Annotated in this window: 198 protein-coding genes, 2 tRNA genes and 1 pseudogene; 84 read left to right on the forward strand and 117 right to left on the reverse strand. The window is 64.2% G+C overall.

The window, feature by feature from the left end; genetic code table 11:
* Positions 1-397: 397 nt before the first annotated feature.
* The 3 genes from H1B27_RS05475 to H1B27_RS05485 all read right to left on the reverse strand — a co-directional run bounded on the left by H1B27_RS05475 (position 398) and on the right by H1B27_RS05485 (position 2,599).
* Complete coding sequence (locus H1B27_RS05475) at positions 398-739, reverse strand: DUF2958 domain-containing protein (protein WP_197965286.1); 342 nt, start codon at positions 737-739, stop codon at positions 398-400.
* On the reverse strand, positions 732-1,925 hold the full coding sequence (locus H1B27_RS05480; RefSeq protein ID WP_197965287.1) for a PGN_0703 family putative restriction endonuclease: 1,194 nt from the start codon (positions 1,923-1,925) through the stop codon (positions 732-734). Before H1B27_RS05480 ends, H1B27_RS05475 begins: the two co-directional genes overlap by 8 nt.
* 155 nt (positions 1,926-2,080) lie before the next feature.
* A complete protein-coding gene (locus tag H1B27_RS05485; RefSeq protein ID WP_197965288.1) occupies positions 2,081-2,599 on the reverse strand; it encodes a hypothetical protein in 519 nt (172 codons plus the stop codon).
* A 1,147-nt stretch (positions 2,600-3,746) separates the two neighbouring features.
* Between H1B27_RS05485 and H1B27_RS05490 the strand changes: the two genes are divergently transcribed.
* The 3 genes from H1B27_RS05490 to H1B27_RS05500 are packed head-to-tail and all read left to right on the forward strand — an operon-like array spanning position 3,747 to position 9,627.
* On the forward strand, positions 3,747-5,303 hold the full coding sequence (locus tag H1B27_RS05490; protein ID WP_197965289.1) for a primase-helicase family protein: 1,557 nt from the start codon (positions 3,747-3,749) through the stop codon (positions 5,301-5,303).
* On the forward strand, positions 5,303-7,297 hold the full coding sequence (locus H1B27_RS05495) for a DNA polymerase III delta subunit-related protein (protein WP_197965290.1): 1,995 nt from the start codon (positions 5,303-5,305) through the stop codon (positions 7,295-7,297). The genes H1B27_RS05490 and H1B27_RS05495 overlap by 1 nt, the downstream gene beginning before the upstream one ends.
* On the forward strand, positions 7,288-9,627 hold the full coding sequence (locus tag H1B27_RS05500; RefSeq protein WP_197965291.1) for a DNA polymerase III delta subunit-related protein: 2,340 nt from the start codon (positions 7,288-7,290) through the stop codon (positions 9,625-9,627). The genes H1B27_RS05495 and H1B27_RS05500 overlap by 10 nt, the downstream gene beginning before the upstream one ends.
* Here H1B27_RS05500 and H1B27_RS05505 read toward each other — a convergent pair.
* Positions 9,587-10,531: a hypothetical protein gene (locus H1B27_RS05505; protein ID WP_197965292.1), complete on the reverse strand. Its 945-nt coding sequence runs from the start codon at positions 10,529-10,531 to the stop codon at positions 9,587-9,589. The genes H1B27_RS05500 and H1B27_RS05505 overlap by 41 nt on opposite strands.
* 876 nt (positions 10,532-11,407) lie before the next feature.
* Between H1B27_RS05505 and H1B27_RS05510 the strand changes: the two genes are divergently transcribed.
* The 6 genes from H1B27_RS05510 to H1B27_RS05535 all read left to right on the forward strand — a co-directional run bounded on the left by H1B27_RS05510 (position 11,408) and on the right by H1B27_RS05535 (position 20,042).
* Positions 11,408-13,699, forward strand: a complete 2,292-nt coding sequence (locus H1B27_RS05510) for a helicase domain-containing protein (protein WP_197965293.1) — start codon at positions 11,408-11,410, stop codon at positions 13,697-13,699.
* 12 nt (positions 13,700-13,711) lie between these two features.
* Positions 13,712-14,599, forward strand: coding sequence for a hypothetical protein (locus H1B27_RS05515; RefSeq protein WP_197965294.1), 888 nt, complete (start codon positions 13,712-13,714; stop codon positions 14,597-14,599).
* A 13-nt stretch (positions 14,600-14,612) separates the two neighbouring features.
* Positions 14,613-15,905, forward strand: coding sequence for a BREX system ATP-binding domain-containing protein (locus H1B27_RS05520; protein WP_197965295.1), 1,293 nt, complete (start codon positions 14,613-14,615; stop codon positions 15,903-15,905).
* Positions 15,902-17,356 carry a BREX system ATP-binding domain-containing protein gene (locus H1B27_RS05525; protein ID WP_197965296.1) on the forward strand — a complete coding sequence of 485 codons (1,455 nt, stop codon included), beginning with the start codon at positions 15,902-15,904 and terminating at the stop codon, positions 17,354-17,356. The genes H1B27_RS05520 and H1B27_RS05525 overlap by 4 nt, the downstream gene beginning before the upstream one ends.
* The gene (locus H1B27_RS05530; RefSeq protein WP_197965297.1) at positions 17,347-19,353 is read left to right on the forward strand and encodes a DEAD/DEAH box helicase; all 2,007 of its coding nucleotides are present in this window, start codon (positions 17,347-17,349) and stop codon (positions 19,351-19,353) included. The genes H1B27_RS05525 and H1B27_RS05530 overlap by 10 nt, the downstream gene beginning before the upstream one ends.
* Positions 19,354-19,535: 182 nt before the next feature.
* Positions 19,536-20,042 (forward strand): hypothetical protein, encoded by a 507-nt coding sequence (locus H1B27_RS05535; RefSeq protein ID WP_197965298.1) that lies wholly within the window; start codon positions 19,536-19,538, stop codon positions 20,040-20,042.
* Positions 20,043-20,173: 131 nt separating this feature from the next.
* On the opposite strand, the gene H1B27_RS05540 is transcribed toward H1B27_RS05535, so the two are convergent.
* Both H1B27_RS05540 and H1B27_RS05545 read right to left on the reverse strand, forming a co-directional pair.
* Positions 20,174-20,962: a hypothetical protein gene (locus tag H1B27_RS05540; RefSeq protein WP_197965299.1), complete on the reverse strand. Its 789-nt coding sequence runs from the start codon at positions 20,960-20,962 to the stop codon at positions 20,174-20,176.
* A 296-nt stretch (positions 20,963-21,258) separates the two neighbouring features.
* Positions 21,259-22,230 (reverse strand): hypothetical protein, encoded by a 972-nt coding sequence (locus tag H1B27_RS05545; RefSeq protein ID WP_197965300.1) that lies wholly within the window; start codon positions 22,228-22,230, stop codon positions 21,259-21,261.
* 138 nt (positions 22,231-22,368) lie between these two features.
* Here H1B27_RS05545 and H1B27_RS05550 point away from each other — a divergent pair, with 138 nt between their 5' ends.
* The 3 genes from H1B27_RS05550 (at position 22,369) to H1B27_RS39970 (ending at position 24,280) form a co-directional block, all read left to right on the forward strand.
* Positions 22,369-22,638: a hypothetical protein gene (locus tag H1B27_RS05550; protein ID WP_197965301.1), complete on the forward strand. Its 270-nt coding sequence runs from the start codon at positions 22,369-22,371 to the stop codon at positions 22,636-22,638.
* A 200-nt stretch (positions 22,639-22,838) separates the two neighbouring features.
* A complete protein-coding gene (locus tag H1B27_RS05555) occupies positions 22,839-23,684 on the forward strand; it encodes an abortive infection family protein (RefSeq protein ID WP_197965302.1) in 846 nt (281 codons plus the stop codon).
* Positions 23,685-24,118: 434 nt separating this feature from the next.
* A complete protein-coding gene (locus tag H1B27_RS39970; protein WP_245312054.1) occupies positions 24,119-24,280 on the forward strand; it encodes a hypothetical protein in 162 nt (53 codons plus the stop codon).
* Positions 24,281-24,316: 36 nt separating this feature from the next.
* Here the strand turns inward: H1B27_RS39970 and H1B27_RS05565 are convergent, their stop codons facing one another.
* Positions 24,317-25,588 carry an MFS transporter gene (locus H1B27_RS05565; protein ID WP_197965303.1) on the reverse strand — a complete coding sequence of 424 codons (1,272 nt, stop codon included), beginning with the start codon at positions 25,586-25,588 and terminating at the stop codon, positions 24,317-24,319.
* A gap of 391 nt (positions 25,589-25,979) precedes the next feature.
* On the opposite strand from H1B27_RS05565, the gene H1B27_RS05570 reads away from it, so the two are divergent.
* From H1B27_RS05570 to H1B27_RS05610, 9 genes are all read left to right on the forward strand, one after another.
* Positions 25,980-26,594: a ribonuclease D gene (locus H1B27_RS05570; RefSeq protein WP_194390615.1), complete on the forward strand. Its 615-nt coding sequence runs from the start codon at positions 25,980-25,982 to the stop codon at positions 26,592-26,594.
* 162 nt (positions 26,595-26,756) lie between these two features.
* Complete coding sequence (lptC, locus tag H1B27_RS05575; RefSeq protein WP_061879977.1) at positions 26,757-27,491, forward strand: LPS export ABC transporter periplasmic protein LptC; 735 nt, start codon at positions 26,757-26,759, stop codon at positions 27,489-27,491.
* Positions 27,488-28,216: an LptA/OstA family protein gene (locus H1B27_RS05580; protein WP_197965304.1), complete on the forward strand. Its 729-nt coding sequence runs from the start codon at positions 27,488-27,490 to the stop codon at positions 28,214-28,216. Before lptC ends, H1B27_RS05580 begins: the two co-directional genes overlap by 4 nt.
* Positions 28,217-28,438: 222 nt before the next feature.
* Entirely contained in the window at positions 28,439-29,449 is a 1,011-nt protein-coding gene (lptB, locus tag H1B27_RS05585) for an LPS export ABC transporter ATP-binding protein (RefSeq protein ID WP_061879975.1), read from the forward strand.
* 90 nt (positions 29,450-29,539) lie between these two features.
* Positions 29,540-31,162, forward strand: a complete 1,623-nt coding sequence (gene rpoN / locus H1B27_RS05590) for an RNA polymerase factor sigma-54 (protein ID WP_197965305.1) — start codon at positions 29,540-29,542, stop codon at positions 31,160-31,162.
* Between the two features lie 198 nt (positions 31,163-31,360).
* A complete protein-coding gene (gene hpf, locus H1B27_RS05595; protein WP_061879973.1) occupies positions 31,361-31,966 on the forward strand; it encodes a ribosome hibernation-promoting factor, HPF/YfiA family in 606 nt (201 codons plus the stop codon).
* A gap of 218 nt (positions 31,967-32,184) precedes the next feature.
* Entirely contained in the window at positions 32,185-32,646 is a 462-nt protein-coding gene (ptsN, locus tag H1B27_RS05600; RefSeq protein ID WP_061879972.1) for a PTS IIA-like nitrogen regulatory protein PtsN, read from the forward strand.
* A 132-nt stretch (positions 32,647-32,778) separates the two neighbouring features.
* Positions 32,779-34,068 carry an O-antigen ligase family protein gene (locus H1B27_RS05605; RefSeq protein WP_197965306.1) on the forward strand — a complete coding sequence of 430 codons (1,290 nt, stop codon included), beginning with the start codon at positions 32,779-32,781 and terminating at the stop codon, positions 34,066-34,068.
* A gap of 14 nt (positions 34,069-34,082) precedes the next feature.
* On the forward strand, positions 34,083-35,105 hold the full coding sequence (locus tag H1B27_RS05610; protein ID WP_197965307.1) for a glycoside hydrolase family 5 protein: 1,023 nt from the start codon (positions 34,083-34,085) through the stop codon (positions 35,103-35,105).
* Positions 35,106-35,398: 293 nt separating this feature from the next.
* On the opposite strand, the gene H1B27_RS05615 is transcribed toward H1B27_RS05610, so the two are convergent.
* The 11 genes from H1B27_RS05615 to H1B27_RS05665 all read right to left on the reverse strand — a co-directional run bounded on the left by H1B27_RS05615 (position 35,399) and on the right by H1B27_RS05665 (position 47,572).
* Positions 35,399-36,319, reverse strand: coding sequence for an FAD binding domain-containing protein (locus tag H1B27_RS05615; protein WP_197965308.1), 921 nt, complete (start codon positions 36,317-36,319; stop codon positions 35,399-35,401).
* Positions 36,316-39,003 carry a molybdopterin-dependent oxidoreductase gene (locus H1B27_RS05620; protein ID WP_197965309.1) on the reverse strand — a complete coding sequence of 896 codons (2,688 nt, stop codon included), beginning with the start codon at positions 39,001-39,003 and terminating at the stop codon, positions 36,316-36,318. Before H1B27_RS05620 ends, H1B27_RS05615 begins: the two co-directional genes overlap by 4 nt.
* Positions 39,000-39,641, reverse strand: a complete 642-nt coding sequence (locus H1B27_RS05625; protein WP_197965310.1) for a TetR/AcrR family transcriptional regulator — start codon at positions 39,639-39,641, stop codon at positions 39,000-39,002. The genes H1B27_RS05620 and H1B27_RS05625 overlap by 4 nt, the downstream gene beginning before the upstream one ends.
* A 388-nt stretch (positions 39,642-40,029) precedes the next feature.
* Positions 40,030-40,302: a BQ00720 family protein gene (locus H1B27_RS05630; protein WP_018645064.1), complete on the reverse strand. Its 273-nt coding sequence runs from the start codon at positions 40,300-40,302 to the stop codon at positions 40,030-40,032.
* A gap of 50 nt (positions 40,303-40,352) precedes the next feature.
* Entirely contained in the window at positions 40,353-40,778 is a 426-nt protein-coding gene (locus tag H1B27_RS05635) for an Hsp20 family protein (RefSeq protein ID WP_035704151.1), read from the reverse strand.
* Positions 40,779-41,129: 351 nt separating this feature from the next.
* On the reverse strand, positions 41,130-42,218 hold the full coding sequence (locus H1B27_RS05640) for a sn-glycerol-3-phosphate import ATP-binding protein UgpC (protein ID WP_061879966.1): 1,089 nt from the start codon (positions 42,216-42,218) through the stop codon (positions 41,130-41,132).
* A 108-nt stretch (positions 42,219-42,326) separates the two neighbouring features.
* A complete protein-coding gene (gene ugpE / locus H1B27_RS05645) occupies positions 42,327-43,175 on the reverse strand; it encodes a sn-glycerol-3-phosphate ABC transporter permease UgpE (protein ID WP_061879965.1) in 849 nt (282 codons plus the stop codon).
* A gap of 1 nt (position 43,176) precedes the next feature.
* Positions 43,177-44,058 carry a sn-glycerol-3-phosphate ABC transporter permease UgpA gene (gene ugpA / locus H1B27_RS05650; RefSeq protein WP_061879964.1) on the reverse strand — a complete coding sequence of 294 codons (882 nt, stop codon included), beginning with the start codon at positions 44,056-44,058 and terminating at the stop codon, positions 43,177-43,179.
* Between the two features lie 50 nt (positions 44,059-44,108).
* Complete coding sequence (gene ugpB, locus H1B27_RS05655; protein ID WP_061879963.1) at positions 44,109-45,425, reverse strand: sn-glycerol-3-phosphate ABC transporter substrate-binding protein UgpB; 1,317 nt, start codon at positions 45,423-45,425, stop codon at positions 44,109-44,111.
* Between the two features lie 342 nt (positions 45,426-45,767).
* Positions 45,768-46,973 (reverse strand): CaiB/BaiF CoA transferase family protein, encoded by a 1,206-nt coding sequence (locus H1B27_RS05660; protein ID WP_246515205.1) that lies wholly within the window; start codon positions 46,971-46,973, stop codon positions 45,768-45,770.
* A gap of 173 nt (positions 46,974-47,146) precedes the next feature.
* Entirely contained in the window at positions 47,147-47,572 is a 426-nt protein-coding gene (locus tag H1B27_RS05665; protein WP_061023501.1) for an organic hydroperoxide resistance protein, read from the reverse strand.
* A 154-nt stretch (positions 47,573-47,726) separates the two neighbouring features.
* Between H1B27_RS05665 and H1B27_RS05670 the strand changes: the two genes are divergently transcribed.
* Positions 47,727-48,188 (forward strand): MarR family winged helix-turn-helix transcriptional regulator, encoded by a 462-nt coding sequence (locus H1B27_RS05670; protein WP_028180119.1) that lies wholly within the window; start codon positions 47,727-47,729, stop codon positions 48,186-48,188.
* A 4-nt stretch (positions 48,189-48,192) separates the two neighbouring features.
* Here the strand turns inward: H1B27_RS05670 and H1B27_RS05675 are convergent, their stop codons facing one another.
* The 3 genes from H1B27_RS05675 to H1B27_RS05685 form a co-directional block, all read right to left on the reverse strand.
* Positions 48,193-48,423, reverse strand: coding sequence for a GIY-YIG nuclease family protein (locus H1B27_RS05675; protein WP_197965311.1), 231 nt, complete (start codon positions 48,421-48,423; stop codon positions 48,193-48,195).
* Between the two features lie 150 nt (positions 48,424-48,573).
* Positions 48,574-48,649 (reverse strand) — tRNA-Ala (locus tag H1B27_RS05680).
* 95 nt (positions 48,650-48,744) lie between these two features.
* Positions 48,745-49,152 carry a TIGR02300 family protein gene (locus H1B27_RS05685; protein WP_061879959.1) on the reverse strand — a complete coding sequence of 136 codons (408 nt, stop codon included), beginning with the start codon at positions 49,150-49,152 and terminating at the stop codon, positions 48,745-48,747.
* A 160-nt stretch (positions 49,153-49,312) separates the two neighbouring features.
* Between H1B27_RS05685 and aroA the strand changes: the two genes are divergently transcribed.
* The 12 genes from aroA (at position 49,313) to H1B27_RS05745 (ending at position 61,612) form a co-directional block, all read left to right on the forward strand.
* A complete protein-coding gene (aroA, locus tag H1B27_RS05690; RefSeq protein ID WP_061880269.1) occupies positions 49,313-50,650 on the forward strand; it encodes a 3-phosphoshikimate 1-carboxyvinyltransferase in 1,338 nt (445 codons plus the stop codon).
* Complete coding sequence (cmk, locus tag H1B27_RS05695; protein ID WP_197965312.1) at positions 50,647-51,285, forward strand: (d)CMP kinase; 639 nt, start codon at positions 50,647-50,649, stop codon at positions 51,283-51,285. The genes aroA and cmk overlap by 4 nt, the downstream gene beginning before the upstream one ends.
* Positions 51,286-51,553: 268 nt before the next feature.
* Positions 51,554-53,260 (forward strand): 30S ribosomal protein S1, encoded by a 1,707-nt coding sequence (gene rpsA, locus H1B27_RS05700; protein WP_061879957.1) that lies wholly within the window; start codon positions 51,554-51,556, stop codon positions 53,258-53,260.
* 358 nt (positions 53,261-53,618) lie between these two features.
* Complete coding sequence (gene sppA, locus H1B27_RS05705) at positions 53,619-54,599, forward strand: signal peptide peptidase SppA (RefSeq protein WP_061879956.1); 981 nt, start codon at positions 53,619-53,621, stop codon at positions 54,597-54,599.
* Between the two features lie 171 nt (positions 54,600-54,770).
* Positions 54,771-55,076 carry an integration host factor subunit beta gene (locus H1B27_RS05710; protein ID WP_008539997.1) on the forward strand — a complete coding sequence of 102 codons (306 nt, stop codon included), beginning with the start codon at positions 54,771-54,773 and terminating at the stop codon, positions 55,074-55,076.
* 81 nt (positions 55,077-55,157) lie between these two features.
* The gene (locus H1B27_RS05715) at positions 55,158-55,550 is read left to right on the forward strand and encodes a lipopolysaccharide assembly protein LapA domain-containing protein (RefSeq protein ID WP_061879955.1); all 393 of its coding nucleotides are present in this window, start codon (positions 55,158-55,160) and stop codon (positions 55,548-55,550) included.
* 66 nt (positions 55,551-55,616) lie between these two features.
* Complete coding sequence (locus H1B27_RS05720; protein WP_197965313.1) at positions 55,617-56,288, forward strand: phosphoribosylanthranilate isomerase; 672 nt, start codon at positions 55,617-55,619, stop codon at positions 56,286-56,288.
* Entirely contained in the window at positions 56,285-57,502 is a 1,218-nt protein-coding gene (gene trpB, locus H1B27_RS05725; RefSeq protein ID WP_197965314.1) for a tryptophan synthase subunit beta, read from the forward strand. The genes H1B27_RS05720 and trpB overlap by 4 nt, the downstream gene beginning before the upstream one ends.
* On the forward strand, positions 57,499-58,335 hold the full coding sequence (gene trpA, locus H1B27_RS05730; RefSeq protein WP_197965315.1) for a tryptophan synthase subunit alpha: 837 nt from the start codon (positions 57,499-57,501) through the stop codon (positions 58,333-58,335). The genes trpB and trpA overlap by 4 nt, the downstream gene beginning before the upstream one ends.
* A gap of 109 nt (positions 58,336-58,444) precedes the next feature.
* The gene (gene accD / locus H1B27_RS05735; protein WP_061879951.1) at positions 58,445-59,386 is read left to right on the forward strand and encodes an acetyl-CoA carboxylase, carboxyltransferase subunit beta; all 942 of its coding nucleotides are present in this window, start codon (positions 58,445-58,447) and stop codon (positions 59,384-59,386) included.
* On the forward strand, positions 59,383-60,726 hold the full coding sequence (locus tag H1B27_RS05740; protein ID WP_197965316.1) for a bifunctional folylpolyglutamate synthase/dihydrofolate synthase: 1,344 nt from the start codon (positions 59,383-59,385) through the stop codon (positions 60,724-60,726). Before accD ends, H1B27_RS05740 begins: the two co-directional genes overlap by 4 nt.
* A 145-nt stretch (positions 60,727-60,871) precedes the next feature.
* Positions 60,872-61,612: a metallophosphoesterase family protein gene (locus tag H1B27_RS05745; RefSeq protein WP_061879949.1), complete on the forward strand. Its 741-nt coding sequence runs from the start codon at positions 60,872-60,874 to the stop codon at positions 61,610-61,612.
* A 16-nt stretch (positions 61,613-61,628) separates the two neighbouring features.
* Here H1B27_RS05745 and H1B27_RS05750 read toward each other — a convergent pair whose 3' ends face one another.
* From H1B27_RS05750 to ubiE, 12 genes are all read right to left on the reverse strand, one after another.
* Positions 61,629-62,636, reverse strand: coding sequence for an ATP-dependent DNA ligase (locus tag H1B27_RS05750; RefSeq protein WP_061879948.1), 1,008 nt, complete (start codon positions 62,634-62,636; stop codon positions 61,629-61,631).
* A gap of 140 nt (positions 62,637-62,776) precedes the next feature.
* Positions 62,777-63,097 carry a thioredoxin gene (trxA, locus tag H1B27_RS05755; protein ID WP_008540017.1) on the reverse strand — a complete coding sequence of 107 codons (321 nt, stop codon included), beginning with the start codon at positions 63,095-63,097 and terminating at the stop codon, positions 62,777-62,779.
* 70 nt (positions 63,098-63,167) lie between these two features.
* Positions 63,168-66,674, reverse strand: a complete 3,507-nt coding sequence (addA, locus tag H1B27_RS05760) for a double-strand break repair helicase AddA (protein WP_197965317.1) — start codon at positions 66,672-66,674, stop codon at positions 63,168-63,170.
* Entirely contained in the window at positions 66,668-69,814 is a 3,147-nt protein-coding gene (gene addB, locus H1B27_RS05765; RefSeq protein ID WP_197965318.1) for a double-strand break repair protein AddB, read from the reverse strand. The genes addA and addB overlap by 7 nt, the downstream gene beginning before the upstream one ends.
* Positions 69,815-70,027: 213 nt before the next feature.
* Complete coding sequence (locus H1B27_RS05770) at positions 70,028-70,750, reverse strand: nucleotidyltransferase family protein (protein ID WP_061879945.1); 723 nt, start codon at positions 70,748-70,750, stop codon at positions 70,028-70,030.
* A gap of 118 nt (positions 70,751-70,868) precedes the next feature.
* Positions 70,869-71,186 (reverse strand): PilZ domain-containing protein, encoded by a 318-nt coding sequence (locus H1B27_RS05775; protein ID WP_061879944.1) that lies wholly within the window; start codon positions 71,184-71,186, stop codon positions 70,869-70,871.
* Positions 71,117-72,622, reverse strand: coding sequence for a tRNA (adenosine(37)-N6)-threonylcarbamoyltransferase complex ATPase subunit type 1 TsaE (gene tsaE / locus H1B27_RS05780; protein WP_246515207.1), 1,506 nt, complete (start codon positions 72,620-72,622; stop codon positions 71,117-71,119). The genes H1B27_RS05775 and tsaE overlap by 70 nt, the downstream gene beginning before the upstream one ends.
* Positions 72,619-75,123: a sensor histidine kinase gene (locus H1B27_RS05785; RefSeq protein ID WP_197965319.1), complete on the reverse strand. Its 2,505-nt coding sequence runs from the start codon at positions 75,121-75,123 to the stop codon at positions 72,619-72,621. Before H1B27_RS05785 ends, tsaE begins: the two co-directional genes overlap by 4 nt.
* Before the next feature lie 239 nt (positions 75,124-75,362).
* Positions 75,363-75,821 carry a dUTP diphosphatase gene (gene dut / locus H1B27_RS05790; RefSeq protein WP_197965320.1) on the reverse strand — a complete coding sequence of 153 codons (459 nt, stop codon included), beginning with the start codon at positions 75,819-75,821 and terminating at the stop codon, positions 75,363-75,365.
* On the reverse strand, positions 75,818-77,269 hold the full coding sequence (gene coaBC / locus H1B27_RS05795; protein ID WP_197965321.1) for a bifunctional phosphopantothenoylcysteine decarboxylase/phosphopantothenate--cysteine ligase CoaBC: 1,452 nt from the start codon (positions 77,267-77,269) through the stop codon (positions 75,818-75,820). The genes dut and coaBC overlap by 4 nt, the downstream gene beginning before the upstream one ends.
* Positions 77,270-77,326: 57 nt before the next feature.
* Positions 77,327-78,901 carry a 2-polyprenylphenol 6-hydroxylase gene (ubiB, locus tag H1B27_RS05800; protein ID WP_197965322.1) on the reverse strand — a complete coding sequence of 525 codons (1,575 nt, stop codon included), beginning with the start codon at positions 78,899-78,901 and terminating at the stop codon, positions 77,327-77,329.
* On the reverse strand, positions 78,898-79,659 hold the full coding sequence (gene ubiE, locus H1B27_RS05805; RefSeq protein WP_131870472.1) for a bifunctional demethylmenaquinone methyltransferase/2-methoxy-6-polyprenyl-1,4-benzoquinol methylase UbiE: 762 nt from the start codon (positions 79,657-79,659) through the stop codon (positions 78,898-78,900). Before ubiE ends, ubiB begins: the two co-directional genes overlap by 4 nt.
* A gap of 81 nt (positions 79,660-79,740) precedes the next feature.
* Between ubiE and mutM the strand changes: the two genes are divergently transcribed.
* Positions 79,741-80,646: a bifunctional DNA-formamidopyrimidine glycosylase/DNA-(apurinic or apyrimidinic site) lyase gene (gene mutM, locus H1B27_RS05810; RefSeq protein WP_061879937.1), complete on the forward strand. Its 906-nt coding sequence runs from the start codon at positions 79,741-79,743 to the stop codon at positions 80,644-80,646.
* A gap of 172 nt (positions 80,647-80,818) precedes the next feature.
* Here mutM and H1B27_RS05815 read toward each other — a convergent pair whose 3' ends face one another.
* Together H1B27_RS05815 and H1B27_RS05820 are read right to left on the reverse strand one after the other, a co-directional pair.
* A complete protein-coding gene (locus H1B27_RS05815) occupies positions 80,819-81,562 on the reverse strand; it encodes a nucleotide-binding protein (RefSeq protein WP_061879936.1) in 744 nt (247 codons plus the stop codon).
* A gap of 377 nt (positions 81,563-81,939) precedes the next feature.
* The gene (locus tag H1B27_RS05820) at positions 81,940-83,298 is read right to left on the reverse strand and encodes a serine protease (protein WP_061880268.1); all 1,359 of its coding nucleotides are present in this window, start codon (positions 83,296-83,298) and stop codon (positions 81,940-81,942) included.
* Positions 83,299-83,529: 231 nt separating this feature from the next.
* Here H1B27_RS05820 and H1B27_RS05825 point away from each other — a divergent pair, with 231 nt between their 5' ends.
* Entirely contained in the window at positions 83,530-84,333 is an 804-nt protein-coding gene (locus tag H1B27_RS05825; protein WP_197965323.1) for a HesA/MoeB/ThiF family protein, read from the forward strand.
* 9 nt (positions 84,334-84,342) lie between these two features.
* On the opposite strand, the gene H1B27_RS05830 is transcribed toward H1B27_RS05825, so the two are convergent.
* Positions 84,343-85,350, reverse strand: a complete 1,008-nt coding sequence (locus H1B27_RS05830; protein WP_197965324.1) for an aldo/keto reductase — start codon at positions 85,348-85,350, stop codon at positions 84,343-84,345.
* 116 nt (positions 85,351-85,466) lie between these two features.
* Between H1B27_RS05830 and H1B27_RS05835 the strand changes: the two genes are divergently transcribed.
* Entirely contained in the window at positions 85,467-86,378 is a 912-nt protein-coding gene (locus H1B27_RS05835) for a LysR family transcriptional regulator (protein WP_197965325.1), read from the forward strand.
* 3 nt (positions 86,379-86,381) lie between these two features.
* Here H1B27_RS05835 and H1B27_RS05840 read toward each other — a convergent pair whose 3' ends face one another.
* A complete protein-coding gene (locus H1B27_RS05840) occupies positions 86,382-87,383 on the reverse strand; it encodes a 2-hydroxyacid dehydrogenase (protein ID WP_061879932.1) in 1,002 nt (333 codons plus the stop codon).
* Positions 87,384-87,705: 322 nt separating this feature from the next.
* On the opposite strand from H1B27_RS05840, the gene H1B27_RS05845 reads away from it, so the two are divergent.
* Entirely contained in the window at positions 87,706-88,236 is a 531-nt protein-coding gene (locus H1B27_RS05845; protein WP_061879931.1) for an SH3 domain-containing protein, read from the forward strand.
* Positions 88,237-88,376: 140 nt separating this feature from the next.
* On the opposite strand, the gene irrA is transcribed toward H1B27_RS05845, so the two are convergent.
* Positions 88,377-88,868: an iron response transcriptional regulator IrrA gene (irrA, locus tag H1B27_RS05850; protein ID WP_035674497.1), complete on the reverse strand. Its 492-nt coding sequence runs from the start codon at positions 88,866-88,868 to the stop codon at positions 88,377-88,379.
* A 351-nt stretch (positions 88,869-89,219) separates the two neighbouring features.
* On the opposite strand from irrA, the gene fabA reads away from it, so the two are divergent.
* The 3 genes from fabA (at position 89,220) to fabI (ending at position 91,943) form a co-directional block, all read left to right on the forward strand.
* Positions 89,220-89,741: a 3-hydroxyacyl-[acyl-carrier-protein] dehydratase FabA gene (gene fabA, locus H1B27_RS05855; RefSeq protein ID WP_061879930.1), complete on the forward strand. Its 522-nt coding sequence runs from the start codon at positions 89,220-89,222 to the stop codon at positions 89,739-89,741.
* Between the two features lie 39 nt (positions 89,742-89,780).
* Complete coding sequence (gene fabB, locus H1B27_RS05860; protein ID WP_197965326.1) at positions 89,781-91,004, forward strand: beta-ketoacyl-ACP synthase I; 1,224 nt, start codon at positions 89,781-89,783, stop codon at positions 91,002-91,004.
* A gap of 138 nt (positions 91,005-91,142) precedes the next feature.
* Positions 91,143-91,943, forward strand: coding sequence for an enoyl-ACP reductase FabI (fabI, locus tag H1B27_RS05865; protein ID WP_197965327.1), 801 nt, complete (start codon positions 91,143-91,145; stop codon positions 91,941-91,943).
* A gap of 108 nt (positions 91,944-92,051) precedes the next feature.
* On the opposite strand, the gene H1B27_RS05870 is transcribed toward fabI, so the two are convergent.
* The 5 genes from H1B27_RS05870 to H1B27_RS05890 all read right to left on the reverse strand — a co-directional run bounded on the left by H1B27_RS05870 (position 92,052) and on the right by H1B27_RS05890 (position 96,043).
* Positions 92,052-92,648 carry a glutathione S-transferase family protein gene (locus H1B27_RS05870; RefSeq protein WP_197965328.1) on the reverse strand — a complete coding sequence of 199 codons (597 nt, stop codon included), beginning with the start codon at positions 92,646-92,648 and terminating at the stop codon, positions 92,052-92,054.
* A 116-nt stretch (positions 92,649-92,764) separates the two neighbouring features.
* Positions 92,765-93,493, reverse strand: coding sequence for an uL18 family ribosomal protein (locus tag H1B27_RS05875; RefSeq protein ID WP_311976927.1), 729 nt, complete (start codon positions 93,491-93,493; stop codon positions 92,765-92,767).
* Positions 93,494-93,724: 231 nt separating this feature from the next.
* Positions 93,725-94,561 carry a hypothetical protein gene (locus H1B27_RS05880; RefSeq protein ID WP_197965329.1) on the reverse strand — a complete coding sequence of 279 codons (837 nt, stop codon included), beginning with the start codon at positions 94,559-94,561 and terminating at the stop codon, positions 93,725-93,727.
* 91 nt (positions 94,562-94,652) lie between these two features.
* Positions 94,653-95,111 carry a GNAT family N-acetyltransferase gene (locus H1B27_RS05885; RefSeq protein ID WP_197965330.1) on the reverse strand — a complete coding sequence of 153 codons (459 nt, stop codon included), beginning with the start codon at positions 95,109-95,111 and terminating at the stop codon, positions 94,653-94,655.
* 5 nt (positions 95,112-95,116) lie between these two features.
* The gene (locus H1B27_RS05890; RefSeq protein ID WP_061879924.1) at positions 95,117-96,043 is read right to left on the reverse strand and encodes a hydrogen peroxide-inducible genes activator; all 927 of its coding nucleotides are present in this window, start codon (positions 96,041-96,043) and stop codon (positions 95,117-95,119) included.
* A gap of 114 nt (positions 96,044-96,157) precedes the next feature.
* Between H1B27_RS05890 and katG the strand changes: the two genes are divergently transcribed.
* Complete coding sequence (katG, locus tag H1B27_RS05895; RefSeq protein ID WP_061879923.1) at positions 96,158-98,323, forward strand: catalase/peroxidase HPI; 2,166 nt, start codon at positions 96,158-96,160, stop codon at positions 98,321-98,323.
* Positions 98,324-98,460: 137 nt separating this feature from the next.
* On the opposite strand, the gene pnp is transcribed toward katG, so the two are convergent.
* The 8 genes from pnp to rimP form a co-directional block, all read right to left on the reverse strand.
* Positions 98,461-100,623: a polyribonucleotide nucleotidyltransferase gene (gene pnp, locus H1B27_RS05900; RefSeq protein ID WP_197965331.1), complete on the reverse strand. Its 2,163-nt coding sequence runs from the start codon at positions 100,621-100,623 to the stop codon at positions 98,461-98,463.
* Between the two features lie 378 nt (positions 100,624-101,001).
* A complete protein-coding gene (gene rpsO, locus H1B27_RS05905) occupies positions 101,002-101,271 on the reverse strand; it encodes a 30S ribosomal protein S15 (protein ID WP_008540131.1) in 270 nt (89 codons plus the stop codon).
* Positions 101,272-101,273: 2 nt separating this feature from the next.
* Complete coding sequence (gene truB, locus H1B27_RS05910; RefSeq protein ID WP_061879921.1) at positions 101,274-102,392, reverse strand: tRNA pseudouridine(55) synthase TruB; 1,119 nt, start codon at positions 102,390-102,392, stop codon at positions 101,274-101,276.
* Positions 102,389-102,835 carry a 30S ribosome-binding factor RbfA gene (gene rbfA / locus H1B27_RS05915; protein ID WP_061879920.1) on the reverse strand — a complete coding sequence of 149 codons (447 nt, stop codon included), beginning with the start codon at positions 102,833-102,835 and terminating at the stop codon, positions 102,389-102,391. The genes truB and rbfA overlap by 4 nt, the downstream gene beginning before the upstream one ends.
* Positions 102,836-102,989: 154 nt before the next feature.
* Positions 102,990-105,698, reverse strand: coding sequence for a translation initiation factor IF-2 (infB, locus tag H1B27_RS05920; RefSeq protein ID WP_061879919.1), 2,709 nt, complete (start codon positions 105,696-105,698; stop codon positions 102,990-102,992).
* 70 nt (positions 105,699-105,768) lie between these two features.
* Positions 105,769-106,452 carry an RNA-binding protein gene (locus H1B27_RS05925; RefSeq protein WP_197965332.1) on the reverse strand — a complete coding sequence of 228 codons (684 nt, stop codon included), beginning with the start codon at positions 106,450-106,452 and terminating at the stop codon, positions 105,769-105,771.
* Between the two features lie 23 nt (positions 106,453-106,475).
* Complete coding sequence (nusA, locus tag H1B27_RS05930) at positions 106,476-108,086, reverse strand: transcription termination factor NusA (protein ID WP_061879917.1); 1,611 nt, start codon at positions 108,084-108,086, stop codon at positions 106,476-106,478.
* A gap of 2 nt (positions 108,087-108,088) precedes the next feature.
* A complete protein-coding gene (gene rimP / locus H1B27_RS05935; RefSeq protein ID WP_197965333.1) occupies positions 108,089-108,844 on the reverse strand; it encodes a ribosome maturation factor RimP in 756 nt (251 codons plus the stop codon).
* 357 nt (positions 108,845-109,201) lie between these two features.
* On the opposite strand from rimP, the gene H1B27_RS05940 reads away from it, so the two are divergent.
* Complete coding sequence (locus tag H1B27_RS05940) at positions 109,202-110,284, forward strand: DUF2336 domain-containing protein (RefSeq protein ID WP_197965334.1); 1,083 nt, start codon at positions 109,202-109,204, stop codon at positions 110,282-110,284.
* Positions 110,285-110,411: 127 nt separating this feature from the next.
* Here H1B27_RS05940 and trmB read toward each other — a convergent pair whose 3' ends face one another.
* The 16 genes from trmB to murJ form a co-directional block, all read right to left on the reverse strand.
* A complete protein-coding gene (trmB, locus tag H1B27_RS05945) occupies positions 110,412-111,122 on the reverse strand; it encodes a tRNA (guanosine(46)-N7)-methyltransferase TrmB (RefSeq protein WP_197965335.1) in 711 nt (236 codons plus the stop codon).
* Positions 111,119-112,276 (reverse strand): M20 family metallopeptidase, encoded by a 1,158-nt coding sequence (locus H1B27_RS05950; protein WP_197965336.1) that lies wholly within the window; start codon positions 112,274-112,276, stop codon positions 111,119-111,121. The genes trmB and H1B27_RS05950 overlap by 4 nt, the downstream gene beginning before the upstream one ends.
* Before the next feature lie 86 nt (positions 112,277-112,362).
* Positions 112,363-112,776 carry a helix-turn-helix domain-containing protein gene (locus tag H1B27_RS05955; protein ID WP_007603895.1) on the reverse strand — a complete coding sequence of 138 codons (414 nt, stop codon included), beginning with the start codon at positions 112,774-112,776 and terminating at the stop codon, positions 112,363-112,365.
* Positions 112,777-112,994: 218 nt separating this feature from the next.
* On the reverse strand, positions 112,995-114,608 hold the full coding sequence (gene lnt, locus H1B27_RS05960) for an apolipoprotein N-acyltransferase (protein ID WP_197965337.1): 1,614 nt from the start codon (positions 114,606-114,608) through the stop codon (positions 112,995-112,997).
* Positions 114,605-115,723 (reverse strand): hemolysin family protein, encoded by a 1,119-nt coding sequence (locus H1B27_RS05965; RefSeq protein ID WP_061880266.1) that lies wholly within the window; start codon positions 115,721-115,723, stop codon positions 114,605-114,607. Before H1B27_RS05965 ends, lnt begins: the two co-directional genes overlap by 4 nt.
* A 1-nt stretch (position 115,724) precedes the next feature.
* On the reverse strand, positions 115,725-116,234 hold the full coding sequence (gene ybeY, locus H1B27_RS05970; protein WP_061879911.1) for an rRNA maturation RNase YbeY: 510 nt from the start codon (positions 116,232-116,234) through the stop codon (positions 115,725-115,727).
* A 58-nt stretch (positions 116,235-116,292) separates the two neighbouring features.
* Positions 116,293-117,288 (reverse strand): PhoH family protein, encoded by a 996-nt coding sequence (locus H1B27_RS05975; protein ID WP_197965338.1) that lies wholly within the window; start codon positions 117,286-117,288, stop codon positions 116,293-116,295.
* A gap of 64 nt (positions 117,289-117,352) precedes the next feature.
* The gene (gene miaB / locus H1B27_RS05980; protein ID WP_197965339.1) at positions 117,353-118,747 is read right to left on the reverse strand and encodes a tRNA (N6-isopentenyl adenosine(37)-C2)-methylthiotransferase MiaB; all 1,395 of its coding nucleotides are present in this window, start codon (positions 118,745-118,747) and stop codon (positions 117,353-117,355) included.
* A gap of 192 nt (positions 118,748-118,939) precedes the next feature.
* Positions 118,940-119,620 carry an HAD family hydrolase gene (locus H1B27_RS05985; RefSeq protein WP_197965340.1) on the reverse strand — a complete coding sequence of 227 codons (681 nt, stop codon included), beginning with the start codon at positions 119,618-119,620 and terminating at the stop codon, positions 118,940-118,942.
* Between the two features lie 98 nt (positions 119,621-119,718).
* Positions 119,719-120,174 (reverse strand): Fur family transcriptional regulator, encoded by a 456-nt coding sequence (locus H1B27_RS05990; protein ID WP_061879908.1) that lies wholly within the window; start codon positions 120,172-120,174, stop codon positions 119,719-119,721.
* Between the two features lie 38 nt (positions 120,175-120,212).
* Positions 120,213-120,698, reverse strand: coding sequence for a ribosomal protein S18-alanine N-acetyltransferase (rimI, locus tag H1B27_RS05995; protein ID WP_131870425.1), 486 nt, complete (start codon positions 120,696-120,698; stop codon positions 120,213-120,215).
* Entirely contained in the window at positions 120,695-121,390 is a 696-nt protein-coding gene (gene tsaB, locus H1B27_RS06000) for a tRNA (adenosine(37)-N6)-threonylcarbamoyltransferase complex dimerization subunit type 1 TsaB (protein ID WP_197965341.1), read from the reverse strand. Before tsaB ends, rimI begins: the two co-directional genes overlap by 4 nt.
* An 88-nt stretch (positions 121,391-121,478) precedes the next feature.
* The gene (locus tag H1B27_RS06005) at positions 121,479-122,048 is read right to left on the reverse strand and encodes a NifU family protein (RefSeq protein ID WP_194390548.1); all 570 of its coding nucleotides are present in this window, start codon (positions 122,046-122,048) and stop codon (positions 121,479-121,481) included.
* 194 nt (positions 122,049-122,242) lie between these two features.
* Positions 122,243-122,737: a universal stress protein gene (locus tag H1B27_RS06010; RefSeq protein ID WP_061879904.1), complete on the reverse strand. Its 495-nt coding sequence runs from the start codon at positions 122,735-122,737 to the stop codon at positions 122,243-122,245.
* A gap of 106 nt (positions 122,738-122,843) precedes the next feature.
* On the reverse strand, positions 122,844-123,896 hold the full coding sequence (trpS, locus tag H1B27_RS06015) for a tryptophan--tRNA ligase (protein WP_061880264.1): 1,053 nt from the start codon (positions 123,894-123,896) through the stop codon (positions 122,844-122,846).
* Positions 123,897-123,978: 82 nt separating this feature from the next.
* Positions 123,979-125,511, reverse strand: coding sequence for a murein biosynthesis integral membrane protein MurJ (gene murJ / locus H1B27_RS06020; RefSeq protein ID WP_197965342.1), 1,533 nt, complete (start codon positions 125,509-125,511; stop codon positions 123,979-123,981).
* Between the two features lie 126 nt (positions 125,512-125,637).
* Between murJ and H1B27_RS06025 the strand changes: the two genes are divergently transcribed.
* Positions 125,638-126,639 carry an adenosine kinase gene (locus H1B27_RS06025; protein ID WP_197965343.1) on the forward strand — a complete coding sequence of 334 codons (1,002 nt, stop codon included), beginning with the start codon at positions 125,638-125,640 and terminating at the stop codon, positions 126,637-126,639.
* A 155-nt stretch (positions 126,640-126,794) separates the two neighbouring features.
* Here the strand turns inward: H1B27_RS06025 and H1B27_RS06030 are convergent, their stop codons facing one another.
* Positions 126,795-128,489 carry an AMP-binding protein gene (locus H1B27_RS06030; RefSeq protein WP_197965344.1) on the reverse strand — a complete coding sequence of 565 codons (1,695 nt, stop codon included), beginning with the start codon at positions 128,487-128,489 and terminating at the stop codon, positions 126,795-126,797.
* A gap of 99 nt (positions 128,490-128,588) precedes the next feature.
* Positions 128,589-129,785 (reverse strand): serine hydrolase domain-containing protein, encoded by a 1,197-nt coding sequence (locus tag H1B27_RS06035; protein ID WP_197965345.1) that lies wholly within the window; start codon positions 129,783-129,785, stop codon positions 128,589-128,591.
* Positions 129,786-130,137: 352 nt separating this feature from the next.
* On the opposite strand from H1B27_RS06035, the gene H1B27_RS06040 reads away from it, so the two are divergent.
* Positions 130,138-130,458, forward strand: coding sequence for a hypothetical protein (locus H1B27_RS06040; protein ID WP_061879900.1), 321 nt, complete (start codon positions 130,138-130,140; stop codon positions 130,456-130,458).
* Between the two features lie 106 nt (positions 130,459-130,564).
* On the forward strand, positions 130,565-132,058 hold the full coding sequence (locus H1B27_RS06045; protein ID WP_197965346.1) for an NAD-dependent succinate-semialdehyde dehydrogenase: 1,494 nt from the start codon (positions 130,565-130,567) through the stop codon (positions 132,056-132,058).
* A 104-nt stretch (positions 132,059-132,162) separates the two neighbouring features.
* Here the strand turns inward: H1B27_RS06045 and H1B27_RS06050 are convergent, their stop codons facing one another.
* The 3 genes from H1B27_RS06050 to H1B27_RS06060 all read right to left on the reverse strand — a co-directional run bounded on the left by H1B27_RS06050 (position 132,163) and on the right by H1B27_RS06060 (position 135,918).
* The gene (locus tag H1B27_RS06050) at positions 132,163-133,545 is read right to left on the reverse strand and encodes a hypothetical protein (RefSeq protein WP_197965347.1); all 1,383 of its coding nucleotides are present in this window, start codon (positions 133,543-133,545) and stop codon (positions 132,163-132,165) included.
* Positions 133,546-134,008: 463 nt separating this feature from the next.
* Complete coding sequence (locus H1B27_RS06055) at positions 134,009-134,923, reverse strand: phosphoribosylaminoimidazolesuccinocarboxamide synthase (RefSeq protein WP_197965348.1); 915 nt, start codon at positions 134,921-134,923, stop codon at positions 134,009-134,011.
* A gap of 77 nt (positions 134,924-135,000) precedes the next feature.
* Positions 135,001-135,918, reverse strand: coding sequence for a pirin family protein (locus H1B27_RS06060; RefSeq protein WP_028178100.1), 918 nt, complete (start codon positions 135,916-135,918; stop codon positions 135,001-135,003).
* Positions 135,919-136,235: 317 nt separating this feature from the next.
* Here H1B27_RS06060 and H1B27_RS06065 point away from each other — a divergent pair, with 317 nt between their 5' ends.
* On the forward strand, positions 136,236-137,291 hold the full coding sequence (locus H1B27_RS06065; protein WP_197965349.1) for an AraC family transcriptional regulator: 1,056 nt from the start codon (positions 136,236-136,238) through the stop codon (positions 137,289-137,291).
* Between the two features lie 91 nt (positions 137,292-137,382).
* On the opposite strand, the gene H1B27_RS06070 is transcribed toward H1B27_RS06065, so the two are convergent.
* The gene (locus H1B27_RS06070) at positions 137,383-138,636 is read right to left on the reverse strand and encodes a hypothetical protein (RefSeq protein WP_197965350.1); all 1,254 of its coding nucleotides are present in this window, start codon (positions 138,634-138,636) and stop codon (positions 137,383-137,385) included.
* Between the two features lie 520 nt (positions 138,637-139,156).
* On the opposite strand from H1B27_RS06070, the gene H1B27_RS06075 reads away from it, so the two are divergent.
* Positions 139,157-140,626, forward strand: a complete 1,470-nt coding sequence (locus H1B27_RS06075; protein ID WP_197965351.1) for a serine hydrolase domain-containing protein — start codon at positions 139,157-139,159, stop codon at positions 140,624-140,626.
* A gap of 94 nt (positions 140,627-140,720) precedes the next feature.
* On the opposite strand, the gene H1B27_RS06080 is transcribed toward H1B27_RS06075, so the two are convergent.
* Positions 140,721-142,088 (reverse strand): MmgE/PrpD family protein, encoded by a 1,368-nt coding sequence (locus H1B27_RS06080; protein ID WP_197965352.1) that lies wholly within the window; start codon positions 142,086-142,088, stop codon positions 140,721-140,723.
* Positions 142,089-142,206: 118 nt separating this feature from the next.
* Here H1B27_RS06080 and H1B27_RS06085 point away from each other — a divergent pair, with 118 nt between their 5' ends.
* Positions 142,207-143,322 carry an FUSC family protein gene (locus H1B27_RS06085; protein ID WP_197965353.1) on the forward strand — a complete coding sequence of 372 codons (1,116 nt, stop codon included), beginning with the start codon at positions 142,207-142,209 and terminating at the stop codon, positions 143,320-143,322.
* Position 143,323: 1 nt separating this feature from the next.
* Here the strand turns inward: H1B27_RS06085 and H1B27_RS06090 are convergent, their stop codons facing one another.
* Genes H1B27_RS06090 through H1B27_RS06100 form a run of 3 tightly spaced genes read right to left on the reverse strand, consistent with a single transcriptional unit; the run spans position 143,324 to position 145,853 of the window.
* Positions 143,324-143,971 carry a 2-hydroxychromene-2-carboxylate isomerase gene (locus tag H1B27_RS06090; protein WP_197965354.1) on the reverse strand — a complete coding sequence of 216 codons (648 nt, stop codon included), beginning with the start codon at positions 143,969-143,971 and terminating at the stop codon, positions 143,324-143,326.
* A complete protein-coding gene (locus tag H1B27_RS06095) occupies positions 143,968-144,456 on the reverse strand; it encodes a DUF2867 domain-containing protein (protein ID WP_197965355.1) in 489 nt (162 codons plus the stop codon). Before H1B27_RS06095 ends, H1B27_RS06090 begins: the two co-directional genes overlap by 4 nt.
* Positions 144,453-145,853, reverse strand: coding sequence for an MATE family efflux transporter (locus H1B27_RS06100; protein WP_197965356.1), 1,401 nt, complete (start codon positions 145,851-145,853; stop codon positions 144,453-144,455). The genes H1B27_RS06095 and H1B27_RS06100 overlap by 4 nt, the downstream gene beginning before the upstream one ends.
* Before the next feature lie 162 nt (positions 145,854-146,015).
* Between H1B27_RS06100 and H1B27_RS06105 the strand changes: the two genes are divergently transcribed.
* The 5 genes from H1B27_RS06105 (at position 146,016) to H1B27_RS06125 (ending at position 148,692) form a co-directional block, all read left to right on the forward strand.
* Positions 146,016-146,747, forward strand: a complete 732-nt coding sequence (locus tag H1B27_RS06105; RefSeq protein WP_197965357.1) for an outer membrane protein — start codon at positions 146,016-146,018, stop codon at positions 146,745-146,747.
* 141 nt (positions 146,748-146,888) lie between these two features.
* On the forward strand, positions 146,889-147,446 hold the full coding sequence (locus H1B27_RS06110) for an RNA polymerase sigma factor (RefSeq protein WP_246515218.1): 558 nt from the start codon (positions 146,889-146,891) through the stop codon (positions 147,444-147,446).
* Positions 147,443-147,871 carry a hypothetical protein gene (locus H1B27_RS06115; protein ID WP_197965359.1) on the forward strand — a complete coding sequence of 143 codons (429 nt, stop codon included), beginning with the start codon at positions 147,443-147,445 and terminating at the stop codon, positions 147,869-147,871. Before H1B27_RS06110 ends, H1B27_RS06115 begins: the two co-directional genes overlap by 4 nt.
* Positions 147,868-148,311: a periplasmic heavy metal sensor gene (locus tag H1B27_RS06120; protein ID WP_061879888.1), complete on the forward strand. Its 444-nt coding sequence runs from the start codon at positions 147,868-147,870 to the stop codon at positions 148,309-148,311. Before H1B27_RS06115 ends, H1B27_RS06120 begins: the two co-directional genes overlap by 4 nt.
* Positions 148,312-148,389: 78 nt before the next feature.
* Positions 148,390-148,692, forward strand: a complete 303-nt coding sequence (locus H1B27_RS06125; protein ID WP_197965360.1) for a hypothetical protein — start codon at positions 148,390-148,392, stop codon at positions 148,690-148,692.
* Positions 148,693-148,801: 109 nt separating this feature from the next.
* Here the strand turns inward: H1B27_RS06125 and murA are convergent, their stop codons facing one another.
* From murA to rpsT, 9 genes are all read right to left on the reverse strand, one after another.
* Complete coding sequence (murA, locus tag H1B27_RS06130) at positions 148,802-150,094, reverse strand: UDP-N-acetylglucosamine 1-carboxyvinyltransferase (protein WP_061879886.1); 1,293 nt, start codon at positions 150,092-150,094, stop codon at positions 148,802-148,804.
* Between the two features lie 137 nt (positions 150,095-150,231).
* Entirely contained in the window at positions 150,232-150,699 is a 468-nt protein-coding gene (gene yidI / locus H1B27_RS06135) for an inner membrane protein YidI (protein WP_197965361.1), read from the reverse strand.
* Positions 150,700-150,895: 196 nt separating this feature from the next.
* A complete protein-coding gene (gene gyrB, locus H1B27_RS06140; protein WP_197965362.1) occupies positions 150,896-153,331 on the reverse strand; it encodes a DNA topoisomerase (ATP-hydrolyzing) subunit B in 2,436 nt (811 codons plus the stop codon).
* A 340-nt stretch (positions 153,332-153,671) separates the two neighbouring features.
* Complete coding sequence (locus H1B27_RS06145; protein ID WP_197965363.1) at positions 153,672-155,825, reverse strand: hypothetical protein; 2,154 nt, start codon at positions 155,823-155,825, stop codon at positions 153,672-153,674.
* A gap of 148 nt (positions 155,826-155,973) precedes the next feature.
* Entirely contained in the window at positions 155,974-156,717 is a 744-nt protein-coding gene (locus H1B27_RS06150) for a hypothetical protein (protein WP_197965364.1), read from the reverse strand.
* 121 nt (positions 156,718-156,838) lie between these two features.
* On the reverse strand, positions 156,839-157,975 hold the full coding sequence (gene recF, locus H1B27_RS06155) for a DNA replication/repair protein RecF (protein ID WP_197965365.1): 1,137 nt from the start codon (positions 157,973-157,975) through the stop codon (positions 156,839-156,841).
* A 127-nt stretch (positions 157,976-158,102) separates the two neighbouring features.
* Positions 158,103-159,221 carry a DNA polymerase III subunit beta gene (dnaN, locus tag H1B27_RS06160; RefSeq protein WP_131870366.1) on the reverse strand — a complete coding sequence of 373 codons (1,119 nt, stop codon included), beginning with the start codon at positions 159,219-159,221 and terminating at the stop codon, positions 158,103-158,105.
* 366 nt (positions 159,222-159,587) lie between these two features.
* A complete protein-coding gene (dnaA, locus tag H1B27_RS06165) occupies positions 159,588-160,997 on the reverse strand; it encodes a chromosomal replication initiator protein DnaA (RefSeq protein ID WP_061879881.1) in 1,410 nt (469 codons plus the stop codon).
* Positions 160,998-162,214: 1,217 nt separating this feature from the next.
* The gene (rpsT, locus tag H1B27_RS06170; RefSeq protein WP_028178125.1) at positions 162,215-162,481 is read right to left on the reverse strand and encodes a 30S ribosomal protein S20; all 267 of its coding nucleotides are present in this window, start codon (positions 162,479-162,481) and stop codon (positions 162,215-162,217) included.
* 422 nt (positions 162,482-162,903) lie between these two features.
* On the opposite strand from rpsT, the gene H1B27_RS06175 reads away from it, so the two are divergent.
* Together H1B27_RS06175 and H1B27_RS06180 are read left to right on the forward strand one after the other, a co-directional pair.
* Positions 162,904-163,221: a hypothetical protein gene (locus H1B27_RS06175; protein WP_028178126.1), complete on the forward strand. Its 318-nt coding sequence runs from the start codon at positions 162,904-162,906 to the stop codon at positions 163,219-163,221.
* Between the two features lie 295 nt (positions 163,222-163,516).
* Positions 163,517-164,257: a polysaccharide biosynthesis/export family protein gene (locus tag H1B27_RS06180; protein WP_197965366.1), complete on the forward strand. Its 741-nt coding sequence runs from the start codon at positions 163,517-163,519 to the stop codon at positions 164,255-164,257.
* Positions 164,258-164,407: 150 nt separating this feature from the next.
* On the opposite strand, the gene H1B27_RS06185 is transcribed toward H1B27_RS06180, so the two are convergent.
* The 3 genes from H1B27_RS06185 to H1B27_RS06195 form a co-directional block, all read right to left on the reverse strand.
* Positions 164,408-165,079 (reverse strand): dienelactone hydrolase family protein, encoded by a 672-nt coding sequence (locus H1B27_RS06185; protein ID WP_197965367.1) that lies wholly within the window; start codon positions 165,077-165,079, stop codon positions 164,408-164,410.
* Positions 165,080-165,251: 172 nt separating this feature from the next.
* A complete protein-coding gene (locus H1B27_RS06190; RefSeq protein WP_197965368.1) occupies positions 165,252-165,587 on the reverse strand; it encodes a hypothetical protein in 336 nt (111 codons plus the stop codon).
* A 3-nt stretch (positions 165,588-165,590) separates the two neighbouring features.
* A complete protein-coding gene (locus H1B27_RS06195) occupies positions 165,591-166,376 on the reverse strand; it encodes an alpha/beta fold hydrolase (protein ID WP_197965369.1) in 786 nt (261 codons plus the stop codon).
* A 329-nt stretch (positions 166,377-166,705) separates the two neighbouring features.
* Here H1B27_RS06195 and H1B27_RS06200 point away from each other — a divergent pair, with 329 nt between their 5' ends.
* Positions 166,706-167,800, forward strand: coding sequence for an HD domain-containing protein (locus H1B27_RS06200; protein WP_197965370.1), 1,095 nt, complete (start codon positions 166,706-166,708; stop codon positions 167,798-167,800).
* Positions 167,801-167,930: 130 nt separating this feature from the next.
* On the opposite strand, the gene H1B27_RS06205 is transcribed toward H1B27_RS06200, so the two are convergent.
* Together H1B27_RS06205 and H1B27_RS06210 are read right to left on the reverse strand one after the other, a co-directional pair.
* Positions 167,931-169,511 (reverse strand): AMP-binding protein, encoded by a 1,581-nt coding sequence (locus H1B27_RS06205; RefSeq protein WP_197965371.1) that lies wholly within the window; start codon positions 169,509-169,511, stop codon positions 167,931-167,933.
* 219 nt (positions 169,512-169,730) lie between these two features.
* Positions 169,731-170,141: a VOC family protein gene (locus H1B27_RS06210; RefSeq protein ID WP_197965372.1), complete on the reverse strand. Its 411-nt coding sequence runs from the start codon at positions 170,139-170,141 to the stop codon at positions 169,731-169,733.
* Between the two features lie 119 nt (positions 170,142-170,260).
* Here H1B27_RS06210 and H1B27_RS06215 point away from each other — a divergent pair, with 119 nt between their 5' ends.
* The 5 genes and pseudogenes from H1B27_RS06215 to H1B27_RS06235 all read left to right on the forward strand — a co-directional run bounded on the left by H1B27_RS06215 (position 170,261) and on the right by H1B27_RS06235 (position 173,306).
* Entirely contained in the window at positions 170,261-171,235 is a 975-nt protein-coding gene (locus tag H1B27_RS06215; protein ID WP_061879874.1) for a Bug family tripartite tricarboxylate transporter substrate binding protein, read from the forward strand.
* Positions 171,236-171,384: 149 nt separating this feature from the next.
* A complete protein-coding gene (locus H1B27_RS06220) occupies positions 171,385-171,663 on the forward strand; it encodes a DUF3551 domain-containing protein (RefSeq protein ID WP_197965373.1) in 279 nt (92 codons plus the stop codon).
* A gap of 92 nt (positions 171,664-171,755) precedes the next feature.
* Positions 171,756-172,208: an ArsR/SmtB family transcription factor gene (locus H1B27_RS06225; protein ID WP_197965374.1), complete on the forward strand. Its 453-nt coding sequence runs from the start codon at positions 171,756-171,758 to the stop codon at positions 172,206-172,208.
* Between the two features lie 8 nt (positions 172,209-172,216).
* Positions 172,217-172,552: pseudogene (locus H1B27_RS06230) on the forward strand (SRPBCC family protein); the annotation flags it as partial.
* 16 nt (positions 172,553-172,568) lie between these two features.
* Positions 172,569-173,306 carry a DUF899 domain-containing protein gene (locus tag H1B27_RS06235; RefSeq protein ID WP_197965375.1) on the forward strand — a complete coding sequence of 246 codons (738 nt, stop codon included), beginning with the start codon at positions 172,569-172,571 and terminating at the stop codon, positions 173,304-173,306.
* A gap of 202 nt (positions 173,307-173,508) precedes the next feature.
* Here H1B27_RS06235 and H1B27_RS06240 read toward each other — a convergent pair whose 3' ends face one another.
* Positions 173,509-174,756: a S1C family serine protease gene (locus H1B27_RS06240; RefSeq protein ID WP_197965376.1), complete on the reverse strand. Its 1,248-nt coding sequence runs from the start codon at positions 174,754-174,756 to the stop codon at positions 173,509-173,511.
* A 202-nt stretch (positions 174,757-174,958) separates the two neighbouring features.
* On the opposite strand from H1B27_RS06240, the gene H1B27_RS06245 reads away from it, so the two are divergent.
* The 4 genes from H1B27_RS06245 to H1B27_RS06260 all read left to right on the forward strand — a co-directional run bounded on the left by H1B27_RS06245 (position 174,959) and on the right by H1B27_RS06260 (position 177,450).
* Entirely contained in the window at positions 174,959-175,576 is a 618-nt protein-coding gene (locus H1B27_RS06245; RefSeq protein WP_061879869.1) for a hypothetical protein, read from the forward strand.
* Positions 175,563-175,937, forward strand: coding sequence for a transcriptional regulator (locus H1B27_RS06250; protein WP_061879868.1), 375 nt, complete (start codon positions 175,563-175,565; stop codon positions 175,935-175,937). Before H1B27_RS06245 ends, H1B27_RS06250 begins: the two co-directional genes overlap by 14 nt.
* Positions 175,938-175,969: 32 nt before the next feature.
* Positions 175,970-176,710: a di-trans,poly-cis-decaprenylcistransferase gene (locus H1B27_RS06255; RefSeq protein ID WP_061879867.1), complete on the forward strand. Its 741-nt coding sequence runs from the start codon at positions 175,970-175,972 to the stop codon at positions 176,708-176,710.
* A 254-nt stretch (positions 176,711-176,964) separates the two neighbouring features.
* Positions 176,965-177,450 carry a Crp/Fnr family transcriptional regulator gene (locus H1B27_RS06260; RefSeq protein WP_061879866.1) on the forward strand — a complete coding sequence of 162 codons (486 nt, stop codon included), beginning with the start codon at positions 176,965-176,967 and terminating at the stop codon, positions 177,448-177,450.
* On the opposite strand, the gene H1B27_RS06265 is transcribed toward H1B27_RS06260, so the two are convergent.
* Positions 177,389-178,216 carry a metallophosphoesterase family protein gene (locus H1B27_RS06265; protein WP_061879865.1) on the reverse strand — a complete coding sequence of 276 codons (828 nt, stop codon included), beginning with the start codon at positions 178,214-178,216 and terminating at the stop codon, positions 177,389-177,391. The two genes, H1B27_RS06260 and H1B27_RS06265, sit on opposite strands and share 62 nt — an antisense overlap.
* Positions 178,217-178,425: 209 nt before the next feature.
* Here H1B27_RS06265 and H1B27_RS06270 point away from each other — a divergent pair, with 209 nt between their 5' ends.
* From H1B27_RS06270 to H1B27_RS06280, 3 genes are all read left to right on the forward strand, one after another.
* Positions 178,426-179,112 (forward strand): DNA-3-methyladenine glycosylase I, encoded by a 687-nt coding sequence (locus tag H1B27_RS06270; protein ID WP_061879864.1) that lies wholly within the window; start codon positions 178,426-178,428, stop codon positions 179,110-179,112.
* Positions 179,113-179,140: 28 nt separating this feature from the next.
* The gene (locus tag H1B27_RS06275; protein WP_197965377.1) at positions 179,141-179,434 is read left to right on the forward strand and encodes a DUF1330 domain-containing protein; all 294 of its coding nucleotides are present in this window, start codon (positions 179,141-179,143) and stop codon (positions 179,432-179,434) included.
* A gap of 194 nt (positions 179,435-179,628) precedes the next feature.
* Complete coding sequence (locus tag H1B27_RS06280; RefSeq protein WP_061880256.1) at positions 179,629-179,928, forward strand: hypothetical protein; 300 nt, start codon at positions 179,629-179,631, stop codon at positions 179,926-179,928.
* Positions 179,929-180,045: 117 nt separating this feature from the next.
* On the opposite strand, the gene H1B27_RS06285 is transcribed toward H1B27_RS06280, so the two are convergent.
* Together H1B27_RS06285 and dinB are read right to left on the reverse strand one after the other, a co-directional pair.
* Positions 180,046-181,458 (reverse strand): sensor histidine kinase, encoded by a 1,413-nt coding sequence (locus H1B27_RS06285; RefSeq protein WP_061879862.1) that lies wholly within the window; start codon positions 181,456-181,458, stop codon positions 180,046-180,048.
* Positions 181,459-181,563: 105 nt separating this feature from the next.
* Positions 181,564-182,664 carry a DNA polymerase IV gene (gene dinB, locus H1B27_RS06290; RefSeq protein WP_197965378.1) on the reverse strand — a complete coding sequence of 367 codons (1,101 nt, stop codon included), beginning with the start codon at positions 182,662-182,664 and terminating at the stop codon, positions 181,564-181,566.
* Positions 182,665-182,877: 213 nt separating this feature from the next.
* Here dinB and H1B27_RS06295 point away from each other — a divergent pair, with 213 nt between their 5' ends.
* From H1B27_RS06295 to H1B27_RS06305, 3 genes are all read left to right on the forward strand, one after another.
* Positions 182,878-183,087, forward strand: a complete 210-nt coding sequence (locus H1B27_RS06295; protein ID WP_197965379.1) for a hypothetical protein — start codon at positions 182,878-182,880, stop codon at positions 183,085-183,087.
* A 351-nt stretch (positions 183,088-183,438) separates the two neighbouring features.
* A complete protein-coding gene (locus H1B27_RS06300) occupies positions 183,439-185,373 on the forward strand; it encodes a S8 family serine peptidase (protein ID WP_197965380.1) in 1,935 nt (644 codons plus the stop codon).
* 50 nt (positions 185,374-185,423) lie between these two features.
* The gene (locus tag H1B27_RS06305) at positions 185,424-185,648 is read left to right on the forward strand and encodes a hypothetical protein (RefSeq protein ID WP_197965381.1); all 225 of its coding nucleotides are present in this window, start codon (positions 185,424-185,426) and stop codon (positions 185,646-185,648) included.
* Positions 185,649-185,715: 67 nt separating this feature from the next.
* Here H1B27_RS06305 and H1B27_RS06310 read toward each other — a convergent pair.
* The 12 genes from H1B27_RS06310 to H1B27_RS06365 form a co-directional block, all read right to left on the reverse strand.
* Positions 185,716-185,792, reverse strand: a tRNA-Arg gene (locus tag H1B27_RS06310).
* A 59-nt stretch (positions 185,793-185,851) separates the two neighbouring features.
* The gene (locus H1B27_RS06315) at positions 185,852-186,907 is read right to left on the reverse strand and encodes a sensor domain-containing diguanylate cyclase (RefSeq protein ID WP_197965382.1); all 1,056 of its coding nucleotides are present in this window, start codon (positions 186,905-186,907) and stop codon (positions 185,852-185,854) included.
* The gene (locus H1B27_RS06320) at positions 186,907-190,017 is read right to left on the reverse strand and encodes a bifunctional diguanylate cyclase/phosphodiesterase (RefSeq protein WP_197965383.1); all 3,111 of its coding nucleotides are present in this window, start codon (positions 190,015-190,017) and stop codon (positions 186,907-186,909) included. Before H1B27_RS06320 ends, H1B27_RS06315 begins: the two co-directional genes overlap by 1 nt.
* A 174-nt stretch (positions 190,018-190,191) precedes the next feature.
* Complete coding sequence (locus tag H1B27_RS06325; RefSeq protein WP_197488719.1) at positions 190,192-191,277, reverse strand: branched-chain amino acid ABC transporter permease; 1,086 nt, start codon at positions 191,275-191,277, stop codon at positions 190,192-190,194.
* The gene (locus tag H1B27_RS06330) at positions 191,274-192,284 is read right to left on the reverse strand and encodes a branched-chain amino acid ABC transporter permease (protein ID WP_197965384.1); all 1,011 of its coding nucleotides are present in this window, start codon (positions 192,282-192,284) and stop codon (positions 191,274-191,276) included. The genes H1B27_RS06325 and H1B27_RS06330 overlap by 4 nt, the downstream gene beginning before the upstream one ends.
* On the reverse strand, positions 192,281-193,003 hold the full coding sequence (locus H1B27_RS06335; protein WP_197965385.1) for an ABC transporter ATP-binding protein: 723 nt from the start codon (positions 193,001-193,003) through the stop codon (positions 192,281-192,283). Before H1B27_RS06335 ends, H1B27_RS06330 begins: the two co-directional genes overlap by 4 nt.
* Complete coding sequence (locus H1B27_RS06340) at positions 193,000-193,788, reverse strand: ABC transporter ATP-binding protein (protein WP_197965386.1); 789 nt, start codon at positions 193,786-193,788, stop codon at positions 193,000-193,002. Before H1B27_RS06340 ends, H1B27_RS06335 begins: the two co-directional genes overlap by 4 nt.
* Positions 193,789-193,962: 174 nt before the next feature.
* Positions 193,963-195,147 carry a substrate-binding domain-containing protein gene (locus H1B27_RS06345; RefSeq protein ID WP_197965387.1) on the reverse strand — a complete coding sequence of 395 codons (1,185 nt, stop codon included), beginning with the start codon at positions 195,145-195,147 and terminating at the stop codon, positions 193,963-193,965.
* Between the two features lie 107 nt (positions 195,148-195,254).
* Complete coding sequence (locus H1B27_RS06350) at positions 195,255-197,279, reverse strand: acyl CoA:acetate/3-ketoacid CoA transferase (protein ID WP_197965388.1); 2,025 nt, start codon at positions 197,277-197,279, stop codon at positions 195,255-195,257.
* Positions 197,280-197,779: 500 nt separating this feature from the next.
* The gene (locus H1B27_RS06355; RefSeq protein WP_061879849.1) at positions 197,780-199,219 is read right to left on the reverse strand and encodes a sigma-54 interaction domain-containing protein; all 1,440 of its coding nucleotides are present in this window, start codon (positions 199,217-199,219) and stop codon (positions 197,780-197,782) included.
* A gap of 257 nt (positions 199,220-199,476) precedes the next feature.
* Entirely contained in the window at positions 199,477-201,213 is a 1,737-nt protein-coding gene (locus H1B27_RS06360; RefSeq protein WP_061879848.1) for a putative bifunctional diguanylate cyclase/phosphodiesterase, read from the reverse strand.
* A 435-nt stretch (positions 201,214-201,648) separates the two neighbouring features.
* Positions 201,649-202,614, reverse strand: coding sequence for a sensor histidine kinase (locus H1B27_RS06365; RefSeq protein WP_061879847.1), 966 nt, complete (start codon positions 202,612-202,614; stop codon positions 201,649-201,651).
* A gap of 179 nt (positions 202,615-202,793) precedes the next feature.
* On the opposite strand from H1B27_RS06365, the gene H1B27_RS06370 reads away from it, so the two are divergent.
* Positions 202,794-203,633 (forward strand): SDR family NAD(P)-dependent oxidoreductase, encoded by an 840-nt coding sequence (locus H1B27_RS06370; protein WP_061879846.1) that lies wholly within the window; start codon positions 202,794-202,796, stop codon positions 203,631-203,633.
* Positions 203,634-203,741: 108 nt separating this feature from the next.
* On the opposite strand, the gene H1B27_RS06375 is transcribed toward H1B27_RS06370, so the two are convergent.
* Positions 203,742-205,118 (reverse strand): cytochrome P450, encoded by a 1,377-nt coding sequence (locus H1B27_RS06375; protein WP_197965389.1) that lies wholly within the window; start codon positions 205,116-205,118, stop codon positions 203,742-203,744.
* A 268-nt stretch (positions 205,119-205,386) separates the two neighbouring features.
* A complete protein-coding gene (locus H1B27_RS06380) occupies positions 205,387-206,622 on the reverse strand; it encodes an LLM class flavin-dependent oxidoreductase (protein WP_197965390.1) in 1,236 nt (411 codons plus the stop codon).
* Between the two features lie 556 nt (positions 206,623-207,178).
* On the opposite strand from H1B27_RS06380, the gene H1B27_RS06385 reads away from it, so the two are divergent.
* The gene (locus H1B27_RS06385; RefSeq protein ID WP_197965391.1) at positions 207,179-208,366 is read left to right on the forward strand and encodes an extracellular catalytic domain type 1 short-chain-length polyhydroxyalkanoate depolymerase; all 1,188 of its coding nucleotides are present in this window, start codon (positions 207,179-207,181) and stop codon (positions 208,364-208,366) included.
* 213 nt (positions 208,367-208,579) lie between these two features.
* Here H1B27_RS06385 and H1B27_RS06390 read toward each other — a convergent pair whose 3' ends face one another.
* Complete coding sequence (locus H1B27_RS06390; protein WP_197965392.1) at positions 208,580-209,260, reverse strand: MBL fold metallo-hydrolase; 681 nt, start codon at positions 209,258-209,260, stop codon at positions 208,580-208,582.
* Positions 209,261-209,441: 181 nt separating this feature from the next.
* Between H1B27_RS06390 and H1B27_RS06395 the strand changes: the two genes are divergently transcribed.
* Both H1B27_RS06395 and H1B27_RS06400 read left to right on the forward strand, forming a co-directional pair.
* Positions 209,442-211,040 (forward strand): alpha-amylase family glycosyl hydrolase, encoded by a 1,599-nt coding sequence (locus H1B27_RS06395; RefSeq protein WP_197965393.1) that lies wholly within the window; start codon positions 209,442-209,444, stop codon positions 211,038-211,040.
* Positions 211,041-211,222: 182 nt separating this feature from the next.
* Positions 211,223-211,714 (forward strand): MmcB family DNA repair protein, encoded by a 492-nt coding sequence (locus H1B27_RS06400; RefSeq protein ID WP_197965394.1) that lies wholly within the window; start codon positions 211,223-211,225, stop codon positions 211,712-211,714.
* A gap of 105 nt (positions 211,715-211,819) precedes the next feature.
* Here the strand turns inward: H1B27_RS06400 and H1B27_RS06405 are convergent, their stop codons facing one another.
* Positions 211,820-212,374: an ActR/PrrA/RegA family redox response regulator transcription factor gene (locus tag H1B27_RS06405; RefSeq protein WP_028176842.1), complete on the reverse strand. Its 555-nt coding sequence runs from the start codon at positions 212,372-212,374 to the stop codon at positions 211,820-211,822.
* 102 nt (positions 212,375-212,476) lie between these two features.
* Positions 212,477-213,799, reverse strand: coding sequence for an ActS/PrrB/RegB family redox-sensitive histidine kinase (locus H1B27_RS06410; RefSeq protein WP_197965395.1), 1,323 nt, complete (start codon positions 213,797-213,799; stop codon positions 212,477-212,479).
* 108 nt (positions 213,800-213,907) lie between these two features.
* On the opposite strand from H1B27_RS06410, the gene H1B27_RS06415 reads away from it, so the two are divergent.
* The 4 genes from H1B27_RS06415 (at position 213,908) to H1B27_RS06430 (ending at position 218,330) form a co-directional block, all read left to right on the forward strand.
* Complete coding sequence (locus H1B27_RS06415) at positions 213,908-214,711, forward strand: ABC transporter ATP-binding protein (protein ID WP_197965396.1); 804 nt, start codon at positions 213,908-213,910, stop codon at positions 214,709-214,711.
* Positions 214,712-214,910: 199 nt separating this feature from the next.
* On the forward strand, positions 214,911-215,729 hold the full coding sequence (locus tag H1B27_RS06420) for an ABC transporter permease (RefSeq protein ID WP_197965397.1): 819 nt from the start codon (positions 214,911-214,913) through the stop codon (positions 215,727-215,729).
* A gap of 121 nt (positions 215,730-215,850) precedes the next feature.
* Complete coding sequence (locus H1B27_RS06425; RefSeq protein ID WP_197965398.1) at positions 215,851-217,179, forward strand: polyhydroxyalkanoate depolymerase; 1,329 nt, start codon at positions 215,851-215,853, stop codon at positions 217,177-217,179.
* A gap of 311 nt (positions 217,180-217,490) precedes the next feature.
* Complete coding sequence (locus H1B27_RS06430; RefSeq protein WP_061879835.1) at positions 217,491-218,330, forward strand: M48 family metallopeptidase; 840 nt, start codon at positions 217,491-217,493, stop codon at positions 218,328-218,330.
* 158 nt (positions 218,331-218,488) lie between these two features.
* Here the strand turns inward: H1B27_RS06430 and H1B27_RS06435 are convergent, their stop codons facing one another.
* On the reverse strand, positions 218,489-219,148 hold the full coding sequence (locus H1B27_RS06435; RefSeq protein WP_197965399.1) for a hypothetical protein: 660 nt from the start codon (positions 219,146-219,148) through the stop codon (positions 218,489-218,491).
* Between the two features lie 266 nt (positions 219,149-219,414).
* Complete coding sequence (locus H1B27_RS06440) at positions 219,415-221,631, reverse strand: transglycosylase domain-containing protein (protein WP_197965400.1); 2,217 nt, start codon at positions 221,629-221,631, stop codon at positions 219,415-219,417.
* Positions 221,632-221,798: 167 nt separating this feature from the next.
* Here H1B27_RS06440 and H1B27_RS06445 point away from each other — a divergent pair, with 167 nt between their 5' ends.
* Complete coding sequence (locus tag H1B27_RS06445; RefSeq protein WP_197965401.1) at positions 221,799-222,224, forward strand: DUF1330 domain-containing protein; 426 nt, start codon at positions 221,799-221,801, stop codon at positions 222,222-222,224.
* A gap of 133 nt (positions 222,225-222,357) precedes the next feature.
* Here H1B27_RS06445 and H1B27_RS06450 read toward each other — a convergent pair whose 3' ends face one another.
* Both H1B27_RS06450 and H1B27_RS06455 read right to left on the reverse strand, forming a co-directional pair.
* A complete protein-coding gene (locus H1B27_RS06450) occupies positions 222,358-223,584 on the reverse strand; it encodes an ABC transporter substrate-binding protein (RefSeq protein ID WP_197965402.1) in 1,227 nt (408 codons plus the stop codon).
* A 146-nt stretch (positions 223,585-223,730) separates the two neighbouring features.
* On the reverse strand, positions 223,731-224,147 hold the full coding sequence (locus H1B27_RS06455; protein ID WP_197965403.1) for a DUF1304 domain-containing protein: 417 nt from the start codon (positions 224,145-224,147) through the stop codon (positions 223,731-223,733).
* A 41-nt stretch (positions 224,148-224,188) separates the two neighbouring features.
* Between H1B27_RS06455 and H1B27_RS06460 the strand changes: the two genes are divergently transcribed.
* Positions 224,189-224,719, forward strand: a complete 531-nt coding sequence (locus H1B27_RS06460) for a methylated-DNA--[protein]-cysteine S-methyltransferase (protein ID WP_197965404.1) — start codon at positions 224,189-224,191, stop codon at positions 224,717-224,719.
* A gap of 135 nt (positions 224,720-224,854) precedes the next feature.
* Here the strand turns inward: H1B27_RS06460 and H1B27_RS06465 are convergent, their stop codons facing one another.
* Positions 224,855-227,644: a [protein-PII] uridylyltransferase gene (locus H1B27_RS06465; protein ID WP_197965405.1), complete on the reverse strand. Its 2,790-nt coding sequence runs from the start codon at positions 227,642-227,644 to the stop codon at positions 224,855-224,857.
* Between the two features lie 247 nt (positions 227,645-227,891).
* Here H1B27_RS06465 and H1B27_RS06470 point away from each other — a divergent pair, with 247 nt between their 5' ends.
* Positions 227,892-228,401 (forward strand): OsmC family protein, encoded by a 510-nt coding sequence (locus H1B27_RS06470; RefSeq protein WP_061880252.1) that lies wholly within the window; start codon positions 227,892-227,894, stop codon positions 228,399-228,401.
* 170 nt (positions 228,402-228,571) lie between these two features.
* A complete protein-coding gene (locus tag H1B27_RS06475; RefSeq protein WP_197965406.1) occupies positions 228,572-229,375 on the forward strand; it encodes a hypothetical protein in 804 nt (267 codons plus the stop codon).
* Positions 229,376-229,444: the final 69 nt, after the last annotated feature.

Here is a 229,444-nt window from a genome sequence, read left to right on the forward strand (position 1 = left end):
GCGGTGGAGTAGGTGGAGGTGAGTGGGTGGGGGCAAAAAAATATAGTCGCTTTGCACGCATCCGCGGCTTCATTTTTTCGTCCCATTGAGGGAGCGATTGATCAACACTCTTCGTTTTCGTTCACGAAAAGGGTTGGAATGCGACTGGCAAGTGAAGTAGGCATCTTGTCGGACGCGTGTTCGATCTCAGTGTCCGAGGTAATCACATGCGCAAGCTGCGACTTCCTGAGAGTCGACCGGTGACGTATCAGCGCGGCAGTTCGGACATTCGTCGTCGCAACTGCAGGACCACGTGTCTTCCCACACGGTCCCGCAGCTTGCGCACGCGTAACTATTGATAAAGGCGGGTTGGCAGCGGGGCTCGTGCTCCCATTGATGAGGGCATTGTTTCCTTTTACTAGGCAACGATGCGGCCTTTGACTCGGGCTTCAGCGGCGTATGCCGAAATCGGCTTGTCGGCGGTGAAATGAAGGTCCCGCTCCACGGGGAGACCGAGGCGACCTCTGATCGCCTTGATTTCCGATAGGTGGACATACCCGAGCTCGGGACAATTGAGACCAAGATCGCAGAGGCCAAACAAGCGATCCGGCTCGTCCGGGTCGCACTCGGTGAGTAACCAAGTCGCGCCCGCGTCAGGCGTGAACAGCTTGGCGACCGGAATATGATCTCGTTCGCCGGCCAAGGCGTTGACCAAGAGTCGAACCCGATCTTCGACGGTGAGCAGATCTATCTCAGCCATGAGAGGCCTCCGCACGGTCGGAGACACCGGCCTGGCCGTCCGGTAGAGCGCGTCTGGTGCGGGAGCCCGCTTTGCGAGGCCGCGTCTTGCTCTTGGCGTCGGCGGCGGGTGTAGCCGTCGAAGGATTCGGTGGCTCGCTGCACGGTGCTTTTGGAGCAATGACGGCGAGCGCGGCGTCATAGACGCGTTGGAAGTCGCAGTAGCGTTTCCAAAGCTGGTCCGCCGTTTCGCGGTCGCCCGCCACGTCAATGGCGTCGATCAACGTCTCCAGTGTGAAATGCTGGAAACGAACCCTTGTCGGATCGTTGTCGGCGACCGGGAGGAGCTCGTTGGCATATACGCGGAAGGCTGCATGTACGCGTCGGTTGAGCCGAGGCCCAATGCCGACGAACATTGCTCTGGGTGTAATTCCGTGGTCGACGGAGAGCTGAGCGAGTGAGTGCTCGCGCATCAGCTGCTCGATCGGCGGTGATCGGAGGATGGAACTGTCGGGATTTTTGAAGAGACGAACTTCTCGTAATGCCTGATCATAGCGTTCTCGCCAGCGGGCAACGGGCCCGGCCATATCTTCAGAGTACTTGACCTCGACGTAGACGATACCCGCTTCGCCTTCGGGCGTCGTGATGTGGACGGCGATGTCGAACGCGGAGCGGTCCGCCAGAAATCGGTCGTCTCGGCGCCCGGGGCTGTGCTCGAAGGCGATCCGTTCAACGGATTGGACGAATTCTGGCAGCAGTTGGCGGAAGACAGCCGTCGCCAGGTTCGTGTCCAGCGCCAGCGGCCCAAATGCGTTGAAGACGAGCGGCATGGAGCTCAACGCGTTGGTGATGAGGCGGTCTTCGTCGATCGCCGCGTCCTCTTCACGAAGCAGAAGTTCACGGAGCGCGAGCAGATGAACCTGCGGGGAGATGAAATTCCGCCCGGATTCAGCCGCGTCGGCTCGCAGGTAGGAGCCAAGGTGAGCGCCGCGCTCTTCCGCTGCGGCGTTCGGAATGCCTTGGTCGCGCATCCACAGAATTTGAAGCAGGCGCGCCGCCCGCCTGAAGCGCGAGTCGATCAAGCAGTGCGATTCGTAATGTTTGGCGACGGCGTCGTTGACGAACGGCGTCCGCGAGAGCTGCTTGAACGTCGGAGCCGGTGAAGAGGTGCGATCGGCGGGGGAAGAGGTGGTCGAAATGTTGTGCATCTGAATGTCCGCGTTGATGAAGCGCGGAAGATTCGATGAATGTTGGGAGGATATTGACGTAGAAAGACCTTCGGCGCATCGATGCGCCGATCACAGCAGCACGAAGGCGAGCGATTAAGAGCGGCTCGACTATTCTTATGGAACTCGGGTGGGCTTCATAGGGAAACCGAAGTCGATGAAGATCTTAGGCGCTGCCGCGCAATCCGCTCCCGGTGCTGCCTGAAATTTTCGTTTCTAGCGATAACCCGCCTGAGTATGGCGCCGACATCTGGTTCGCGAGGCGCTGTTGGTTCTGGAGCTTGCACGGGCGAGGACGGCGTCATGGGAACGATGTCATCGGGCTGTTTCGATGAATGTTGTGTTCGGGTTCTCGCATCAACAAGACACGACTCGTTTTGGATCGGCTCTGCTCGTTTGGGATTTAATTGAGCATTCGGCAGGCGAGGAGCAGGCGCTGGTCGTTGTGATGTTCGCGTCGGCTTCTTTTCACAGCGGATGAGGATGTCGGCGAGCCATTCGGCCTGGCGATCGGATAGTCGGGTGTTTTTTCCGTTATGAAGAATGCGCTCCGACATCTTTTGAAGAAAATAGGCTTCCCGAGGGTGCGGGATGCCGCTGAGCAGGGCGGCGGTAATGCGCTTTTCCAAAAGGTGATGATTGTGTCCCACGATCATTGGAGTTTTCCTGGCTGAACCTAACGGATATAGAGCGGTCGACGAAGGTGGCCGGAAGGTCTGTAAGCTCTCGGCAGAGCAAAGGCGCGGTCTGGCGGGCAGGTAGGGGGAGGGAGCGCGCGTCTCCGAAACCTGGTGGACGTCGGAGGGAGGTTTCTGTGCCCCCGGTGGGGCACAGCTTCGCCTGCGAGGGCGAAGCTGCTGTCGAGGGGACGTCCGAAACCCGGAGCCACGCCGTCGGTCAGTCTTCGGATAAGCGCACCCTGTTACGGGTAGGCCGGGGTCAGCCGGTCGGCCTTTACGCGCCGCTTCGTCTGGCGGGGCTATCGCGCAACACATCCGTCAATTGCGCGACTACTGTGGGTCGGGAGTCACCGGAGCCCACTCCTGCATTCAGCTTTTGAGCCGTCTGCTTGTGTCGATGCCTTTCGATCTTTTCACCGCTTGTCCCTCACAGCTTGGTTAGCCAGAAGAGCGGGGCCCATTGGGGGCTGCTATGCGCGCTGCAAGGTTCGCGGCGCTCGCTAAGGGAGGTTTAGAATCTGACGCTCAGTTGTCTTTGGCAGCCATAGGATTAAGCCTGCCTGTGAGAAGCGCCGGACGGCTGGCAGATTCTTCCTGGTAACGGCTCAATCAGCCGACCTGCCCTGGCCAAGGACGTGAGCGCCTCCATCCAACAAGCGCACGGCCAACAGCTCTTAGCGGGATGCTGTGGCCACAAAACAAATATGGCCTCGAGGCACCTAACCCACGGTTGTTGGCGCATGCGATTGGCCGTGCGGACGCCTATTTCCCATGGCGCTCTTTTGCCCATTGGGCAGAAGGACCCAGGTACTCGTTTTTCACAAAAAAACGGCTACCTCCCGTGAGCCGAAGGCGTCCTTAAGGCAAATAGTCGTCCATGAGTGACGACCGAAAATTAACCGTGGGCCGCCTTCCAGAGCAAATTGCGCTGATACGCGTCCTGCGCGCTAGCGAAGCCACCTCCGTAGTGGGCTTTCGTCTCGCATTTTCGACGTCTTCATCCCCGTGGCCGAGCTTTCGAAACCGATCCGGCTCGAAAGGCGCCGGATCGGGCCACATCCCGGGTGACTCATCGCTTGGCCACTCGCCGGGAAATCCCACCTGACCCACAAAGGATCTTACCATGACATCGAATGAAATAGCCGAGAATGCACACCATCCATTAGATCAGTCGCCCTCGGCACAAGTCCAGGCAGCCGCCCCGGAAGCCGTTTCCGGGACCGGAGCCGCCCCAAACGAAGGAAACGCCGAGAGTGAGGCTTTCGTCATTCTCGAATACGTGCGCAGTTACCTCGACAGGCGTGGCATTGAGGTCGCATTTGATGGGACTTTGTCGTTGGCAGGGGCGCCGCTGCGCTCGGATACGCCTGAGACGGCAGGTAACTATCTCGATGCCGAAGTTCTGATCGCATCAGACCTGGTCGATGATATCGTTCTCGCGCGCGATCGCGACGGTCTTAAGCCGCAGGTCGGGCTGGTTAAGGCCGCCGTTCGCAAAGAGCTTAGACGCAGACGTAAGAACCGTCGTAAAATCGTTCTCTTGCCTCTCCTGCGGAAAGTTAAAGATGAGAACACTGCGGACTCGGAATGGAGCCGTATGGGTCAACTGTTCGACATGCCGATCACGTTGGCGTGTGATTCTATCAGACACTTCATTTGGCAGGTTAAGTCGAAAAGCCTCGGTCGTCCCGTCGTGCATCATCTGATGCCGGTGATCTTCAGTCCAGAGCAGGGATCCGGAAAGACGACATTTGTTCGCTCCTTGCTTCGCCCATTGCGCGAACTTGCCAGTGCGGACGCGCTCATTTCGGACTTTGCCGACCACCGCAGCGGCGACATCTATGGCTTTCCTGTCGTCGTCGTGGATGACCTTGAGCAATTGTCTAAGGAAGGCGTACCGGTGCTGAAGAGCCTGATCACCTCTGAACGCATAACTCGCCGCCGGTTACATACATCGCAGTCCGTCAGCATGCGACAAAGAGCAACCCTGATCGGTACCGCGAACCGGCCTGTACACGAGCTGATCGATGATGATACCGGCCATCGCCGATTTGTCATGATGCCGTTCCGTAATGGCAACTTCGCCAAGGGTGGTGAACCGGGTATTTGGGAAATCGTTTCGTCTGTCGACTATGAGCTGTTGTGGCAATCCGTTGACGCCTATGCACCGAGTCCGATTCTCCGGTCCCTGACCGATTTGCACGAATACCAAAACCGCGATCGGCCAATGCCGAAATTGCTCGAATGGCTGTGCGAACTCGATCCTGAATCGGAAAAGGTCAAGCGTATCTCCGTCCAAGGCGGTACCCGTGCCGACAAACTACGAGACCTCTACATCATGGAAACTGGCGATGTTCTCTCGAAACAGAAGTTTTCGGATGCAATGCTCTTGCATATGCGGGACGGTCGCACCCCCTTTTTCGAGAAACACAAAAAGGAGATCGGTGCACTGTACCGAATTCGTCACCAACCTAAGGCTCGGCAGCTGGTTCGAGCTGAAGGCCATATTCTTGGAAGTCAGGATCGGCATTCCTCTGACTTCTCTCCCATGTCGAAATCGTTTGAGTCTTCAGAACAATCAGTTCCTTCAGGTTCATCAGCGCCCTCAGCCTCGTCAGGTTCGTCAGGTATCTTCAATTCACCCAAAGTGCCCTTGTCACCGGTTGATGGAGGTCTGTGATGAGGTGGGAACAGAAGTACAGACCAGAGCGCTTCGACCAGGTGCGCGGACAGGACCATGCAGTTCGGCTGTTGTCGGCTCTTTCCGTTCAGAGGACGCAGGGGCGCAACCTTCTGCTTCACGGTGCAGTTGGCTCGGGGAAGACCAGCCTTGCGAAGCTATTTTCCCGCGCACTCAATTGCATCGACATCGGACCGGATGGGTCACCCTGTGGACGCTGCGATAATTGCCTTGATCCTCGGCGTTATCATTTCGAGTACGATGTGCCAGGCCGGTCCGATGACAACGCCCTCGGTTGGGCAAAGGAGATCGTCCGATCACACAGTAAGAGCCGGGTTAGAGTCCTGTTTTTCGATGAAGCGCATGCCTTGTCGAAAACAACCCAGAACGGATTCTTGAAGCTCATCGAAGACGACCAATCTGGAACTTGTTTCTTCTTCGCCACAACCGAGGTCAGAAAGCTGCTTCCGGCGTTTGCCTCTCGATTGACGGAAATTAGGATTCACGCGCTAACGCCGGCCGTTGCGTACGAACTTCTGGAACATATAGCGAAGCAGGAAAACATTGCCTACGAGCCGGAAGCTCTCCATCTGCTTGTTGCCGCCAAGCCGCCGTTTGCGCGCGATCTCACCATCGCGCTACAGCGGCTCCACGACGATGGCGGTCGTATCGACGCCAATCTGGTCAAAAGCGTTTACGACCTCAGCGTCCGTGACCACCTTGGTGAGTATTGTATTGCACTCGCGAGGGGTGATCGACATGCTCAAGTCGCCTCGATGCGGCAGTGGCCAGCGCCCCTTGCAGAGAAGGTGAGGTGGATCAGGACTTTTCTGGCAACGGTCTATTATAATGAGGTCCTTGGGCAGCTCCTGCCTCTCGACCCACTTGTCCAAAGCATGGTTGCGGCACGACGGGAGTTCGTAGCACAGCTGTGCGCGCGCTTCGATCTCGCTAATTGTGCAGAGGCTGAACCGTTCTTGGAAGGAATGCTCGAGTTCTGGTCACAACCCGCGCCGCAAGATGACGAAACGGCCCTCCTCAAGCTGATGCTGTTCGAGGGATTGGTAAGTTCGGGCCTGCTGCGCCCGGGCAAAATGCACCGAGAGGAAGATCTGCCGGACATTGCTTCCAAAAGGCCTGATGCTACCGGAAGTGCGACTTCTTCGGAAAGCCCAGTTGTTGCGAGTTCCCTTTACATGCGGCGAGAAGAAATCCGTCAAATCATAAACAGGTCCAGCTTCTTCGTGCAGCACTACGGCGCGCTCCTGAACGTAGCGCTACTGATCCGCATTCGAAGCAGTGATGATCTGGAATGCGTCGCAGCTGAAGCGATTGGTGGCTTCTGCGATAAACTTGAGGCCTGGGCGGGTCTCGATTCTCGCAACTTCGCAAGCATTGCTGTTCTCGAGCGAGACGGGGGCGAGATCGTTGGCCGAATCGCCGCGCATCTCGATCAGAATCAGGTCTGTGAATTGGAGGCGTTCTGCGTGGACTGGTCAGAACGGTGCGGTCATCTCATTGAGATATCGAAAGGCGATGCCGACGAACAAACGTTCTTTCATTGGCGAAACGTGCAAGAACTCTGCGCTGGTTTCGTTCCCATAGACAACGATCAGCCGAGCGAAAAGGACTTGCGACAGCTATTGGGTGTGCCCCGAACGAAATGGAGGAGCCCCGGGCCATTCTCGTATCAGCGGGTCATTTTTTCAAAGCGCCTGAGCGACGGCTCGATTGCGCAGGCCAGCGAATTCGGAATGTCGCCGCTATCGACGTTTGATGCCGAGAAGTGGAATTGGATTTCCAAAGGGTGGGAATTGCGTGAATTTCCCGATCGTCAGGCCGAACGCCGTCAGCGTCAGCGTGAGATATCAGAAATTAAGAGCCGCTTTCGAAATGATCCCATTCAGCTGCAAGGGCATTTGTCGCAATGTATCGACGCGTGGAATGGTCTGACACCCGAGCGGCGGGTTCGACGATGGAGGGGATGGTGGTGATTCTAGATGTCGAGTGGTCGCTTTGCCCTATCCCATTCGAAGGGGTGATGGTCTACCGCTACCGAAGCGGAATCTTGCGACGGCGTTTGCGGCAACAGCTTCGTGAGCTTGCGCAGCGGTCCTCAGTAGAGATTACGCACTGCGATGCTGCGGAAGCCAAGGCGCGCTGGTCGGTACCAGGGCTGTTTGACGAGATGAGGATCTGCGACCTGAGCGGTCACGGAAATGACAAGGTGGTTCGAGGTCTCCTAGCATCGGCAATTGAAGCCCCGGCCGCGCCAACCGCGATCTTGATGCCGGCCTCGTTCGGCGGCTTTGATCTGCCTGCCGAGGTCCTTCACGTTGAAGAGGCTTATGTCACCAAATCGAATATAGGAAAGGTCGCGCAGTTTCTTTCAGAGACCTCGGATCTCATGTCGCCGGATCTCAAGCTTAGGCAAGGCGAACTGCACTTGCGTCTTCGCCGGTGGATCGAAGACCGTGGCAAGGCGTTACTGCCCGAAGCAATGCAGGTATTCGATTCTGCCATTCTGCGCCTTTCCTATCGTGGACGCTGCGAAGCCGCGACGCCCGCTGACCAAGGCTTCGAAGGAGCTACCCGGTCGCGTCTGGTAGCTTCGCTACGACGCTTCCTCGTCTCCGAAGAGGCCTTAGCGCTTTCGGATTTGCTTCAAGCGTTGGCCATTAAGCAAGAAAGAGGATGGAATACTTCCGATCTTGTTGTTGATCTCGTTGAAGCGTCGCTAAGAGTGGTCGAAACCAGCGGCTCGGTTTCGATTTCTCCAGACAGCAGGAGTCGAGAGCGACTATCCGGTTCGATCTTTGTGGCTGAGGAGGTGGCGCTGCTTTGGGGCGCGTTGCTTCTGACATGGTCGCGTTCATTTATGACCGACCAAGCCGACCAAGGTCCTGTAGAGATGCTTGTCGAGCTCGAGCATCTTTGCCGTGACTTCAGGAAACGGTTGGGTGATCTAGCAAGAGATCCATTGTCGGGATGTTGGACGCGCCTGCGCGATGTATTTCATGCAATATCCGACATAGACGAAAGCGAAACGGGCGATCAGGACCCTGGAAAGGAAATACTTCGCGTCATCTCACGTAAAAACCTGAACCATCGGGGTTACTCATGGTTGGGAAAGCTCCATCGGACGGCTGTTCGCGCGCTAAGCCTCCAAGGAGACACAGCATCGAACGCACTGGGAATCGAGCAGTCACTTGCGGACACTGATCTGGAGTCATTCGTGTCCGTCATGGGACAGAAGCACCTCGTCCAGGAATTGCGTGAGCGTTTTCAAAGCGGGCAGCACGACCGCCCTCTGCTGCTTGTGGGTCCAGAGGGAAGCGGGAAGAGGACGATTGCTCGCCTTTATGCCAAAGCTTTGCTCTGCGAGGCAGATCGTTCTGAAATGGAGCCATGCGGTTGTTGTCAATCATGCGCGGCATTCAAAGGAGGAGCTAATTTTGGGTACATAGAGCTTGATCTCGGCCATCCCGATGGATTGTCACATGTCCACGCGGTCATCGAAAAACTTCGCTATGTTCCATTCACCGATCGTCGCGTCGTTCTGATCTACAATGCCGACTGTTCCTCAGAGTCTATCAACGTTGTTCTTAAGACACTCGAAGCAGGGGCCGAGGCCACCAGCTTCATCTTATTGGCAGCAAAGGAATACCGAATAGATCCGGCAGCGCGATCCCGAAGCGCAGTATGTCATCTTCGCAGACTGTCGGAGTTGGATGCGTGGGCGTTATCCAGCCGTTGGCTTCCGTCGGACCAGCTCGAAAGTGGAGTTGTCGAACTCGCTGTGTTGAGCGGGCGCGGCCTTCCAGGAGGAATATTGCAGTCTTGCCGCATATTCGGGCAAGGTGCTGTGTCGACGCTCAACCAGGCAAAAGAGAGTCTCGGCGCTAGCTGGGGTGTGGAGATCTTGCGCTGCTGGCTCGCATTGGTAAGCGAGGAATGTCAGGTAAGCGCCGCGTTGAAGCCTCTTGCCAGTATGAAGCCGGAAGAGGCCATTTGTCGATTGCGAGCTGCCCTCTGCCAGCTTTCCGCGAACGCTGCGATGTCAGAGCCCGCTTTCGTTGGCCTGGGGACAGAAATCCGAGCCATCGAAGATGCTCTGGAAATGCATCCAGTCAAGCTCGGCACGACGCAGGCCGAGCTCTGGCAAGAACTGGCCGCGCATTGGGCCGACGACGGTCTCATCGATGAAGAAGATTTATCTGCCGTCAGCGTGACAACCCGCGATATCCTGAATGGTCGCATTCAAGTCGGGATTCGTAGCTCACTTACTCTGCAACCGTTTTCTCTTGTCGTCTCGAATCATTGATCCAAAGGTCGCCTATGCGATTGATGAGCCAGCTTTCTCGCACCGCTTCTCCGGCAAATGCCCGTTCTCTGCTCAGAGCCGAGATGTCTAGCTGAGATTTATCGAGATCCGGCTCGGTGGCGGAAAGGTATTTTTCCGTGAGAGGCACGATGATGCCGCCTATCTTGAGTACCTTAACCACGGCGCATGCGAATTTGACGGATGCGCCGGAATAATAACGCGGTTGATTCGATGAGTCGATTTCGGCATCGATGCGCTCGTAACTATCCCGCCGATTTGCAGAAAACGGGCTCTCAAACGCAAATTCATAGATTTCGGCGATATGCCGGACAGCTATCGTATCTGCACCAATGCCGCCACGTTTTCGAAAGTGTGGAGTGATCTCGTTGCGAACATAAACTTCTTTCTCGGTGCCGGCGCTTCCAATCCACTCAGCGTATTCTTCCGGACCAAGTTCATCGAATTGATCCATCATCGTGCGGAGATGATTCAGGAGCTTGGAAAAGTCATTGAGAGCGCTTTCTGTCCTTTGCAGGACATCGGGCGGCGGAATGTAAGCGCCTTTTTCGGACGACCTCTCCGATTTCGTCGACTGGAGGCGCAGATCGAGGGCAGCAATACTCAAAACCTTGTTCATCCATTGGATTTCATCGTCACCGATCCTCCGTTGGAGATCCAGAGATTGGCGTAACAGGGGTTTCAACGTCTTATCGAGCTTGGTGCGAGTATTCATCGGCGCCAGCCGATGTTCGGTGTGCACGGCCAAATATAGCTCGCGGAGGCGTTCAATAATTCCTTGATGCTTACTGGGAGCGATCGGGAGCGGATCTCCCATAGTGGCAAGGATCTCATCCAGCGTATTCTCGGTGATGTACAATTCTAAGATTTCGTTTGTTTCGGTCATCTCGCCAAAATTCCTGAACGACACTTGAACTTCATTGCGGACGCGGCTCGCCACGGCTGATCACTGGGCGGCTCGAAAAGACACTTACAGCTGCGCAACGGATAGCCGTTGGCCTTATTCTGCACAACCGCAGTGTAAATCCCATCGGCGTCGTCGGGAGCCCTTCAGGCCCTTGATTTCACTGAATTCAGATGATGGGACCGCTCACGCGGATCATGATTGAGACCCACGCCGAAACACAGAGATTGCTCGTCGTGTCAGCAAGTTTGATGATCGTCCCGGTCGTGCTCTTTTCGGACGGCTCGATTTGGGGGCGCTTGTGTTCGGCCCTTCGGCATGCCTGATGCGAGAGCAGCAGCCCCGGCCCCGAACTCACGAGCGATCAGTTTGGAAGGCACCCCTGATCCAGGACCGTATCATGCAGTGGAGCCAACTGGGGATCTTGGCCGCCGGGAGCTGCACCCTTTCGTGCTGATGAATGTACCAGCGCGCCGCCGCGTCGGCCGCTCTTACTAGCGCGATCCATTGCGCATGCGGATTCCTCAAACTCGATCGCGAAGGGGTCAAACTAAGTCGCGGAGCCGGGCAGGTAAATGCGGTGCCCTTGAGGACGACCCCGCCACTTCAGCGCACGCTGTTCGAGATCCGCGAGTGAACAGCGTGAGCAGCTGCCGGCCTGCTCTTCTGCTCGGATCAAACGGAGTGTGTTTCTGCAGCGACCTGCTGCATCTGCATGAAGATGGATCGATATTGAGAGGCTCTCATTTTGGCATGATTTATGCTACGCGCGCGAGGAGATGAAAATTACTTACCAGGTTCGCTTGCAACGTAATTTGAAACAATGGTAGGCTCGCCAATGTAACCTTGGGGGGTAACATGGCTTCGCCTAAACCGGTCGATAGTGGGCTGAACGAGCGGGTGGCGCGCGATCAACGCAACGCGCAGCTGGCGGCCCAGCTTGCGAAAGAAGAGCTTGCGAAGTTTCGCGGCCCGATCCGGTCCGGCAGCGGCTTACATGGTGCTAGCAGCCACGAGGAAGCCCGCTTCGAATATGCCAACAAGCGGCTTGCTGCGCTCAGGGCCATTTCCGCCAACCCCTTCCAGGTCATGGTCGAAGTCTACACCGAAGTGGTCGGCGAAAATGGGCGGCTGCAGGAAAAGGAGCAACTCTGGTACGCGAATGAGGCCTCTTCTTCGAATGAGGTGTTCAATGGAGGGGGTGGAAGCGTCAACGTCCTGGCGTGGACGCATCCGGGTGTTCAGCTCGCGCTGGTGACCGATCTTGGCGATTGCCGCGATGTGAAGACAAGTGGTCTCCGGCTTCGAAGCGTGGAGACGCTTGCCAAGGCGCGGTTCGACGAAACAATGCCAGCTGTGTCCGCAGTATATCAGCCTGGTGGTGCCGTGCGGCCCCGGAAGGCGGAGCCCCGAAAGACGGGACTGAAGGCGGTCAAGCTCGATATGACGCGAGATCAGGTCCAGGCCTTCATCTCTCGCATGTCCGGCATGATGATCGTCACAGGGGCGCCCGGTTCGGGCAAGACCACGGTCGCCTTTCAGCGCATCCGCTTCCTGTTCGACCAGCAGGGTGAGCGCGAGGCCGGCGATCGGCTTGTTGCCTACACACCAGAGCTGACGCGTGTGTTTCTGGCAAACGAGAATCTTGCGGACCAGGCGAAGAGCCTGCTGATGACGCAGCTAGACATTCCTGCATTCGTCGTCGATGCCGTCGGGCAATTCACTGACCGCTACCTTGAGCAGGTCTGGCTCTACAAGCACGGTGCAAGGCCGCGTCAGCGGAAGCTGCCAGCACTGCAGATCGCAGCTCGCACGGCCGTGCTCGGTCTTTCCGACCACCATGATCTTGGTCGCCTTTGGGAAGTGTATGAGAAGCAGGTTGTTGACCGTCTCGGCGATGCAAAAAGCGCCGATTGGCTGTCTATTGGCGCGACTGACAAGCGGATGAAGACGCTTGCATCGGCCCTGACGCGCGCAGCTGATGCTTCCCACATAGTGCGTGATCCCCTCAAATCCTCGATAACCATGGGCGCCGTTTATCAGCAAGTCTCTCGCGCGTATGAAGCTGTTCGTGACGCTCTTTCATCGTCCCCCAGAACGCGCTTTGATGAGCTTTTTCAGCAATGGCTTTACTGGGTATACGACCCGGTGCCGGCGCTTGCGACGTATTTCGGATCGCGAGAATCAGAAGGGGCGCACCGGATACGCCGCGGAACCGGAGCCCGTGTCAACGAAGCAGAAATCTTGGAGCAGGCCAGGTCGGAATGGAACGACCGTGTTTACGGCCCGGAGGACCGGCCATGGCTAGCTTGGTTGCTTCGCTTTGCACTGCCCGAAGCCGCCGATCCGCGCGAGCGTTTCCGGGAAATGCCGTCTTCGATCGCGCCCGCCGTCAACTCGGGCAAGCGCTGGACCCACGTCGCGATCGACGAGGCTCAGGATCTGTGCGTTGCAGAGGCCTCGCTGCTGGGATCTCTGGTGGACCCGGATGGGGCCCTGACGGTTTCGGCGGATTTCAGGCAGATCGTGAGCCCCGTCCACGGGATGCAATCGCCTGATGCTTTCAAGATTGGAAGATCCCTTCGTGGGAAAAAGACAGAGCAGATCTACCCCTTTGCGAGAAACATGCGTCAAAGCAGGCAGATCGGTCGATTTCTGCAGGGTTTCTACGAGGTCGCTTTCAAGGAGCGACCGACGTTCGACGTCAATGTGCCACTCGAAGACAAGAAGCCGCAGTTGATCATTGCGCCGCCGCAGGATCATGCACTTCGGGTCAAGCAGATTGCATCCGTCCTCGGCCGTTCTGAGGTTGTGAGGAGCATTGCCCTCCTGCAGATCAATGAGGATGAGCAGGCGCTGGTCAAGCTCCGAACCGATCTGGAGAAGGCGAGCGTCGGCCTTGCCAATATTTGGGCAGCAACGGGATCGGGTCTGCTCACGACCTCTGTCGAGCGGATCAAGGGGCTCGAATTCGACGCCTGTATCGTTCTAGGTCTTGAAGATGTGGAAACTGCGTCGCTGAACTTCACGCTAAACCGGGCCTACGTCGCTCTTTCCCGCCCCGCGCGCAGACTGGTGCTCATCTGTAGCGAATACCCTGCCATTCTCCGCAAGGTCGACAAGTCGCTGTTCGACGTCATCCAGTCCTGAATGTCTTCGCCCATGTCTGATTCCTCTTCACAATTGTTTCCCGAACTCAAGGATTTCGTCGAGCGGTCTGGGATGCTCGCTAATGCCAAGGGCATGACGGCCGCGCGTTTGCCGCGAATCCTCGGGCAGGGGCAAACACGGGCGTCCGGATTAGAAATGCCCCCTGCAACTATCGAGCGCCAACAGGAATTGCTGTCGCTAGCCCTTCCCGACGAGGCCGCACACATTCCCGGTGTGCAGAAGGAGATTGCCGAAGCGCGTCGTGCTGTCGAAGCACACAAGGACTATATGCGCCATCCAGATAACCGGCGGCGCTTTGCGATGGAAGTGCTGCATCGACTGGAAGGAGTTAGCACCGGCAACAAGGACAACCAGTTCTTTGCAGGTCGGCTTATCCTGGTCCCGGACAAAGCAGGTCAGGACTGGGCGTGGTCGATGACGCCCCACTATCCAGTAATTTCAAAGATACCGGCGGATGTCGACTATCTCGTGAGTGCTTACAGGGCCTCCGAAACCATTGTCGACAGATGGACATTGCCAGTCGACCGATTTCTCGATCGGCTTTCTCTCGCCTGGACGATGGCGCGTCACTTCAGCGAAGGCGAGAATGTGCTCATCGCTGATGTCGCACGGTTGTTTAAGATTGCCGCCCAGGATGAGCGGTTCTGGAGCAGCCCCGCGCGGCGTAACTTCGAGGATGTTCCGGAAGCCGTATTCATCGTCAATTTAATCAACTGGCGCCGCAATCGCGACACTCCAGGTGATCGCGACAGCTTCGAGTTAGTTCCGGCAACTCTGAATCAGGCGCACGGCACCAAGTCGCGCGCTTTCTATGTCCCCAGCAACGCGGAAGGGACTGTCGTCCGGCCGATGATTTACATCCGGCGGCGGCAGGCCTGAATGGAGATTTATCTTGGACGAGAACATCGCGATTTCCGCTACTGATGCCCGACGGCTGGTAAGCAAGCTTCTCAACGCGCCGATCGCGCCGGGAAACTACTCCCATTTCATCAATGTCGGAACGGACCACATCCTGGACGCGCTCGATCAGAACTATTTTAGGGGCGAGTTGGCCGACGGTCTGGGGTGTTTCAAGTATCTGGAAGGGGATTACGGAAGCGGAAAAACACAGTTCATCAATAGCCTTGCCCGGCGCGCGAGTGAGCAGAGCATCGTTACCGCACTCGTGACTGTCGGAGCCGACTGCCCCTTCAACTCGCCGGCAGCAATTTTCACTGCAATCATGGAGTCGTTTCAACCGCCGGTCGATGAGGAGAATGCGGAGGAAAAGGGTATCGAGGTCCTCATTGACCGCTGGATCGTGCGCAGGATCCGTCAACTCGGTGCCGAACCCGGCGATGATGTGCCGGAGCTTGTCCAGCGGCAAATCGAGCAGCAGATTGGCGGCCTCTGGAAAGGCGCGCCGGATCCGCAGATGGCTGCAGGGCTCACGGTTCTAACGCAGCGTTTGCTGAAACTTCGTTGCGGTGCAAAGGAGGCTGTGTCGGATACCGAGTTGGTGGCATGGGTCCGTGGGTCAAATATCCGCTCGAATGGGCTGAAGAATCTGGGGCTTTTCGAACCCGTCAGGGATGACAATGCATTTCGACGTCTGAAAACCGCAATCGCATTCCTTCGCACGCGAATTGGATATCGCGGCTTTATGATTGCGTTCGATGAAGGAACACGAACCTCCTCATTCAGAAGAGGATCGGTCAAGCAGAAGCAGGCCATCGAGAATCTGCTTACGATGATCAATCAGAACGCGGAGGGGGAGTTTGGCGGCGTGATGTTTGTCTATGCCGCCACGCCCGACTTTCGGTCCGATGTGATCAGCACTTATCGTGCCCTGCAGGACCGCATCGGGACCAAGGCGTTTTCGCGGGGAAGTCCGCAGGTTCCCCTGATCAATATTGAGGACGCCAATTCCGAGGAGGTCATCCATAGCATCGGAAGGCGTTTGCTGGCGGTTTTTAGCAAGGCATACGGCGTCACGTGGGAAAATCAGGTTCAACTCGACAACATGAGCGAACTCCTTTCCGCTCAGCGAGCCGTCCTGTTCGAGACGCCAAAGCCGCGGTACTTCGTCTACCAGTTCTGTCGCTTTCTCAACCAACAGCGTGAGAAGCAGCACAGGATTACACCGCAATATGCGCGGGATTTTGTGAGTAATAACGAACCACCACTCGAGAGCGATAATCCATGATCATGCGAGGGGCGCAGGTCGAACATGGAGAGTTCGGCATCGGAAACGTTCTCTCCGTATTGGGTAATGTTGCCACCGTCGAATTTTTCGGGGAAACCTTCGACGTCGACATCGGTGAGTTGCTTGTCCGTGATAGCCAAAAGCCTGCGGGCTTGCCGGCATCCAGCCAGGCTACGAGCGACTTTAGTTTTCGCCAGTCGTTCGAAGCAGTGAATCTTGGGGTCGTACCGACCAATCCTGATCAGTTGGTCGCGCTGACTATCGGCGGAAAAGACATCTCAAGCGAGATCCGCGCAATTCTGAAGGATGCTCCGACTCAGGGCGCCTGTCGCATCTATATGGGATATTACGGATCCGGGAAATCCCATCACCTGAGGCTTGTAAAAGCCATAGCCCTTCGGGAGGGGTGGGTTACGGCATCTCTTGAACTCGATCCGAAGGCGGCTGACCCTGCAAAGCCCTCGACCGTATACAGGGAGTTGATGGCCGGGCTCGAGTTCCCGATGCGTGCCGATGGGACGCGCTGTGGCGACTTCTTCGACCTGGTCAAAGAGGTGAGAGACAATTGGTCCAAGATTAAGAGCCTCAAGTACTTCAGCCGTTCGCCCTGGTTCAGTCTTGCGATGGAGGCACTCCAGTATCTTACACACCGTCGCGACGACCCGGAGTACGTATCGGCCGTCAGCTGGCTCGCGGGGCAGGTGAAGCAGATCAGTGCAATTCGATCGATCGGCTGGCGCGCTGGGCGAAAATCAATTCCATCGATGCCACAGACAAAAGATACCGGCGTGGTGTATTCGTATCACCTGGTGGTCCTCAATGAGGTCCTGAAGGCTCTGGGTTATCAGGGGCTTGCGCTGATCATCGACGAGGCCGAGCATGTGCGCACATATTCGGCGAGCAGGTACATCCGCGCGAACAACTTCTTCGATGTTCTGGCCCGCTGTGCGCACAAGCCCCGGCCGCATTTTCGTGACCCTCTATGCGACTATGATGTGTCGGGACTTCCGGCATTCTGGAGAGAGGGGCCTCATTTTGCGCTGTTCGTCGGCCTGACCGAAGGTGAAGACACACAGGACCTGAAGCGCAAGGCTGGTGAAATGAGCGTTCTCATCCACGATCCTCGCGAGGTCGTTCGCCTGCGACCGCCAAGCCCCGCCGACTACGAAAACTGGGTCTCGACCTTTCTCGCCGAGTCTGCTGGTAGGCTCGGTCCCAAAATGAACGTGCTGGCGGATGGGCAACTGCGCGCTCGGATCGCCAAGTTGCTTCGGGACAGTTTCGAGCAATTGCCGGATACCGAGAAGCTGCTTCGCAACTGGACCAAAATGGCAGGCTTTCCTGCTGCCGTTCTGATGAGCTACCCCTCGTGTGTCGAACCGGACGAACTGGTTGCGATTGTGGAAGAGGCGGCCCAGCAGATCGCTGGAGACATCCTTCCGTGGGAATAGCCAACCGCGCCGAACTGGCTAGGATGATGCCGGATGCTTTCCCCATCTTCTTTTCGGGGCGCCAGCCCTATGCCGCGCAGGCACTGGTCATGCCCGAGATCGTGAAAGGAAAGAACGTCCTGTTCGCGGCGCCGACCGCATCAGGCAAGACAGAGGCCGCGGTTGCACCACTCTTTCAACGGCACCTTTCCTTCCGGCGCCGTAGGCTATCGACGGTCTACGTGGCACCCACCAAGGCGCTGGTCAACGATCTTTATGAACGCCTGGTTCACTATCTCAGCCGAGATCCTGGTTCAATCGCCCGCTACACGGGCGACAGACACGAGTTGAGGTCGGCTGAAGGCGCGTTTTGTGTGCTTGCCACTCCCGAAGCGCTCGATTCGCTTCAGCTTCGGAGTCCTGACATGCTCGACGGGGTCCGGTCGGTGATTGTCGACGAGATTCACCTCCTGCACGGCGAACCGCGAGGGCAGCAACTACGGCATGTGATTTCCCGGATTCACCGCGCCGCCAAGCCGGCCATGTCGGATCGAGATACGTTCCAGGTGGTGGGAATGACCGCCACACTGGATGACATGAATGGCGTAGCCCAAAGCTGGCTTGGCGAACAGGCGATAGTGCTTTCACATGGTTCGCCACGCGAAATCGATCTCGTGCTCATTGGACCACATAGGACGGACGGAGATCCGAACCGAGCCCGCGCGCGCTCGCTTGCGGAGTGGCTCAACAGATCCGGTGCAGAGAAGGTCTTGGTGTTCGCGAATTCCAGGAACGGCGCTCACGTGATGGCCGCTCATCTTCATCGCGAACTGTCCGGCAGTCGTTGGCCGGTTCATTTGCATTTCGGTGCGCTGGCAGCGGTCGAACGTGAGCGAGTCGAGGAGGAGATGCGCCGAAAGCGCTACGGTGTATGCGTAGCGACGGCCACCCTTGAGATCGGGATCGACATTGGCGACATCGACGCTGTCGTGCTCGCCGATTGTCCTCCAACCGTCAATGCATTCTTGCAGCGCATCGGACGTGGCAACAGAAGGAGCGGCACATGCCGCGTTGTCGCCTTCCGATCGAGGGAGCAGGACGAGCATCTGCTCCGCGCCGTTCTTGACTGTGCCAGACGTGGCGAACTCGACGATGTTCACGACTTCGATCGTCATTCGGTCCGGTTCCAGCAGGTGCTCAGCCTGTGCTGGAGGGCGACTCGTCAGGATCGTCCGCTTTCCATGGCTGAACTCGCCGCGGAAGCCGGCACCGAAGATCATGCACCGGTCGTGCAGGACATGTTGTCGACGGGCTGCTTGGTCGATGTCAGAGGGGCTCTCATTCCATGCGACCGCCTCATGGATGAGGCCGATATGGGTCGAATCCATATTGTGATCGCTGGCCGATCCGCCAGTCCAGTGCTGGATCTTCGAACCGGTAAGACCGCCTTGCACGATGCCGACCAGACGATCGCGGGTGGGGCTGTTTTTCACACGGGCACGCTCCGGCGCCTCATGACTGGCTCCGATGGCGGAGCCTATCTTGGGGGCCCTGCGGATCAGTCAGAGTCGCTCGCCCGTATTAGGGGGACAGGGCCCGCCCGCCCGATGAGTCGCCGGATCCTGTGGAGCCTCGCGAGGCAGAGAGGCCTTGATCCTTCGCGCTGGAGGTTGGGTCGCAACCAGCTTTTGACCTGGGGCGGCGAGACACTCAACACTCTGCTGGCCGCTCTTTTGCGGCGTTCCGTTCCTCGCGGTCGCTTCACTGCGTCCCTTGAGATCATATCTGGCGATTTCAATGCGATCGAACTGTCCATCGATTCAATTCGGGACATTGCATATCGTGCGGAGAATGCGGCCGACCTGCCACTTGAAGTCACAAAGAAGTTTGGTGGGAGCAGCCAGTTCTTCTCCGAACTGTCACCTGTGCTGTCCGCCGAAGAGAGGCGGCGCTCGGTACCTTGGCGATCATTCTACGAGTGGCTTGGCTGTGTTACGGGAATCGAAATCGCGGGTTGAAACTCTGGCTTTCTGATGCGGCTGAGAGAAAACGGTCCAAAGCGGAATCAGCTTTCCTCGATTGTGACGTGCAATGTGCAATCCCCCGTTTCCTAGTGGATTATCGCGTAGTGCGCACTTCGGTTGGCATGTGCTGCGCTCAAGACCAATAATATCTACGGATGCACTTCAGGGAGGGCTCTATGGCGAAAACACTGCAATTCCCCGATCTCGTCTGGAAAGAACGAACTGCCGCGTATGGAGTAGAGGTGGGAATCGACCTTCTTCCTCCTAAATTTGACGGAAAGTGGCGCAGAAATGTCGAGCGCTCTCTCGACAAATGGGTTCGATCTAAAAAATTCACGAAGTCGGCGACTCTTTGGATGTGGGGAACGATGAGCTCCAACTTCCTGCATGAGAACAATGGACCTTGCTGGTCGGAATTCCTAGTGGCAGTCGGCTTGCCAGAGGCATTCCTGACCGATCTGCAAGACGATCTCTTGAGGTCATTTCACAAAGGCGTCCGAGCATCCGAGGCTATCGAACTGTTCCGGGACGACGGCTGGGCTGCAATCTGCCATGTCCAGGATGGCACGGTCTGGATCCAAGAGGATGTCGACTTATGGGTGCCCTACATCGACAAGGCCGGCCGAAAGCGCGAAGGTATACTGAAAGATCGACCAACAAATCCAAACTTGCGCAGGGCGTGATGGCGGTACGTCACGCCCCAGCCTACATTCCCCAGTCTGCCCGGCGTTTGCCCAGCGCGTTGGCTCGGTAAAAAGCAATGCGAGCTCAAAGAAAAGGGGCGGAAGTCGCCTCCCTTGTTCTCGGACGAACGTCACGCTGAGAGAGCATCCACCTGAAAGCGAAGCTTCTCGAGGGCGGCGTCCAATGTGCTGGCGTTTGTCTTGGATGATAAGGATTCCCGGCTCTTGCGTCCCAAAAAATAAGAGATCCGCTCAGCGTTTGCCCCACTAGGATGCGGCAGCCCACTCAAAACTTGCTTCCGGTCCAACAGCCCTCGTCCAGACAGATATTCTAGAGCTCGAGCCGCTTGGGGGCCGAGTGGAAGCCATACTGCTTCGCGCAAGGACCGTGCTTCTTCTACCAAGTACTTGTCGATCATCGATTTGAGTAACGGCGTTTTCAGCATGTCGGGGTTACCGTTGTAGTTCGATTCGCCGACGAAGACCGGGTAACGCAAAGCGGAGGTGAAATGAACCAACCCGCATGAGGGATCAAAGATCTCAGCGCATGATACCGCACCAAGCAAGGGAGCTAAGCCGATATGGTCGAGCATTGAGACTAGACCTGTCCGCATGGATCCACTGAAGCTGCTGGTCTGCTTGGCGAGCCGAGAGGCTTCGCTCTTTTCCTTGCCAGCCGTTAGAGCCGCAGACGCCGCCACGAGTGCGTTTACCGCCTGTGTTCGACCAGGAGTAATTCCAACCACGACGAGCCGCGCGTCAAGAGCGACGAAGTCAAACGGCGCGTAGCAAGTGGTCAGCAATCCGTCACGCGCCAGGGTGAGTTTTTGGAGCAGGTCTCCTTCCGCCAACTCACGCGGTGTCGCGCTGCCGATCGCCGAAGCGTAACGATCGAAGAGACTTACATTGTTCAAGTCCATGGGCAGTTCTCCAATTCGTTTTTATTAGGGTCGGTTGAAACGTCGAGTGCGACGAGCTGCTGTGACCAACCGACCGTTGTCCCCGACCACGATGTAGACGTTTAGCCACGGTTCGACCTTTTGGAGTGAGCGACGATCGCCAAAGTGATGTTCGAGCCGTCTGACTGCCGCCTTGTCGAAGAAGTACCTATCGGCTCCGCCGCACCTCATCTCTGAGCCGAAGCGTTCGAGTAGTTCCACCATGAAAGGTGGGATAGCTCGTTGTCGGAGCCGTACTTCAGAGTGATGGCTGAGGTTCATCGCGTGGCACCTTGGGTCGCGGCGAGCCCAAGTTCCTGAGCGGATCGAGGTCGAAAGCCGGCTGCGGTCACGATGCCCCAGTTGCCAGCGGAATTTGGGCGCCTCCAATAAGCAGTCGGCTTCATCCGAGCGAGCGCGTCCAAAGCTTGGCGATAGTCGGTGAAAGTCGTCTCAGATCCCTTAGGTCCGAGTGTGTACTTGCCATTGCGTTGACACTTCGCCGGATCGAACTCCGTTTGATCACTGGCGAAGGGAACCCATAGGAGTTCTCCCTCCAGCGCAGGTTCATTATTCGACGACGAAAACACGTCCGCTGATGACTGATGCCAAATGGAGGACTTGAAATCACCTCGGGCGTTAAGCCATGTCAGCGCACTGGCTGCAGTGATCCTCCCGTCCTTCACTTCCAGGCCGGAGCCGCTCGATGGTGTGAGCGCATTGCGCATGCTTTTTTGACCGAGCCGCACCAGCGCAGCTAGTTCATCCGGCAGCAGTCCTGTTCCTTCGTCGAGACCGAAGCGAGCTTTGGCCGCCAACAGTGTTCGATCGATTTCTGCGGTCTCTGTACCTTCGGGCTTACTCGGCGTGACTGCAGTACTCACTGCTTCGATGAGGTTCTTAATGTCTGCGAGCGTGCAGGGCCCTCCGTCGATGGGCGAAAGCCCAAAAAAGGCGTAAGCGTTGAGGCTCGTGAGCTTCTGGGACAGCGGCAAGTCAAGGAGTTCAATGGGAGTGGTTTCTTCCCAAAGAGTCTTCCATGAGACTTCGGGCATACGATCCGATGCCCGGTCTGACAAACCTAGGGCGCCATGCAGGCAAATCATCGCTTTTTTGACCGCCTCGGGATTCAGGCAGAGAGCTTCGAGACGTTCACCTGTGCGGATGATGAGTGCCGCAACGTCGTCCGCTTCGAAATCCTCGTAAGCTTGGCCAAACTCTTGAAACCGCTTGGTGTAGATCGGGTCCATGCGAGCATCTCCTCAAAGGAAGAATGATAAGAACTGTCCTTTCAGTCTCACAAACCGTGGTCTTTGACAAGGAGGAATAATGGACTCATTTATCCTTTGCAGCTAAAGTCTAATACGTCGGAATTGACGGGAGTTCGGATGAGCAGAAAACGATCCGCGGCCTACGCGGGCGGACTCTGGTGCGGTGCCGCGACAGTCGAGCAGATGAAACTGGCAATGAAGCGCTTGAGCACTCCGACCATCGCGCCCGTTCTTCTGTTTGCGTCTCTTGCCGAGCTGCCCGGCGGGGCCTCTGCGGCCTGCAATGGCTGCAAGATCAATGTGCCGGACGGCTCGCTACCGGCGCGAACTCACGGCGAGGCTGTCGGGGGAGCCATCGTGGTGCCGGCCGCAAGCCTCGCCACGTAGACCATGGCCGCCCCCAGTATGCCCCACGCGAAGGCTTACCTTTAAACAGCTTTCTGCCGGAGTCGGTTGCCGGGGCAGGTACGCTCAACCGGGCTCCTCCCCCTTCGAAGGTCAGAGCGCTATGATACAATCGTGGGACAGGCGATTCATCATGGCGTTGGCGGCACAGCACTGTCTCGGCGGGTCAGACGGTTAGCGAGATGGTCACTATCAAGCGTTCCGAAATGCGTCAGATCGATCAGGTATTCGGGATGGAGGGCGGCTATGTCCTCGATTTCTCGAACAGGACCTTTTCGGAGTTTTTCGAGGACGAATTCGGGATCAACATCTACGACGATAAGTATCACGTCCGCGGCTCGTCCAAGGCCAATCTGCTGCGCGGGTTCATCGACGTTGAGGACGGCTACCTTGTCGGCAAGGCGCTACGAAAGCTTTACGACTACCGCAGCGGGACGGTCGCCGTGCGGGATGCTGCTCAGCTCCTGCCTGAAGACACACAGAAGCAGTTCTACCAGCTCGTAGCGAGAATCGAGTCGGGGGCAAATCCCCCTGTTCTCGGTTCGCTGTCAAACGCTGCTCAGGTCCTAAACTTCGATACCGTCACGCGGGACATCGAGCGGGCGCTGGCCAGCGCGGACAAGGACCCCGAGGACGCGGTTACGGCGGCATGCTCGACCGTTGAAAGCGTGTGCCGCTCGATCCTGATTGAGCTCGGCCTCGGCCTGCCCGAGAAGAAAGACATCAAGGGGCTGTTTGCTGCGGTACGCAAGCCATTGGGGCTGGGCACCGACCGCGACGACCTCGATCCGCTGATTGCCGACGATGTACGGAAAATCCTGAACGGGCTTGCGACCGTCATCGAGGGCATCGGCTCTCTTCGGACCCATGGAGGCGATGCCCACGGCAGGGAGCGGGGCTACACGAGAATTGATCGCAGGATTGCAAGCCTCGCGATACATTCGGCGAGCACCGTAGCATTGTTTCTGATTGAGACGTGGCAGAGAAGGCATCCCGCCCGTGAGCTCAAACTTCACACGGCGGCATAGCGGCGCGTCCTTCTTCCGGACCGGGCTGTAGGCATCCGCAAGCCGCAAAGCGGTTGCTTGGCGGTGCCAGGACTCAGCGCCGGTGCCTCACGGCCCTCGCAGCCTTTTTTTGGACCACAAGCGCAATCGCGCATCACACGTATCGATGGACGATGATACATTTAGCTGGTACAAAGCTTCAATCCGGTGTGGCTCTAAGCCTTTGATCTAGCTAGCGTTGCTGGGATTGGACGACAATCCTTTCCTGGGCACCATACGATTCTGGATCGCAAATAAATCCAGATAGATAAGCCCTTTCAGAGTGTTGCGTTGGCATCGGGGCCATGAGCCGAGAAAGTGCAATGCGCTGTGGCTTGGGATCGTGTGCTTTGGGCTTGTGCCTCTTGATCGGTGCGTGTGCTTCTGCGAACGCCGCCGCAAGAGGGCATCACAAGTTGCGACCTGTCATCGTTCGGCCGGGCCAGGCCACGGCTCCGGTCTATGTCACTCCGAATGGCGTGCGCATCTATCGCGACGACTCCGTTCCCGGCGGTCTGCGGACCGACCACGACGACCCTCCCGCCTATGACGATCCATCCAAGTTCGGCGGCGGCTGATTGACGAGCCGGGCTGCTGCTGCGGCAAGGTGCCCTTCACACCACCTGCTTCCCCGCCCGCTCCGCCACCGCCTTCTGCACAAAATACATCATCACCAGCGTGACGATCGTCGTCGCGACCACGACGTAGCCGATCCGGTCGAAATGAATCAGCGAGCCGTCGGGCGCCTGCGCGATGATCGCGCCGGCGAGCACCGAGCCGAGGCCGCCGGAGAGCTGCTGCAGCGAGGCGCTGACCGCGCTGAACGAGCCGCGCTGGCTCGCGTCGGGGATCGCCGACATCAGCGCCTGCGACGGGATCATCCGCGAGAAGATGCCGACGAACATCAGGACGTTGACGAGGATCGCGGTCGCGAGCGAGACGTGGCCGAGATGTGTGTAGATCAGCACCATGACCACGGTCATCGCGCAGCCGAACACGAAGGTCGGATATTTGCCGAACGCATCGCTGGCCCGTCCGACCAGCGGTCCCGTGACGATGCTGAACAGGCCGGAGACGAGATAGATCGTCGGCAGATGCGTGATGTCGATGCCGAGATTGTGCACGGTGAAGGCGCTGGAGAACGGCATCAGCATGTAGCCGCCCGTCGCCAGTAGCGTCGTGACGGCGAAGGCGAGCGTATAGCGTGGCTGACCGATCGTCGCGATCAGATGGTGGAACGGGTTCTTGTCCTGCTTCAGCTTCAGATGCGCATCGACCGGCTCCATCACGAGGGCGATGATTGCGATCGCTGCGATCGACACCACGACGATCGCCGCGAAGCAGACATGCCAATTCCAGTGATTGGCGAGAAACAGTCCGGCCGGAATGCCGAGCACCTGGCTCGCGGCGAACGCCGTCTGGAGGAAGCCCATGACGCGGCCGCGCAGGTGCAGCGGAAACAGGTCGGTGACGATGGCGAGCACCACCGCGCCGATCACGCCGCCGAACAATCCGGTCACGATCCGGCCGAGCAGCAGCACATGGTAGGTCTGCGCGGCCGCGCAGAGCGCAGTACCGAGCGTGAAGCCGACATAGAAGAACAGCAGCAGCCGCTTGCGATCGAACCGATCGGCGAAGCCGGCGGCGAGAATGCCAGATAATCCCGCACTGAACGCGTAGGCCGACACCGCGATGCCGAACTGCCCCGCCGTGATGCCGAGCGAGGGCATCAGGATGGCGCCGAGCGGCGACATGATGATGAAGTCGAGAATGATCGTGAACTGCGTGAACGTCAGCAGCGCGATGAGGAGCGCCTGGTAGCGCGAGAAGCCGCGCTGGCGTTTCCCTTGGTCGTCGATCGGCGCGGCGAGCGTCGGTTCGGTCATAGGCACTTCATTCGTCGTGAGCGGGCGAGGGCGGAGGGGCCGGCAACAGATAGGGTGTGCCGGGGCGAATTGCAGCGGGCCGGCCTGAAAACCTGGTCTGCCGGAAAGAGCGGCGGCCCATCATTTCGCGCGCCGTGGGGTGTGAATCACCTTGATTGGGTCGCGACTGATCAAGCGCTTCCGCGAGCTCAGCATGCACGAGAGTGCAGGACCAGCCGATCCCTCCAATCCCGCCTTAAGGGATCGCCGACCTGCACGCCATCGCCGCGATCTGACCGGCCGTCAGGTCACCGCCGCCGCTTGCGTGACCTCTCGCCAGTGGCTACATCGCGGTCCATCCGTTTAGCCTATGATATCGACGCACCGATTCGACCCGAGGTTTTGACACGCCATGACCGTACGTCTGCACCGCGGCGACTTGCCCGACCTGTCCCGCTACACCGGGGCGGTGGCGATCGACACCGAGACCATGGGGCTGAACCCGCACCGCGACCGGCTCTGCGTGGTGCAGCTCTCGCCCGGCGACGGCAGCGCCGACGTGGTGCAGATCCCCAGGGGACACACCGATGCGCCGAACCTGAAGGCGCTCCTGGCCAATCCGGCCGTCACCAAGATCTTCCACTTCGCGCGGTTCGACATCGCGGTGCTGTACCAGACCTTCGGCGTCATGACCGGGCCGATCTACTGCACCAAGATCGCCTCCCGCCTGACCCGCACCTATACCGACCGCCATGGCCTCAAGGACCTCGTGCGCGAGGTGCTCAACATCGACCTCTCCAAGCAGCAGCAATCCAGCGACTGGGGTTCCGACAGCCTGACCGAGCCGCAGCTCGCCTACGCCGCCTCCGACGTGCTGCATCTGCACGCCTTGCGCGAACGGCTCGATGCCATGCTGGTCCGTGAAGGCCGCAGCCAGCTGGCGCAGGCCTGTTTCGACTTCCTGCCGACCCGCGCCTTGCTGGACCTCCAGGGCTGGGCGGAAGAGGACATTTTCGCGCATTCCTGAGGCCCCCTGCGGCGGTTACCCTGAGGTTGCCGCCCCGTTTCGGACACTTTCGTAACGGCCTGTCGCCGGCTGCATATTTGGGCGGCGCCGGATACAATGGGGACGCCCGTCGACCGGACGAGGCGAGCGATATTTCAGGAGCCCAGGACTTCAGGAGCCCAGGTGAATTCGGCCCAGAATCCCACCTACGACGCCGCGCTTGCGGCGAAGTTCGCCAGCGCGGCGCGCCACAGCCGCCTGGTGCGGATTCTGCGCATCGCGGTTCCGGGTGCGGTGCTGTTGTCCATGGCCGCCATCGTCGGCGTCTCGATCTTCAATCCGTTCCGCATGCTGATGCCGAAGCTGCCGCTCGATTCCGGAAACATGGTGGTGTCGGGCACCAAGATCACGATGGAATCGCCGCATCTGGCCGGTTTCACGCCGGACCAGCGGCCCTACGAGCTCTGGGCCAAGACCGCGACGCAGGACATCACCGACCCCGATCATGTCGATCTGTCGGACCTGCGCGCGAAGGTACTGATGGAGGATCGATCGACGCTTTTCCTCGATGCCCGCACCGGCCGCTTCGACAACAAGCAGCAGCAGCTCGAGCTGCACAAGGACATCTTCCTGCGCACCTCGACCGGCTACGAGGCGCGGCTGAACTCGGCCTTCGTCGACATGGGCAAGGGCACGGTCTCCTCGGACGAGCGCGTCGACGTCACGCTGACCAATGGCACGCTCAGCGCCGATCGCTTGCGAATTACCGAAGGTGGTGACGTCATCCGCTTCGAGGGCAATGTGGTGATGCACCTGGACAAGCTGGACGAGCAGCCCGCTGCCCAGCCTGCGCCGCCCGAGCCGGCGCCGCCTGCGAAGACGCGTACGCCTCAGAACAAGTCTGCCAATTCAAGATGATTTTCATGATGAACTGTTTTCCGCGCGACGCTGTCGCCAGCAAGGCCGCGCTCGCCGTCGGTCTCGCGCTCCTCGTCACGGGTGCGGCCTTTGCACAGAGCACGATGCAAGGCGTGCCCAACGCGATGCAGGGTTTTTCGCAGAACCGCGATCAGCCGATCCAGATCGAAGCCGCCTCCCTGGAGATGCGCGACAAGAAGAAGGAGGCGACCTTTGCCGGCAACGTGAAGGTCGTGCAGGGCGACACCACCATGACCTCGAAGACGCTGGTTGTGTTTTATGACTCGGGCGACAAGCCCGCCGCGCCACAGCCTGCGCCGAAGGGCACGAAATCGGCCCCGATGCAGTCGGCGACGCCGGGTCCGGGCGGTAGCTCCTCGATCAAGCGGCTGGAGGCGCGCGGCAATGTCGTGGTCACCCAGAAGGACCAGGTGGTAACAGGCGAGACCGCCGTGTTCGACACCAGGACCAACCTCATCACCATGCTCGGCGGCGCGGGCGGCCAGGTAGTACTGACCCAGTGCAAGAACGTGCTGCGCGGCGACCGCCTGATGGTCGACATGACGACCGGCGTGTCCCGTGTCGAATCCGACAACGGCCGCGTGCAGGCGCTGCTGCCGCAGGGCGGCAGCAATGATTGCGGCCAAGGGGGACAAGCGGGACAAGGGGCCAAACCCGGCGCGGGACCGCCTTTGCAATTGCCCGGCGCAAGTAAACAAAAGTAAATTCAATCACTTGTCTCCGATCCTCGCGATCCGAGGTTGAAGCTTGCCCGGCGAGGCTGTATCTAGCGCGCAGGGCTTTCGAAGCGGGATCCGCCGCTTTTCGGGCGTGTTTCACTGGGCATGAGACATCCCTTCACTCATGCTGCCTCGGCGAATTGAAAGGCCGGTGCGGCAGATCACGCGAATTCGCGCAGGATCGTCGCGAAAAGGCTAGAAGGCGGGATGGTCGATCTCTTCAGCATGTTCCGTCGGCGCCCCGCCAAGCGCGGCCGGCCAGGATTTGCGCGTCAGGACATCACAGCGCTCGGTGACAGCGTCGGCGGCCTCGTGACCAGTCCCATCAGGGACGCGCAGCCGGTCGCCCGTGACCAGCCGATGCGCGCGCCGGACCAGTTCCGGGATGACTATCGGGCCGGCTATCAAGTCGAGCCGCCGCGTTCGCAGGCCGTTCACCCGGTCAGGGCCGCCGCGAGCTCCAACGGCGCGGGCGGCCCTCAGCTGCTGAAGCGGCCCGGCTTCCTGGCTGTGCATAGCGTGGAAAAGAGTTTCGGCAGCCGCCAGGTGGTGCGCGGCGTCAGCATCTATGTGCGCCGGGGCGAAGCGGTCGGCCTGCTCGGGCCGAACGGCGCCGGCAAGACCACCGTATTCTACATGATCACCGGCCTGATCAAGGCCGACCGCGGCGCGATCGAGCTCGACGGCCACGACGTGACGAAGCTCCCGATGTATCAGCGCGCGCGGCTCGGCATCGGCTATCTGCCGCAGGAGGCCTCGATCTTCCGCGGCCTCACCGTCGAGCAGAACATTCGCGCCGTGCTCGAAGTGGTCGAGCCCTCGCGCAAGAAGCGCGAGCAGCAGCTCGATTCGCTGCTCGACGAATTCAACATCACGCGCCTGCGCAAATCGCCGTCGATCGCGCTGTCCGGCGGCGAGCGCCGCCGCGTCGAGATCGCGCGCGCGCTGGCGACGCGGCCGAACTACATGCTGCTCGACGAGCCCTTCGCCGGCATCGACCCGATCGCGGTCGGCGACATCCAGGACCTCGTTCGCCATCTCACCAATCGCGGCATCGGCGTGCTGATCACCGACCACAATGTCCGCGAGACGCTCGGCCTCACCGATCGTGCCTATATCGTCTATGCCGGGGAAATCTTGACCGAGGGAACCCCGGATGAGATCGTTGCCGATCCGGACGTGCGCCGCCTTTACCTTGGCGAGGAATTCCGCCTCTAGCCCTTTTTTGCGTTTCGTCAAGACGTGTACATCGGGCTCGGACTAAGATAAGCAAAAATCGGACCAATTTTTGGGAACGGTTCTTGCTTCATGGCGCTCACGCAGAGACTAGAGTTCCGGCAGTCGCAGTCGCTGGTCATGACGCCGCAGCTGATGCAGGCGATCAAGCTGCTGCAATTGTCCAATCTCGATCTCACGACGTTCGTGGAAGAGGAGCTCGAGCGCAATCCGCTGCTGGAACGGGCCAGTGACGAGGGCCTGGCGGGAGAGGCACCGGCCGAGGCCGGGAGTTACGGCGATTCCGACGGTCGAGGCGATGGTCAGGGCGAGGACGGCTTCGGCGGCGGCGCCGAGGGTTTCGAGCCAGGCCAGGAAGAATGGATGAGCAAGGATCTCGGCACCCGCGCCGAGATCGAGCAGACCCTGGATACGGGCCTGGACAACGTCTTCTCCGAGGAGCCCGCCGAGGCCGCGGCGCGCAACGCCCAGGACGCCGCGCCGACCACCTATACCGAATGGGGCGGCGGTGCCTCTGGGACCGAAGACTACAATCTCGAAGCTTTTGTCGCGGCCGAGACGACGTTGTCCGACCATCTCGCCGAGCAGCTCGCGGTCGCCTTCGCCGCACCCGCCCTGCGCATGATCGGCCAGTACCTGATCGACCTCGTCGACGAGGCCGGCTATCTGCCGGCCGATCTCGGCCAGGCCGCCGAGCGTCTCGGCGCATCGCAAGCCGACGTCGAAGGCGTCCTCGCCGTGCTGCAGAAATTCGATCCGCCCGGCGTCTGCGCGCGCAATCTGAGCGAATGCCTGGCGATCCAGCTCCGCGAGCTCGACCGCTACGACCCCGCGATGCAGGCCCTGGTCGAGCATCTCGATCTGCTTGCCAAGCGCGACATCGTTGCCTTGCGCAAGATCTGCGGCGTCGACGACGAGGACATCGCCGACATGATCGGCGAGATCCGCCGCCTCAATCCCAAGCCCGGCATGAAGTTCGGCTCGGCGCGCCTGCAGACCATGGTGCCCGATGTCTATGTCCGTCCGGGTCCCGACGGCGGCTGGCATGTCGAGCTCAACAGCGACACCTTGCCGCGTGTGCTGGTCAACCAGACCTACTATTCCGAGCTGTCGAAGAAGGTCGGCAAGGACGGCGACAAGTCCTATTTCACGGACGCGCTTCAGAACGCGACCTGGCTCGTGCGCGCGCTCGACCAGCGCGCCCGCACCATCCTGAAAGTTGCAACCGAGATCGTGCGCCAGCAGGACGGCTTCTTCACCCATGGCGTGGCGCACCTGCGGCCGCTCAATCTGAAGGCCGTCGCCGATGCCATCCAGATGCATGAATCCACGGTGTCGCGCGTCACCGCCAACAAGTACATGGCGACCAATCGCGGCACATTCGAGCTGAAATATTTCTTCACGGCCTCGATCGCCTCGGCCGACGGCGGCGAGGCGCATTCGGCCGAAGCCGTGCGTCACCACATCAAGCAGCTGATCGATTCGGAGGAGCCCTCCGCGATCCTGTCGGATGACACCATCGTGGAACGCTTGCGCGCCTCGGGCATTGATATTGCCCGCCGCACGGTCGCGAAGTACCGCGAAGCCATGCGCATACCCTCCTCGGTGCAACGCCGCCGCGACAAGCAGAGCGCCCTTGGTAACGTTCTCTCCACCGCATTGTCCGATCGCTCCCGCAACACCGAGCCGGCCTGATTGCGCTGGCGCGAAATCGCGCTACTCTCGTCTTCCCTGCGAGACCGATCCAGGCATGCGCATGATCCGGCAAGATGTGCAGCGGTTCTCCTCGCGACATACGCGGAACACGTTTGCGCGTCGATCGTGCGTCGGGAGCGACTTCAGCTGCGATGATTCGTCATCGCAACTGGGGCGACAAACCAAGCGAGGCATCCAATGACTCTCCGGATTTCGGGAAAGAGCATCAGCGTCGGCGAGGCCCTGCGCGGCCGCGTCGCCGACCGCACCGACGAGGTGCTGCGCAAGTATTTCGACGGCAACTATTCCGGCCACATCACGCTGAGCAAGGACGGTTTCGGTTTCCGTACCGATTGCGCCCTGCATCTCGATTCGGGAATCACGCTGGAGGCCGATTCGAACGCGCCGGATGCCTATGCCAGCGCCGACCAGGCGCTGCTGATGATCGAGAAGCGGCTGCGGCGCTACAAGAACCGGCTCAAGGACCGCTCTGCGCGCAAGGCCCATGTCGCCTCCGAAGCGATGGCTGCGCTCGACGCCACGGCTTACGTGCTGGAAGCGCCCGGAGAGGGCGAAGAGGAAGTCACCGGCTATAGTCCGGTCATTATCGCGGAGCAAACCACGGCGCTGAAGCGGCTCTCGGTCAGCGAAGCGGTCATGGAACTCGACCTCAGCGGGGCGCCTTGCATGGTATTCCAGCATGGCTCGTCAGGCCGGGTAAACATCATTTACCGCCGGGCGGACGGCAATGTGGGCTGGATTGACCCGCCGGGAACGAAAGTGGACGGCCAGTCGCAGGGCTAGGCCCGGATTCGGGGACCGTACCATTCCGGCCCTTAACATTGACGGTGGCAAAGCCACACGCGGGAGTTGGCACCGGGATTGCGTTGGAGTAGAAGCCCCCCACATCTCGACCGGGGCTAAGTGCGCCTCCTGCTTCATGTTATTGACGCCGGCTCAGCTTGGTCTATCAAGTTGGCCAAATCGGAACCTGACGGTTTAATTCACCTCGGAAACCCTCCATGCCGATTACCGATCTGGTCGCACCCGAGGCGATTCTCCCGGCATTGAAGGTCAACAGCAAGAAGCAGGCCTTGCAGGAGCTCGCAGCCAAGGCCGCCGAGCTGACCGGGCAGAACGAGCGCGCGGTGTTCGAGGTGCTGCTGCAGCGGGAGAAGCTCGGCACCACCGCAGTCGGCTACGGCGTCGCCATTCCGCACGGCAAGCTGCCCAAGCTGGAAAAGATCTTCGGCCTGTTCGCGCGCCTCGACCGCCCGATCGATTTCGAGGCGATGGACGGTCAGCCGGTCGATCTCGTCTTCCTGCTGCTCGCCCCCGAAGGCGCCGGCGCCGATCACCTCAAGGCGCTCGCCCGCATCGCCCGCCTGCTCCGCGACCAGGACATCGCCAAGAAGCTCCGCGCCTCGCGCGACGCCGAGGCGATCTATTCGGTGCTGGCCCTGCCGCCGGCGACCGCGGCTTAGGGCGCGCTCCCGGGCGTGCTGGGTCAGCCGCCCCGGTTGAAACTGAAACCCAACGCCCGAGGCAACCCCGTCCGCGAACGCGGTCGCGCTGCGCGGTAAGCAATTATTAACCGTGCCTCGGGAAGGTCGCTCATGGCCAGCCTGCACACCGTGGCGGATTCCGAGGCATACGACAGCGCGATCTGGAAAGCGCGCGGGGTCGGCGTGGAAACGCTTGCCAGAAACGTGATCCGCATTTCGATCACCGTCAACGTGATCGCGTCGATGGGCGTCTTCAATCCCGCGCTGCTTCGCGCAGAGTGGAGCTATGTGCAACAGGCCGTAGCGCTCTTGATGTGGATCATCCTGATCTACGCCAGTGCCTTCGTACGTCCGCGCGTGCGCGTGCAGTGCAATCCCGATCTCATCGCGCTGGTCGCATTCTATGCTCTTGCCGTCGTTTCCGTTCTCTGGACCAGCCTCGCCGGCGCGGCGTTCATGAAGAGCGCGGCACTCGCGGTGACGACTTTCGGTGCGTACTGCCTCGTCACGCGGATCGACATCGACGAGATCGTCGGGTCGACGGCGCTGGGGCTCTTCATACTGGTCGCGGCCTCGGCCTTGTGCGCGGTGTTCGTGCCCGAGATCGGCGTCGACCAGAGCTGGATGCACAATGGCCAGTGGCAGGGAATCTATGAATCGAAGCAGACGCTCGGCTTCATCAGCGCATACCTGATGTTCTTTGCCTGCTATCGGAAGATGACGGGGCAGGGATGGATCGCCTTCCTCTCGATGTTCCTGTTGGCATCGACGTGCGTCATCGCCTCGGAATCGCGTGGCGCCGGTGCCGTTGCCGTTGCCGCCGGAGCACTGCTCTTTACCTCGATGTGGTCGATCCGCTGCATGAGAGCCTACGCGGTGCTGCCGTTCATCATGTGCATCCTGGCCGCCCTGCTGATCCTGTATTTCTACGTGACGGGGTACGATTCCATCCATCTCGGCGAAACGACGATCAATTTGACCGAGCGGACGTTCATTTGGCAGTACGCCATCAGCCATTTCAACGATGCGCCGCTGCTGGGCTTCGGCATCAACGGATTCTGGACGCGTCCTGCGATTTACGACTATTTCAACCAGAACCATGGCTGGGTGCTCGACAATTATCACAGCGGTTACATCGCGGTGGCGATCGAAACGGGATTCCTGGGATACGTGCTGTTCGTCGCGAGCGTCTATCTGTTCTCGGAGAAGGTCCAGTATTTGATCTCCACCCGGTCGATCGATCGCGGCCATTGCGCCCTCATCATCGGATTCGTCGTCCTGAGTTTCCAATCGAATTTCACGGAGACGATGTTCCTCCGCTCGACGATGTTCACGTCGGTTCTTCTGGTCGCATTCTTCTTTGCGGTGTGCAGGCCGGTGCCACAGCAATCCCTGCAGTGATGAAGGAGGAACGGATGAAGGCGATCTGCGCTCGCTGGCGGCTGGCGTTCGGTCTGGCTCTGGCGATCGCCGTCCTCGCAATCGGATCCCGGGCTGACGCAGCCGGCCAGGGCACCGCACCGTCCCCCTCGAAATTGGGACGCGGCATCAACATCCTCGGTTACGACGGCATCTGGGAGGGAGGCCGGAACGCGCCATTTCGGCTGGATAACCTCACTGCGATCAGGCGCGCCGGGTTCTCGCACGTTCGCATCAATTTCTTCGGCTTCAAGTTCATGGGCCCGGGGAATCTGCTGGATGAAACGGTGTTGAGGCGGCTTGATGCGGTCATCGAGGAGGTGCTCGCCCGAAAGCTCATCCCCATCCTGGACGAGCACGATACCCATGTCTGCCAGCGCGACGTCTCCGAGTGCACCGGGAAGCTGAAAGCGTTCTGGACGCAGATCGCCGCGCGCTACGCCGGAAAATATCCGAAGCTCGTCTTCGAGGTCCTCAATGAGCCGGGCGGGCAGATGACGTCCACCGCCTGGAACGCGCTTTTGAACGAGTGTCTCGGTATCATCCGCGCCACCAACCCCACGCGGACCGTCATTGCCGCCGTTCTCAACGTCGACGAGATGCCGGTCGAGGACCTGTCCCTGCCGTCGGATGACAGAAACCTGATCGTGACGTTTCACTATTACGCCCCGTTACGCTTCACCCATCAGGGCGCCCCGTGGTCCGAAACGTTTTCGCGGGTGGGGCCGCTCGATTGGGGCACGCCGGAGGACGAAGCAAAGGCGCGCGCCGATTTCGAGAAGATGCGCATCTGGTCGGAACGGGAAAAGCGCCCGATCTATCTCGGCGAGTTCGGCGTGTACGAGGCCGCCCCAGCCGAAGCCCGCACCAGATATCTGTCCTTCATGGCACGACATGCGGAACGGCTTGGCTGGGCCTGGGCCTACTGGCAGTTCGACCACGATTTCGCGGCCTTCGACAGCGCGCGCCAGACCTGGAAGCCGGAGATCCTGCGGGCGCTGATTCCGGCGCGGCGGTGAGGCAGGAAGCTTTCGCGAGTTCCCGGCTTCCTGGGTCCTGCTCTGCGCTGCAACGCCGTAAGCGCGTTTACGCGCGTCTTTGACGCGCTATGGAGCATTGCAGCGCGTCCGGGACATGGGAGTTGAGCACGCTGCAGCATCGCACTCCGTCATTGCGAGCGCAGCGAAGCAATCCAGACTCCCTCCGCGGAAGCAGCCTGGATTGCTTCGTCGCACCAGTGCAAAATTGCTCCGCAATTTTGTCACGGGCTCCTCGCAATGACGGGGCGGAAAACGTTACGCGCAAATACCAGCTAGTCCGAAAGCCGCTCCAGCACGTCGCGCACCAGCCCTTGCAGAAGATCGAGCTTGTAGGCCGTCATCGGCAGTGGTTTGGCACCCGAGCTCGCCGCTGTCGCCGCCTCTGCGATCGATGCCGCATTGGCAATCTTGCCGCTGAGCTGGGCTTCCACGGCGGTGAGGCGAAGCGGCACGGGCGCGACGCCGCCGGCAGCGAGACGCACGAGCTGGAACTTGCCGCCGGCGATCACGACGCGAGCGCAGAGCTCCACCAGCGGCCATTCCGCATAGGTCCGGCTGATCGCGCGCTTGTAGGAAGCGCGCTCGCCCTCGAGCGGAGCAGGAAGCGCAATGCTCGTGATCATCTCGCCGGCTGCGAGTGTATGATCGGCGTGCGAGACCGAGCCGTCGCCGAGCAGGCCGGCAATTGTCAGTCCGCTACGCCGGTCCGTGGTGATGGTCGCATCATAGGCGAGCAGAGCCGCCGCCATGGTCGAGGGATGCGGCGCGACGCAGTCGCCGAGATCGAAGGCAACGCCATAGAGATGATTGCCGGACCGGGCAGGGCAGGTGTTGCCGCCTTTCTTCAGGCAATCGATGTCGGCCCGGCGGAAATACCAGCAGCGTGAACGCTGGGCGAGATTGCCGCCGAGCGTTGCAACGTGGCGCACCTGCGGCGTGGCGAGGCCTTGCGCGCTCGCCGCAATGCCGGGATAGGCAGTGGCGATGCGCGCGTCGGTCGCGATCGTGGCGATGGTGGTCAGCGCGCCGATCTGGGCTGCTCCGTCGGCGCCCCAGGTGATCGTCTTGTCGCCGGTGGCCGCGATATCGATCAGCATGCCCTGCGACACGCCGCTGCGGCGGCGTTCGCTGAAATCGGTGCCGCCGGCGCGGAATTCAGGCGTGGGCTTGGCTGACATGACGGCGATACTCATGCTGCATCCCTCCCTTTCAGCGCGGCCACCAGACGATCGGGCCGGAACGGAATTTCGGTCAGTCTCACGCCGATCGCATCGCGGATGGCGTTGGCGATCGCGGGCGAGGTCGGCACGGTGGCGACTTCGCCGATGCCGACGCTACCGCCCGGCACGTGCTCGAAACCGGCCTCATCGAAATGCACGTCCAGTTTCGGCATGTCGGCAATTCCCGGAATGCGGTAATCCTCCATGCTGCCGCTCAGGATGTGGCCGCTCAAAGGATCGGTCTCCCGCGCCTCATAGAGCGCGTAGCCGATGCCCTGGATCACCGCGCCTGCAGCCTGGCTTCGCGCCAGCATCGGCGCGGCGAGCTTGCCGACCGCGAGGCCCGTGTAGGCGTTGAGCACGCGCACATGGCCGAGCCAGGTGTCGACCTCGACTTCCATCACCTGCACCGAGCTCGGCACGCCGGCGCCAACCACCATGTGGTTCATCAGACGGAGCACCCACCCGAACACCCGGCCCATGATGCCCGCCTCGTGCAGCGCGGGCCTGACGCCGGGCGGCGGCTTGCCGTCCTCCTGGCGCCTCGCCGACACGGTGATATCAGGGGAAGCCGCGATCATCTCGCGCCACGGCGCGTTCGAGCCCGGAGCAGGTGTGCGAGACGCGGTGCGCTTGATCTCCGCTTTCAGTCTGTCGATGGCGAGCAAGGTCGGCGGCACCACCGAAGCGGTGACACGGCTGCCGCCGGAGCCCGGTCCGGGCGGCAGGTTGGAGCGGCCGATGCGAACTTCGACATCCTGCGGCTCGAGATCGAACGCCTTCGCGACGGTGTTCGCGATCACGCTGCGCGTCCCCGTGCCGATATCCTGTACCGCGCAGCTTGCGACGATACGGCCGCCCTTGACCGCGAGTTCGACCGAGGAGCCGGTCTGCCAGAGATAGAGCCAGTAGCCGGTGGCGACGCCGACGCCGCGCCGGTAGCGGCCGGTCTGAGAGGAGGCCGGCTTGCGGCTCTTCCAGACGTCGAGGCCGGCAGCCCAGTCGTACAGTCGCTGGCGATTGGGATCGGGGTCCCAGAGCTTGCGCAGCTGAATCGGATCGACCTTCATGCGCAGCGCCGCTTCGTCGACCGCCTGCTCCAGCGCAAACGACATCGGCGGCCCGCCGGGGCCGCGGAACGGCGCGCCGGGCGGCAAATTGCTGAGCACGTCGAAGTCGACGAGCTCCTTTGCTTCGGCCGGATAGATCAGCCGCGCGAGGCCCGCGATCAGCGAGTTCACGGCGGCGCCGGTGTCGGCATGGGCGGTGAGCGACAGCGCCTTGAGGCGGCCTTCCGCCGAAGGCAGCAAGGACAGCTTCAGCTCGGCGGCCGGACGATAGCCGGCGACGGAAAGCTCCTCGTCACGATCGAAGGCGACACGTACCGGCGCCTTCGCGGCGCGCGCAAGCTCGATCGCGGCGATGGTCTCCAGCCCAACGCTGCCCTTGGAGCCGAACCCGCCGCCGACATGATCGGCGATCACACGCACCTTGTCGTGCGGAAGGCCATAACGCTTGGCGATCTTCTCCATGTTCTCGTGAATGGCCTGGGTCGAGATGTGCACTGTGAGCTGATCACCATCGAACCTGGCCACGGCGGCATGTGGTTCGAGGCTTGCGTGCTGTTGCGTCGAGACGCGGAAGGTTTCCTCGACCAGCAGCGGATTGCGTTGCGCCCGCGCCTCGTCGAGCCAGCTCTTGGCCTGCTTGGCTTTTTGCGAGAACGGCGCCGAAGGCCCGCGCACATTGCCCTTCCACGACACCGGAGCGCCGCCGGCGCCCTCGGATACGTTGCCGGCACGCTTGCGGTCCTTCTTCTCGAACACGACTGGCGCATCGTCGCGTCGCGCTGCATCGAGCCCAATCACGGCGGGCAAGGGCTCGGGCTTGAAGCTGATCGCGGCGATTGCCTTCAGTGCGGTGCGGCGATCCTTGGCCGCGACGGCTGCAATCGGCGCGCCGACGAAGCGGACCATGTTGTCATCGTCGAGCAGCGGAACGACCGCGGCGACGCCGGCCATGGCGCGCGCCGGCGCCAGATCGAGCCCGGTGATCCTCGCATGCGCGACGTGCGCGCGCAGGATGACGCCTTCGAGCTGGCCGTCATGGTGGACGTCGACCGTGTAGCGGGCCAGTCCCGTCACCTTGTCGCGGGCTTCCAGCCGCGGCGCGATCGGATCGCTGCCGTCGAAGCGGCCCGCGCATGCTTCGGCGACGGCGCGATAGATGCCTTCATAGGCGCCGCAGCGGCAGAGATGTCCCGACAGCGCGGCGGCGATCTCCTCGCGCGAGGGTGCCGCCGCGCCCTTGGTCGCGCGCCAGCTGTCATGGAAAGCGGTGGCTTCGACGACAAAGCCGGGCGTGCAGAAGCCGCATTGCAGGGCGTCGTGCGCCATGAACGCCTTCTGCACCGGATGCAATCCGGCCGCTCCGACGCCCTCGATGGTCGTCAGCGATTTGTCGGCGGCGGCCTGCGCCGGCAACAGGCAGCTCACGACAGGCGTGCCGTCGAGCAGCACGGTGCAAGCGCCGCAGACGCCGGAGCCGCAGACGAGTTTGGTGCCGGTGAGGCCGCCGTCGCGGATCACGTCGATCAAGAGCGCATCCGGATCGTCGGGCAGCGCCAGAGGCCGTCCATTGATGGTCGTGGCGGTCATGTTCGAACTCCCGTTTTGCGAAGGGACTTCTTTGCGGACGGCGCCATCGCGCCGGCGATCAGCATGTGCAGCATGGTCTCGAGCTGTTTCAGGAACGCGTCGACCGGCTGCATGGAAGGGAAAGCGGATTTGGTGCCGTGGATCGCCATCTCGACGCAGCGCGCGAGCTCGCGCACGCTGACGCCGCTTTCGAGCTTGAGCTTTCGCTTGCGGCACACCCGCGCGATCGTGGTTGCGATCTCGTCGGCGAAACGGTTGGAATAGTTCTGGTAGAGGTCGCGCGCCTGCGCGAGATGCTCGGAAAACAGCTCCTCGGTATGGGGCGAGTCCTTGAGCGAAGCGAGCAGCGACTGCATTCGCGCGCCGATCTCGGCGACCAGGATGTCGGCAAGCTCCAGGCCCGCTTCTTCCGCCGCCTTCGCCGCCGCGATTTCGGCGGCGAGCCCCTGCGCGTAGATTCGCTCGAGCACGGCACGAAACAGCGCCTCCTTGGAGGCGAAGTGATGATAGAGCGCCTGCCGCGTCAGTCCGGCTTCCTCCGCCGCCTGCTCGATCGAGGAGCGGCGGAAGCCGTGGCGCCGGAACACGCGCAAGGCGGCGTCGAGGATCCGGTCCTGGGGAGGGGCCTTGGCCTGCATTTTGTCAAATTTGACAAAGGCGAAAGAAATGTCAAATCACGGATTGATGACGGTCTCGTGCGCGCAAGCGCCAACCGCACGCCAGGGCAATCGCATTCGAATTTTGCAGAGGTCGTCATGCCCGGGCTTGTCCCGGGCATCCACGTTCTTTGTGCTGCGCGGAAAAGGCGTGGATGGCCGGGACAAGCCCGGCCATGACGCCGTGGACACAGTTGGTGCCCATAGCCGCATCTAATATGCGATTGCCCTGCCGCACGCGGCGGGGACATCGCGGAATTCCCGTTGGCTGCCGATGGCGACGCGAAAACATCACGTCTCAAATGAAAACGGGCACGCCTTCTTGCGAAGGCATGCCCGCTTGAAACCCTATTCGTGCGACGCGCGCGCTTTAGTGCACGCTCACCGCTTGCAGCTCGTTGCTCCAGGCGTTGGCGACCGCGGCTTCGCGGCTGTCGGTCAGCATGATCGGCGTGCCGTCGGCGGCGTGGAGTGCGAACAGCTTGAGGCCCGGCGCAATCTTCGGCGCCTCGGGGAACAGGTCCGGCACGTCCTCGGAACGGATCTGCTTCACATAGGCGATATGGCCTTCGCCCAGGGTTGCCAGCGTCTCCGGAGAGACGTTCTTGGCTTCGTATTCGAACGCAACGTGACCTTCACTCATGGTCTCGACTCCTCTGGAACACTAAGCGGTCGAGTCCGCTACTCGTTCCATTATTCGTGCTCATTGATAGCGATTGTCTTAACGATCCGCTCCGGTTCTGGCCGGGCCAGATCGATCGACAACAGCCCGTTCTTCAGATCCGCACCCAGCACCAGCATCCCCTCCGCCAGCACGAAGGTGCGCTGGAAGTGGCGCGCGGCGATGCCGCGATGGATGTATTGCCGGGTCTTGTCGTCCTGCTGCCGCCCGCGGATCACGAGCTGGTTTTCCTCAATGGTTACATCGAGTTGGTCGCGGGTGAATCCGGCGACCGCCAGCGTGATGCGCAAACGCTCGGGCTGGCCGTCCGAACCGCCGCACCTCTCGATATTGTAGGGAGGGTAGCCGTCGGCGCCTTTGACGACGCGGTCGAGCACGCGCTCGATCTCGTCGAAGCCCAGCAGAAAGGGACTGGAGAGCGTTGGAACACGAGACATAGTTTACAAAGTCCTCGCAGAAGCGACTTTGGTGTTTCAGGGCCCGTCAAGGCACCCCTTGATCAGCAATATGGGCATGTTCCCTTGTGGGTTCAAGGACGTAGCCGGGGAGGCTGTGGATGGGCGATGTCTGTCCGTCGCAGGCCCCAGACAGCGCGCGGATGCTTCAATGATCGTCATGGCCGGGCCTGTCCCGGCCATCCACGACCTCTCCTCGCAGCAGAACGAGGGTTCTGGGGCAGGCCCGGTCATGACGAAACTGCCGCTGAATTTCCCAATGAAAACAAACCCCCTTCTACTGTGCATGGGGTTGTTTTCGCAGTTTTAATCGATCAGCCCTGCCGAAGCCGGTCAGACCTCGATCCGCGTGCGCCCGTCGCTGCTGAAAAGGTGCAGCTTTTGGCGCACCGCCGCGACGCGGATTTTCGCGCCGATGGCGGGCGCCTCGGTTCCGGGAATGCGGACGATGATCTCGCCGGGCGGCAGCTCGCCGGGCGTGGCGGCGACGCGCTGCTCTTCCTGCTCGCGCGAGCCATAGACGAAGGTTTCGGCGCCGACGCGCTCGATCGCCTCGACCGTGAGCGGCAAGGCGACGCCACCGTCCGGGGTCTGGTCGGTGATGACGAAATCTTCCGGGCGGATGCCGAGAATGCCGGCGTCGGCCGCCGCGTTGCCGGCGAGCTGCGACCGGATCTCCTCGGGTCGCGTCGACATCAGGTTCATCGGCGGCGCGCCGATGAAGGAGGCGACGAAGGTCGTCGCCGGCTTCTCGTAGATCGCGAGGGGATTGCCGACCTGCTCGACCTGGCCGCCATTCATCACCACGAGAATGTCGGCGAGCGTCATCGCCTCGAGCTGGTCGTGGGTGACGTAGATCGACGTCGTGTTGAGCCGGCGCTGCAGTTTGCGGATCTCGACCCGCATCGCGATGCGCAGCTTGGCATCGAGGTTGGACAGCGGCTCGTCGAACAGGAACACCTTGGGCTGGCGCACGATGGCGCGGCCCATCGCGACGCGCTGGCGCTGGCCGCCGGAGAGCTGGCGCGGCTTGCGCTCCAGCATCGATGTGAGCTCGAGGATGCGCGCGGCCTCATCGACGCGGGTCTTGATGTCGGCTTCCGCCATGCCGCGGTTGCGCAGGCCATAGGCCATGTTGTTGTAGACGCTCATATGCGGATAGAGCGCGTAGTTCTGGAACACCATCGCGATGTCGCGGTCGGCGGGCTCGATTCCGTTGACGATTCGGCCGCCGATGTCGATCTCGCCGCCGGTGACCGTCTCAAGCCCCGCGACCATGCGCAGCAGCGTGGACTTGCCGCAGCCGCTAGGCCCGACCAGCACGCAGAACTGTCCGTCGCCGACATCGACGTCGACGCCCTTGATGGCCTCGAAGCCGCCGGGATAGGTCTTGCGGACGTTGCGCAGGGTGACGTTAGCCATGGGATTTTCCGGGGAATAGCGAATAGGGAGTGGCGAATGGGGACAGGTTGGTACGCAAGGCGGACGCAGCGACCCCATTCGCTGCTCGCCACTCACTATTCGCCATCTTCACTTTTCCGTCTCGACCAGTCCGCGCACGAACAACTTCTGCATGACGACGACGACGAACACCGGCGGCAGCATGGCCAGCACGGCGGTCGCCATCACGATCGGCCATTCCGTCAGCGCGTCGGTGGTGGTGATCATCTTGCGGATGCCGATCTGGATGGTCTGCATGTCGTCGCGCGTGGTGATCAGCAGCGGCCAGAGATACTGGTTCCAGCCGAGGATGAACAGGATCACGAACAGCGCCGCCATGTTGGTGCGGGACAGCGGCAGCAGCGTATCCCAGAAGAAGCGGAAGGGACCTGCGCCGTCGATGCGTGAGGCCTCCAGCAATTCGTCCGGCACCGTCATGAAGAACTGGCGGAACAGCAGCGTCGCGGTGGCCGAGGCGATCAGCGGCAGCGACAGGCCGGCATAGCTGTCGAGCATGTGCAGATCGGCGACGATCTTGTAAGTCGGATAGATGCGCACCTCGACCGGCAGCATCAGGGTGATGAAGATCAGCCAGAACAGCGCCATCCGGAACGGAAAGCGGAAATAGACGATCGCATAGGCCGAGATGATCGAGATCGCGATCTTGCCGACGGCGATCAGCAGCGCCATCACCAGCGAGTTCAGCATCATGTTGCCGACCGGCTCGCGGGTCGAGCCGCTCGTGCCGACGAAGATGGTCTGGTAGTAGGTCTCGAGGAAATGACCGCCCGGTAGCAGCGACATCTGGCCGTTGGCGATCACCGCGTTGTCCTGGGTCGAGGCGACGAAGGCGAGATAGACCGGGAAGGCGACGATCGCGATCCCGATCCAGAGGATGATGTGGGCAATGTAGCGCCGAAAGCCTTCTTCCTCGACCATATCAGTAGGTCACCTTGCGTTCGACGAAGCGGAACTGGATGCCCGTCAGCACGATGACCATGAACATCAGGATCACCGATTGCGCCGCGGAGCTGCCGAGGTTTCCACCGAGCAGGCCGTCTGTATAGACCTTGTAGACCAGCGTCTCGGTCGACTTGCCGGGGCCGCCCCGGGTCATGGTGTCGATGATGCCGAACGTATCGAAGAAGGCGTAGACGATGTTGACGACCAGGAGGAAGAAGATGGTCGGCGACAGCAGCGGGAAGGTCACGGTCCAGAACCGCCGCATCGGGCGTGCGCCGTCGATCGCGGCAGCCTCGAGCACGCTTCTGGGGATGCTCTGGAGGCCGGCGAGGAAGAACAGGAAATTGTAGGAGATCTGCTTCCACGCGGCGGCGAGGATGATCAGGGTCGCGGCCTGGTTGCCGTCGAGCAGCGGATTCCAGTCGACGCCGAGGGCGCGAAGATAGCGCGAGAGCACGCCGAGCGAGGGATGCAGCATGAAGATCCAGAGCACGCCGACGACCGGCGGCGCCACCGCATAGGGCCAGATCAGCAGCGTGCGGTAGAGCATCGAGCCGCGCAGCGGCTTGTCCGCCATCACGGCGAGCAGCAGCGCGAACGACAGCGACGACACCGCGATCGCGAACGAGAAGAAGAAGGTGCGCAGAATCGCCTCGAAATAGGCGGGCTCCTTGAACAGGTCGATATAGTTCTCGAACCAGACGAAGCTGGTCGAGAGGCCGAAGGCATCCTGGAGCAGGAAGGACTGGATCACCGCCTGCAAGGCCGGCCAGTAGAAGAAAATCAGGACGATCGCGAGCTGCGGCGCAACCAGCGCGTAGGGCAACAGCTTGGATTGGAAAATGGCTTGCTTTTGCATGATGCCCGCAGCAGCGGCAGGCCGGCTTCACCGGCCTGCCGCTTGTCGCCTTACTTCACGGCGGTCTTTTCGAACTGGCGCAGCATTGTGTTGCCGCGCTCGACGGCCGCATCCAGCGCCTGCTTGGCGGTCTTCTTGCCGGCCAGCGCCTGCTCGATCTCTTCGGCCCAGACGTCGCGGAGCTGCACCATGTTGCCGAGGCGCAGGCCGCGGGAGTTCTCGGTCGGCTCCTTGTTGGTGAGTTCGAGCAGCGGGGTCTCGAGATAGGGCTGGTCCTTGTAGAAGCCTTCCGCCTTGGCCTTCTCATACGCGGCCTTGGTGATCGGCAGATAGCCCGAGGACTTGTGGATGTAGACCTGACGATCCGTATCGGAGAGGAAGGTCAGGAACTTCGCCACGCCCTTGTACTCGTCGGCCGACTTGCCGCCCATGATCCAGAGCGAGGCGCCGCCGATGATCGAGTTCTGCGGCGCGCCCTTGACGTCCGGATAATAAGGCATCGGCACCGCCGTGAAGGCGAACTTGGCCTGCGCCTTGACGTTGCCGAAGAACGCCGACGAGGTCAGGTAGAGCGGACATTCGCCCGAGGTGAAGCGGCCTTCGCCGGTGTTGGTGCGGCCGGCATAGTCGTAGGTCTTGTCCTTCTGGAGCTCGACCAGATTCTCGAGATGCTTGACCTGCAGCGGTCCGTTGAAGGAGAGCACGGTGTCGAAGCCGTCGAGGCCGTTGGCCTTGGTCGCCAGCGGCACGTTGTGCCAGGCGGAGAGCTGCTCGAGATTGACCCAGGTGACCCATGAGTTGGAGAAGCCGCAGGTGGCGTGGCCGGCCGCCTTCAGCTTCTTGGCGGCGTCGAACACCTCAGGCCAGGTCTTCGGGATCTCGACATTCGCCTTCTTCAGCTCGTCGAGGTTGACCCACATCACGGTCGACGACGAGTTGAAGGGGAAGGACAGCATCTCGCCCTTCGAGGTCGAATAATAGCCGGTGATCGCAGGCAGATAGGCCTTCGGATCGAACTTCTCGCCGGTCTCGGCCATCAGCTTGTAGACCGGCTTCACGGCGCCGGTCGCGGCCATCATGGTGGCGGTGCCGACCTCGAACACTTGCATGATGTGCGGCGCGTTGCCGGCGCGGAACGCCGCGATGCCGGCGTTCATCGTATCGGCGTAGTTGCCCTTGTAGGTCGGGATCACCTTGTAGTCGCTCTGCGCAGCGTTGAAGTCGTTGGCGAGCTTGACGATGACGTCGTTGTTGGCGCCAGTCATCGCGTGCCACCACTGGATTTCGGTCACAGCCAGCGCCGGCGAAGCCGACAAGCCGACCGTGAGTGCAAATGCGGCAGCCGCACCAAAATGTCGAAGAGCCATCAAGAATCCTCCCTTGCCCGTCACTAAAGAAGCGCTTGCGCTAGCAGCACCATATGACGTTCACATGACTGTGTAAGCGGCCGAAACGAAAGCGGCAAGCGCTGGAAAAGGGAAGCCGGAAAATAGGCGAGGACGCGCGCGCGGCCGTTCGCGGTGCACATGCGTAGACGCGCCGCAGTGCAGTATTTTTGTGAGACTGAAGATCAGGCCGCGCGCCGGGTGAGGGCTTTATCCTCTGGGGGATTGTCCCTTCGCGGAGACACCCTCTCCCCAGCCCTCCCCCGCAAGCGGGGGAGGGAGCGCACCTCCGGCGACGCTCGCGATCTTATTTGATCGCGCCACTCAGCGCTTGCGCTCGGGGCCGCAGACCGTGCCCTTCTCGACCATCGCGTCGATCTCGGCCTTGGAGTAGCCGAACTCGCCGAGCACCTCCGCCGCGTGCTGGCTGAATTTCGGCGGCAGGCGGCGCAGGCTCGGCTTTGAGCGATCGAGCCGGATCGGCGAGGCCACGCCCTTGTACCAATCCTTCTCGATAATATCGCCGCGTGCGATCGTGTGCGGGTTGGTCAACGCCTGGTCGATCTTCTGCACGGGGCCAGCGGGCAGGCCTGCCGCGAGCAGGCGATTGCACAGCGGCTCGGCCTCGTGCTGGCTGAACACCGCGGCGAGCTCGGCGCGCAGGGCCTCGCGATTGGCGATGCGGTCCTTGTTGCGGGCAAAGCGCGGGTCGGTGCCGAGCTCGGGCTTGCCGATCTCCTTGGCCAGCTTGCGGAAGGTGCCGTCATTGCCGACGCCGATGAAGATGTTGTCGGTCTTGGTCGGGAAGATCGCGTAGGGCACGAGGTTCGGATGCTCGTTGCCGGTGAGGCTCGGCGGCTTGCCATGCATGAAATAATTCGCGGTGTGCGGATGCATGATGGCAAGGCCGGTCTCGTACAGCGTCGTCTCCAGGAACTGGCCCTTGCCGGAGCGCTGCCGCTCCGACAGCGCCATCAGGATGCCGATCGCCGCATAAAGTCCGGTGGTGATGTCGACCAGCGGCACGCCGATCCGCATCGGCCCGCTCTCGGGCGAGCCGGTCGCCGCGATCATGCCGGTCATGGCCTGGATGATGGCGTCATAGCCGGGATTGCCGCCGCGCGGGCCGTCGGCGCCGAAGCCGCAGATCCGGCAATGCACGAGGCGCGGGAATTTTTCGCGCAAGCTCTCGTTGCCGATGCCCCATTTCTCCAGCGTGCCCGGCTTGAAATTCTCGATCAGGACGTCGGCCGTCTCCAGCATCTTGAGCAGCACGGCGCGGCCGCCCTCGGAGGCAAGGTCGAGGCCGATCGAGCGCTTGTTGCGGTTGATGCCGACGAAATAGGCCGCGTCCTCCTCGTGGAAGGGAGGGCCCCATTCGCGCACCTCGTCGCCCGCGGGCGGCTCGACCTTGATCACGTCGGCGCCATGGTCGGCGAGGATCTGGGTGCAGTAAGGACCGCCGAGCACGCGCGTGAGATCGATGACGCGCAGTCCGCTCATGGCACCTTGGGCGGCTTCAGAACTCATGCCTTCGCTTCTCCTGTGTCGAGGTTCGGTCACAGGCCTAGCGAGGTTTGCCAGGAGCAGCAATGGCTCCTGGCGTGGGGCCGCATGCGCCGTCGCGCGTCGATGCCGCGGCGCGGCAAAACGACGAAGGCCGGCCCTGGGGGAATCCCGGGCCAGCCCATCCGCACTCCAGATCAGACGACCGTCAGGCGAACGTCGACATTGCCGCGCGTGGCATTGGAGTAGGGGCACACCTGATGTGCCTTTTCAACCAGCGCCTCGGCCTCGGCGCGGGCAAGGCCCGGCAGCGAGACGGCCAGATCGATGTCGAGGCCGAAGCCGCCTTCGGAGCGCGGTCCGATGCCGACGGTCGAGGTGACGGAGGCGTCGGCCGGAACCTTCGGGCCGCCCTGCGAAGCCACGAACTTCATCGCGCCGATGAAGCAGGCGGCATAGCCGGCCGCAAACAGCTGCTCGGGATTGTTGCCGGCGCCGCCACCGCCGCCGAGCTCCTTCGGCGTGGTGAGCTTGACGTCGAGCGCGCCGTCGAGGGTCGCGGCATGGCCGTCGCGGCCGCCGGTGGCTTTTGCGCTGGTCTTGTAGAGGACGTTCACGGACATTGTGGTCTCCCTGGGTCCTGGGGTCAGTGCGATCTTTATTGCAGGCAATTAGATTGCGCGCAATTGAAATTGCGACGTCTCACATTTAATTGTTCGCAATTGAATGTGCCGTCGACCGGCCTCACAATGCGGCCGAACCTCGTGAGATTCTGCAATGGCCCGGAAACCATCGGCAGCGGACGCGCCGCTGCGGCTCGACAACCAGATCTGCTTTGCGGTTTATTCCGCAGCGCATGCCTTCAACCGCGTCTACAAGCCGCTGCTCGACCGGCTCGGCCTGACCTATCCGCAATATCTGGTGATGCTGGTGCTGTGGGAGCGAGACGACGTGCCGGTCAAGGACATCGGCGAGAAGCTGTTCCTGGATTCGGGCACGCTGACGCCGCTGCTCAAGCGGCTCGAGGCCGCCCATCTCGTCAAGCGCAGCCGCTCGCGCGAGGACGAGCGTCAGGTGCTGATCGCGCTGACGCCGCAGGGATACGCGCTCAAGGAAAAGGCCCGCGCCGTGCCGCAGTCGATCCTGGCGGCGTCGGATTGCTCGGTGTCGGAACTGGTCGCGATGAAGGACGAGATCGTCGCGCTGCGCGACAGGCTGAACGCGGTGATCGGGGAGTAGGGGGTTAGCAGAGCCGCTTTTTTGAGAAGGCGCGACCGGAGTGTGATTTGAGGTATTTCTCGAATGCCAAGGCTTTCAGCTTATCAGGGAAGACCAGCTTCCACGGCACGAACTTGGCGGTGTGAGCGGATCTGCCGGCATTGTGCTCCGGGAGACGTCGCTTCAGATATTCGGTGGCACCAATGTATTCCTGCTCGGGGAACTCGATGCTCCGGATGATGTAGACATACCACATCGATGTCTCGCGGCTGGGTAGCCGGATGGGAAGTAGAGGAAATCAGAACCTGAGGCAGTCCGTCTTCGCCCTTCGGGCTACGCCGGACACCACGCTTCGCCCTTCAGGCTCCGTCGTGGCTGCGCCACGCGTAGCCCGAAGGGCGAAGCGTGGTGGAGCCAGGCGGGATCGAACCGCCGACCTCTTGCATGCCATGCAAGCGCTCTCCCAGCTGAGCTATGGCCCCTTAGTCCTTCACCGGAGTGAACCTGGTCGATCACCCCGGACCGGCGAGCCGAGCGACTCGCGCGGTGCACCCTTTTTCACAGATCAGGGCTGATCTCAAGTCTCTTCATCACCTCCGACGTCACCAATGATGTCGGTCACGTCCTCATCGCCCTCTTCCTCGTCGGCAATGAAGGTCGAATCATCGTCATCGTCGTCATCGATGGTCTCGTCGACCTCGATATCGTCCTCGGATTCCGGCACGACGGCCTTGACCTTGCCGGTGTTTTCCTCGGCATCGGCTTCCTCGAGGGAGACCAACTCTTCGGCCTCTGCCGGCTCCGGCGCGGTGTCCTGGGCCATATTGCGGGCCTCGGCGCCGCGGGGCGCACGCGCAGGAGCGACCGGGGCGATCGGCACCACCTCGCCGGTATAGGGCGAGATCACCGGATTCTTGTTGAGGTCATAGAACTTCTTGCCCGTGGTCGGGCAAATACGTTTAGTTCCGAGTTCGGACTTGGCCACGGCAGGAATCCTGGGAATGTCTGAAAAGCGGTGCTTCACTTGGCTAGTTGGCGGCCCGCTGTCAATAGCGCATTACAGGAGAACGACATGCCCGTGACGAGGCGCGGACCTTGTGGTACCTGCGCCGCAGCCCGGTGAGGGCGCATCCAAGGACACAATCTTGACCCATTCCGACCAACCGAGGCCGCTCCAGGCCCGCGCCAGCGGTCCCTTGACCGGGAAAGTACGGGTGCCCGGGGACAAGTCGATCTCCCACCGCGCCCTCATCCTGGGCGCGCTCGCGGTCGGCGAGACCAGGATTTCAGGCCTGCTGGAGGGCGAGGACGTCCTCAACACAGCCAAGTCCATGCAGGCGCTCGGCGCCAGGGTCGAGCGTACCGGCGATTTCGCGTGGAAGGTGCAGGGCGTGGGCGTTGGGGGCTTCGCCCAGCCCAAGGCGCCGCTGGATTTCGGCAACTCCGGCACCGGCTGCCGGCTGGTCATGGGCGCCGTTGCCGGTTGCCCGATCTCGGCGGTGTTCGACGGCGACGCCTCGCTGCGCAGCCGCCCCATGCGCCGGATCCTCGATCCGCTGGAAAAGATGGGCGCCAGGGTCGTGTCCGGGGGCGAGGGCGGCCGCCTGCCACTGACCGTCCAGGGCGCGCGCGATCCGCTGCCGATCACCTACAGGACCCCGGTCGCCTCGGCCCAGATCAAATCGGCTGTGCTGCTGGCGGGCCTGGCTGCGCCGGGCACCACGACCGTGATCGAGAGCGAGGCCAGCCGCAACCACACCGAGCTGATGCTGAAGCATTTTGGCGCCGACATCACCTCGGTCCAGGAAGGCCAGCACGGCCGCCGCATCACGCTGGTGGGCGAGCCCGAGCTGCATGGCGCCAACGTCGTCGTGCCTGCCGATCCCTCTTCGGCGGCCTTCCCGATTGTTGCGGCGCTGGTCGTCGAGGGTTCCGATATCGTGCTGTCCGACGTCATGACCAATCCGCTGCGCACAGGTCTTTTCACCACGCTGCGCGAAATGGGCGCCTCGATCGAGGAGAGCGAGGTGCGGGGCGATGCCGGCGAGCCGATGGCGCGCTTGCGCGTGCGCGCCTCGAAGCTGCGCGGCGTCGAGGTACCGCCGGAGCGCGCGCCCTCGATGATCGACGAATACCTGGTGCTGGCGGTCGCAGCCTCCTTCGCCGAAGGCACGACGATCATGCGCGGCCTGCAGGAGCTGCGCGTCAAGGAATCCGACCGGTTGGAGGCGACCGCCGCCATGCTTCGCGTCAACGGCGTCAAGGTCGAGGTCTCCGGCGACGATCTGATCGTCGAAGGCCGCGGCCATGTCCCCGGTGGCGGGACCGTCGCCACCCACATGGACCATCGCATCGCGATGTCCGCGCTGGTGATGGGCTGCGCCTCCGACCAGCCGGTGACGGTCGACGACACCGCCTTCATCGCCACCAGTTTCCCGGATTTCATTCCGATGATGCGTTCGCTAGGGGCCGAGTTCTCATGATCATCGCCATCGACGGGCCCGCGGCTTCGGGCAAGGGGACGCTCGGCAAGCGTCTCGCCCACCATTACGGCTATCGTCATCTCGATACCGGCGTGATCTATCGCGCGGTCGCCTATGCCTTGATGCAGTCAGGGCACGACCTCAACGACGAGGCGGCTGCGGTGCAGGCCGCGTTGGAGCTCGACCCCGAAAAGTTCGGCAATCCTGCGCTGAAGACCCAGAAGGCCGGCGAGGGCGCCTCGATCGTTTCGGCGATCCCCAGGGTCCGCGAGGTCCTGGTCAACTTTCAGCGGCAATTCGCCGCCGATCCGCCCGGGGCAGTGCTGGACGGCCGGGACATTGGAACCGTGATCTGCCCGCATGCCGACGTGAAGATCTTCGTCGTCGCCGACGCCAAGGTTCGCGCCCGCCGCCGCACCATGGAGGCCAGGGCGAGGGGCGAGGAGGCCGACGAGGCCGCCGTGCTCGCCGACATCATCCAGCGCGACGAACGCGACAAGAACCGGCCGATTGCGCCTTTAAAGCCCGCCCCGGATGCTTACTTGCTAGATAACTCCCAACTGGATATAGAAGGCGGCGTCCGGGCCGCCATCGACATTATCGAGGCCGTCCGAGCGGGCCGGTCGCGGGGCTAAGCCGCAGCCGTCATTGGAGGAAGCGCCCGCTCCCGCCTCTTTGATGTCGATACTTCGGTCCCCTCGTTTCGGGGCCGGCGCAATCCAGGCTCCGGACAAAGATTCCACGTATCGAACGCGCGGGCCTCTGCCGGCCCGTTTCCGCTATTCCGGCGCCGAGCCGGGGTAGCGAGCGGTCGCTCGAAGGTTTTTGCGGACCTTCCGACACTGCGCGTGCGATGCGCCCATGAACCCAACGGCCGGCAAGACTTCCGCAACTGGAGAACAAATGGCTTCGACTTCTGCTGATACCTATAGCCCTTCGCGTGACGATTTCGCCGCGATGCTCGACGAGTCCTTCGCAGGCGGCAACCTGCAGGAAAGCTCCGTTATCAAGGGCAAGGTGGTTGCAATTGAAAAGGACATGGCCGTCATCGACGTCGGCCTGAAGACCGAGGGCCGCGTCGCGCTGCGCGAATTTTCCGGCCCCGGCCGTGAAAGCGACCTCAAGGTCGGCGACGAGGTGGAAGTGTTCCTCGATCGCATCGAAAACGCGCTCGGCGAAGCCGTGCTGTCCCGCGACAAGGCGCGCCGCGAAGAGAGCTGGGGCAAGCTCGAGAAGGCGTTCCAGAATAACGAGAAGGTCAACGGCGTCATCTTCAACCAGGTCAAGGGCGGCTTCACGGTCGACCTCGACGGTGCCGTGGCGTTCCTGCCGCGCTCGCAGGTCGACATCCGCCCGATCCGCGACGTTGCGCCGCTGATGAACAACTCGCAGCCGTTCCAGATCCTCAAGATGGACCGCCGCCGCGGCAACATCGTCGTCTCCCGCCGCACGGTGCTGGAAGAGACCCGCGCCGAGCAGCGTCAGGAGCTGGTGCAGAACCTCGAAGAGGGTCAGGTCATCGACGGCGTGGTCAAGAACATCACCGATTACGGTGCGTTCGTCGACCTCGGTGGCATCGACGGCCTGCTGCACGTCACCGATATCGCGTGGCGCCGCGTCAACCACCCGACCGAGGTGCTCTCGATCGGCCAGACCGTGAAGGTCAAGATCATCAAGATCAACCACGAGACGCACCGCATCTCGCTGGGCATGAAGCAGCTGCTGGACGATCCGTGGCAGGGCATCGAAGCCAAGTACCCGCTGGGTGCCCGCTTCACCGGCCGCGTCACCAACATCACCGACTACGGCGCGTTCGTCGAGCTCGAGCCGGGCATCGAAGGCCTGATCCACGTCTCCGAGATGTCGTGGACCAAGAAGAACATGCATCCCGGCAAGATCGTCTCGACCTCGCAGGAAGTCGACGTGCAGGTGCTGGAAGTTGATTCCGTCAAGCGCCGCATCTCGCTCGGCCTCAAGCAGACCATGCGCAACCCCTGGGAGGTCTTCGTCGAAGCTCACCCGACCGGTTCGGTGGTCGAGGGCGAGGTCAAGAACAAGACCGAGTTCGGTCTGTTCCTGGGTCTCGAGGGCGACGTCGACGGCATGGTCCACCTCTCCGACCTCGACTGGAAGCTTCCGGGCGAGCAGGTGATCGACAACTACAAGAAGGGCGACATGGTGAAGGCCGTGGTGCTCGATGTGGACGTCGAGAAGGAGCGTATCTCGCTCGGCATCAAGCAGCTCGAAGGCGACCCCTTCGCCGAGCCGGGCGATGTCAAGAAGGGCGCGGTCGTGACCTGCGAAGTGCTCGAAGTGAAGGAGAGCGGTATCGAGGTGAAAATCGCCGGTACCGACTTCACCACCTTCATCAAGCGCTCGGAACTCGCCCGTGACCGCAACGACCAGCGTGCCGAACGCTTCGCCGTCGGCGAGAAGGTCGATGCCCGCGTGATCCAGTTCGACAAGAAGGCCCGCAAGGTCCAGGTGTCGATCAAGGCGCTCGAAGTCGCCGAAGAGAAGGAAGCCATCGCGCAGTACGGCTCTTCCGATTCGGGCGCGACGCTCGGCGACATTCTGGGCACCGCGCTCAAGAACCGCGACAGCAAGTAAGCGAAACGCAAGTTTTGCTGCATCGAAGCCCCGGCGCGAGCCGGGGCTTTTTTGTTCGCTGCGTATTCTGTTGCAACATGCTCGACTGTCATCCCGGGGCGCGCGAAGCGCGAGCCCGGGACCCATACCCACAGGCAGATGTTTGACGACGACTAGCAGTGGGAGCTCTGCCTCGCACTGCTCCCTGGGGTTATGGATCCCCGCGTTCGCGGGGGATGACGACCGAGTTTGTGGCGACTTGCCGGCTCTCACGAGGCCTTCATTTCTTCAAATTGCGCCGCAATTGATGTATCCAGATAAGCCAATGGTCACGCTGTGACGGCACAACGCGCCCAGCCTTTCATTTGGAGATATTCCGATGTCGCTCGATTCGGACATCATCGTCGATCGCCGCAGGATCCGCCGCAAGCTGACGTTCTGGCGCGTGATGGCCGCGCTGATCGCGATCGCGGCGATCGCGAGCTTCGCGCTGATCGCGACACCCGGGGCGCGCGGCACCTTCGCATCCGTCGGCTCGATCGCGCGCGTTCATATCGATGGGTTGATCCGCAGCGATTCCGAGCGCACCGAGGCGCTGGAACGGCTGGAGAATTCGGCCGCCGCCGCCGTCATCGTTCACATCAACTCGCCGGGCGGCACCACGGCCGGCTCCGAGCAGCTCTACGACTCGCTTACCCGCCTGAAGGCGAAGAAGCCGCTGGTCGTCGTCGTCGAGGGTCTCGCCGCATCGGGCGGCTACATCACGGCGATCGCGAGCGACCACATCGTCGCCCAGCAGAGCTCGCTGGTCGGCTCGATCGGCGTGCTGTTTCAGTACCCCAACGTCTCCGAGCTGCTGAAGACCATCGGCGTCAAGGTCGAGGAGGTGAAGTCCTCGCCGCTGAAGGCGGCACCCAACGGTTTTGAGCCGACCAGTCCCGAGGCGCGGGCCGCGCTCGATGCGCTGGTCAAGGATTCCTACGCCTGGTTCAAGGGGATGGTGAAGGAACGGCGTGGCATGGATGACACGCAGCTCGAAAAAGTCGCCGATGGCCGCGTCTTCACCGGGCGCCAGGCGATCGATCTCAAGCTGATCGACCAGATCGGCGACGAGAAGACGGCGGTGACCTGGCTGGTCGAGCACAAGGGCGTCAAGAAGGGGCTTCCGGTACGCGATTACAAGCTTCAGCCGCGCTTTGGCGATCTGACTTTCCTCAAGACGGCGGCCGCCGTGGCGCTGGAAGCGCTCGGTTTGAGCTCGATTGCGCATCAGATCGGCCAAACCGGCGTCGCGCAGGCGGTCGACCGGCTCGGAATGGATGGCATGCTGGCCTTGTGGCAACCGGCCGCATCAAACTGACTGGAACAGGCGAGTTCCGCGAGGTTTTCTCGCCCTGCGAGTGCCGGCGCAGCACGCTTTTTCGGCATTTGTCACGTATTTTCGCGATGCCCAGCCTTGATTTAGCGTCTTGACAGATCACGGTATTTTCACGGAAATGGTCATCCGCACGCTCCCGGGTCCTATCTCTCGATGATCAAATCCGAACTTGTTCAGCGTATCGCCGAGCACAACCCGCATCTGTACCAGCGGGATGTCGAGAACATTGTGAATGCGATTCTCGAAGAGATCGTAGCGGCGCTTGCGCGCGGTGATCGCGTCGAGCTGCGCGGCTTCGGTGCCTTCTCGGTCAAGCACCGCCCTGCACGCGCAGGGCGCAATCCGCGCACCGGCGCCCATGTGCCCGTCGACCAGAAGAGCGTTCCGTTCTTCAAGACCGGCAAGGAAATGCGCGAGCGGCTGAACCGCGACCATCCGGATCCCGGCGCGGCAGACTAAAGCGCGATGTGATCGCGCTTTAGGGTTTTTCGCGGTCGCACAGCATGCGGCCGCAGCTTGATTCAAGGCGAGCGAAGCCAGATGCGAAAGTTCCTGACCGCGCTGATCGTGCTTCCGCTGGGCGTGATCCTGGTCGCGTTCGCTGTCGCCAACCGGCATTTCGTCACGGTCTCCTTCGATCCCTTCATTTCCGACGACCCGTCGCTGTCGCTGACGTTGCCGCTGTTCCTGCTCCTGATCCTGGTGGCTGCGCTGGGCGTCGTGGTCGGCGGCTCAGCCGTCTGGTTCGGCCAGCGGCGCTGGCGGCGCGCGGCGCGCCGGAATGACGCGGAGGCCCGGACCGCCAGGGCCGAACTGGCCGATCTTCGGGCCCAGGCGGCTGCGGCCAGGCCCGAGCCCCAGCGCCTTCCCTCTCCCTCCGGGGTGGGCCTCTACGGGCCCATCGGGCGAGACAAGCAGCGCGCGACGTTGTAGAAGCGGCCCCGACCGAAAGCCCCGTTTTCCGGCCGCGGACCCGCGGCCTCTATCTGCTTTGAGATCATGTCCCTGCTCGTCAAAATCTGCGGCCTGTCCACGCGGGAGACGCTTCAAACGGCGCTCGACGCCGGTGCCGACATGGTGGGATTCGTGTTCTTTCCGCCGTCGCCGCGACATCTCTCCCTGGAGGCCGGGCGCGAGCTGGGCCGCCAGGCGAAGCAGCGCGCGCTCAAGGTCGCGCTCACGGTCGATGCCGACGACGCCACGCTCGACAACATCATGGATGCGCTGTCGCCGGACATCTTCCAGCTCCATGGCAAGGAGAGCGTGGCGCGGCTGCGCGACATCAAGCAGCGCTTCGGCCGCCCCGTGATGAAGGCGGTGCCGGTCGCAACATCGGCCGATCTCGCCGCGCTGCCGGGCTACGCCGCAGTCGCCGACAGCATTTTGTTCGACGCGCGCGCGCCGAAGGATGCGACGCGGCCCGGCGGCCTGGGGGAGCCCTTCGACTGGCACCTGCTGGAAAATCTCGATCTGAAACTGCCCTACATGGTCTCGGGCGGGCTTCATGCCGACAACGTCGCTGAAGCCCTCCGCGTCACCCGCGCCGGCGGCGTCGACGTGTCCTCCGGTGTCGAGAGCGCCCCCGGCGTCAAGGATCCCGAGATGATCAAGGCCTTCATTCGCGCCGCGCGCGCCAGCCAAGATACAAGCCAAGAGTTGAGTGTTCGATGACCGTCGCCAAACCCAATTCCTACCGCAGCGGCCCCGACGAGCGCGGCCATTTCGGCATCTTCGGCGGCCGCTTCGTCGCCGAAACCCTGATGCCGCTGATCCTCGACCTGGAAAGGGCCTACACCGCCACCAAGGACGATCCGGCCTTCCAGGCCGAGATGAACGGCTATCTCAAGAACTATGTCGGCCGGCCTTCGCCGCTCTATTTTGCCGAACGCCTGACCGAGCATCTCGGCGGCGCCAAGATCTACCTGAAGCGCGAAGAGCTGAACCACACCGGTTCGCACAAGGTGAACAACGTGCTCGGCCAGATCATGCTGGCGCGGCGCATGGGCAAGAAGCGCATCATCGCCGAGACCGGCGCCGGCCAGCACGGCGTCGCCACTGCGACGCTGTGCGCGCGCTTTGGCCTGGAATGCGTGGTCTATATGGGCGCCGTCGACGTCGAGCGGCAGCAGCCCAATGTCATCCGCATGGAGATGCTGGGCGCAAAGGTGATGCCGGTGCAGTCGGGCACGCGCACGCTCAAGGACGCCATGAACGAGGCGCTGCGCGACTGGGTCACCAACGTGCACAACACATTCTACTGCATCGGCACGGTCGCAGGTCCGCATCCCTATCCGACGCTGGTGCGCGACTTCCAGTCGATCATCGGCAACGAGACCAGGGCGCAGATGCAGGAGGTCGAGGGACGCCTGCCGGATTCGCTGGTCGCCTGCATCGGCGGCGGCTCGAACGCGATGGGCCTGTTCCATCCATTCCTCGATGATCCCACGGTCGAGATCTTTGGCGTCGAAGCCGCCGGCCATGGCCTCACGCAGCTGCATGCGGCCTCGATCGCAGGCGGCCGTCCCGGCGTGCTGCACGGCAACCGCACCTATCTCCTGATGGATGCGGACGGCCAGATCCAGGACGCGCATTCGATCTCGGCCGGCCTCGACTATCCCGGCATCGGGCCCGAGCATTCCTGGCTGCACGAGGTCGGCCGCGTGAACTATCTCTCCGCGACGGACGACGAGGCGCTCGCCGCGTTCCAGCTGCTGTCGAAGTTAGAGGGCATCATTCCCGCGCTCGAACCCGCGCACGCCATCGCCAAGGTGATGGAGCTCGCGCCGAAACGGCCCAGGGATCACCTGATGGTCGTCAATCTCTCCGGCCGCGGCGACAAGGACGTTCCGCAGGTCGGCGACATCCTGAGGGGCAAGAGCAAGTGACCACGCGTATCGACACCCGTTTTGCCGAGCTTGCGAAGCAGGGCCGCTCGGCCTTCGTGACCTTCCTGATGGCCGGCGATCCTGATCCCGCGACCTCGCTCGAGATCATCAAGGCGTTGCCGAAATCCGGCGCCGACGTGATCGAGATCGGCATGCCGTTCACCGATCCGATGGCCGACGGCCCGTCGATCCAGGCAGCGGGCTTGCGCGCGCTCAAGGCCGGCATGACACTGAAGAAGACGCTCGAGCTGGTGCGCGGCTTTCGCAAGGACGACAACGCGACGCCGATCGTGCTGATGGGCTATTACAACCCGATCTACATCTATGGTGTCGACAAGTTCCTGGTTGATGCGAAGAGCGCGGGCGTCGATGGTCTCATCATCGTCGACCTGCCGCCGGAGGAAGACGACGAGCTCTGCCTGCCCGCGATGAAGGCCGGCCTCAATTTCATCCGCCTGGCGACCCCGACGACCGACGACAAGCGCCTGCCGGCGGTGCTCGCCAACACCTCGGGCTTCGTCTATTACGTCTCGATCACCGGCATCACCGGTGCGGCGGCGGCTGACTCCGCGGCCGTGAGCGAGGCGGTTGCCCGCATCAAGCGGCACACCAAGCTGCCGGTCTGCGTCGGCTTCGGCATCCGTACGCCGGAGACGGCGCACGCCATTGCCTCGCATGCCAATGGCGCGGTCGTCGGTACCGCACTGGTCGATGCGCTCAGGAACAGCCTCGATGCGGAGGGGCGGGCGACCGGCAAAACCGTTAACGCCGTCGCGGAATTGACGGCCGCCCTGGCCCAGGGCGTCAAGGGCGCACAACAGGCAGCGGAATAGGCCATTCCGCTGCAAAGGCGGACGACACGGCGGCTTGCCGGGCAGAGGCCGGGCCGCCATATATCCCTTCAGGCGATCCGCGAGTCGGGTTCGCACATCGGAGCAAACCATGAACTGGCTTACCAACGTGGTCCGGCCGAAGATCCGCAACATGCTGCGGCGGGAGACGCCGGAGAACCTGTGGATCAAATGTCCAGATTCCGGGCAGCTCGTGTTCTACAAGGACGTCGAGGCCAACCAGTTCGTCATTCCCGGCTCGAACTACCACATGCGCATGGGCGCAGTGGCGCGTCTGAAGTCGATCTTCGACAACGAGACCTGGTTCGACGTCGCGCTGCCCGAGGTCACGCCCGACCCGCTCAAGTTCCGCGACGAGAAGAAATATGTCGACCGCATCAAGGATGCGCGGGCGCGGACCAATCTGAACGACGCGATCAAGGTCGGCTACGGCAAGCTCGAAGGCTCCGCTGTCGTCGTCGCCGTGCAGGATTTCGACTTCATGGGCGGCTCGCTCGGCATGGCTGCAGGCGAGGCCATTGTGCGCGGGATGGAGCTCGCGGTCGAGAAGACATCGCCGTTCATCGTGTTCGCCGCCTCGGGCGGCGCGCGCATGCAGGAGGGCATCCTGTCGCTGATGCAGATGCCGCGCACCACGGTCGCGGTGCAGATGCTGCGCGAGGCAAAACTGCCCTACATCGTCGTGCTGACCAATCCGACCACCGGTGGCGTCACCGCGTCCTATGCGATGCTGGGCGACGTGCAGATCGCCGAGCCCGGTGCGCTGATCGGCTTCGCCGGCGCGCGCGTGATCGAGCAGACCATTCGTGAGAAGCTGCCGGAAGGTTTCCAGCGCGCCGAGTACCTCAAGGAGCACGGCATGGTCGACATGGTCGTGCATCGCCACGAGCTGCGCCCGACGCTGGCGCGGCTCTGCCGCCTGCTGACCAAGGCGCCGGCGCTGGAAGGCGCATCGAAATCAGTGCAGCCGGTCGCGAGCCCGGCGCAGATCGTATCGGCGGCCGAGACGGCGCCGGCTGCGCCCCACGCGTGAACGCCTCCTCTGACAGTGCAAAGACACCGCTCGGCGAATTGATCGGGCGGCTGTCGGCCCTGCATCAGAAGCGCATCGATCTCGGGCTCGAGCGGATGCACCGCCTGCTCGAACGGCTCGGCCACCCCGAACGCAAGCTTGCGCCGGTGATCCACATCGCCGGCACCAACGGTAAGGGCTCGACGCTGGCTTATCTGCGCGCGACGCTGGAAGCTGCGGGCTTGCGGGTCCACGCCTATACCTCGCCCTATCTCGTCCGCATCAACGAATGCTTCCGGCTCGGCCGTGTGGGCGGCGGCGTGCTCGTCGGCGACGACGAGCTGCGCGCCGCGCTGGAAGAGGTCGAGCGCGTCAATGCCGGCGAGGCCGCGACATTGTTCGAGCTGAAGACGGCTGCCGCGTTTCACCTGTTCGCGCAGAACGCGGCCGATGTGGTGCTGCTCGAAGTCGGCCTCGGCGGCCGGCTCGATTCGACCAACGTGGTCGATGCGCCGGCGGCCTGCGTGATCACGCCCGTCAGCATGGACCACATGGATTTCCTCGGCGATACGCTGACGTCGATTGCCGGTGAGAAGGCCGCGATCATCAAGCACGGCGTGCCCGTGATTTGCGCCGAGCAAATGCCGGAGGCGATGGCCGTGATCGAAGCGCAGGCCAAACGCATGCGTGCGCCGCTGTTTGCCGCAAGCGAAAACTGGCACGTCAATGTCGAGCGCGGGCGTCTGGTCTATTCCGACGATCGCGGCTTGATGGATCTTCCGGCGCCGCGTCTGTTCGGCCGCCACCAATTCGCCAATGCCGGGCTTGCGATCGCGACGCTGCGTGCGCTTCCAGCCATCAAGGTCAATCACGCCGCGTTCGAAGCCGGCATTGTCGGTGCCGAATGGCCGGCGCGGATGCAGCGCCTCACCTCGGGCGAACTGCTGTCCTGGGGTCCGCAGGGCTCCGAGATCTGGCTCGACGGCGGCCACAATGCGGAGGGCGGGCGTGTCGCTGCTGCGGCGCTCGGCGATCTCGAGGAGCGGGTGTCGCGGCCGCTGGTGGTGATCGCGGGCATGATGGCCAACAAGGACGCGCAGGGATTTCTCGCCAATTTCGCCGGCCTCACCCGCCATATCATCGCGGTGCCGATTCCCGACACCGAGAACGCAATGCCGATCGATCGCCTCGCGGATGCCGCGCGCAGCCTCGGCATGCGCGTCGAAACCGTTTCCGGCGTCGAAGCCGCGCTGCGCGCCTTGGCCAAGCTCGCCTACGACGTGCCGCCACGCATCCTGATATCAGGCTCGCTGTATCTCGCCGGCCACGTGCTGGCGATCAACGGCACGCCTCCTGCATAGACGGTCTTGTGTCCCGGACAAGGCGCATCGCGCCAGCGATGAGCCGCAGAGCCGGGACCCAGAATGCCGCAACATGGGCCCCGGCTCTGCAGCGCACCGCTGAAGAGGCGCTGCGCTGCGTCTGGGGAACGAGAGAGAAATGCCGATGCGTTTCGCCGCGATCGCCGACGTCCACGGAAATTACCTCGCGCTGGAGGCCGTGCTCGCCGACATCCGCACGCACGGCATCGCCGACATCGTCAATCTCGGCGACATGCTGAGCGGCCCGCTCGATGCGCGCAGCACGGTCGAGATCCTGATGCGGCTCGATGCCGTGCATGTGCTCGGCAATCACGACCGCTATCTGCTCGACCGTCCGCCGGAGAAGATGGGCTCGTGGGATCGGCCCGCCCACGCCCAACTCGATGCCGCGCAGCTCGACTGGCTGCGCGGGCATCCGATGACGCGTGTCTTCCGTGAGCAGGTGTTTCTTTGCCACGCAACGCCCGGCAATGATGAAGTCTATTGGCTCGACACCGTGCATCCCGATGGCACGGTCGCGCTGTCGCCGCTCGATCGCATCGAGCAATTTGCGCTTGGGATCACGCAGCCGCTGATCCTGTGCGCCCACACCCATCTCGCCCGTGCCGTGCGCTTGCGCGACGGCCGGCTGATCGTCAATCCCGGCAGCGTCGGCAGCCCTGGTTATCGCGACAAGCATCCGTTCCCGCATGTCGTCGAGGCCGGCACGCCCCACGCGCGATATGCGATCTTCGAGCTCCTCGATGGTGCTTGGCGGGTGACGTTTCGAAACGTGGCCTATGATCACGAGGCCATGGCCGCGCTGGCGCGCCGCAACAACCAGCCGGAGCTGGCGAACGCGCTCGCGACGGGATGGATCAAGTAGGGTCGCGCGTCGCCCATTACTTCAACAGCTTCATGGGATCCGCCACCTTCTGCTTCAGCTGCTCGAAGCGGCATTGCCGTGGCGCCTTGTCCGGGCGCCAGCGCAGGATCGAGGTGCCGTGGCGGAAGCGGTCGCCGCTGAAATGATCGTAGCAGACTTCGATGACAAGCTTCGGCTTCAGTGGACACCATTTCGCCGAGCGTTCGGTCGACCAGCGGCTCGGCCCGCCCGGTGCGTTCCCGGTGAAGCCGGGCTCGCCGATCAGCGCCTCCAGCCGGTCGGTCAGGTCGGGCTTCTCCTCCGCCTTGATGGCCGAGGTGAAGCCGACATGGTGCAGCAGGCCGTCATCGTCGTACAGTCCGAGCAGCAGCGAGCCGACCACCTTGCGGCCGGCGATCTTGTTGGTGGCGTAGCGGAAGCCGCCGACCACGCAATCGGCGCTGCGGAATTTCTTGATCTTCTGCATGCCGTCGCGATTGCCCGCCTGATAGGGCAGGTCGACGCGCTTGGCGATGACGCCATCCGAGCCGCCACCGGATTGCGCGAGCCATTTCCCGGCCGTGGCGTAACTCGTCGTCGCAGGCGAAAGCCGGAAGATGCTGCCCTTGAGATGGGACTTCGCAAAAGCTTCCAGTGCCGGCCGTCGCTCGCGAAGCGGCGCCTTGGCAAGCTGCTTGTCCCCGGCCGTCGCGAGCAGATCGAAAACGAGGTAGAGCGCGGGCGTCTCCTGGGCGAGCCTCTTCACCCGGCTTGCGGCAGGATGAATTCGCTGCAGCAGCGCGTCGAACGAAAAGCCCTTGCCTTGCGGCACCACGATCTCACCGTCGAGCGTGAAGCGGTCCGCCTTCAGCTTCAGCGCGGCGGTGACGATCTCGGGGAAATAGCGCGCAAGATCCTCGCCGGATTTCGAGCGCAGATCGACGTTGCCGCCGCTGCGCGACAGCAGGCAGCGGAAGCCGTCCCACTTGGGTTCATATTGCCATTCCTTGCCACGCGGGATCTCGTCGACCGAACGCGCCTCCATCGCGACGAGAGAGCTCGATCTTCGGGCGCGCTTCGCAGGCGGGGCTGGCAAGGGCGGGACTCGTCATACGCTGAACACGTCCCACCAACGCAAACGGCCGGCTTTCGCCGGCCGCTTCCGAAAATAATCTTCGAGGCGGATCAGACCGCGGAGGTGATCCACTGCTGCAGCTTCGCCTTGGGCGCCGCGCCGACCTGGCGGGAGGCCATCTCGCCGCCCTTGAAGATCATCAGGGTCGGGATCGACATCACGCCGTACTTGGAGGCGGTCTTCGGGCTCTCGTCGACGTTGAGCTTCACGATCTTGACCTTGTCGCCCATCGCGCCGGCGATTTCGTCGAGCGCGGGCGCGATCATGCGGCAAGGGCCGCACCATTCGGCCCAGAAATCGACGACCACGGGGCCGTTCGCCTTGAGCACTTCGGCTTCGAAATCGGCGTCGGAAACCTTGCTAACGGCCATTGGGAGTACCTCACTCGGTTGAAAGAGAATCGGCGCGACCTGGAATCGCGCCCGGGATCATGCGGTCAACCTATGAACGGCTCCTTGCCGGGTCAAGGACGCTCACACCGAGATGAAGGGATGCCAGCGCCGCGTCCAGCGCGGGGGCCGAAATCTCCATATATTCAAGGGCCTCCGTCCAGAGCAGGACGGCCCTGACGGGCTTTCGGGGATAAAGCCGCGACAGCACCGCCCGGTACAGCGCAAGCTGGCGGACATAGGCCGCCGGCGCCTCTGCGGCGCTTCTGGGGGCCGCCTGGTTGGTCTTGAAATCGACGATCAGGACCTCCTCGGGGCGAACGACCAGCCGGTCGATCTGCCCCGACACCAGCGCCGGGGGGCGGCCTTGCCGCTCCAGCCGGCCGGCGATGGCGACCTCCGCCCGGCTGCCGGCGGCAAAGACGGGCGCGAAACGCGGCTCCGTGATCAAGCTGAGCACCTTGTCGACCAGCACGGTGCGGTCGGCCTCCGGCCAGTCCGAGGCATTGCGTGCCATGAAGCCCAGCGCCGCCTCGCGACGGCGCTCAATGGCGATGTCGGGCAGGGATTGCAGCAGACGGTGCACCAGCGTGCCGCGCTGCAGCGCCAGAGCGCGGGACTGCACCGATTCGCCTGATCGCACGCTGCGGCCTTCCTCGGCAGGCTGGCCCGAGGGACGCACAGGATCGTCGTCGACCATCTCGCGCGCCGGCGTCCGCAGCCAGTCCGGCAATGCGACGGTGCGGTCCACGGAAATCGCCGGCGTGCCCAGCGCCGCGACGTCCTCCGGCCGGGCGAACCGGGTCACCTTGCCGAGCGGCGCCTCGATCACCTGCTTGTCCAGGCCTGAGCCTTTGAGCCCGGTGTCGACGAGGTCGTACCAGCTCAGCTTGCGGACCGTCCTCATGTTGCCGGGCATGCAGCCGCCGACGATCAGCCGGTCGGCCGCGCGCGTCATCGCGACGTAGAGCAGGCGGCGATACTCGTCCTCGGTCTCATCGAGCATCGCCTTGCGCGCCTCGGCAACCGGCTTGGGATCATCCGCCTTGCGCCCGGCCCAGACCACCACCTCGCCGCCATTGCCGCGCGGCACGTGAATCAGCCGAACCCGCTGCGAGTCCGCGGGCGACGATGTCGTGTCGACCATGAAGACGACGGACGCCTCGAGCCCCTTGGCGCCGTGCACGGTCATCACCCGCACCTCGTCGCGCGAGATCTCCATGTCGCGCTTCACCTCGGTGTCGGCCGAACGCAGCCAGGCCATGAAGCCCTGCAGCGAGGCCGGCGCCTTGCGCTCGTAGTTCAGCGCGAGCTCCAGGAATTCGTCGAGCGCATCGTTGGCCTCGTGCCCGAGCCGGCGCAGGATGCGCGCGCGTCCGCCATCGCCGCCGAGCAGCCAGGCATAGAAGGCGAACGGCGTCTCCTCGCGCGCACGAATCTCGCAGGCTTCCAGGCGCCGCAATGCCGTACCGAACTTTTCGCTCTCAGCCGCATGCTCGCCGAGCGCGCGGCGCAGCGATCCCTTGCGGTCATGGGCGAGCGTGAACAAATCGTCGTCATCGAGACCGAACAGCGGGCTCTTCAGCGCCACCGCGAGCGCGAGATCGTCCTGCGGCAGCAGCAGCGCATCGGCAAGGTTCATCAAATCGATGATGGCAATGTGCTCGGTGAGCTTGAGCCGGTCGGCGCCGGCGACCGGGATATTGGCGTGCTTCAGCGCCTGGATCACGGCGTCGAAGGCGTTGCCGCGCCGGCGCACCAGGATCAGCATGTCGCCGTAGCGCAGCGGGCGGCGCTCGCCCTCGTGCCCCGTCAGCGTGCCGCTCTCGACCAGCCGCTTGATCTCGGCCTGGATGCGCCGGGCAAGCTTGACCTCAGGGCTGGTGACGGCGACGCCGTCGAACGGGGCACGCCAACCCTCGATGTCCTGCCTGTCGTCGGCCTCGGCCAGATCCCACAGTTCGATCACGCTCGGCCCGGCATCGCTGAGCGCGTTGTGCAGGGGATGGCCGATCTCGACCGAGTGGATGCTCTTGTAGATCGCGGGCTCGCGGAAGACGTGGTCGACCGAGTGCAGGATCGTCGCGCCCGAGCGGAACGAATAGGTGAAGGCGACCGGGTCGAACTTCAGCCCGGCCGCGGTGAACTTGCGATGCAGCTCGCGCCGGCGCGCATCGAACTCGTGCGGCGCTGCGCCCTGGAACGAGAAGATCGACTGCTTCTCGTCGCCGACCGCGAAGATGGTGCGGTTCAGCCCCTCGCGCGCGCCTTCGCCGGCGGTGAATTCGGAGATGATGTGCGCGACGATGTCCCACTGCCGGGGGCTCGTGTCCTGGGCTTCGTCGATCAGCACGTGGTCGACGCCACGGTCGAGCTTGTAATGCACCCAGCCCGAGGCGACGCGATCGAGCATCGCCAGCGTCTTGTCGATGAGGTCGTCATAGTCGAGCAGCCCGCGCTCCTGCTTCTCGCGGCGGTAATTTGCGGCGGCCGCGGTCGCGATGTGCAGCAGCGCGGCGGTGCGGTCACGAACCGTCACGGCGCGACGCTTTTCGATCAGTCCTGAAAGACGCTGCGCCTCGGCCTCGAACAGGCGGGCAACGGATGGGTTGTGATCGCAGAATTTCTTGGTCAGCACCGCCTTGCGCGGCAGCTTGTCGTCGGTGAGGAAGACGGACAGATAAGCATCGACCTGGTCGCTGCCGGAAAAAGCCTTTGCCGCGCGCATCCGCCCGGCCTGGTCATTGTCCGACTTGCTGCCGTCCTCCAGCGCGAAGGCGATGTCGTCCCAGCGCGAGCGCGGCAGGAACGGGCCGTCGAGAATCTCCGTCTCGACGTCCTCGATGCGGTCGCTCGCGTCAGCGCCGAGCACCGCAGCCATTTGCGCCGCTGCGGCTTCCGCGTTGCCGGCCTCGTCGGTCCAGGCCATGAAGTGATCGCGACTGAGGCACGCCTCGCGCACGACCTCCTTGAAGGTGACATCGGCGGCGCTCGCCATGGCGGTCAGGAGCGCGCGTCCGGTCACGCTCTCGGGGGCGCGCGCTGCCTCCAGCAGCACCTTCAGATTGGCGCGCTCCATCATGTCGGTCTGGTCGCGCTCGTCGATCACGGCAAAGCGCGCCGGCACGTTGGCCTCGAACGGAAACTGCTGGAGCAGGCGGGTGCACAGCGCATGGATGGTCTGCACCTTCAGCCCGCCCGGGGTCTCCAGCGCGCAGGCGAATAGCTTCCGTGCCTCGCGCCGCAGCTTTGCGCTCGGATGCGGGATGCCGACGGCGCGGATCGCGGCATCGAGCCCGGCATCATCCAGCGTCACCCAATGCCCGAGCGTGGTGAACACGCGCTCGGCCATGTTGGCCGCGGCGGCCTTGGTGAAGGTGATGCAGAGGATTCTTTCCGGCGGCACGCCCGACAGCAACAGGCGGATCACGCGCTGCACCAGCACATGGGTCTTGCCCGAGCCGGCATTGGCCGAGACGAAGGCCGATGCGGTGGGATCCGATGCACGCGCCTGCCGCGCGCGCACCTCGTCAGGGATGGGCCGCGGCGCCTTCACCATTCCTCGATCCCCAATCCGCCGGCCGCGGACCATTCCTTGATCCGGGCGAGGTCGTCATAGGTGCCGTAGCGGTTCGCCCACATCGGCAGATTCAGCGAGGTATAGGCCTGGCTCTCGTCCTCGAAGGCACGGATCAGCGCTTCCAGCTTGGCTCGCGCCTCGGCTGCCGCGGTGTCGGGCGGCTGCGGCTCGTCGCCTTGCTTGAACTTGAGCTCGAGGATGCGCTCCTCGCCCGGCGGATTGTTGCCGCTGAGGCGGACATAGACGAGCTGGCTCACGGAGGAGCCGGCGTCGATATCAGGGAAGCCGCCCTCGCGCAGAATCGCGGCTTCCAGCGTGAGCTGCGGCGACAGGCCCATGCGGACCTGCTTGCCAGTCGGCGGCTGCCCGGTCTTGTAGTCGAGAATGGCGTAGCCGCCGCCCTTGCGGCGCTCGATGCGGTCGGCGCGCGCGGAAAGATAGAAAATACGCGCGTTGTCGAGCGGGATCGAGATCTCGCCCCGGGTCTCGGCCGTGATTGCCTCGATCGCGCCGCGCCGCGCCGTCTCCCATTCGCCGAACCAGCGCGCGATACGCTGGAAGCGTGGCCACCACAGCGCCCGCGCCTCAGGGCGCTCCATCAGCGGCGCAAAATGTTTCTCGCCGATCGCACGCAGCACGCGCGCGGGATCGTCGGGCAGATGTGCGGCATAGGCCTCGGTGAACTCGCCGAGCGCATCGTGAATCGCCGAACCGCGGTCGGCAGCCGAGAGCGGCATGTCGACAGGATCGAGCGCATCGAGCCGCAGGATGCGTTTGGCGTAGATCGTATAGGGATCGCGCAGCCAGTCTTCGATTTCGGTGACGGACATCTTGAGCGGCCGCATCGCGCGCGGCGGCCGCGGCTCCGGCTGCTTGATCGGTCTGACGTCGTCGGGCTGGTCCAGTGCGGCCGCAAACTGCACATATTTCTCGCCGGCACGGACAGCCGCGCTCCAGAGATCATCGCCCGCGACCGCCTCCAGACGGTGCAGGAAGCGCGAGGCGACCGCCGGTGCACCGCCGGCCTTGGCGGAATGGGTGAGGATCACCTCGTCGCCGCCGAGCAGCTGCGCGAAGTCATGGGCGGAGAGGCCGATGCGGCGCTCCGGCAGGTCGAGCCCGAGCTCGTGCCGCATCGGCCGGCTGAGCCAGGGATCGATGCGCGGCGCCGGCGGCCAGACGCCTTCGATCAGGCCGCCCACGATGATGCGGTCGGCCTGCATCAGGCGCGATTCCAGCGGACCGTAGATCTGCAAGCGGGCGCCGGGTCTGTCGCGCCGCCGCACCGCGCGATCGCCGAACGCCGTCTGGAAGACGTCGGAATAATCCGGCAGCGGCACCATCAATCCGCTGGTCGTGCCGCCGCGCAGGAGATCGTCAAAGGCGCTGGCGAGCGAAAGACCATCGCGCTCCTCGAAGGCGAGCGGGATGCCCTGCTCGTCGCGCGTCAGCTCAATCAGGATCTCGCGGTGCCGATGCGCGAGCTCGGCGAAGTCATATGGCTTCGAGGACGGCAGGCTCTCGATCGGCGCCAATGCCTTTTGCAGGACATCGATCAGCGCCTGGATGCGATCGAGATCCTCCGCCTTCAGACGCGCCCGCGGCTCGGCGCGGTGCAGCGCGGAGACCTCGCGGCGCCCGAGCTTTGCCAGTTCCTCGCGGAAACGGTTGAATTCGCGCAACAAGCCTGCGGTGGCCGCCGGCGGGCGCGTGCCGCGCAGGACTGCGAGCTCGAGGCCTTCGATTGCCCTCTTCCACGCGCCGGGTGCGCGGCCGAGCCGGCATAACGGATGCTTCAGCATCGCCAGCAATGTCGCCGGCTCCAGGCCCTTGGTCGCCGCCTCCGCCGCGAGACGCGCGAAAGTGCCGCCGGATGTTTCCATCAGCACATCGCCGCCGGAATCGTCGAAGGCTAGGTCCCATCGGGTCAGCGCCGCCATCACCCGCCGCGCCAGCGCACGGTCGGGCGTCACCAGCGCCGCCGACTTGTCGAGATACCGCGCCTCGCGCATAGCAATGGCAATCGCGAGCGCTTCCATTTCAGGATTGGGGGCCTCGACGACAGCGAGGTTCTTCATGCCGCCGGCGATCTTCGCAGCGACGTCAGGCTGCTTCAGCCGGTCGTGCCAGACTTCCGTCCTGGCGGACGGCCGCATCGATTCGGACGCGAGCAGATCGCGGCCGTCTTCCGCTGGGGGCTGAAGCAATTCGACATCGCCACGCTTGATACCGAAACGCTGCAGCAGCGCGTGCATGGCATATTGCGGATGGTTCGAGGCCGGATGCTCCGCGAACTTGCCGAGCGCATCAAGCACGCCGCCGATGGTGCGCCAGGCGTCGTCGTCGAGATCGGTGTCGAGGCCCGGCAGCACCACCGCGCCATGCGGCAGCGCGGCGACTGCGTGCAGGAATTTTGCGGTGGCAGGCATCGAGCCGGTCGACCCCGCCGCGATCACCGGCCCGCCCGGATGCGCGGTCAGCCGTTTGGCTTCCGCCGCGATCAGGAGATCGCGCCGTGCGGCCGGCTCGATGCGGTTGATCTCGGCGAGATGATTGGGCCAGGCGATGCGCGCGATGCGCAGGAATTCGAGCGAGTGCTGCCAGTAGCGGTCGAGCTGGTCCGGTACCAGGCCGTCGAGCGCGCTCCAGTCCACGCCGCGCGTGACCATGTCGTCGATCAGGCGCGCGAGATCGGATGCAAGCGCCAGCGTCGAGGCCGGCCCGCCGACCACCAGCGGCGACAGCACCGGGCCCTTGGCCCAGGCGGCGACGAGCTGCGCCAGCGTCAGCCGCCGTTCGAGCTCGCCCAGCCGCGGCGGAATGTCGAGCGGCGTTGCACCGGAAAACTGCTCGCTTTCGCCGGCGAAGGCGAGCTCGTCCTCGTCGATGTCGCCGAGCGCGACGATGCGCGGCAGCACGACCGCATCCGCTTTCATTTCATCGAGAAAGATCTCACGCACGACGCGCATCGCGCGCCTGGTCGGCAGGTACAGCGTGGCGTCGGCCAGCCGCGCCGGCTCCTTGCGGGCCTCGAACCCCTCGACCAGGCGGCCGTCGAGCAGGGCCGTGACGACCGTGCGCAGGAACGGAACTGAGATGGGAACGCTGAAAACGCGCATGAGCCGCCTGATTCGAGAATCAGGGCAATATAGGGAGGTGGGGTCAAATGGTCATGCGCAGGAGCGAGGTCTTCCCCGTTGTCCCACCGTCATTCCGGGGCGATACGAAGCATCGAACCCGGAATCTCGAGATTCCGGGTTCGCGCGTGCGCGCGCCCCGGAATGACAACCTCGCGGGGCGGGCACTGCCCCACGGCACCATTTGCTGTAGCCTTACGCCACGCTCTCCAGAAACGCCTCTTCCGCGGCGTGAACGGCATCGGGCGTGCCGACATGCATCCAGACACCGTCAAGCCGCAGGCCGAACAGCCGCTCCTGCTCGTTGGCGCGATCGAACATTCTGGTCAAAGAGAACTCGCCCTTCGGGGCGCCTTCGAAGATCGACGGCGACATGATCGCCGCGCCGGCATAGACGAACGGAACGACCTCTTTTTCCTTGCGCTTGCGCAGGGCGCCGTCAGGCAGCATGCCGTAATCGCCGCGGCCGCCATAGCCGATGCTGGTTGCGGTCGGCGCCATCAGCAGCAGGATATCCATGCGATCAGGGTCGAAATTTTCAGCGAGCCGCGTCAGGTTCGAGCGCACGCCGTCGATCCACAGCGTGTCGGAATTGACGTGGAAGAACGGCGCGTCGCCGAGCAGCGGCAGCGCCTTGACCACGCCGCCGCCGGTGCCGAGCACTTGGTCGCGCTCGTCGGAGATGGTCACGCGCGGGTGCTGGCGCGACGCGACGTGATTGATGATCTGGTCCGGCAGATAATGCACGTTGACCACCGCTTCGGTCACGCCGGCCCGGCCGAGCTTGTCGAGCACGTGGTCGAGCAGCGGCTGGCCGGCCACCGGCACCATCGGCTTCGGCATCGTGTCCGTCAGGGGGCGCATGCGCAGGCCAAACCCTGCGGCGAGCACCATGGCTTTGGTCGGTTTGACGGGCATCCTTCGCTTTCTCAGGCCTTTCGCGTTCGCAGCAATCCTACCACGAGGCTCGATCAGCCGCATGGCATCTCGACCGCCTTAACCACCCGCCGTGACGGTTGTACGACGGGTGTTGCCGTCATGCCCCAATGGTCGCGGAACGGGCCTTTTTCTTTCTGTCGCCGAGCTTGAGGAAATTGACGCCGATCTGGTCGCCATTGACCCAAGCAAGCTCGCAGCGCCGGTACGCCAGCCCGGTCGACGACAGCAGGAGAAAGAATTCCTTCAGATGGAGCCCTTCGACCGAGCCATCGATGGTCAACTTGGCGCCGCTCTCGGAGACGTCCTCCATGGTGCAGTCGCGCCGCCAGGTGCCGTCGATTCCCATCACCTGCGCCGGAATCCCGCGTTCGAAAACAACCCGGCCGTTGCCGCGCTGGTCCGTCTGTCCCGCCATCTGTCCCGCTCCAGCCCCGCAATCATCCGGCTGCTTCGCCGCCAGAATACCGACGTCTTGGCTAACGGCCGGTAAATCGAGCCCGAATCAGGCTTGTTGGGGCGACGGCAGAGCTCGGCAAAGCCGGCCGCATCGAAGCTCGTGTCCTGCGCGCGCCGCGCCTTGATGTAGCGCGACAGCAGCGTCAGCTCGATGTTCTCGGGCACGTCGATGCGGGCGTCCTGAAGCAGCGACACCACGTCGTAGGAATGCGGCCCCAGCACGGTGTCCTGGAAGTCGATCACGCCGACGCGCGCGATGCCGGTGCGCTCCGCGAGCCAGATCAAATTGGGTGAGTGATAGTCGCGGATGATCCATGTCTTCGGCGCCGCCAGCGGTGTGCTGAGCAGCTCGCGCCACATCGCGAAGAATTCTGCGCGCTTCTCGTCGCTCAACGGCGCGTTGCGATCGGGCAGGTACCATTCCGGCATCAATCCGATTTCGATCAGCATCGCCTCAACGTCGAAGAGGGGGATCTCGTAGGTCTTCCCGTCCAGCGGCAGCGTCTCCGGCAGCGCCTTGCCATGCAGCATCGCCAGCAGGTCGGTCGCGGCTTCGTAGCGCTCGCCGATCGGGCGTGGCGGATCGCCCTCGATCACACCTTCGTTGCCAAAGTCCTCGGTAATGAGGAAGCCATGATCGAGGTTGGAATGATGAATCGCGGGCGCAGAGATTCCCTGCGCGCGCAGGCCTTCGGCGATCGCGACGAAGGGTTTGACGTTTTCCGCAAGATGCACCGCGGCGCTGTAGGACTTTCCGTTGTAGAGGGCCGCGCCGTCGGGCCGCTGCGGAAAGTTCATGAGGATGACGATGCTGTCGTCGCGCAGCAGCCGCGCATAGGAGCGCGTCGAGGCATCGCCGGCCATGCGCCTGCGCGTCGCCTCCATGTAACCGGATGCGTCGAGGAATTCGCGCAGCGCCTTCAGCCGCGCAACGATGGCGGCGGCCCTGCCGTGACCGGTGATGTCGGCGGCGCGTGCGCTCGAGCCCAGCGCCGGCCGATGCGTCAGTGCGATGTCGATGCGATCCGCGGGCATCGCCGAGGGCGCGCGCTCCGGCCATTCGATCAGGACGAGGGTGGCATCCGGGAGCGGCGACAGGCCGATCTCCTCGAGCTCGCTCTCGTCCTCGACGCGGTAGAGATCGGCATGCATCACCGGGAAAGGCGGCAGCTCGTAGCCCTGCACCAGCGTGAAGGTCGGGCTCGGCACTTCCAGCGTCTCGTCGCCGGCGAGGTAGCGGATCAGGCTGCGTGCTGCCGCAGTCTTGCCGGCACCGAGATCGCCGGTGAGGGTGATGACGTCACCGGGGCCGACCAGCAGCGCGAGGTCGGCCATCAATTGCGCAGTGGCCGTCTCGTTGTGGAGCGCGACGGAGAATGTGGTTGTATCAGTCATTCGGCGGCGTCGCGATGCGCCGCCTGGTCGGTCGGGAAATCGCAGATCACGACCGTGCCGCGGCCGACGATCGAATCCACCCGCACCTTGCCGCCATGCAGCTCGACGAAGGAGCGCACCAGCGACAGGCCGAGCCCGGCGCCGCGGTGACGCGAGCCCTGCGAGCGGCTTTCGAACCAGTTGAATACCTTGTCCTTCATGTCGGCAGGTATTCCAGGTCCCGAATCTGTCACGGTGAAGACCACGCTGCGTTCGGTGCGGCGCGCGCTGATGCCGACGGTGGAATCCTGTGGAGAAAACCCGACGGCGTTGGCGAGGAGGTTATAGAGCACCTGCACCACGCGCTTCTCGTCGCCGACGAAGCTGCCGACGTCGGGCGCGATCTCGACCTTGAGGCGGATGCGGTCGGTGGCGAGCCGGTCCTGGATGCCCTCCGCGGCGAGCTCGATGGCCTTGCTGACGTCGACTTGCCCGAGTTCCAGCTTCATCGCGCCGGCGTCGATGGTGGCGAGATCCAGGATGTTGTTGGTGAGCGCGAGCAGCGCGTTGGTCGATTTGGTGACGTAGTCGAGATATTCGGCCTGCTTCGGCGTCAACGGCCCGGTCGAGGGATCGCTGAGGAAATGCGCAAAGCCGATGATGGTGGTGAGCGGCGAGCGCAGCTCGTAGGAGACGTGGTGGACGAAATCCACCTTCATCTGGTCGGCGGCCTCTAGCGCCTCGTTGCGCTCGCGCAGTGCGCGCTCGACATTCTCGGTGTCGGTGATGTCCTGGAACGTCAGCATGGTGGCGCCGTCGGGCAGCGGCCGGATCATGCCGTCGAGCACGCTGCCGTCCTTGCGCTCCAGCTTCAGCGGCACGTCGGCGCGGTTTTCGATCGAGGTGATGGCCTCGCGGATCTGTCGCCAGACGACGGGATCGTCGTAGAGCTGATGGCACCAGCCTTCCACCGTCTGGATGTGCGGCTCGTCGCGCATGGCATCGCTGGAGAGCTTCCACATGCGGACGAAGGCCGGATTGAACAGCTGCGCCTTGCCGTTGCTGCCGAACACCGCCACTCCCTCGGCGAGGCTGTCCAGCGTCTCGCGCTGAACGCGGATCAGGCCGTCGAAGCGGCGGGCGAGGTCGAGGCTTTCGGTGACGTCGTCGAACAGGTAAGTGACGCCGCCCTCGGGGTTCGGCGTGGTGACGACCGAGAGCGCGCGGCCGTCAGGCAGGAACCAGGTGTCCTTGGCGGTCTCGACCGCGCGATAGGCTTCGTGCAGCTTGGCCTTCCAGGCGCGGAAATCCGGCTGCTCCGGCAGCTTGCGCGCGGCGCGGAGCTGGTCCAGCACGCTGGAATCGTCGGGGTTGGCGTCGAGGAAGGTGCGGTCGAGGTCCCACAGCCGCCGATAGGAATCGTTGTAGAAGGCAAGGCGGCGCTGGCCGTCGAACACGGCAACGCCGGAGGAGAGCTGGTCGAGCGTGCGGCGGTGCGCCTCCGCCATTCGCACCAGCGCCGACCTCAGCGCATCCGCCTCGCTGGCATCGATTGCGACGCCGACGCTGCCGCCGCCCACATTGATGGCGCGCACGTCATAGATACGCCGCTCGCCGCCGATCACGATCGGCAGCCGCGAGCTGAAATTGGCCGCGTCCTTCAGGCCCCGTTCCATCGCGGTGCGGTTGGCGCTGTCGAGCAGCTCGAGCTGGCGCTCCTGGGCGTCGGTGACGCTGTTCGCTTCGGTGGCGCGCACATAGGCCGGATTGGCGTAGGTCAGCGCGCCGTTCTCACTCTTGGCCCAGATTGGCCAGGGTGCGGCGGCGGCGAGGCCGCGCAGCATCTCGGTCTCGTCGGAGAGCGCCTTGTAGCGCAGATGGGTCTCGGCCAGATCGCGGCGCAGTCCTGAGAGCTCGCGAATCCGGACTATGGCCTGGCCGCCGATGGCGCGGCCGATCGCTTCCAGCGTATGGCCGTGCGCGGTGGTCAAGGTCAGCTGGAACCCGTCGCCGCGATCGCGCAGCGCGTCGACGGCATGGTCCATCTGGAGCGCGGGCTCCGGGGGCAGCCAGGTTCCGAACGCCAGCACGCGCTGCGGGGAGGAGTCGCGCGGCAGCACCATGGAGATGTCGCCGGAAATCTGAACGCGGTTGTCGCCGGCCGGCCAGGAGATCAGGATCTGCGGCTCGGCGAACAGCAACGCGCCGAAGCGGTCGGCCTGGAGCTGAAGTTCCCCGATCCGGGTGCGCAGCCGCGCCTCGTTCTTGACCAGGCGCACCCGCGTGCGCATCAACAGGATCGCGGCCACCACCGAGAAGCCGAGCAGCGCCAGCGCAGTGGCGAGGACGGCGAGTTCCTGCCGGTTGAAATCCAGCATGGTGGAGAGGGTGTCGATGAGATCGGCGGCCCTGGCCGGCGCAGCCGGCAGCAGCGCCGCAAGAGCGCTCCCAATCAATGCGCTGCGCGCCAGCGACGTGCACGACAGCAGCGTCCGACGCATCGACACGATCACGCCTGACATAGTTGCCCCAAGACCGCACGAATTTGCGCGCGGCGACCCCCGTCGCGCGCGAATCAAAAGACAATACCCCCACCGCGACTCCGCCGGTAAGAGTCCAGATCGTGAACGTAAAGGAGGCCCCCCAAAAATGCCGCCGTGGTGTTCCCGCGCACATGGTTCTTGGGATTCCGCAGGTCGCGCGGATGGCGCGCCGCGATCAGGGTGCGCGTTCCCGCTCGCTCGCGGAAGAGGTCAGGAAGTCAGCGGCCGGTCGAGCCGAAGCCGCCGGCGCCGCGATCGGTCGGCGACAACGTCCCAACGGGAACCAGGGCAGCCTGCACCACGGGTGCGATCACCATTTGGGCGATGCGCTCGCCGCGCTTGATCACGAAGGGCGCCGCGCCGTGGTTGATCAGGATCACCTTGATCTCGCCGCGGTAGTCGGCGTCGATCGTGCCCGGCGAGTTCAGCACGGTGACGCCGTGCTTGGCGGCAAGCCCCGAACGTGGCCGCACCTGCGCCTCGTGCCCACCCGGCAGCGCGATCGCAAGGCCCGTCGGCACCAGCGCGTATTGGCCCGGGGCGAGCGTCATCGGCTCGCTGTCCGGAACGGCTGCCATCAGGTCGAGGCCGGCGGCCTCGCTGGTCTGATAGGCCGGCAACGGCAGACCTTCGGCATGGGCGAGGCACTGCAGTTCGACCGTGACCTTCGTGCTCAAGATGCCGTCTCCAGGGATTTGTCGGTTACGCTTCTGGCGACATGCGCGACCAGCTCGATGGCGACCTGTTCCTTGGTCATCACCGGCCAGGCATCAACTGCAATCTCGCCGTCCTTCGCACCGTCCTTGCGGCTGAGGAGGTGGACCGTGTTACGGTCGCCGCCCATCACGCCGGTGGCCGGCGACACGTCATTGGCGACGATCCAGTCGCAGCCCTTGCGCGCGAGTTTTGCTTTGGCGTTGTCGATGAGATGTTCGGTTTCGGCGGCAAAGCCGATCACCAGAGGTGGGCGCTTGTCGGTCAGCTTCGAGATCGTGGCGAGGATGTCGGGATTCTCGACCAGCTGAAGCGGCGGCATGCCGGCCGCGGTCTTCTTCAGCTTCTGCTCACCCTCGTTGGCGACGCGCCAGTCGGCGACCGCCGCGGCGAAGATCGCGATATCGGCGGGAAGCGCGGCCTGAACCTGCTCCAGCATCTGCCGTGCCGATTCGACGTGCTTCACCGTCACACCGGGTGGATCGTCGAGGTCGACCGGGCCGCTCACCAGGATCACCTCGGCGCCGGCGGCCTGCGCGGCGGCGGCAATGGCAAAGCCCTGCTTGCCGGAGGAGCGGTTGGCGATGTAGCGCACGGGGTCGATCGGCTCGTGCGTGGGACCCGCGGTGATCAGCACGCGCCTGCCGGCGAGCGGCCGCGGCACCGGCGGTCGCAGCAACCGCTCGGCGGCGTTGGCGATCTCGATGGCTTCCGACATGCGGCCTGTTCCAGCTTCGCCGGCCTCGGCCATCTCGCCCGCGTTCGGGCCAATCAGCACCACGCCGTCGCGCTGGAGCTGAGCGACGTTGCGGCGCGTTGCCGCGTTGCTCCACATCAGCGGGTTCATCGCCGGCGCCAGCAGCACCTTGCGGTTGGTCGCGAGCAGGATCGCGCTGGCGAGGTCGTCGGCGTGGCCGTTCGCCATCTTCGCCATCAGGTCGGCCGTCGCCGGCGCCACGACGATCAGGTCGCAGTCGCGCGCGAGACGAATGTGTCCGGCGTCGAACTCGCTCTGGGGGTCGAACAGGTCGGTATAGACGCGCTCATGCGACAGGGCGCTCGCCGCCAGCGGCGTCACGAATTGCTGGGCCGCCTTGGTCAGCACGCAGCGGACCTCGATGCGCCGTTCCTTCAGCCTGCGGATCAGGTCGAGCGACTTGTACGCCGCGATCCCGCCGCCGATGATCAGGGTGATGCTGGCCTCGGGGAGGGCGCCGGTGCGCTGCGGCGCCGGTGTGGCGGATGGGGCAGGCGGCACCGCAAACGGCGTCAGCGGCTCCTCGCGGCCCTCGATCAGCTCCCGCAGGATGACCCGGACCTCTTCCTCGACCGACCTGCGGTTCTTGGCCGAGCGCAGCCGCAGATAGGTTTTGACGCCGTCGTCGAGCTTGCGGATGGTCAGGCTTGCCATGACGCCCCTCCGGCACGAAATGATAGCGATGCTATCACTTGTGTGATTGCAGTGCAATCACATATTCCGGACGGCGATCAGGATGCCGATGAATGTCGCGGCGATGATCCACAGCGCCACGGTGCGCCAGCGGTTCTTGCGGCCCTCGCTGCGCCCCATGGCCACGATGCTCTCCGGCGACAGCCTGATGCCCTCGCGGGTCATGGTCTCGAACTGCTCGAGGACCTTCACCGACCGCTCGGCGATCTCCGGCAGGCGCATCAAGACCCGCGCGATGTCCCCGGTTCCGGCAAGGGCGCCTTGCACCCGGCCGATGGGGCCGAGATTGCGCTCGATCCATTCGCGTACCACGGGGTCGGCGATCTTCCAGATGTCGAGCTTGGGATCGAAGCCGCGGGCCACGCCCTCGACCACCACCATGGTCTTCTGCAGCAGGATCAGTTCGGGCCGCGTGGTCATGTCGAACAGGCCGGTGACCTCGAGCAGCAGCGTCAGCAGCCGCGCCATCGAGATCTCCTCGGCGGTGCGGTTGTGAATGGGCTCGCCGATGGCACGGATGGCTTGCGCGAAATTCTCGACCGAATGGTGCGCGGGCACGTAGCCCGCCTCGAAATGCACCTCGGCGACGCGGCGATAGTCGCGTGTGATGAAGCCGAGCAGGATCTCGGCGAGGAAGCGCCGCTCCTTCATGCCGAGTCGGCCCATGATGCCGAAATCGACCGCGACGAGCCGGCCGGCATCGTCCAGGAACAGATTGCCCGGATGCATGTCGGCGTGGAAGAAGCCGTCGCGTAGCGCGTGCCGCAAGAAGCTCTGGATCACCTTGCGGCCGAGGTCGGGCAGGTCGACCTGCGACTGTGCAAGGCGCTTGTGGTCGTTCAGCGCGATGCCGTCGATCCACTCCATCGTCAGCACGTTGTGCGTGGTGCGGTCCCAATCGACGGTCGGCACGCGGAAATCAGGATCGTCGCGCGTGTTCTCTGCCATCTCCGACAGCGCGGCGGCTTCGAGCCGCAAATCCATCTCCATCGCGACCGAGCGCGACATTGTGTTGATGACTTCGATCAGGCGCAGCCGCCGCGCCTCGGACGAATAGGCTTCGGCCTTGTGCGCGACGAAGAAAAAATCGGAGAGGTCGCGGCGGAAGCGTGCGGCGACGTTGGGCCGCAGCACCTTCACGGCGACCGATTTGCGGATACCATCGTGCAGCACTTCGCCGCGATGCACCTGCGCGATCGAGGCCGCCGCGACCGGCGGGCCGAAGCTTGCGAAAATGTCCTTCAGCGGCCGCTCCAGCGACGTCGCGATGGCGGCCTCGGCCTCGTCCTGCGGAAACGGCGGCAGGCGGTCCTGCAGGCTTTCGAGGTCGCGCGCCATGATGACGCCGACCACGTCGGGACGCGTCGCCAGGAATTGTCCGAGCTTGAGATAGGCCGGGCCCATCCGCGTCAGCGCGCGCGCTATCCGCGGGCCGTGCTTGGTGCCGCGGCGTTCGACGAGGCGCGCCAGCTTCAGTGCGAGCTGTCCCGGCGGCGGCACCAGGCTCGGATCGACCGAGCCGAACACGCCCTCGCGCGCGAACACGAACGCGGCGCGGATCAGGCGCGTCATGTGGGTGATGGCAGAGATCACAAACGCCAGCCCGAATGCAGTGCCACGATGCCGCCGGAGAGTGTCTGCCAGCTGACGCGGGAAAAGCCGGCCTCGCGGATCATGTCGGCGAAAGCGGCAGGCCTCGGAAACTTGCGGATCGATTCGACGAGATATTGGTAGGATTCGGCGTCGCCCGTGACCATGCGGCCGAGCGGCGGGATCACCTTGAACGAGAACAGATCATAGAGTTTGTCGAGCCCGGGCATCTCGACGGTGGAGAACTCGAGGCAGAGAAAGCGGCTGCCGGGCCTCAGCACGCGATAGGCCTCGCGCAGCGCCAGGTCGATCTGCGGCACGTTGCGAATGCCGAAAGCGATCGTATATGCGTCGAAGCTGCGATCGGCGAAGGCGAGCGCTTCGGCATTGCCTTCGACGAAGTCGACCCGGGTGTCGAGATGCTGCTTGGCGGCGCGTTCGCGGCCCACGGCCAGCATATCGGTGTTGATGTCGCAGACGGTGGCATGGAAACCCGCACCCGCAGCCTTGGCGGCGCGGAACGCGATGTCGCCGGTGCCACCGGCAACGTCGAGCAATGCGAACGGCCGGTCGCCCCGGGGCGGGTCGAGCGCCGTGATCATGATGTCCTTCCAGACCCGGTGCAGGCCACCGGACATCAGGTCGTTCATCAAGTCATAGCGCGACGCCACGCTGTGAAACACATCGTTCACCAGCGTCTGCTTGTCGCCCAGGGGGACGTCCCTGAAGCCAAAATGCGTGGTTTCGCCCGGCCGATCCATTACTCTACTCCGCGAGGCGGACCATAGCGCGCCCGCCGCAATGGCGCTATCACACCGCCCTCATAAGGTGAATGCCTGACCATGCCTGAATTGCCAGAAGTCGAGACCGTCCGCCGCGGCCTTCAGCCGGTGATGGAGGGTGCGAAAATCCTCGTCGCGGAGGCCCGCCGGCCGGACTTGCGCTTTCCGTTCCAGCCGGACTTCGTGGCCCGGCTCAAGGGGCAGGTCGTCACGGGGCTGGGGCGCCGTGCAAAATATCTCATGGCCGATCTCGCCTCCGGCGACGTCCTGCTGATGCATCTCGGCATGTCGGGCTCGTTCCGTGTCATCAAGCCGGACAACGACACCCGGCCTGGCGAGTTTCACTATCCGCGGGCCAAGGATTCCACCCACGATCACGTGCTGTTTCGGATGTCCTCCGGCGCCGACATCGTGTTCAACGATCCGCGCCGCTTCGGCTACATGAAGGTGATCGCGCGCAATGCGCTCGACGACGAGCCGCTGCTGCGCGGGCTCGGACCCGAGCCGCTCGGCAACGAATTCGACGCCGCGATGCTGGCGCGCTCCTGCGCCGGCAAGACCACCAGCCTGAAGGCCGCGCTGCTCGACCAGCGCGTCGTGGCAGGGCTTGGCAACATCTATGTCTGCGAGGCGCTGCACCGCTCGCATCTGTCGCCGCGCCGGATCGCCGCAACCTTGTCGACGAAGTCCGGACAACGCAAAGGCGTCGCCGGGGGTGAGGCAACGGACCATGCCAAGAGACTGGTCGGCGCGATCCATACCGTGCTCAACGACGCGATCAAGGCCGGCGGCTCCAGCCTGCGCGATCACCGCCAGACCACCGGCGAGCTCGGCTATTTCCAGCATTCGTTCAAGGTCTATGACCGCGAAGGCGAAAAATGCACGACCCCGCGCTGCGGCGGCATCATCAAGCGGTTCGTGCAGAACGGCCGGTCGACCTTCTGGTGCCCGAAATGTCAGAAGTGACCTCAGGCTTGTCGCCGAGAGGGCCTGAGTCTCGGCGAAGGCGATGACCCACCACGCCGTCATTGCAAGCGCAGCGAAGCAATCCGGCCGGGCGGGTGGCCGGACTGTTTCGTCGCTTGGGCTCGTTCACCGGATGGCGAAAAGCCCGACCCTCGTCCGAGCGATGCCCCGCTCAGGACGCCAGTGTCGCGGTCTCCTCCGCCCCCTGTTCTGCAGCGATCTGCAGCATGCCGTGCGCAGCCGAGATGACCTGGTCGATCAGGACACTGGTGGTGGCTTCGAGCTCGAGCCGGGTCTCGATCCAGCGCCAGAGGCCGCGGATCTCGTCCGCCGATTTGCCGTTCGGCGCGAATTCGCTCACGGCAAGGCCGCTGGCGAGCGCGTCCTGGTGATCGTTGCGCATCACGATCAGCGGACGCGCGAGCACGTCGGCAAGATCGAGCGCGGCTTCCTCGGCGAGCGCGCCCGCGGCGTTGTCGATGCGCTGGCCGCGGATCGGCGTCTGGTTGAGCACGAAGCTGTAGGGCCGCTTCCAGGCGCGGGCGACGCTGAGCGTCGAGACGGTCGCCTCGATGTCGGCGACGCTCGGGCGCGCCGGGATCAGGCAGAGATCGGAATGGCGGATCGCGGCGGTGGTGGCGGCGCTGAGACCGGCCGCGGTGTCGACGATCGCGAGCTGGAGGCCGCTGTCGGCGAGCATCTTCAGGCGTGGCTGGATATCCGCGGCGTGATAGATCGGCTCGACGACGAGATCGTCGGTGGTGCGGCGGCGTTGCCAGTTGGACAGGGTGCCCTGTGGGTCGGTCTCGATCAGGCGAACGGTGAAGCCGGACTGCTTGGCCGCCAGCGCGAGACCGACGGCGAGTGTGCTCTTGCCACTGCCGCCCTTTTGGGTGGCCAGTACGATCGTGTGCATTGAAGTTCAATCCTTTGGAGGGCTGGGTCAGGAATACGCCACGCGAACGTGCACCGCTTCGCGATGCTGAGCTCTTCTCGCTCAGGACGTGCCGGCCCGATCCAAAGGGGATCGCGGGGGTCCGAATCAACGGTAACGATGATGGCGGAATAGGGAAGGCCAGCGAATCCGTACCATTACCGGCTCCGTAGTCGTACGTAATCTGGTCCTCACAGCCGTGCCCCGGACAAGGCGCAGCGCGAAAGCGTTGCGCCGCAGAGCCGGGGCCCAGAGAGCTACAAGTGCGTCTGTTGGCGATCTGGGTCCCGGCTCAGCGGAGCGGCATTTCATGCCGCACCGCGTCCGGGACACGAGGGGAATGATGACGTTGCCGCGTCCTACTTCCGCACGCAGATCACGCGGACGATTGCGGCTTTGGCGTCGGTCGACGTGCCATTCGCGGTGATGCCGCTTCCCTTGAGGAATCCGCGCACCGCCTCTGCGGAGACCATCAAAGCCTGTGACGCCGGGACCGATGTCGCGGGTCCCGCGACCAAGGCCGGCTTCAGCAGCGCGATCCCGGCGAACTTGCCGTCGGCGTCGACGGCCGGGCTGCCGGAGAAGCCGACCGCCGGCGGCGGCGAGAGCGCGGAATTGCTGCTCGTCACCGGCGCCAGCGCGGCCTTGACGCTCGACACGCCGGCCGCGCCGCCCTGGCTCTGCGGATCGGCGATGCCGACGATGTCGACGTTCGTCTTCGTTGCTCCGCCGGCGAGGCTCAGCGGCTGCAGACCGCGGGCGCCGTAGATGTGCAGGAGCGCGAGATCATGCTCCTTGTCCTCGGCGAGGCGGTCGGCGTTGCCATGACCGGCGATCGTGACCGTAAGGCAGCCATCGGTGACGAGGCGGTCGGTGACGATCGCGCCGTCCTGGCTGACGACGATGCCGGTGCCGTATTCGACGGTCTTGCGCGGCGGCGGCCCGGCCAGCGGTCCCGACGGAAACGCGTTGAACGCGCTCGACATCGCGATCACTACCGGCTCGACCGTGTTCTCCGTCGCCTGATCGTAGAGGATCGTCATGGTGCGGACCTCGTCGCCCTTGAAGGTGCCACGCACGTAGAACTTCTTCAGGCCCTGCAATCCCGACAGCACGAAGAAGTCGGGCTTCACCACGGTGTAATCGACCTTGCGCCCGGACGGCTCCTTCTCCAGATCGGCGAGCTTTGCCGAGGTCGGGTTCGCTTCCTTGCGGCGGCTGAGAACCACCTGCACGGTTCCGGTCGGCGAGGTCCATTTCGAGCCGTTGGCGTCGCTTGTCTGCTGCGGCACCAGCTTGCCGGGAATGCCGAGCCGGGCACCGCTGGTCGGCTCCGTCACGATCTTCCAGCCGACGCTCTCCTGCTTCTTTCGCGCCGCCTCGGCGAGTGTGGCGCGTTCCTGCGGATTGAGCACACCGGTCGGCTTGCCGCCCTTGGCCTTCTGGTACTCCTTGATGGCGTTGACCATGCGCTCGCTGACATCGCCGGTGATGGCGCCGTTATATTGGCCGACCCAGGCGAGGTCGGACTGGAGCGACAGCCGCTCCGCTTTTGCCATGGCATCGGCCGTCGCTGACGGCGTCTGCATTGCGGGAGGCTGGATCGGTACGGTCTGGACCGTTTTCGGCTTGGTGCCGGGCACCTGTGGCGCCGTCATCTGGGCGTTCGCGCCTGTGGCGGCCGCAAACATCAGTGTTGCCGCAAGCATCGATCTCATGACAAATCCAGCCAGCCCATTGAATGCAGTGTCATTGAAGCACATCTCGTTGGTCGCGAACAATGTTGCGGTGGTTCAGGTTTGACAGGAGCCGCGAACTCAAGTCCTCATCCAGAGGAGCGGGCTCTAGGCCGCGTCTCGAAGGATGGTCACGGGCGACATCGGGGCCTTCATGGTTCGAGACGCGCGTTCCGCGCTCCTCACCATGAGGAGTGAGAGGAATGTAGGACGATGCTGAGCCCGGACGAACTCGAACGCTATGCCCGCCATATCGTGCTGCGCGATGTCGGCGGACCGGGCCAGGCTGCGCTGAAGCGGGCCTCCGTGCTGGTGATCGGCGCCGGCGGGCTCGGCGCGCCCGCGCTGATGTATCTGGCGGCCGCCGGCGTCGGCACGCTCGGCGTCGTCGACGACGACGTGGTGTCGCTATCCAATCTGCAGCGCCAGGTCATCCACACCACGCCCGATATCGGCCGCCACAAGGTCGAGAGCGCCGCCGAGCGGATATCGGCGCTCAATCCGCATGTCCGTTTCGTCGGCCACGCCACCTGGCTCAACGCGGACAACGCGCTCAGCCTGATCGGCGACTATGACCTCGTGCTCGACGGCTCCGATAATTTCTCGACGCGCTATCTGGTCTCCGACGCCTGCTTCTTCGCCAAGCGGCCGCTGATCACGGCGGCGCTCGGCACCTTCGACGGTTCGCTCACCACCATCCGCGCGCATGAGACGAACGAGCAGGGCGAGTTCAATCCGACCTATCGCTGCCTGTTTCCCGAGGCGCCGCCGCCCGGCACGGTGCCCGCCTGTGCGGAGGCCGGCGTCATGGGGGCGCTGGCGGGCGTGCTCGGCTCGATGATGGCGCTGGAGGCGATCCGCGAGATCGTCGGCTTCGGCGACGGCCTCGTCGGACGTCTTCTGATGATCGATGCGCGTGCGATGCGCTTCGAGACGCTGCGCTACGGGCGCGATCCCGCCAATCCGCTCAACGGCGACGGGCCTGTGATCAGCGATCTCAGCGCCCATCGCACCTGATTGCCGCCGTTACCTGGTGGGCGGTTTCTCGCTGTCGAGATGGGCCATCTGCTCGGCCGCGTAACGTGTGCCCGAAGCGACATCCGGCGGGAAGGCCTTCGCCAATGCGGCGAAATGAGCTTGCGTCAGCGTCACCTTGGTTGCGCCGAGCGCTTCGGCCAGACGGTTGCGGGTCCGGGCGCCGACCAGTGGCACGATCTCCCGGCCCTGCGCCGCCACCCAGGCGATCGCGACTTGCGCAGGCGTCGCGCCGACTTCATTCGCGATCGCGCGCAGAGAATCCACCAGCGCGAGATTGGCATCGAGGTTCGCGCCCTGGAAGCGCGGCGTCATCAGCCGGTAGTCCTTGCCGGCCTTACCCGAATCCTTCGACCAGTGACCGCTGATCAGGCCGCGCGCCAGGACGCCGTAGGCGGTGATGCCGATGCCGAGCTCGCGGCAGGTCTTGAGGATGTCGCGTTCGATGCCGCGCTCGATCAGTGAATATTCGATCTGGAGATCGGCGATCGGATGCACCGCATGCGCGCGGCGGATGGTGTCGGAGCCGACCTCGGACAGGCCGATATGCCTGACATAGCCGGCCTTCACGAGATCGGCGAGGCCCCCGATGGTGTCTTCGATGGGAACGTTCGGATCGAGCCGCGCCGGACGATAGATGTCGACATGGTCGGTGCCGAGCCGCTGGAGCGAATAGGCGAGGAAGTTCTTGGTTGCGGCCGGCCGGCAGTCCATGCCGATGAAGTCGCCGGCGGGGCCGCGCAGCGCACCGAACTTGACGCTGATCCGCACCTTTTCGCGTGAAACGTCCTTGAGTGCCTCCCGGATCAGCATTTCATTGTGGCCCATGGCGTAGAAATCGCCGGTGTCGAGCAGCGTGATGCCCGCATCGAGCGCCGCATGGATGGTGGCGATGCTTTCCCCGCGATCGGAAGGACCGTAGGCGTCGGACATGGCCATGCAGCCGAGACCGAGGCTTGAGACGGTGGGGCCGGTTGAACCGAGTGTGCGTTGTTCCATGATGGCTCTCCTCGAAAGGTGGCGGCTGAACGCCGCGTGACGAGGACGGATATGCGCCCGACCGATTGAGCCGATAAGCTGGACAATCCGGAATGGCTTGTTCACACTGGTGAACAATGGCCGAGCCTGACCTTCGCGATCTCGATGTCTTCGTGGCGGTCGCCCGCACCCGCAATTTCCGGCGCGCGGCGGTCGAAATTCGCGTGTCGGTGTCGAGCCTCAGCCAGCGGCTCCGGGACCTGGAGGAGCGCCTCGGCGTCCGCCTGATGAACCGCACCACGCGCAGCGTCGCGCTGACCGAGGCGGGCGAATTGCTGCTGTCGCGCGTTGCGCCGGCGTTGCGCGATGTCGGCGATGCCCTGGATCAGGTCCGCGGTCTGCGCAAGGTCGCCTCTGGGCGCTTGCGCATCAACGCGCCCCCGCCGGCGGTCGATCTGGTGCTGGCGCCGATGGTCGGGCCGTTTCTGGCGGCGCATCCGCAGGTCGATCTCGACATCGTCAGCGAAAGCGGCTTCGTCGACATCGTGAGCGGGGGATACGATGCCGGCGTGCGCTATGGCGAGCATCTCGCGCAGGACATGGTGGCGATCCCGCTGAGCGGCCCGCAGAGTTACGTCGTCGTGGCATCGCCCGACTACATCGCGCGCCGGGGCCGGCCGAAACATCCGAAGGATCTTCTCGATCATGACTGCATCCGCGCCCGCTATTCGAGCGGCGTCATGCATGATCTGGAATTCGAGAAGGCCGGCCAAATCGTGAAGGTCGATCCGCCGGCGAAGCTGATCTCGACCAACATGGGCCTCGCCATGCGCGCCGCGCTCGACGGTGTCGGCGTGTGGGCAACGCTCGATGGCTACGTGCATGACGCCGTGAAGTCCGGCGCGCTGGTCAGCCTGATGGAGGATTGGTGCGAACCGTTTGCCGGTCCGTTCCTATACTATCCGAGCCGCCGCCAGACGCCGCCTGCGCTGCGCGCCTTCATCGATTTCGTTGCGGATTGGCGCAAGCGGGAATGGCGCGGGACGTAAGCCTCAGAGCATGCTCGGCAGCACGCGATCCGGCGGCTTGTGGGCGTCGAGGAAGGTACGGATGTTGATGATCACCTTCTCGCCCATCTCGACGCGGCCTTCGATCGTGGCCGAGCCCATATGCGGCAGCAGCGTCACCTTGCCGGCCCTGGCGAGCCGCACCAGCTTCGGGTTGACCGCCGGCTCGTGCTCGTAGACGTCGAGGCCGGCGCCGGCGATCTCGCCGCCTTCGATCAACTTGATCAGCGTGTCCTCGTCGGTCACCTCGCCGCGCGCGGTGTTGACGATGTAGGCGTCCTTGCGGATCAGCTTCAGCCGCCGCGCCGAGAGCAGATGATAGGTCGCCGGCGTGTGCGGACAGTTCACCGAGATGATGTCCATCCGCGCCAGCATCTGGTCGAGGCTTTCCCAATAGGTCGCCCCTAACTCTTCGGCGATGACAGGCGCGACGGGACGGCGGTTGTGATAGTGGATCTGCAGGCCGAACGCGCGCGCGCGGCGCGCCACCGCCTGACCGATGCGGCCCATGCCGATGATGCCGAGACGCTTGCCGCCGATGCGGTGGCCCAGCATCCAGGTCGGCGACCAGCCCGGCCAGGGCTTTCCTTCGGTCAGGATCGAGGCGCCTTCGATCATCCGCCTGGGCACCGCCAGGATCAGCGCCATGGTCATATCAGCGGTGTCTTCGGTCAGAACCTTCGGCGTATTGGTGACGGTGATGCCGCGGGCATGAGCGGCCGCAACGTCGATATTGTCGACGCCGTTGCCGAAATTGGCGATCAGGCGGAGCTTGCAGTCGGGCTGGTTCACGACATCGGCGCTGATGTGATCGGTCACGGTCGGAACCAGCACGTCGGCAGTGCGCGCGGCTTCCGCGATCTGCTCGGGCGACATCGGCGTATCCTCGAGATTGATCCGCGCGTCGAACAATTCGCGCATCCGCGTCTCGATCGAATCCGGCAGCTTGCGCGTCACCACGACGAGGGGCTTTTTCTTCACCGACATGTCCTGCTCTCATGAGGCGTCGCGGTCCGCCTCTGTCGCCAAAGGCCGGCCGTTGAGGCCTCATTAACCCGGTTGTTCGACACTGCCCTTGCCGTGTCCGTCCCCGGCGCTTCCTCCAAGCTCTCCCGACATTTCCGGCCGGAAAATCGGGGCAAACTGGTTGTTCAAGTGCCCGTCCTCTCTAGCAGAAGGCCGGGCCAAGACAAGAACCACGGGCGAGGCTTGGAACCCGCGTGGGGCGGGAAAAGGGGCGGACGCGGCAGGGTTTTGGAATTTGGGGTGAGGATCCGGTTTGGCCGGGTCTTCGACAGGAGACGGGTTGATGGCGTTGGGGCGTTTTTGTTCGGTGATGGCGCTCGTTTGCACTTGGTTGAGCGCCTCGGTCGGCCCCTCGCATTCGGCGAAGGACAATAGCCCGCAGACCGCCAGCGGCTTGCCGGTGCCGCGCTATGTCAGCCTCAAATCGGATCACGTGAACGTCCGCGCCGGCCCGACCAAGGACAATGACGTCGCCTGGGTCTACACCCGCGCCGGCCTGCCGGTCGAAATCACCGCCGAGTTCGAGAACTGGCGCCGGGTGCGCGATTCCGAAGGCGCCGAGGGCTGGGTCTATCACTCGCTGCTGTCGGGCCGCCGCACCGCGGTCGTCACCATGAAGCACAAGGACGACCTCGCCCCGATCTACGACCGGCCCGATCCCGACAGCGCGGTTGCAGCAAAGCTCCAGGCTGGCGTCGTCACGCAGGTTAAGAAGTGCACCGCAAACTGGTGCCGCGTCATCGGCAACGGCTTTGACGGCTGGATCCAGCAGGAGCGCCTCTGGGGCGTCTATTCGGACGAGCAGGTGAATTGACGCGAAGACAGCGGGCAAGCTGCCGCTCCAGCGTCGTGCCCGGGCTTGTCCCGGGCATCCACGTCCTTCGCGCCGATCCAAAACGTGGATGGCCGGGACGAGCCCGGCCATGACGGTCAGATTATCAGCCTAAGGCGACCTCAGCGCTTCTTGCGCAGGCGCACGACCATGTCGATGCGGGAGATCTCGTAGCCCTCGGGCACCTCCGGCATCTTCGACAGCGCCAGATGAGGGTCCTCGATGTCGACCAGCTCGTGGCTGTTCTCGAGATAGTAGTGATGGTGGGTCGTGACGTTGGTATCGAAATAGGTCTTGGTGCCGTCGACACTGACCTGGCGGAGCAGGCCGGCATCGGTGAGCTGGTTCAACGTGTTGTAGACGGTCGCCAGCGACACCGGAACCTTGGCCAGCGTCGCTTCCTCATAGAGCATCTCAGCCGTGAGGTGACGAGCACCCTTGCCGAACAGCAGCCAGCCGAGCGCCATGCGTTGGCGCGTCGGACGGAGCCCCGCGGACTGAAGCATTTCGTTGACGTCGTGCCACGGGCAGCCGGTCAGGGCCGGCTGGCGGCCGGACAGGAGGGCCGCAGCATGGGCGTCGTCGTCGTAATGGGACGCGGTATTCTCAGTCATTTCCAGATTTCGGGCACGCGTGAACAATATCTCTTTGTACTATAAGAAGAGAAAGATGCAGATGCAAGTTTCTCGCAACTAGAGAGGTTCTAATCAGGCCTGGAACCGCGTGGTGAGCGCGTCATTTTACCTTCATGGATGCGCTTTGCCACCCGAAATGGCCTGTGTTAGAGAGCGCGCGGTTCCGCTTAGCCGATTTTGGTGCAGCCGAGCATGAAGGCTTGGTTCGCAGTCCATCCGGGGCTTGCGCGAGTCGCGGCCGACGGTGGCAATTGGCGTTGCTGTCCGATCGAGACGGGGCCATTTTCGCCAAAGAACGCCGCTCAATCGGGATTGAACAGAGGCTCGTGAATGCTGAACAGGCGCAACGGTTATGATTACGAAGATCTGCTGGCCTGTGCCCGCGGCGAGATGTTCGGTCCGGGCAATGCCCAGCTGCCGCTGCCGCCGATGCTGATGTTCGACCGCATCACGGAGATCACCGACAATGGCGGTGAATTCGGCAAGGGCCTGGTGCGCGCCGAGCTCGACGTGAAGCCTGACCTCTGGTTCTTCGGCTGCCATTTCAAGAACGACCCGGTGATGCCCGGCTGCCTCGGCCTGGATGCGCTGTGGCAAATGGTCGGCTTTTACCTCGGCTGGGTCGGCGGCGAAGGCCGCGGCCGGGCGCTCGGCCTGAGCGAGCTGAAGTTCGGCGGCCAGGTGCTGACCGACGCCCGCAAGGTTGTGTACAACATCGACATCAAACGCGTGATGCGGGCAAAGCTGGTGCTCGGCATCGCCGACGGGTGGCTTTCGGTCGATGACCAGATTATTTATCGCGCCAAGGATCTGAAGGTTGGCCTGTTCAAGCAGGGCACCAACCTGGGCTGAGCGCATCACCAAGAAGACAACGATTGAGGCGAGGCTGTCATGAGGCGGGTTGTGGTCACCGGAATGGGCATCGTCTCGTCCATCGGAAACAACACCCAGGAAGTGCTTGCGAGCCTTCACGAGGCGAAGTCTGGCATTTCGCGGGCAGGGAAATATGCCGAGCTCGGCTTCCGTTCGCAGGTGCAAGGTGAGCCCACGCTCGATCCGTCGACGGTGGTCGACCGCCGCGCGCTGCGTTTCCTCGGCCAGGGTGCGGCGTGGAATCACGTCGCGATGGAGCAGGCGATCCAGGACTCCGGCCTGTCGCCGGACGAAGTCTCCAACATCCGTACCGGCATCATCATGGGCTCCGGCGGTCCCTCGGCGCGCACCATCGTCGAAGCCGCCGACATCACCCGCTCCAAGGGACCCAAGCGCGTCGGCCCGTTTGCGGTGCCGAAGGCGATGTCTTCCACGGCCTCCGCGACGCTTGCAACCTGGTTCAAGATCAAGGGCGTGAACTATTCGATCTCCTCGGCCTGCGCGACGTCGAACCATTGCGTCGGCAATGCCTATGAGACGATCCAGATCGGCAAGCAGGACATCATCTTCGCCGGCGGCTGCGAGGAGCTGGACTGGTCGCTGTCGGTGCTGTTCGACGCCATGGGCGCGATGTCCTCGAAGTATAACGACACGCCGGCCACGGCCTCGCGTCCCTACGACCTCAACCGCGATGGCTTCGTCATCGCCGGCGGCGCCGGCGTGCTGGTGCTGGAAGAGCTCGAGCATGCCAAGGCGCGCGGCGCGCGCATCTATGGCGAGATTGTCGGCTACGGCGCGACCTCGGACGGCTACGACATGGTGGCGCCGTCGGGCGAAGGCGCCGAGCGCTGCATGCGCATGGCGATGTCGACGTTGAAGACCAGGGTCGACTACATCAATCCGCACGCGACATCGACGCCAGCCGGCGATCCGCCGGAGATCGAGGCGATCCGCAAGGTGTTCGGCGTCGGCGAGAAGTGCCCGCCGATCTCGGCGACCAAGGCACTGACCGGCCACTCGCTGGGCGCCACCGGCGTGCAGGAAGCGATCTATTCGCTACTGATGATGAACAACGGCTTCATCTGCGAGAGCGCGCACATCCAGGAGCTCGATCCCGTATTCGCCGACATGCCGATCGTGCGCAAGCGCATCGACAACGTCAAGATCGGCACCGTGCTGTCGAACTCCTTCGGCTTCGGCGGCACCAACGCCACGCTGGTGTTCAGCCGGCTGGATGCGTAATTTCAGTGACGCTGTCATGCCCCGCGCAGGCGGGGCATCCAGTGCGCCGCGCCCTCACGACTACCACGACTGTCTCGGAATACTGGATCGCCCGCCTACGCGGGCGATGACGTCGGAATGATAAGGAGCCGTGAGGCAATGGAAGGTCTGATGAAAGGCAAGCGCGGTCTGATCATGGGCATCGCCAATGATCATTCCATCGGCTGGGGCATGGCGAGGACGCTGCATGCCCACGGCGCCGAGCTTGCCTTCACCTTCCAGGGCGAGGCTCTCGGCAAGCGCGTCAAGCCGCTGGCGGAGCAGCTTGGCGTGAATCTAGTTCTGCCTTGCGACGTCGAGGACATCGCCAGTGTCGATGCCACTTTCGCCGCGCTCCGCGAGCAATGGGGCCGGCTCGATTTCGTGATCCACGCGATCGGCTTTGCCGACAAGAACGAGCTCAAGGGCCGCTACGCCGACACCAGCCGCGAGAATTTCTCGCGCACCATGGTGATCTCCTGCTTCTCGTTCACGGAGGTCGCAAAACGCGCCGCCGAGTTGATGACGGAAGGCGGCAGCATGATCACGCTGACTTTCGGCGCGTCGGAGCGCGCGATGCCGAATTACAACGTGATGGGCGTGGCGAAGGCGGCGCTGGAAGCCTCCGTGCGCTATCTCGCCGCCGATTTCGGACCGCGCGGCATCCGCGTCAACGCGATCTCCGCGGGGCCCATCCGCACGCTCGCCGGCTCCGGCATCGGCGAGGCGCGGGCGATGTTCGCCTTCATGCAGAAGCACTCCCCGCTCCGTCGTGGCGTCACGCTCGACGACCTCGGCGGCTCGGCACTGTATCTGCTGTCGGATCTCTCCGGCGGCGTGACCGGCGAGATCCACTACGTGGATTCCGGCTACAACGTCATCCTGATGCCGCGGCCGGACGATCTGAAGGCATCGGAATAATTTCGTGCTCTTGTAGGGTGGGCAAAGCGAAGCGTGCCCACCATCTCTCAATGATTACGGACGGTGGGCACGGCGCGTTGCGCCTTTGCCCACCCTACGAGAGCCTGCTTAACCCGCCGCGATCTTCTCCGCGCGCTGGAACGCCGGACGCGCCGCGCATCGCGCGAGATAAGCATCGAAGGTCGGGCGGGACGGCACCATCTTGAACAGGCGTACCGCGAAATTCAGGCCGGCGCCGATCACGACGTCGGCGGCGGAAAATTCCTCGCCGAGGATCCACGGCCCCTTCTGAAGCGCGGCTTCCAGCACGTCGAAGACTTGTGTCGCGCTGCCCCAGGCCGCGGTCGAGGTCGGGATTTCGATCTTGGTGAAGATCTGGATGATGGCGGGCTCGATGCAGCCCGGCGAGAAGAACAACCATTGCAGGTAGCGCGCACGGCGCGGGTCGGTCACGCCTGGCGCGAGGCTGGTCTCGGGATAGCGGTCGCCGATGTAGGCGCAGATGGCCGCGGCTTCGCCGAGCGCCGCCTCGCCGTCGGTCAGAGCCGGCACCTTTCCCATGGGGTTGATCTTGAGGAAGTCTGGCGCCTTCTGCGCGCCGGTCGAGATGTCGGTCAGCACGCGCTGATAGGGCAATCCGCTCTCTTCCATCAGCCAGAGCGTCGTGAACGAGCGCGAGCGGGGCGACCAATAGAGCTTGATCATGGGGCGGAACCTTCCGGAGACGAGCGGCGAACTGCGCGCAATTCATGCCGCGTTTGCCGCGTATCTGCAACGCACTAACCCTAGGAGGAAGGCAAGCGGCGCGAACGAGACGTGGGTCAACGTTCTCTGGCGTCGCTTTGACGCGCTGCTGGTCGAGCCCCGAGCAAGAGCGGCAGCGTCTTGTCGAGGCTTTCCGTCAGCATGGCGCGTACGCCGTCGCGCAGTGCGGGATTGCCGGCGGCATCTTCGGGACGCGTTGGAAACGATTCTGCGGGTAATTCGCGATAGGGGCCACCGATGTGCCTGCCCAGGAGCCTCTGCACCATCAGGGAATGATGCACGTTGATCAGCGCAGAGCTCTGTCTGACAACGGAGAAGTCTCGCCCGTCAAAGATGCGAATAAACGCCAGGGCGTAGAGATAGATGCGACGCCCGAGCACCACATCCTGATTGAGGATCCCGAAGCCGCGGACCGTGTAGTTGGAAGACCCGATAGGGCTGATTGAATTGAGGATCTGGATATAGTGTCGGCAATTCGATCCTTTCGCCACCTGGCGCATGTATTCGGCTAGCTCCGCGTCGAGATCGCGGAACAACCTGTCCTTCAATGTGTCCTTGGACTCATCGCGGGAAGGAAACTTCGCCGGGTTGTGGGGGATTCTCAGGACGGACATGCCGGCAGGAATCGCGGCGCGAGTCCGCGCGAAGATCAGATCGTTGAACCCCCAGCCTGGGATCGGGACCACCGTCTTCTTGTTCTGAAATACGGTGAGGCCGGTCGTCAGCACGGTGAACTCATCGCCGGTGGTGACCACGACACCGAAGTCGCACGAGTTGTCGGCCACGGGAACGGGCCTGCCCGTCGCTACACGCCCCGTGGTCGACTTGCTTTTGGCTTGCTTGACGGCTGGTCCTGCCGTCTGCGTCCCTGGTGATTGGGTCTGCGCCAAAGCAGATGTTGAAAAGCACCATAGGACAGCCGCAATAGCGACCAGTCGGGCCAGAACGTCAAATATGGCCCAGCCACAGGATGCGGACGAGCGGTATTCTTTGTCGCGTCCTGTCGCCAAGGGTGCTTACTCGCCCTTGATGTATGCGGGCAGATACTTTTCCAGCTGGGCCGTGAGCAGGCTGCGTGTGCTGTCACGCAGCAATGCACTGTTGGTCACCTGTTCAGGAGTCTTGGGAAACTCGAGATTGTTGAGGATTTGCATATTGTCGTTCTTGTTGGAAAAACTCGAAGCAAGCACATCTCCGAAGCTCCGGGTGGGCGATCGATGGATGTCGAAGGTCCGTCCGTCAAAAACGTTGATACGGTAATGGGCAACCACGACGCCACGCCCGGAAGGGCTCGCCCAATTCTTGTAGACTCCGAGGCCCTCGATTGACTGATTGGTGCCATCAACCGAAACGCGGGCTTTCGTGGCTACGACGTAGCGTTCGCAATTTGCAGTTCCGGCGATCTGCCGCACCAGGGCCGTCAGGTCGTTGCGGTCATTGCGGAACAGTTTCGCTTCCGGTTGATAGTAAGGCTTGAAGGCTCCGCTTGCATAAGCGATTTTTCGGACGGCCGTGCCGGGAGCCGCGGCTCGAACCTTCGCGACGAACAGATCATCGATGCCCCACGTCTCGATCGGCGCTTCCAAATACTCGTTGCCGAACATCGTAAGGCCGACATGTTGCACCGAGAAACGGTCTCCGATCGCGGAAATGACGCCGATCTGACACGGGCCGCTCTCCGCCGCGACCGGCTGTTGTGCAGCCGGCTTGGCCTTCGGCGCTGCCTTCTTGACCGCCGGCTTGGCCGGCGCCGCAGTCCGAGCGGAAGGCGCGGCCGGTGTTGGAGGCGTTTGCGCGACCGCCGAGGTCCAAATGGACGAGAGCACAATCAACGAGACAGCAATGCGGAGCATGGATTCCGGGGGATCAGAGGCAGGAGGTCATCGATCTCGTCACACTAGGTGGGGATCGTGACAACCGCAAGCTGCGCCCGGAGTCCAGTGCTTACCCGCTGGGCCGCTTCCACCGGTAATACTTCATCACGAACCCATTCGACGGTTCGATCTCTTCCTTCTCGAACACGAAGCCTTCGCGCTCGTACCAGCGCCAGGCCTTCTCGTTCTCGCGAACGCAGCGCAGATGCATCTCGTCAGGCAATTGCGTGCGCGTGAAGGCGAGCAGCTTCCGCCCCAGCGATTGCCCCTGATAGGCGGGGGCGACGAAGAGCATGTCGAGATAGAGCTTCGGCAGATGCAGCGCCAGCATCGCAGCGACCGTGCCGTTGTCGTCGGCGACGAACAGGCTCCAGCCGTTCGCGATCTCGCGCCTGATGCGCGCACGCAGGTTGGCCAGGAGGAAGTCGCTCGTCTCGGCAAGCCCGGTCGAGGCCCAGCTCTCCATCCAGACGCGGCCGACCTCATCATACTCGTCTGCGCGGGCAGGGCGGATGACGGGATGCGGCATCGGAGCTAGGCCCGCTGGCTGCGCACGCTTTGACGCGCGCGCACCTTGCCGGCCGACAGGCAGACCACCTCGGAGATTTGCAGCAGCTGCCGTGCCAGCGGGCTGGTCTTGCGCCACACCATACCGATGGTGCGCGACGGCTCGGGGTCGCGGAAGCGCGCCAGCGAGACCGAGGCCGATCGCGTCTCCACCGGTACCGCCATCTCCGGGATCAGCGTCACGCCGATGCCGGCGCTGACCATCTGGACCAGCGTCGAGAGCGAGTTGGCGTCCAGCATCTCGCGCGGCGGCGCCGATTGCATGTTGCAGAACGACAGCGCCTGGTCGCGGAAGCAGTGCCCCTCTTCCAGCAGCAGAAGCCGCATCTCGCGCATCATCTCGCGCGACGGCACCGGTGTGCCCTCGTCGGAGCCTGGCCGGACCAGCAAGAATTTCTCTTCGAACAGAGCGACCTCGGTGAGCGAGGGCTCCGACACCGGGAGCGCCACGATGGCGGTGTCGAGCCGGCCTTCCACCAGCTCCTGGATCAGCCGCGGGGTCATGGTCTCGCGCACGCGGATATCGAGCTCCGGATGCATGCGCGTGAGATTCTTGGTGATCTTGGGCAGCAGGTAAGGCGCGATCGTCGGGATCATGCCGATGCGCAGGCGGCCGGCGAAGCGGTCCTGCGAGGCCCGGGCGAAATCACCGAGTTCGTCGACCGAGCGCAGGATGTCACGGACGCGCTGGGCGAGTTCCTCGCCGAACCGGGTCAGCGCGACCTGCCGCGCGCTGCGCTCCAGCAACAGCCCGCCGAGCGTCTCCTCCAGCTCCTTGATCTGCATCGACAGGGCCGGTTGCGAGATGGAACAGGATTCGGCCGCGCGGCCGAAATGGCCGTGGCGCGCCAGCGCATCGAAATACCGGAGCTGGCGCAGCGTCAGATTTATCATAAGAAAATCCTATCGCAGCGATCATTAAAGTCAACTTCCCCTGATGGGATGCGGCGCTTAGAGTGCTTCTACCTGGACAAGGGCGCGAGTTCGACGCCGCCAGAGGAGGTATTCATGGACGACACTTCGAAGTGCCCGTTTTCGGGCGGAAAACCCGCGCGCTCAAACCGCGACTGGTGGCCAACGCAGCTCGACATCGAGGTCCTGCACAAGAACTCGGACAAGTCCGATCCGATGGACAAGGACTTCGACTACGCCAAGGAGTTCAAGTCGCTCGACCTGAATGCGGTCATCAAGGACCTGACCGCTCTGATGACGGATTCCCAGGAATGGTGGCCCGCCGACTTCGGTCACTATGGCGGCCTCATGATCCGCATGGCCTGGCACAGCGCGGGCACCTATCGCATCACCGACGGACGCGGTGGCGCCGGAGCCGGTCAGCAGCGCTTCGCGCCGCTCAACAGCTGGCCCGACAACGCCAATCTCGACAAGGCGCGCCGTCTGCTCTGGCCGATCAAGCAGAAATACGGCCGCAAGATTTCCTGGGCCGATCTGATGGTGCTCGCCGGCAACGTCGCGCTGGAATCGATGGGCTTCAAGACCTTTGGTTTCGCCGGCGGTCGCGTCGATGTCTGGGAGCCGGAAGAGCTCTATTGGGGTCCGGAAGGCACCTGGCTCGGCGATGAGCGCTACAGCGGTGAGCGTCAGCTCGCCGAGCCGCTCGGCGCGGTGCAGATGGGCCTGATCTACGTCAATCCGGAGGGGCCGAACGGCAAGCCGGATCCAGTCGCTGCGGCCAAGGATATCCGCGAGACGTTCGCCCGCATGGCGATGAACGACGAAGAGACCGTGGCGCTGATCGCAGGCGGCCACAGCTTCGGCAAGACTCACGGCGCCGGCGATGCATCGCTGGTCGGTCCGGAGCCGGAAGCGGGCGCGCTGGAAGATCAGGGGCTCGGCTGGAAGAGCAAGCATGGGACGGGCCTGGGTGCTGATTCCATCACCAGCGGCCTCGAGGTGACGTGGACGACGACGCCGACGAAGTGGAGCAACAATTTCTTCGAGAACCTGTTCAATTTCGAATGGGAGCTGACGAAGAGCCCGGCTGGTGCGCAGCAGTGGACGGCCAAGAACGCCGAGGCGATCATCCCCGATGCTTTCGACAAGTCGAAGAAGCATCGGCCGACGATGCTGACGACCGACCTCTCGCTGCGCTTCGATCCCGTGTATGAGAAGATCTCGCGTCGCTTCCTGGAGAAGCCGGATCAGTTCGCTGACGCCTTCGCCCGCGCCTGGTTCAAGCTGACCCATCGCGATATGGGCCCGATCCAGCGCTATCTCGGCCCGCTGGTGCCGAAGGAAACGCTGATCTGGCAGGACCCCATTCCAGCCGTCAATCACGAGCTGGTCAGCGATCAGGACATCGCCGCCCTGAAGACCAAGATCCTGGGCTCCGGCCTCTCGGTGTCCGAGCTGGTCTCGACCGCCTGGGCGTCGGCCTCGACGTTCCGCGGCTCGGACAAGCGCGGCGGCGCCAACGGCGCGCGCATTCGCCTTGCGCCGCAGAAGGACTGGGAGGTGAACGAGCCGGCTCAGCTTTCGAAGGTGCTCGGCAAGCTCGAAGCGATCCAGAAGGACTTCAATGCGTCATCCGGCGCGAAGAAGGTCTCGCTGGCAGACCTGATTGTGCTCGGCGGCACCGCCGCGGTCGAGAAGGCCGCCAAGGACGCCGGTGTCGACGTCAAGGTCGGCTTCACGCCGGGCCGCATGGACGCTTCGCAGGAGCAGACGGATGCGGCCTCCTTCGCGCCGCTGGAGCCGCGGGCCGATGGCTTCCGCAACTACATCGGCAAGCGGCATCAGTTCATGCATCCTGAAGAGGCGCTGGTCGATCGCGCGCAGCTGCTGAGGCTGACCGGTCCGGAGATGACGGTGCTGGTCGGCGGCCTGCGGGTGCTCGGTGCGAATGCGAACGGTTCGAAGCAGGGCGTCTTCACTTCGAAGCTGGGTACGCTGAGCAACGACTACTTCGTCAACCTGCTCGACATGAGCACGCAGTGGACGCCGTCGGCCGACGGCTCCTATGAGGGGCGCGACCGCAAGACCAACGCGGTGAAGTGGACCGCCACGCGTGTCGATCTCATCTTCGGCGCACACTCGCAGCTCCGCGCCTTCGCCGAGGTCTATGCCACCTCGGACTCCAAGGAGAAGTTCGTCAAGGACTTCGCCAAGGCATGGACCAAGGTGATGAACCTCGACCGGTACGACATCGTGGCGTGAGGCCAGGTTCACCTCTCCCGCTTGCGGGAGAGGTCGGTGCGAAGCACCGGGTGAGGGGCGCAGCACGGTCCGGCGTGAAGACAAACAAAAGGGCGGCCTTTCGGCCGCCCTTCGTTTTTCGGGACTGTCGCGAGAGCTTACTCGCCCGCCGCTTCGCGCGGGGCCTTCTCGCCCTCGGCGGCCTTCTCCTTGGCCTCGAGGTCCTCGCCGGTGGTCTGGTCGACCACCTTCATCGACAGGCGGGTCTTGCCGCGGTCGTCGAAGCCGAGCAGCTTGACCTTGACCTTGTCGCCTTCCTTGACGACGTCGGAGGTCTTCTGCACGCGGCTGGAAGCGAGCTGGCTGATGTGGACGAGGCCGTCCTTGGAGCCGAAGAAGTTCACGAAGGCACCGAACTCCATCACCTTGACGACGGTGCCGTCATAGATCTGGCCGACTTCAGGCTCGGAGGCGATCGACTTGATCCACTTGATCGCGGCCTTCATGGCTTCGCCGTCGCTGGAGGCGACCTTCACGGTGCCGTCGTCCTCGATGTTGACCTTGGCGCCGGTCTTCTCGACGATCTCGCGGATCACCTTGCCGCCGGTGCCGATCACTTCGCGGATCTTGTCGGTCGGGATCTTGAAGGTCTCGATGCGCGGCGCATATTCGCCGAGCTCGGCGCGGGCGTTGGTCAGCGCCTTGGCCATCTCACCGAGGATGTGGATGCGGCCGTCCTTGGCCTGGCCAAGGGCGACGCGCATGATCTCTTCGGTGATGCCCTCGATCTTGATGTCCATCTGGAGCGAGGTGATGCCCGCTTCCGTGCCGGCGACCTTGAAGTCCATGTCGCCGAGATGGTCCTCGTCACCGAGGATGTCGGAGAGAACCGCAAAGCGCTTGTCCTCGAGGATCAGGCCCATCGCGATGCCCGCGGTCGGCCGCTTCAACGGCACGCCCGCATCCATCAGCGCCAGCGACGCGCCGCAGACCGACGCCATCGACGACGAGCCGTTGGATTCGGTGATCTCCGAGACCACGCGCACCGTGTAGGGGAACTCGTGGTGCGGTGGCAGCACCGGATGGATCGCGCGCCAGGCCAGCTTGCCGTGGCCGATCTCGCGGCGCTTGGTGCCGCCGAGGCGGCCGGTCTCGCCGACCGAATAGGGCGGGAAGTTGTAGTGCAGCAGGAACGTTTCCTTGTACGTCCCGGACAGCGCGTCGATGTACTGCTCGTCCTCGCCGGTGCCGAGCGTGGTCACGACCATCGCCTGGGTCTCGCCGCGGGTGAACAGCGCCGAACCGTGGGCGCGGGGCAGCACGCCGACTTCGGCGATGATGTTGCGGACCGTCTTGCTGTCGCGGCCGTCGATGCGCTTGCCGGTGTCCAGGATGTTCCAGCGAACGATCTTGGCTTCCAGCTCCTTGAACACGCCGGCGACACGGAGCTTGTCGTATTTCGGCTCCTGGCCCTCCGGGAAGTAGTGGGCGATCACCTTTTCCTTGACCTTGCCGACCGCGGCGTAGCGATCCTGCTTGACGGGAATCGCGTAGGCGGCGCGCAGCTCCTGCTCGACGAGGCCGAGCATCTCCTTCTCGAGCGCGGCGTTGTCGATCACGGTGACTTCGCGCGGCTCCTTGGCGGCCTTCTCGGCGAGCTCGATGATCGCGTTGATCACCGGCTGGAAGTGGCGGTGACCGAACATCACGGCGCCGAGCATGATGTCTTCGTTCAGCTCCTTGGCTTCCGATTCCACCATCAGCACGGCGTCGGCGGTGCCGGCGACGACGAGGTCGAGCTGGGTGTCAACCATCTCGTCGAGCGTCGGGTTGAGGATGAACTCGTCATTGGCGAAGCCGACGCGCGCTGCGCCGATCGGGCCCTTGAACGGGGCGCCGGACAGGGTCAGCGCAGCCGACGACGCGACCAGCGCGACGATATCCGGGTCGTTCTCCATGTCGTGCGACAGCACGGTGGCGATCACCTGGGTCTCGTTGCGCCAGCCGTCGACGAACAGCGGGCGGATCGGACGGTCGATCAGGCGCGAGACCAGCGTCTCCTTCTCGGTCGGACGGCCCTCGCGTTTGAAATAGCCGCCGGGGATGCGGCCCGCAGCGTAGGTCTTCTCCTGGTAGTCGACGGTCAACGGCAGGAAGTCGACGCCTTCGCGCGGCGCCTTCGCCGCGACGACGGTGGCGAGCACCACGGTCTCGCCATAGGTGGCGACGACGGCGCCGTCGGCCTGGCGGGCGATCTTGCCGGTTTCGAGCTTGAGTGGGCGTCCGCCCCAGTTGATCTCGACTGAATGCTTATTGAACATAGTGGTCTTCTTTCATGGGTTCTCGAAAGAAGGGACGGCGCTCGAAAAACAAAAACCATGCGCAAGATTGCGGGACGCTGATCGGAGCGGATGATCAGCGTCCTGCGATCCTGCCATGGTTTTTGGATTTCGGATGGCGTCCATCCTTTCGGGTCATACGGGCGCCTTGCCCGTTGTGCCCAGCCGCCGGATTGCTGCTGGACTGTCAGTCGGCACGAAGGCGAACACCGAACCGCGGTCTTCACTCTTCATGCCCGGATGCGAATCGTCAAAGACGCGCATCCGACGCGCACGCAGCCTCGATCAAAAACCTTTAAGGAAGCGCTTTCGTTCGAAACCACGCACGAAAACGCGCGCCAGTGGCGCGCGCAGGAACACTTAACGACGAATATTGTGCTTCTCGAGCAGCGCCTTGTACCGCGCCTCGTCCTTCTTCTTGAGATAGTCGAGGAGCGAGCGCCGGGTCGAGACCAGCTTCAAGAGGCCGCGACGCGAATGGTTGTCCTTCACGTGGGTCTTGAAATGGTTGGTGAGGTTGTTGATGCGTTCCGACAGGATCGCGACCTGAACCTCGGGCGAGCCGGTGTCGCCGGCCTTGGTGGCATTCGTCTTGATGACTTCCGCTTTGCGTTCTGCGGCAATCGACATCGTCAATTTCTCTCGTTGCGACCGGAGCTGGCAGTCAGGCCGGTCAGGTTGAACACACGCTTGGGGATGATTTCGCCATTGCCGACTTCAGCAAGCGCGAGAAGCCGGCCTGCCACCGTGACATAGACTGTGCCGCTACAAGTGGGCGCATCCCGTCCGCGCAACAAAACGGCCTGGCCCCGATGGAGCCTTGCCGCATCAGCCCGAGTGACGGCCAGTGCCGGGATGTCGTCCAGCGCGGTCTCAACGGGCAAAAGCGCGTCGGCGAGGCTGCCCTCGCCGGACGCGGCTCTATCGCACAAAGCCTCCAACTGATCCAGCGGAATCATGTCGTTTTCGCCAAACGGGCCGACCAGGGTCCGCCTGAGGGCGCAGATATGGCCGTAAGTGCCGAGAATCCGGCCCATATCGCGGGCTAGCGCCCGGACATAGGTGCCCTTGCCGCACTCGGCCTCGAATACGGCTCGGTCCTTATCCGGTTGATCTACAAGGGTTAAATGGTGAATCTCGACCGGCCGGGGGGCCAGTTCCACGACCTCGCCGTCGCGGGCAAGGTCATAGGCGCGCTCGCCCTGGATCTTGATCGCGGAATAGCGCGGCGGGATCTGCTCGATCACCCCGGTGAAGCGCGGCAGAAGCGCCAGGATCGCCTCCCGTGTCGGGCGCTGGTCGGAGGTCGCGGTCACCCGGCCCTCGATGTCGTCAGTGTCGCGCTCCTCGCCCCAGCAGACCGTGAACTGGTAGCGCTTGCGGCCGTCCATCACGAAGGGAACGGTCTTGGTGGCTTCGCCGAGCGCGATCGGCAGCCCGCCAGAGGCGAGCGGATCGAGAGTACCGGCGTGGCCGGCGCGCTTGGCGTTGAACAGGCGCTTGAGCACCGCAACCGCCTGCGTCGAGGTCATGCCGATCGGCTTGTCGAGCACGACCCAGCCATGGACGTCGCGGCGGTCCCGGCGCGGCTGGTTGCCCTTCTGCTGCTTGGCGCGTGGATCGTTGTTGACGCGGCGCGCCTCCTGATGCGGCCGGGCATCGCCTCCCAGATCTGCAAAATTATTTTTCTGCACCTCGCGCTGATCGGCATCGTTGCCGCCGATCGTGCCGTGAGCCGGGTCCATGGTCATTGCTCTTCTTCCCGATCCGAAGCCGGATTCTGTTCCAAGTCCTGTTCGAGGTCCTTCTGCACCGCAGGTGTTCGCAAAAGCTTCTCGATCCGTTCCGCTTCGTCGAATCGCTCGTCGACGCGGAAGCGAATGTCAGGTGCAAATTTCAGGTTAACGCGCCGCGCGACCTCGCCGCGCAGGAATTTCTTGTTGCGCTCGAGCGCCGCGATCACGATCTCGGTGTCGCGGCCGCCGAGCGGCATCACGTAGACCGTTGCGAGCTTCAGGTCGGGCGACATCCGCACCTCCGGCACGGTGATGATGTGACCTTCGAGGTCCGCATCATGCACGTTGCCTTGCGCCAGAATATCGGCCATCGCGTGGCGAACCTGCTCGCCGACGCGCAACTGACGCTGCGAGCCTCCGCCGGGCGCGGAACTTTTCTTCTGATGGTGGCGTGGCATTCTCGAAAATCACCTCGTCATGCCCGTGCTTGGGACACGGACATTGTCGTTTTCCTGTTGAAACGAAGAGGGGTGGATGGCCGGAAAAATCCGGCCATCGCACTCCCGCAATTTCAGTTCAAAAAAGATCCGAACGCTTCGGTAAGATTTGGACTTACAGGGAGCGCTGGATCGTCTCCACGCGATAGCACTCGATCACGTCGCCGGCACGCATGTCGTGATAGCTCTCGAAGGCCATGCCGCATTCCTGGCCCGACTGGACTTCCTTCACTTCGTCCTTGAAGCGCTTCAGCGTCGACAGCTTGCCTTCGTGCACCACGACGTTGTCGCGGATCAGGCGCACATTGGCGCCGCGTTCCACGGTGCCGTCGGTGACGCGGCAGCCGGCGACCTTGCCGACCTTGGAGATGTTGAAGATCTCCAGGATCTCGGCATTGCCCAGCATGGTTTCGCGCAAGGTCGGCGCGAGCAGACCGCTCATCGCCTTCTTCACGTCGTCCACGAGGTCGTAGATGATGTTGTAGTAGCGGATCTCGATGCCGTTGCGCTTGGCGGCCGCAGCGGCTTCCTTGTTGGCACGAACCGAGAAGCCGATGATCGCGGCGTTGAAGCCTTCGGCCAGCGTCACGTCGGATTCCGAGATGCCGCCGACGCCGGCATGCAGGATGCGGGCTGCGACTTCGTCGGTGCCGAGCTTCTCCAGCGAGCCGAGGATCGCTTCCAGCGAGCCCTGCACGTCGGCCTTGACGATCAGCGGGAATTCCTTGCGGCCCGCCGTCTTCAATTGCGACATCATCTGCTCGAGCGAGCCGCGCATGCCGGAGATCGAAGCTGCCGCGTTCTCGCGCTTCTGGTGCGCACGGTAGCTGGTGACCTGACGGGCGCGGGCTTCGTTCTCGACCACCGCGAGACGATCGCCGGCCTCCGGCGGACCGTTGAAGCCGAGCACTTCGACCGGCACCGAGGGACCGGCCTCCTGCACCGTCTCGCCCTGATCCGAGATCAAGGCGCGGACACGGCCCATTTCGGCACCGGCGACGATGATGTCGCCGACGCGGAGCGTGCCGCGCTGCACCAGCACGGTCGCGACCGGACCACGGCCGCGATCGAGCTTGGCCTCGATCACGGTGCCCTCGGCCGGACGCTGCGAATTGGTCTTGAGGTCGAGGAGTTCGGCCTGGAGCGCGATCATCTCGAGCAGCTTGTCGAGATTGGTCTTGTTCTTGGCGGACACCTCGACGTCGACGACCTCGCCGCCGAAGGATTCCACCTGCACCTCGTGCTGGAGCAGCTCGGTGCGCACGCGCTCGGGCTTGGCGTCGGGCTTGTCGATCTTGTTGATGGCAACGATGATCGGCACCCGCGCCGCCTTGGCGTGGTTGATGGCCTCGACCGTCTGCGGCATCACGCCGTCATCGGCCGCGACCACCAGCACGACGATGTCGGTGACCTTGGCGCCGCGGGCGCGCATCGCGGTGAATGCGGCGTGGCCGGGCGTATCGATGAAGGTGATCTTCTTGCCGCTTTCGGGCGACACCACCTGATAGGCGCCGATGTGCTGGGTAATGCCGCCGGCCTCGCCGGAGACGACGTTGGCGTGGCGGAGCGCGTCGAGCAGCGAAGTCTTGCCGTGATCGACGTGACCCATCACGGTCACGACGGGCGAGCGCGTTTCGGTATCGGTGGAATCGTCGACGGTGTCGAACAGGCCTTCTTCGACGTCCGACGCGGCAACGCGTTTGACGGTGTGGCCCAGTTCTTCGGCGATCAGCTGCGCGGTGTCGGCGTCGATCACGTCGGTGATCTTGTGCATCGCGCCCTGCTTCATCAGCATGCGGATGACGTCGACCGCGCGCTCGGCCATGCGGTTGGCGAGCTCCTGGATGGTGATCGCTTCCGGAATGACCACCTCGCGGATGAGCTTTTCCTTCGGCTCGTTCGAGGCGTGGCCCTTCAGGCGCTGGGTGCGGCGGCGGAACGAGGCGATCGAGCGCTCGCGCACCTCGTCGGCGTTGAGCGCGGTGACTACGGTGAGGCGGCCGCGCTCTTTCTGCGGGCCGGGCTTGTGGGTGGTCTTGGGCGGAGGCGCGGGACGCGCGGCGCCGCCGGGACCGCGACGGATCTGGCGCGGAGCCTCTTCCTCATCTGGCTCGGCTGCAACTGCGGGGCCGCGACCTGCCGGTGCACCCGGACGCTGCGCGGTCGTCGTTGCGGGACGCGCCGTCGTGGTTCCCGGGCGGGTCGTGGTGGTTCCTGGCCGGGCCGCGGGGGCGCCGGGCCGCGGCGCAGGCGCGGCCGGTGCGGCGGTTGCGGGGCGCGCGGCCGCTGCCGGCTGCTCGCCTTCGCCAAAACGCTTCTTGGCTTCGGTCTCGGCCTTCCGCTTGGCTTCGTCCTCGTGGCGATGGCGCTCGTCCTCGGCCTTGCGGCGGGCTTCGGCGGCTTCGCGCTCGGCGCGTTCGGCGGCCTCGCGGACGGCGCGGCGCTGGGCCTCTTCCTCGGCCTGGCGGCGTTCTTCGACTTCGCGCAGCTTGGCATCGGCCAGCGCGCTGGCGCGGGCCGAACGTTCGTCCTCGGTCAGGGTACGCAGCACCACGCCGGAACCGGCGTTGCGAGGCGGGGCGGGCGGAGCCGGGCGCGACGGCGCAGCGGGTGCCGCCGGCGCCGGCTTTGCAGCCACCTCAGGCGCGTGCGGCTCGGGACCATCGCCAATGCGGCGCTTGCCGCGCTTCTCGACCACGACCTGCTTGCTGCGGCCATGGCTGAAGCTCTGGCGCACGGTCCCCGTTTCGACGCGCGGCTTGAGCGATAGCGTCTTGCTCGGAACGCTCAGCTTCTTGTCGCCAGGGGTCTTGGTATCAACCATTCAGCAGTCCTAATCCTGATTTATCGGTGTTGTGCGTTGCCGCACCGTCCAATTGGGTCGTCGTTGTCTCTCAGAAATCCTGGCCGTGCTTTTCGGCAGTCTTGTCATCGTCCGCCATCCGGTATCGGACCAGCATCTGGCTACGTGACAGGAATGACCTGCTCGCCGGGCCCGCGAGCAGCGCAGCATGTATCACATTTGACCGGGTGAGTGCCAAATCCAATTCTACCGATTTCAGTGCGGTGACGACCGGAATCTGCGGCTCAGCGCCGCGATTTCCGGCATTTTGACGTGCCAGCATGTCCAATTTGCGGATTCCGTCCGCGGCCCCGTCGCTGGCGTGGATCAGGACCTCGACCGTACCCTCCCGAAGCGCGCTCTCGACCTTGCCGAAGCCGGCCACAACCTGGCCCGCCTTGGCGGCGATCCCAAGGGCTTCCGTTACGCTCCGAACCAGGAGCGCCTCGATGTCGGTGGGAAGCGTCTGAGGGATGCGCAGATCGCGCTTGAAAGCCTTGCTAAATTGGTGACGCCGGACGGCTTCCGCAACCACCTTGCGTGAGGCGGTGATCCACATGCCGCGTCCGGGCAGCTTGCGCTTGAGATCGGGAACCACCTCGCCTTGCGGCGATACGACGAAGCGGATCAGTTCGTCGATCGGCCGGACCTCGCGACTGACCGCGCACATGCGCATGGTCGCGGACCTTTCGGTCCGCGGCCCATGGTCGAGTTCGCTGTCAATGCTGGCGAGCATCCGGATGACATCCTCCCTGGCCCTTACGCCGGCTGGTCTTCGGTCGCCGCAGCCTCTTCGGCAGGCTTGGCGAGATCGGCTTCGGTGATCCAGCCGGCCTTGACGCGGGCCTGCATGATCATCGCTTCGGCATCGTCACGGGAAATATCGACGCCGTCGAGCGCACCGGCGTGCTTGGTCGGCTCGCTGCCTTCCTTGCGCTCGGTCCAGCCGACCAGATCGTCGGTGGCGCAGCCGGCGAGGTCGTCGACCGACTTGATGTCGTTCTCGCCGAACTTCACCAGCATCTTCGAGGTCACGCCGGGCACGTCCTTGAGCGCGTCCTCGACACCGAGTTCCTTGCGCCTGGCCTCGAGTTCGGCTTCCTGCTGCTCCAGATATTCGCGGGCGCGGTTCTGGAGCTCTTGCGCGGTCTCCTCGTCAAAGCCTTCGATGCCGGCGAGTTCCTTGACGTCCACCATCGCGAGTTCCTCGACCGAGGTGAAGCCTTCGGACGCCAGCAGCTGGCCGACCACTTCGTCGACATTGAGCGATTCCATGAAGACGCGGGTGGAGTTCTCGAAGTCGGCCTGGCGGCGCTCCGATTCCTCCTGCTCGGTCAGGATGTCGATGTCCCAGCCGGTGAGCTGCGAGGCCAGACGCACGTTCTGGCCGCGGCGGCCGATCGCCAGCGAGAGCTGGTTGTTGGTGTCGGGCACCACGACCTCGATGCGCTCGCGGTCCTCGTCGATGACGACCTTGGAGACTTCGGCCGGCGCCAGCGCGTTGACCACGAAGGTCGCGATATCGGGCGACCAGGGGATGATGTCGATCTTCTCGCCCTGCAGTTCGTTCACCACGGCCTGCACGCGCGAGCCGCGCATGCCGACGCAGGCGCCGACCGGATCGACCGAGGAATCGCGGGAAATCACGCCGATTTTCGCGCGCGAGCCGGGATCGCGGGCCACCGCCTTGATCTCGACGATGCCGTCGTAGATCTCAGGCACTTCCTGCGCGAACAGTTTCGCCATGAACTGCGGATGAGTGCGGGAGAGGAAGATCTGCGGGCCTCTCGTCTCGCGGCGGACGTCGAAGATGTAGGCGCGGACGCGGTCGCCGTTGCGGAACACTTCGCGCGGCAGCATCTCGTCGCGGCGGATGATGGCCTCGCCACGGCCGAGATCGACGATCACGCTGCCATATTCGACGCGTTTGACGACGCCGTTGACGATGTCGCCGATACGGTCCTTGAATTCCTGGTATTGCCGGTCGCGCTCGGCCTCGCGCACCTTCTGCACGATCACCTGCTTGGCCGATTGCGCAGCGATGCGGCCATATTCCAGCGGCGGCAGGGTGTCCGCGATGGTGTCGCCGACCTGGGCGCCAGGATTGGCGCGCTGCGCGTCGACCAGCGAGATCTGGTTGGAATGGTTTTCGACCTTGTCGACCACCAGCATGTGGCGCGACAGCCGCAACTCGCCCTTCTTCGGGTCGATCTCGGCATGAACGTCGGTTTCGCTGCCGTAACGGGCCCGCGCCGCCTTGGCGATGGCGTCCTCCATCGCCGCGATGACGATGCCGCGGTCGATCGATTTCTCGCGTGCAACGGCGTCCGCGATCTGAAGCAATTCAAGTCGGTTGGCGCTGACTGCCATGGCTAGTCTCCTTGGTCAGGCTCGATCTCGCCCCGCCGCGCGCGTTCGGCGGCCAGGCGATGTTTCTTCGTATTGGTCGGGGCCGGCTTCTTCTTCGGCCTGGTGTTTTTGGTGATTTTCTCGCTGATCTTCGCGTGCGGCGCCTGCGGCGGCTCGAGACCGAGATTGCGGCGCATCTCGCGCGCCTCGGCCTTGCCGCGGCGCATGGATTCGGCGATCAGCTCGTCGGTCAGCACCAGCCGGGCATCGCTGATATCCTCCATGGTCAGGAGAACGTCGACTTCGTCACCTGCCTTGACGTCGTCGCGATGCAGATGCACGCGATCGCCTTCGACGGCACCGAGCGTGCCGCGGAAGCGCTTCCGCCCCTCATGCGCGACCGCCATCTCGATCTTCACCAGATGCCCGGAATAGCGCTCGAAATCGGAGCGGCGCACCAGCGGGCGGTCGATCCCCGGCGAGGAGATCTCGAGGCGATAGGCGCGGTCGATGGGATCGGCGACGTCGAGCACGGGCGACAGGGCCCGCGAGATCGCCTCGCAATCCTCGATCTGCATCGAGCCGTCCGGCCGCTCGGCCATGATCTGCACGGTGCAGCCGGCTTCGCCGGAAATGCGGATCCGGACCAGGCGATAGCCCATGCCCTGGAGCACGGGAGCAGCCACCGCGGACACCCGTGCCGCGACGCCCGGCTCGACCACGAGCCGCGGCTCGGCCAGCAATTCGGCATCCGTGGAACCAGGGTTCGGCTCGGTCATGTCCAGGGTCAGGGCGCTCGTTGGTTAAGGCTTGGTTACGACTTCAAAGCCCGCTTCGGAACTTTCCCGACAGCGTCGGGCCGCATCTTCCGCCAAGCCGCGTTCAGGTAATAAAAAAGAGCGGGTCCTTGCGGCCCCACTCTCACTACGCGGATCGTATGAGAAGATGAATTGGCGGTGATATAGCGCTTTCCGCCCTCCCGGACAAGGCCCATCGCGGCGGGAACGGGGCCTTTTTGCGCCGATCGGCGCACCCTGCGCAACGCTTCTTTCATCAAGCAGGCCTAACTTCCGCGATCGTGGGGCGGCTTGAACCAAGGGCGCACCCGCGGCGTGCCCCGTTCGAGTTGCGTTTCCATGACCGTTGCCACGTCGCTCATTCCTGGATTGGACGATATCGTCAAACGCGGCGATCCGCGGCGACGCGGCGAGATCGCGCGGGCCATCGCCCAGTTGTTCTTCCAGGATGCGGAGAAGCTCCGCCCCGAGTTGATCGATCTCTTCGACAATCTCCTGATCGATCTCGTCCCGCACGCCGAGCTGTCCTCGCGGGTCGATCTGGCCGAGCGCTTCTCGCACCTGAACAACGCGCCGCCGCATCTGGTCAATCAGCTCGCGCGCGAAAACGAGATCATGGTGGCCGGTCCCGTGCTGCGCCGCTCGCCCGTGCTTGACGACGCGGCTCTTGCCGAGATCGCGCGCCTCAAAGGCCAGGGCCATCTCCTGGCGATGACGGAGCGCCCAGCCTTGTCTCCCGTCGTCACCGACGTGCTGGTCGAGCGCGGCGATCGCGACGTGGTGCGCCGCGCCGCAGGCAATGCCGGCGCGGTGTTCTCACCAGGCAGCTATTCCGAGATGATCAGGCGCGCGGCCCAGGACGGCGTGCTGACGCTCAAGATCGGCCAGCGCAACGACCTCTCCGGCGAGCACCTGAAACAGCTGCTTGACGGGACGCTCGACGTCATTCGCCGCCGCCTCTCCAGCGTGGTCAATCCCGCGCGCAAGGCCGAGATCAAGCACGCGATGGCGGCGATCGAGGAGGCCGCGCGCCCGCCGGGGCCGCGCCGCGATTTTTCGGGCGCGCAGCGCACGGTGCTCGCCTTGCATCGAGAGGGCCATCTCGGCGAAAGCGCGCTGCTCGGCTTCGCCAAGGCGCACAAATACGAGGAATCGATCGCCTCGCTCTCGGCGATGTCCGGCATTCGCCTCTCGACCCTCGACCGCCTGATCGCGGGCGACCGCTACGATCCGCTTCTGATCCTGGGCCGCGTGCTCAATCTCGGCTGGCCCACGGTGCGTGCGCTCATCCTGCTCTGGTACGGTCCGCAACGCACGCCTGCCGATGCCGACCTCGAGGCCGCGCGCGTGAACTTCACGCGCCTGATGCCGACGACCGCCGAACGCGTCGTGAATTTCTGGCGCAACCGGCGGACGATTTAAAGAACAGGCGTTGTCGTCATGGCCGGGCTTGTCCCGGCCATCCACGTTCTTCGTGCCGCTGAAAGAAAGTACGTGGATGCCCGGGACAAGCCCGGGCATGACGACTGCGGGTGGATCGCGCCAAAAATCACACCCGCCGAAATCGCAAATACGCCGCCTTGCGTCCTTCCCGCGCGGCCTTCCGGCCGTAGCGTGTCATGGTGTAGCCCGGCCATGGCTGGCGGAAATCGTCGGCGCGTTCGGCCAGCCAGACGAAGTCCTGCGAGCGCGCAAGATGCGACAGCGTCCAGGCGCAGTAATCGTCGATGTCGCAGACGAAACGGAACTCGCCGCCGCTTCGGAGCACGCGCGCCATTGCGGCGATCGTCCTGTCCTGGACGAAGCGCCGCTTCCAGTGTCGCCGCTTCGGCCAGGGATCGGGATGGATCAGGTCGATCCGCGACAGCGAAGCCTTCGGAAGCCAGGCCAGCAGCTCGGCGGCATCGCCCGCGAACAGGCGGATATTGCCGATGTTGGCGGCCTCGATCTGCGCGAGAATTTTCGCCATGCCGTTGACGTAGGGTTCGCAGCCGATGAAGCCCGTGGCAGGAAAGTTCTGGGCCTCGGCCGCGAGATGCTCGCCGCCGCCGAAGCCGATCTCGAGCCTGACGTCTTCGGCTGCGGGAGCGAAGATCGCGCGGGCATCCGCCGGCGCCTCACCGTCGATGTCGAGGGCAAGATGCGGCAGCAGCTGCTCGATCAACCCGGCCTGGTGTTGCCTGAGCTTGTGGCCTTTGCGGCGCCCGAAGAAGGCGCGGTCGCTGTCGTCGCGATCGGGGCCCGATTTGCGTTCGCTCATCGCAGCGTCTGATACAGGCGATGGAGCAGCCGCGCGCGCGGCGCGAGCGACGAGACATAGAGCTGCTCATAATGGGTGTGCGCGCCCTTGCCGTCGACGCCGAGCCCGTCGAGCGTAGCGGTGTAGGCGGCGGTGAAATTGCCGTCCGAGCCGCCGCCTGTGTGCGTGTCGATCAGCTCGAAGCCGATCTCCGTGGCGAGCGTCTTCGCATGCTCGTACAGCGAGGCGCCTGCGTTGCTCTTCTCGTAAGGCGGACGATTGAGCTCGCCGGTGACCGTGAAGGTGACACCGTCCGTCTTCGATGTCAGCCCGAGAATCTTGCCGACGAACTCGTCTGCGTCCTTGAGGTTAACCACGCGCAGATCAACTTCGGCATAGGCCTCTTCCGGCGTGACGTTGGGGCGCGTGCCGCCACGCACCACGCCGACATTGACGGTGACGCCGCGCGTCGGATCGTTCATTCCTTCCAGCGCCAGGATGATGTTGGCGAGCTCGCGGACGGCGCTGCGGCCGTCTTCCGGCCGGGAGCCGGCATGCGCCGGCACGCCCTTGACGAACACCCGGAAGCGTCCGACGCCCTTGCGTCCGGTGACGATCTTGCCGCCGTCGCGCGCCGGCTCGGTCACCAGCACATATTTGGCCTTGCGCCCTTCCTTCTCGATCAGCGCACGCGACGTCGGGCTGCCGATCTCCTCGTCGGAGGTGAACAGGTGTGTGATGCCGAGCGGCGAGCGATCGGCCGTCGCGCAAAGCGCGCGAAAGGCGTGATGGGCGATGTAGGCACCGCCCTTCATGTCGTAGATGCCAGGGCCGAACGCGACGTCGCCTTCAACCTTGAACGGCAGGCGCTTGATGAATCCGATGGGATGAACGGTATCGAGATGGCTCAGCACCAGGATGCCCGGTCGGTCCTGGCCCCAATTCGTGCGCGCCACGAGATGATCGCCGCAGCCATCCACGCCGGCGACGCGCTCGAGCGTGACAGGCAGGTCGCGGTATTGCTCCGCGACCAGAGACACCAGCTCGTTGACCTGTTCAGGCGCTTCGGTCGGTGTCTCGATTTCCACCCAGCGGCGGATGCCATCGAGGATGGTTTGGGAATCGAACCAATTGGAGCCGGTCATGAGCGCATCTGTGCCTTTGAATCGCATCATCGAAGCGGGCGCGCAGCAAAGCGCGGCCCTAAATGACGACATAGGCCAGATTTGACGCAGTCTCAAATCGCCATCGAGACGGCGCTTCAGCGCTTGTCGGGGCCTTCGCGGGCCGCAATCTGCTCGACGAGATCGACGATGGAGCGGCGCATCTTCGAATCGGTGATTCGCGTGAACGCCTTGGTCAAGGCGAGCCCTTCGGAGGTCGCGAGAAAGTCCGAGACGTAAGAGGGCGAGGCGCCTTCGCTGAAGCCATCCGGACCCGGCACGCCGCTCGGGCCGCCTTCGAACAGGAATGACACCGGCACCTGGAGAATCTCGGCGATCTGCTGGATGCGGCTCGCGCCGACCCGGTTGGTGCCCTTCTCGTATTTCTGGACCTGCTGGAAAGTCAGGCCCAAAGCTTCACCAAGCTTCTCCTGGCTCATGCCCAACATGATGCGGCGCATGCGCACGCGACTGCCGACATATTTGTCAACAGGGTTGGGCGCTTTCGACATTTCCTCAGCCCTCCAAACATCACCTTCGGCGCAATCATCAAGCATGCCTCGGGTGCAGCATCGTCAAAACCAAACCCTGTTATTGGGAAACATTGCGGAGAAATTTAGCAACGCACCTCTGTCTTTCGCAGCTGGTGCAGAATGGGGAGCCCGCGTGCAGTCTGTCAACCGTGGGACTACGGTTGTCAAAGGTTTCCGGCTACGCCCATGAGAGGCAATCAGGGATGTCGTTTGGCGACACGGCGGCGGACGGCCACAATCACGGCGAGCGCGACGAGCATGATTGCCGGTACATCACCCACCCGTGCATAGACGGTCGGCGGGATCGCGGCCGGAAGGTTTGCATCCAAAATGCCTTCGATGCCGAGGCCGAGGCTTGCGACCGTGCGTCCGACCGGATCGATCACTGCGGAGATGCCGGTATTGGCGGAGCGGACCAGCGGCAATCCGAGCTCGATCGCGCGCATCCGTGACTGCTCCAGATGCTGATATGGGCCGGTCGAGATGCCGAACCAGCCGTCGTTGGTGAGGTTCACGATCCAGCCCGGACGTTCGTTGCGTCCAGCCACTTCGCCGGGAAAGATGGCTTCGTAGCAGATCAGCGGCAGCGCCGGTGGTACGCCGGGGACCGGCAGCACATGCCGCACGCTGCCGGCGATGAAGCCGCCACGCACACGCGTCAGCTGCTCGAAACCGAGCTTCTCCATCAACGTCTGGTAGGGGAGAAATTCTCCGAACGGGACCAAATGCACCTTGTCGTACACAGCGAGCACGCTGCCGTCGTGATCGATCACGTAGATCGAGTTATAGGCGCGCGTGATCGGCGTGCCCCGCGGCAGGTCGGGCGCGCGGACCGAGCCCGTGATCAGCACGGTACCCTTGGGCAGGAGGTCGGCGATTTGCGCCATCGCGTCGGCTTCGCGGGTCAGGAAGAACGGAAAGGCGGATTCCGGCCAGATCAGGATGGTGGCATCGCGTACGCCGGTCGATTGCGGGCCGGAGGCGCGGTCCGACAGAGCAAGGTACTTCTTCATCACCTCCGTCTTCGCGGCGTAGTTGAATTTTGCGTCCTGCTGGAGGTTCGGCTGCATCAGGCGCAGCTTGGCGCCCGACACCATCGTGGTTGGATGCAGCGACAGGCGGATTGCGCCGAAGACGCTCATGATGACCAGAAGCGCGACGGCGGCCGCCGGCGCGCGCCACGGCAGGCGGCGATCGGGCGTGCGGTCGATCAGCGTCGCCGGGCTTGCGAAGATCGCAACCGTCAGGAACGTCATGCCCCACAGGCCGATCAGCGACGCCGTCTGGGCCAGCGGCAGCGGCTCGGACAGCGCGTAGCCGAACGCGTTCCAGGGAAAGCCTGTCAGTGCGTGACCGCGCAGCCATTCGCTCAAGGTGAGGCTCGCGGCGAGCGCCAGCACGCGCGTGGCGTTCTTGGTCCACAGCAGGCGTGCCAGCGCAAAGCCCATCGCGGTGAAGATCGACAGATAGGCCGGCAGGCCGAGGACGGCGAACGGCGTCAGCCAGGCGAACACGTCGGCGTCGACAAAGAAGGCGTAGCCGATCCAATAGAGGCCGGGCACGAAATAGCCGAGCCCGAACCAGTAGCCGGTCAACGCGGCGGCGGGGACGCCGTCATAGCGGCCGGCGCCGGCGCCGTCGATCAGCCAGACCAGCACCGGGAAGGTGACGAACAGCACCGGGAAGAGGTTGAACGGCGCCAGCGCCAGCACCGACAGCGCCCCGGCCGCCATGGCGATGACGGCGCGCTTCCATCCCCAGGTGAGAATGATGGCGAGCGCAATCTGCCGGAGTCGCTGTGATGGACTCACTGCGGGCCGGTCCCATCGCTCGGTGGCGGCGTGGGCGTGTCGCTGGCCGATGGCTGTCCGCTCTCCGGCGTGGCTTCGCGGCGCCGGCTCTCGCGCTGGGTGCGCGGCGCAGGGCGCTCCTTCCGTGTCGAGATGCGCAGCCGCTTGACCCGGCGCGGATCGGCGTCGAGCACCTCGACCTCGTACGTGCCCGGACCGGAGATCACCTCGCCGCGCACCGGCAGGCGTCCGACGAAGCTGACGAGATAACCGCCCAGCGTCTCCACCTCCTCGCCGGCTTCGCCGGTGACGAAATCCTCGCCGATCACAGACCGGACGTCGTCGAGGCTGGCGCGGGCGTCGGCGATGAAGGCGTTGTCGGGCAGGCGCACGATCGAGGGTGGCTCATCGCTGTCGTGCTCGTCGTCGATTTCGCCGACGATCTGCTCGACGATGTCCTCGATCGAGACCAGGCCGTCGCTGCCGCCATATTCGTCGACCACCAGCGCCAGATGGATGCGCGTGGCCTGCATCTGTGCGAGCAGGTCGATCGCCCGCATCGACGGCGGCACGTAGAGCAGCTTGCGGATGATATGCGCATCATGAAGCGGCAGCGCGAGATCAACGGCGCGCAGGTCGAGCCCGGCCGGCAGCGGCTTCTTGCGCTTGGTCTTGGTGGCTTCCGATACGCGGGCGCGCGCGGTCATGAAGGCGAGCAGGTCACGGATATGGACGATGCCGACGGGATCGTCGAGCGTCTCGTTGAAGACCACGAGGCGGGAATGGCCGGCACTCTCGAACCGGTCCATCAATTCGCCGAGCGGGATGTCGCGCTTCACTGCGATGATGTCGGCGCGATGCACCATGACGTCGGCGATACGGCGCTCGTGCAGGCCGAGAATGTTGCGCAGCATGGTGCGCTCGACCGCGGAGAAGCCGGTGTCGTCGGGCGTCGATGCATCGAGCACGACCTGGAGGTCGTGGCGGACCGAGCCCGCCTTCCAGCCGAACAGCGTCCGGATGGCGCGCAGGAGCCAGCCTTCGGCGGCCGGGCGCATCACCTCGCCATGGGCCACGACGGCGGGCAGATTGCGCGTGTTGCGCGGGTTGTCCTGGACTGGATCGGAATCCGGCATCTCAGTGCGCCCCGGCGCGGTCGGCATAGGGATCGGGGATGCCGAGATGCGCCAGGATCTGCGTCTCCAGCGCTTCCATCTCCTCGGCGTCGCCGTCGTTCTCGTGATCGTAGCCGATCAGATGCAGGAAGCCGTGCACGGCGAGGTGGCTCAAATGGTGCTCGAACGGCTTGTGTTCCTCGTCCGCCTCGCGCCGCATGGTCTCGTAGGCGATCGCGATGTCGCCGAGCATGCGCGGCGCATCGCCCGGCTTCCACCCGCCCTCCGGCTGGAGCGCGGGAAACGACAGCACGTTGGTCGGCTTGTCGATGCCGCGCCAGTTGCTGTTGAGGGTGCGGATGCCGGCGTCATCGGTCAGCATCACAGCCACTTCCGCGTCGGCAACGTCTTCGTCGACGCTCTCGGCGGCGGCCGCCACGGCGCGCTGGATCACGGCTTCGGAATCAGGCTCGCGCTGCCAGCAATCGGCGACGACGAGGACCTCGGTCATGGGCAGGTTGGAATGGGACATTGTGTTGTCTGGGACGAAAGGCGCCGTGCTCGCGCCTCTGGGGTCCGGTGTTGCCTCGTCAGGATTGACCGGTGGCCGGCCGCTGCGGCGAACCTTCGTAGGCGGAGACGATCCGCGCCACGAGTTCGTGGCGGATCACGTCCTCGGCCTTGAAATGAACCTGGGCAATTCCCTCGACGCCGCCCAGGAGGCGGGTCGCCTCGGCCAGGCCCGAAGTCTGGCCGTTCGGCAGGTCGATCTGCGAGGGATCGCCCGTCACGATCATGCGGCTGTTCTCGCCGAGGCGCGTCAGGAACATCTTCATCTGCATCGACGTGGTGTTCTGGGCTTCGTCCAGGATGATGGCGGCGTTGGTGAGCGTGCGGCCGCGCATGAAAGCGAGCGGCGCAATCTCGATCTCGCCGGTCTGCAGCGCACGCTCGACGATGCGCGCATCCATGAGGTCGTAGAGCGCATCGTAGATCGGCCGCAGATAAGGATCGACCTTCTCGCGGAGATCGCCGGGCAGGAAGCCGAGTCGCTCGCCGGCTTCCACCGCCGGGCGCGACAGGATGATGCGATCGACCTCCTTGCGCTCGAACAGCTGAGCGGCATGGGCCACGGCGAGCCAGGTCTTGCCGGTGCCGGCGGGGCCGACGCCGAACACCAGCTCGTGCCGCTTCAGCGCGCGGATGTAGGAGTCCTGTGCGGCGGTGCGCGCGCGCACCGGGCGCTTGCGCAGGTTGATGCTGTCGAAGGTCGATTTGGCCGATTTGGCGTCGAACTCGAACAGCGAACCCTGCGCGATCACGGCGCGGATCGCGCCTTCGACTTCGCCCTGGTCGAGATCCTGTCCCTTCACGGCCTGTCCGTAGAGCATCTCCAGCACGCGGCGCGCGGCATCGCAGCCGTCGCGGCTGCCGCCGATGGTGATGTGGTTGCCCTTGGAATCGACGACGACGCCGAGTCGCCGCTCGATCTGCGCCAGATGCTGGCCGTAGGGGCCGACCAGCGCGGAAGCGGCGCGGTTGTCGTCGAAGTCGATGACGACCTGGGTCTCGGGCGGAACTTGCATGTCGCGGTCAAATTTGCGGCTGGGAGCGAACGAAGACGAATCCGATGCGCTTTTGGGCAAGGGTTCAGGCTCCAGTGGCTTGCGATAAAGCGGGCTCGCGCGCGCCACGCGGCGTCACGAGCTCGCCGAGAAAGCTGTAGCGTTCGAGGCTGTCGATGCGGACCGGCAGGATTTGTCCGATGATGTCGGGCGAGGCCATGACATGGGCGGGCTGGAGGTACGCGGTGCGGCCGACGATCTGGCCCTCCTTGCGCGCCGGACGCTCGAACAGCACATCGACCGTTGAGCCAATCGCAGCCTTGTTGAAGGCCGATTGCTGGCTGTCGATCAGTTCCTGGAGCCGCTCCAATCGCTGGTCCATCTCGGCGGGGGACACCGTCTCCTGCATGTCCGCGGCCGGCGTTCCCGGCCGGGCGGAGTATTTGAACGAATATGCCGCAGCGTAACCGATTTGCGTGACAAGCGCGAGGGTGGCGAGAAAATCTTGCTCGCTTTCGCCCGGGAAGCCGACGATGAAATCTGATGAAAAAGCAATGTCTTGGCGGGCGGCGCGGAAACGGTCGATGACCCCGAGGTAATCATCGGCGGTATGTTTCCGGTTCATGGCGGCCAGAATCCGGTCCGAGCCCGATTGCACCGGCAGGTGCACGAACGGCATCAGGGCACCGAGATCGCGATGGGCCGCAATCAGACTGTCGTCGACGTCACGCGGATGGCTGGTCGAATAGCGCAGCCGCGCGATGCCGGGAATCTTGGCCAGATGCTCGAGCAGCCGGCCGAGCGGCCAGGTTTTTCCGTCCGGCCCGTCGCCGTGATAGGCGTTGACGTTCTGCCCGATCAGCGTGAGCTCGCGCACGCCGTTGTCGGCGAGCCGCTTCACGTCATCGACGATCTTCGTTACCGGGCGCGAGACTTCGGCACCGCGCGTGTACGGCACGACGCAGAATGTGCAGAACTTGTCGCAGCCTTCCTGCACCGTGACGAAGGCGGAAATGCCGCGGGCGCGGATCGCGTCGGGCTTCGGCTGCGCCAGGAAGCCGAACTTGTCGGCCGCGGGAAACTCGGTCTCGATCGCGCGGCCTTCGCCCGCGGCGCGCTTCAGCAGCTCGGGCAGATGATGGTAGCTCTGCGGCCCGACTACGACGTCGACGACGGGCGCACGGCGCACGATCTCCTCGCCCTCGGCCTGCGCCACGCAGCCCGCGACCGCGATCTGCATCGTGCGGCCCCCACGCGCGGCCTCGTCCTTGGCCACGCGCAGCCGGCCGAGCTCCGAATAGACCTTTTCCGAGGCCTTCTCGCGGATATGGCAGGTGTTGAGGATGACGAGGTCGGCATCCTCCGCGCTGGCCGTCTCCACGAATCCTTCCGGAGCCAGCGTGTCCACCATGCGCTGGGCATCGTAGACGTTCATCTGGCAGCCATATGATTTGATGTGCAGCTTGCGCGGCGGCGTCATGGAACCCGAAAATGGAGGTGGAGGACGGCCCTCAGATATAGGCTGGAGGGCCGAAAATCCAGCGAATGGGGCCTTGGTCCCGTCATTCCGGGGCGCGACGCAGTCGCGAACCCGGAATCCAGAGGTTTTGGCGCGAAATTCCGGGTTCAAGCGCGTCGCGCGTGCCCCGGAATGACGGTGACATCGCAATAATCAGCCCGCCAGGGCCTTCGCCTCGACCCGCCGGAGCAACTCCGGGAGCTGGTGCATGTCGGCAAAGGTCAGGTCGGCTCCAGCTTGCCGCAGGGTCTCGGCATGGCCGTTGCCGCAATGGCTGCCTCCGTAAAAGCCGAACACGGTCATTCCCGCCGCCCGCGCGCCGGCAATGCCGGCCAGGCTGTCCTCGATCACGACGCAGCGCTCGGGTGGCACGCCCATTTCGTTCGCCGCGAGCAAGAACAGGTCCGGTGCTGGCTTGCCGTTCTTCACCTGCGAGGCCGAGAAGATGTTCGGTGCCAGGCGCTCGTGGAGCCCGGTACTTCCGAGGCTCACGCGCATGCGCTGGTGCGAGCCGCTCGAGGCCACGCAGACGGCTTGCGTGACGACATCGAGCACGTCGTGGATGCCGCGGATCGCTTCCAGGTCGGCCTCGAACGAACGGAACAGCTCGTCCTGCAAGTCGCCGTGATAAGCCTCGGGGAGCTTGCGGCCGAGCTCGGTCTCGATCTCCAGATTGGCCTGCCGGGTCGAGCGGCCGAGGAAGCGCTCGAACACCTGCTCCGACGTGATCGGATATCCGTGCCGCGTCAGCACGTCCGCATGCGCGCGGCAGGAGATCACCTCGCTGTCCACGAGCACGCCGTCGCAGTCGAAGATGATGAGATCGATGGGCATTCAGTGTGTAACTTGGCTATGGCACTCTGGTGCAGGGCGCGCGGCGCCACCTCTCACGACGGGGAGAGGTGAAGAGAGGCCGTCGCAAGATTTGTTCATCAATTCGTCGGCTTGTCGTCGTCGAGCGGGACGCAATAGAGTTCGAGTCGGTGATCGACCAGACGGTAGCCGAGCTTGCGGGCGATCTCCGCCTGGAGCTTCTCGATCTCCTCGGACGTGAACTCGATCACCTTGCCGTCGCGCAGATTGATGAGATGGTCGTGGTGGCTGTCGCGCATCTGCTCGTAGCGCGCGCGGCCCTCGCGGAAATCGTGGCGTTCGATGATGCCGGCATCCTCGAACAGTTTCACGGTGCGGTAGACCGTCGAGATCGAGATCTTGTCGTCGACCGCAACGCAGCGCCGGTAGAGTTCCTCGACGTCGGGATGATCGATCGCTTCCGCAAGCACGCGGGCGATGACGCGGCGCTGCTCGGTCATGCGCATGCCCGTGGCGGCACAGCGCGCCTCGATGTCGGACGCCTTGGATGCAGAGGAAGGTTTCAATGTGGTCATAGCGTTGTCTGCCTGGCGGGCGCTTTCTGCCACCGATGTTACGACAAGTCGCGTCGCATCAGAAGGGCGTTCAATTGTTCCCCGTTGGGCTGCTTATAGTAGCGATCGCGGCGCCCGACCACCACGAATCCGCACCCGTCGTAGAGCCGCCGTGCCGGCTGGTTGTTTTCCTCCACCTCGAGAAATATTGTGCGCACGCCGCGCCCGGCGAGGTGGCCGAGATGGGTCATCAGCAGCGTGCGGGAGAAGCCGCGGCCGCGATAAGCCCCGTCCACCGCAATCGAGAGAATTTCCGCCTCGTCTGCGCCGATCCGCGACACCGCAAAGCCGATCGTCTTGCGGCCGAGACGCAAGCGATGCACCAGCGTGTTGCGCTCGCTGATCATGCTCTCGAATTCGCCTTCGCCCCAGCCGTGCGCGAAGGAGGCGCCGTGCAGCTGCGCGAGCCGCGCGGCATCGCGCAAGGTCGCGGGCTCGACGACGGCGCTGCCGCCGTGCCACCACTTCGACAGCCATCCCATCATGAGGTTGCGGCTTGCGCCGCGAGCGGCTTCTGTGTCGCCGGCTTTGCATCGGGCGCCTTCAGATAGAACGGCCGCGCCGGCGTGGTGTCGGGATTGGCCGCCGCACCGAGCCAGGCGATCCAGCTGATATCGGGCGCGGGCTGCGCGTCGACCGCAACAGGTTGCGGTCCATCCTTCGGCCAGCGATCGGCGAGGATCCTTGCGGCGTTGCCGACCAGATGCGGCGCGCCGAATTGCGAGGCCGCGATCGCCTCGTCGATGCTGGCGACCTTAGGTCGCACCAGCTGGCTGCCGTCGCCGGCGACGATCTGGAAATAGACGTGATCGTGCCGCGCATCGACTGCGGAGAGTACGGGCGCCGTTCCGCTCTGGCCCACGACGGTGGCGGCATAGGCCGACAGGGTGGTGAGGCCGACGGCCGGCCGCCCGGCCGCGAGCGCAAGGCCGCGCGCCGCCGAAATGCCGACGCGCAGGCCCGTGAAGCTTCCGGGACCGACGGTGACCGCAATGCGGTCGAGCGCGGCGAAGGCGAGATTGGCCGACTGCATCACCCGCGCGATCATCGGCATCAGGGCTTCGGCGTGGCCGCGCTTCATCAGGAGTGATTCCTGCGCGCGCAGTTCGGCCGTTTCGGTGTCGAGCACGGCGGCCGCGCAGGCGTCGAGCGCAGTATCGATGGCGAGGATCAGCATGAAAAAGCAAATGGCGAGTGGCGAATGGGGAACAGTCTAGCCGATCGGAGTTCCATTCGCCATTCGCTACTCGCCATTCGCGCTCTAATCACATCGGTCGGACTTCGACCACGTCGGGCACGAAGTGCTTGAGCAGGTTCTGGATGCCGTGCTGGAGCGTCGCCGTCGATGACGGGCAGCCGGAGCAGGCGCCCTTCATGTTGAGATAGACGATGCCGTCCTTGAAGCCGCGGAAGGTGATGTCGCCGCCGTCGTTGGCGACGGCCGGCCGCACCCGGGTCTCGATCAGATCCTTGATCATGTCGACCGTCTCGGCATCGGCCTCGTCGAAGAACTCGTCCTCGTCGTCGAGATCGGCATCGCCCTGCGCTGCGCCGTCGGCAAGCAGCGGCGCGCCCGACATGTAGTGCTCCATGATGGCACCCAGGATCGCGGGCTTGAGCTGCTGCCATTCACCGCTCGCCTTGGTCACGGTGATGAAGTCCGATCCGTAGAACACGCCGGTGACGCCGGGCACGTCGAACAGCTTTTCGGCGAGCGGCGAACGGCCTGCGGCTTCGCGGCTGGAAAACTCCACGGGGCTGCCGTCGACCACGACGCGGCCGGGAATGAACTTCAGCGTGGCGGGATTGGGGGTGGCTTCGGTTTGAATGAACATGGTTTTCTCCAGACGTCGCCGGTTCAAGGCCGGCGCGTGCCTATCCACTAGCAGATGGCGACGGGGAACGCACGATCAAGGGGAGAGGGAACTGTTTCGTTGTCATATCAGTAGGTTAGGGTGCCGAAATCGCCAATCGTCGTGGCCCGGCCTGACCCGGCCATCCACTGACGGCCGCCTCCGAGACCGAGGACCTACGACAGCGAATCCACGCTTTCGTCGCTCAGCGCGCCCGAGATGATGGTCACCGGCACCGGGAATGCGCCCAACTCGTGCGCCAGCAACCCGACCAGCGGCCCCGGCCCTTCCGCGCCGGGACTGGCAGCCAGCACCAGCATCGCGATGTCGGGGTCCTCATCGATCACTGCGAGCAGCTGTTCCATCGCGGCGCCTTCGCGGATCACCCGTTCCGGCGTGATCGCGGCGATGCCGTTGGCGCGGCCGGCGGCGCGGTCGAGCGCGGCCTCCGCCGCTTCCTGGGCCTCGGCGCGCATGATGTCGGCGACGCCAAGCCATTCCTGGCTCTGCTGCTCAGGCTCGATGATGCGCAGCATCACCACGCCGCCGCCGGCGCGGATCGCCCAGCGGCTGGCGTAATAGACGGCGCGATCCCATTCGGCGGTGTCATCGACGATGACGAGGCATTTGGGCTTGTGGCCCGGCTCGTAGCAAAGTCGCTTGCTGGTCATGCATGTCCCGGAATGTGCATGGGGACCATGCTGCCACACTCCCGCGATGTTTGGGAGAGGCGAAGCGGCTGGCGCCGTGGCGCCAGCCGGTGTTGCGAAGCTCGCCTTAGCGCCGGCGGATGAAGCCGACGATGTCCTTGGAGAGCTTCATCGTCTCGTCGGCGATGGCGCGGGCCCGGTCGGAGCCGTCGATGAGGATCGCGTCGATATGGCCGGGGTCGGCGACGAGGCGCTTCATCTCGCCGGCGATCGGCGCGAGCTTGGTGACGCAGAGCTCCGCCAGCGCGTTCTTGAAGCTGGAGAACTGGCCGCCGCCGAACTCGCGGAGCACCTCGGCCTTGGAGCGGCCGGAGAGCGCGGCGAAGATGCCGACGAGGTTGTCGGCCTCGGGGCGGGCTTCCAGGCCCTTTTCCTCCGTCGGCAGCGGCTCCGGATCGGTCTTCGCCTTGCGGATCTTCTGCGCGATGGTGTCGGCGTCGTCGGTGAGGTTGATGCGCGAATTGTCGGAGGCGTCCGACTTCGACATCTTCTTGGTGCCGTCGCGCAGGCTCATCACACGCGTCGCCGGGCCGGTGATCAAGGGTTCCGGCAGTGGGAAGAACAGCCCGTCATTGTTGCCCTGGGCGCGGATGGAGTCGCCGAAGTCGTTGTTGAACTTCTGCGCGATGTCGCGCGAGAGCTCCAGATGCTGCTTCTGGTCCTCGCCGACCGGAACGTGGGTGGCGCGGTACACCAGGATGTCGGCGGCCATCAGCACAGGGTAGTCGAACAGGCCAACGGACGCGTTCTCGCGGTCCTTGCCGGCCTTCTCCTTGAACTGGGTCATGCGGCCGAGCCAGCCCATCCGGGCGACGCAGTTGAAGATCCAGGCGAGCTCGGCATGGCCCGAGACCTGGCTCTGGTTGAACACGATGTGCTTCTTGGGATCGATGCCGGCCGCGATGAACGCGGCGGTCACCTCGCGGGTGTTGCGCGTGAGCTCGGCCGGGCCGCCCCAGACGTCGACGCCCTGCGTGATCGCGTGCATGTCGACGACGCAATAGATGCAGTTGTGGGTTTCCTGCATCTTCACGAAGTTGACGATCGCGCCGAGATAATTGCCGAGGTGCAGATTGCCCGTCGGCTGGACGCCCGAAAAGACCCGTTCAACGAATGGCATGGTCAGCCTTCCCATAGGTATTCGGCCGTCGTTTCCAACAGCGGCGCTGCCCCGTCAAGGGTCTTTCGCTGGGCTCGCGGGTTTAGCTGGGTCGTTTCAGTGCGTTAACCGCCTCGCGCCAGGAGGCGGCGCCGAGGATCTGCAGCAGCAGGCCGTAGACGGCGATCCCGGCCGCGATCTGCAAAGCCAGCACGAAGAATTTGATGAAACCATGAGTCTCGGCCGGCACCAGTCCCGCGGTCAGCCAGAGCAGGGCGCCCATGGCGATCGCGGCCAGCACGATCCGCGGCAATCGCGTGCGGGCGCTGGCGTCGATCGAGAAGCCGAACGCGCTGGTGCCCTTGCCGAGCAGCGAGAGCGCGCTGCTCCAGGCGCCGGCCGCGATGCTCGCCGCGATCCCGCTGGTGCCGAAGAAATGACCGAGCAGCACGGCGAGAGCGACTGCGACCACAAAGCCTTTGGCGGTGGCCATGAGTGGCGTCATCGTGTCGCTGCGGGCATAGAACGCCGGCGACAACGCCTTGATCAGCACGTGCGCCGGCAGGCCCAGCGCCAGCCACATCAACGCATGCGCCGTCGCCGCACTGTCATGCGCGCCAAACGCGCCATGCTCGAACAGCAGCCGCACGATCGGCTCGGCCAGCACGATCAGACCAAGCGTCGCCGGCAGCGCCAGCCCGGCTGCAAGCTCCAGCGCGCGCGATTCGGCATGCGCCACGGCGTCGCGATCGGAGCTAGCGACGGCGCGTGTCAGCTCCGGCACCAGCACCGTGCCCATGGCGACGCCGACGATGCCGAGCGGCAGCTCGATCAGGCGGTTGGCGAAATACAGCCAGGACACCGCCGATGGTGTCGCGGAGGCGATGATCGCGCCCGCGACCATCAGCCATTGCGGGCCCGAGCTTGCGAGCATGCCGGGGATCGCCTTGGCGAAGAAGCCGCGCATCTCCTTGTCGAAACTGGCGCGTAGCGGCGTCGCAAGATGCGCGCTTCGCTGCGACAGCAGCATCAGGAGTTGCAGCAGGCCGGCGATGCCGACGGTGGCCGCCAACACCCACGCAGCGAAACCGGCGTCAGCCCGCCAGACCAGCAGCACCGCGATCGCGGCGATCAGCGCGACGTTGAACAACAGGGGCGAGAACGCCGTCAGCGCGAAGCGGCCCTGCGCATTGAGCAATCCCATCAGCACGGTGACCGGGCCGGCAAAGGCGAGGTAGGGCAGCATCAGCCGCGCACTCTCGACCGCGCGATCGAGCGTGCCGCTGCCAAGGAAGCCCGGTGCGACGACCGTGATGACCAGCGGCATCAGCAATGCGAGCAGGATGGACATCGCGATCAGGGCCGCGCTGACCGTACCGAGCACGCGCCCGGCGAACGCCGCTGCGGCTGCCGCCCCGTCGCGATCCCTGATGCGCAGCCATGCCGGGATCAGCGCCGCGTTCAGCGCGCCCTCGCTGAGCAGCCGGCGCACCACGTTGACGAGCTGAAACGCCGCGAGAAACGCATCCGCCACGGCGCCGGTGCCGAGCAGTGCCGCAATCATGGAATCGCGGGCAAAACCCAGCAGCCGCGAGGCCAGCGTTCCCGTCGAGACGGTGAGGAAGGAGCGGATCATCGGCCCTTTATCATACCGTTGCTTGCCCGCGCCGGCCCGGTCATGATAGGCCGCGAGCTTGGATTTCAGGCCGACAGGAAGCGGATTTCCGTAAGGTCCGCAATCCGGCAAACAGGATCAAGGTGAATGGCTGACGTGAAATATGACGTTCTCGGCATCGGTAACGCGCTGTTCGACGTACTGGTCAGGACCGACGAAGCCTTTCTGGCCAAGCATGGCATGGCCAAGGGCAGCATGTCGCTGATCGACGAGGCGCGCGCGGCCGCCATCTACAAGGACATGGGTCCGGCCACGGAAGTCTCGGGTGGCTCGGCCGCCAACACCATCGTCGGCATCGGCAGCCTGGGGGCACGCGCCGCCTATGTCGGCAAGGTCAAGGACGACCAGATCGGCAAGCTCTATGTCCATGACATCCGCGCCGCCGGCGTCGCTTTCAACACGCCCGCCGCCAAGGACGGCCCCGCCACCGGATGCTCCTACATCCTGGTCACCGGCGACGGCGAGCGCACCATGAACACCTATCTCGGCGCGGCGCAGGACCTGTCGCCCGCCGATATCGACCCGGCCGAGATCGCGAGCGCCGGCATCGTCTATCTCGAGGGCTATCTCTGGGACCCCAAGAACGCCAAGGATGCCTTCGTCAAGGCGGCCAAGATCGCCCATGACGCCAGGCGCAAGGTGGCGCTGACGCTGTCGGATTCCTTCTGCGTCGACCGCTATCGCGACGAGTTTCTCTCGTTGATGCGTAACGGCACCGTCGACATCGTCTTCGCCAACGAATCCGAGCTGCATTCGCTCTACATGACCTCGGACTTCGACACCGCGCTGAAGCAGCTGCGCAATGACGTCAATCTCGGCGTCGTCACCCGCAGCGAGAAGGGCTGCATGGTGGTCTCGGTGGAAGACGCCGTTGCCGCGCCGGCGTTCCCGGTCGACAAGGTGATCGATACCACCGGCGCCGGCGATCTCTTCGCTGCCGGCTTCCTGTTCGGCCTGGCACGCAATCTCGCCTACAAGCAGTGCGGCGAACTCGGCGCACTCGCCGCCGCCGAAGTGATTCAGCACATCGGCGCCCGCCCGCAGGTGTCGTTGAAGGAGCTGGCGCAACAGCGCGGGCTCACGGCATAGACGAAGTCGCGCCCATCCTCAGCTGTCATCGCCCGGCGAAGACCGGGCGATCCAGTACTCCGAGCAGGCTGTGATCGATCGAGAAGCCGCGGCGTACTGGATTCCCCGCCTGCGCGGGGAATGACAGCCATCGTGTAGGGAGAACACTCAACCCCTCACGCCGTCTTGGCCGCCTTCAATCCCAGCCGCTGCTCCACCGTATCCCGCATCACGAATTTCTGGATCTTGCCCGTCACCGTCATCGGAAACTCGTCGACGAACTCGACATAGCGTGGAATCTTGTTGTGGGCGATCTGGCCGTCGCAGAAGGCGCGGACCTCCTCGGCCGTCAGCGTCTCGCCCGATCTGACGCGGACCCAGGCGCAGAGCTCCTCACCATAGCGGCTATCCGCCACGCCGAAGATCTGCACGTCCTGGATCTTGGGGTGACGATAGAGAAACTCCTCGATCTCGCGCGGATAGAGGTTTTCGCCGCCGCGGATCACCATGTCCTTGATGCGGCCGACGATGTTGCAATAGCCCTCGTCGTCGATGGTGGCGAGGTCGCCGGTGTGCATCCAGCCGTTCGCATCGAGCACGTCGGCGGTCTTCTCGCTCTCCTCCCAATAGCCCAGCATGACGCTGTAGCCGCGGGTACACAGCTCGCCCCGCTCGCCGCGCTTGACGATCTTGCCCTCGAGATCGACGACCTTGACCTCGACATGCGGATGGATTCGTCCGACCGTGGAGACTCGGCGCTCCAGCGGATCGTCCACCGCGCTCTGGAAGCTGACCGGACTGGTCTCGGTCATGCCGTAGGCGATGGTGACCTCGCGCATGTTCATCTCGGTGTTGACGCGCTTCATCACCTCGATCGGGCAGGGGGCGCCGGCCATGATGCCGGTGCGCAGCGACTTCAGGTCGAAGCCGGCGAATTCGGGGTGATCGAGTTCGGCGATGAACATCGTCGGCACGCCGTAGAGCGCCGTGCATTTCTCCTGCTCGATCGTGCGCAGCGTCGCGAGCGGGTCAAAACCCTCGCCGGGATAAACCATCGCGGCGCCGAGCGCGACGGAGGCGAGGTTGCCCATCACCATGCCGAAGCAATGATAGAGCGGCACCGGAATGCAGATGCGGTCCTGCTCGGTGAGGCGCATCGCGCGGCCGGTGAAATAGCCGTTGTTGAGGATGTTGTGGTGGGTCAGCGTCACCCCCTTGGGCGATCCGGTCGTGCCGCTGGTGAACTGGATGTTGACGGGATCGTCGAACTGCAGCTCCTGGCCGAGCGCGGCCAATTGCTGACGGTGCCGGTCGCCGCCCATGCGCGCGACCTCGTCGAAGGCAATCGTGCCCGGTGCGGCCGGGCCGCCGATCTGGATGACATTGCGGAGGGCCGGCAGCCGTGCCGCATGCAGCTGTCCGGGCCTGGCGGATGACAACTCCGGCAACAGCGTGTTGAGCATCTCCATGTAATTGCTGGTCTTGAACGCCGTCGCGGTGACGATCGCCGCGCAGCCGACCTTGCGGAGGGCAAATTCCAGCTCGCTCAGGCGATAGGCAGGATTGATCGTCACCAGGATCAGGCCGGCCTTGGCGGCGGCGAACTGGGTCAGCGTCCATTCGGGCCGGTTCAACGACCAGATGCCGATCCGCTGGCCCCGCTCGAGCCCGAGCGCAAGAAAGCCGGCGGCGAGCGCATCAACCCGTTCGGCGAATTCCGACCAGGTCCATCGCACGCCGTGGCTGGGCGAGACCAGCGCCTCGCGATTGCCCCAGCGCTGCGCGGCCAGGTCGAGACTCCGGCCGATCGTGTGGCCGAGCAGCGGCGCGTCGGAGATGCCGCAAACGTAGCTGTCCGCTTTATCTGACACGTCAAAATCCTTTCGTCATGGAATGAGCAGCTTGATCCTCATCGGTCGGCATGGCCGGGACGAGCCCGGCCATGCCACGTGGCGAGAGCATTCAGACCCTCACGCCGCCTTCTGCCCGCTTCCGGCCGCATCGAGCCCGGCATAAACGCCGCGCTCGAATCCTGCGAACGCCTCCAGGCATTTCGCATCCGCGAACGGCAGCAGCTGCATCAGGATCACGCCGGTGACGTCGCGCGCCGGGTCGATCCAGTAATAGGTGTTGGCGAGGCCCGCCCAGGCGAGGCTGCCTGCGCTGCGTCCCTCGGCGGTCTTGGCGGTGTTGATCATGAAGCTGAGGCCCCACTTCTTCACCTGCTCCGGATAGAGATCGACGTCGTTGGTGTACATCGGCGCCGCCGTCGTCATCTTCCCCATGGCGAGATCGCCGATGTGGTTCTGACCCATGGTCGCGACGGTCTCGGCCTTCAGCACCTGGTTGCCGTTGCCGCGGCCCTTGTTGAGGATCATCCGGGTGAACTTGATATAGTCGGCCGCCGTCGAATAGAGCCCGCCGCCGCCCATGTGTAATTCCGGCTCCTGTTCCAGCTCGAACGGGATCGCTGCCAGCTGGCCGTCCTCGCCGCGCGCATGCATGCCGACCAGGCGCTTACGCATGTCGTCGGTGATCTTGAAAGCGGTGTCGCGCATGCCGAGCGGTGCGAACAAATTGTCGCGCAGGTACGCATCGAGCCGCTTGCCGCTGACGGCTTCCACGGCCTTGCCGACGAAATCGATATTGGTGCCGTATTCCCAGCGCGTGCCGGGGTCGCTCATGATCGGGGTCTTCAGTGCCGCATTCTGGCAGGTGGTGATGGCGGGGATGCCGTTCTTGTCCAGATAGACCGCGAGATCGCCGTTCCACATATTGTAGCAGAAGCCGGCAGTGTGGGTCATGAGCTGGCGCAGCGTGATCGGTCCCTTCGCCGGGCGCAGCTTCGCCTGGCCGTTGGCATCGAAGCCTTCCAGCACCTGCGGATTGGCGAGATCGGGCAGGACATCGCCGATCGGCGTATCCAGCGACAGCTTGCCCTGCTCGACCAGCTGCATCGCGCCCGCTGTGGTCACCGCCTTCGTCATCGATGCGATCCAGAACACGCTGTCATCGGTCATCGGATCGGGCTTGGCCAAATCGCGCTTGCCGAACGCGCCCTGGTACAGCACGTCGTTACCGCTCGCGGCGATTGCGACGACGCCGGGAATCTCCTTGGCCTCGCTCTTCTGACGCAGAATCTCATCGATCTGTGCTTTGCTTTGCATGGCGTTTCCTCGGGTTTGATTATTGTTGGAAGTGATCGATTGTCGTCCCACATGCCCGGCGCGGCAAGCGGGCATCTACGCGCGTGCGCCGGTCGCGATGTCGTGACTTGACGCTCTTGGCCCCACGCAGGACGACAACGGGGGTGAACGGCGACGCTCCTTCGCAATCTGCGGTAGATACCCGCGCGCCGCCCTCACCCTGGATGGGGCTCCAGGCGATAGGTTTCACGCGGTTTCGGACGGCTGAAACATTTCGTGAGCTGCCGCGTTCAGGACCCGGTCCGATCCATGGGCCGACTAAGACTTGATGCAAATGTTGCCGTCCGAGGATGGGTGGCGAGGGGGACCTCAGATGATTTCGACCTGGAGCGACTGGAAGCGCTATCCCCGTCAGGGACGCGGCGAGAACCTGGAGGCGCCGATTTCGCCCGGCATTTACGAGGTCCGCATCGCCGGCACCGGCGCACTCTATTCGTTCGGCGCCGTCGACAATCTGGCCCAGGCGCTGGCGCTGCTGCCGATCGGCTCGAGGTCATGGTTCGGCCGTCGCGACACCTCTTCAGTCCCCGATCTCGAATACCGGACGTGCGCGACGTCCACGAAGGCCGATGCCAAGGCCGCGGCCGAGCGCATGATCGGCCGTCGCGAGACCTATATGAGCGGCGCGGCCTAAGGCCGCTGCCAGTCTAGCTGCCATCTGACGTGCGTTGCAGGACGGTGCATTGCGCATCGTCTGTCCCTATATTCCGGCCGATCCGATCGCCCCAGGGAGTAATGCCATGACCCCGACTGCCGCCGCACGCGCCCCGCAAGCCACGTCCAATCTGCGCGACCGGTTGAAGGATCCGTCGCTGCTCAAGGAAGCCTGCTACATCGACGGCGCCTGGGTCGGCACGCCGGTCTTTGCGGTCAACAATCCCGCCACCGGCGTCGAGCTCGCCAAGGTTCCGCAGCTTGGTGCCGAGGAGACGACCAGGGCGGTCGAAGCCGCCGAGCGCGCCTTTCCGGCCTGGGCCAAGTACACCGCCAAGCAGCGCTCCAACATCCTGCGCAAATGGTTCGAGCTGATCGTCGCCAATCGCGAGGACCTCGCGCTGATCCTCACCTCCGAGCAGGGCAAGCCGCTCACCGAGGCACTCGGCGAGGTCGACATCGGCGGCGCCTATGTCGAGTTCTTCGCCGAGGAGGCGAGACGCGTCTATGGCGAGACCATCCCGACGCAGCGCCCCGACGCGCGGCTGCTCGCGATCAAGCAGCCGATCGGCGTCTGCGGCGCCATCACGCCGTGGAATTTCCCGAACTCGATGATCACGCGCAAGGTGTCCCCGGCGCTCGCCGCCGGCTGCACCGTGGTGCTCAAGCCCGCCAACGAGACGCCGCTGTCGGCGCTCGCGCTTGCCGCACTCGCCGAGAAGGCGGGGGTGCCTAAGGGTGTCTTCAACATTGTCACCGGCGATGCCCCGCCGATCGGCAAGGTGTTGTGCGAGCATCCGGCCGTGCGCTTCGTCGGCTTCACCGGCTCGACCGCGGTCGGCAAGATCCTGTATCAGCAGGCTTCGGTCGGCGTGAAGCGGCTCGGCCTCGAGCTCGGCGGCAATGCGCCGTTCGTGGTGTTCGACGACGCCGACATCGACGCCGCGGTCGAAGGCGCGATCGTCTCGAAATACCGCAACATGGGCCAGACCTGCGTCTGCGCCAACCGCCTCTATGCCCAGGACAAGATCTACGACGAGTTCGTGCAGAAGCTCTCGAAGAAGGTCGCGGCGATGAAGATCGGCGACGGCACCGAGAGTGGTGTCACCCAGGGCCCGCTGATCAACATGAAGGCCGTCGACAAGGTGGAGCGCCACATCGCCGATGCCGTGAAGCGCGGCGCCAAGGTCATCACCGGAGGCAAGCGCAGCGAGCTCGGACGCTCGTTCTTCGAGCCGACGGTGCTGGCCGACGTCAAGCCGGACTCCCTGGTGGCGCAGGAGGAAACCTTCGGCCCGCTCGCGCCCGTCATCCGCTTCAAGGACGAAGCCGACGTCATCGCGATGTGCAACGCCTCGCCGTTCGGCCTGGCCTCCTATTTCTATTCCCGCGATCTCGGCCGCGTCTGGCGCGTCGCCGAGGCGCTGGAGTCGGGCATGGTCGGCGTCAACACCGGCCTCATCACCACGGAGGTCGCGCCCTTCGGCGGCGTCAAGGAGAGCGGCCTCGGGCGCGAAGGCTCGCATCACGGCATGGAAGAGTATGTCGAGATCAAATACGTGATGATGGCGGGGGTGTAGCCCCGGCCTCTGTGCCGCGACCTTCGCCTTCACGGCCCGCATCTTTTCGCCGGCCGGCACACGCGCGGCCGTCGAAGGCGGGATCAGCCAGGGCTTCACGCCAATCACGCCTTCGCAGCAACGTACCCGTAAAAATTCATGAGGAAGTCCTTGGTGGCGAGGGGCTTTATGGCGCCGGCTTTATTCGGGTGCGGGATCTCGTAGTCGCCATTGCCCCATGAGAAAACCTTCGCCTTCACGGACCCGTTCGCGACCTGTATCTTCTCGCGCAGCACGACCCAGTGCATCGTGAACGCGGAGCCTTTATCGGACTGATCATCATAGTCCGTCATATTGGCGCTTATGAAGAGGCATACGCGATACCCCTTGTCGAGCAGGGTGTTGGCTTCGTTTACATCGGCGATGCCTTTGTTGAATCGCGAAATGTTGGTATTCTCGCGCACGTCCCGGTATCCGGCCTTGCGGAACCATTGCTCCATCTCGCTCGGCAGGGTGACGCCGGCAAGATCGCTGATTTTGCCCGTGTCGTCGAAATCGAGGAACCAATTCTCTGAATCGCGTATGGAGGCGCACGTCAGCCAATCGACGTGGTCCAGCGACCAGGGCGGCGTGTAGTTCCTCACATCCTTTCCCGGCTTGATCAGCAGGCGGCCAAGAGTCGCCTGTCCCTTCTGATACAGGTCGATCGCGAACCGCGCGTAGTGCCCCGGCTTATCGGATGCGTAGCTGAACATCAGCGCGGAAGGCCCGCACAGACTTCCCTGATCCTGATCGATGAGGCTCGGCTTCGCGATGCGCCTGAGAATACCGATGCCGACGCGGTGCGGGTCGAGCTTCGGAAAGAACGTGGTCCTCGTGTTCTTCAGGAAATCGCAGACCATTTCTGCGGCGATTTTCTTGTGATCCGAATTGAGGTCGTACGGTCCGATCCCAAGCCACTTCTTCTGCTCGTCGCCGACGAAGAGGTTGATGAGCTTTTTCGAAGTAGGGGAGAGCGTCCTGGAGGTATTCGCAATGGTGAGCAGGTCGTCCAGCTCGAATGCGGTGACCATGCCGTCCGTGACGGTGGCCCGGATGATATCGACCACCTCCGCGTAATCCAGCTTTAAATCGTCGGCGATGCCTTTGCTAAGTGCAGAATTGACGGAAGGAGTAGCGACGGCATTCCACTGGCCCTTTTGCGGGGCGGGCTTGGCGGCCGCCTTTGTCGACAGTTCAGCGAGCCGCTTGAATGTCGGGCCCGCAGGCCGGATGTAACCGTCAGGCGTGCCGGGAAAGTTCTTCTTTTGGAAATACAGAATCGAGGTGTAGAGGCTATCGCTGGCGTGACCGGTCACGACCAGCTGCGGCTTGAGCATGTTCTCAGCACCACCGTCGGAAATGGAGATCTTGTTGAGCAGCGAAATGACCAGCTCCTGGTCCTTTTTCCAGTTCTGGCAGCTTCGACCCGTCGCCGCGACCCGTCCGACTTTGTCTTTCAGCTGCATATGGTGTCTCCTGGGATACCAAAATGCTGCCTCGAACCTCCTGACATGCGGCCGGCTGAGGCAGGCGCTGTTGCCAACTCTTCCGCTGTAGAACGTTGGTCGCACCTGCCGGCCTTTGTGTTCACCCGCAAGCGCCGCGGCTATCCTGTTGTAACTTTCACTAGTGCGTGATGGCTGCCATTCTTTCTCGTGCTGCCTGGCCCGGTGAGCCGAACTGATAAGGCCGGCATCTTCGTCGGCAATGCCGCAGACGAGCATCGCGCCACGCGCCAGCCAAGTTCGTCTCACCTGCTGATCCGGCAGCCGCTGAACGGGAGCCCATGGTGGGCAAGTGTTCCTGCGCCTATTCCGCCAACGACATGGTCGATGTCGACAACGGCATCGTCGTTGGCGTCGATGCGACGACCGCAATCCGACGGACGCCTGAGACAAGCGCGTCGCGCCGGGACGACGATAGTGTGCGCTAGATCTTCAGCTCTTTCCCCGTCACGCGCCGATACGCTTCCAGATATCGTTTGCTGGTTGCATCGACGACGCTGGCCGGCAGTGGGGGCGGCGGGGCGTCGCCGTTCCAGCGGCCGGCGCGGCGTTCGACGTCGAGATAGTCGCGCAAGGGCTGCTTGTCGAAGCTCGCCTGCGGCTGGCCGGGCTTGTAGGCGTCCACCGCCCAGAAGCGCGAGGAATCCGGTGTCATCACCTCGTCGATCAGGATGATGCGGCCGTCCTTGTCGCGGCCGAACTCGAACTTGGTGTCGGCGATGATGACGCCCTGCTCCCGTGCCAGCTCCTCGCCGAGCGTGTAGATCGCGCGTGTCATGCTCTCCAGCGTGTAGGCGACCTCGTCGCCGACGACCTCGCGCATCCTTGCGATGGTGATGTTCTCGTCATGGCCGCTCTCGGCCTTGGTCGCCGGGCTGAAGATCGCAGGCTCCAGCTTCTCGCTTTCGACGAGGCCGGCCTTCAGCTTCTCGCCGGCCAGCGTGCCGCTCGCGGCATATTCCTTCCAGGCGGAGCCCGAGAGATAGCCGCGGATCACGCATTCGATCGGGAATACGGTAGTCCGCTTGCACAGCATGGCGCGGCCGAGGATCTCGGCGCGGTGCGGTTTCAACGCCGGCACGGCCGCGACGATCTCGTCGCTGTCGGCGCTGATCATGTGATGCGGCACCACGCCTTCGAGTTCATTGAACCACCACGCGCTGATCTGCGTCAGCACGGCGCCCTTCATCGGGATGGTTTCGGCCATCACCACGTCGAAGGCGCTGATGCGATCGGTGGTGACGAGCAGCAGACGATCATCGTCGACGGCGTAGATATCGCGCACCTTGCCGCGTCCGATCTTGGGCAGGGGCAGGTCGCTGGAGAGCATGGTGGACATCGGTATGGCTTTCGCAGGCAGGGCCTTCAGGCAATGAACCGGCCGCGCCGGATGGCGCAGCCGGAAACCCGATTAGCCTATTCCGGCAGCGGGATGAACTCGTGTTCCTGCGGAACTGCCGCGAAGCGGCCGGTTTTCCAGTCCTGCTTGGCTTGCTCGATCCGCTCCTTGCTGGAGGAGACGAAATTCCACCAGATGTGGCGCGGGCCCTCCAGCGCATCGCCGCCGAGAAACATCATCCGCGTCGCCTTCAGCGCCTTCACGGTGATGCGGTCGCCGGGCCGGAAGATCAGGAGGCGCGGCCCCTCGTAACGTTCGTTCGCGATCTCGACCTCGCCCTCCACCACGTAAATCGCGCGCTCCTCATGATCAGGATCGAGCGGCACGGTCGCGCCCGCGACTGCCGTGACCTCGGTGTAGAACCAGGGCGACACCATCGTGACGGGCGAGGCGATGCCGAAGGACGAGCCCGCGATCACGCGTGCGGTAAAATCGCGCTCGGAGATCATCGGCAGTTCGCCGGCGGCGTAGTGCTGGAACGACGGCGCGATCTCTTCCGATCCGGCCGGCAGTGCGATCCAGCTCTGCAATCCCAGCATCTTCTGGCCCGAGGCGCGCTGCGCGTCCGGCGTGCGCTCGGAATGCGCGATGCCGCGGCCGGCCGTCATCAGATTCATCGCACCCGGCGCGATCTCCTGGACGTTGCCCTCGCTGTCGCGATGCATGATCGCGCCGTCGAACAGATAGGTGACGGTGGCGAGCCCGATATGCGGATGCGGTCGCACGTCCATGCCCTTGCCGGAGACGAACTGCACCGGGCCGAAATGGTCGAAGAAGATGAAGGGCCCGACCATCTGCCGCTTGCCGTGCGGCAACGCCCGCCGCACCGCGAACCCGTCACCGAGATCGCGCGTGCGCGGCACAATGACGAGATCGAGCGCATCGCAGGACATGGGATCGCCGAGCACGGGATCGTTCGAGGGTTGCCAGCTCATGGGAGGGACTCCTTTTGTATCTCAGTGAGTCCGATCGTAGCAGGATTTCGCAGCATCGTCGCGGCAAAGCCCGGACGAGACGTCGTGTCGCAATGAGGCCTCATACTCCACTGTCATCGCCCGCGAAGGCGGGCGATCCAGTACGCCGCAGCCTCTCGATTCATCACTGCTGTCTCGGATTACTGGATCGCCCGGTCAAGGCCGGGCGATGAGAGCGGTGGGGGTGGCTCAAGGCGTGGCATGCGGATGGTTCTTGAAAAACCTGGCGCAACCAACGATGTTTGGCGGCCTTCAACCGCGACCGTTGGCCCCAGCCGATGACCCTTGCCGCAACCGAGCTCGCCTTTCGCGCTGCCAGCGTCGCGCTGCTGCTGGTGCTGGCGGCGTCATTACTCGCCGATTTCCGCAATGTCCTCGCCGCCCGCCTCGGCGCGGCCTTCGCACTCGGCTCGGCCGCGCATGCGGCGAGCTATTCGATCGGCGTATCGTCGCTGGTCCCGGCGTGGCATGCACCGCTGATTGCGCTATCGACTGGCAACATCGTGGTGTTCTGGTTGTTCACGCGCGCGCTGTTCGATGACGAATTTCGCCTGCGATCGTGGCACGGGTTGATCTGGGCGGCAGTGACTGCCTTCAGCCTTGTCGGGTGTCTCTGGATCGCGCCCGGCGGGAACATGCGCTTCCCCGTAATCGCAGTCGATTTGATCGTGCTCGGTTTCATCGCACTCGCCGTGGCGCAGACGATCGCCTCGTGGTCGGCTGATCTGGTCGAGCGCCGCCGCAATGTTCGTGTCTTCATCGTCTGTGCCGCCGCACTCTATGGCGGCTTGAATGCGCTGCTCCAGATACTCGTTGCCTTCAGCGCGGGCGATGTGACCGACACGATCAATACAGGCGTGCTCGCCTGCATCGTTGCCGCGATTGCCTACGCAATGTTGCGCGTTGATGGCGCCGATCTGTTTCCGATTGCGCCAGAGCCCGCACCGGCGATCGCGCCGGTCCAGCCTGTGGCCGAGGACGCCGACCAGAAACTCATCGATGCCCTGATGCGGCTGATGGCGGACGAGCGGATCTATCGTCAGGAGAACATCACCATCGGCGTGCTGGCGGGCCGGCTGAGGATTCCCGAATACCGCCTGCGCCGGCTGATCAACCAGCGCCTCGGCTACCGCAACTTCAATGTGTTCCTGAACAATCACCGCATCGAGGAGGCCAAGGCCGCGCTTGCCGATCCCGCCCAGGCCGAGGTCCCCGTCATCACCATCGCCATGGACGCCGGCTTCCAGTCGCTCGGCCCCTTCAACCGTGCCTTCAAGGCCGTGACCGGCGTGACACCGACGGAATATCGGCGGCTGAAGGTCAATGCGGTCTGATGTCTAGTACCTCTGCGCAAGGGATTTGATGGGTTCGATGGGCTGTAGCCCGGGTAGGCTGTCGGGTTCACATGCCGCCCATCCTATCGGTTCAGCTCGACTCCATCCGCTTCGCTACCAGCGGCGAGTAAAGGTTCGAGTTCGCATTCATCTGCTCGCACCCTTCGTCCGCGTTCCAGAACGTTTCCTTGCACGGCTTCGGAGCGCCGGCGACCTGCTTCCATGTGATCACGAGCGTCTTCGGCGTACTGTAAGCCCACGTGCCGGTGTTGTGTGCCTTGGCGGGCGGCGTGCGCGTGTTTAACGGCGAGGTCTTGCTCGACATCGCCACGCCGTTGGGGCCGAGGTAGTAATACCATGTGTTGCCATCCCATACGCGCCACCAACCCATCGGCCAAGGCGAAGAGAGTGCCGCTTCCTCCACCCGCCCGCGCGGTGCGATCCAGATGCCTTGCTTACGTCGCACCGTCTTGTAGGGGCCGTCGATGATATCGCCTTGCACAAACTCCCGCCCGGCACTCATCTGTTTGACCGCCTCCTCAGGACTAGGCGCGAAATAAATGCTGCTAAATTCGAACGCATCGCCCGGCTGAATGAGGACCTTGTTCTGCATGAACTCGGAATTGAGTACGGTTCGGCGGAAGGTAATCGCGATCAGTGCCCCGTCTCCAGGATGTTTAGCTTGCCAATCGCGTATGCTCTGCAAGTCTTGTTTAACCACGCGATGGATCGCCGCTTCTTGAAACTTTTGGTTGAAGTAGTTTGCCGCCGCATCCACTACCGCAAACACCGCCACCATGATATGGCCGTTCGCCTGGCCTCTGCCGGAATACGTCAAGGAAATGGCGTTAGGCAAAACTGGTGGGGGCGCATAGACGCTCTGCCCAACCATGCTCGCGATGACTCGATCTGCGACTTCCGGGTTGCGGATGCAGAGTTGTCGCCCACCGCGCAGGTACTCGGGGCCAACGATGGCCGCGTACTGATTCAAGTTCAGCCCTCGTTGCGCGACCCATTCCTTAAACATCGGGCCGTAGCGTTCGGGGTTCGTCTTCATGATTTGGCGATTTGTCATCCCAACGTATGACGTTTCTTCGAACTGTCGCCAGGCCTGTCCGTCAGGGCCTGACGTGAGATCGAGGACGGGCCCAAGGGAGCCTTCAGCAAAATTCCCGTAAAGAACCGCGGGACGGGCGGTCCATTTGGAATCTGTCGAGCGAAACTTCGCATAGTCCTTCGCAACGCCGGATGTGTCGGTGAAATAGGTCCCAGGTCCTAGGTCATGCACGTCTGTCGAGGACGGGCCAGAACCCGCAACCGCGATCCCGCGATACCATTCTCCCATTTCATCCTCCAATACGAGCGGCGGGCCCCGAGCACTCGAACATGCCTCGTCGTTCGGTGGCCGCGGCCGTGCACCTCAGCGCCTCGCTGGCAGGCGGACTGTGAAAAAGCTGACACACAAGAAATTACGGATAGCTTACGCATCGTGCCGTCTCGCGCACCGAATGTTGTGCTCCGACGATGACGGAACCATGATCCTTTTGTGCTCGCCCTGAGGATCGTCAATCGAAACACCATCCTGCGGCCAAGTACTGCTGTGGCAAATTCTGAGCGATCTCTGTCGCGCCTGACACCATCAAGGTAAGCGGCATGGGAGGAGCAGGCACGTTTGAGCGCAGTTCAATTCTCCGCCAAGGCCCTTCCTCTGTGCAGAGGTACTAGATCGCTGTAACATCTGCATAATTTCAGAATCGGCGAGCCGCCCCGCGGGTTTCGACCTGGGCGAATCTCAAATCCGGCGAGCGTCTCAATGCCGCCTTCGGCTTCGTCTCCGGCACGTCCACCCCAGCCGGAGAATGCCTTTGACCCGCCGCCGCAAGATCGTCCTCCTCACCGCCACCATCGCCGCTGCCGGTATCGCGCTCGGCGCAGCCCGCGCCCGCGACGTCCCGAAGGTCGCCACCGGCTTCGTCGCGGACATTCTCTGCGCGGAGACGTTCATCTCCGGACTCGATCCGGAGCGCAACTTTGCCGAGACCAACGATGCCATGCCCGGGACCGGCCTGATCGCCTGGGCGATGGACTACAGGATCGACCGCGTCCGCAAGGACGTCACCGTGACGCTGTTCGGCCTCGGCCGCAGCCACGCCGTCTATCGCGAGGGCCTCGGCTGCACGCTCGAGCACGGCGCTGGCGTTGCCGCCGTCGAGCCGCCCGCAGGCGACAGGCAGCCGGCATTGCCGCCCGAGATCGCCGGCCCCGCGATCGTGCCGCCGCAAAGCCCCTCACTTGCCGCCGCGCTGGACCGTGCCTTCACCGAGCCCGCGCGGCCGCCTTACCGCCGCACCCGCGCCATCGTCGTGATGAAGGCCGGGCGCATCATCGCCGAGCGCTACGCCGACGGCATCGGGCCTGAGACGCCGCTGCTCGGCTTCTCCATGACGAAGTCGGTGGTCTCCGCCTTGATCGGCGTGCTGGTTCGCCAGGGCAAGCTCAGGCTCGATGGGCCCGCGCCGGTCGCGGCCTGGAAAGATCCGGATGATCCGCGCCATACCATCACCGTCGATCAGCTGCTGCGCCACACCGCGGGCCTTGCACTCGGCAGCTCGCTGCAGGCCTCTCTCGGCTCCGCTTTCGAGCCGGTCAACCGGATGAAATTCGCTGAGACCGACATGGCCGGCTATGCCGAGACCGCCCCGCTCGAGACCGCGCCGGGCATGGCGTGGAACTATCACGACGGCAACATCCTCATCCTCTCGCATCTGATCCGCGATGCGGCCGGCGGCACGCCGGAAGATGCGCTCCGCTTTGCGCGCCGCGAATTGTTCGCGCCGCTCGGCATGCGCCATGTCGTGCTCCAGCTCGACGGCTCGGGCACGATCGAAGGATCGAGCGAGATGCTCGCATCCGCGCGCGACTGGGCGCGCTTCGGCCAGCTCTATCTCAATGACGGCGTCGCCGGCAGCAAGCGCATCCTCCCTGAGGGTTGGGTGAGCTACACGGCGACGCCCACGCCGAACGCGTGGGTCGGCATCGGCGCCGGCTTCTGGACCAACCAGGGCGACAGTTTTGGCGCGAAGTTTCGCGTGGAGCACGGCTGGCCGCGCGATGCCTTCTTCGCCAAGGGTACGATCGGGCAATACACCATCGTGATCCCGTCGGAGAAGCTGGTGATCGTGCGCATGGGACGCTCGCCGAACGCGCCACCGGAAGCGGACGGCGTGTTCGACCTCGTGCGCGACGTGGTGGCGGCCACGCGCGCCATCTCTTCTCCCTCTCCCCGCTTGCGGGGAGAGGGTTGGGGTGAGGGGGAGTCTCCGCAAGGGAGGTGACAATCGGACTCGCGGAGAATCCCCCTCACCCGGAATCCAAGCTGCGCTTGGATTCCGGCCTCTCCCCGCAAGCGGGGAGAGGCGAAGAGATCCACTACCTTCCCAATTCCGTCGCCTGCGCCACGCGATCGAACCGCTCCAGCGTCATGATCGCATCCGCGAACTTCTCCGCGCGGGCGTTGAGCACCGGGCGGGCGAGTGTCAGGAATTTCTGCTGCATCGCCTGCGTGTCCGGAAATGAATTCGGCTCTCCGGACGGATCGGCATAGAGCCGCTCGTGCACGCCATCATCCGTCGTGATGCTGACGCGGGCGCCGAACGGATGGGTGCGGCCGATCTCCAGTCGGTCGTCCTGCACCACGTCGAACTTGTCGGCCAGCGCGTCGATCGCGGCATCGCCGAGCCGGTTGTAATCGTCCCAGCCGAATGAACCCTGGTCGAGCGCGAGCGCGCCGGTGAAGAACATCGAGAACTGGCCGCCGACGATCGAGCGCGGGTGGCGCTTGGTCGCTGCATCCCCGGTCAGCGTGATGCCGTTGCGGTGCAGGCCGATCTCGACGCGCTTGACCTGGTCCGGCGTGAGATTGTGCTCGCGCCGCATCGCGATCAGCGCGTCGATCGCGGCATGAGTATAGCGGCAGCTCGGATAGGGCTTCACGCCGATCTTCATGGTCTCGTAGGTCTTGCCGAGCTCGGCGACCGCCTTGTCCGGATGCGCGTCGTCGGTATAGCCGGCGAGCAGGCCGTGCTTGCCCTCGACCGATTCCGTCGCGCCGACGAAATCGTTGCGCGCCAGCGTCGCGGCGATCACGCCGTTCATCGCGGCGGCGCCGACCTGGTAGCGCTTGTTCCAGGCGCCGTTGACCAGAAATTGCAGCGAGCCCGCGGCCTGGCTGCCGGAGACGCCGAACGCGGCGATGAGTTGCTTCTCGCTGAGGCCGAACAGTTTTCCGGCCGCCGCGGCGGCGCCGTAGGTGCCGGCGGTCGCGGTCGGGTGGAAGCCGCGCGCATAATGCGAGGTCGGGTCGAGCGCGTTGCCGAGCCGGCAGCAGACCTCATAACCCGCAACGATCGCGGTCAGCACGTCGCGGCCGGACGCGCCGACCATCTCGCCGACGGCGAAGGCCGCAGGAACCACCGGCGCGCTCGGATGCAGCGAGGAATCGGCGTGGGTGTCGTCGAAGTCGAGGGAATGGCCGAGCGCGCCGTTCAGCAGCGCCGCGACCGCCGGCGTCCAGGTCTTGGTATCGCCGAACACGGTGGATTCACCCTGGGTGTCGAGCGCCAGCGCCTCCAGCATTTTCAGCATCGACGGGGTCGATTCGGCCTCGCGTCGCGCCCGGATCGCGCTGCCGAGGAAGTCCAGCGTCAGCACTTTTGCGCGATCCAGTACCTCCGCCGGAATATCCTGGTATTTCAGATGGAAGACATAGGCGGCGAGCGTTGCGGTTTCGTGGGCCATCGTGTTTCCTCGTTTTGGCGCGCAAGTTAGGCGGGCTGATTTGGCCTTTCAAGCGGCCTTGGGGCTGCGGGCATCAGCCATGCTTTTGCTTGGCTTCCAGGATCGCACCGGGACTTCGATGGCACTCAAAATAGAGCTGTTCGACCATATCAGGTCGCGGAGGACGCAATTGGGGCTGGCGATCCGGGTCACGGTGGCCGCGGCTGCGGCCTATGCGATTGCGACCGCGCTGCATCTGTTGCTGCCGCTCTGGGCGGTGCTGACCTCGCTGATCGTGACCCAGATGAGCGTCGGCCGCTCGCTGAAGGCGACGCGCGACTACATGCTGGGCACCATTGGCGGCGCCGTCTATGGCGGCGCCATCGCGATCCTGATCCCTTATTCCAGCGAAGCCGGTCTGCTGGGGCTTCTGGTCCTCTCCGTCGCCCCGCTCGCCTTCATCGCCGCGATCAATCCGAGCCTCAGCGCGGCCACGGTCACCGCGGTGATCGTGCTCCTGGTCCCGACCCTGCATCATGCCGATCCCCTGACCTCGGCGATCGACCGGGTCAGCGAGGTCGCGGTCGGCGCCGTCACGGGGCTGCTGGTCTCGTTCCTGGTGCTGCCCTCGCGCGCGGTGCGGCAGATTCGCGCCAGCGCGGCGACGCTGCTCGAATTGATCGCAGATGCCTTCACCGAGCTGCTCGCGGGCCTCACGCGCGGCCGCGACAACGACGCGCTGCACCGGATCCAGGACGGCATCGGCACGGCCATGGTCAGCCTCAACGCGATCGGCTCCGAGGCCGAGCGCGAGCGCGCTGCGCGGCTGTCGAGCGGCCCGGACACCGGTCCCCTGCTGCGGACCATCCTGCGGCTGCGCCATGACGTCGTGATGATCGGCCGGGCCACCGTGGTGCCGCTGCCGGCCGACGTGCAGACGCGGCTCGCAGGCCCGCTGGCGGAAGTCTCGACTGTGATCGCGCGTTTCCTGCGTTCGGCAGCCAGCGCCTTGCGCGAAGGCGCCGGTGCGCCGCCGATCCATCCCGTCCACGTCGCGCTCCAGCATTACGCCGAGGCGGTCGCGTCTGTCCGACAGGACGGCCTGATTCGCGGCCAGCCCAGCGACACCGCCGAGCGCTTCTTCGCGCTCGGTTTCTCCCTGGAGCAGATGCACCAGAATCTGTGCGACCTCGACCGCGTCGTCGGGGAGTGGTCGGAGGCGGCCGCGGGCAAGTCTGCGCGGGTAGCAGGGTGAGCTACCGCTTCGTCAGGCCCTTGCCCTGCATGCGCCAGACCAGGAGATCGATGCGGTCCTGGCCGAAGAACGGCTCGTTCTCGAACACGAAGGTCGGCACGCCCCAATGGCCGGCCGCATGGTCCTTCTCGTTCTCCGCAATCACCCGCTCGTAGCGGTCCGGGTCGGCGGTGATGGCGGCATCCATCGCCGCGAGATCGAAGCCGGCTTGCTCAGCCGCGCGCGCCAGATGATCGCCCTCGTTCCACCCCGAGACCGAGCCGTCCCACAATACGCGCGCGATCGCGTAGGTGAATGCAAGCGAGCGCCCTTCGAGCTGCGCCATGGCGCCCAGCCGGGTCAGGCGATGGATGTAGGGCTGCTCCGCCGCGACCTCGAGCGTGGTCAGGTCCTGCACGATCGGATTGGGCCGGGGAAAGCGGAACGGAATGCCCTCGTGCTCCGCCACGCGCGCGCTGTCGAGCACCACATAGCGAATGAATTGCGGGTTGGTTTTCTTGAAGAAGCCCGGCTCGCGGATCGCCAGCGGATAGACCGGACGCAAGTTCACTGCGAGGTCATACTGTTCGACGAGCTTCAGTGTCTTGGGCAGTGCCAGATAGCTGTAAGGGCTCCGATAGGAGTAGAAGAGGTCGACGGACAGTGTCATCGGACAGGCTCCACGATCCGTCCCATCATGTTGCGGACGACGAGCTTGTGGAAGGGCATGATCAGCGCGAGATAGGTCCGGCCGAGCAAGTTGTGCGTGCGCACCAGCGTGGTCGAGGTCACCTGCCGGCTCGCGGCATTGCCTGAAACGTCGACGACGATGCGGAAATCGAGGTGCGAATCGTCGAAGCCGGCGACGAGCTGCTCCGGTGTCTCGCTCAGCACCGGAAACAGGCCGATCAGGCCGTGCGGCGCCGGGGCGCCTTCGCCTGATGTTTTCAATCCGAACGGCTTCACCAGAATGTTGCGCAGGCGCAGCAGCGCGTCGATCCAGCGCGGCCCGTCCAGCACCATCCTGGTGCAGGCCTCGCGGGCATTCACTGCCGTCGCGCCGACTTCCACACGAAACGCGTCGATGAACTGGGCGCCGGCCAGCACTGCACTGGCGTCGACCTCCGGCGTGACTTCGCGGACCATCCCGATCATCCCGCCAATCTGCGCGTCAGCATCCGGAAGCGCAAGACCAGGAGCCCGGCATAGACGAACGTGCCGATCGAGAATCCGATCCAGACCCCGACCGCGCCCAGCCCTGTGTGGAACGCCAGCATCCAGCCGATCGGAAAGGCGACGCCCCAATAGCCGATCGCCGCGAACAGCAGCGTCATCCTGGTGTCGTTGATGCCGCGCAGCGCGCCGCCCATGATGGTCTGGAGGCCGTCGGCGATGAAGAAGGTGGCGCCGACCACCAGCAGTGTCGCCGTCAGCTCGACGGTCGCTGCGCTCGCTCCGCTGCTGCCGAAGAACAGTCGGCCCAGTTCGTAGCGACCGAGGATGATCGCGACGGTCAGGGCCGAGACGAGAGCTATTCCGAGCACGCCCGCGGCGAGCCCTGCGCGCCTCACCGCCGCCGGATCGTTGCGGCCGAAGGCGTGGCCGACCCGCACCGTCGCGGCCATGCCGATGCCGAGCGGGACCATGAACAGCACGGCCGTGACCTGGAGCGCGATCTGGTGCGCGGCAATCGCGGCGGTCGAGATCAAGCCCATCAGCAGCGCCGCCGAGGAGAACAGGCCGTACTCCATCAGCAGCGCAAACGAGATCGGCGCGCCGACCGCGATCAGCTGGCGCATCAACGGCCAGTCGATCCGCCAGAGATTCGCGAGCGGATGATAGTCCGCGAACGGCTTGCGCCATGCGGCAATCGCGAGCGCGGCGATGAAGGTGCCGAGGTTGACCAGCGTGGTCGCCAGCCCCGCGCCGAACAGGCCGAGCTCCGGCAGGCCGAACAGGCCGTGGATCAGGACGTAGACGAGGACGGCATTGACCGGGATCGCCGCCACCGTGATCCACAATGGCGCCTGCGGCCGGTTCACCGCGCTCATCATGCCACGCAGGGCGATGAAGCCGAGCGCCGGTGCAATGCCCCAGGCAAGTCCGTTCAGGTAGTGCTGGGCAAGGCTGGCCGAATGCGGGGCCTGTCCGAGCGCGAGCAGGATTTGCTCGCCATAGAGCGGCGAGGCCATCATCGGCAGCGAGATCAGCAGTGCGACCCAAAGCCCGACGCGCAAGGAGCGGCGGATCAGCCTGACATCGCCGGCGCCGAACGCCTGCGCCGCCAGCGGCGACACGGCGGACGTCAATCCGAGCCCGAAGGTGAAGCTGACGAAATAGACCGTATGGGCCAGCGCGGCCGCGGCCACCGCATCCTCGCCGAGCCGCCCGATCATCGCGAGATCGGTGGTGATCATCGCGATCTGCCCGAGCTGCGTCAGCATCAACGGCACGGCGAGGCGCAGCGTCTCGACGAATTCCTGCGCGAGATGGTTTGGCGGCGCATCCGAGCGTGCTCGGTACGGCTGTTTGGTATCCACAAGATCGGTCATGGCAGGGGGCATAGCAGCCCCGATTGGCGAAGTAACGGCAAAGAAACGAGGTGGGTGGGGTCCCGTCGGAAAAAAGCGCGCGCTGAGCGAAGGAAAGTGTGGCTTGCGCCGTATTCGTCATGTGCGGCGAACTTCCGCCGGTCTCGGATTGGGAATTTCAGCATGATAGCGCGATTTGGAGTGACGCTCGCCGCGGTGGTCATCGGTTCTGCCATGGGGGCTGGCCACGTCGCGGCGGCCGATCTGAGGCTGCCTTTCTCACCTCCGCCGCAAGCCCAGGCCGCGTCAGCGGCTCTCTTGAGCTGGGCCGGGCCCTATTTCGGCGTCCAGGCCGGCTATCTGTCGGGCCGCTCCGAGGTCTCGTTTCCGACCACCGGTGAATTTCACTTCGTCGATCCGAAGGGAGCCACGGTAGGCGCCACGGCGGGCTTCTCGGCGCAATGGGGCCGGATCGTCGCCGGCATCGAGGGCGATGTGAACTTCGTCGATGCGCGCGCGACCATCGATACCGGCTTTGCGCCGACCCCCGCCGTCACGCAGCTTCAATCCGCCGTCAACTGGAATAGCCATCTGCGTGGGCGCATCGGCTACGCTTTCGACCGGACGCTGCTGTTCGCCAGCGGCGGCCTTGCGATCGCAGGCGTCGAAAGCAAGGCGTTCGACAATGCGAGCGGCACGGTTGCGAACTGGAGCGACACCCGAATCGGCTGGTCGATCGGAGCGGGCGCGGAATTCCGCTTCGCCCGGCCGGCGTCGCTTCGGCTCGAATATCTCTATGATAACTTCGGATCAAAGACGCTCGGAGCACAGACGGTCGGGGCGACCGCTTTCGGTGAGCGCGGATCCAGGCTCGATACGCATACCGTTCGAGCCGGCGTGTATTGGCGCTTTTGACCGGGGGATCGCGGCTTGTTGCCGCAGGTGCCTCAATTGAGGCGGCGGTGCGTCCCGGCAATGCGGCATATCTCTCCCAGCCGGGACCGGCTCGCACTCCGCAGCAACGATGGCCGCAGGCCAGAGCAACAGGTCGAGATGATGGAAGAGCCATCGGACGAGGCCTTGATGGCGGAGGTTTCGGCGCGGCGGCAGCATGCGTTTCGTATTCTGATGCGGCGTCACATGCCGCGGGCGCTGCGGGTCGCCGAGCGGATCGTCCGCGATCCGGTCGAGGCCGATGACATCGGCCAGGAGGCGTTCATGCGCGTCTGGACTCACGCGGCTTCGTTCGATCCGCAGGTTGCGAAATTCACGACCTGGCTCTACCGCATCGTCCTCAATCTGACGTTCGACCGCACGAGGCGCCGTACGTTCCAGCCGCTCGATGCGGCCGGTGATGTGCCCGATACGGGGCCGCACGCGGTCGAGCGGCTGATCGCCGATGAGGAGTTCCGCCTTCTCAACCGCGCAATGCTCGCACTGTCGGACCGCCAGCGCGGCGCGATCGCGCTCTTCCACATGGAGGGGTTGAGCGGCGAGGAGGCGGCGAAGGCGATGAACCTCAGCGCCAAGGCGTTCGAATCGCTGCTGGGCCGCGCCCGCACGGCGCTCAAGGCAAATGTTCAGAAAATACAGGACACGGGGAGCTACGCATGACGCCCGATCAGTTCAGACGATTGGCCGAGACGTGGGGAGGCGATGTCGAGCGCTGGCCCGCGGCAACGCGCGAGGCCGCGCGGCGACTTGCGGCGAGTGCGGAAGGAGCTGCCGTCCTGGATCAGCAGGCGCGCCTCGACCGCCTCCTTGCGGCCGCCCCGGAGATCGAGGCGGAAAGGGCGGATCGTTCAAGCCTGCTTGTGCTGCAACGACTGGCCGGGATGCCGCAGCAGCATCGGCCGCCATGGCATCGCCGCCTGCTGCGCTGGCCGGCTCTCGTTCCCGCCGCAAGCCTCGCCTGCTCCGTGATGGTGGGCGTGTGGCTGGCGGGGGCGATTCCCTATGTTCATCCGTCGTCGGACCCCTTGTCCGTCGTGAGCGGCGTCTTCGACGTCTACGCAATCGGTTTTGGATCGGTGCAATGAAGTTCTGGCGAGAATCGTCCACTCCCTTGCGAGCGCTCGTGCTGCTGTCGCTCTGCCTCAACGTCATCCTGCTCACCTATGTCTCGGTGCAATGGCTGCAGCCCGGCGGCCTCGTGCCGGGCGCGGGTCTGCCGCTCCGGATGATCGAGCGTGTGGCGGAGAGATTGCCGAAGGAAGACGCAGAGATCCTGTGGAGCATCTATCAGGGCAAGGAGGCCGAACTGCTGCCTCTCCAGACCGAGTACCGGCATGCGCTGATGAAGGCCATGAAATCCGCGGCACAGACGAATCTGGACAGGGCCGAGCTGGAAGCGGCCGTGAAGGATGCCCGCGACAAGCGGCTGAAGATAGGTGATCTCGTCGTCGCAACCTTCGTCGAGATGCTGGAACGAATTTCGCCGAAAGGACGCCGCCAACTCGTCGGCGGCTATTTTCGCTGAGCCGCGCGGAGTGAACGAGGGATTCGGTCCGTCCAGACGTATCACCTACATCGATGTCTGCGAATTGGTGGAGATGACATGGTGCAACGATTTGGGACGGCGGCAAGCGGATCGGCAGTGAGTTTCTCGCGGCGCGCTCCCGTCTATGTGCGTGCGGCTCTTGCGGCGGCGAGCTTGATCGCACTTCTGGTGCTGTTTCTGTCGCAAGCTTCCGCGCAGGACGCACGAAGCGAGGCAAAGCAGGCCTGCAAGGCAGACTATTCGCGCCTCTGCGCGGGAACGATGCCGGGCGGCGGCCGCATTCGCAAATGCCTGGGTGACAATTACGCGAGCTTGTCCGCGGCCTGCAAGCAGGCGGTCGACGCGAACCCGCCAAAATAGGATGGCGGGCTGAGCATGATCCGGAAGAGTGCGCAGCGGTCGTCCGAAAAGATCATGCTCGAACGACGACCCAAGGCGCGATGACGATCCGTCCCGATCGCATCGCGCTTCAGCTCCGCGCCGGCACGCGCTTGATCTTCGCCCCAAGCGCATTCAGCCGCTCCTCGATGCGCTCATAGCCGCGCTCGATCTGGTCGGCGTTGTTGATGGTCGAGGTGCCCTCGGCGCACACCGCGGCGAGCAGCATCGCCATGCCGGCGCGAATGTCCGGCGACGTCATCGTCGCGCCGTGCAGGCGGCTGGGGCCGGCGATGATGGCGCGGTGCGGGTCGCACAACACGATGCGCGCGCCCATCGCGATCAGCTTGTCGACGAAGAACATCCTGGATTCGAACATCTTCTCGAACATCAGGATCACGCCCTCGCATTGCGTGGCGGTGACGATCGCGATCGACATCAGGTCGGCCGGGAAAGCGGGCCAAGGCTGGTCCTCCAGCTTGGGCACATGGCCGCCGAAATCGTCCTGGATCTTCAGCGTCTGGTTCGAGGGTACGATGAGATCGTCGCCCTCGACGCGGCAGACGATGCCGAGCCGCTCGAAACCCATGCGGATCGAGCGCAGATGCTCGACGCCGGCGCGCGTGATGCGCAGCGGCGAGCGCGTCACGGCGGCAAGCCCGATCAGCGAGCCGACCTCGATGTGGTCGGGCTGGATCCGGTAGGTCGTTTCCCCCAGCGTCGCAGGCCCGTGCACGATCATGGTGTTGGTGCCGATGCCTTCGATCCTGGCGCCGAGCGCGACCAGGAAATTGGCGAGGTCCTGCACATGCGGCTCGGAGGCCGCGTTGCGCAAATAGGTGACGCCGTCGGCGGCGACCGCTGCGACCAGCGCATTCTCGGTCGCGGTGACGCTGGGCTCGTCCAGGAACACGTCCGCGCCGGCGAGCTTTGGCGCGCGGAATTCCAGCCGGTCGGTCGCAGTGACCTTTGCCCCCAGCTGCTCCAGCGCCAGCACATGGGTGTCGAGCCGGCGGCGGCCGATGACGTCGCCGCCCGGCGGCGGCAGCATCACCTCGCCGCAGCGGGCGAGCAGGGGTCCCGCGAGCAGGATCGAGGCGCGAATGCGCACGCAGAGTTCGGGGTCGAGATCGGCGGCGCGAATGCTCTTGGCGTGAATCACCAGCGTATTGCGGGAGCTCCATTCCGCCGACGCGCCGACCGAGCGGATCAGCTCGACCAGCGTCTCGGTGTCGCGGATCCGCGGCACGTTGTGGAGCGTCACCGGATGCTCGGTCAGCAGCGCGGCGGCGATGATCGGCAGCGCCGAATTCTTGTTGCCGGACGGCTCGATCGAGCCCGAGAGCCGGTGACCGCCCTCGACGATGTATTGGATGGGCGCCACTTGGTCTCTCGTTGTCCTGTCGTGGTGGGTGGGCTGCTTCGGAGGCAGAAACTACCGACAATTGAGCAGGGTAGCAATTCTGCACTTGTCGCGGCCGTGGATCGCGGCTGGGCCGAAGAGGCCCGCTGCACCGGCGTTTAGAACAAGCCGATGATACTCGCCACCACATAAAGGATCACGATCAGCATCAAGACGCCCATCGCCAGGAAAGAGATCTCGACGGCGATGGCGCCGGCCCCCAGCGCGGCTGCTACGCCGGCCAGCAGCCTCTCTTCGCGAAACACCAGGGCGAGAACCGAGAACAGGATGGCGAGCAGGCCGAGCGAGATTGCCGCGACCGACGCGGCTTCACTCCAGCTTCGTCCAGCCGACTTCTCGACCTTGGGAGCCTGATACTCCACGCCCATCACTTTCGCGACGATGCGGTCCTTGATGCGATGGCCGGTGTCGACGATCACCTTGTCCGCCGCCGGCGGCGGAAACACGATCGGCACCACCCAATGCGGCAGCACCGCCGCAATCAGCGCCAGCAAACCGACAATGCTGCCGATGATGCCGAGGCGGCGTGACGGCGCAGCGGGGACGGGCGTTGCAGAGGCGGTCATGGCGCGAGGCTTCCCGGCCGGAATCGGCCAACGGGGGGGCATGCCACTTCGTCGCGACGGCGGGTGGTGAGGTTCAGGGCGGATTGGTGCTGCCGTCATGCCGGGCTTGTCCCGGGCATCCACGTTCTTTGTTCCGCGGAGCAAGACGTGGATGGCCGGGACAAGCCCGGCCATGACGCCGTGGAAGCAGCGAGCCCTAGATATCGATCGTCGCGCTGAGCGAATGTTCCTGGATGAAGTCGCGGCGCGGCTCGACCACGTCGCCCATCAGCTTGGTGAAGATGTCGTCGGCCTCGTCGACCTCCTTGACCTTCACCTGGAGCAGCGAACGCGCGTCGGTGTCGAGCGTGGTCTCCCAGAGCTGCTCCGGGTTCATCTCGCCGAGACCTTTGTAGCGCTGCAGCGTGACGCCCTTGCGGCCGGCGTCGGTGACGGCCTCGAACAGGTCGACCGGACCGTAGACCATGTGCTCGACGTCCTTCCGCCTGAGCTTGCCGGGGCGGGCATAGACGTCCTGAAGCTTCACGGTGTATTCGTCGAGCTTGCGCGCCTCCGCGGACCCCAGGAAGGCGGCGTCGATGACGGCGGCTTCCTTGACGCCGCGCACGGTGCGCTCGAACTGGAAGCCCTGCCCTTCCACATACTGCCCGATCCAGCCGCGCTCGACCTCCTCCGCCTGGTTGTCCAGCCGGCTCGCGATGTATTGCGCCGCCGCCGCAGCCTTCTCCGGATCGCCGTAGATCGCCTTGTTCAGCACGCCGGTGATGGCGGCCTGCTCGATCACCTTGCGATTGTAACGGCTGTGCAAATTGCGCAAGACGCTGCGGACGACGCGGGCATCGTCGACCAGCGAACGCAGGTCGCGGCCGGTGCGATCGCCGCCGGCGCCGGGAAGGAACACGCAGTCGTCGAGGCCGGTGTCGATCAGATAGTCTTCCAGTGCCCGCTCGTCCTTCAGGTACTGCTCGGACTTGCCTCTGCTGACCTTGTAGAGCGGCGGCTGGGCGATATAGAGATAGCCGCCGTCGATGATGTCGCGCATCTGGCGATAGAAGAAGGTGAGCAGCAGCGTGCGGATGTGAGCGCCGTCGACGTCGGCGTCCGTCATCACGATGATCTTGTGATAGCGCAGCTTCTCGATCGAGAATTCGTCGCTGATGCCGGTGCCGAGCGCGGTGATCAACGTGCCGATCTGCTCCGACGAGAGCATCTTGTCGGGACGGACGCGTTCAACGTTGAGGATCTTGCCGCGCAGCGGCAGCACTGCCTGGAATTCGCGGTTGCGGCCCTGCTTGGCGCTGCCTCCTGCCGAGTCGCCCTCGACGATGAAGAGCTCGGACTTGGCCGGATCCTTTTCCTGGCAGTCGGCGAGCTTGCCGGGCAGCGAGGAGACGGAAAGCGGGCTTTTGCGGGTCAGCTCGCGCGCCTTTCGTGCGGCTTCGCGCGCCGCCGCGGCCTGGATCACCTTGCCGACGATCATCTTGGCTTCGCCCGGGTGCTCCTCGAACCAAGCCTGGAGCGCCTCGTTGAGGACGTTCTCGACCACGGGGCGCACTTCCGAGGACACCAGCTTGTCCTTGGTCTGCGACGAGAATTTCGGATCGGGCACCTTCACCGACAGCACGGCGGTGAGGCCTTCGCGGCAATCGTCGCCGGTCAGCGCGATCTTTTCCTTCTTGGCGTTGGCCTCGGCATAGCCGTTGACCTGGCGCGTCAGCGCGCCGCGGAAGCCGGCCAGATGGGTGCCGCCGTCCCGCTGCGGGATGTTGTTGGTGAAGCACAGCACGTTCTCGTGGTAGCTGTCGTTCCACCACAGCGCGGCCTCGACGCCGATGCCGTTGGCTTCCGCGCGCACCATGATCGGCGCGGGCACGATCGCCTTCTTGTTGCGGTCGAGATATTTGACGAATTCCTCGACGCCGCCGGAATAGTGCATCTCCTCGCGCTTCTCGACCGCATGACGCATGTCGGAGAGGACGATGTTGACGCCGGAATTGAGGAAGGCGAGCTCGCGCAGGCGGTGCTCGAGCGTGGCGAAGTCATATTCGATGTTCTTGAAGGTCTCGGTCGAGGCCAGGAACGTCACCTCGGTGCCGCGCCTGCCCGGCGCGTCGCCGACCACCTTCAGCGGTGCGACGGCATCGCCGTGGGCGAACTCGATATAGTGCTCCTTGTTGTCGCGCCAGATGCGCAGGCCGAGCTTGCTCGACAGCGCGTTGACGACGGAGACGCCGACGCCGTGCAGGCCGCCGGAGACCTTGTAGGAGTTCTGGTCGAACTTACCGCCGGCGTGCAGCTGGGTCATGATGACCTCGGCCGCCGAGATGCCTTCGCCCTTGTGGATGTCGACGGGAATGCCGCGGCCGTCATCGCGCACGGTGACGGAATTGTCGGAATTGAGGATCACTTCGACCCGCGTGGCATGGCCCGCGAGCGCTTCGTCGATGGCGTTGTCGACGACCTCGTAGACCATGTGGTGCAGGCCCGAGCCGTCATCGGTGTCGCCGATATACATGCCAGGGCGCTTGCGGACGGCGTCCAGACCCTTGAGCACGCGGATCGATTCCGCCCCGTATTCGCTCGCGGTAGAGGGCTCGTTTTCGGCAGCAGGCTGCCGAGCAGGTTCTGTCATGAGAGGCCTTCGAGATGTCGCCCGAATCAGCGGCGCAAAAGGCGCTGATTTGCGGGGCTATTTGTGCCATGAAAGACCGCTTGCGCCTAGCGCAAAGTATCTCCCGGCAACCCTTTGATCAGATGGGGTTTTTAGGCCGATTTTCAAGGCTCTTGGAGGTCGATTTCCGGCACTGCAAAAAGCCCGATTCGCGGGCTCGTTCTGGGTTCCGCGAGACGTGGATTTTGCGGGTCGGGAACGGCGGTTCCGGGTTCCTGGTGAAGTCGGTCGGGCCACCGGCTCGGGGCACCTCTCCCGCAAGCCTGCCAGCGGGAGAGAGGCGCACCGGCTTGGTGTCGCCTCAGTACATCTGAAGCGGCAGCACGTCCCCGCCTGGCCCCACCAGGAGGCCCCAGGCCTCGCCGGCGGCAACGGTCAGCGCTTCGGTGCGGGCCGGGCGTCCGGGCAGCCGCAGCGCGTACTGGTACTTGCCGGGCGGCAGGTCGAGCATCGGGCCTTTCGACGATTGCGGGCCGCCGACGCCGGCCGCGATCTTCACCGTCTGCTTGTTGATCGTCAGCGAAGCCTCGTTCGGTCCCATGTTTCCGAGCATAAGCCGCGCCTGGCCTGCCTTCGGCATGATGTCGGCCTTGGCCGCGGCATCCGAATTCTTCTGCGCTAGATCGACCGTGGTCTCGCCCTTGGCGCGGCCGAGCTTGAGCACGGCCGGGCCTTGTGGCGAGGTGAAGTCGATCTGCGCGCGTTCTGCGGACACAGTCGCGCCGTCGGTCTTCTCCTGCCAGCCGAGCCTGGACAGCTCGGCACGGTAGAAGGCGAGGACGTCGCCGAGCGGTGCCGGGATGCTGGCCGTCAGTTCGCGGCGGAACGGCGCCTCGCTGCCCGGCATCTTTGTGGTGGCGAACGATTTTAGCGAACGCTGTGTCGGCACGGGCAGTTGGGACTCGGGATCGGGTTTGAGCGGCTCGGACGATTTGGCCTGCACCTCCACCTCCGCGCCGGGCGCAGGCTTGGCCGCTTCCGTCATCAGACCCGATCCATTGGCGCGGACATTCACCTTCGGGCCCATCTGCATCACGGTCATCGAGATCGACTTGCCGCCCCTGGAGAACGTCATCACCGCCATGTTGGGCTGGTTGATGACGGAGGGCTGCTCCTTCCAGCCCAAGCTCTTCAGCGTCGTGCGATAGAACATGCCGAGCGCCTTCACGGTCGACGTGGACGAGAATTCGAGCCGGCCGTCGCCGCCCTCGAACGTCACGCCCTCGGCGGTCTCGGGCAGCGGCACCGGCGTCTTGCTGTCGGCGCGCGCATTGAGCGGCGCATCGGACAGGGAAGCCGCCTGCACCTTGCGCCTGGCCTCATCAGCGGCAATGAGCTGCTGGGCCGCGCTCAACGCGTCGCCAAGGAATTTTTCATCGGCCTCCTTCTTCGCCTTGGCGCGGGCGGCAAGCGCGGAGTCCTTTACCTGTGCGGTCAGGCTGATCATGGTGAAATCGTATTTGTGGCCGAGCCGCAGCACGGCGGTTTCCTCTGCCGAGGAAATCCTGATCGCGACCTCGTCGCCGGGTGCGAGGGGCGCACCGCCATCCTCCTGCCAGCCACGTGCGGCGAGTTCGCGACGATAGAAGGCGAGCACGGCGGGCAGCTCGGCTATCGCGGCCGCCGAGATCTCGCGCTTGTTGGAGCTCGCGCCGCCGAGGCTCCGCGCAGATTTGGTCGGCTTGGGGCGCGGCAGGCCGGCCATGTCGTCGTCGGCCTGAAGCGCCTGCGGCAGGGCGAACGGCGCCACCCGGATTTCGGCATTGGTCCTTCCGTCGTCGCGGCGCGTCAGGGTCAGCATGACCGGCTTCTGCTTGTAAAACTGCGTCGTGTCGCCATCGGGATGGTCGTAGAAGACGCGCATGCCGTTCGGGACGGTTTCGGCGAGATCGGCGTTCGGCCAGCGTGCCGCAGTCTCGGGCGTGAGCTTGCGCCAGCCCATCGTTGCCATCTCCTTGGCGAAGAAGGCCGAGGTCGCATCGAGCGCGCCGGGCGCGATGCAGCCGAGATAGGGCCGTGTCTCGTCGAACACGAGTTCGGTCGCGCCGTCCGGAAACGGCACGTTGGAATAGATTCGGTTCGGCGTGTAGGACACCGCGGACTGGCCGCGGGCCTGCGTGAAGGAGGCACGGAGCCCCTGCCGTCCCTTCTTGAAGGTCAGCGTGGAGCTCTTCTCGTCCAGCGGATACACATAGGGCACCCAGCCGTCCGCGCTCAGCAGCTTCTTCGTCGCGTCCGACGCGGCGGCAACCCCGCTCGGCACGGTGTACGTCACACGGTAGGTGTCCGGGTGCGAGGTATCCTCCACCGCGCCGTCCAGCCGCGGCAGGGTATGGACGTCGACGATGCCTTCGTCGGCCGCGCTCGCGGGATGTGGGGCGCTCGCCATCGCGAGAATGCAGGCAAGCAGCAGCCATCTTGCCGGGGCTTGCGCCCCGCGCCGGATCATCGGCATCGTCAAAGCTCCGGATTTGGGCGCGGCTTCATGTCCGCGCAATTGCAGGCTGCGACATCATCGGCGCGGCCTCAGACGAGAAGTCGCTGCAGGAACCGGCCAGGTTCAACAGGCGGCGCAGGAGCTGCGCGGTGCGCGCAGGCAGAGCTCAATACAGTTGGAGCGGCGGCCACGCCACTCCGTCGCGTCCGACCGTGAGCTCCCAGCTATCGCCGGCTGCGACGGTCAGCATGTTCGTGGTGGCCGGACGGCTCGGCACGCTCAGTGCGTAGGGATACTTGCCGGGCGGCAGGTCCAGCGCGACGGCATTGGCGCCGGCGGGGCGCGGGATGGTGCGCTCGTTGATCTCGAGCACGGCGTCGGTCTCGCCGATATTGCTGAACACCAGCTTGGCCTGGCCGGGTTCGGGCAGGACGTTCGTCCGGGTCGCGACATCGGAATTCTTCTGCACGAGATGCACCGCGGTGCTGCCGTCCTTGCGCTCGAGCTCCAGCGTTGCCGGCCCGATCGGGGAGACGAAGGCGAGGCGCGCGCGATCGGCGGTGACCGTCGCGTTGTCCTGCCGTTCCTGCCAACCGAGCTTTCGAAGCTCGGTTCGATAGAAGGCGAGGACGTCGCCGAGCGCCGCGGGCACGCGGGCTTCGAGCCGGGTCCGGAGCGGCTCTTCGAGGCCGGGCATCACGGTGGTGTGGATCCCACGATAGCTGTAGCGGGTCGGCGCAGGCAACCTGGCGGCGGGATCGAGCGTGAGCGCGGCCGAGAATAGCGGCGGCAGGGTAGACACGAAGGCGCCGGCGCTGGCCGCGAGCAGGCAGCTCGCGAAGAGAGCGAGACCGCACGCAACAAGCTGCCATCGTGCCGGAGCTTGCGCCCCACGCCCCACCGTCGCCATGCTCATGCTCCAAGGATATCGCGAAGGATATCGCGCCAGTCTGAAATCCTGCGCGATGGCCGCTGCTTGCAGCCACAAGCAGCTAGTCGTGGCCGCAAACAAGCGGGTTCAATATGGCGGCCTACCTTCGGGCCGAGACTCGTCCGCTCTCGACGTCAAAGACTTCGCCGCCCGCGCCGATCTCGGCGAAGGCGGCAGGATCGGCGCCGGTCAGCCACACCTGCGCACCAAGCTTCTTCAGCTCCTCGAACAGCGCCGCACGGCGGTTCGGATCGAGATGCGCGACCACCTCGTCGAGCAGCAGCAGCGGCACGATGCCGGTCATCTCGGCGACCAGCGTCGCATGCGCCAGCACGAGCCCGATCAGCAGCGCCTTCTGCTCGCCGGTGGAGGCATCGCGCGCCGGCATGCTCTTGGGCGCATAGACGACCTGGAGGTCGGTGAGATGGGGGCCGTCGGTGGTGCGGCCGGCAATCGCATCGCGCGGGCGGTTGTCGCGCAGGATCTGGCGGTAGCGATCCTCGACCGAGGTCGCGGTCTCCGTCAGCAGCGCGTTCTCCATCCAGCCGTCGAGCGCGATCTGCGCCGAGGGGAAGGCGGATTCCTGCGCGCGCGCGTTGAGCATGCCGGTGAGCCTTGCCGCGGTCTGGCCGCGGGTTGCCGCGACCGCGACCGCAAGCTCCGCCGTCTCGCGCTCGATCGCGTCACACCAATGGTCGTCGTAGTTGCGCGTCTCCAGCAGGCGGTTGCGCGAGCGCAGCGAACGTTCGAGTGCGTTGATCCGGCTGGAATGCTCGCTGTCGATGGCGAGCACCAGGCGGTCGAAGAAGCGCCGCCGCTCGGAGGCTGCGCCCATGAACAGCCCGTCCATCGCCGGCGTCAGCCACACCATACGGATGTGATCGCCGAAGGCGCTGGCCGAACCCACCGGCTCGCGGTCGATGCGGCAGCGCCGGCTCACGGCGCTGTCGGCGCGCGGCGCGTCGATGCCGGTGCCGAGCGTCGCGAGCCCCAGCGCGCCCTCGACCTGCGCCGACACCGCCCAGGAGCCGTCGCTCTGGTTGTCGGCAACGTCCTCCAGCGTCGCCCGCCGCAGGCCGCGCCCCGGCGACAGGAACGAGATCGCCTCGATGCAATTGGTCTTGCCCGCCCCGTTCGGCCCGACCAGCGCCACCATGTCAGCCGCCGTCTCGAGCCCCGCCGCCCGATAATTGCGAAAATGCGTCAGCGTCAGGCGATGAATGCGGGAGGGGGTCATGGGATCCGCTTTTCGTCATGCCCGGCCTTGTGCCGGGCATCCACGTTCTTGGACTCCGAAGACGTGGATGGCCGGGACAAGCCCGGCCATGACGGATGTAGTTGATAGGTCGGGATGTTGGTAGGTCTCACACCCGCATCGGCATCAGCACGTACAGGGCGCTCTTGTCGTCGCGGTCCTGCACCAGCGTCGGCGAGCCGGGGTCGGCGAGCCTCAAGGTCGCGACGTCGCCTTCGATCTGGGCGGCGATGTCGAGGAGGTAGCGGGAGTTGAAGCCGATATCGAGGGCGTCGGAGGCGTATTCGACCTCCAGCTCTTCGGTCGCGCTGCCGGAATCCGGGTTGGTCACCGACAGCACCAGCTTGCCCGCCGACAGCGACAGCTTGACCGCCCGTCCCCGCTCGCTGGAGATCGTGGAGACGCGGTCGACCGCGTTCTCGAAATCCTTCTTGTCGACGACGAGCTCCTTGTCGTTGCCTTGCGGGATGACGCGGCCGTAGTCGGGGAAGGTGCCGTCGATCAGCTTCGAGGTCAGCACCACGTTACCGATGGTGAAGCGGATCTTGGCTTGCGACAGCTCGATCGTCATCTCGGCGTCGGTATCCTCGATCAGGCGCTGCACCTCGCCGACGGTCTTGCGCGGTACGATCACGCCGGGCATGCCCTCGGCGCCCTTGGGCTGCACCAGGTCGAGCTGGGCGAGGCGGTGGCCGTCGGTGGCGACGCCGCGCAGGGTGGCGGCCTTCGGCGTTCCGGCGGCGTGCAGATAGATGCCGTTGAGGTAGTAGCGCGTCTCCTCGGTGGAGATCGCGAACTGGGTGCGGTCGATCAGCCGCTTGACGTCCTTGGCGGCGAGCGAGAACGAGTGCGACATGTCGCCTGCGGCCAGATCCGGGAAATCGTTTTCCGGCAGCGTCTGCAGCGTGAAGCGCGAGCGGCCTGCGCGGATCGCCAGCACGGCGCGGTCGCCGTCGGCCTCCAGCACGATCTGGGAGCCGTCGGGGAGCTTGCGCACGATGTCGTAGAACATGTGCGCCGGCACGGTGGTGGAACCGGCGGTCGCGGTTTCCGCCGGCAGCGTCTCCGTCACCTCGAGGTCGAGGTCGGTCGCTTTCAGCGACAATTTCGCGTTCTCGGCACGAACCAGCACGTTGCCGAGGATGGGAATCGTGTTGCGGCGCTCGACCACGCGGTGGACATGGCCCAGCGACTTCAGGAGTTGCGCGCGTTCGACCGTAACCTTCATTGCACTACTCGCCCGATCCCCAAGGAAAACACAGCGTTGAGAAGGCCGGGCGGCGGGACGCACGCCACGGCACCGAAGACCCCGAGAAGCCGGATCATCCACCCGATATGACCAAAGCCGTCAGGGTCGCGCAAGGTGGCCCGGATGGCCCCCGGATTCAAGGGATTGGCGCCAGTTCCCCACGATTTACAGGCAGTTTCGGCTGTCTCAAGCCGTCATGCCCGGGCATCCACGTTCTTGGTGCCGCAGGGAAGGGCATGGATGGCCGGGACAAGCCCGGCCATGACGCTGTGGGGCCACCGGTGTGCGCGAGCCTCCTCGACGATTGACCCGCCGCAGGCGGGGAGAGGCCAAAGAAGTAGGCCCTTACTCCTGAAGCTGGCGCTTCAGCGACTCGACCTCTTCCGACAGCGCGGTGTCCTTGGAGACCAGCGCCTCGATCTTGCGCACCGCGTGCAGCACGGTGGTGTGGTCGCGTCCGCCGAAGCGGCGGCCGATCTCCGGCAGCGAGCGCAAGGTCAGAGTCTTGGCGAGATACATCGCCACCTGGCGCGGGCGGACCACGTTGGCGGTGCGGCGCGAGGACAACAGGTCGGAGCGGCTGACATTGTACTGCCGCGCCACCACGCGCTGGATATCCTCGATCTTGATCCGCTTCGGCTCCTGCGGCCGGACCAGGTCGCGCACCTCGTGCTCAGCCATCTCCAGCGTCACCGGCCGGTTGTTGAGCTTGGAATGCGCAAGCAGGCGGTTGATCGCGCCTTCGAGGTCGCGGCCGTTGTGAGTGATGGTGCGCGCCAGATAGTGCAGCACCTCCTCCGGCACCTCGAACGTCGCATGATGGGCGCGGGCAGCTGCGACGCGCGACTTGAGGATGCCGTGGCGCAGCTCCTCGCCGAGCGAGCCCATCTCGACCACGAGCCCGCCTGCGAGACGCGAGCGCACGCGGTCATCGAGGCTTTCGAGGTCGGACGGCGGACGGTCGGCAGCGATCACGACCTGGCGGCCGGCGTCGATCAGCGCGTTCAGCGTGTGGCAGAATTCGGCCTGCGTCGACTTGCCCTGCAGGAACTGCAGATCGTCGATCACGAGCACGTCGATGCCGCGCAGCGCTTCCTTGAAGGCCAGCGCCGTCTGCGTCTTCAGCGCGGCGACGAAGCCGTACATGAATTTTTCAGCGGTAAGATAAAGCACCTTGCGCTCGTTACCGGAATTGCCGGCCCAGGTTACCGCCTGGAGCAGGTGCGTCTTGCCGAGGCCGACGCCGGCATGGATGTAGAGCGGGTTGAACATCACGGGGTCGCCGCGGCGACCCTCGGCGACCTGGCGCGCGGCCGCATGCGCCAGCGTGTTGGAGCGGCCGACGACGAAGCTCGCGAAGGTCAGGCGCGGATCGAGCGGCGAGCCGCCGAGCGCGTCGTGATTGGCCGAGACCGGCGCGGTCGCGGTCGAGCGCAGCTCCGGCGACGGCGCGCGGCGCGCCTCGACCGGCGCGGGCACATCTTTCGTCTGCACCACCGGGCGCACAGCGGAACGAACGGTGAGATCGATGCGATGCACCTCCGGCATCTCGGCCTGCCAGCACGACAGCACGCGCTCGGCGTAGTGCGCCTGAATCCAGCTCTTCAGGAAACGCGTCGGCACCGAGAGCCGCACGCTCTCGTCCTGCACGCCTTCCAGATCCATGCGTGCAAACCAGCTCGTGTAAACGTCCTCGCCAACGCTCGAGCGCAGCCGACCCTTCACGCGTGACCAGCGATCCTGTTCCATTGTCATCGTCAGAAAACTTCTCTCGAGAGATATAGTTGCGTTGTGAGCGCCATGCAGGGTTCCTGCCACGGTCCCTGAAGTGGCGCGACCTCAAGCGAGTCCATCGTCAGGCACGGCTCGACCGTTCGGCGCGGACGCCGCAAGTCAGATCAGCGATGTCTGGGATGGAGGGGTCGCGAGGTCAGCGCGTACTCGGCGCTTCGTCACACGCGGGAGGCGGGAGATCCGACGGAGCTGGAACGGCATCGTTGGAATAGGAAACGTGCTTCAATACCGCGTTGAGTCCGTAAGACATGATACCTCCCCGTCCTGCCGTGATCACTCACGACAGGGTCCTGCGTGTCCTGAAGACAACCGCGCCGTACTCCTGTCGCGGATGCCTGCCCAATGTACTTGTCGTCCGCTCGACTTCGCCACCTTGCGCGCCGGGATAGCATTGCGATGTCTCTCCTGTTGCGCTGGGCGCGAGCGAGAAGATCCCGCTTGGAGACATTCAGACAAACAGCTACCATTCCCATACTGCTATGGGTTTTGAACCACATCGCTTGTTGAAGCGTCGCCTACGTGCACACCGCCGCCGATTTGCACGTTCGCCCCGTTTCCTAAACCGCTCTGGTCTGAAGATCGTGGGCGCCGCTGACGACTTAAGGAATACACTAAGCGGAAAGACTCGCAACGAAATTGATTCACACTTGAGGCGTCAAAAAACTTGACCTCGGTTAACGCCGCGCGCGGGTTGTTCACAGGCTCCGAAGCAAGTTTTTGAATCCGTGCACAGAATCGAGAATGTCGCGCGGCGTGTGACAATTTTCGGCCACCGCCAAAATTTTTTAACAAATTCGTCACGCGCCCGACGTGTGAGCGAATTTTCCAAATGCTTGTCGCTGCTATGTTGATAAGTGATTATTGGTGCATCGCTTTTCGAGACTCGTTTTGCAGGGTAACTCCACGGCACACGCGGTCCAGTGAATCTACGGTGTGCAGAACTCTCGTCGCCGCCGATTCAATTCGAGCCCGCGGCGCAGGGGTTTTTGCAACGCGGTGAAGCTTCCGCTGCTGCATGCCGTCGGCAAGATAACGCAGACGGTGCGTCCACGATCGAACGTCGCTTGACCGCTTGCTTGAATATGACAGTCAACAAAAAAGCCCGGCGCGATGCCGGGCTGTTTGACGCGCTGACCGGATCGACCGATCAGATGATGTCGCGAGATTGCTTCGCGAGACTACTTGGCGAGCTTGGCGATCTGCGCGGTGAGGCGCGAGACTTTGCGGCTGGCGTTGTTCTTGTGAATGATGTTGCGCTGGGCGGCGCGCATCAGAGCAGGCTCGGCAGACGCGAGTGCCTTCACGGCAGCGGCGCGATCGCCGGTCTTGATGGCTTCCTCGACGGTGCGCACGGCGCCGCGCATCTGGGTGCGGCGCGACTTGTTGACGGCGGTGCGGCGGGCGATCTTGCGCGTCGCTTTCTTGGCGGAAGTGGTATTGGCCATGGTCTCAATGTCCTTTGCGGGTACCGGTCGCGTCTTGGTCGGGTAGCGCCGGCTTGCTTGACCGCGTAATCGACGCTCGGATTTAGGGTGTTCGGTTGCTGGGCCGTTCCTGGAACATGAGCGACGGCCTTGCGGCTGTCTCTGAGGCTCCAAAGAGTCTTCAAGCTCGAGAGTGGCTTCAAGCTCAAGGTGCCTGCAACTGCTCAAAGAACAGCGGCGGCAGGATTGCGCCCACCGCCAATTGGCGCCCTTATAGAGAGGGTCTTTGGCACCGTCAACGCTTTCGGGAGCTGGAAATCCGGCCTTTGACGGCCTGGACGGAGCTGTAACGCCCTGAAGAGGTTGAATTTCTGCCGTCGTCCGGCTATTGGCTGGCAATGTTCCAGGAGGTCATCCGACCGGACGACCATCGTAGGTGAGGCATGATCCGCGGCTTTTTCCGACTGATTGGGCTGTTGCTGCTCGCCGGCGGGTTCATCTTCATGGTCTATGACGGCGCCCGCTGGGTGGCCGACCAGACCCTCAGGTTCACCCGGTTCGGCCAGTTCTGGAACGACATCAATCAGGCCAGCCAGGCGGCGTTTCGCACCTGGGTCGAGGCCAAGGCGCCCTGGCTCTGGACTTCGGTGATCCGCCTCGTGCTGGATCAGCCGGTCTTCGCCGTGCTCGGCATTCTGGGCATTCTCCTGATGATCCTGTTCCGCCCGCGCAAGCCGTTGATCGGCTATTCCCGGGATTGAGCCGCGCACGGGCCGCGTAACAGAGCTGGCTCCCGCAGCGTGTCGATTGACGTCGGCGTGAGCATGTAAGCCAGCTCCGGATTCGCTACACCTCCCCCGCTTGCGGGAGAGGGCTCTTTCCTCTGGGGGATGGTCCCTTTGTGGAGACACCTCTCCTCAACCCTCTTCTGCAAGCGGGCGAGGGGGCGCACCGCGCTCGTAGTGCCTGGCGCCGTTCACCAGAGCCCCCGTTCAACGCTTTATTAACCATAAGCGGTGCATCACTGGAGCTGTCTCGTTTCGAGGGATGGGTCCGGTGCCGGTTGCACGCGCGTTTCGATGGTCGAACTTGGCGTCCTTGGCAGCGTCCGCCGCGCTCGTCCTTGGCGGCTGCATGCAGACGACCGGTCCCGTTGCGGTGATGCAACCTCGTCCCGATCTCGACTCCATGGCCTATGGCCAGCCTTACGCCGCGCCGCAGCCGGTCGTGGTTGCCAACAACGGCGGCGGCGCCATCGCGGCGCTCAGCAACTCCTTTGCCGCTTCGCCTGCTCCCATGCCGATCGGCTACGCCGCGCCGATGACGGTGCGCAATGGCACCTCCTACCATCTCGACGCCGGCGACAAGCTTCGCGTCGTGGTCTACGGCCAGGAAGGCCTCACCAACAGCTATGCGATCGACGCCGGCGGCTCCATCACCATGCCGCTGATCGGCGCCGTGCCGGCGCGCGGCCGCACCACGGCAGGTCTGGCCGGCGAGATCGCCGCGCGCCTGCGCAACGGCTACATCCGCGAGCCGTCCGTGGCGGTCGAGATCGAGGCCTATCGTCCGTTCTTCATTCTCGGCGAGGTCCTCGCGCCCGGCCAATATCCTTACGTGCCGAACATGACGGTCGAGAGCGCCGTCGCCATCGCCGGCGGTTTCTCGCCGCGCGCCAAGCGCGACCTGGTCACCATCACGCATACCGAGAACGGCGGCGCCATGCGCGCCGTCGTGCCGCTCGGCACCCCCCTCAGCCCGGGCGATACCGTGTTCGTCGGCGAGCGCTGGTTCTAGGTTTCAGCCCGAACCTTTCCTTCGTCATTCCGGGGCGCGCGTAGCGCGAGCCCGGAATCCATTCCTCGACCGGCTCTGACGCCCGATGGATTCCGGGCCTGCACCGCTTCGCGGCGCATCCCGGAATGACGGTGGAGAGAGTCGCGCGCCCTATTTCAAATGCTTCGCGAAAAAATCCACGCTGCGCGGCCAGGCGATGTCGGCGCTGGCCTTGTCGTAGCTGGCGCGCTCGTCGCAATGGAAGCCGTGCTGGGCGCCCGGATAGATGAAGACCTCGACGTCGGGCCGTTTCGACTTGATGGTCTCGACGTCGGTGAGCGGGATGCCGGCATCTTTCTCGCCGAAATGCAGCTGCGTCGGCACCTTCGGCGTCTCGTCGGCAAAGCGCACGACCGCGCCGCCGTAATAGCCCACCGCGGCCTTCAGCCCCGACAGCCGCGTCGCCGCGACGAAGGCGACGCTGCCGCCGAGACAGAAGCCGATGATGCCGACGGGGCCGACGCTCTTCGCGGCATCGATCGCGGCTTGCGTGTCGCGCAGCATCGCGGCCCAATCCGGATTGGCGACGAACTTGCGCGCCTCCGCGATCTCGTCGGGTGAATAGCCCGACTGGAAGTTCGGCGACGTCCGGTCGAAGATCGACGGCGCGATCGCGACATAGCCCTCTTTGGCGAGGCGATCGCAGACCGAGCGGATGTGGTGATTGACCCCGAAGATCTCCTGGATCACCACGACCGCACCCTTCGGAGTGCCGGAGGGGTCAGCGCGATAGGCGCCGAGCTGGAAATTGTCGGAGGCCGTCAGTTTGATGTCCTGTCCCACGCGGGTTGTCCTTCTTGATTGGTCTTCGATCCGTAATTTCGGCTCTCACCCCTCATCCTGAGGAGCGCGCTCTTCGCGCGCGTCTCGAAGGATAGAGGCCCTCGACGCCTCAGCGGGACCTTCATCCTTCGAGACGCTTGCTGCGCAAGCTCCTCAGGATGAGGAGCAATACTCACTCCCACATCCAGTTCTCGCCGTAGTCCTCCTTCCATCCTGCCAGCCGTCCGTGACGGAATTGCAGGAACAGGCGGTGACGGTAGGGGATCAGGCCGCTGCCGCCGATGTTGCGCAGCGCGAGATAGACCTCGTTGCCGGGACGCCCTCGGACATATTGCAGCGGCTGGCCGAGGGCGCGCGCGGTCTGCTCCGCATCCATGCCGAAGGCGAGCGGCGTGTTGTTCGACAAGGTCGCGACGAAGGGCTGGCGCGGCGGCACGGTGCCGAACGGTTCCGCCTGCGCAGATATCGACAGCAACATCGCTCCCGCAGCCAGCATCATCAGCTTCATCGCCTACGTCCTTGCTTGATCGACCTGTGCCGGCAAGTTCTTCAGGAAAGGCGCGACCGCGTCAACAAAGGCCTTGGGCTGATCGATGTTGACGGCGTGTCCGGCCGCGGGGATCACGACCTTTTGTGCGCCGGGGATCTTTGCTGCCATGTAGTCGGACGCGGCGAGGAACGGCGTGTCGTCGGCGCCGACCACGATCAGGCTGGGCACCTTGATCTCGGGCAATAACTCCATCACGCGCGCATCGCGCTGGGTCAGCATGCCGCGCGCGGCAAACGCCAGCCCGCTGGCGTTGCGATGGCTGGCGGTGGCGCGCTCGCGCGTCGCCGATTTCAGCATCTCGAGGCCTTCGCGGTCGAGCCTGTCAGCGGTGGCAAGCGCCCGCGCGTTCCAGGCTTCGCGCGCGTCGTCCTTTTTGAACCCGGGACCGGTGTCGATGATCAACAGCGCGCGGACCCGCTCCGGGTGGGTGCGATAGAACGCGAGCGACATGTAGCCGCCGAGCGAGAGACCGCCGATGATGGCGCGCTTCGCTCCGACCGCATCGAGGATCGCCGCCATGTCGCCGACAGTCAGCGCTTCGCTGTACGCGCTCGGATCATCGGGATAATCGGACTGGCCGTGGCCGCGCATGTCCCACAAGATCAGCTTGTGATCCTTCGCGAGCGCATCGACCTGCCCATGCCACATCGCCGAGGTCGAGGAATAGCCGTGCGTCAGCAGCAACGGCGGCCCCTCGCCGTGAACCTCGTAGTAGATCCCGACGCCGTCCCGATTGATCTTGGGCATTGGTTTCCCACCCCTCTTGTTTCGCGTTCATTCTAGCCGGGATGATTTCGATCGCGCGACACGCCCTTGCGCATGAGCTCGTTGTTGTCTCGATAGCCTTCCTCCGGCGCTCGAAAAAGCCCAGCATTTACAATGGCCGTCCTACTGTGCATGGGGTTGTTTTCTGCGCATGGGGTTGTTTTCGCCACTTTGCTGTTCCGGCCCTGGAACCGAAATCCCTAAAATTGCGCGCGACTCTTAAGGGTTCCATTGAGCACGCCTCTTAAGGGCCGGAGAACCTGATCCGGCCTAGGCTGACGCCAAATTCCGTCCCGTGCCTTGGGGAAGTCATGAACGCCTCAGCGAAATCCGCCGCCAAACGTCGGCTTCTGCTCGCCTCCGATCGCAGCGACGAGAGCAGCGAGCTCGCCAGCATTCTGAAAGTGGTCGGCGACGTCTCGACAGTGACGACAGAGGCCATCCCCGCCCAGCCCGCGCGCGATCTCTCCGGCCTCGTGGTCGACATCAACCTGCGCTCGCCCGAGAGCGTGCAGCGGGTCCGCAACAAGCTGCGCGGCGATGCCTACCGCTCGATGCCGCGGCTGTTCGTGCTCGCGGACGCTCTGCATCACGGCACTATGCAGGCCTGGGCGTTGGGAGCCACCGACACCATCTCGCGGCCGCTTCAGCCCGAGGCCATCCTGCAGCGCATCCGCGCCGCCTTCCCGGACACTGCCGCCTATGACGCGACCGATCGCGGCAAGACGCTCAACCGCGGCGTCGAGGCGGCGCACGTGGTGCTGGTCAGGATGTTCGAGAAGATGCCGCTCGGCGTCCCCCTGACCTTCGACGACGTCATTGCGGCCGAGAGCAAGATTTTGAAGGCGATCAAGCATTCCTCGCTGCGCGAATGGCTGACCACGGTCGGCTGCCACCATGTCGGCAGCTATCGCCATTGCCTGTTCGTCACCGGCTTCGCCGTCGCCTTCGCCCAGCATCTCGGCATGCGCGAGGACGACCAGCGTCGCCTCACCCGCGCCGCGCTGCTGCACGACGTCGGCAAGGCCTTCGTTCCCGCCGCGCTGCTCGACAAGCCCGGCAAGCTCACCGACGAGGAGATGGAAGAGGTGCGCCAGCATCCGCGTCGCGGCTATGAAGCGCTCGCTGCACAAGGCGGCTTCCCGCCGGAGATGCTGGACGTGGTGCTGCATCACCACGAATTCCTCGACGGCTCCGGCTATCCGAACGGTCTGTCGTCGAACCAGATCAGCGACATCGTGCGGCTGACGACGATCGTCGACATCTACGCCGCCCTGGTGGAGAAGCGCGCCTACCGCATGCCCTTCACCCACTCCCGCGCGTTCACGATGATGGAAGGCATGGGCGGCAAGCTCGACCAGCAGCTGCTGCAGGCATTCAGGCCGGTGGCGCTGGGATCGTTCTAGTCGAAATGCCGTAGGGTGGGTTAGCCTCGCGGCTGCGCGAAGCGCAGGCGCCAGGCGTAACCCACCATGCTTCCGCGTTTGTCGAACGAAGTTGGTGGGTTACGCCTTCGGCTAACCCACCCTACGAATTTCACCCCACCATCTTCCTGAGCTCCGCCTTCGCCACCTTCTCCAGCGTCGAGCGCGGCATGTCGTCGACGAGCCTGATCTCGCGCGGCACCTTGAAGTCGGCGAGGCCCTTGCGGCAGGCGGCCATCACCCTGTCATGCAGGTCGGGCGCAGCGCCCGCGACGCCGCCCTGCGGGATGATGAAGACGACCGGCACCTCGTCCAGCATCGGATGCGTCTTCGCCACCACCGCCGCCTCGCGCACGCCCGGGACCACCGCGATCACCTGCTCGATCTCAGAGGCCGCCACGTTCTCGCCGCCGACCTTCAGCATGTCCTTGGCGCGATCGCCGAACTTGATGTAGCCGTTCGGAAGCCGCTCGACGCGGTCGCCGGTGAGAAAGAAGCCGTGCTCGTCAAAACTCTCGCGCGTCGCCCTCTCGTTGTGCAGATATTCGGCGAACAACGACAGGCCGGGAATGCCCTTGATCGCGAGATTGCCGGTGCCGCCGACTTCCGTCGGCCGGCCGTCGTCGTCGGTGATGCGAATCTGGTATTCCGGCGCGGCGCGGCCGATCGACATCGGGATGTTGGGCTGATCGACCTCGCCGACGATGCCGTGGGTGATGGTCTCGGTCATGCCCCACCAGCCGATGACCTTGACCCCGAACGCGGCAAACGCCGGCGGCTCGTTGATCGCCGTGCCCCACAGGCGGAATTTGTGGTCCTTCGGGATCTCCTGCTCCAGCAGGGCCTTCATGCAGAACGGAATGGTCGAGGTCCAGGTCGCGCCGTGCGCGCGCGCGACGCTCCAGAACCGGCTGGCGGAGAAGCGCGGCTGGATCACGCAGGTGCCGCCGACCCACAGCGTCGCCAGCATGGAGTAGGCCAGCGCATTGGTGTGGAATAGCGGCAGGTAGGTCTGGTGCACGTCGCTCGCATGCAGATCCTCGTGCGCGGCGTTGATCTTGGCGCCCCACAGCGCATTGGCATGGGTCCACAGCACCGCTTTCGGCCGCGACGTGGTGCCGGAGGTGTACTGCACGCTGCAAGGCGCCAGCGGATCGGTCGCGCGCTGCGGGCGGTCGGCGCTGTCGGCGAACAGCGCCTCGAAACGGTCGCCGCACGAGACGGCCTGCGCGGGCGCCGTGCCGGAATCATGCGACGTCATGGCCATCCAGCGAATGTTGCGGCAGTTCTGCGCGACCACTTCCGCATAGGCCGGCTGCGTGATTGCGGCGACTGCGCCGCAATGATCGGCGAAATATTCGATCTCGGCCGGCGCCGAGCGGGTGTTGGTGGTGACCGCGATGGCGCCAAGCTCGACACAGGCAAACCAGGCCAGCATCGCCTCGATGCAATTGTCGAGGTGAATGAGCACATATTCGCCGGGCTTGACGCCACGCTTGGCCAGCCCCGCCGCGAGCGCACCGACGCGCTCGTGAAATTCGCCATAGCTCCAGTGCCGTGCCGGCTCCTCGAACGGCGCCCAGATCAGGAACGGATGGGAGCTGCGCAGCTCGGCGCGCATCCTCAAGAGCCAGGGCACGTCGAGCCCGTCGAAGGGGCTCACGATTCCGGCGGCGGTCTTCTGGATAGCCATGTGTCCTCCCGTGCAGCCTGCATCTTGCTGGCGGCTGCTTTTGATGATTGCGTCTTCCTGCCATCGGATGACGCGGGAAGCAAATCGCAGGGCATGGCGCGCGCTCCTTCCTCCGTCATTGCGAGGAGCCCTTGCGACGAAGCAATCCAGGGTCCCTCCGCGGAAGAAGTCTGGATTGCTTCGCTTCGCTCGCAATGACGGGCGGGGCTGGCGGCGGCCTCAATCCTCGTACGACGAAATCTCGATCAAGCTGCCATCCGGGTCCCTGCAATAGACCGAGCGCAGCGTGCCGCGCGCGCCTTGCCTCGGGCCTGGGCCTGCTTCGATCGCGACGCCATGTGCGTGCAAATGCGCCACCACCTCGTCCGGTGTGGCCGAGGTGAGAAAGCACAGATCCTCGCTGCCGGCGGTCGGGTGGCCGGCGGTGAACCACTCCACTTTATCTGCATCGCGTTGCCGGACGTTGATCTTCTGGTTACCGAATTCAAGCAAAGTGCGGGGCGGCTTGCCGCCGCCAGGATCGAACAGCTTGACTTCCATGCCGAGAATCTTGCGATACCACTCCGCGGTCATCGCGACATCGCTGACATTGATCACGAGATGATCCAGGGCGTGAACCTTGATCGGCATGTCTCATCCTTTCGTCGTGATGCGCGCTGCGCACTTTCCGCCTGTAGCAAGCTTTGTTACAACCGACGCGACCTTCAAGCTATCCGACTTTCAAGAACAACACTGGGAGAACCCTTGAGATGATCACTCGCCGTACCGCGCTGGGCCTGCTCGCCGCCAGTCCGCTTGCAGCCACCCCGCTGTCGAAGGCCCTTGCCGCCGATTACCCGGCCCGTCCGGTGAAATGGGTGGTCGGCTATCCGCCGGGCGGGGCCACCGACATCCTGGCGCGCCTGCTCGGCCAGCGGCTCTCGGAAAAGCTCGGCCAGCAATTCGTGGTCGAGAACAAGCCGGGCGCCGGGAACAATATCGCGACCGAATCGGTCATCAATGCCGAGCCCGACGGCTACACGCTGCAGCTGGTCAACCCGGCCAACTACATCAATGCCTCGCTCTACGCCAACCTGAAGTTCAACTTCGTGCGCGACATGGCGCCGGTCGCCTCGTTCCAGCGAGTGCCGAACGTGATGACCGTCAACAAGGACGTGCCGGCCAAGAACGTCGCCGAGTTCATCGAATATGTGAAGGCCAATCCCGGCAAGGTCAACATGGCCTCGTCAGGCAACGGCACCTCGGTGCATCTGTCCGGCGAGATGTTCATGGCCATGACCGGCTGCAAGATGCAGCACGTGCCCTATCGCGGCGCTGCGCCCGCGATCACCGACATGCTGGGCGGCCAGGTGCAGGTGATCTTCGACAACATGCCCTCGATCATCCAGCACATCCGCTCCGGCTCGCTGCGGGCGATCGGCGTCACCACCGCGCAGCGCTCGCCGCAACTGCCCGACGTGCAGGCGATCGCAGAGACCGTCAAGGACTACGAGGCCAGCGCGCTGTTCGGGATGGGGGCGCCGAAGAACACGCCGAAGGAGATCATCGCCAAGCTCAACGCCGAGGTGAACGCGCTGATGAAGGAGCCCGACATGGCCAAGCGTCTGGTCGAGCTCGGCGGCGAGCCGCGGGTGCAGACGCCGGAGGCGTTCGGCGAAGAGATCAAGGCCGAGACCGAGAAGTGGAAGAAGGTCGTCGAGTTCGCCGGCCTGAAGGTCGAGTAGCGATCTTGTGATGATCGAGATGGAGCCCTGCCGTTCGGCAGGGCTTTTTTCTTGCGCGCACGATTCCGTTGATCTGGAATAAAAGGGCGCAGCGAAACCTGATGGTATGTGGGGCCGTATCTCGCGTCACCAAGAGAGGAATTCGAATCATGCGCATGATGCAATTGGGGCTGCCGGCGCTGGCCACCATGGTTCTCGTCGGTTTCACCGCCAGCACCCCCGCCACCGCGCGCGATTATCCCTGGTGCGCGCAGGGCGGCGAGTACGATTATCCTGGCGAATGCGCCTACAGCACCTATGAGCAGTGCCAGGCCAGCGTCTCCGGCCGCCTGCTGTTCTGCGATCGCAATCCTCGCTTTGCCTACGGCCAGCAACAGGACCCGCAACCGCGGCCGCACCGGCGCACGCGGCCTGTCACTCCGTACTGATCGCGCTACGCTCGCCTGATCACGCAGTCGTGCGGACCCGTGCGAACGGGTTCCTGCTTGACGCCTTTCCGCTCGCGTCTATACTAAACCATATGGTTAAGTATAAGGACGAGACGCTGGACCGGACCTTTGCGGCGCTGTCCGACCCGACACGGCGTGCGCTGCTGGCACGCCTCGGCGAGCAGGACGGCCTGACGGTGAGCGAGCTGGCGGCCCCGTTTCGAGTCTCGCTGCCGGCGATCATGAAGCATCTCGACGTGCTCACGGATGCCGGCCTGATCATGCGGGAGAAGACCGGACGCACGGTCGCCTGCCGGCTCACCGCGCAGCCGATGGAGCAGGCGATGAACTGGCTCAATCGCTATGCGCAGTTCTGGTCCCACAATCTCGATCGCCTCGCCGCCTTCGTGGAGGAAGAGACATGGCCAACGCAGCCGCCAACGCCGCCGAACGCCCGGCAGAACGTCCAAGCCTCACGCTCACGCGCCGGCTCCGCGCGTCGCCCGAAAAGGTCTACGCCGCCTGGACGCAAGGCCCCCAGCTAGCGCAATGGTTCGGGCCGCCGAACATGAAGCCGGCGACGCTTCAGGCCGAGCTCGACGTCCGCGTCGGCGGCCGCTACCGCATCAGCTTCATCCGTGACGACGGCGAATATTTCGAAGCCGGCGGCCTCTATCGCGAGGTGGTGCCGAACGAGCTGCTCGTGTTCACCTGGGCCTGGCATTCGACGCCCGAGCGTGAATCGCTGGTGACGATCTCACTGAAGCCGGACGGTGCCGGCACCTTGATGGTGTTCCATCACGCCCAGTTCTTCGACGAGACCGCACGCGACAACCACCGGCGCGGCTGGAGCTCGTTCCTCGACAAGCTCGATGCTTTCGTCGCTTGACCCCAAGGAGAACGCCATGCAGCAACATCAGATCGTTTCGCGCGAGCAATGGATCATAGCGCGCAAGGCTCTTCTGGCCCACGAGAAGGAATTGACGCAGGCCCGCGAACGGCTTGCCGACGAGCGCCGCCGGCTCCCCTGGGTCAAGGTCGACAAGGCGTACGAATTTGAAGGGCCGAACGGTATTGTGTCCTTGGGCGACCTGTTCAGGGGCCGGCCGCAGCTCATCGTGCAGCACGTGATGTTCGCACCCGATTGGGACGCGGCTTGCAAAAGTTGCTCGTTCTGGGCCGATGGGTTCGAGCGCATGGTGCCGCACCTGGTCGCGCGCGACACCGCCAGGGTTGCGGTCTCGCTGGCGCCAAGCGCAAAGCTCGAAGCCTTCAAGAAGCGGATGGGCTGGACCTTCGACTGGATCTCCTCAGGCCGCAACGACTTCAACCGCGATTACGGCGTGACGTTCTCGCCGGAGGAAGTCGCGACCGGCAAGCCGATGTACAATTTCGGGACCACGCCGCTCTACGGCCCCGAACTGCCCGGCATCAGCGTGTTCTTCCGCGACGAGACCGGCGCGATCTTCCACACCTATTCCTGCTTCGCCCGCGGCCTCGACATGATGAACGCTGCTTATCAATATCTCGATCTCACCCCGCTCGGCCGTCACGAGGAAGGTCTGCCCTATCCGATGGACTGGGTGCGCCTGCGCGACCAGTACGAGCCGCAGGCGGCAAAGGGGGCGTGCTGTCACGGGTGAGGTTGTACGCTGGATCGGCAACAATGGTGTCATCGCCCGGCTGCGCGAGCGATCCAGTACTCCGAGACGGCTGTGATGAATCGAGAGGCCGCGGCGTACTGGATTCCCCGCCGGAGCCTGTCATCGGGCTCGCCGAAGGCGAGACCCGGTGGCGGGGAATGACAGCCGAGGGTGATGTGCAGGGTGTGCCCTGCCCCGATAGCTACCGCTTCGCGTCCGCCTGCTCCGTCGCGTTGCACGAGATCAGCATCGTATAAGGTCGGGCGTTGGTGGCGATGTCGGTGGTCTTGAGCTCGCTCTTTGGCTCGGCGGTCTGATAGGGCACCACGGAATTGTCGAGGAAGTCGCGCAGCACGCCGGTCTTGATGGCGAAGTTGATGTTTTCAGGGATGTTGCCGGTCGCCACCGCGATACGCAATGCCGGGATCTTTGCGGTGACCACGCCCACGACCTGACCTGTGCTATCGAACAGCGGCCCGCCGCTGTTGCCGGGCTGCACGGGGGCACTGATCTGCAGGAAGCGCGAGTCGTTGCGCATGCCGCTGAGCGAGCTCACGATGCCGGTGGTCACGCTGAAGTCCGAGGTCAGGATGCCGTGATAGGGAAAGCCGATCGCGACCACGGAGTCGCCGGAGCGAATCGAGCGGTCGCGGATCCGGGCAAAGTCCTTGAATGTCGTCGTCGATGGCGCCTGCAACAGGGCGAGATCGTTGTTGGTGTCGCTCGACACGACGCGCAGCACCATTGCTGCCTCGCCGGTGAGATTGCCCTTGATGTCGCCGACGCAGCCGTCGATCACATGGTGGTTGGTGACGATGTGTCCGCTCGTACTGACCACGAAGCCGGTGCCGCTCTTGGCCCTGGCGGGTTTGCCGGCGGCGGGCGATGCCGCCTGCTTGTCCGGCGCGGCCTGCGGCTTGGCAGCCATCTTGGTGAAATCGCCGACCTTGTCCAGCCCGTCGGCCTTGACCCGGGTCACACAATTGCTGACGGCGGCAATCAGAGGGGCAGTCGAGGTCAGGCTGAACTGGAAGGGCGTGCCTCTCGCCACCGCCACCATCAGGCTCGCCTTCTGGAAAGCGCGCGCGACGTTTGTCGGCAGAACGGCTGAGACCATGACCTCGGAAAAGGCGGTCGCAAACAGTCTCACCTCGGCCTGACCGTCGAAGGTCAGGTCGATCGTCAGGTTCTCGCCCTTCTTGAAACGAAACGCTGGATTGGCAAAACCGAGCAGCCACGCGTTGTTCGAATCCTGGCCGACAAGCAAGGTCATGCCATTGGCGTAGGGCATGCTTGCAGCGCAGTGAGAGAACGCGCCGGTCGAGTCATGGGTGAAAGCGCCACCGTTCCAGTTGCCGACGTGGATTGTGCCGAAAGGCCCCGCCGCATGAACGAACCCGGCCAGCATCACCTCGAGAACAAACGCAACGACAAACGACTTCCGCCACATACCAGCCCCCTGGAACGCTTCCGAGTCCATCTTATCCGTCAGGATATGTAGCGCGCAACCGCCAGTTGTCCGCTCGCGTCCGGTCGGGCCGTCGCGACATTCGGGCTTGCCTTTGCTTTGCGGTGCCATATACTTTGCAATACAAAGTAACGGGACATCACGCCCCGAAACACCCGGGTGGAACGAGGATTTGGCGTTGCCGATGCGCGATCTCGACAAGGCGCTGGCCGACATCGTGACGATCCGCAGCCAGATCGCGGCGGGTACAGCCTTCCGCGGCTACGGCCCGGCGACGATGGTGGCGACCGGCGCTGTCGCGCTCATCACCGCGGTTCTGCAGTTCTGGCTGCTGGATGACCCCACCGGCGAGCCGCTCGGATTCTTCATCGGCTGGCTCAGTGCCGCCGTGCTCTCGGGGCTGATGATCGGCATCGAGATGCGGGCGCGTTCGCGCCGTCACCATTCGGGCCTGGCGGATGCCATGATCCACCAGGCCGTCGAGCAGTTCCTGCCGGCAGGCGTTGCCGGCGTGCTGCTCGCGGTGGTGATGTGGAAGTTCGCGAGCGAGACGCTGTGGCTGCTGCCGGGCCTGTGGCAGATCCTGGTGTCGCTCGGCATCTTTGCCTCGGTCCGCTCACTGCCGCGCACCGTCGCGTTCGCCGGCGCGTGGTATTTCGTGTCCGGCTTCGCAGTGGTGGTGCTGGCGAGCCGAACCCACACGCTGTCGCCATGGACCATGGGACTGCCTTTCGTAATCGGGCAATCGGTGATGGCGGCCATTCTGCATTTCGCGTCCGGAGACAACGATGTCGAAGACTGACAGCGCGCCCTTCTCCTATGAAGGACTCGACCGCGTGATCCACGAGAAGGCGAGGCTCGGGCTTCTGACCTCGCTGATGGCGCATCCCAAGGGGCTGGCATTCGGTGATCTCAAGCAGCTCTGCGGCCTCACCGACGGCAATCTCAGCCGGCACCTTGCCGTGCTCCAGGAGGCGGGCCTCGTCGAGATGACCAAGGGCTACGAGGGCAACCGCCCGCACACGACCTGTCGCCTGACCAAGGCCGGCCGCCGCCGTTTCCTCGACTATCTCGCCGTGCTCGAGCGGCTGGTGCGCGACGCGGCGAAAGCCGCCGGCCGCGAGGCGTCGCTGCTCGGCCGCCTCGGTATCGCCTCGACCTGATTCTCCCCCTTTTATTGACCGGAGACTTTGCAATGCAAAGCGAATCCACCTCGCGCAACGAGAAGCTCCATGTCGGCATCATCATGGACGGCAACGGCAGATGGGCGACGCGGCGCGGCCTGTCCCGCGTGCGTGGCCACGAGGCCGGCGTCGAGACCATCCGCCGAATCGTCGAGGCCGCGCCCAAGCAGGGCATCGGCACGTTGACGCTTTACGCCTTCTCGGCCGACAATTGGCGGAGGCCGAGGGCCGAGGTCGCGGCGCTGATGACCTTGCTGCGCTTCTATCTCGCCAACGAGGTGCAGAGCCTGGTCAGGAACGGTGTGCGTCTCACCGTGATCGGCCGCCGCGACCGGCTGCCTGACGGCATCGCCACCGCGATCACGCGCGCCGAGGAGGCGACCGCCCGAGGAAGCGCGCTGCATCTGCGCATCGCGGTGGATTACTCAGCTCGCGATGCGATCCTCAACGCGGCGGCCAAAGCGGCCGCGCTCACCAGCCTCACACGCGAAGCGTTCTCGCAGCTCGTTACCGGCGAGGCTGGCCTTCGCGACGTCGATCTCATCATCCGCACCTCGGGCGAGAAGCGGCTGTCGGACTTCCTGCTCTGGGAGGGCGCTTATGCCGAGCTGCATTTCACCGAGCGGATGTGGCCCGAATTCGATGCGAGCGATCTCACCGCGGCGCTCGCCGCCTTCCACGGCCGCGAGCGCCGCTTCGGCGGGCTTCGGGCGATCGTGCCGGAGGAGGTGCCCTCGCTCTCCCGAGTGTGACGCACGGCACGCGAAAACGCGCTGTTCGTTTTCAGCCGCCAGGTTGGGCAGCGCCGACCATGCGGCCGTTGCGCGGCCTCGGACATGCGCGGCCTGGCGACGGAGGCGGGTTTTGGGGATACCGGCCCTGGAGACTGGCGCGGTCCCCCTCGCCAAGTGCTGTCGCGCCCGTCATAGACGCGTTGATTTGTCGTGTGGCACGGATCATGCTCTGGTCTGGGGCGATGGGGTCCGCAGCGACGGGAGCTTCTGCGATGCGCGCAGTCCTGGATTATTGCACCGGCGGAACGGAGCGGCAGGTCGCCGCCGGCACGCTGATTGTCAACGAGGGTGGCACCAGCGGCCACCTCTACGTGCTGATGCAAGGCAAGCTCGAGGTGCTCAAGGGCGAGATGGTGGTCGCCACCGTCACCGAACCCGGCGCCGTGCTCGGCGAGATGTCCGTGCTGCTGGGCCAGCCGCACACCGCCACCGTGCGGGCCTGCTCCGACGCGATCGTCTATGAGTTCGAGGACGCCGCCTCGTTCCTCGAGAAGGAGCCGGGTGTGGCCCTGCTGATCGCAAAGATGCTGGCGCAGCGGCTCAATGTCGCCAACACCTATCTCGCCGATCTCAAGCGGCAATATGCCGGCCACGGCACGCATCTGGCCATGGTCGGCGAGGTGCTCCAGAGCATGATCAACCTGCCGCCGCATGAGGTCTCGCCAGGCTCGGATCGGAAATCCGATCCAAGAATGTGAGCCAGTCGGGCGGCGCCTCGATGGGGGCGGCGGGGCGCTTCAGCGGCGCATTCAGGTCGATCCACTGGGCTTCGCCGGCCGCGAGCCAGAATGCCCTGTCCGCGTCGAGGTCGAGCACGATGCAGGTCGGCGGCCGGCCCGGTTGCAGGCCGGTGTTGAAGACCCAGGTCTGGCCCAGCCGGTCGAACCACGAGCCGCCGGTGATGAACGGCGACTGGTGCACATGGCCTGAGATCACCATCGACGGCTGGTATTGCATGATCCATTGCACCAGCTCGACGTCGCCGAAGAAGCGCTTGCCGCCCCAGCTCGTCGGTGAATCCGCCGGCGGCGCGTGATGCGCCCAGATCCAGCGCCGCAGCCGGCCGGTGGCGGCATCGCGCAACTGTTCGACGATGCGCTGCTTCACCAGGGGCCCGTCCCACCACGGGCACACCGTGAACATTGTGTCGCCGATGCTGAGGCTGTCGCCGTCGCAGGCGATGCCGAGCTCGCGTACCTCCGAAATCCAGCGTGCGATCTTCTCGCCTTCGGTGCTGCGCTCGTCCAGGTCGTGATTGCCGGAGCAGAGGATCACGCGGGTCCGCGCGGCAAGGAGCGCGAGGTACTTCTTCACCACCACGATCTGGGCGCGGAAGTCCACGATCGAGCCGATGTCGAGCGCATCGCCGGCGAAGACCACGAGATCGAATTGCGGCGCCGCGCTGACCAGCCAGTCGAGCTGCGGCAACGAGTAATGCAGGTCGGCCACGACCAGGCAGCGCATGGAAAATCCGACGGCCAGAGATCAAAATGTAAGGGGATTCCAAAAACGGCATAAAGCAAGAAGCAGACCAGCCCGGCCGCCCCTTTGCGTCAATCCTATGAGCGACAGCATGCTGCGTCCCGTCGCAGAGCGCAAGGGGCGGCAATGCGGGGGCTGGACCGGATCGCCGAATTCTGGTGTCGTGGCCTGCCCTCAACACCTGTGTTCACATGACCCCCTTCAAGACCATTCGCGCGCGGGCCGAGAAGCGCAAGGGCGGGCCCAAGGCGCTGGAGAAACTGATGCCGGCCAAGCCGGACTTGAAGCGGCTGGCCAAGTTCGGTGATGACCGGATCCTCGCCGAGATGACCAGGCGGGTGTTCTGCGCCGGCTTCGCCTGGAGCGTGATCGATTCGAAATGGGACGGCTTTGAAGACGCCTTCCTGCATTTCCAGCCCGCCAAGCTCACCTTCCAGCCCGAGGACTATTGGGAGGGCCTGCTGCGCGACGCGCGCATCGTGCGCAACGGCGCCAAGATCATGTCGGTGCGCGACAACGCCGCCTTCGTGCAGGAGATCGCGAAGCAGCACGGCAGCTTCGGCAGGTTTCTGGCGAAGTGGCCGTCGTCCGACGAGATCGGCCTGCTCGATCTCCTCAACAAGCGCGGCAGCCGATTAGGGGGCAACACCGGCCAGATGCTGCTGCGCTTCGTCGGCTGGGACGGTTTCGTGACGTCCAAGGACGTGGCGGTCTGCCTGCGCGATGCAGGTCTCGACATCGCCGAAGAGGTCAAGTCGAAGGGCGATCTCGCCAAGGTGCAGGCGCAGTTCAATGCCTGGGCCGAGGAGACCGGCCTGCCCTACACTTATCTGTCACGTATCTGCGCTTTGTCGGTCGGCGAGAACCGCGGCGAGTAGCAATTCGCCCCAAACGTCAGGAGAAGCGATGGCCAAAGCCTACTGGGTTGCAACCTACCGAGCGATCAAGAATCCCGATGCCATGGCGGCCTACGCCAAGCTGTCGCGTCCGGCGATCGAAGCGGCCGGCGGCCGTGTGCTCGCACGCGGGATGCCGGCCGCGGCCTTCGAGCTCGGCCAGATGGAGCGTGTCGTTCTCATCGAGTTCGACAGCGTGGAGCGCGCCAGGGCGGCGTATGCCAGCCCGGCCTATCAGGCCGCCCACGATCTGCTTGGCGACGGCGTCGACCGCGACATCCGGATCGTCGAAGCCGCCGACTAAAGCGGACAGATCGTGTGCATCCTGTGGCGAACTCGTGCCGCTAGCGCGGCGGATGCGGCGCGCGATCACGAAATACATTTTGCAGGAACATTTGTCCGCAGCGCCTGTTCGGGACTTTGAGCCAGGCGGACAAGGGCAGGGAACGCATGCTCCCGCCTGGGTCAATGAAACCGCAGACAGAAACGGAGCAGCTCATGAAGCTCACATCCGAACAGGTGAAGCAGACCGTCAACCAACTCGGCGCTCAGGTGCTGCCCGACGAACATCCCGCGATGCCGCAGCTCAACAGCATGTTCGGCGAGCACACTTTCTTTGTCGACGAGATGGGCCTCAAGGTCCTCGAGCCTGCGGCATCGCTTGGTGCCGAGACCGACCGCCAGAGTGGCGAGGTCGTCAGCCTCGCCGATTGGGGCGATTCCGACCTGACGCGCCTGATGGCGCATGAGCCCGAACCGACCGGCGTGATCGTGGTGTTCGAGCACGTGAGGCATTGAGCGGTTCGAGCGAATCGACTTTCAACGGTGGCGGGCCTGAAAATCCGTCACCGACAGTCGCACTCGCCGGGCGCTCTGTGTTCGCTTTTCGAGGCGGCTCCAACCTGGCCGCGGGAGTCATGCCTGGAGCGGAATCTCCATGGCGATCTGAGTCCCCGGACCCGTCGTGCTCTCGAGCCGCAGGCGCCCGTTCAGCGATGAGGCCACCAGATTAAAGGCGATGTGCAGCCCCAGGCCGGCATGGCCGCTCTCCCGACCAGTCGTGACGAACGGATCGAAGATCTGCGCCTGCAACTCCTCGGGAATTCCGATGCCTTCATCAGCGCAGACGAGGCGGACGGATGTCGGGTCCGGCTGGCTGACTGTGATGACGAACCGGCCGCCTCTCTTGTCAGGATAGGCATGGCCTGCGCTATTGAGAGCGAGATTGCTGATCACCTGAGCTAGCGCTCCGGGGTAGCTGTTGAGCTTGATCCCCGCCGGGCATCGGACCGCGACCGTCAGGCCATGATGCGACAGCAATGGCCCGAGCTTGGACATCAACTCCGACAGCCAGTCCTTGAGCTCGAAGGTCCGCCGGTCCTCGTCGGCCTGATGGACGGCGACCTGCCTGAAGCTGTGCACCATCTCGGATGCGCGGTGCAGATTGTCGAAGGTCAGATTGAGCCCCTGCTTGAGCCTGTCGATGCCCTTGGTCAGATCGGAACGCCGGACCGATGCTCCGCCTAAGGCATCAGCCATTGTCTGCAGATCGGCCTGCATGGTGGTCGAGGTCGTCAGGGCGAGGCCGAGCGGGGTGCTGACCTCGTGCGCGACACCGGCCACCAATTGGCCGAGCGAGGCAAGCTTTTCCGCCTGCACGAGCTGCTCCTGGGTCGCGCGCAGATCGCGCAGCGATCTCTCCGAGCGTTCCTTTTCCCGTTGTAACGCCTCCGACGTCCGGAATTGTCTTCGCGCCCGGTATTCGCGCGCAGCCACGGCGTAGAGCGACAATGCGTAGGCATTGCCGACGAGAGAATGATTGATGAAGCTCAGCCCGGTCGGCATCGTCGTCGCGAACGACTCGGCGACCAGCAGCGCCACCCACGAGAGCAGGCAGAAAATCGCTAGCGAGCCGATCCGCAACGGCAGCATGGTCGAGACGAACAGGATGATCATCATCATGCCGGGCGCGGCAAAGGTAAAGCCCGACGGCAGCACCAGATAAATGCTGGGCAAGATGCAGCCGGGAATGACACAATAGACGAGGAAGATCGTCTCTGCCCATGGCTTCATCCATCGCCGTGACAGCAGCGCCGTCAGCGGCAGCAGGATAAAGACGGCCGTGCCGCCGCGGATCGCGAGCGTGATCGGAACCACTTCGGGGTACAGCACCCAATCCCAGAGCGTGTAGCCGGCATAGGTGGCGGCGCCGAGCAGCATTGCGATCTGCGTCCATCCGAGGCTGCCCCGGACATATTGGTCGACAAATCGCCGCTCCTCGATGCGGTCTTCGAAGCGCAGTCCGAGGCGTATCAATAAGGCAAGCATTCCAACATCAATCGCGAAAAGACCTGTTTGACGTCTCTACGACAGGTTTTGGGCCGCGTCGCTGCTAAAGATGTCGCGTTCGCCGAAGCGGTCCTCTGGCCGGATTCAGATCCCGAGCGTCAACTGCGGCTCCGAATCGCCACCGGCCTGGAGCGAGGACAGCGAGACCCCCAGCAGCCTGACGCGCTTGGGCGGCGGCATCTCGGCTTCGAGCAGGCCGCAGGCCAGCCGCTCCAGTTCGTCCCGGCCCGCAACGGCCGCGGCGACGGACCTGCTGCGCGTGATGATCTCGAAGTCGGCGAACTTGATTTTCAGGGTAACGGTGCGGCCGCGATTGCCGGACGCCTCGCAATGGCGCCAGACCTTGTCGACCAGAGGCCTGAGTTCGGCGACCAGCGCATCGAATGCGTCGAGGTCGATCGAGAACGTGTTCTCCGCGCCGATCGACTTGCGGATCCGGTTGGCCCTGACAGGCCGCTCGTCGACGCCGCGTGATATCCAATAGTAATAGGCGCCGGACTTGCCGAAATTCGCGTTCATGAACTCCAGCGTCTGGTTGCGGATGTCGCGGCCGGTGAACAGGCCGAGCGCGTTCATCTTCGCGGCTGTTGCCGGGCCGATCCCGTGGAACTTGCCGACCGGCAGCGTCTCGACGAAGGCCGGCCCCATCTCCGGCGAGATCACGAACTGGCCGTTGGGCTTGCGATGATCCGAGGCGAGCTTGGCCAGAAACTTGTTGTAGGAGATGCCCGCCGAAGCGTTGAGGCCCGTCTCGGCCTTGATCTTCTCGCGGATCTTCCGCGCGATGTCCCGCGCCAGCGCAATGCCTTGCAGGTTCTCCGTCACGTCGAGATAGGCCTCATCCAGCGACAAGGGCTCGACGATGGCCGTGTGCTCGGCGAAGATCTCGCGGATCTGCCTCGAGATCGCCTTGTAGACCTCGAAGCGCGGCTTGACGAAGATCAGCTCTGGACATTGCCGCTTCGCGGTCACCGACGGCATGGCGGAGCGAACGCCGAACTTGCGGGCCTCGTAGCTGGCCGCCGCGACGACGCCGCGCTCCGCGGAGCCGCCGACCGCGACCGGCTTGCCGCGCAGCTGCGGATTGTCGCGTTGCTCCACCGACGCATAGAAGGCATCCATGTCGATATGGATGATCTTGCGGATCGGCGAGGCCGCGCCGGTCACCGTGTCGGATTCGCTCATGGAGAAATGATACAATTGCGCGAAAGGAAGCGCGAGGTGATGGATGTTTCAGTGGTCGTTGTGCTCGCCTGGGTCGTCTGTGCCGGCGTGCTCAATGCGGCCATCTGGCGTTTGAATTGAGGCGTTCGGCTAGGCGTTCATCAAAGCGGAATCTCAGGCTTGTGAGTGGCAAGCCCGGGCATCCGACCTAATATGATCCTGCGGAGGACAGCCATGCAATACAGCTCCGAACTCATTCAGACGATGCGCCAGGCCCTGGAAACCGTGATGGCGAGCGTGCCCGCCCATCAGTCGGTCTTCGGCCTCAAGGCAGCAGTCGCCGAATGCATCCTGAAGGCTGCCGCGCACGGTCAGACATCGTATGACGGGCTGGTGACGTCGGTGTCGGACCAGGTCCAGTCGATTATTGCGATGCTGACGTGACGGTGGATGAGTCGCGCCTGATTTTGCGGTTCGACCTTTTGGTTCAGGGTCTCGGTATGGCCTGAATCGTCCGCCGCGAATCTCGCAAGATCGGTCTCGAGCCGCCGCTCTCGACGGTTCGCTCGCCCTTTTGATGGTGCCACTCCTGGAGAGATACTTCCCTCTCGCTGCGATTCGCAATCAAGGGTTGCGACTAAATGTCTTGCGACGTAAGCTATATGCTCCTGTTAGGCGAGGTTGCCCGATATTACCATGCAACCACGATCAGCGGCGGTGCCCGTCCGTAGCGCGGTAACGCAGCCGAGATGATCGCCCCATTTTCGTCATTGCTTTTTATTCGGAGGAATTGCCATGGCCGTACGCGAGCTTTCACCCAAATCGTCCATTTCCCTGCAGATCATGGAAGACATCGCACCCGGCGGTGACGTGTTTGCGATCGTCCAGCCGCTGGCCGCTCCGCGACGCGTGGTGAGCGGGGCCGCAGGGGCGGATCCCGAGGCCGCAGTAATCGTCGAGGCTGACGAGGGTACCGACATCGCTCCGCTGCTCGCGCGCGCGGAGGCGAAGCAGGTCGCGGATCTTGGTGGCGGTCTCTATGCCGCGATCGTGCCGGTCAAGAAGGCGAGCATCGTCTACGAGCATGCCAACGTCAGGTTTGTTGAGGCACAAAAGCAAAAGAGAACCATGCTGGAGAAAGCGCTTGTCGACGGCATGGTCGGGTTGCCGAGCAGTCGCAAGGTGGCGGGTCGAGGCGATGGTGTCGTTGTCGGCATCATCGACTCCGGGTTCGATCTCTCGCACCCAGCCTTCCGCGATGGCAACAACAAACTGCGCGTCGATGCGCTGCTCGAGCAGAAATTCAATGGCACCACGTTCTCCGCGCGAGAGTTTTCGACGGCGCAGCTCGAGGCCGGTTGGAACACCGGCGGCAACCGACCCGGCTTTGATGAGGATGGACACGGAACACATGTAGCCTCGATCGCCGCTGGCAGTCCGTTCAATGCCGTATCGGGCGTGGCGCCGGATGCACGATTCGTACTGGTGAAGACCGATTTCATTCGCCTGGCGGAAGCGACAAAATGGTGCTTCGACAAGGCTGACGGCCGTCCGGCCGTCGTCAACATGAGTCTCGGCGGTCATCACGGCGCCCACGACGGAGCGAGCGCGGAGGAGCGTGCGCTGGACAGGCTTTCCGGCCCCGGCCGGATCGTCGTGCTGGCGGCCGGCAACGAGCGCATCGACAACATTCACGTCGGCGCGCGCCTTGCAGAGGGCCAGACGGAAACCGCGACGCTTGACATGTCGACCGAAGAAGGCGGCATCACCATCGTCTGCTGGTACGGCAACAAGGACAGATTCGACGTCTCGCTGGTCTCGCCCTCGGGGACGGTGATGGCGGCGCCGGGCATGAATCGGGAAGCGAAGTTCAACGCCAATGGGGCCCGGGTAACGATCGGACGAACGGCCCAGACGCGGCATAAATCCGTCGAGGTTCTGATCGATGCCCGGATCAAATCGAGCACGGACTTGAGCGACTTCAAGGGATGGAAGCTGCGTGTGACCTGCACCAAGGCTGAACCGGGACGGTTCGATGCCTGGATCACCGGCAACGGCCGCTTTCGCGACGGCGCGTTCGTGGAGTCTGCGCGCACCATTGGTCTGCCCGCGACGGCTACCCGGGTCATAGCCGTGGCCAGTCACGTCACCAAGAATGCATGGAGGTCCGATGACGGGCCGCAGACCGCGCCCGCTGCGGTGGTCGGTCGTTCCAGCCGTTTCTCCAGTCGCGGGCCGACGCGTGACGGGCGCGAGAAACCCGAGATATCGGCGCCCGGTGAGATGATCACGGCGGCACTCGCGGCTGGTTCGGAAGAGGCGGAGAACAGCGAACGGGCCGGTACGCCGACGCGCACACTGACCATCGAAGGAACCAGCATGGCGACCCCCTTCGTTTCGGGCGTAATCGCGCTCATGCTGGAGCGGCGGCACCAGCTTGATCCCGAAGGTGTGGTTGCGGCCTTGCAGGCGACGGCCGTCAAGGATGCGCACACGGGCCCGACCAACTGGACTCCCGAATACGGCCATGGAAAGATATCAGCGCAGGCTCTGGTCAATCATGTGAACCAGATGGCGCCTTCGGCTGTTGTCGTCACAGCGGCTGGCTCGCTCCTCGCCGACGTCGGGCAGGCCTATGCCAGACCCGCGGCCGCGCCGCAGGCGAAACGGGTTGGATCGGGTGGCAAGAAAAAGACCGGAGTAGCCCGGAAGGCAAAGAAAAAGCGCTAGCGTTAAGTCGGGATTCTGGAAGAAGGTCGGAAGATTCGGAAGATAAAGAAATGGCCCAGCGATCATCTCCCGACCCGGACATCGTCGCAGTCTATATCGAGCCGTCGCCGGGCGTTTCGGACGAGCAGCTCCAGAACGCGATGAAGGCTGCAAAGGTGACCGATGTCAGCAGCCTGGTGCCGGGCATGTTCTCGGCACGGATGCCCGCGTCAAACATCGAGGCACTCAAGTCCGTCGCGGACGTGGAAGTGATGCAGAGAAAATTGCCGCGCTAGTCTATGCGTGGCGTGCGGAGCCCATCTCGGGTGGCAGCTAGAACTTACGTGGCGTCCGACAGGAGAATGGCGCACCCGACACGATTCGAACGTGTGACCTTTGCCTTCGGAGGGCAACGCTCTATCCAGCTGAGCTACGGGTGCAGTGGGATTTCATTTAGCCGATTGGCGTGGGGCGGGCAACCGCTTCTCGCCGCATGCGCTCAAGCCGATTTGCGCCGGACAGAGGCCGGAACCGTTGCCGCCTGCCGGCCGAGGGCGGCGAATTCGGCCAGCACCCGTTCGGCGCACATGACGCGGTTGCGGCCGAGGCGTTTGGCCACATAGAGCGCCTCGTCGGCCGCGCCCAGCAGCCGGTCGGGGCCGCCGTCGGCACCGCCGGGGATGTGGCTGGCGACACCGACGCTGAGAGTGACGTGATCGCCGGCGCCCGCGGCGCCGTGGGCGATCTGCAAGGCCGTGACCGCGCAGCGGATCGCCTCGGCCACGTTGCAGGCGGTGTCGCAATCCATGTCCGGCAGGATCAGCGCGAACTCTTCGCCGCCATAGCGGCCGGCGAGATCGAGCGGGCGCACCGCGTGCCGGCTGACGACGGCGGCAACCGCGCGCAGGCACTCGTCGCCGCTCTGGTGGCCGTGGCGGTCGTTGAACAGCTTGAAATGGTCGACATCGACGAACAGCAGCGCCAGCGGCTTCTGCGTGCGCTGGGCGCGCGCCCATTCGTCCGACAGCATCTGGTCGAAGGAGCGGCGGTTCGCCAGGCCGGTCAGCCCGTCCTTGGTGGCGAGCTCCTTCAGCGCCATCTCGGCGCGCTTCTGGTCGGTGAGGTCGCGCAGCGTCTCCACCACCGCGATCAGCCGGCCGGCCTCGTCGTGGATCGGGCCGGCGTCGATGGCGAGATAGAGCTGGCTGCCGAGCTTCGGCATCACGCACCAGTTCTCCGCGGAAAAGCCGAGCCCGTTATGGCCGCGCGCGGCATATTCCGAATAGTATTCCGGCAGCTGCTCCGGCCGGTCGAGCGCGACGAGGTCGGCAAGGCAGGGGCGCCTTGTCTCGTAGAAGGCCTGCCAGTGCTTGCCGGTGCCGATCACCTCGGAGGCGGCGACGCCGGTCAATCGCTCGCAGGCCATGTTCCAGATCACCACACGGCGCTTGGGGTCGATCACGAAGGTCGGCACCACCAGGTGTTGCATCAGCCGCACGGCATAGGAATCCGCAACGTCGACGGCTGGGGTCGGAAGTGTCCTCGACTTCGCCATCAGGCCACCGCCGCCACGGGCGCGGAGTCGCCGGGGCCGAACAGCTTTCGCACCTCGCTGGCCGGCTTCGGGGCGCTGAACAGATAGCCCTGCATCTGCGTGCAGCCGAGCGCGCGCAGCATGTCGCGCTGTGCCTCGGTCTCGACGCCCTCGGCGACCGTGGTCATGCTACTGGCGGCCGCAATGTTCACCACCGCCTGCACGATCACGGGCGAGCCGCTCGCCTCTGCGATGTCGGCGACGAAGCAGCGGTCGATCTTGATCTTGTCGAACGGGAAGCGCTTCAGATAGCTCAGCGAGGAGTAGCCGGTGCCGAAATCGTCGAGCGCGATGCGCACGCCGATCGAGCGGAGCTGATGCAGGATCGAGAGCGCCGCCTCGTCGTCGCGGATCAGCACGGCCTCGGTGATCTCGAGCTCGAGCCGACGCGGGTTCAGGCCGGAGGCGGCGAGCGCGCCAGCGATCCGCAGCGCCAGCGTGTCGCATTTGAGCTGCACCGGCGAGACGTTGACCGCGACGCGCACATGCGCCGGCCAGGTCGCGGCCTCGTTGCAGGCCATCCGCAACACCCAGTCGCCGAGCTCGTTGATCATGCCGGTGTCCTCGGCGACCGGAATGAACTCCGCCGGCGACACCATGCCGCGCTCGGGATGCCGCCAGCGCAGCAGCGCCTCGCAGCCGGAGACTTCGTTGGTGCGCAGGTCGACCAGCGGCTGATAGTGAATCTCGAAGCCGCCATTCACGAGGGCCTGCCGCAAATCCAGCTCCATGCTCAGGCGTGCCTTGGCGCTCGCATCCATCTCCGGCTCGAAGAAGCGGTGGGTGCGGCGTCCATTGGCCTTGGCGCCGTACATCGCAAGGTCGGCGTTCTTGATCAGCTGATCGAGATCGGCGCCGTCCTGCGGCGCCAGCGCAATCCCGATGCTGGCATCGGTGGAGAGCTGATGGCCGAGACAATGATAGGGCTGCCGGATCGCCTGGTAGATCCGCGCCAGGAAGAACAGCACGTCGGCGGAGGATCCGATCCCGGTCTGGATCACCGCGAACTCGTCGCCGCCGAGCCGCGCGATTAAATCGCCCGGCCTGAGGCAGCCGCGGAGACGGTCCGCGATCGCCTTCAACAGCTCGTCGCCGACGTGGTGGCCGAGCGAGTCGTTGATGCCCTTGAATTCGTCGACGTCGATGTAGAGCAGAGCGAACTGCTTGCCGCCGGCGACCTTCGCCAGCTCGCATTCGATCTGCTCGCGGAACAGGGTTCGGTTCGGCAGGTCGGTCAGCGCATCGTAATGCGCCAGATGCGCGATCTTCTCGTCGGCGTAGCGCCGCTCAGTGACGTCCTCGACGACACTGATGAGGTAGCGCGGCTCGCCGGACCTGTCGCGAATGCCGATCCGGGTCGAGGTGATATAGCGCAGCCCCTTGGTCTGGCTTCGCCAGGGATGTTCGTCCTTGAACAATCCGCCGGCGGCCTGCAGCGCTCTGCTGTCGTCCTCGGTGACGAGTCTGGCGGCTTCTTCCGGATAAAGATCGAAGGGGGTCTTGCCGACGATGACTTCGCGCGATTGGCCGAATTGCTGCTCGGCGGTCCGGTTGATCAGCAGATATTGCCGCGTTCGGGCGTCCTTCACCGTGATCTGCGAGGGGATGTGATCGATGATCTCGCGCAGGAAGGTGTAGTTGCGGTCGCGCTCCTGTTCCAGGTTGCGGCGCTCGGTAATGTCTTCGATCGTGGCGACCCATCCACCCTGCGCGAGCGGGGTGTTGATGACCTGGAAGGCGCGGCCGCTGGCCAACTGATGAATTCTCGTCGAGACCGTGCCTTCGGCGACGATCCTCATCACGTCGGCGCAAAATGTCTCCACATCGCCGTCGAACGCATCGCGCTCCTTGCGATGATACATCGCCTCGCGGATGTGGCAGCCCGGCTTGATGACGTCGTGGGAGAGGCCAAACATGTCGGCGTAGCGGCGGTTGCAGGTGACGATGTAACCGGCGGCGTCGTACAGGATCAACCCTTGCGACATGTTGTTGAGCGCGGTGTCGAGCTGAAGCCGCTTCGCTTCGATCCGCTCCTGCGCCTCACGGTTCTGCCGGTTGATCTGGCGGATGATCAGATACAGGATCAGCGCGATGACGGCGGCTGAAAGCGCTGCGGTCGTGACCATGAAGCCGGTCTGCTGCCGCCAGTCCGCAAGGGCCGCCGCCGTGGTGTTGGTGCCGACGATGATCAGCGGGAAATGCGTCAGCGATGCCGCCGAGCCGAGCCGCTCCTCGTCGTCGATGAGGCCCCTGACGCGGAGAGTCTGCTGACCGCCTTTGGTGAGCACCTTCCGCATCAGTGGCGCATCCCTGAGGTTGCGCCCGATCAGCTCTTCGACATGCGGATGGCGCGCCAGCATCTTGCCTTGGCGGTCGAACAGCGAGATGGCCGTACCCTCGGCTAGCGCGACAGACGCGAAATACTGCCGGTAGCTGTCCGGGTCGATCCGGCGCACCATCGCCCCGAGGAAGGTGCCGTCGGCGCCGGTCAACCGGCGTGCGACGATCGTGGTCCATTTGTTGATGATGAAGCTGCGGACGGATTCCAGCAGCACCGTCTCGGACTGCGGATTGGTCTTGAACGTCTGAAAGTAGGCCCGGGACGAAATATTGATCTTGGGCAGCGGGTGGGCCCGCGACCAGTTGATCAGCTCGCCGTCGGCATCATAGATCGCGATGTCGCCCAGATGGGACACGGAGCTGATCTTGCTGCGCAGCATCTGGTTCGTGTCGGGACCGGACATGCGCTCGCGGAACATTGCCGGGGAGGTGATGTCGGCCAGGTTCATCTGCCCGATCAGATCGGCGGCGACGACATCGGAATCCTCGAACTGCTGATCGAAATGCCGCGCGATCAGCTGCACCGTGTTTTCCAGCTCGCGTTCGCGGTTGGCGAGGGTCCGCTCGCGGAACTCGCCGACGGCCATGGCCGTGACGGCGAAGATTCCGGCGACCAGCAACACGCCGCACAGGGTCAACCACAGGACGGGACTACGTCGCGCCAAGGCCTCCCAGCCGCTCCTTACGGCAAGAGACATTCCGGCAGCCACCGTAGAAAGGACCTGGCGCATTCCACCTCACACGAGGAACAGGAATACACCGCACAAATGGCGCAAACCTTAGGAAAGCAAGTTACCCAAGTATTAATCCGGTTGAGCCACGGCGTCCGCATGTCGCGCAGCGGGAAGCCCGTCACGGTTGTGCGGCGCGCGCAGCAAACGCCGCGCTGCATCATTACCAAAGGCTTAATGCGAGCTGCCGGCGCTCTTGTCGCCGCTGGCCTTGCGCAGCCGCCCGACCACGCCGGTCGGGAAGAAGTAGACGCTGGCGATGAACAGCAGCCCGAGCCACAGCAGCCAGCGATCGGGATGGAGCAGCCCCGGCAGCAGCGGCAGGCCGGCTTCGCCCGCCGCGTTGGAGGCAACGCCCATCAGCGATTGCAGATAGTTCTGGGCGAGGATGAAGATGGTGGCGCCGATGAGCGCGCCGTAGATCGTGCCCATGCCGCCGATCACGACCATCAGCAGGATGTCCAGCATGATCGAGAAGCTCAGCGAGGTATCGGGGCCGGCATAGCGCAGCCACAGCGCGTTCAGCATTCCCGCGCTGGCGGCAACCAGCGCCGCGAGGCAGTTGGCGTAGGTCAGGTGGAATACGGTGCGGAAGCCGAGTGCCTCGGCGCGAAACCGGTTCTCGCGGATCGCCTGCAGCACACGCCCGAACGGCGAGTTCACGACCCGCAGCAAGGCGAGGATCATCAGCGCCGAAACGGCGAACACCAGATAGAAGGTCAGGATCCGGCCGTTGATCTCGAAGCCGAACAAGCTCTTGGGGATCAGCACGGTGCCGGGGCGCAGCAGCTCTGGCAGCTGGAAGCTGCGTCCGTCCTCGCCCCCTGTCAGCCAGGACAGCTGCGAGGCCAGCACCTGGAAGGCGGACGCCACGGCCAGCGTGATCATGGCGAAGAAGATCGCCGCGACGCGCAGCGAAAAGAGCCCGATGGCCAGAGCGAGCAGAGCTGCGAGCGGCAGGCCCACGACGATTCCGGTTGCGACCGCCGCCCAGTTCGGGCCCATCCCGTACAGCGCGATCGCGATGGCGTAGCTGCCGATGCCGTAGAACATGGTGTGGGCGAACGAGACCGAGCCGGTATAGCCGAGCAGGAGGTCGTAGGAGGCGACCAGCGCGGCGAAGACGCAGATCTTCGCCGCCACGTTCAGCGCCTTGGCACCCGGGAACAGGAACGGCGTCGCGGCGAGCGCCAGGATGATGACGACGAGAACGAGCGTGAGGATGCGGCTACGCGGCGGATCGCCTGAGAGGATCATCATCGGCTGGTCACCGCATAGAGGCCGCGCGGCCGCCACATCAGAATGGCGACCATCAGCAGGATGTTGGATACGAGGGCGAGCTTTGGCACCAGGAAGCCGCCGTAATTGGCGACCATGGCGACCAGGATGGCGCCGATGAAGCAGCCGCCGATCGACCCCAGGCCGCCGATGATGACGACGATGAAAATCAGCACCGTGAGGTCGTCGCTCATGGAAGCGTGCACCTGTTCGCGATAGAGCGCCCACATCACGCCGCCGAGACCGGCCAGCGCCGATCCCGTCATGAACACGCCGAGGAACAGGCGGCGGATGCGGTAGCCGAGCGCCTCCACCATCTCGCGATTCTCGACGCCGGCGCGGATCAGGAGGCCGACCTTGCTGCGGTTGAGCACGAGCTGGATCGCGATGAAGATGGCGAGGCCGATCAGCATCGCCAGTACGCGGTACTTGGCGATCGCGACGTCGCCGAGGATGAACGAGCCGCGCAGCGAGGTGGGCAGCGGCATCGGGATGATCTGCGGTCCCCACAGCGCATAGAGCGTCTGCTCGGCGACGATCAGGCCGCCGGTCGTCATCAGGATCTGCTTCAGATGCTGGCCGTAGACGGGCAGGATCAGCACGCGCTCGACGACCAGGCCGAGCGCGCCGGAGACCGCCATCGACAGCAGCGCGGCCGGGGCCAGCACCGCGAGGTTCATCCAGAGCGAATCCGCCTGAATGGACGCCGCGAACGGGGCCAGAACCAGCGTGGCGACATAGGCGCCGACGGCGATGAAGGCGCCATGGCCGAAATTGAGCACGTCCATCAGGCCGAACACCAGCGTCAGCCCGGAGGCCATGATGAAGATCATCATGCCCATGGCGAGGCTCGCCACGGTCAGCGTGAGCCAGGAAGAAGTCGATCCGATCAGCGGGATCATCAGAACGGCGAGCGCGACCGGCAGCAGGATCGGTGCGAGATCCCGCTTCGGCTTCGGCAGCGGATCGGTTGCGGCAATGTCACTCACTGATGCGCCCCCAGACTCAGGCCGAGCAGCCGCTCCTGCAGCGATACGTCGGCGGCGAGCGCCGCCATCTCGCCGCGATGGACGATAGTGCCGTTGTCCATGACCAGCACGTTGTCGCCGAGCTCACGGGCGGCGAAGAAATTCTGTTCGACCAGCAGGATGGTGGCGCCCTTGCGCTTGATCTCCTTCAGGCACTCGATCAGCGCCATCACGATGGCCGGCGCGAGCCCCTTGGTCGGCTCGTCGACCAGCAGCAGCTTGCGCGGTTCGACGATGGCGCGCGCGATCGACAGCATCTGCTTCTGCCCGCCCGAGAGGCTTCCCGCGCGCGATAGCCAGAAGCGGCGCAGCGCCGGAAAGAAGCCGAAGATCCAGTCGAGCTGGGTGTCGTCGAGCGGCCCGTCGCGGGCCGCGAGCACGAGGTTCTCCTTCACCGTGAGATCGGAGAACACCGCCATGCTCTCCGGCACGTAACCGACGCCGCGCCGCGCGATGTCGGGCGTGGCAAGGCTCTCGATGCGCTCGCCGGCGAGGGTGATCTCGCCCTTCGAGGCCTGCCACAGGCCCATGATGGTGCGCAGCGTCGTGGTCTTGCCCGCGCCGTTGCGGCCGAGCAGCATCGTGACCTGTCCTTGCGGGACTGCGAGATCGATGCCCTGGAGGATGTGATAGCGGCCGATATGGGTGTGCACGCCGGAGAGTCTGAGCAAGTCAGTCATGCTGCGCTCCCTGCAGTGTCCCCTGCAGTGTTCTTGGGCGCGACGCCGAGATAGGCCTCCTGCACGATCGGCGAGGCGATCACTTCCGCGGGCGGGCCGTCGGCGACGAGCTGGCCGTTATGCAGCACGATGATGCGGTCGGCGAGCGAGCGCACCACGTCCATCTTGTGCTCGACGAGAAGGATGATCTTGCTCCTGTCCTGCTTGAGCTGCGCGATCAGGTTGAGGACGACGGGCACCTCGTCGATGCTCATGCCGGCGGTCGGCTCGTCGAACATGAACACTTTCGGCTCCAGCGCGATCATCAGCGCGACCTCGAGCTTGCGCTGATCGCCATGGGACAGCGCGGTCGCGGCGACGCCGCGGCGGCTGCCGAGCGCGACCTGGTCGAGGATGGCGTCGGCGCGCGCGATCAAATCGCGGCGCACCATCCAGGGCCGCAGCATGTCGTAATGGGTGCCGTTCGCGGCCTGCACCGCGAGGCGGACGTTCTCTTCCACCGACAGGTTCGGGAACAGATTGGTGAGCTGGAAGGCGCGGCCGAGACCGGCGCGGGTGCGCATCGGCGCGGACTGCCCCGTGATGTCGGTGCCGTCGAACAGGATGCTGCCGTGTGAAGCGCGGAGCTGGCCCGAGATCAGATTGAAATAGGTGGTCTTGCCGGCGCCGTTCGGCCCGACGATGGCGGTGAGCTCGCCCGGGCGAAACGTGCAGGAGACGTTGTTGACCGCGACATGGCCGCCGAAGCGGATGGTGAGGTCGCGGGTTTCGAGGGTGAGAGGCATTGAGGATCTGGCAATCGATGAAACGAGATGTATCCGCGGCTGCGCTGCGCTGCGCTCCCTCCCCCGCTTGCGGGGGAGGGCTGGGGAGAGGGTGTCTCCGCGGGCGAGAACCCCTGAGAGGATAGAGCCCTCTCCCGGCCTCTCCCGCGAGCGGGAGAGGTGAAGCAAGAAACCTCAGCGCTTGTTCTTGATCGGAACGTTCATATCCTCGATCTTCAACTCGCGCACCGGCTCGAGCACGGCCCAGGCGACGTTCGGATCGACCTTGACCTTGAAGTGATACATGCTCTGCAGCGCCTGATGATCTTCCTTCCGGAACACCATCTTGCCCTTGGGCGTGTCGAACTCCAGGCCTTCCATTGCCGTGATCAGCTTCTCGGTGTCGGTCGACTTCGCCTTGGTGACGGCGGCGACGACGGACATCGCGGCGGCGAAGCCGCCCGCGGTGAAGAAATCCGGCGGCGCGTTGAAGCGCTTCTGGTGCTCGGCGACCAGCCAGTCGTTCACGGGGTTCTTCGGAATGTCGTAGAAGTAGTACGTCGCGCCTTCCATGCCGGGCAGGCCCTTGTAGGCGGCGAGCGCCGGCAGGATGTTGCCGCCGGTGGAGAGCTCGATGCCATAGCGCTTCGGGTCCATGTCCTGGAGCTTGGCCAGCGGGTTACCGGCGCCGGCCCAGATCACCCAGATCACCTTGCGGCCCGGCTTGTCCTTCAGCGCGTCGAACAGGCGCTGGCCGACGGCGGTGAAGTCGGTGGTCGAGGTCGGGGCATACTCCTCGGCGGCGAGCGTCGCGCCGGTCTTGGCGAGCGCCTCCTTGAAAGCGGCGACGCCGTCACGGCCGAACGCATAGTCCTGCGCCAGCGTCGCGACGGTGACGCCCTGCTTGCCGATTGCGACAGCGTTGGAGATCGCGTCCTGCGACGAGTTGCGCCCGGTGCGGAAGATGTAGCGATTCCACTTCTCGCCGGTAATCTGGTCCGCGACCGCGGGCTCGACGATCAGGATCTTCTTGTTCTCCTCGGCGACCGGGAGAATCGCGAGCGCCGCCGCCGACGAGGTCGTGCCGATCGCAATGTCGGCCTTGTCGTCCTGATAGGCCTCCGCGAGCGCGGCCTTGGCCAGATCCGGCTTGCCCTGGTCGTCCTTGGTGATGACGACGATCTTGCGGCCGTCGAGCGTCATGGTGCCCTTGGTGGCGTACTCAAAGCCCATCTTCAGGCCGGTCTCGGTCTGCTTGGCGTAGGCCTCGAGCGGACCGGTCTTGCCATAGATCAGCGCAATCTTGAGATCGTCGGCCTGTGCGGCGGTGCCCGCGCCGAGCGCGAGGATGGTTGCTGTTATGATGAGTGATCGACGCACGATGGTCCCTCCTGATTTGAAGTTTCTCGGTAACAGCGATTTGCACAAGCTTGGGAACATTGCAATTGAACCTTCCGGTGGCGCGGGCTGGCCTTTGCGGGCATGCATCATTTTTGGGCCTGCCTCGCTGCGCCGGCCTCGACCTGGCGCCAGTCCGACTGCGCTTCCTCCGCGCTTTCGAAGATGTGCGGCGCGACGCCGCGTTTCTCCAGGGCTTCACCCAGCTTGATGCGCAGAAAGCCCGACGTGGTGTAGCGCGACACGCCGGAATAGAAGCGGTCGACGAGGCTGCGCACCATCGCAGAATAATCGTCCATCAGCTCCGGCAGGATGGAAAAGTTGTCATAATTGACGATGGCGTAGACCCGACGCCCGAGCGGCGCCAGGCGGGCCTCGACGATGGCAGCGATGGTGTCGATCTCGGCCTTGCTGCGCAGCGGGTAGCGCTCCAGATTGACGAAGAACAGGTTCTGCTGCTCGTCCAGCGTGAAGCGCTGGTCGAGCGGGATGGTGAGCAGGCGCTCGCGCAGATCCATCAGACCCTCGCCGAAGATGCGCGCGTCCATCAGCACAGGGTCGCGCGGGATCAGCGGCTTGAAATCCATCAGGCGCAGGATGTCACGCTCGATGTCAATGCCGGGCGCGACTTCGGTGAGCTCAAGCCCCTCGCCCCTGAGCTCGAACACGCAGCGCTCGGTGACGTACAGCGTGCGTTGCTTGCGCGCGGCGGCAAACGGGCCGCTGAAGGTGACGTGCTCGACGCGATCGACGAACTTGCGCGACCTGGCTTCGTCGAGGATGACGAGCTTGCCGTCCTCCACTGAAATGCGTTGCTTGCCCGCACCGAACGTACCGACGAAGACGACCTCCTTGGCGTTCTGGCTGATGTTGATGAAGCCGCCGGCCCCGGCAAGCTTCGGCCCGAACTTGCTGACATTGAGGTTGCCGGCGCGGTCGACCTGGGCGAGCCCGAGGACGGCGGCGTCCAAACCGCCGCCGTCGTAGAAGTCGAACTGGTAGGGTTGGTCGATCACGGCCTGGGTGTTGATTGCGGCGCCGAAATCGATGCCGCTCGCCGGGATGCCGCCGATCACGCCCGGCTCCGCCGTCAGCGTGATCAGATCGATGATCCGTTCCTCGTTGGCGACCGAGGCGATTCCCTCGGGCATGCCGATGCCGAGATTGACGACGCTGTTGGCCTTCAGCTCCAGCGCGGCGCGCCGGGCGATGATCTTGCGCTCGCTGATCGGCATCACCGGCAGAGAGGTGGCGCGGACGCGGATCTCGCTCGAGAAAGCCGGATTGTATTGCGTGCCGAAGGTCTGCCAGTGATTCTCGGGCCTCGACACCACGACGCAGTCGACGAGGATGCCGGGAATCTTCACTTGACGCGGATTGAGGCTGCCGGCTTCGGCGACGCGCTCGACCTGGGCGATGACGATGCCGCCGGAATTATGCGCCGCCATGGCGATGGCGAGCGCTTCCAGCGTCAGCGCCTCCTTCTCCATGGTGAGGTTGCCATCGGGATCGCCCGTGGTGGCGCGGATGATCCCGACATCGATCGGGAAGGTCTTGTAGAGCAGGCACTCTTCGCCGCGCAGCGTGATCAGCTCCACCAGGTCCTCGGTGGTGCGTGCGTTCAGCTTGCCGCCGCCATGCCTGGGGTCGACGAAGGTGCCCATGCCGACGCGGGTGATGTGGCCGGGCCGGTGCGCGGCGATGTCGCGGAACAGATGCGTGATGACGCCCTGCGGCAGGTTATAGGCCTCGATCTGGTTTGCGATCGCGAGCTGCTGCAGTTTCGGCGCAAGGCCCCAATGCCCGCCGATCACGCGCCGGACCAGGCCTTCATGTCCGAAATGATTGAGGCCGCGCTGCTTGCCGTCGCCCTGCCCGGCCGCATAGACCAGCGTTAGGTTGCGCGGCTTGCCTTGCGTATAGGGCGCATCCCCCTCATGGGACAGATAGAGCTCCTCCAGCGCGATGGCGATCTCCTCGGCAAAGCCGATGCCGACGAAGCCGCCGGTCGCCACGGTGTCGCCGTCGCGGATCAGCATGACGGCTTCATTCGCCGAGACGACCTTGCCCTTCTCGGAATTGCGCAAGTAAGGCAGAGCTGGATGATGGCTCACGGCGTTCCTCCCGCTCCCTGGACCGTAGGCCTTGTTTTGCTTGATCTTACCGCGGAGAGCTGCCCCGGAACAGGTTGCTCCTCGCGAATGAAAGACGGCAAAGCGGAGAGCAAGGTCCGCGCCAGATCCCGCAGCTTCGCGCAAAACCGCTGAAATCTGCGGCAATTGCCTGCAATTCGTCCCGGAAGAGCAGCCGGGCGCGCTGTCCGGAATCCGAGACTCCGGACAGTCCGGTGTCTCGAAACTCAGACGGACTAAGGCACCTGAACAGAGCGCACGACAGCGAGCCATTCACTCCGCTGTCGTCCCGGACAAGCGCGCCACAAGCGCGCGCTGATCCCGGATCCATACCCCCAAGGGGAAGTTGTGGCGCGAGCTGGCGACTACGAATCTTCGCCAAACTCAACCCTGTGGCCATGGATCCCGGATCTGCGCTTACGCTTGTCCGGGACGACACCGAGAGTATGGCAGCAGCTACGGCTCCATCCGGATCTACGATCTCAGACCGGCGCCGTCCCCGTCGTGAGGCCGAACTTGGCGAGCTTCTTGTAGAAGGTTGCGCGCGAGATCCGCAGCATCCTGGCGGCTTCCGTGATCTGGCCGTTGCTGGCGGCGAGCGCCTGTTCGAGCGTGTGCTTCTCGAACTCCGCCTCGGCTTCGGCATAGGGCACCACCGCTCCGGCCGGTCGCGCGGGCGGCGCAAGCCTGACCTCCGTGTCGACCGGGAGGATGCGCGCGACGTCCTCGCCGGTCAGCCGCCCGGAATCGCTGAGGATCAGCGCGCGCTCGAGGATGTTGCGGAGCTCGCGGACATTGCCCGGCCAGTCATAGCGCGCGAGCGCGGCGAGTGCGCTCGGCGTGATCTTCGCCTTGACGTAGTCGCCCGATCCGCTGATGTCGTCGAGCAGCCGGGCGCAGATATCCGGGAGATCGTCGAGGCAATGGCGCAGCGGCGGCAGCTCGATCGAGAGCACGTTGAGCCGATAATAAAGGTCGGGCCGGAACGCGCCGTCGCTGACGCGCTTGCGCAGATCCACATTGGTGGCAGCGATCACGCGCACGTCCACCTTCGAGATCTTGTCCGAGCCGAGCGGCTCGATCTCGCGCTCCTGGAGCACGCGCAACAGCTTGGCCTGCAATTGCAGCGGCATCTCGCCGATCTCGTCGAGGAACAGCGTGCCGCCGTCGGCAATGCGGAACTTGCCCTCGCGTCCCCGCCGGTCCGCGCCGGTATAGGCGCCCGGCGCAGTGCCGAAGAATTCCGACTCGATCAGCGTGTCCGGGATCGCGGCGACGTTGACGCTGACGAACGGCCTCTCTGCACGCGAGGAGGCGTTGTGGATCGCCTGCGCCAGCATCTCCTTGCCCGTCCCGGTTTCGCCGGTGAGCAGAACCGTGACGCTCTGCCGCGCGGCACGGCTTGCGATCTCCTTGGCCCGCGCGATGGCAGGCGTCGTGCCGACGAAATCGGCGAAGGTGAAACGCGCCGCGCGGGCGTTGGACAATTGCCGCCGCGCCAGCCGCAGATCGCTCTCGAGCTGGGCGACGCGGGCCAGCAGCGGTTTCAGGCTTTCGAGATGATCATAGAGCACGAAGCCGATCGCGCCGATCACCGTCCCGTTCTCGTCCTCGATCGGCATGCGGGTGACGACGAGCTGCTCGCCGCCGAGCTCCATGATGTCGAGCAGGATCGGCTCGCCGGTCTCGGCCACCTTGCGCATCAGGCTGTTCGGGATGACCTCCTCGATCGACCGGCCGATCGCCTCGGTCGGATGCTCGAGGCCGAGCGCGGCGAGATATTTCTCGTTGACGTAGACGACGCGCCCGCCGCGGTCGATCGCAATCGCACCTTCGCAGAGCTGTTCCAGCCGTTCGAACAGCGTCTCCATCGCGCGCGCACGGAGATAGGCAGGGTCGCGGATCGAGGCGGAAGCGGACATGACATATCCCAGCGGAGGTCCGCCTGTGTATTAGCAAAAGGCCAGCAATTTCAAAGGGGGAAATGGGCACTCAGCGAGCTCGGCAATTGCTGTCGTCCCGGGCGCGAAGCGAACCCGGGACCCATACCCACAGGAAGACGTTTGGCGAAGACTCGGAGTGGGAGCTTCGCGTCACATGGCTCCCTGTGGTTATGGGTCCCGGGTCTGCGCTAACGCTAGCCCGGGACGACAGCGGTGTTTGTTGCGTCGCTCTAGCCCTACCGCCGATACCCGCTCGCCCGCGAATAGCCCTGGCGGTTCTGCTGCATCGGGCGGCTCGCCACGCTGACCCGCGCCTCGCTGGAGGCGGGCGTTGCGAGCTTCAGCTCCTCCAGGAAGATCGGCCGCGAGAAGTAGTAGCCCTGCGCGTAGCGGATCTTCGTTGCCGCATGGAGATAGGCGAGCTCCTCGTAGGATTCGAGGCCTTCGGCGATCACGGTCATGCCGAGCGCTTCGCTCAAGGATTCGATTGCGCGCAGGATGCCCTGGCTGCGCGGGCGCTTATGGATGTCGGTGATGAAAGAGCGGTCGATCTTGATCTCGTCCGCGGTGATGTCGGCGAGCGCCGAGAGCGAAGAATAGCCGGTGCCGAAATCGTCGATGGAGATGCCGACGCCGAGCTTGCGGAACATCGGCAGGATCTCGGCCTGGAAGTGATTCTTGGCGACGAAAGCATCTTCCGTCACCTCGATCATGAACCGCTGCGGAAAGCCGGTCTCCTCCAGCGCCTGCGCAAAGCTGCGCATGAACTCGGGATTGCCGGCCTGCTTGGCGGCGACGTTGATGCTGATGGTCGCTTCCGCGCCGAACGTGTCGTTGATCAGGTCGATCGATTTGACGATCTCGGCGAGTACGAGATGGGTCAGCTCGTCGATCAGGCCGAGCTCGCCGGCGAGATTGATGAACGATCCGGGCGCCTGGATCACGCCTTCGTCGTCGCGCAGGCGCACCAGGGCCTCGATGCCCTTCACGGCCTGGGTGCGGATGTCGACCTTGGACTGGAAGGCGCAGCAGAAGCGCTTTTCCAGGATGGCAAGCCGCAGCGACTGCTCGACCTTCATCCGCGCCTGCGCCTCGCGCTCCATGCTGGCATCGAAGAAGGCGGCCAGTCCCTTGCCGTTGTTCTTGATGCGGTACATCGCGATATCGGCGTTCTGCCGTAGCGTCTCGAAGCTGCGTCCGTGGTCGGGATAAAGGCTGATGCCGACCGAGGTCGAGGCGAAGACCTCCGAATTGTCGATGAAGAACGGCGCGGTCAGCCGCTCCAGCGTCGATTGCATGAACTCGGCGACTTCCTCCTGGCTCTGGATCGGTGACAGCAGCAGCAGGAATTCGTCGCCGGAGATGCGCGAGAGCATGTCGGAATCGCGCAGGTCGCGCCCGAGCCGCTTCGACAGCTCGACCAGCAGCGCGTCGCCCACGGTGTGGCCGTAATAGTCGTTGATGTGCTTGAAATTGTCGACGTCGAGAAAGGCCAGCGCAAAGCGCTCGCTGCTGCGATCGCGCGCGAGCAGGCTGGTGGCGCGATGCTCGATCACGCGCCGCGAGGGCAGGCCGGTCAGCTCGTCGAAATAGGCCGAGCGGAACAGCTGGTCTTCGAAATTCTTCTGCTCGGTGATGTCGGAGGATGCCGAGATCAGGAGCTCGCGCCCGGCGAGGCGAACGGGACGATGGGTCGTGAGCAGCACCTGGCGTGCGGCGCCGACGTGAAGCGCCTCCTCGGTCACGACCGCCTGGCCGGCGTTCAGCGCCTGCCGGCAGGCTCGGCGTCGCGGGGCCAGATCGGGTGAGGGACGGCTGCCGTCCATGCCGAGCTGGGCGGCGGCGGCATCGTTGACCAGCAGAAGCTCGCCATGCGCGTCCTGCACGGTGAGGCCGGCAGGTAGCATTCTAACGATTTCCTTGAGAAAACCGAGCTCGGCTTCAGTCGCGCCGGAATATGTATCGTCGTTCATACAAGTCATGAATCTTGTTGTTTCGGCGCGCCTTTGCAATGGGCGCGATCTTGCGCAGTTCCCTCTTAAGTTTGGTTAAGGGGCCAGGAGAAATACGGGGGTGTTTTGGAGAAAACTTGCGACGATGCGACGCGCGCTGACGATCGTCATTAACAGAGGGTCAACGCGCAAAGCGAAACTGCGAGCGCAGTGCGCGCCGGAACGATTTCGCCTGCGGCCATCCTTCGAGACGCCCGCCGCTGGCGGGCCCTCAGGATGAGGACCGGAGTGCTTTGCGCCACTTTGAACGAACATCGATGCCGCTTAGCCTCATCCTGGAGAGGAGGCGCGTCAGCGCCGTCTCGAAAGGCGAGGCGCTTGCTCGGGTCGCGCAAATGCCATACGCGATTGCGCCGCGCAAGCGGGGAGGGTGCACGCCTCTTACGTCGCTGCGTTCTATTCGCTTCGCGGAATTCGGCACTGCATGATGCAATGCAGCCCGGTTTTCAGATACGCGATCTCGGTCCTGCCATCGAAGGACGACAATGCCGATTTCAGCAGCTTGGTGCCGAAGCCGGGCTCGGATACCTTGTCCACGCTCGGCCCTTCGGTTTCGTCCCAGGTGATGGTCAGGCGGTCGTCGCTGATGGTCCAGGACACCTGCAACAGGCCGCGCGGTGAGGAGAATGCGCCGTACTTGCCCGCATTGGTAGCGAGCTCGTGAAACATCAATGACAGCGTGACCGCGAGCTTCGGCGGCAGGAACAGCCGCTCACCGTTGAGAGTGAAGCGGACATGGCCATAGGGGCCGAGCTCCGAGATCAGGAGGTCGCGGATATCGCAGCCGCCCTTGTCGATCCGCGAGATCAGATCGTCGGTTGCGGCCAGCGAGCGCAGCCGGGGATCGACCCGGGCCCAGACCTGTGGGTGGTCGTGCAGCACCTGGTGCAGCACGGCATGCACCGTCGACAGCTTGTTCTTCAGCCGGTGCTGCAGCTCCTCGACCAGCAGCTTGCGATACTCTTCTTCCTCGATCAGGCGTTTGGAAATCCGGCGCTGCTCTGCCAGCATGGTGCGATAGTGCTCGACACCCCAGATGGTTATCGCGCAGACGGCCCAGTAAAGCGCCAGCAGGGCAAAGCGCGCGCGATCGGCAAAGGCATCGCCGAAATTCAGGACGACTCCAAGCACGCCGCCGATCAGCGCCGTGACCACGCCGATCCGGAATCCGCCCAGGGCAGCTGCAAAGAACACGGCCGGAAAGTACGGCGTGAAGTAGATGTCGGGGCGAACCTGAGCGAGCCCCCAGCGGACCAGGGTTGCGGCCAACAGGCAGACTATCGCAAACGAGATGCTCAGACCGAGCGAGGGCGGCGCCGCGCCCTGCCAGCCCTTGCGGAACTCGTCGATCAGCTTCCCCATGCGCAGCCCAGTTGCGATATGCGTTCGAACATCGAGCGGCCTGTGAGAACGTTACGCATGCCGCCCGCACAAGCATAGCTTGCCTTGTCGGAAGCGGGCAGGGATAGTGGCCGCTCCGGCGACGGCGGCGGCCGACATTCGCCATTTGGCATCAAATCGCTCGAAAACAGGAACATTCCATGGGCAGGCTGGACGGCAAGGTTGCAGTGATCACGGGGGCGACGAGCGGGATCGGATTGCGCACTGCGGAAGTCTTCGTTGCCGAAGGTGCCAAAATTGTGATCGCGGGCCGGCGCGTACCGGAAGGCGAGGCACTGGCAAAGCAACTCGGGGCCAACTGCATCTTCCGCCAGACCGACGTCACGGTCGAAACGCAGATGCAGGCGCTGATCGCGCTCGCGGTCGAGAAATTCGGCAGGGTCGATTGCCTGTTCAACAATGCCGGCGGGCCGGCGCAGACCGGTGGCATCGAGGGCCTAGAGGTCGAGCGGTTCGACGCGGCGATGGCGACGCTGGTGCGCAGCGTCATGCTCGGCATGAAGCATGCCGCGCCCTACATGAAGAAGCAGGGCTCAGGCAGCATCATCAACAATGGCAGCATTGCGGGCCGCCTCGCCGGCTTCTCGTCGTCGATGGTCTATAGCGCGGCCAAGGCGGCGGTGATCCATCTCACCAAATGCGTGGCGATGGAGCTCGGCGAATCCAACGTCCGCGTCAACTCGATCTCGCCGGGCGCGATCGCAACTGGCATCTTCGGCAAGGCATTGGGGCTCTCGACCGACGCAGCGGAGAAGACGCCCGCCGTGATGCGCGAGGTCTACAAGACCGCGCAGCCGATCCCGCGCGCCGGCCTTCCCGACGACATCGCCCATGCCGCGGTGTTTTTGGCGAGCGACGAATCCAGCTTCGTCAACGGCCACGATCTCGTCGTCGACGGCGCCATGACCGGCGGCCGCAACTGGAGCCAGCAGCAGCAGGGCTATGTGGCCCTGCGCAAGGCGTTCGATCAGGGGGCGTAGGAGCAGGGCCGTAGGGTGGATTAGCCGAAGGCGTAATCCACCTCTTTGGTGTCCGCGGTGACAGAAGTGGTGGGTTACGCTTCGCTAACCCACCCTACGAGAGCGGCGCTAAACCGCCTTCACCGTCACCCGCAGCCCGTCCCGCGGCTTCGGAATCGGCCACATCTGCCAGTCCGGCTTGTAGCCCGGCGCGAGCGACACCTCGATGTTCTGCAAAAAGTGCCGCGCGAAACATTTCGCCTGCATGTAGGCGAAGTGCAGGCCGAGGCACATATGCGCGCCGCCGCCGAACGGCACGAAGGCGAAGCGGTGGCGGCCACGCTGCGCTTCCTCGGTGAAGCGCAGCGGATCGAAGCGGTCCGGCTCCGGCCAGATCTCCCTCATGTGGTGCGTGTAGAGCGGATTGACGCCGATTGCGGTCCCGGCGGGGATCGCAAAGCCCTTGAAGCTGAAATCGCGCATCGCGCGGCGCGGCATCGACGGCACCGGCGGCTTGAGCCGCAGCGCTTCCTTGAACGCCATCTCCGACAGCGGCATCTTCTCGAGATCGTCGAAGCTGCTGGGCGCCCCCGGGGCAAGCCCTAGCGCGAGCACCTCGGCGCGCAGCCTGTCCTGCCAGTCCGGATTGGCGGCGAGCTCGCCGATGAAGGACGTCAGCGACGATGTCAGCGTGTCGTGCGCTGCCATCATCAGGAAGCTCATGTGATCGATGATGTCCTGCTCGGAGAGCAGCGCGCCGTTCTCATGGGTGGCGCGGCAGAGCTGCGAGAACAGATCGTCGCCGCCATGATTGCCGCGGCGGAGCGGAATCTGCTCGCGGAAATAGGCGACGATACGCTTGCGTCCCTTCACCCCTCGCGCCATCTGGGTGCCGGGCAGGGGACGGCGGACCGGCGAGACGGAGGCGGCGACCATATCGACGAAGGCGCGGTTGATCTCATCGACCTCAGGCCCGATATCGGCGCCGAGGAACGAGGCCGCAGCGAGATCGAGCGTGAGCTGCTTCATCGCCGGATAGAGCTGCATCTCGCCGGGCTTTGCCTTCCATTGCGCGACGCGCGCAGAAATGCCGCGGTCGAGATCGCCGAGATAGGACTTCATCGGCCCGGACTTGAAGGCGACCGACAGCGCCTTGCGATGCAGGCGATGCTCGTCGAAATCGAGCAGCATCAATCCGCGCGGAAAAAGCAGGCCCAGCACCTTGTTCCAACCATGCGTCGAGGAGAACAGCTTCTGCTGGTCGAACAGCACGAGTTCGTTGGCCTCGGGCCCGAGCAGCACGACATTGGTCTCGCCGAAGAAATGCGTGCGGTAGACCAGGCCGTATTTGGCGCCGTTCGCCTCGATATGGCCCTTCGGATCGGCGAGCACCTGAAACGTCTTGCCGATGATCGGCCAGCCTTCGTCGCCGGGGATGTGGGTCAGCTCATTGCGCCTCGGTGGAGTAAACTGAAGTGCAGGGGCGGCCACAGTCTGCATCGACATCAGGATTGCTCCGGTTGGCTGGCTCCGACGATATAGTACAAAACTGGCACGATGGCTCGGGGTGACGCCGTCCAGATTATCACAGCGGAGATCGTCATCCCCGCGTAGTGCGCAATTGCGCACGGGGGCGGGGATCCATAACCACAGGAGGCAGTCGTGGCGCGAAGCTCCCACTCCGAGTCTCCGCCAAACTCCTCCCTGTGGGTATGGGTCCTGGATCTGCGCGTGCTTGGGGCGCGCTTGTCCGGGACGACGATGGTTTGCCGGCCTACCGCTTCGCGGCTTCCTTCTGCAGATCCGGGGCGTTGACGGCGGGAATGGCGACGCGGCCGGGGCCGGTGACCTTCAGCGCCTCGGCGGCCTTCTCGTTCTCCATGATCTTGGCCATCACGGCCTGTCCCGCGCGCTCGAAGATCGCGCGGTTCTCGATCACGAATTTTTGCGATTTGCGCAGGCCGTCGATGTAGCCGTTGATCTCCGGCACGACGTAGCGCGCCACCATGTCCCAGCTCCGCCGCGTGTTTTCCGGATTGGCCCAGTCGTGCACGAAGCCGATGATGGCGCCGACGCCGCCGGAGACCTGCATCACGTTCTTGATGGTTTTGACGAGATCGTCGGGCGTGCCGATGGTGGACGCGGCGCCCTCGACGAAGGCGGTCTTGTCGACCGCTTCGTCGGGTGAGGAGAATGCGGTGAGGCCCGGCCGCTGCAACGTGCCGACATTATATTCGTTGTGCCAACGCATCAGCCCGGCGCCCGCTTCGCGGCGCGCCTGCTCGCGGGTCTCGGCGATGTGGAAGGTCAGCAGCACGCGCCAGTCGGCACGGTTCACCTTGGTGCCGTGCTTCCTGGCGGCATCCTCGGCGAACTGCCATTGCTGCTGCAGCGACATCAGGCCCTGCGTCGTCATCGAGCCTAGCGAGATGATGCCGATGCCGTATTTGCCGGCGAGCGTCATGCCGGAGGGCGAGATCTGGGAGGCCACCACGAACGGCATCTCCTCCTGCAAGGGCAGGATCTGCAGCGCGGCGTCGTTCATCGTGAACCAGTCGCTCTTGGCGGTGACGCGCTCGCCGTTGAAGAGGCGGCGGATGATGCCGATCGCCTCGTCCTGGCGGTCGCGCTGCGTCATCGGGTCGATGCCGAGCGTGTGCGCGTCCGAGGCGAGCGCGCCCGGGCCGGAGCCGAAGATGGCGCGGCCGCCGGTCATGTGGTCGAGCTGCACCATGCGCTGGGCGACATTGAAGGGATGGTGATAGGGCAGCGACACCACGCCGGTGCCGAGCTTGATCCGCTTGGTGCGCTCGCCGGCCGCGGCCAGGAACATCTCGGGCGAGGCGATCATCTCCCAGCCGGAGGAATGATGCTCGCCGCACCAGAACTCGTCATAGCCGAGCGCATCCAGCTGCTCGACGAGGTCGAGATCGCGCCGGAACTGCAGCATCGGATGCTCCCCGATCGGGTGATGCGGGGCAAGAAAGGCTCCGAACTTCAGGCGCGCCATGGCGGTCTCTCCGGCTTTGATTTTCTGCTTGTTGAGATGGCAAGGCTACGTGCCTGATGGCGCGAACGCAATCGCGCGATGTCCCGCGCAGCGGAATGCAGGCATGCGAGGTGAGGCGAGGCGGGCATCGCGACACCAGATTGCTGATCGAGGGCTGCAGATCGCAGGCCTTGCTGCGCTCGCGCTCGTCACATTTCATGTCGATGTGCCGACGCCGCTCGCGCCTGCGCTCATCATAAGCATCTTCGCTGATGGTCGGGGACTTCTGATGGCCGCTCGCGGCGCGGTGTTGTCCATCGCCCGAGCGGTGCAATCAGCGCGCGCAGGATCTGTCGTCTCGCTCTGGCCGTTTGTGACATCATCTTGATTTGCGCCGCATTTCCGGCGTGCATGCCCGCGCATCTGCACGATGTTGAGGCATTACGGTTAATACGTGGGGATTTCTGCGGGAATCCGTGGCCTTTTCGCGAGATTGACAGCGCACGGTCTTTTTATTTTGCAATGCAGCAACTATCTGCTTGGACTGACGTTGTACGTCGCCCACCAGGAAGCCGCCGTGTCGCTAGCCAAAAATATCGATCTGTTAAGACGTCTGCCGAGGCTGGACGGACTGCGCTTTGCCGAGCTCGATCGCAGCGCCGATTCATCCTGCCCCTTAGAGGAGGTTATTGGCTTCGGCGACAATCCCGGAGCCTTGCGCATGTTCGCGTTCGTGCCGGCACAATTGCAGAAGCCGCGCGCGCTCGTCGTCGTGCTGCATGGCTGCGGGCAGACGGCAGCCGGTTACGATCTCGGCGCGGGTTGGTCGACACTGGCACGGCACTATGGTTTCGCGCTGCTGATGCCCGAGCAGCAGCGCGTCAACAACGGCAACACCTGTTTCAATTGGTTCAATCCGGAAGACACCACGCGCGACAGCGGCGAGGCGCATTCGATCCGCGAGATGATCGCGCATATGGTCGAGACGCACCGCATCGATTCCAGGCGCGTCTTCATCACCGGCCTGTCGGCCGGCGGCGGCATGACGTCGGTGATGCTCGCGACCTATCCGGAAATCTTCGCAGCCGGCGCGGTCATTGCCGGGCTGCCCTATGGCATCGCCTCGAATCTGCGCGAGGCGCTCGAGGGCATGTTTCATTCTCCAGCGCGTCCCGCGCGCGAGCTCGGCGATCTCGTGCGCAGCGCCTCGGATCATCGCGGGCCATGGCCGAAGGTCTCGGTGTGGCACGGCAGCGCCGACCGCACCGTCAACCCCGGCAATGCCAACGAGATCGTCAAGCAATGGCTCGATCTGCACGACTTGCCTGATGCGCCGATGGCGGAGACGGTCGTCGACGGTCATCCGCGCCAGGCCTGGTGGAACAAGGACGGCGAGACGCTGGTCGAATCCTACGCCATCACCGACATGGCGCATGGCACGCCGCTCGGGCTGGCCGACAACGATCAGCGCTACGGCGTCGAAGGCGCATTCCTGATCGAGGCCGGCATTTCCTCGTCCTACCACATCGCAAAGTTCTTCGGCCTCACCGGCTGGATTCCGGACGCCGCGACGAAAAAGGCGGAGGCCAAGCCTGCCATGAAGCCTGCAACGAAGCCGGCGCTCTCGCCCGCGCCGCATCTCGCCCGCTCGATCCGTGCAGCAATTGCCGAAGAGCAGGCCGAGCCGCAGGGCGAGAAGGCTCGCGGCTTCGATCTCGGCCAGATCATCACGCGCGCGCTCACGGCCGCGGGGTTGATGAAGTAGCTCCATCCCCGCTGTCGTCCCGGACAAGCGCGCTCCAAGCGCGCGCCGATCCGGGACCCATACTCCCAGGATTGAGTGAAACGCGAAAGCGTCACTCCGAGTCCCCGTAACCACGTCTTCCTGTGGTTATGGATCCCGGATCTGCGCTTGCGCTTGTCCGGGACGACGGCGGAGTTTGTGGCGGACTGTCGGTGACGATAGCGGAGTTCGTTGCTACATCTCGCCGGTGATGAACGGATTGGTCATGCGCTCCTGGCCGATGCTCGAGCCGGCGCCATGGCCGCAGATGAAGCCGACATCATCGCCGAGCGGCAGCAATTTCGTCTTGATCGAACTGATCAGCGTGGCGTGACTGCCGCCGGGCAGGTCGGTGCGTCCGACCGAGCCGGCGAACAGGACGTCGCCGACATGGGCAAATCGTAACGCCTTGTTGAAGAACACCACGCTGCCGGGCGAGTGGCCGGGGCAGTGGAAGATGTCGAACTTGAGATCGCCGATCGACACGGTGTCGCCCTCGTTGAGCCAGCGGTCGGGTGCGAAGTTGCGTACGCCGGTCATGCCGAAGCGCGCGCCGCTTTCGACCACGTTGTCGAGCAGGAACTTGTCCGCTTCATGCGGGCCCTCGATCGGCACCTTCAGCGCATCGCGCAGCTCGGCCGCGCCGCCGACATGATCGATATGGCCGTGAGTGAGCCAGATCTTCTCCACGGTGACGCCGGTCTGCTTGATCGCGTCCAGGATCTTCGGCACGTCCCCGCCGGGATCGATCACCACCGCTTTCTTGGCGGGCTCGTCCCAGATGATGGTGCAGTTCTGCTCGAACAGCGTCACGGGAACGATGATCGCGCCCGCCTTGGGCGGCGAGGAGTCCTGGGTGTCAGTTTGCTCGGTCATGGCGCCACAATGCCGATTTTTGTCAGTCCGCCAAGCAAAAGATTCGCAAAAGATTCGGACAAGAGCTTCGGGAACAGCCGCGGTTCTCGTCACATGGCCGTCCCAATTGGTCTGCCAATTTGAACCCGGGCGTTGCTGTCGCGTTCTCCCGCGCAAGGCGCAGATTTCGGTGGTCCTCGGCATGGCTCAAGGCGACGAGAATTGGTGGCGCGACGCCATCTTCTACCAGATCTATCCGCGCTCCTTTCAGGACTCGAACGGTGACGGGGTCGGCGATCTCGCCGGCATCCTCAGGCGGCTGCCTTACGTGAAATCGCTCGGCGTCGACGCGATCTGGCTGTCGCCGATCTTTCCCTCGCCGATGGCGGATTTCGGCTACGACATCTCGGATTATGTCGGCATCGAGCCGCTGTTCGGCACGATGGCCGATTTCGACGCGCTGCTCGCGGCCGCCCATGACAATGGCCTGAAGCTGATCCTCGACCTCGTGCCGAACCATACCTCGGACCAGCATCCCTGGTTCGTCGAGAGCCGGTCGTCGCGCGACAATCCCAGGCGCGACTGGTACGTCTGGCGCGATCCGGCCCCCGATGGCGGCGCGCCGAACAACTGGCTGTCCGAGTTCGGCGGCAGCGCGTGGCAGTTCGACGAGACCACGGGTCAATATTACTACCACGCCTTCCTCGCCCAGCAGCCGGATCTGAACTGGCGCAATCCGGATGTCCGGGCCGCCATTTACGATGTGATGCGGTTCTGGCTCGACAAGGGCGTCGACGGCTTTCGCGTCGACGTGATCTGGCACCTGATCAAGGACGCCGAATTCCGCGACAACCCGCCCAACCCGCATTATGTCGAGGGCCGGCCGCCGAACGAGAAGATCCTGACACAGTACTCGACCGATCAGCCGGAGGTGCACGATGTCATCGCCGAGATGCGGCGCGTCACCGATACCTACGGCGCCCGCGTCCTGATCGGCGAGATCTATCTGCCGCTGCACCGCCTCATGGCCTATTACGGCAACGATCTCACCGGCGCGCAGATGCCGTTCAACTTTGCGCTGCTCTCGACGTTCTGGAGCGCGCGCTCGATCGAGAAGATCATCGAGGATTACGAGAAGGCGCTGCCGAAGGGCGCCTGGCCGAACTGGGTGCTCGGCAATCATGATCGGCCGCGCGTGGCGAGCCGCGTCGGTCCCGAGCAGGCCCGCGTCGCGGCCATGCTGCTGCTGACGCTGCGCGGCACGCCGACGCTTTACTACGGCGACGAGATCGGCATGCACCAGCTCGCGATCGCGCCGGAGGACGTGCGCGATCCCTTCGAGAAGAACGTGCCCGGCATCGGCGTCGGCCGCGACGGCTGCCGCACGCCGATGCAGTGGGATTCCTCGAACTTCGCCGGATTCTCGCAAGCGAGGCCGTGGCTGCCGCTGCCGGAGGATCACATCCGCGAGAACGTCGCCAATCTCGAAGCCGATACGGGCTCGATCCTCACTCTCTACAAGCGCCTGATCGCCCTGCGGAGGAGTTGTCCCCCGCTCGTGGCGGGCGATTATCATCCGATCTCAGCGCAAGGCGATCTCCTGATCTATCGGCGGGAGATCCAGGGTAAGGCCGTGATCGTGGCGCTCAATCTCGGTCCCGATCCGGTTGCGGTGACCACCAGCGCGATCCGCTTCGGCAGCAACATCCTGCTGTCGACGTTCCTGGATCGCGAAGGCGAGGGGATCGAAGGCGTGCTGGACCTGCGCGGCAACGAGGGCGTGGTGGTGGCGTCGTCGTAAACTGTCGTCCCGGGGCGCGACGAAGTCGCGAGCCCGGGACCCATAACCACAGGAAGGAGTTTTTGCGATCACTCGGAGTTGCCCCGCTTTGCCCCACACGTCTCCCTGTGGTTATGGATTCCGGGCTCGCGCTGCGCGCGCCCCGGAATGACGGGTGGAGGGGAATCGGCTATCCTCCCGCCATGGACAACACCGCCCGCAACATCGCCCTTGTGCCGCCGCCGGACCGCCGCCAGTCTGAGACCGCGCTCGCCATCGCGCGCGGCACGGCGCGGCTGCTGCGTTCGCTCGGCTTCTCCTGCATCAGCGAATTGTCGCTGCCGTCGGGCCGGCGCGCCGATCTGGTGGCCCTCAATGAGCGCGGCGAGATCTGGATCGTCGAGATCAAGTCGTCGGTCGAGGATCTGCGCGCCGACCAGAAATGGCACGAATACCGCGCCCATTGCGATCGGCTGTTCTTCGCCTTCACGCAGGATCTGCCCTGCGAGATCTTCCCCGATGACACCGGCCTGATCATCGCCGACGCCTATGGCGCGCATCTGCATTGCGAGGCGCCCGAGCACAAGCTCGCGGCCGCCACGCGCAAGCAGATGACGGTGCGGTTCGCGATGGCGGCGGCTTCAAGGATCAACCGCCTGGTCGATCCGCAAGGGCATGCGGATTTTTGGGAGTGAGACAGTAGGGTGGGTTAGCGAAGCGTAACCCACCTCTTTCGTTTCCGCTGGGGCAAAACGGTGGTGGATTACGCCTTCGGCTAACCCACCCTACGACACCTTTTATTACCTCGGCGCGCGCTTGGCCAGAATGCGCTGCAGCGTGCGACGGTGCATGTTGAGCCGGCGCGCCGTTTCCGAGACGTTGCGGTTGCACATCTCGTAGATGCGCTGGATGTGCTCCCAGCGCACGCGGTCGGCCGACATCGGGTTGGTCGGCAGCTCGGATTTCTCCGCGCTGGTCGACAGCAGTGCCGCGACGACGTCGTCGGCATCCGCGGGCTTGGAGAGATAATCGATCGCGCCCATCTTCACCGCGGTGACGGCGGTGGCGATGTTGCCATAGCCGGTCAGCACGATCGCGCGTGCATCGGGGCGCTTCTTCTTCAGTGCCGAGACCACGTCGAGGCCGTTGCCGTCGCCGAGCCGCAGATCCACCACGGCGAATGCCGGCGCCGACTTGCCGATCTGCGCAAGTCCGTCCGAGACGGTGTCGCACGATGTCACCGAGAAGCCCCGCGTTTCCATGGCGCGCGACAGCCGCTCCAGAAACGGCTTGTCGTCTTCCACGATGAGAAGCGAGCGGTCGCTCTGTTCGTTCAGTTCGGCAATGGCGTTCAAGGTTTTGTCCTCTCTCCAGCGCATCGACATATGGCCTCGCAATCACGCGGTGCCAAGGCCGCCGATGGTCGATCGGCCCTGTTGTGCGACGCAAGGTCGCGGCTATCCTATTGTTTCTTCGTGCGTCTCGATAGCCTCAAAACGCTGCCTGGGCCATGTGATCTGGACCACCGCGCCGTGTTCCGGAAAGGTCCGATTGGTAAACGAGACCTTGGCGCCGGTGCGTTCCAGCAAGGTACGCGCGATGAACACGCCGAGGCCGAGGCCGCGTCGTCCGCCGCCGCCATCGTCCTGGGTACGGCGCCGCGACAGATAGGGCTCGCCGATCCGGTTGAGGATGTCGGGCGGAATGCCCGGTCCGTCGTCGGAGATCACGAGTTCGATAGTGTCCTTGTTCCACCATGCGTTCACCTCGACGGTGGTGCGGGCGAAATCGACCGCGTTCTCGACGATGTTACCGATGCCGTAAAGAATCGCCGGATTGCGCGAGCCGACCGGCTCGGCCGCCGCGGCCACCGCGATCCGCACCTTGATCTCGACGCCGAAATCGCGGTGTGGCGCCACCACCTCCTCGATCAGCTCCGACATCTTCATGCGGTCGAACGGCGCGCCGGTGGAGGAGAGCTGGGTGATCTTGCTCAGGATGTCCCGGCAGCGCTGGGTCTGCTCGCGCAAGGTCTTCAGGTCGGCGGCAAAGCTCGGGTCCTTCACCGTCTTTTCCAGTTCGCGCGAAATCAGGAAGATCGTCGCGAGCGGCGTGCCGAGCTCGTGCGCGGCGGCGGCGGCGAGTCCGTCGAGCTGGGTCAGATGCTGCTCGCGCGTCAGCACCAGCTCGGTCGCGGCCAGCGCGTCCGCGAGCTTGCGCGCCTCCTCGGTGACCTGGAACGAGTAGAGACTGGTGACGCCGATCGCAAGCGCGATCGAGAGCCAGACGCCGACGAGATAGACCGGCGGCAGCACCAGCGGATCGTCGGAATCCCACGGCAGCGGAAAATGGAAGAAGAACAGGAGCGAAGCGCAGGCAACCGCGAGCAGGCCGAGGCCGAAGGTGAAGCGGGCCGGCAGCGCGGTGGCCGAGATCAGCACGGGTGCGAGGAACAGGAACGAGAACGGGTTCTGCAGGCCGCCGGTGAAGAACAGCAGGCCGGCCAACTCCACGATGTTCAGCGCGAGCAGCCCGGCCGCCTGCATCGGCTCCAGCCGCTGCATCGGATTGGCCGCGGTCTGAAGCGCCAGATTGAGTGCGGCCGACAAAGCGATGATGCTGACACAGGGGATGATCTCGACGTTGAACTCCAGCCCCTGTGCCACGATGAAGATCGCGGCGAGCTGGCCCAGGACCGCGAGCCAGCGCAGCCGCAGGATCGTGTCCAGCCGGATGTGCCGCTGCGCGTGGCGGAAGTCGGAAGCGGCAATTTCGGTCATATCGGACAATGTAGCGGTGCTTTCTCGATCACAAGCGCTGGGCTCGCGGAACCACGCAGGCATTACAAGCCTTGCGCTCTTCGCTGCAATAGCAGAAGAACGGCCAGCATGACCGAGAATGACAAGGCTTCAAGTCGGCCGACTGTCGCGGATCGCAGCCCGTCCGCGGCAATCGCGGTCGATCACCTCGTCAAGGTCTACAAACAGACCCGCGCCGTCGACGATATCTCCTTCACGCTTCCGCGCGGCAGCATCACCGGCCTTCTGGGCGGCAACGGCGCCGGCAAGACCACGACCATCGCGATGATCATGGGCCTGGTGCTGCCGACCTCCGGCCGCGTGCAGGTGCTGGGGCATCGCATGCCCGAGGAGAGCGCGGCCGTGCTGGGCCGGATGAATTTCGAGAGCCCCTATGTCGACATGCCGATGCGGCTCACGGTGCGGCAGAACCTCACCGTGTTCGGCAAGCTTTATGCGGTGAAGAATCTCTCTGACCGCATCGCGAAGCTCGCCGCTGATCTCGACCTCACCGATTTCATCGACCGCGCCAACGGCAAGCTCTCGGCCGGTCAGAAGACCCGCGTGGCGCTGGCGAAGGCGCTGATCAACCAGCCCGAGCTGCTGCTCCTGGACGAGCCGACCGCCTCGCTCGACCCCGATACCGCCGACTGGGTGCGCGCGCATCTGGAACGCTATCGCCGGGACAACGACGCCACCATTCTCCTGGCCTCGCACAACATGCTCGAGGTCGAACGGCTCTGCGACCGCGTCATCATCATGAAGCGCGGCCGCATCGAGGACGACGACGCGCCGGAAGCAATCATGGCCCGCTACAACCGCACCACGCTGGAGGAGGTGTTTCTGGACGTCGCGCGCGGCCGGGCGAATGGTACGAAGGAGGCGGCGCGGTGAACAAGCGGAGCCGCAATCGTAGCCTGAATAGAGTGCCGTCATTCCGGGGCGCGCGGAGCGCGAGCCCGGAATCCATAACCACAAATGGCGGTTATGGACCGAGACGGGCAACTCCGAATCTCCGCCAAATTCAATCCTGTGGTTCTGGATCCCGGGCTCGCGACGATGTCGCGCCCCGGGATGACAGCAGAAGCGCGCCATGACCGACCTCTCCCTCCACCGCGGCATCTCGCTCCACCGCATCGGCGCGATGATCCTGCGCTACTGGTATCTCTTGCTGTCGTCCTGGCCGCGGCTGCTCGAGCTGCTGTACTGGCCGGCGCTGCAGGTCATTACCTGGGGCTTCCTCCAGCTCTACATCGCCGAGAACGCCAGTTTCTTCGCGCGCGCCGGCGGCACGCTGATCGGCGCCGTCATCCTCTGGGACATCCTGTTCCGCGGACAGCTCGGCTTCTCCATCTCGTTCCTGGAAGAGATGTGGGCGCGCAACCTCGGCAACCTCATGATGAGCCCGCTCAAGCCGATCGAGTTTCTGCTGTCGCTGATGGTCATGAGCCTGATCCGGCTCGCGATCGGTGTCATCCCGATGACGCTGCTGGCGCTGTTTCTGTTTCACTTCAACGTCTATGCCCTCGGCCTGCCGCTGATCGCCTTCTTCTGCAATCTGATCTTCACGAGCTGGTCGGTCGGCATCTTCGTCTCGGGTCTCGTGCTGCGGAACGGTCTCGGCGCCGAGAGCATCGTCTGGACGCTGATGTTCGCGATCCTGCCGCTCGCCTGCGTCTACTATCCTGTCAGCGTGTTGCCGGTCTGGCTGCAATACGTCGCCTGGGCATTGCCGCCGACCTACGCCTTCGAGGGCATGCGCGCGCTCCTGATTGAGCACACCTTCAGGACCGATCTGATGCTGCAGGCATTGGCCATCAACGCCCTGCTTCTGGCTGCATCTTTTTGGGCATTCCTTGCCCTTTTGCGCAGCGCCCGGGAGCATGGCTCACTGCTGTCGGGTGGCGAATAGGGTCACTTTCCCGTGGATTCATGGTGATTTGGCCGCTTCGGTTACGTAGATGTACGGAACCATGCATTGACGCAATATTACGCATTCGGCAGTATGCTGCGATGCGAAGAGGAATATAGCAATGCCCATTGGTGAGTTTGGCGGCGCCCCGCCGCTGGCGGCAGAAGGCAGTCCGGTCCTGACGACGCCGATGTACTGGATGTACGAGATGGCTCATGCCTCTCTCAATCCGGCACGTGCGGTCACCGACGCGACCAAGCTGCTCTTTCAGAATCCCCTCAACCCTTGGGCGCGCACCGAGGTCGGCAAGTCGGTCGCCGCGGCCTGCGAATTGTTCGAGCGCACCACCCGCCGCTACGGCAAGCCGGAATGGGGTCTCGACGACACCGAGGTCAACGGCATCCGCGTCCCCGTCGAGGTCCGCTCGGTCTGGGAAAAGCCGTTCTGCAATCTGCTCTATTTCGATCGCAAGTTCACCCGCCCGCTGCGTAGCCCGCAACCGCGCGTGCTGATCGTGGCCCCGATGTCCGGCCATTACGCAACGCTGCTGCGCGGCACGGTCGAGGCCTTCCTGCCGGCGCATGAAGTCTACATCACCGACTGGGCCGATGCCCGCATGGTCCCCTTGAGCGAAGGCCGCTTCGATCTCGACGACTACATCGACTATGTCATCGAGATGCTGCATGTGCTCGGCGGCAACACCCATGTCATGGCGGTGTGCCAGCCCTCCGTGCCCGTCGTCGCGGCCGTCTCGATCATGGAAGCGCGGCGCGATCCGTTCGTGCCGACCTCGATGACGCTGATGGGCGGCCCGATCGACACCCGCCGCAATCCGACCGCGGTGAACAACCTCGCCCAGGAGCGCGGTATCGACTGGTTCCGCAACCACGTCATCACCAAGGTGCCGTTCCCGCATCCGGGCATGATGCGCGACGTCTATCCCGGATTCCTGCAGCTGAACGGCTTCATCAGCATGAATCTCGATCGGCACATGGATGCGCACAAGCAGCTGTTTGCCAATCTGGTGAAGGGCGACGGCGATCTCGTCGACAAGCATCGCGACTTCTACGACGAATATCTCGCGGTGATGGATCTCTCGGCCGAGTATTACCTGCAGACCGTCGACACCGTGTTCGTGAAGCACTCGCTGCCGAAGGGCGAGATGACTCATCGTGGAACCCGCGTCGAACCGTCCAAGGTCAAGCGCGTCGCGTTGATGACGGTCGAAGGCGAGAACGACGACATCTCCGGCCTCGGTCAGACCGAAGCAACACACGGTTTGTGCAGCTCGATCCCCGATCATCGTCGCGTTCATTACGTCCAGAAGGGCGTCGGACACTACGGCGTGTTCAACGGATCGCGTTTCAAGTCGGAGATCGTGCCGCGGATTCACGACTTCATGGTTTCGGCCGCGAATCCGAGCTCGTTGCAGGCTCTCGCGGCTGAATAAAGCGTTTGCGAGCGAAGTGGTGGCCGGTTCGCGTAAAGAAAACGCGTCAGATTGAGAATCTAAAGCCGTTCCGATTTTCATCGGAACGACTCCAGCCGCGCATTTCGGCTTTCCCGTCGAAATTCCGGCGCCTGTCCGGGCCTTCGACGGGGTAAGCTCTCGCCGGATTCGCGGTATTTAGGTAGCCTTATAGGAGTGAGTCTTTCCTCACCTCTTGGGGGTGCCGCATGCATCCAGCGAGGGCGAAAAAAACGGGTTCCAACCCCAGTCTATAGGGTCTCCCGGGCGCCTGACCGCTGTATATTGGGCAAATGATTTGTTTTTGCGCCGAGCGCTTTCCCTGGCGGCGGTTATGGCAGAATCCGGGCGAACTCCTGCTCCCCGGACTGACAGACATGGCCACTCGCGCACTCCTTTATCGTCGGCCCCACGAACCGAAGACCCTCGTCATCACCCACGGATCGCAATTTTTTGCGATTCGGCTGCGTCGGCACCGCCGCGCGCGCCGCTACACGCTCAGAATTCATCCGAGCGACCGCGAAGCCATCCTCACCATGCCGCCGCGCGGCACGCTCGCGGAGGCCAAGGATTTCGCGCAGCGTCACGGTGCGTGGATCGCCGCACGTCTCGGCCGCCTGCCGAAGGCCGCACCGTTTCAGCCGGGCACGGTCATACCGCTGCGCGGCACGCCCCATCGCATCGTTCATCGCGCCGGCACGCGCGGCACGGTGTGGACCGAGACGCGCGAGTCCGGTGAACGCATTCTCTGCGTCGCCGGCGGCCTCGAACATGTCGACCGCCGGGTCGGCGACTTCCTCAAGCGCGAGGCACGCCGCGATCTTCAGCGCTCGGCGGAAGCCTATGCCGCCGAGCTCGGGGTCAGGGTCAAGCGGCTCTCGATCCGCGATCAGTCCAGCCGCTGGGGCTCCTGCACCTCGGCCGGCTCGCTGTCGTTCTCCTGGCGCCTGATCCTCGCACCGCCCTTCGTGCTCGACTATCTAGCCGCCCACGAAGTCGCCCATCTCGTCGAGATGAACCACTCGGCGCGGTTCTGGCGCGTGTGCGGCAAGGTCTGCCCGTCGATGGAGCGCGCCAAGAAGTGGCTCGACACCCACGGCAACGATCTGCACCGCTACGGGGTCGAGGATTAGGGCCTCGCTTCCCGCGTCTTGCAGGGTGTCATCGCCCGGCGTGACCGGGCGATCCAGTACGCTGAGACGGCTCTGATTGAATCGAGAAGCTGCGGCGTACTGGATTCCCCGCCTTCGCGGGGAATGACAGCGGAGAGCGGGGCGGCATCAAGCCATCGTCACGCCTTGAAATCCGCACTCGTTCCCGCCTGCGCGCGTGAGGCCAGATAGGCTGATTGCTGCTGCGCGCCAGCCGTCTGACCCTCCGCCACCATGGCCTGGAACGCCGCGTCGAGTTGCTCGCGACTATATGTCGTGGGCCTGCTCTCGCGCGGCGTCCATTGCGATTGCGTGATGGCCGTAGAGGCCTTCTCGACGGTGCCGCCAAGCAGCTCGGCATATCTGTCGGCCCGCCATTGCGCCAGGTCCGGCCCGCTCAAGCCGGGAGGATCTTCGAGCTTGCCGACCTTCGCTGCGGCCTGGTTGGTCATCACCGAGGACCCGCCATTGTACAACGTGGCCACCACCTTGCCGTCAACCTTGACCTGCGCGTAGGTGTTCTCCGGTGCGTTGTCTGCGGCGACCGGTTGCGTCGCACTTGCGTCGTGAGTCCTCAGCCAGTTCGTTGCCAGGAGGTCGCGCAGATGGGAATTGTCCGCCGCCGATATCACCTTGGCACCTGACAGCGGCTTGACCTGCGAGACGTCAATCCGGAAGCTGCTGGTCGCAGCCTCAGTCGCGTCCGGTACCACCGGTTGGAGACTCGATGCCGCATTCGACGCGGGAGTTGATGCGGGCCGAAGATGAGGCAACGCCGCACCGGATACATTTGAAATCATCGAACGCTCCCAGGTCCCTGCTCGACCTATGAGAGCAAATCCCGGGCCGAAGACGGCTGCTTGAAGAGATTGGTGTTTTTCCCATCAGCCATGCGTGGGTCGCGGTCGATCTTGCCGCGCTGGGCAGGAATTGCCGAAGTGATGAAGCGCGCGCTTCAGGCTCTGCGCTGCCTGCGCAAGCCGTTGATTTCATTATCCTCGGCTACTGTGCATGGGGTTGTTTTCGAGCGTTCTTGTTTCGAGGTCATCGAAACCTCGGGCAGAGCCTATCGATTCCCGCCAAACAGCCGGTCCATCAGCCAGCCATCCAGCCCCGCCGCCGCTTCCGGCCGCACATTGGCGCGCGTGGGAGGCGGCGGGCGATAGCCGCCGGCGTTCGCCGGTGCCGGTCCGGATGCTGCCGCTGTCGGTGGCGACACTTGCGAGGCCGCCTGGGCGAGGTTGGACAGGCCCCAGCCGCCTGGTGAGCTCGGCAGGTTTGCCACCGGCACGCCCTCATGCGCAGCCTTCATGAAGCGCGTCCAGACTTCCACCGGCAGGCCGCCGCCGGTCGCCTTCTTGGTCGGCGAGTTGTCGTCGTTGCCGAGCCAGACACCGGTGACGAGGTTGGCGGTGTAGCCGATGAACCAGGCGTCGCGATAATCTTGGCTGGTGCCGGTCTTGCCGGCGGCCGGCCAACCGGGAATTTCGGCCTTCTTGGCGGTGCCTGATATCAGCGTCTCCCGCATCATCGCGTTCATCATGCCGACATAGCGGGGTTCGATGACCTGGTTGCGCTCCTCCGGCTGGCGCATGTAGAGCAGCTTGCCGCTGAGCGTCCTGATCCGCGTCACGACATGCGGCGCCACCGCGAGGCCGCCATTGGCGAAGGGCGCATAGGCGCCGACCAGCTCGACCATGGAGACCTCGGAGGTGCCGAGCGCGATCGAGGCATTGGGTTCGAGCTTGGAGGAGATGCCGAGCCGGTGCGCGGTGCGCACCACGTTCTTCGGCCCGACCTCGAGGCCGAGGCGGATCGCGACCGTGTTGAGCGACATCGCCAGCGCCTGCGTCAGCGTCACCGCGCCGAAATATTCGTGGGTGTAGTTCTCGGGTCTCCAGCCCTTGACCTCGATCGGCGCGTCCTGGCGCATCGTGTCGGGCGTCAGGCCCTGTTCGAGCGCGGTGAGGTACACGAACGGCTTGAACGAGGAGCCCGGCTGGCGCTTGGCGGTCACAGCCCGGTTGTACTGGCTGTCGGAATAGTTCCGCCCGCCGACCATGGCGCGCACCGCGCCGTCGGGCGTCATCGCCACCAGTGCGCCCTGGCTGACATTGAACTTCACGCTCTTGGCCGCGAGCTCGTCGATGATCGCGGCTTCCGCCACGCTCTGCAGTTTCGGATCGATCGTGGTCTCGACCTTGATGCTCTCGTCGATCTGGCCGACCAGGTCGTCCAGCACCTCGCCGATCCAGTCCGCGACGTAATTGACCGTGCCGGCGCCCGCCGGCTTCACGTTGTAGGAAGGATGGCCGATCGAGGCCTTGGCCTGCGCGTCGGTGATGAATTTCGCGTCCGCCATCGCCGTGAGCACGATCTGCGCGCGCGCTTCGGCGCCTTCCGGATTGCGGTTCGGCGCAAGGCGCGACGGCGACTTGACGAGGCCGGCCAGCATCGCGGCTTCGGCGATCGTGACGTTCTTCGCCGACTTGCCGAAATATTTCTGTGCGGCGGCTTCGACGCCGTAGGCGCCGGAGCCGAAATAGACGCGATTGAGATAGAGCTCCAGGATGTCGTCCTTGGAGTGCTTGCGCTCCAGCCAGATCGCGAGCTCTGCCTCCTGCAGCTTGCGCTGTATGGTGCGCTCCTGGGTCAGGAACAGGTTCTTGGCGAGCTGCTGCGTCAGCGTCGAACCGCCCTGCGACACGCCGCGATGGAGCACGTTGGTGACGAGGGCCCGCAGGATGCCGACGGGATCGATGCCGAAATGCGAATAGAAGCGGCGGTCCTCGATGGCGATGAACGCCTTGGGCAGGTAGGGCGGCAGGTCCTTCAGCGCGACATTGGCGCCGGCCATCTCGCCGCGCTGCGCCAGCATGCTGCCGTCGATGCCGACGATCTGGATCGTCGGCGGCCGCTTGGGAATCTCCAGCGACTGGATCGGAGGCAGATGGGCGCCGACATAGACCACGACGGCGATCACGGCGATGGCGCCCCACAGGCTCAGCACCGCGCCCCAATAAACGAGGCGGCCGAGGCTGAAGCCGCCGCGCGACCTCGCGCGGCGCTTGGCGCCGCTGCGGCCGGCAGGTGCCTTCCGCTCGCGGGGTGGCTCGTCGCCGGCATCCTCGCTCTTGCGCTTGGCGGATGGTTTCGCAGATTTCTTCGGCTTGTCGTCGCCGCCGGGAACGCGGTCCGCAGCGGTCAGGCGCAGATCGGCGAGCGCCGCGGGCAAGCCGAACAGCGGCTCCTTCCGCGCACCCTTTTTCTTTCCCCACGCCATACGCAATACGCCCGGTCAGTCCGCCCCGCCGCACGCTAGCGGTCGCTGTTTAAGGCCCGGTTACCCTGTCGTTAACGCGTGATTAGGAGGTGGGGCATTCGCCCGCCGCAGTTCCGCTCCCCTGCCGCCGGGGCTAGGATCGCCCGCATAAATAAAAGGGAGCTCGCATGGGCCATATCGATCCGACCAAGGAGATCTTCGCGCAGTTCCGGGAGAACGACCGCCCGGGCCCGATCCACATGCTCAATCTGGTGCGCCTGCGGAAGGAGGCGGCCTATCCGGACGGCCGCAAGGCGAGCGGCGCGGAGGCCTATGCGGCCTATGGCCGCGAGAGCGGCCCGGTGTTCGAGCGTCTCGGCGGCCGCATCGTCTGGCAGGGCAGGTTCGAGCTGATGCTGATCGGCCCGCAGGAGGAGCGCTGGGACCATTGCTTCATCGCCGAATATCCGAGCGTCGCGGCCTTCGTCGAGATGATCCGCGATCCCGTCTATCGCGAGGCGGTGAAGCACCGCCAGGCCGCGGTGGAGGATTCGCGGCTGATCCGGCACGCCGTGCTGCCGGTCGGAAAGAATTTCGGGGAGATACCGAAGTAGATTGTAGGGTGGGTTAGCGCAGCGGCGGCGCGAAGCGCGGTCCGCTGGGCGTAACCCACCTCTTCTCGTTCCCGTGTATCGGCAGAAAGTGGTGGGTTACGCCTTCGGCTAACCCACCCTACGAGACCAGCGCCTAACCCGACGGGCCGGTGTCCTCGATGATCGGTCCGAACAGCTCCCAGCGTTCGCCGTTGAACTTCATCATCTGCATCTGCTTGTTGACGCGGTAGTCATTGGGGCCGGTGTTGATCTTGATACCCGGCAGCGCCAGGCTCGGCGTGTAGCCCTTGATGTTGGCGACCTGCTTCATGACGTTCTCGCGCGTCAGGTCGTCGCCGCATTGCTTCAAGACCTGCACCAGCAGCTCGGCCACCGAATAGGCATAGGTGTTGATGGTGTTGAGCTTGTCGCCCTCCGGGAAATACTTGTCCATGAAGGCGAAGAAGGCCTTCACGCCCGGATCGTCCTTCCACTGGGGATCGCCCGGGTCCTTGCCGTAATTGGTCGAGATGATGCCCTTGGAGATGTCGAGGCCGGCCGGCTTCAGCGTTGCCGACACCGGGCTCGCATTGATGTCGAGGATGTGCACCGGAGACCAGCCGAGATCGGCAAGCTTCTTGATCGCCTGCGCCGCGAATTTCGGCGTCGAGGCGTCGAAGAACAGATCAACTCCCATCGACTTCAGCTTGACCACCTGCGAATCGACGGTGGGGTCGGTGACTTCGTAGGAGACCTCGCCGACGATCATGCTGGCGGCCTTGTCGCCGAGGCCGCTCTTGAGCCCCGCCAGATAGTCGCGGCCCATGTCGTCGTTCTGGTAGAGCACGCCGATCTTGGCGTTGGGATGCTCCTTGAGAATGTACTTGGCGTAGATCCGCCCCTCGGACACGTAGTTGGGATTGTAGGCGATGGTCCAGGGATAGTTCTGCGGATCGTTGAAGCGCGCGGCGCCGGTCGAGGCGAGGAGTTGCGGGACCTTCTTGCCGTTGAGATACTTCTGCACGGCGGCATTCGCGGCGGTGCCGATCAGCTGGAAGGTGAACAGCACTTCGTCGCCTTCGACGAGCTTGCGCACCTGCTCGACGGTCTTCGGTGGCGAATAGGCGTCGTCATACTGGATCAATTTGATCTTGCGGCCGTTGATGCCGCCCTGATCGTTGATCATCTTGAAATAGGCGGCCTGGGTCTTGCCGATATTGGCGTAGACGGAATAGGCGCCGGAGAACGGCACGGTCTGGCCGATCTTGATCTCGGTGTCGGTTGCGCCGGTGTCGTATTTCTTCTGGGCGAGGGCCTGGCTGGTGGGGATTGCGACGGCGAGCGCCGCCGCGGCAGCTATGAAGGCTCTGCGATTGTTCATCTTGGGTTGTTCCTCCTGACGGAATTTTCGGCCGACGGTCTTTCTCCGTTGATTGCAACGGTCGCCATCGCTGCCGAAGATTGTGGAGGAAGGTTCGCCGCGGCGCAAGGATCGCCGCGCTGCGCCGTAGCGTCTCAGGCCAGAAACTAAGCCAAGAACAACGCAACCAGCGCGACCGCCGCCGGCAGCGCCTGCACCATCAGAATCCGCGTGCTGACGGTCGCCGCGCCATAGACGCCGGCGACGATCACGCAAAGCAGGAAGAACGCCTTGATCTGGAGCGCGAAGGCGGGATTGCCGTGCACGAGGCCCCAGGTCAGGCCGGCAGCGAGGAAGCCGTTATAGAGGCCCTGATTGGCAGCCAGCACTTTCGTGATCTCGGCCTTCTCCGGCGTATTCCGAAACACTTTGAGGCCCAGCGGCCTGTCCCAGAGAAACATCTCCAGGATCAGGAAGAAAACGTGCAGTGCCGCGACCAGCGCCACCAGCACATTGGCGATCAGGATCAAGGTCAGCTCCCCCAAGAGCGTCAGCTTTCGGGTGGACGTTAGCACGGCCCGCATGGCAAGTGCGATGGGTGTGTTTTCGATTGCCTGGTGCCGCGATGCCCGTTCGATCAACCAAGACGCCTGAACGCTTCCGCCTCGATCGCCTGATGACGCCGATCGGGATTGCGCTGCTCGTGACCGATGTCGACGGCGCGCTACGCGCGCTCGACTGGGAGGATTACGAGCATCGCATGCGCGAGCTGCTGCGCCTGCATTACGGTGCCGTGGATCTGAGCAACCAGCCTGCGCCCGCGGATATGCGAACGGCGCTGTCCGGCTATTTCGAGGGCGAACTCGGCCAGCTCTCTGCCATCGCCTGGCGCATCGCCGGCACGCCGTTCCAGCAGAAGGTCTGGACCGCGCTTGCGCAAATCCCGGCGGGTACCACGCTGAGCTACGGCGCGCTCGCCGCAAGGATCGCCATGCCCAAGGCTATTCGTGCGGTCGGCCATGCCAACGGCTCCAACCCGATCAGCGTGGTGCTGCCCTGTCACCGGCTGATCGGCGCGGATGGCTCGCTGGTGAAGTACGGCGGCGGCCTGGAGCGCAAGCGCTGGCTGCTGCGGCATGAGGGGGTGGAGGTGTGAAAGGCTAACGCGCCAATCTCTCCCCGTCGTCATTCCGGGGCGCGCGAAGCGCGAACCCGGAATCTCGAGATTCTCAGGTGCGCAAGTGCGCACCAGAGTTCGATGCTGCGCATCGCCCCGGAATGACGGCGGGAGTCACGCCGCCGGCTGCACCGCCTTGTCGCCGGCCATGACATGGGTCAGCGCGCTCTTGATTGCAGCCTGCCGCGTCGGCGCATTGATCTGCGCGCCCAGGAGGTCGGTGACGTAGAACACGTCGCGCGCGCGCTCGCCGAAGGTCGCGACATGGGCCGAGGCGATGTTGAGATTGAGCTTGGAGATGGCCGTGGTCAGCTCGTAGAGCAGGCCGGGCCGGTCGAGGCCCGAGACCTCGATCACGGTGTAACGGTCGGACCACTGGTTGTTGATGGTCACTTCCGGCTCGATCACGAACGGCTTCGCCTTGCTGCGTACGGTGCGCCGCGCCACGGCTTCGGGCAGGCGCAGCTTGCCCTCCAGCACGTCTTCGATCATCTCGCCGATGCGCGTGGCGCGCCGACCCTCGTCCTCGTCGCGTTCGTATTCCCGGGAGATCGAGATCGTGTCGAGCGCGCGGCCGTCGGTCGTGGTGTAGATCTGGGCATCGACGATGTTGGCGCCGGCCGAGGCACAGGCGCCCGCGATGATCGACAGCAGCCAGGGATGGTCGGCGGCAAAGATCGTCAGCTCGGTGACGCCGCGCACCTCGTCGAAGCCGACATTGATCGCCAGCTTGTGGCCGGCCTGCTCGCTGGAGCGGACGAAGCGGGCGTGGCGGATCTTGCGCGGCAGCTCGACCTTGAGCCAGTAGGCGGGATAGTGCCGGGCGATATAGGCGTCGAGCTCGTCCTTCGGCCATTCGGCGAAGGCCATGCGGAATTCGGCGTGCGCGGCCGCAAGACGTTTTCCCCGGTCGACCTCCGAGAATCCGCCCGTGAGCACCGGTTCCGTCTCATAGTATAGAGAGCGCAAGAGCTGCGCCTTCCAGCCGTTCCACACGCCCGGGCCGACGCCGCGGATGTCGGCCGTGGTCAGGATGGTCAAGAGCTTCATCTGCTCGACCGACTGCACCACGGCGGCGAAATTCTCGATGGTCTTGCGATCCGAGAGGTCGCGCGACTGCGCGACCGTGGACATCGTCAGATGCTCCTCGATCAGCCACGCCACGAGCTCGGTGTCGGCAGGGCTGAAGCCGAGCCGCGGGCACAGCCGTCGGGCGACCTTCGCGCCGGCGATCGAGTGATCCTCGGGCCTGCCCTTGGCGACGTCGTGCAGCAATGTCGCGATGTAGATCACCGCGCGGTGCTCGGGCCGGCTCTTGCGCATGAGATCGCTGGCGAGGGCGAACTCCTCGTTGCCGCCGCGCTCGATGTCCTGGAGGAAGCCGATGCAGCGGATCAAGTGCTCGTCGACGGTGTAGTGATGATACATATTGAACTGCATCATCGAGACGATCTTGCCGAAAGCGCGGATGAAGTGGCCGAGCACGCCGGTCTCGTTCATCCGCCGCAGCACGATCTCCGCGTTGTCGGAGGTCAGGATCTCCATGAACAGCCGGTTGGCCTCGGGATTTTCGCGCAAGCCCGCGTTGATCAGGCCGAGCGAGCGCGTCACGTCGCGCATCGCATCCGGGTGGAAAGCGAGGTTGTTCTTCTGCGCGAGGCGGAAGATGCGGATCAGGTTGACCGGATCGTGCTTGAAGACATCAGGCGCGGCGACGTTGATGCGGTTGTTGTCGACGATGAAGTCGTCGCTGTCAGGGACGCGCCGCCTCGCCGCGGTCGGTCGCAAGCGGGCCATCATCCGGCTCAGCACCGGGGCAGGCTTGGCCTGCTGGTCCTCGAGCTTGGCGCAGAGGATGGCGGTGAGGTTGCCGACTTCCTTGGCGACCAGGAAGTAGTGCTTCATGAAGCGCTCGACGTCCTGCATGCCGGGATGCGAGGTATAGCCGAGCCGGATCGCGATCTCGCGCTGGAGGTCGAAGGACAGGCGCTCCTCGGCGCGGCCAGAGTAGAAATGCAGATTGCAGCGCACCGACCAGAGGAAATCGGCGCAGCGGCGGAAGCTGCGATATTCCTGCGCGTCGAACACGCCGCGCGCGACCAGCTCGTGGGTATCGCGCACCCGGTAGACGTATTTGGCGATCCAGAACAGAGTGTGCAGGTCGCGCAAGGCTCCCTTGCCGTCCTTGACGTTGGGCTCGACAAGATAGCGCGACTGGCCGCCGCGGCGGTGCCGCTCCTCGCGCTCGGCGAGCTTTGCGGTGACGAATTCCGACGCGGTGCCCTGCACGACTTCCTTGTCGAAGCGCTCGACCAGCTCCTCATAGAGCGGCTTGTCGCCGGTGAGGAAGCGCGTCTCCAGGATCGCAGTGCGGATCGTCATGTCGCCACGCGCCTGCCGGATCGATTCGTCGACCGAGCGGGTGGCGTGGCCGACCTTCAGCCCCATGTCCCAGAGGCAATAGAGGATCGCCTCGGCGACCTGCTCGCCCCAGGCGGTCTGCTTGTAGGGCAGGATGAAGAGCAAATCGATGTCCGATTCCGGCGCCATCAGGCCGCGGCCATAGCCGCCCGTGGCCACGACCGCCATGCGCTCGGCGCCGCTCGGGATCGGCGAGCGGTAGAGATGGCGCGTCGCCGCCGAATACAGGATGCGGATGATCTCGTCCTGCACGTGGCACAGCCGCTCGGCGCAGCGCCGGCCGTGGCGGTCCTTCAAGAGGATAGCCTGCGCGGCGGCGCGCGCCGCGATAAGTTCCGCCTTGAGCAATTGCGCCATCGCCGTGCGGAACGCGTCCTCGCGTCCCTGATACTGTTCGGCAAGCGCATCGACCGCGGCGGTTATCCGCGTGGTGTCGAAACGATCGTCCACCCCGGCCTTCTGCTCAGTCGCGATGCTGTCCATGTCCCTCCGGATATAAGAGGTGACAGGCGCTGTCACGAGACATTCGCAAGCCAGCGACCGATGAGTTCGGTCATGCAGATCGGACAGTCTGTGGCGTTGCTCGTGATTCAAGCGTAACATCATGAAAATACGTTTGTTTTTGGCTCGATTCCGGTCGCTCATGGCAGGTCCCATCAATCATGAGCTGACACGAAACCGGCCGCCTTCTATACCGCTCGTGAGGAACGACATGCCGGGAGAGAACAAGATGGACGCTGTCCAACTGCGCCAGATGCAAGCCCCGATCAAAGAGCGCTACAAGACCGATCCCAAGGCCGCGCTGATCACGCTGAAGGCCAAGGGCTCCACCGACGGCGAAGGCATTGCCTGCAAGGTCGAGACCGGTCGTGCCATCGCGATGGCCGGCCTGCATCCGGGCACCGGCGGTTCCGGCCTCGAGCTTTGCTCCGGCGACATGCTGCTCGAAGCCCTGGTCGCCTGTGCCGGCGTCACGCTGAAGTCCGTCGCGACTGCGATCGAGGTGCCGCTCACGACCGGCAACGTCTACGCCGAGGGCGATCTCGACTTCCGCGGCACGCTCGGCATCGACAAGGAAGCTCCGGTCGGCTTCGCCGAGATCCGCCTACGCTTCGAGGTCGACACCGACGCGCCTCAGGACAAGCTCGACCTGCTGCTCAAGCTCACCGAGCGCTATTGCGTGGTCTATCAGACCATCAAGAACGGCCCCAAGGTGTCGGTGTCGATGCAGCGGATGTAAGGCGAAGGCCGCTACTCCACAATCGGTGTCGTCCCGGCGAACAGCAGGGACCCAGAATCCCTAGCGCCGATTGTATCGCCGAACTGTCCACTAAAGCTGCTCAACACAGCGAAGCCTATGAGTATGGGTCCCGGATCTGCGCTGCGCTTGTCCGGGACGACAAAACAAAAATGTCCCTCGACCTCCACTTCATCCTCTTTCTGCTCCTGCGCATGGCGATCGCGGCGGCGTTCGTGGTGTCGGCGTCGATCATCACCGAACGCGCGGGGCCTGTGATCGGCGCGCTGGTTGCGACCCTGCCGGTGTCGGCCGGTCCATCCTACGTCTTCCTCGCGATCGATCATGACGCCGCCTTCATCGCGCAGGGTGCGCTGGCGAGCCTGCCGGTCAATGCGGCGACGATTTTCATGTGTCTCACCTATGTCGTGCTGTCGCAGCGGCACAATCTCGTAGTGAGTTGTGGAAGCGCAGTCGCGGTCTGGATCGTGCTGGCATCGATCATCCGCCGGTTCGACTGGTCGCTCGCCGCGGGGCTTGCCGCCAACCTGATCGCATTCGGCATCTGCATTCCGCTCCTGGCGGGCTATCGCCATGTGAAAATGCCTTTGGTGACGCGCCGCTGGTACGACGTGCCGATGCGGGCTCTGCTGGTTGCGACTCTCGTCGCCATCGTGGTCTCGACGTCAGGATGGGTCGGCCCGCGGATCAGCGGTATCATCGCGCTGTTTCCGGTCGTGTTCACCAGCATGATGGTGATCCTGCACCCGCGCATCGGCGGCCCGCCGACGGCCGCGGTGCTTGCCAACTCCGCCTGGGGATTGCTCGGCTTCGGGATGGCGATCGCCATCATGCACATTGCGGTGGCGCAATTCGGATCGGCGACTGGTCTTTCTGTTGCGCTTGCAAGCTGCGTGCTGTGGAACTTGACGCTGTGGCAGCGTGGACGCGTCATGCGGAAGGCGCGGTCTCCGTGAGACTACGGAGCGGAGCGTCATCGCGCCGCGCAAACGCCGGGCCAGAAATGTCCAGCACAGCGCGGGTAC

This window comes from Bradyrhizobium diversitatis (genome assembly GCF_016031635.1).
Classification (GTDB): domain Bacteria; phylum Pseudomonadota; class Alphaproteobacteria; order Rhizobiales; family Xanthobacteraceae; genus Bradyrhizobium; species Bradyrhizobium diversitatis.

Bases quoted from the DNA above. Each gene is read 5' to 3' on its own strand.
- H1B27_RS05510 (WP_197965293.1), top strand. From the start codon at position 11,408: ATGGCTTCGCCTAAACCGGTCGATAGTGGGCTGAACGAGCGGGTGGCG.
- H1B27_RS05540 (WP_197965299.1), bottom strand. From the start codon at position 20,962: ATGGACTTGAACAATGTAAGTCTCTTCGATCGTTACGCTTCGGCGATC.
- H1B27_RS05480 (WP_197965287.1), bottom strand. From the start codon at position 1,925: ATGCACAACATTTCGACCACCTCTTCCCCCGCCGATCGCACCTCTTCA.
- H1B27_RS05490 (WP_197965289.1), top strand. From the start codon at position 3,747: ATGACATCGAATGAAATAGCCGAGAATGCACACCATCCATTAGATCAG.
- rpsT (WP_028178125.1), bottom strand. From the start codon at position 162,481: ATGGCCAATACCACTTCCGCCAAGAAAGCGACGCGCAAGATCGCCCGC.
- infB (WP_061879919.1), bottom strand. From the start codon at position 105,698: ATGGTTGATACCAAGACCCCTGGCGACAAGAAGCTGAGCGTTCCGAGC.
- H1B27_RS06315 (WP_197965382.1), bottom strand. From the start codon at position 186,907: ATGGCGAAGTCGAGGACACTTCCGACCCCAGCCGTCGACGTTGCGGAT.
- H1B27_RS06115 (WP_197965359.1), top strand. From the start codon at position 147,443: ATGACGCCCGATCAGTTCAGACGATTGGCCGAGACGTGGGGAGGCGAT.
- ugpE (WP_061879965.1), bottom strand. From the start codon at position 43,175: ATGGTCGAGGAAGAAGGCTTTCGGCGCTACATTGCCCACATCATCCTC.
- H1B27_RS06455 (WP_197965403.1), bottom strand. From the start codon at position 224,147: ATGCGGGCCGTGCTAACGTCCACCCGAAAGCTGACGCTCTTGGGGGAG.
- H1B27_RS06320 (WP_197965383.1), bottom strand. From the start codon at position 190,017: ATGCGCCAGGTCCTTTCTACGGTGGCTGCCGGAATGTCTCTTGCCGTA.
- lptB (WP_061879975.1), top strand. From the start codon at position 28,439: ATGGTCGATCTCTTCAGCATGTTCCGTCGGCGCCCCGCCAAGCGCGGC.
- H1B27_RS06245 (WP_061879869.1), top strand. From the start codon at position 174,959: ATGCGCGATCTCGACAAGGCGCTGGCCGACATCGTGACGATCCGCAGC.
- H1B27_RS06365 (WP_061879847.1), bottom strand. From the start codon at position 202,614: ATGGGGAAGCTGATCGACGAGTTCCGCAAGGGCTGGCAGGGCGCGGCG.
- H1B27_RS05775 (WP_061879944.1), bottom strand. From the start codon at position 71,186: ATGGCGGGACAGACGGACCAGCGCGGCAACGGCCGGGTTGTTTTCGAA.
- H1B27_RS06325 (WP_197488719.1), bottom strand. From the start codon at position 191,277: ATGATGATCCTCTCAGGCGATCCGCCGCGTAGCCGCATCCTCACGCTC.
- sppA (WP_061879956.1), top strand. From the start codon at position 53,619: ATGTCGCTCGATTCGGACATCATCGTCGATCGCCGCAGGATCCGCCGC.
- irrA (WP_035674497.1), bottom strand. From the start codon at position 88,868: ATGACTGAGAATACCGCGTCCCATTACGACGACGACGCCCATGCTGCG.
- coaBC (WP_197965321.1), bottom strand. From the start codon at position 77,269: ATGGCAAGCCTGACCATCCGCAAGCTCGACGACGGCGTCAAAACCTAT.
- recF (WP_197965365.1), bottom strand. From the start codon at position 157,975: ATGACCCCCTCCCGCATTCATCGCCTGACGCTGACGCATTTTCGCAAT.
- H1B27_RS05505 (WP_197965292.1), bottom strand. From the start codon at position 10,531: ATGACCGAAACAAACGAAATCTTAGAATTGTACATCACCGAGAATACG.
- H1B27_RS06215 (WP_061879874.1), top strand. From the start codon at position 170,261: ATGATCACTCGCCGTACCGCGCTGGGCCTGCTCGCCGCCAGTCCGCTT.
- accD (WP_061879951.1), top strand. From the start codon at position 58,445: ATGAACTGGCTTACCAACGTGGTCCGGCCGAAGATCCGCAACATGCTG.
- H1B27_RS05955 (WP_007603895.1), bottom strand. From the start codon at position 112,776: ATGTCGAAAGCGCCCAACCCTGTTGACAAATATGTCGGCAGTCGCGTG.
- H1B27_RS06110 (WP_246515218.1), top strand. From the start codon at position 146,889: ATGGAAGAGCCATCGGACGAGGCCTTGATGGCGGAGGTTTCGGCGCGG.
- H1B27_RS05985 (WP_197965340.1), bottom strand. From the start codon at position 119,620: ATGCCCATCGATCTCATCATCTTCGACTGCGACGGCGTGCTCGTGGAC.
- H1B27_RS06050 (WP_197965347.1), bottom strand. From the start codon at position 133,545: ATGCAGCTGAAAGACAAAGTCGGACGGGTCGCGGCGACGGGTCGAAGC.
- H1B27_RS06125 (WP_197965360.1), top strand. From the start codon at position 148,390: ATGGTGCAACGATTTGGGACGGCGGCAAGCGGATCGGCAGTGAGTTTC.
- H1B27_RS06355 (WP_061879849.1), bottom strand. From the start codon at position 199,219: ATGTCCGCTTCCGCCTCGATCCGCGACCCTGCCTATCTCCGTGCGCGC.
- H1B27_RS05670 (WP_028180119.1), top strand. From the start codon at position 47,727: ATGGCCCGGAAACCATCGGCAGCGGACGCGCCGCTGCGGCTCGACAAC.
- H1B27_RS05815 (WP_061879936.1), bottom strand. From the start codon at position 81,562: ATGCACACGATCGTACTGGCCACCCAAAAGGGCGGCAGTGGCAAGAGC.
- H1B27_RS06395 (WP_197965393.1), top strand. From the start codon at position 209,442: ATGGCTCAAGGCGACGAGAATTGGTGGCGCGACGCCATCTTCTACCAG.
- H1B27_RS05515 (WP_197965294.1), top strand. From the start codon at position 13,712: ATGTCTGATTCCTCTTCACAATTGTTTCCCGAACTCAAGGATTTCGTC.
- H1B27_RS06415 (WP_197965396.1), top strand. From the start codon at position 213,908: ATGACCGAGAATGACAAGGCTTCAAGTCGGCCGACTGTCGCGGATCGC.
- yidI (WP_197965361.1), bottom strand. From the start codon at position 150,699: ATGACCGCCTCTGCAACGCCCGTCCCCGCTGCGCCGTCACGCCGCCTC.
- gyrB (WP_197965362.1), bottom strand. From the start codon at position 153,331: ATGACAGAACCTGCTCGGCAGCCTGCTGCCGAAAACGAGCCCTCTACC.
- H1B27_RS05840 (WP_061879932.1), bottom strand. From the start codon at position 87,383: ATGTCGGTGAAGAAAAAGCCCCTCGTCGTGGTGACGCGCAAGCTGCCG.
- H1B27_RS06010 (WP_061879904.1), bottom strand. From the start codon at position 122,737: ATGACCAGCAAGCGACTTTGCTACGAGCCGGGCCACAAGCCCAAATGC.
- H1B27_RS05750 (WP_061879948.1), bottom strand. From the start codon at position 62,636: ATGGAGGCGCGTTCGGTCGACGAGATCCCGCGTGGCAAGGAATGGCAA.
- H1B27_RS06425 (WP_197965398.1), top strand. From the start codon at position 215,851: ATGCCCATTGGTGAGTTTGGCGGCGCCCCGCCGCTGGCGGCAGAAGGC.
- H1B27_RS06035 (WP_197965345.1), bottom strand. From the start codon at position 129,785: ATGCAAAGCAAAGCACAGATCGATGAGATTCTGCGTCAGAAGAGCGAG.
- H1B27_RS06220 (WP_197965373.1), top strand. From the start codon at position 171,385: ATGCGCATGATGCAATTGGGGCTGCCGGCGCTGGCCACCATGGTTCTC.
- H1B27_RS06175 (WP_028178126.1), top strand. From the start codon at position 162,904: ATGATCCGCGGCTTTTTCCGACTGATTGGGCTGTTGCTGCTCGCCGGC.
- H1B27_RS05570 (WP_194390615.1), top strand. From the start codon at position 25,980: ATGACCGTACGTCTGCACCGCGGCGACTTGCCCGACCTGTCCCGCTAC.
- ugpB (WP_061879963.1), bottom strand. From the start codon at position 45,425: ATGGCTCTTCGACATTTTGGTGCGGCTGCCGCATTTGCACTCACGGTC.
- dnaN (WP_131870366.1), bottom strand. From the start codon at position 159,221: ATGAAGGTTACGGTCGAACGCGCGCAACTCCTGAAGTCGCTGGGCCAT.
- addB (WP_197965318.1), bottom strand. From the start codon at position 69,814: ATGCGCGTTTTCAGCGTTCCCATCTCAGTTCCGTTCCTGCGCACGGTC.
- pnp (WP_197965331.1), bottom strand. From the start codon at position 100,623: ATGTTCAATAAGCATTCAGTCGAGATCAACTGGGGCGGACGCCCACTC.
- H1B27_RS06450 (WP_197965402.1), bottom strand. From the start codon at position 223,584: ATGAACAATCGCAGAGCCTTCATAGCTGCCGCGGCGGCGCTCGCCGTC.
- H1B27_RS06205 (WP_197965371.1), bottom strand. From the start codon at position 169,511: ATGGCTATCCAGAAGACCGCCGCCGGAATCGTGAGCCCCTTCGACGGG.
- H1B27_RS06275 (WP_197965377.1), top strand. From the start codon at position 179,141: ATGGCCAAAGCCTACTGGGTTGCAACCTACCGAGCGATCAAGAATCCC.
- H1B27_RS06225 (WP_197965374.1), top strand. From the start codon at position 171,756: ATGGTTAAGTATAAGGACGAGACGCTGGACCGGACCTTTGCGGCGCTG.
- H1B27_RS05535 (WP_197965298.1), top strand. From the start codon at position 19,536: ATGGCGAAAACACTGCAATTCCCCGATCTCGTCTGGAAAGAACGAACT.
- H1B27_RS05635 (WP_035704151.1), bottom strand. From the start codon at position 40,778: ATGTCTCGTGTTCCAACGCTCTCCAGTCCCTTTCTGCTGGGCTTCGAC.
- H1B27_RS06150 (WP_197965364.1), bottom strand. From the start codon at position 156,717: ATGGCGACGGTGGGGCGTGGGGCGCAAGCTCCGGCACGATGGCAGCTT.
- ugpA (WP_061879964.1), bottom strand. From the start codon at position 44,058: ATGCAAAAGCAAGCCATTTTCCAATCCAAGCTGTTGCCCTACGCGCTG.
- H1B27_RS06250 (WP_061879868.1), top strand. From the start codon at position 175,563: ATGTCGAAGACTGACAGCGCGCCCTTCTCCTATGAAGGACTCGACCGC.
- H1B27_RS06285 (WP_061879862.1), bottom strand. From the start codon at position 181,458: ATGCTTGCCTTATTGATACGCCTCGGACTGCGCTTCGAAGACCGCATC.
- H1B27_RS06280 (WP_061880256.1), top strand. From the start codon at position 179,629: ATGAAGCTCACATCCGAACAGGTGAAGCAGACCGTCAACCAACTCGGC.
- H1B27_RS06300 (WP_197965380.1), top strand. From the start codon at position 183,439: ATGGCCGTACGCGAGCTTTCACCCAAATCGTCCATTTCCCTGCAGATC.
- H1B27_RS06055 (WP_197965348.1), bottom strand. From the start codon at position 134,923: ATGTCCACCATGCTCTCCAGCGACCTGCCCCTGCCCAAGATCGGACGC.
- trmB (WP_197965335.1), bottom strand. From the start codon at position 111,122: ATGAGCGAACGCAAATCGGGCCCCGATCGCGACGACAGCGACCGCGCC.
- H1B27_RS06410 (WP_197965395.1), bottom strand. From the start codon at position 213,799: ATGACCGAAATTGCCGCTTCCGACTTCCGCCACGCGCAGCGGCACATC.
- H1B27_RS06440 (WP_197965400.1), bottom strand. From the start codon at position 221,631: ATGGCGTGGGGAAAGAAAAAGGGTGCGCGGAAGGAGCCGCTGTTCGGC.
- rpoN (WP_197965305.1), top strand. From the start codon at position 29,540: ATGGCGCTCACGCAGAGACTAGAGTTCCGGCAGTCGCAGTCGCTGGTC.
- H1B27_RS06375 (WP_197965389.1), bottom strand. From the start codon at position 205,118: ATGTCGATGCAGACTGTGGCCGCCCCTGCACTTCAGTTTACTCCACCG.
- H1B27_RS05475 (WP_197965286.1), bottom strand. From the start codon at position 739: ATGGCTGAGATAGATCTGCTCACCGTCGAAGATCGGGTTCGACTCTTG.
- H1B27_RS06090 (WP_197965354.1), bottom strand. From the start codon at position 143,971: ATGACACTGTCCGTCGACCTCTTCTACTCCTATCGGAGCCCTTACAGC.
- H1B27_RS05485 (WP_197965288.1), bottom strand. From the start codon at position 2,599: ATGATCGTGGGACACAATCATCACCTTTTGGAAAAGCGCATTACCGCC.
- H1B27_RS05665 (WP_061023501.1), bottom strand. From the start codon at position 47,572: ATGTCCGTGAACGTCCTCTACAAGACCAGCGCAAAAGCCACCGGCGGC.
- H1B27_RS06145 (WP_197965363.1), bottom strand. From the start codon at position 155,825: ATGCCGATGATCCGGCGCGGGGCGCAAGCCCCGGCAAGATGGCTGCTG.
- H1B27_RS05625 (WP_197965310.1), bottom strand. From the start codon at position 39,641: ATGCAGGCCAAGGCCCCTCCCCAGGACCGGATCCTCGACGCCGCCTTG.
- H1B27_RS05880 (WP_197965329.1), bottom strand. From the start codon at position 94,561: ATGCTCCGCATTGCTGTCTCGTTGATTGTGCTCTCGTCCATTTGGACC.
- ptsN (WP_061879972.1), top strand. From the start codon at position 32,185: ATGCCGATTACCGATCTGGTCGCACCCGAGGCGATTCTCCCGGCATTG.
- fabB (WP_197965326.1), top strand. From the start codon at position 89,781: ATGAGGCGGGTTGTGGTCACCGGAATGGGCATCGTCTCGTCCATCGGA.
- H1B27_RS06430 (WP_061879835.1), top strand. From the start codon at position 217,491: ATGATTTGTTTTTGCGCCGAGCGCTTTCCCTGGCGGCGGTTATGGCAG.
- H1B27_RS06390 (WP_197965392.1), bottom strand. From the start codon at position 209,260: ATGACCGAGCAAACTGACACCCAGGACTCCTCGCCGCCCAAGGCGGGC.
- H1B27_RS05555 (WP_197965302.1), top strand. From the start codon at position 22,839: ATGGTCACTATCAAGCGTTCCGAAATGCGTCAGATCGATCAGGTATTC.
- H1B27_RS06370 (WP_061879846.1), top strand. From the start codon at position 202,794: ATGGGCAGGCTGGACGGCAAGGTTGCAGTGATCACGGGGGCGACGAGC.
- H1B27_RS06435 (WP_197965399.1), bottom strand. From the start codon at position 219,148: ATGATTTCAAATGTATCCGGTGCGGCGTTGCCTCATCTTCGGCCCGCA.
- H1B27_RS06060 (WP_028178100.1), bottom strand. From the start codon at position 135,918: ATGAGCTGGCAACCCTCGAACGATCCCGTGCTCGGCGATCCCATGTCC.
- nusA (WP_061879917.1), bottom strand. From the start codon at position 108,086: ATGGCAGTCAGCGCCAACCGACTTGAATTGCTTCAGATCGCGGACGCC.
- H1B27_RS05525 (WP_197965296.1), top strand. From the start codon at position 15,902: ATGATCATGCGAGGGGCGCAGGTCGAACATGGAGAGTTCGGCATCGGA.
- H1B27_RS05940 (WP_197965334.1), top strand. From the start codon at position 109,202: ATGACCGTTGCCACGTCGCTCATTCCTGGATTGGACGATATCGTCAAA.
- rpsO (WP_008540131.1), bottom strand. From the start codon at position 101,271: ATGTCGATTGCCGCAGAACGCAAAGCGGAAGTCATCAAGACGAATGCC.
- H1B27_RS06475 (WP_197965406.1), top strand. From the start codon at position 228,572: ATGTCCCTCGACCTCCACTTCATCCTCTTTCTGCTCCTGCGCATGGCG.
- H1B27_RS05835 (WP_197965325.1), top strand. From the start codon at position 85,467: ATGGCCGAGCCTGACCTTCGCGATCTCGATGTCTTCGTGGCGGTCGCC.
- H1B27_RS06200 (WP_197965370.1), top strand. From the start codon at position 166,706: ATGAACGCCTCAGCGAAATCCGCCGCCAAACGTCGGCTTCTGCTCGCC.
- addA (WP_197965317.1), bottom strand. From the start codon at position 66,674: ATGGTGAAGGCGCCGCGGCCCATCCCTGACGAGGTGCGCGCGCGGCAG.
- dinB (WP_197965378.1), bottom strand. From the start codon at position 182,664: ATGAGCGAATCCGACACGGTGACCGGCGCGGCCTCGCCGATCCGCAAG.
- H1B27_RS06420 (WP_197965397.1), top strand. From the start codon at position 214,911: ATGACCGACCTCTCCCTCCACCGCGGCATCTCGCTCCACCGCATCGGC.
- rimP (WP_197965333.1), bottom strand. From the start codon at position 108,844: ATGACCGAGCCGAACCCTGGTTCCACGGATGCCGAATTGCTGGCCGAG.
- H1B27_RS05565 (WP_197965303.1), bottom strand. From the start codon at position 25,588: ATGACCGAACCGACGCTCGCCGCGCCGATCGACGACCAAGGGAAACGC.
- H1B27_RS05770 (WP_061879945.1), bottom strand. From the start codon at position 70,750: ATGCCCGTCAAACCGACCAAAGCCATGGTGCTCGCCGCAGGGTTTGGC.
- tsaB (WP_197965341.1), bottom strand. From the start codon at position 121,390: ATGCTGATCCTCGCCATCGATACTGCGCTCGACGCCTGCGCGGCCGCC.
- H1B27_RS05615 (WP_197965308.1), bottom strand. From the start codon at position 36,319: ATGAGTATCGCCGTCATGTCAGCCAAGCCCACGCCTGAATTCCGCGCC.
- H1B27_RS06465 (WP_197965405.1), bottom strand. From the start codon at position 227,644: ATGGACAGCATCGCGACTGAGCAGAAGGCCGGGGTGGACGATCGTTTC.
- H1B27_RS05660 (WP_246515205.1), bottom strand. From the start codon at position 46,973: ATGAGTTCTGAAGCCGCCCAAGGTGCCATGAGCGGACTGCGCGTCATC.
- H1B27_RS06305 (WP_197965381.1), top strand. From the start codon at position 185,424: ATGGCCCAGCGATCATCTCCCGACCCGGACATCGTCGCAGTCTATATC.
- mutM (WP_061879937.1), top strand. From the start codon at position 79,741: ATGCCTGAATTGCCAGAAGTCGAGACCGTCCGCCGCGGCCTTCAGCCG.
- cmk (WP_197965312.1), top strand. From the start codon at position 50,647: ATGATCATCGCCATCGACGGGCCCGCGGCTTCGGGCAAGGGGACGCTC.
- H1B27_RS05545 (WP_197965300.1), bottom strand. From the start codon at position 22,230: ATGGACCCGATCTACACCAAGCGGTTTCAAGAGTTTGGCCAAGCTTAC.
- H1B27_RS05990 (WP_061879908.1), bottom strand. From the start codon at position 120,174: ATGACCACATTGAAACCTTCCTCTGCATCCAAGGCGTCCGACATCGAG.
- H1B27_RS05550 (WP_197965301.1), top strand. From the start codon at position 22,369: ATGAGCAGAAAACGATCCGCGGCCTACGCGGGCGGACTCTGGTGCGGT.
- H1B27_RS06105 (WP_197965357.1), top strand. From the start codon at position 146,016: ATGATAGCGCGATTTGGAGTGACGCTCGCCGCGGTGGTCATCGGTTCT.
- H1B27_RS05620 (WP_197965309.1), bottom strand. From the start codon at position 39,003: ATGACCGCCACGACCATCAATGGACGGCCTCTGGCGCTGCCCGACGAT.
- H1B27_RS06255 (WP_061879867.1), top strand. From the start codon at position 175,970: ATGCAAAGCGAATCCACCTCGCGCAACGAGAAGCTCCATGTCGGCATC.
- dnaA (WP_061879881.1), bottom strand. From the start codon at position 160,997: ATGACAATGGAACAGGATCGCTGGTCACGCGTGAAGGGTCGGCTGCGC.
- H1B27_RS06005 (WP_194390548.1), bottom strand. From the start codon at position 122,048: ATGTTCATTCAAACCGAAGCCACCCCCAATCCCGCCACGCTGAAGTTC.
- H1B27_RS06295 (WP_197965379.1), top strand. From the start codon at position 182,878: ATGCAATACAGCTCCGAACTCATTCAGACGATGCGCCAGGCCCTGGAA.
- H1B27_RS06380 (WP_197965390.1), bottom strand. From the start codon at position 206,622: ATGGCGCGCCTGAAGTTCGGAGCCTTTCTTGCCCCGCATCACCCGATC.
- trxA (WP_008540017.1), bottom strand. From the start codon at position 63,097: ATGGCCGTTAGCAAGGTTTCCGACGCCGATTTCGAAGCCGAAGTGCTC.
- H1B27_RS06360 (WP_061879848.1), bottom strand. From the start codon at position 201,213: ATGAACGACGATACATATTCCGGCGCGACTGAAGCCGAGCTCGGTTTT.
- H1B27_RS06400 (WP_197965394.1), top strand. From the start codon at position 211,223: ATGGACAACACCGCCCGCAACATCGCCCTTGTGCCGCCGCCGGACCGC.
- fabI (WP_197965327.1), top strand. From the start codon at position 91,143: ATGGAAGGTCTGATGAAAGGCAAGCGCGGTCTGATCATGGGCATCGCC.
- H1B27_RS06195 (WP_197965369.1), bottom strand. From the start codon at position 166,376: ATGCCCAAGATCAATCGGGACGGCGTCGGGATCTACTACGAGGTTCAC.
- H1B27_RS05580 (WP_197965304.1), top strand. From the start codon at position 27,488: ATGATTTTCATGATGAACTGTTTTCCGCGCGACGCTGTCGCCAGCAAG.
- H1B27_RS05745 (WP_061879949.1), top strand. From the start codon at position 60,872: ATGCGTTTCGCCGCGATCGCCGACGTCCACGGAAATTACCTCGCGCTG.
- H1B27_RS06085 (WP_197965353.1), top strand. From the start codon at position 142,207: ATGGCACTCAAAATAGAGCTGTTCGACCATATCAGGTCGCGGAGGACG.
- H1B27_RS06100 (WP_197965356.1), bottom strand. From the start codon at position 145,853: ATGACCGATCTTGTGGATACCAAACAGCCGTACCGAGCACGCTCGGAT.
- H1B27_RS05675 (WP_197965311.1), bottom strand. From the start codon at position 48,423: ATGTGGTATGTCTACATCATCCGGAGCATCGAGTTCCCCGAGCAGGAA.
- H1B27_RS05925 (WP_197965332.1), bottom strand. From the start codon at position 106,452: ATGCTCGCCAGCATTGACAGCGAACTCGACCATGGGCCGCGGACCGAA.
- H1B27_RS06445 (WP_197965401.1), top strand. From the start codon at position 221,799: ATGGGCCATATCGATCCGACCAAGGAGATCTTCGCGCAGTTCCGGGAG.
- H1B27_RS06265 (WP_061879865.1), bottom strand. From the start codon at position 178,216: ATGCGCTGCCTGGTCGTGGCCGACCTGCATTACTCGTTGCCGCAGCTC.
- murJ (WP_197965342.1), bottom strand. From the start codon at position 125,511: ATGATCCGCTCCTTCCTCACCGTCTCGACGGGAACGCTGGCCTCGCGG.
- H1B27_RS06190 (WP_197965368.1), bottom strand. From the start codon at position 165,587: ATGAAGCTGATGATGCTGGCTGCGGGAGCGATGTTGCTGTCGATATCT.
- H1B27_RS05830 (WP_197965324.1), bottom strand. From the start codon at position 85,350: ATGGAACAACGCACACTCGGTTCAACCGGCCCCACCGTCTCAAGCCTC.
- ubiE (WP_131870472.1), bottom strand. From the start codon at position 79,659: ATGGATCGGCCGGGCGAAACCACGCATTTTGGCTTCAGGGACGTCCCC.
- H1B27_RS05500 (WP_197965291.1), top strand. From the start codon at position 7,288: ATGGTGGTGATTCTAGATGTCGAGTGGTCGCTTTGCCCTATCCCATTC.
- H1B27_RS06065 (WP_197965349.1), top strand. From the start codon at position 136,236: ATGACCCTTGCCGCAACCGAGCTCGCCTTTCGCGCTGCCAGCGTCGCG.
- H1B27_RS06095 (WP_197965355.1), bottom strand. From the start codon at position 144,456: ATGATCGGGATGGTCCGCGAAGTCACGCCGGAGGTCGACGCCAGTGCA.
- H1B27_RS05715 (WP_061879955.1), top strand. From the start codon at position 55,158: ATGCGAAAGTTCCTGACCGCGCTGATCGTGCTTCCGCTGGGCGTGATC.
- H1B27_RS06270 (WP_061879864.1), top strand. From the start codon at position 178,426: ATGACCCCCTTCAAGACCATTCGCGCGCGGGCCGAGAAGCGCAAGGGC.
- H1B27_RS06335 (WP_197965385.1), bottom strand. From the start codon at position 193,003: ATGACTGACTTGCTCAGACTCTCCGGCGTGCACACCCATATCGGCCGC.
- H1B27_RS06240 (WP_197965376.1), bottom strand. From the start codon at position 174,756: ATGTGGCGGAAGTCGTTTGTCGTTGCGTTTGTTCTCGAGGTGATGCTG.
- H1B27_RS06045 (WP_197965346.1), top strand. From the start codon at position 130,565: ATGACCCCGACTGCCGCCGCACGCGCCCCGCAAGCCACGTCCAATCTG.
- H1B27_RS05610 (WP_197965307.1), top strand. From the start codon at position 34,083: ATGAAGGCGATCTGCGCTCGCTGGCGGCTGGCGTTCGGTCTGGCTCTG.
- H1B27_RS05710 (WP_008539997.1), top strand. From the start codon at position 54,771: ATGATCAAATCCGAACTTGTTCAGCGTATCGCCGAGCACAACCCGCAT.
- fabA (WP_061879930.1), top strand. From the start codon at position 89,220: ATGCTGAACAGGCGCAACGGTTATGATTACGAAGATCTGCTGGCCTGT.
- katG (WP_061879923.1), top strand. From the start codon at position 96,158: ATGGACGACACTTCGAAGTGCCCGTTTTCGGGCGGAAAACCCGCGCGC.
- H1B27_RS05975 (WP_197965338.1), bottom strand. From the start codon at position 117,288: ATGCAAGTTCCGCCCGAGACCCAGGTCGTCATCGACTTCGACGACAAC.
- H1B27_RS06470 (WP_061880252.1), top strand. From the start codon at position 227,892: ATGGACGCTGTCCAACTGCGCCAGATGCAAGCCCCGATCAAAGAGCGC.
- trpB (WP_197965314.1), top strand. From the start codon at position 56,285: ATGACCGTCGCCAAACCCAATTCCTACCGCAGCGGCCCCGACGAGCGC.
- H1B27_RS05605 (WP_197965306.1), top strand. From the start codon at position 32,779: ATGGCCAGCCTGCACACCGTGGCGGATTCCGAGGCATACGACAGCGCG.
- rpsA (WP_061879957.1), top strand. From the start codon at position 51,554: ATGGCTTCGACTTCTGCTGATACCTATAGCCCTTCGCGTGACGATTTC.
- H1B27_RS06025 (WP_197965343.1), top strand. From the start codon at position 125,638: ATGGCTGACGTGAAATATGACGTTCTCGGCATCGGTAACGCGCTGTTC.
- H1B27_RS05845 (WP_061879931.1), top strand. From the start codon at position 87,706: ATGGCGTTGGGGCGTTTTTGTTCGGTGATGGCGCTCGTTTGCACTTGG.
- trpS (WP_061880264.1), bottom strand. From the start codon at position 123,896: ATGCCATTCGTTGAACGGGTCTTTTCGGGCGTCCAGCCGACGGGCAAT.
- H1B27_RS05950 (WP_197965336.1), bottom strand. From the start codon at position 112,276: ATGATGCGATTCAAAGGCACAGATGCGCTCATGACCGGCTCCAATTGG.
- H1B27_RS06460 (WP_197965404.1), top strand. From the start codon at position 224,189: ATGCCCGTTCGATCAACCAAGACGCCTGAACGCTTCCGCCTCGATCGC.
- H1B27_RS05870 (WP_197965328.1), bottom strand. From the start codon at position 92,648: ATGATCAAGCTCTATTGGTCGCCCCGCTCGCGCTCGTTCACGACGCTC.
- miaB (WP_197965339.1), bottom strand. From the start codon at position 118,747: ATGACGCCGCCGCGCAAGCTGCACATCAAATCATATGGCTGCCAGATG.
- H1B27_RS05820 (WP_061880268.1), bottom strand. From the start codon at position 83,298: ATGAGATCGATGCTTGCGGCAACACTGATGTTTGCGGCCGCCACAGGC.
- tsaE (WP_246515207.1), bottom strand. From the start codon at position 72,622: ATGACTGATACAACCACATTCTCCGTCGCGCTCCACAACGAGACGGCC.
- ybeY (WP_061879911.1), bottom strand. From the start codon at position 116,234: ATGTCCCATTCCAACCTGCCCATGACCGAGGTCCTCGTCGTCGCCGAT.
- H1B27_RS06080 (WP_197965352.1), bottom strand. From the start codon at position 142,088: ATGGCCCACGAAACCGCAACGCTCGCCGCCTATGTCTTCCATCTGAAA.
- H1B27_RS05720 (WP_197965313.1), top strand. From the start codon at position 55,617: ATGTCCCTGCTCGTCAAAATCTGCGGCCTGTCCACGCGGGAGACGCTT.
- H1B27_RS06210 (WP_197965372.1), bottom strand. From the start codon at position 170,141: ATGCCGATCAAGGTTCACGCCCTGGATCATCTCGTGATCAATGTCAGC.
- H1B27_RS06235 (WP_197965375.1), top strand. From the start codon at position 172,569: ATGCAGCAACATCAGATCGTTTCGCGCGAGCAATGGATCATAGCGCGC.
- rbfA (WP_061879920.1), bottom strand. From the start codon at position 102,835: ATGCCACGCCACCATCAGAAGAAAAGTTCCGCGCCCGGCGGAGGCTCG.
- H1B27_RS05495 (WP_197965290.1), top strand. From the start codon at position 5,303: ATGAGGTGGGAACAGAAGTACAGACCAGAGCGCTTCGACCAGGTGCGC.
- H1B27_RS05640 (WP_061879966.1), bottom strand. From the start codon at position 42,218: ATGGCTAACGTCACCCTGCGCAACGTCCGCAAGACCTATCCCGGCGGC.
- H1B27_RS05890 (WP_061879924.1), bottom strand. From the start codon at position 96,043: ATGATAAATCTGACGCTGCGCCAGCTCCGGTATTTCGATGCGCTGGCG.
- H1B27_RS05785 (WP_197965319.1), bottom strand. From the start codon at position 75,123: ATGTCAGGCGTGATCGTGTCGATGCGTCGGACGCTGCTGTCGTGCACG.
- H1B27_RS05965 (WP_061880266.1), bottom strand. From the start codon at position 115,723: ATGCCGGATTCCGATCCAGTCCAGGACAACCCGCGCAACACGCGCAAT.
- H1B27_RS06340 (WP_197965386.1), bottom strand. From the start codon at position 193,788: ATGCCTCTCACCCTCGAAACCCGCGACCTCACCATCCGCTTCGGCGGC.
- H1B27_RS05885 (WP_197965330.1), bottom strand. From the start codon at position 95,111: ATGCCGCATCCCGTCATCCGCCCTGCCCGCGCAGACGAGTATGATGAG.
- H1B27_RS05630 (WP_018645064.1), bottom strand. From the start codon at position 40,302: ATGAGTGAAGGTCACGTTGCGTTCGAATACGAAGCCAAGAACGTCTCT.
- H1B27_RS06040 (WP_061879900.1), top strand. From the start codon at position 130,138: ATGATTTCGACCTGGAGCGACTGGAAGCGCTATCCCCGTCAGGGACGC.
- H1B27_RS06260 (WP_061879866.1), top strand. From the start codon at position 176,965: ATGCGCGCAGTCCTGGATTATTGCACCGGCGGAACGGAGCGGCAGGTC.
- rimI (WP_131870425.1), bottom strand. From the start codon at position 120,698: ATGATGGGATGGCTGTCGAAGTGGTGGCACGGCGGCAGCGCCGTCGTC.
- hpf (WP_061879973.1), top strand. From the start codon at position 31,361: ATGACTCTCCGGATTTCGGGAAAGAGCATCAGCGTCGGCGAGGCCCTG.
- H1B27_RS06070 (WP_197965350.1), bottom strand. From the start codon at position 138,636: ATGGGAGAATGGTATCGCGGGATCGCGGTTGCGGGTTCTGGCCCGTCC.
- H1B27_RS06120 (WP_061879888.1), top strand. From the start codon at position 147,868: ATGAAGTTCTGGCGAGAATCGTCCACTCCCTTGCGAGCGCTCGTGCTG.
- H1B27_RS05825 (WP_197965323.1), top strand. From the start codon at position 83,530: ATGCTGAGCCCGGACGAACTCGAACGCTATGCCCGCCATATCGTGCTG.
- truB (WP_061879921.1), bottom strand. From the start codon at position 102,392: ATGACCATGGACCCGGCTCACGGCACGATCGGCGGCAACGATGCCGAT.